This is a genomic window from Streptomyces bluensis, assembly GCF_014650715.1.
Lineage (GTDB): Bacteria > Actinomycetota > Actinomycetes > Streptomycetales > Streptomycetaceae > Streptomyces > Streptomyces bluensis.
The window spans coordinates 1-230,686 of sequence record NZ_BMVM01000006.1; the positions used below are offsets into that span (position 1 = coordinate 1).

Annotated in this window: 191 protein-coding genes, 5 tRNA genes, 5 pseudogenes and 3 riboswitches (1 of these 204 cut by a window edge); of the genes and pseudogenes, 131 read left to right on the forward strand and 70 right to left on the reverse strand. The window is 70.3% G+C overall.

Annotation, left to right across the window (positions count from 1 at the left end; genetic code table 11):
* Both IE262_RS16965 and IE262_RS16970 read right to left on the reverse strand, forming a co-directional pair.
* Window positions 1–631 (reverse strand): maltotransferase domain-containing protein (locus IE262_RS16965; protein WP_189874606.1); only part of this gene is annotated, 631 nt, incomplete at its 3' end.
* A gap of 216 nt (window positions 632–847) precedes the next feature.
* The gene (locus IE262_RS16970) at window positions 848–2,050 is read right to left on the reverse strand and encodes a S8 family peptidase (RefSeq protein WP_189874608.1); all 1,203 of its coding nucleotides are present in this window, start codon (window positions 2,048–2,050) and stop codon (window positions 848–850) included.
* A gap of 354 nt (window positions 2,051–2,404) precedes the next feature.
* On the opposite strand from IE262_RS16970, the gene glgP reads away from it, so the two are divergent.
* On the forward strand, window positions 2,405–5,038 hold the full coding sequence (gene glgP, locus IE262_RS16975; RefSeq protein WP_189874610.1) for an alpha-glucan family phosphorylase: 2,634 nt from the start codon (window positions 2,405–2,407) through the stop codon (window positions 5,036–5,038).
* A gap of 33 nt (window positions 5,039–5,071) precedes the next feature.
* On the opposite strand, the gene IE262_RS16980 is transcribed toward glgP, so the two are convergent.
* Window positions 5,072–5,386 carry a DMT family transporter gene (locus IE262_RS16980; protein ID WP_134036021.1) on the reverse strand — a complete coding sequence of 105 codons (315 nt, stop codon included), beginning with the start codon at window positions 5,384–5,386 and terminating at the stop codon, window positions 5,072–5,074.
* A 9-nt stretch (window positions 5,387–5,395) separates the two neighbouring features.
* Window positions 5,396–5,457, reverse strand: a riboswitch (guanidine-III (ykkC-III) riboswitch).
* A 134-nt stretch (window positions 5,458–5,591) separates the two neighbouring features.
* On the opposite strand from IE262_RS16980, the gene IE262_RS16985 reads away from it, so the two are divergent.
* From IE262_RS16985 to IE262_RS17005, 6 genes and pseudogenes are all read left to right on the forward strand, one after another.
* On the forward strand, window positions 5,592–6,797 hold the full coding sequence (locus IE262_RS16985; RefSeq protein ID WP_134036024.1) for a cytochrome P450 family protein: 1,206 nt from the start codon (window positions 5,592–5,594) through the stop codon (window positions 6,795–6,797).
* An 85-nt stretch (window positions 6,798–6,882) separates the two neighbouring features.
* Window positions 6,883–7,407: pseudogene (locus IE262_RS40540) on the forward strand (hypothetical protein).
* A gap of 1,053 nt (window positions 7,408–8,460) precedes the next feature.
* Complete coding sequence (locus IE262_RS16990; RefSeq protein ID WP_229877299.1) at window positions 8,461–9,813, forward strand: ABC transporter substrate-binding protein; 1,353 nt, start codon at window positions 8,461–8,463, stop codon at window positions 9,811–9,813.
* A gap of 12 nt (window positions 9,814–9,825) precedes the next feature.
* On the forward strand, window positions 9,826–10,779 hold the full coding sequence (locus tag IE262_RS16995; protein ID WP_189874613.1) for a carbohydrate ABC transporter permease: 954 nt from the start codon (window positions 9,826–9,828) through the stop codon (window positions 10,777–10,779).
* The gene (locus IE262_RS17000) at window positions 10,776–11,648 is read left to right on the forward strand and encodes a carbohydrate ABC transporter permease (RefSeq protein WP_134036027.1); all 873 of its coding nucleotides are present in this window, start codon (window positions 10,776–10,778) and stop codon (window positions 11,646–11,648) included. Before IE262_RS16995 ends, IE262_RS17000 begins: the two co-directional genes overlap by 4 nt.
* Complete coding sequence (locus IE262_RS17005; RefSeq protein WP_189874615.1) at window positions 11,649–13,931, forward strand: glycosyl hydrolase family 65 domain-containing protein; 2,283 nt, start codon at window positions 11,649–11,651, stop codon at window positions 13,929–13,931.
* A gap of 159 nt (window positions 13,932–14,090) precedes the next feature.
* Here the strand turns inward: IE262_RS17005 and IE262_RS17010 are convergent, their stop codons facing one another.
* Window positions 14,091–15,335, reverse strand: a complete 1,245-nt coding sequence (locus IE262_RS17010) for a LacI family DNA-binding transcriptional regulator (RefSeq protein WP_229877300.1) — start codon at window positions 15,333–15,335, stop codon at window positions 14,091–14,093.
* A gap of 28 nt (window positions 15,336–15,363) precedes the next feature.
* On the opposite strand from IE262_RS17010, the pseudogene IE262_RS40360 reads away from it, so the two are divergent.
* Window positions 15,364–15,510, forward strand: a pseudogene (locus IE262_RS40360) (NF041680 family putative transposase); the annotation flags it as partial.
* Between the two features lie 94 nt (window positions 15,511–15,604).
* On the opposite strand, the gene IE262_RS17015 reads toward IE262_RS40360, so the two are convergent.
* The 7 genes from IE262_RS17015 to glgX all read right to left on the reverse strand — a co-directional run bounded on the left by IE262_RS17015 (window position 15,605) and on the right by glgX (window position 28,037).
* Complete coding sequence (locus IE262_RS17015) at window positions 15,605–16,150, reverse strand: DUF1990 domain-containing protein (protein WP_189874617.1); 546 nt, start codon at window positions 16,148–16,150, stop codon at window positions 15,605–15,607.
* Between the two features lie 93 nt (window positions 16,151–16,243).
* Window positions 16,244–17,890, reverse strand: a complete 1,647-nt coding sequence (locus IE262_RS17020) for a M4 family metallopeptidase (RefSeq protein WP_189874619.1) — start codon at window positions 17,888–17,890, stop codon at window positions 16,244–16,246.
* 480 nt (window positions 17,891–18,370) lie between these two features.
* Window positions 18,371–20,131, reverse strand: coding sequence for an ABC transporter ATP-binding protein (locus tag IE262_RS17025; protein ID WP_189874621.1), 1,761 nt, complete (start codon window positions 20,129–20,131; stop codon window positions 18,371–18,373).
* Window positions 20,128–21,858 carry an ABC transporter ATP-binding protein gene (locus IE262_RS17030; protein ID WP_189874623.1) on the reverse strand — a complete coding sequence of 577 codons (1,731 nt, stop codon included), beginning with the start codon at window positions 21,856–21,858 and terminating at the stop codon, window positions 20,128–20,130. The genes IE262_RS17025 and IE262_RS17030 overlap by 4 nt, the downstream gene beginning before the upstream one ends.
* Before the next feature lie 61 nt (window positions 21,859–21,919).
* Complete coding sequence (locus IE262_RS17035; protein ID WP_189874624.1) at window positions 21,920–23,782, reverse strand: ABC transporter ATP-binding protein; 1,863 nt, start codon at window positions 23,780–23,782, stop codon at window positions 21,920–21,922.
* Window positions 23,779–25,662 carry an ABC transporter ATP-binding protein gene (locus IE262_RS17040; protein WP_189874626.1) on the reverse strand — a complete coding sequence of 628 codons (1,884 nt, stop codon included), beginning with the start codon at window positions 25,660–25,662 and terminating at the stop codon, window positions 23,779–23,781. The genes IE262_RS17035 and IE262_RS17040 overlap by 4 nt, the downstream gene beginning before the upstream one ends.
* A gap of 77 nt (window positions 25,663–25,739) precedes the next feature.
* Complete coding sequence (gene glgX, locus IE262_RS17045) at window positions 25,740–28,037, reverse strand: glycogen debranching protein GlgX (RefSeq protein WP_189874628.1); 2,298 nt, start codon at window positions 28,035–28,037, stop codon at window positions 25,740–25,742.
* Between the two features lie 209 nt (window positions 28,038–28,246).
* Here glgX and IE262_RS17050 point away from each other — a divergent pair, with 209 nt between their 5' ends.
* The 4 genes from IE262_RS17050 (at window position 28,247) to IE262_RS17065 (ending at window position 32,560) form a co-directional block, all read left to right on the forward strand.
* Window positions 28,247–29,473 (forward strand): L,D-transpeptidase, encoded by a 1,227-nt coding sequence (locus IE262_RS17050; RefSeq protein WP_134036055.1) that lies wholly within the window; start codon window positions 28,247–28,249, stop codon window positions 29,471–29,473.
* Between the two features lie 200 nt (window positions 29,474–29,673).
* Window positions 29,674–30,933, forward strand: a complete 1,260-nt coding sequence (locus tag IE262_RS17055; RefSeq protein ID WP_189874630.1) for a L,D-transpeptidase — start codon at window positions 29,674–29,676, stop codon at window positions 30,931–30,933.
* A 39-nt stretch (window positions 30,934–30,972) separates the two neighbouring features.
* On the forward strand, window positions 30,973–31,740 hold the full coding sequence (locus tag IE262_RS17060; protein ID WP_134036059.1) for an enoyl-CoA hydratase/isomerase family protein: 768 nt from the start codon (window positions 30,973–30,975) through the stop codon (window positions 31,738–31,740).
* A gap of 316 nt (window positions 31,741–32,056) precedes the next feature.
* Window positions 32,057–32,560, forward strand: a complete 504-nt coding sequence (locus IE262_RS17065) for an ATP-binding protein (RefSeq protein WP_134036061.1) — start codon at window positions 32,057–32,059, stop codon at window positions 32,558–32,560.
* 101 nt (window positions 32,561–32,661) lie between these two features.
* Here IE262_RS17065 and IE262_RS17070 read toward each other — a convergent pair whose 3' ends face one another.
* Complete coding sequence (locus IE262_RS17070; protein ID WP_134036063.1) at window positions 32,662–33,300, reverse strand: GNAT family N-acetyltransferase; 639 nt, start codon at window positions 33,298–33,300, stop codon at window positions 32,662–32,664.
* Between the two features lie 90 nt (window positions 33,301–33,390).
* Here IE262_RS17070 and IE262_RS17075 point away from each other — a divergent pair, with 90 nt between their 5' ends.
* Both IE262_RS17075 and IE262_RS17080 read left to right on the forward strand, forming a co-directional pair.
* Complete coding sequence (locus IE262_RS17075) at window positions 33,391–34,305, forward strand: helix-turn-helix domain-containing protein (RefSeq protein ID WP_189874631.1); 915 nt, start codon at window positions 33,391–33,393, stop codon at window positions 34,303–34,305.
* 64 nt (window positions 34,306–34,369) lie between these two features.
* Window positions 34,370–34,582 (forward strand): EF-hand domain-containing protein, encoded by a 213-nt coding sequence (locus tag IE262_RS17080; protein WP_134036067.1) that lies wholly within the window; start codon window positions 34,370–34,372, stop codon window positions 34,580–34,582.
* An 85-nt stretch (window positions 34,583–34,667) separates the two neighbouring features.
* On the opposite strand, the gene IE262_RS17085 is transcribed toward IE262_RS17080, so the two are convergent.
* A complete protein-coding gene (locus IE262_RS17085) occupies window positions 34,668–35,222 on the reverse strand; it encodes a glycoside hydrolase family 25 protein (protein WP_134036070.1) in 555 nt (184 codons plus the stop codon).
* Window positions 35,223–35,437: 215 nt separating this feature from the next.
* Between IE262_RS17085 and IE262_RS17090 the strand changes: the two genes are divergently transcribed.
* The 3 genes from IE262_RS17090 to IE262_RS17100 all read left to right on the forward strand — a co-directional run bounded on the left by IE262_RS17090 (window position 35,438) and on the right by IE262_RS17100 (window position 36,787).
* Window positions 35,438–35,998, forward strand: a complete 561-nt coding sequence (locus IE262_RS17090; RefSeq protein WP_134036073.1) for an RNA polymerase sigma factor — start codon at window positions 35,438–35,440, stop codon at window positions 35,996–35,998.
* A 38-nt stretch (window positions 35,999–36,036) separates the two neighbouring features.
* Window positions 36,037–36,300, forward strand: coding sequence for an anti-sigma factor family protein (locus tag IE262_RS17095; RefSeq protein ID WP_134036076.1), 264 nt, complete (start codon window positions 36,037–36,039; stop codon window positions 36,298–36,300).
* A gap of 187 nt (window positions 36,301–36,487) precedes the next feature.
* Window positions 36,488–36,787, forward strand: a complete 300-nt coding sequence (locus IE262_RS17100; protein ID WP_134036079.1) for an anti-sigma factor family protein — start codon at window positions 36,488–36,490, stop codon at window positions 36,785–36,787.
* Between the two features lie 53 nt (window positions 36,788–36,840).
* Here the strand turns inward: IE262_RS17100 and IE262_RS17105 are convergent, their stop codons facing one another.
* Window positions 36,841–37,086, reverse strand: coding sequence for an anti-sigma factor family protein (locus tag IE262_RS17105; RefSeq protein WP_134036082.1), 246 nt, complete (start codon window positions 37,084–37,086; stop codon window positions 36,841–36,843).
* A gap of 87 nt (window positions 37,087–37,173) precedes the next feature.
* On the opposite strand from IE262_RS17105, the gene IE262_RS17110 reads away from it, so the two are divergent.
* The 4 genes from IE262_RS17110 to IE262_RS17125 all read left to right on the forward strand — a co-directional run bounded on the left by IE262_RS17110 (window position 37,174) and on the right by IE262_RS17125 (window position 40,463).
* On the forward strand, window positions 37,174–37,725 hold the full coding sequence (locus IE262_RS17110; RefSeq protein WP_189874633.1) for an RNA polymerase sigma factor: 552 nt from the start codon (window positions 37,174–37,176) through the stop codon (window positions 37,723–37,725).
* Window positions 37,726–37,807: 82 nt separating this feature from the next.
* A complete protein-coding gene (locus tag IE262_RS17115) occupies window positions 37,808–38,467 on the forward strand; it encodes a pentapeptide repeat-containing protein (RefSeq protein WP_189874635.1) in 660 nt (219 codons plus the stop codon).
* 300 nt (window positions 38,468–38,767) lie between these two features.
* Window positions 38,768–39,841: a phosphatase PAP2 family protein gene (locus IE262_RS39470; protein ID WP_229877301.1), complete on the forward strand. Its 1,074-nt coding sequence runs from the start codon at window positions 38,768–38,770 to the stop codon at window positions 39,839–39,841.
* Window positions 39,819–40,463, forward strand: coding sequence for a response regulator (locus tag IE262_RS17125; protein ID WP_229877302.1), 645 nt, complete (start codon window positions 39,819–39,821; stop codon window positions 40,461–40,463). The genes IE262_RS39470 and IE262_RS17125 overlap by 23 nt, the downstream gene beginning before the upstream one ends.
* Before the next feature lie 109 nt (window positions 40,464–40,572).
* Here IE262_RS17125 and IE262_RS17130 read toward each other — a convergent pair whose 3' ends face one another.
* Window positions 40,573–41,439: a polyprenyl synthetase family protein gene (locus IE262_RS17130; RefSeq protein WP_189874637.1), complete on the reverse strand. Its 867-nt coding sequence runs from the start codon at window positions 41,437–41,439 to the stop codon at window positions 40,573–40,575.
* A 212-nt stretch (window positions 41,440–41,651) separates the two neighbouring features.
* Between IE262_RS17130 and IE262_RS17135 the strand changes: the two genes are divergently transcribed.
* Window positions 41,652–43,559 (forward strand): glycoside hydrolase family 15 protein, encoded by a 1,908-nt coding sequence (locus tag IE262_RS17135; RefSeq protein ID WP_229877303.1) that lies wholly within the window; start codon window positions 41,652–41,654, stop codon window positions 43,557–43,559.
* Between the two features lie 69 nt (window positions 43,560–43,628).
* Here IE262_RS17135 and IE262_RS17140 read toward each other — a convergent pair whose 3' ends face one another.
* From IE262_RS17140 to IE262_RS17155, 4 genes are all read right to left on the reverse strand, one after another.
* Window positions 43,629–44,750 carry a glycoside hydrolase family 5 protein gene (locus IE262_RS17140; protein ID WP_229877325.1) on the reverse strand — a complete coding sequence of 374 codons (1,122 nt, stop codon included), beginning with the start codon at window positions 44,748–44,750 and terminating at the stop codon, window positions 43,629–43,631.
* Window positions 44,751–44,890: 140 nt separating this feature from the next.
* On the reverse strand, window positions 44,891–45,235 hold the full coding sequence (locus IE262_RS17145) for a helix-turn-helix domain-containing protein (RefSeq protein ID WP_229877304.1): 345 nt from the start codon (window positions 45,233–45,235) through the stop codon (window positions 44,891–44,893).
* Between the two features lie 270 nt (window positions 45,236–45,505).
* A complete protein-coding gene (locus IE262_RS17150) occupies window positions 45,506–46,573 on the reverse strand; it encodes a glycoside hydrolase family 6 protein (protein ID WP_229877305.1) in 1,068 nt (355 codons plus the stop codon).
* A gap of 13 nt (window positions 46,574–46,586) precedes the next feature.
* Window positions 46,587–47,699: a S8 family serine peptidase gene (locus IE262_RS17155; RefSeq protein ID WP_189874643.1), complete on the reverse strand. Its 1,113-nt coding sequence runs from the start codon at window positions 47,697–47,699 to the stop codon at window positions 46,587–46,589.
* A 734-nt stretch (window positions 47,700–48,433) separates the two neighbouring features.
* Here IE262_RS17155 and IE262_RS17160 point away from each other — a divergent pair.
* The 7 genes from IE262_RS17160 to IE262_RS17190 all read left to right on the forward strand — a co-directional run bounded on the left by IE262_RS17160 (window position 48,434) and on the right by IE262_RS17190 (window position 56,514).
* Window positions 48,434–48,793: a GtrA family protein gene (locus IE262_RS17160; protein ID WP_268249572.1), complete on the forward strand. Its 360-nt coding sequence runs from the start codon at window positions 48,434–48,436 to the stop codon at window positions 48,791–48,793.
* Complete coding sequence (locus IE262_RS17165) at window positions 48,790–50,082, forward strand: glycosyltransferase (protein WP_134036109.1); 1,293 nt, start codon at window positions 48,790–48,792, stop codon at window positions 50,080–50,082. Before IE262_RS17160 ends, IE262_RS17165 begins: the two co-directional genes overlap by 4 nt.
* On the forward strand, window positions 50,072–51,799 hold the full coding sequence (locus IE262_RS17170; protein ID WP_229877307.1) for a glycosyltransferase family 39 protein: 1,728 nt from the start codon (window positions 50,072–50,074) through the stop codon (window positions 51,797–51,799). The genes IE262_RS17165 and IE262_RS17170 overlap by 11 nt, the downstream gene beginning before the upstream one ends.
* A 23-nt stretch (window positions 51,800–51,822) precedes the next feature.
* Window positions 51,823–53,346: a hypothetical protein gene (locus IE262_RS17175; RefSeq protein WP_189874647.1), complete on the forward strand. Its 1,524-nt coding sequence runs from the start codon at window positions 51,823–51,825 to the stop codon at window positions 53,344–53,346.
* A 113-nt stretch (window positions 53,347–53,459) separates the two neighbouring features.
* Window positions 53,460–53,897: a hypothetical protein gene (locus IE262_RS17180; RefSeq protein ID WP_189874649.1), complete on the forward strand. Its 438-nt coding sequence runs from the start codon at window positions 53,460–53,462 to the stop codon at window positions 53,895–53,897.
* Window positions 53,894–55,816 (forward strand): PAS domain S-box protein, encoded by a 1,923-nt coding sequence (locus tag IE262_RS17185; protein ID WP_189874651.1) that lies wholly within the window; start codon window positions 53,894–53,896, stop codon window positions 55,814–55,816. The genes IE262_RS17180 and IE262_RS17185 overlap by 4 nt, the downstream gene beginning before the upstream one ends.
* On the forward strand, window positions 55,813–56,514 hold the full coding sequence (locus IE262_RS17190) for a response regulator (RefSeq protein WP_134036119.1): 702 nt from the start codon (window positions 55,813–55,815) through the stop codon (window positions 56,512–56,514). The genes IE262_RS17185 and IE262_RS17190 overlap by 4 nt, the downstream gene beginning before the upstream one ends.
* 67 nt (window positions 56,515–56,581) lie before the next feature.
* On the opposite strand, the gene IE262_RS17195 is transcribed toward IE262_RS17190, so the two are convergent.
* The 3 genes and pseudogenes from IE262_RS17195 to IE262_RS17200 form a co-directional block, all read right to left on the reverse strand.
* A complete protein-coding gene (locus tag IE262_RS17195; protein ID WP_189874653.1) occupies window positions 56,582–57,361 on the reverse strand; it encodes a D-Ala-D-Ala carboxypeptidase family metallohydrolase in 780 nt (259 codons plus the stop codon).
* A 41-nt stretch (window positions 57,362–57,402) separates the two neighbouring features.
* A complete protein-coding gene (locus IE262_RS39475; RefSeq protein WP_229877326.1) occupies window positions 57,403–57,786 on the reverse strand; it encodes a peptidoglycan-binding domain-containing protein in 384 nt (127 codons plus the stop codon).
* 36 nt (window positions 57,787–57,822) lie between these two features.
* Window positions 57,823–58,710: pseudogene (locus IE262_RS17200) on the reverse strand (lysozyme); the annotation flags it as partial.
* A 680-nt stretch (window positions 58,711–59,390) separates the two neighbouring features.
* Between IE262_RS17200 and IE262_RS17205 the strand changes: the two are divergent.
* From IE262_RS17205 to IE262_RS39480, 4 genes and pseudogenes are all read left to right on the forward strand, one after another.
* A complete protein-coding gene (locus tag IE262_RS17205; RefSeq protein ID WP_229877327.1) occupies window positions 59,391–60,422 on the forward strand; it encodes a sodium:calcium antiporter in 1,032 nt (343 codons plus the stop codon).
* A 262-nt stretch (window positions 60,423–60,684) separates the two neighbouring features.
* Complete coding sequence (locus IE262_RS17210) at window positions 60,685–61,458, forward strand: ATP-binding protein (RefSeq protein ID WP_189874657.1); 774 nt, start codon at window positions 60,685–60,687, stop codon at window positions 61,456–61,458.
* Between the two features lie 274 nt (window positions 61,459–61,732).
* Window positions 61,733–62,317, forward strand: coding sequence for a TMEM165/GDT1 family protein (locus tag IE262_RS17215; protein WP_134036152.1), 585 nt, complete (start codon window positions 61,733–61,735; stop codon window positions 62,315–62,317).
* A gap of 51 nt (window positions 62,318–62,368) precedes the next feature.
* A pseudogene (locus IE262_RS39480) lies at window positions 62,369–62,488 on the forward strand (IS5/IS1182 family transposase); the annotation flags it as partial.
* A gap of 101 nt (window positions 62,489–62,589) precedes the next feature.
* Here IE262_RS39480 and IE262_RS17220 read toward each other — a convergent pair.
* The 4 genes from IE262_RS17220 to gcvT all read right to left on the reverse strand — a co-directional run bounded on the left by IE262_RS17220 (window position 62,590) and on the right by gcvT (window position 67,164).
* The gene (locus IE262_RS17220) at window positions 62,590–63,972 is read right to left on the reverse strand and encodes an L-serine ammonia-lyase (protein WP_134036158.1); all 1,383 of its coding nucleotides are present in this window, start codon (window positions 63,970–63,972) and stop codon (window positions 62,590–62,592) included.
* Window positions 63,973–64,144: 172 nt separating this feature from the next.
* Entirely contained in the window at window positions 64,145–65,410 is a 1,266-nt protein-coding gene (gene glyA, locus IE262_RS17225; protein ID WP_189874659.1) for a serine hydroxymethyltransferase, read from the reverse strand.
* A 15-nt stretch (window positions 65,411–65,425) separates the two neighbouring features.
* Complete coding sequence (gene gcvH / locus IE262_RS17230; protein WP_134036164.1) at window positions 65,426–65,803, reverse strand: glycine cleavage system protein GcvH; 378 nt, start codon at window positions 65,801–65,803, stop codon at window positions 65,426–65,428.
* Window positions 65,804–66,030: 227 nt separating this feature from the next.
* The gene (gene gcvT, locus IE262_RS17235; protein WP_134036169.1) at window positions 66,031–67,164 is read right to left on the reverse strand and encodes a glycine cleavage system aminomethyltransferase GcvT; all 1,134 of its coding nucleotides are present in this window, start codon (window positions 67,162–67,164) and stop codon (window positions 66,031–66,033) included.
* A gap of 39 nt (window positions 67,165–67,203) precedes the next feature.
* Window positions 67,204–67,337: riboswitch (glycine riboswitch) on the reverse strand.
* Window positions 67,338–67,445, reverse strand: a riboswitch (glycine riboswitch).
* A 220-nt stretch (window positions 67,446–67,665) separates the two neighbouring features.
* Here gcvT and IE262_RS17240 point away from each other — a divergent pair.
* The 10 genes from IE262_RS17240 (at window position 67,666) to IE262_RS17285 (ending at window position 78,716) form a co-directional block, all read left to right on the forward strand.
* Window positions 67,666–68,352, forward strand: a complete 687-nt coding sequence (locus tag IE262_RS17240; protein WP_189874661.1) for an AAA family ATPase — start codon at window positions 67,666–67,668, stop codon at window positions 68,350–68,352.
* 160 nt (window positions 68,353–68,512) lie between these two features.
* Complete coding sequence (locus IE262_RS17245) at window positions 68,513–69,289, forward strand: enhanced serine sensitivity protein SseB (RefSeq protein ID WP_189874663.1); 777 nt, start codon at window positions 68,513–68,515, stop codon at window positions 69,287–69,289.
* A 175-nt stretch (window positions 69,290–69,464) separates the two neighbouring features.
* Window positions 69,465–70,256, forward strand: coding sequence for an enhanced serine sensitivity protein SseB C-terminal domain-containing protein (locus tag IE262_RS17250; RefSeq protein WP_189874665.1), 792 nt, complete (start codon window positions 69,465–69,467; stop codon window positions 70,254–70,256).
* Between the two features lie 375 nt (window positions 70,257–70,631).
* Window positions 70,632–71,633 (forward strand): ABC transporter permease, encoded by a 1,002-nt coding sequence (locus IE262_RS17255; protein WP_134036178.1) that lies wholly within the window; start codon window positions 70,632–70,634, stop codon window positions 71,631–71,633.
* A 99-nt stretch (window positions 71,634–71,732) separates the two neighbouring features.
* Window positions 71,733–73,493 (forward strand): ABC transporter substrate-binding protein, encoded by a 1,761-nt coding sequence (locus IE262_RS17260; protein WP_189874667.1) that lies wholly within the window; start codon window positions 71,733–71,735, stop codon window positions 73,491–73,493.
* A gap of 126 nt (window positions 73,494–73,619) precedes the next feature.
* Window positions 73,620–74,621: an ABC transporter permease gene (locus IE262_RS17265; protein ID WP_134036183.1), complete on the forward strand. Its 1,002-nt coding sequence runs from the start codon at window positions 73,620–73,622 to the stop codon at window positions 74,619–74,621.
* Window positions 74,618–75,715 (forward strand): ABC transporter ATP-binding protein, encoded by a 1,098-nt coding sequence (locus IE262_RS17270; protein WP_189874669.1) that lies wholly within the window; start codon window positions 74,618–74,620, stop codon window positions 75,713–75,715. The genes IE262_RS17265 and IE262_RS17270 overlap by 4 nt, the downstream gene beginning before the upstream one ends.
* A 35-nt stretch (window positions 75,716–75,750) precedes the next feature.
* Complete coding sequence (locus IE262_RS17275; protein WP_229877308.1) at window positions 75,751–77,028, forward strand: ABC transporter ATP-binding protein; 1,278 nt, start codon at window positions 75,751–75,753, stop codon at window positions 77,026–77,028.
* A gap of 64 nt (window positions 77,029–77,092) precedes the next feature.
* Window positions 77,093–77,836, forward strand: a complete 744-nt coding sequence (locus IE262_RS17280; RefSeq protein WP_373305067.1) for a trimeric intracellular cation channel family protein — start codon at window positions 77,093–77,095, stop codon at window positions 77,834–77,836.
* A gap of 25 nt (window positions 77,837–77,861) precedes the next feature.
* The gene (locus tag IE262_RS17285) at window positions 77,862–78,716 is read left to right on the forward strand and encodes a thioesterase family protein (RefSeq protein WP_189874671.1); all 855 of its coding nucleotides are present in this window, start codon (window positions 77,862–77,864) and stop codon (window positions 78,714–78,716) included.
* 71 nt (window positions 78,717–78,787) lie between these two features.
* Here IE262_RS17285 and IE262_RS17290 read toward each other — a convergent pair whose 3' ends face one another.
* Both IE262_RS17290 and IE262_RS17295 read right to left on the reverse strand, forming a co-directional pair.
* Window positions 78,788–79,525, reverse strand: coding sequence for a hypothetical protein (locus IE262_RS17290; protein ID WP_134036195.1), 738 nt, complete (start codon window positions 79,523–79,525; stop codon window positions 78,788–78,790).
* Window positions 79,522–80,901, reverse strand: coding sequence for a right-handed parallel beta-helix repeat-containing protein (locus tag IE262_RS17295; protein WP_373305074.1), 1,380 nt, complete (start codon window positions 80,899–80,901; stop codon window positions 79,522–79,524). Before IE262_RS17295 ends, IE262_RS17290 begins: the two co-directional genes overlap by 4 nt.
* A 56-nt stretch (window positions 80,902–80,957) precedes the next feature.
* On the opposite strand from IE262_RS17295, the gene IE262_RS17300 reads away from it, so the two are divergent.
* The gene (locus IE262_RS17300; RefSeq protein WP_189874673.1) at window positions 80,958–82,238 is read left to right on the forward strand and encodes a Dyp-type peroxidase; all 1,281 of its coding nucleotides are present in this window, start codon (window positions 80,958–80,960) and stop codon (window positions 82,236–82,238) included.
* A gap of 129 nt (window positions 82,239–82,367) precedes the next feature.
* Here the strand turns inward: IE262_RS17300 and IE262_RS17305 are convergent, their stop codons facing one another.
* Complete coding sequence (locus tag IE262_RS17305) at window positions 82,368–84,551, reverse strand: SdrD B-like domain-containing protein (RefSeq protein ID WP_189874675.1); 2,184 nt, start codon at window positions 84,549–84,551, stop codon at window positions 82,368–82,370.
* 424 nt (window positions 84,552–84,975) lie between these two features.
* Here IE262_RS17305 and IE262_RS17310 point away from each other — a divergent pair, with 424 nt between their 5' ends.
* The 3 genes from IE262_RS17310 (at window position 84,976) to IE262_RS17320 (ending at window position 87,840) form a co-directional block, all read left to right on the forward strand.
* Window positions 84,976–85,944: a helix-turn-helix transcriptional regulator gene (locus IE262_RS17310; RefSeq protein ID WP_134036877.1), complete on the forward strand. Its 969-nt coding sequence runs from the start codon at window positions 84,976–84,978 to the stop codon at window positions 85,942–85,944.
* A gap of 183 nt (window positions 85,945–86,127) precedes the next feature.
* A complete protein-coding gene (locus tag IE262_RS17315) occupies window positions 86,128–87,297 on the forward strand; it encodes a cysteine desulfurase family protein (RefSeq protein WP_189874677.1) in 1,170 nt (389 codons plus the stop codon).
* Between the two features lie 96 nt (window positions 87,298–87,393).
* Window positions 87,394–87,840 carry an SRPBCC family protein gene (locus IE262_RS17320; RefSeq protein WP_134036207.1) on the forward strand — a complete coding sequence of 149 codons (447 nt, stop codon included), beginning with the start codon at window positions 87,394–87,396 and terminating at the stop codon, window positions 87,838–87,840.
* Window positions 87,841–87,954: 114 nt separating this feature from the next.
* Here IE262_RS17320 and IE262_RS17325 read toward each other — a convergent pair whose 3' ends face one another.
* Entirely contained in the window at window positions 87,955–88,662 is a 708-nt protein-coding gene (locus IE262_RS17325; protein ID WP_189874679.1) for an N-acetylmuramoyl-L-alanine amidase, read from the reverse strand.
* A 60-nt stretch (window positions 88,663–88,722) separates the two neighbouring features.
* Between IE262_RS17325 and mnmA the strand changes: the two genes are divergently transcribed.
* The 5 genes from mnmA (at window position 88,723) to IE262_RS17350 (ending at window position 96,036) form a co-directional block, all read left to right on the forward strand.
* Window positions 88,723–89,859 carry a tRNA 2-thiouridine(34) synthase MnmA gene (mnmA, locus tag IE262_RS17330; RefSeq protein ID WP_189874681.1) on the forward strand — a complete coding sequence of 379 codons (1,137 nt, stop codon included), beginning with the start codon at window positions 88,723–88,725 and terminating at the stop codon, window positions 89,857–89,859.
* A 108-nt stretch (window positions 89,860–89,967) separates the two neighbouring features.
* Window positions 89,968–91,257, forward strand: a complete 1,290-nt coding sequence (locus IE262_RS17335) for an AAA family ATPase (RefSeq protein WP_189874683.1) — start codon at window positions 89,968–89,970, stop codon at window positions 91,255–91,257.
* Window positions 91,254–92,078, forward strand: a complete 825-nt coding sequence (locus tag IE262_RS17340; RefSeq protein ID WP_189874685.1) for an RloB family protein — start codon at window positions 91,254–91,256, stop codon at window positions 92,076–92,078. The genes IE262_RS17335 and IE262_RS17340 overlap by 4 nt, the downstream gene beginning before the upstream one ends.
* 96 nt (window positions 92,079–92,174) lie before the next feature.
* Window positions 92,175–94,823 carry a type I restriction-modification system subunit M gene (locus tag IE262_RS17345; RefSeq protein ID WP_189874687.1) on the forward strand — a complete coding sequence of 883 codons (2,649 nt, stop codon included), beginning with the start codon at window positions 92,175–92,177 and terminating at the stop codon, window positions 94,821–94,823.
* Window positions 94,813–96,036, forward strand: a complete 1,224-nt coding sequence (locus IE262_RS17350; RefSeq protein WP_189874689.1) for a restriction endonuclease subunit S domain-containing protein — start codon at window positions 94,813–94,815, stop codon at window positions 96,034–96,036. Before IE262_RS17345 ends, IE262_RS17350 begins: the two co-directional genes overlap by 11 nt.
* 20 nt (window positions 96,037–96,056) lie before the next feature.
* Here the strand turns inward: IE262_RS17350 and IE262_RS17355 are convergent, their stop codons facing one another.
* Both IE262_RS17355 and IE262_RS17360 read right to left on the reverse strand, forming a co-directional pair.
* Window positions 96,057–96,254, reverse strand: a complete 198-nt coding sequence (locus tag IE262_RS17355) for a DUF397 domain-containing protein (RefSeq protein ID WP_189874691.1) — start codon at window positions 96,252–96,254, stop codon at window positions 96,057–96,059.
* 13 nt (window positions 96,255–96,267) lie between these two features.
* A complete protein-coding gene (locus tag IE262_RS17360) occupies window positions 96,268–97,122 on the reverse strand; it encodes a helix-turn-helix domain-containing protein (RefSeq protein WP_189874693.1) in 855 nt (284 codons plus the stop codon).
* Between the two features lie 280 nt (window positions 97,123–97,402).
* Between IE262_RS17360 and IE262_RS17365 the strand changes: the two genes are divergently transcribed.
* The 3 genes from IE262_RS17365 to IE262_RS17375 all read left to right on the forward strand — a co-directional run bounded on the left by IE262_RS17365 (window position 97,403) and on the right by IE262_RS17375 (window position 102,625).
* Complete coding sequence (locus IE262_RS17365; protein WP_189874695.1) at window positions 97,403–98,005, forward strand: ATP-binding protein; 603 nt, start codon at window positions 97,403–97,405, stop codon at window positions 98,003–98,005.
* 234 nt (window positions 98,006–98,239) lie between these two features.
* Complete coding sequence (locus tag IE262_RS17370; RefSeq protein WP_189874697.1) at window positions 98,240–101,848, forward strand: type I restriction endonuclease subunit R; 3,609 nt, start codon at window positions 98,240–98,242, stop codon at window positions 101,846–101,848.
* Between the two features lie 42 nt (window positions 101,849–101,890).
* Window positions 101,891–102,625, forward strand: a complete 735-nt coding sequence (locus tag IE262_RS17375) for a M48 family metallopeptidase (protein WP_189874699.1) — start codon at window positions 101,891–101,893, stop codon at window positions 102,623–102,625.
* A gap of 86 nt (window positions 102,626–102,711) precedes the next feature.
* On the opposite strand, the gene IE262_RS17380 is transcribed toward IE262_RS17375, so the two are convergent.
* Window positions 102,712–103,038 carry a DUF427 domain-containing protein gene (locus tag IE262_RS17380; protein WP_189874701.1) on the reverse strand — a complete coding sequence of 109 codons (327 nt, stop codon included), beginning with the start codon at window positions 103,036–103,038 and terminating at the stop codon, window positions 102,712–102,714.
* Window positions 103,039–103,127: 89 nt separating this feature from the next.
* Between IE262_RS17380 and IE262_RS17385 the strand changes: the two genes are divergently transcribed.
* From IE262_RS17385 to IE262_RS17455, 15 genes are all read left to right on the forward strand, one after another.
* Window positions 103,128–104,018, forward strand: a complete 891-nt coding sequence (locus IE262_RS17385) for a class I SAM-dependent DNA methyltransferase (RefSeq protein WP_189874703.1) — start codon at window positions 103,128–103,130, stop codon at window positions 104,016–104,018.
* A gap of 9 nt (window positions 104,019–104,027) precedes the next feature.
* On the forward strand, window positions 104,028–104,567 hold the full coding sequence (locus IE262_RS17390; RefSeq protein WP_134036222.1) for an LOG family protein: 540 nt from the start codon (window positions 104,028–104,030) through the stop codon (window positions 104,565–104,567).
* A gap of 18 nt (window positions 104,568–104,585) precedes the next feature.
* Window positions 104,586–105,284, forward strand: coding sequence for an SDR family oxidoreductase (locus IE262_RS17395; protein WP_189874705.1), 699 nt, complete (start codon window positions 104,586–104,588; stop codon window positions 105,282–105,284).
* A 299-nt stretch (window positions 105,285–105,583) separates the two neighbouring features.
* Complete coding sequence (locus IE262_RS17400; RefSeq protein ID WP_134036231.1) at window positions 105,584–106,600, forward strand: methionine synthase; 1,017 nt, start codon at window positions 105,584–105,586, stop codon at window positions 106,598–106,600.
* A gap of 15 nt (window positions 106,601–106,615) precedes the next feature.
* Window positions 106,616–108,808, forward strand: coding sequence for an NAD-dependent DNA ligase LigA (gene ligA, locus IE262_RS17405; protein WP_189874710.1), 2,193 nt, complete (start codon window positions 106,616–106,618; stop codon window positions 108,806–108,808).
* Window positions 108,809–109,036: 228 nt separating this feature from the next.
* Window positions 109,037–111,328, forward strand: coding sequence for a putative bifunctional diguanylate cyclase/phosphodiesterase (locus tag IE262_RS17410; RefSeq protein ID WP_134036237.1), 2,292 nt, complete (start codon window positions 109,037–109,039; stop codon window positions 111,326–111,328).
* Window positions 111,329–111,579: 251 nt separating this feature from the next.
* Window positions 111,580–111,876, forward strand: coding sequence for an Asp-tRNA(Asn)/Glu-tRNA(Gln) amidotransferase subunit GatC (gatC, locus tag IE262_RS17415; RefSeq protein ID WP_018531282.1), 297 nt, complete (start codon window positions 111,580–111,582; stop codon window positions 111,874–111,876).
* 7 nt (window positions 111,877–111,883) lie between these two features.
* On the forward strand, window positions 111,884–113,380 hold the full coding sequence (gatA, locus tag IE262_RS17420) for an Asp-tRNA(Asn)/Glu-tRNA(Gln) amidotransferase subunit GatA (protein WP_134036240.1): 1,497 nt from the start codon (window positions 111,884–111,886) through the stop codon (window positions 113,378–113,380).
* Window positions 113,377–113,616: a hypothetical protein gene (locus tag IE262_RS17425; RefSeq protein WP_131558269.1), complete on the forward strand. Its 240-nt coding sequence runs from the start codon at window positions 113,377–113,379 to the stop codon at window positions 113,614–113,616. Before gatA ends, IE262_RS17425 begins: the two co-directional genes overlap by 4 nt.
* A 15-nt stretch (window positions 113,617–113,631) precedes the next feature.
* Window positions 113,632–115,146: an Asp-tRNA(Asn)/Glu-tRNA(Gln) amidotransferase subunit GatB gene (gene gatB, locus IE262_RS17430; RefSeq protein WP_134036243.1), complete on the forward strand. Its 1,515-nt coding sequence runs from the start codon at window positions 113,632–113,634 to the stop codon at window positions 115,144–115,146.
* A 258-nt stretch (window positions 115,147–115,404) separates the two neighbouring features.
* The gene (locus tag IE262_RS17435; RefSeq protein ID WP_189874712.1) at window positions 115,405–115,971 is read left to right on the forward strand and encodes a GNAT family N-acetyltransferase; all 567 of its coding nucleotides are present in this window, start codon (window positions 115,405–115,407) and stop codon (window positions 115,969–115,971) included.
* 73 nt (window positions 115,972–116,044) lie between these two features.
* Window positions 116,045–116,659: a hypothetical protein gene (locus IE262_RS17440; RefSeq protein WP_189874714.1), complete on the forward strand. Its 615-nt coding sequence runs from the start codon at window positions 116,045–116,047 to the stop codon at window positions 116,657–116,659.
* A gap of 196 nt (window positions 116,660–116,855) precedes the next feature.
* On the forward strand, window positions 116,856–117,032 hold the full coding sequence (locus IE262_RS17445) for a hypothetical protein (RefSeq protein ID WP_166681632.1): 177 nt from the start codon (window positions 116,856–116,858) through the stop codon (window positions 117,030–117,032).
* Between the two features lie 134 nt (window positions 117,033–117,166).
* The gene (locus IE262_RS17450; RefSeq protein ID WP_189875014.1) at window positions 117,167–120,226 is read left to right on the forward strand and encodes a helix-turn-helix transcriptional regulator; all 3,060 of its coding nucleotides are present in this window, start codon (window positions 117,167–117,169) and stop codon (window positions 120,224–120,226) included.
* A gap of 73 nt (window positions 120,227–120,299) precedes the next feature.
* Window positions 120,300–120,509, forward strand: coding sequence for a DUF6191 domain-containing protein (locus IE262_RS17455; protein WP_134036255.1), 210 nt, complete (start codon window positions 120,300–120,302; stop codon window positions 120,507–120,509).
* 40 nt (window positions 120,510–120,549) lie between these two features.
* Here IE262_RS17455 and IE262_RS17460 read toward each other — a convergent pair whose 3' ends face one another.
* Complete coding sequence (locus IE262_RS17460) at window positions 120,550–121,698, reverse strand: PQQ-dependent sugar dehydrogenase (protein ID WP_189874716.1); 1,149 nt, start codon at window positions 121,696–121,698, stop codon at window positions 120,550–120,552.
* 160 nt (window positions 121,699–121,858) lie between these two features.
* On the reverse strand, window positions 121,859–122,857 hold the full coding sequence (locus IE262_RS17465) for an aldo/keto reductase (protein ID WP_134036261.1): 999 nt from the start codon (window positions 122,855–122,857) through the stop codon (window positions 121,859–121,861).
* Window positions 122,858–122,932: 75 nt separating this feature from the next.
* On the opposite strand from IE262_RS17465, the gene IE262_RS17470 reads away from it, so the two are divergent.
* The 6 genes from IE262_RS17470 to serA all read left to right on the forward strand — a co-directional run bounded on the left by IE262_RS17470 (window position 122,933) and on the right by serA (window position 133,231).
* Window positions 122,933–123,886 (forward strand): 2-hydroxyacid dehydrogenase, encoded by a 954-nt coding sequence (locus IE262_RS17470; RefSeq protein ID WP_189874718.1) that lies wholly within the window; start codon window positions 122,933–122,935, stop codon window positions 123,884–123,886.
* A gap of 375 nt (window positions 123,887–124,261) precedes the next feature.
* A complete protein-coding gene (locus tag IE262_RS17475) occupies window positions 124,262–127,405 on the forward strand; it encodes a putative bifunctional diguanylate cyclase/phosphodiesterase (protein WP_189874720.1) in 3,144 nt (1,047 codons plus the stop codon).
* A gap of 366 nt (window positions 127,406–127,771) precedes the next feature.
* Window positions 127,772–129,625, forward strand: coding sequence for an acetolactate synthase large subunit (locus tag IE262_RS17480; RefSeq protein ID WP_189874721.1), 1,854 nt, complete (start codon window positions 127,772–127,774; stop codon window positions 129,623–129,625).
* A 21-nt stretch (window positions 129,626–129,646) separates the two neighbouring features.
* Window positions 129,647–130,174 carry an acetolactate synthase small subunit gene (gene ilvN, locus IE262_RS17485; RefSeq protein WP_134036270.1) on the forward strand — a complete coding sequence of 176 codons (528 nt, stop codon included), beginning with the start codon at window positions 129,647–129,649 and terminating at the stop codon, window positions 130,172–130,174.
* Between the two features lie 141 nt (window positions 130,175–130,315).
* The gene (gene ilvC, locus IE262_RS17490; protein ID WP_134036273.1) at window positions 130,316–131,317 is read left to right on the forward strand and encodes a ketol-acid reductoisomerase; all 1,002 of its coding nucleotides are present in this window, start codon (window positions 130,316–130,318) and stop codon (window positions 131,315–131,317) included.
* 324 nt (window positions 131,318–131,641) lie between these two features.
* Window positions 131,642–133,231, forward strand: a complete 1,590-nt coding sequence (gene serA, locus IE262_RS17495) for a phosphoglycerate dehydrogenase (protein WP_134036276.1) — start codon at window positions 131,642–131,644, stop codon at window positions 133,229–133,231.
* Between the two features lie 74 nt (window positions 133,232–133,305).
* Here serA and IE262_RS17500 read toward each other — a convergent pair whose 3' ends face one another.
* Window positions 133,306–134,856 (reverse strand): MFS transporter, encoded by a 1,551-nt coding sequence (locus IE262_RS17500; protein WP_189874723.1) that lies wholly within the window; start codon window positions 134,854–134,856, stop codon window positions 133,306–133,308.
* 137 nt (window positions 134,857–134,993) lie between these two features.
* Here IE262_RS17500 and IE262_RS17505 point away from each other — a divergent pair, with 137 nt between their 5' ends.
* Window positions 134,994–135,578: a TetR/AcrR family transcriptional regulator gene (locus tag IE262_RS17505; protein WP_189874725.1), complete on the forward strand. Its 585-nt coding sequence runs from the start codon at window positions 134,994–134,996 to the stop codon at window positions 135,576–135,578.
* Here the strand turns inward: IE262_RS17505 and IE262_RS17510 are convergent.
* The 5 genes from IE262_RS17510 to IE262_RS17530 form a co-directional block, all read right to left on the reverse strand.
* A complete protein-coding gene (locus IE262_RS17510) occupies window positions 135,532–136,257 on the reverse strand; it encodes an ATP-binding cassette domain-containing protein (RefSeq protein WP_189874727.1) in 726 nt (241 codons plus the stop codon). The genes IE262_RS17505 and IE262_RS17510 overlap by 47 nt on opposite strands.
* Entirely contained in the window at window positions 136,254–137,297 is a 1,044-nt protein-coding gene (locus IE262_RS17515) for an ABC transporter ATP-binding protein (protein ID WP_189874729.1), read from the reverse strand. The genes IE262_RS17510 and IE262_RS17515 overlap by 4 nt, the downstream gene beginning before the upstream one ends.
* Window positions 137,287–139,053, reverse strand: coding sequence for an ABC transporter permease subunit (locus IE262_RS17520; protein WP_189874731.1), 1,767 nt, complete (start codon window positions 139,051–139,053; stop codon window positions 137,287–137,289). The genes IE262_RS17515 and IE262_RS17520 overlap by 11 nt, the downstream gene beginning before the upstream one ends.
* Window positions 139,050–140,546 carry an ABC transporter substrate-binding protein gene (locus IE262_RS17525; RefSeq protein WP_189874733.1) on the reverse strand — a complete coding sequence of 499 codons (1,497 nt, stop codon included), beginning with the start codon at window positions 140,544–140,546 and terminating at the stop codon, window positions 139,050–139,052. Before IE262_RS17525 ends, IE262_RS17520 begins: the two co-directional genes overlap by 4 nt.
* Before the next feature lie 116 nt (window positions 140,547–140,662).
* A complete protein-coding gene (locus IE262_RS17530) occupies window positions 140,663–141,871 on the reverse strand; it encodes a PucR family transcriptional regulator (RefSeq protein ID WP_134036298.1) in 1,209 nt (402 codons plus the stop codon).
* A gap of 162 nt (window positions 141,872–142,033) precedes the next feature.
* On the opposite strand from IE262_RS17530, the gene IE262_RS17535 reads away from it, so the two are divergent.
* Entirely contained in the window at window positions 142,034–142,960 is a 927-nt protein-coding gene (locus IE262_RS17535; RefSeq protein WP_189874735.1) for a proline dehydrogenase family protein, read from the forward strand.
* 33 nt (window positions 142,961–142,993) lie between these two features.
* Window positions 142,994–144,625, forward strand: coding sequence for an L-glutamate gamma-semialdehyde dehydrogenase (gene pruA, locus IE262_RS17540; RefSeq protein WP_189874737.1), 1,632 nt, complete (start codon window positions 142,994–142,996; stop codon window positions 144,623–144,625).
* A 113-nt stretch (window positions 144,626–144,738) separates the two neighbouring features.
* Here the strand turns inward: pruA and IE262_RS17545 are convergent.
* Window positions 144,739–145,085, reverse strand: a pseudogene (locus IE262_RS17545) (1-deoxy-D-xylulose-5-phosphate synthase); the annotation flags it as partial.
* A gap of 79 nt (window positions 145,086–145,164) precedes the next feature.
* Window positions 145,165–147,093 (reverse strand): glycoside hydrolase family 97 catalytic domain-containing protein, encoded by a 1,929-nt coding sequence (locus IE262_RS17550; protein ID WP_189874738.1) that lies wholly within the window; start codon window positions 147,091–147,093, stop codon window positions 145,165–145,167.
* A 347-nt stretch (window positions 147,094–147,440) separates the two neighbouring features.
* On the opposite strand from IE262_RS17550, the gene IE262_RS40195 reads away from it, so the two are divergent.
* A complete protein-coding gene (locus IE262_RS40195; RefSeq protein ID WP_134036311.1) occupies window positions 147,441–147,572 on the forward strand; it encodes a hypothetical protein in 132 nt (43 codons plus the stop codon).
* A gap of 12 nt (window positions 147,573–147,584) precedes the next feature.
* On the opposite strand, the gene IE262_RS17555 is transcribed toward IE262_RS40195, so the two are convergent.
* On the reverse strand, window positions 147,585–149,162 hold the full coding sequence (locus tag IE262_RS17555) for a purple acid phosphatase family protein (RefSeq protein WP_189874741.1): 1,578 nt from the start codon (window positions 149,160–149,162) through the stop codon (window positions 147,585–147,587).
* Window positions 149,163–149,305: 143 nt separating this feature from the next.
* On the opposite strand from IE262_RS17555, the gene IE262_RS17560 reads away from it, so the two are divergent.
* From IE262_RS17560 to cimA, 5 genes are all read left to right on the forward strand, one after another.
* Complete coding sequence (locus IE262_RS17560; RefSeq protein ID WP_189874743.1) at window positions 149,306–150,349, forward strand: 3-isopropylmalate dehydrogenase; 1,044 nt, start codon at window positions 149,306–149,308, stop codon at window positions 150,347–150,349.
* Between the two features lie 265 nt (window positions 150,350–150,614).
* Window positions 150,615–151,703 carry a branched-chain amino acid aminotransferase gene (locus IE262_RS17565; protein WP_134036319.1) on the forward strand — a complete coding sequence of 363 codons (1,089 nt, stop codon included), beginning with the start codon at window positions 150,615–150,617 and terminating at the stop codon, window positions 151,701–151,703.
* Window positions 151,704–152,006: 303 nt separating this feature from the next.
* Complete coding sequence (locus IE262_RS17570) at window positions 152,007–152,630, forward strand: WD40 repeat domain-containing protein (RefSeq protein WP_229877310.1); 624 nt, start codon at window positions 152,007–152,009, stop codon at window positions 152,628–152,630.
* Window positions 152,627–152,905, forward strand: a complete 279-nt coding sequence (locus tag IE262_RS39485) for a hypothetical protein (RefSeq protein ID WP_229877311.1) — start codon at window positions 152,627–152,629, stop codon at window positions 152,903–152,905. The genes IE262_RS17570 and IE262_RS39485 overlap by 4 nt, the downstream gene beginning before the upstream one ends.
* A gap of 302 nt (window positions 152,906–153,207) precedes the next feature.
* Window positions 153,208–154,812 carry a citramalate synthase gene (cimA, locus tag IE262_RS17575; protein ID WP_189874745.1) on the forward strand — a complete coding sequence of 535 codons (1,605 nt, stop codon included), beginning with the start codon at window positions 153,208–153,210 and terminating at the stop codon, window positions 154,810–154,812.
* A gap of 126 nt (window positions 154,813–154,938) precedes the next feature.
* Here cimA and IE262_RS17580 read toward each other — a convergent pair whose 3' ends face one another.
* Complete coding sequence (locus IE262_RS17580) at window positions 154,939–156,303, reverse strand: hypothetical protein (RefSeq protein WP_189874747.1); 1,365 nt, start codon at window positions 156,301–156,303, stop codon at window positions 154,939–154,941.
* Window positions 156,304–156,379: 76 nt separating this feature from the next.
* Window positions 156,380–157,003, reverse strand: a complete 624-nt coding sequence (locus IE262_RS17585; RefSeq protein ID WP_189874749.1) for a YceI family protein — start codon at window positions 157,001–157,003, stop codon at window positions 156,380–156,382.
* A gap of 202 nt (window positions 157,004–157,205) precedes the next feature.
* Here IE262_RS17585 and IE262_RS17590 point away from each other — a divergent pair, with 202 nt between their 5' ends.
* From IE262_RS17590 to IE262_RS17615, 6 genes are all read left to right on the forward strand, one after another.
* Entirely contained in the window at window positions 157,206–159,572 is a 2,367-nt protein-coding gene (locus tag IE262_RS17590; protein ID WP_189874751.1) for a polysaccharide lyase 8 family protein, read from the forward strand.
* A gap of 154 nt (window positions 159,573–159,726) precedes the next feature.
* On the forward strand, window positions 159,727–161,310 hold the full coding sequence (locus IE262_RS17595) for an acyl-CoA carboxylase subunit beta (protein ID WP_189874753.1): 1,584 nt from the start codon (window positions 159,727–159,729) through the stop codon (window positions 161,308–161,310).
* A gap of 68 nt (window positions 161,311–161,378) precedes the next feature.
* Window positions 161,379–161,567: an acyl-CoA carboxylase subunit epsilon gene (locus IE262_RS17600; protein WP_134036340.1), complete on the forward strand. Its 189-nt coding sequence runs from the start codon at window positions 161,379–161,381 to the stop codon at window positions 161,565–161,567.
* 259 nt (window positions 161,568–161,826) lie between these two features.
* Entirely contained in the window at window positions 161,827–162,174 is a 348-nt protein-coding gene (locus tag IE262_RS17605) for a hypothetical protein (RefSeq protein WP_189874755.1), read from the forward strand.
* 152 nt (window positions 162,175–162,326) lie between these two features.
* On the forward strand, window positions 162,327–162,608 hold the full coding sequence (locus tag IE262_RS17610) for a hypothetical protein (protein ID WP_189874757.1): 282 nt from the start codon (window positions 162,327–162,329) through the stop codon (window positions 162,606–162,608).
* A 277-nt stretch (window positions 162,609–162,885) separates the two neighbouring features.
* On the forward strand, window positions 162,886–163,296 hold the full coding sequence (locus IE262_RS17615; protein ID WP_189874759.1) for an Imm10 family immunity protein: 411 nt from the start codon (window positions 162,886–162,888) through the stop codon (window positions 163,294–163,296).
* Window positions 163,297–163,854: 558 nt separating this feature from the next.
* On the opposite strand, the gene IE262_RS17620 is transcribed toward IE262_RS17615, so the two are convergent.
* Window positions 163,855–164,055, reverse strand: a complete 201-nt coding sequence (locus tag IE262_RS17620) for a DUF397 domain-containing protein (RefSeq protein ID WP_189874761.1) — start codon at window positions 164,053–164,055, stop codon at window positions 163,855–163,857.
* A gap of 18 nt (window positions 164,056–164,073) precedes the next feature.
* Complete coding sequence (locus tag IE262_RS17625) at window positions 164,074–164,928, reverse strand: helix-turn-helix domain-containing protein (RefSeq protein WP_189874763.1); 855 nt, start codon at window positions 164,926–164,928, stop codon at window positions 164,074–164,076.
* A gap of 148 nt (window positions 164,929–165,076) precedes the next feature.
* Between IE262_RS17625 and IE262_RS17630 the strand changes: the two genes are divergently transcribed.
* On the forward strand, window positions 165,077–165,406 hold the full coding sequence (locus tag IE262_RS17630) for a hypothetical protein (protein WP_189874765.1): 330 nt from the start codon (window positions 165,077–165,079) through the stop codon (window positions 165,404–165,406).
* A gap of 206 nt (window positions 165,407–165,612) precedes the next feature.
* On the opposite strand, the gene tnpA is transcribed toward IE262_RS17630, so the two are convergent.
* Window positions 165,613–166,041: an IS200/IS605 family transposase gene (gene tnpA / locus IE262_RS17635; protein ID WP_189874767.1), complete on the reverse strand. Its 429-nt coding sequence runs from the start codon at window positions 166,039–166,041 to the stop codon at window positions 165,613–165,615.
* Between the two features lie 23 nt (window positions 166,042–166,064).
* On the opposite strand from tnpA, the gene IE262_RS17640 reads away from it, so the two are divergent.
* Entirely contained in the window at window positions 166,065–167,516 is a 1,452-nt protein-coding gene (locus IE262_RS17640) for an RNA-guided endonuclease InsQ/TnpB family protein (RefSeq protein ID WP_506005228.1), read from the forward strand.
* Entirely contained in the window at window positions 167,473–167,841 is a 369-nt protein-coding gene (locus tag IE262_RS17645) for a DUF6247 family protein (RefSeq protein WP_189874769.1), read from the forward strand. The genes IE262_RS17640 and IE262_RS17645 overlap by 44 nt, the downstream gene beginning before the upstream one ends.
* Before the next feature lie 197 nt (window positions 167,842–168,038).
* On the opposite strand, the gene IE262_RS17650 is transcribed toward IE262_RS17645, so the two are convergent.
* From IE262_RS17650 to IE262_RS17685, 8 genes are all read right to left on the reverse strand, one after another.
* Window positions 168,039–168,620, reverse strand: a complete 582-nt coding sequence (locus IE262_RS17650) for a GTP-binding protein (RefSeq protein ID WP_009314218.1) — start codon at window positions 168,618–168,620, stop codon at window positions 168,039–168,041.
* On the reverse strand, window positions 168,601–169,188 hold the full coding sequence (locus IE262_RS17655) for a DUF742 domain-containing protein (RefSeq protein ID WP_134036342.1): 588 nt from the start codon (window positions 169,186–169,188) through the stop codon (window positions 168,601–168,603). Before IE262_RS17655 ends, IE262_RS17650 begins: the two co-directional genes overlap by 20 nt.
* Window positions 169,189–169,285: 97 nt before the next feature.
* A complete protein-coding gene (locus IE262_RS17660; RefSeq protein WP_033321188.1) occupies window positions 169,286–169,699 on the reverse strand; it encodes a roadblock/LC7 domain-containing protein in 414 nt (137 codons plus the stop codon).
* Window positions 169,700–169,709: 10 nt separating this feature from the next.
* Window positions 169,710–172,889, reverse strand: a complete 3,180-nt coding sequence (locus IE262_RS17665) for a sensor histidine kinase (RefSeq protein ID WP_189874771.1) — start codon at window positions 172,887–172,889, stop codon at window positions 169,710–169,712.
* Between the two features lie 386 nt (window positions 172,890–173,275).
* Window positions 173,276–173,851: a GTP-binding protein gene (locus tag IE262_RS17670; protein WP_131558337.1), complete on the reverse strand. Its 576-nt coding sequence runs from the start codon at window positions 173,849–173,851 to the stop codon at window positions 173,276–173,278.
* Window positions 173,832–174,230: a DUF742 domain-containing protein gene (locus IE262_RS17675; RefSeq protein ID WP_131558339.1), complete on the reverse strand. Its 399-nt coding sequence runs from the start codon at window positions 174,228–174,230 to the stop codon at window positions 173,832–173,834. Before IE262_RS17675 ends, IE262_RS17670 begins: the two co-directional genes overlap by 20 nt.
* Window positions 174,231–174,339: 109 nt before the next feature.
* Window positions 174,340–174,753, reverse strand: a complete 414-nt coding sequence (locus tag IE262_RS17680; protein ID WP_134036884.1) for a roadblock/LC7 domain-containing protein — start codon at window positions 174,751–174,753, stop codon at window positions 174,340–174,342.
* 9 nt (window positions 174,754–174,762) lie between these two features.
* Window positions 174,763–178,620: a sensor histidine kinase gene (locus tag IE262_RS17685; RefSeq protein WP_189874773.1), complete on the reverse strand. Its 3,858-nt coding sequence runs from the start codon at window positions 178,618–178,620 to the stop codon at window positions 174,763–174,765.
* Between the two features lie 598 nt (window positions 178,621–179,218).
* Here IE262_RS17685 and IE262_RS17690 point away from each other — a divergent pair.
* The 9 genes from IE262_RS17690 to IE262_RS17730 all read left to right on the forward strand — a co-directional run bounded on the left by IE262_RS17690 (window position 179,219) and on the right by IE262_RS17730 (window position 183,208).
* Complete coding sequence (locus tag IE262_RS17690; RefSeq protein ID WP_134036348.1) at window positions 179,219–179,404, forward strand: hypothetical protein; 186 nt, start codon at window positions 179,219–179,221, stop codon at window positions 179,402–179,404.
* Between the two features lie 195 nt (window positions 179,405–179,599).
* Complete coding sequence (locus tag IE262_RS17695) at window positions 179,600–180,388, forward strand: fumarylacetoacetate hydrolase family protein (RefSeq protein ID WP_134036351.1); 789 nt, start codon at window positions 179,600–179,602, stop codon at window positions 180,386–180,388.
* Window positions 180,381–181,865, forward strand: a complete 1,485-nt coding sequence (gltX, locus tag IE262_RS17700; RefSeq protein WP_134036354.1) for a glutamate--tRNA ligase — start codon at window positions 180,381–180,383, stop codon at window positions 181,863–181,865. Before IE262_RS17695 ends, gltX begins: the two co-directional genes overlap by 8 nt.
* Window positions 181,866–181,924: 59 nt before the next feature.
* Window positions 181,925–182,656 (forward strand): HAD family hydrolase, encoded by a 732-nt coding sequence (locus IE262_RS17705; protein WP_134036357.1) that lies wholly within the window; start codon window positions 181,925–181,927, stop codon window positions 182,654–182,656.
* A gap of 91 nt (window positions 182,657–182,747) precedes the next feature.
* Window positions 182,748–182,819, forward strand: a tRNA-Gln gene (locus IE262_RS17710).
* A gap of 21 nt (window positions 182,820–182,840) precedes the next feature.
* Window positions 182,841–182,913: transfer RNA gene (locus tag IE262_RS17715), tRNA-Glu, on the forward strand.
* Window positions 182,914–182,942: 29 nt separating this feature from the next.
* Window positions 182,943–183,015, forward strand: a tRNA-Glu gene (locus tag IE262_RS17720).
* A gap of 20 nt (window positions 183,016–183,035) precedes the next feature.
* Window positions 183,036–183,107 (forward strand) — tRNA-Gln (locus tag IE262_RS17725).
* 28 nt (window positions 183,108–183,135) lie between these two features.
* Window positions 183,136–183,208: transfer RNA gene (locus tag IE262_RS17730), tRNA-Glu, on the forward strand.
* Window positions 183,209–183,465: 257 nt separating this feature from the next.
* Here IE262_RS17730 and ndgR read toward each other — a convergent pair.
* Entirely contained in the window at window positions 183,466–184,182 is a 717-nt protein-coding gene (gene ndgR, locus IE262_RS17735; RefSeq protein WP_007384919.1) for an IclR family transcriptional regulator NdgR, read from the reverse strand.
* Window positions 184,183–184,435: 253 nt separating this feature from the next.
* Here ndgR and leuC point away from each other — a divergent pair, with 253 nt between their 5' ends.
* The 4 genes from leuC to IE262_RS17755 all read left to right on the forward strand — a co-directional run bounded on the left by leuC (window position 184,436) and on the right by IE262_RS17755 (window position 187,784).
* A complete protein-coding gene (leuC, locus tag IE262_RS17740) occupies window positions 184,436–185,866 on the forward strand; it encodes a 3-isopropylmalate dehydratase large subunit (protein ID WP_189874775.1) in 1,431 nt (476 codons plus the stop codon).
* Between the two features lie 6 nt (window positions 185,867–185,872).
* The gene (gene leuD, locus IE262_RS17745) at window positions 185,873–186,466 is read left to right on the forward strand and encodes a 3-isopropylmalate dehydratase small subunit (RefSeq protein WP_134036363.1); all 594 of its coding nucleotides are present in this window, start codon (window positions 185,873–185,875) and stop codon (window positions 186,464–186,466) included.
* A gap of 321 nt (window positions 186,467–186,787) precedes the next feature.
* Complete coding sequence (locus IE262_RS17750) at window positions 186,788–187,018, forward strand: SCO5555 family protein (RefSeq protein ID WP_134036366.1); 231 nt, start codon at window positions 186,788–186,790, stop codon at window positions 187,016–187,018.
* A 139-nt stretch (window positions 187,019–187,157) separates the two neighbouring features.
* A complete protein-coding gene (locus IE262_RS17755) occupies window positions 187,158–187,784 on the forward strand; it encodes an HU family DNA-binding protein (protein WP_134036370.1) in 627 nt (208 codons plus the stop codon).
* A 139-nt stretch (window positions 187,785–187,923) separates the two neighbouring features.
* On the opposite strand, the gene IE262_RS17760 is transcribed toward IE262_RS17755, so the two are convergent.
* Both IE262_RS17760 and cofC read right to left on the reverse strand, forming a co-directional pair.
* Window positions 187,924–188,127 (reverse strand): hypothetical protein, encoded by a 204-nt coding sequence (locus IE262_RS17760; RefSeq protein ID WP_134036373.1) that lies wholly within the window; start codon window positions 188,125–188,127, stop codon window positions 187,924–187,926.
* 10 nt (window positions 188,128–188,137) lie between these two features.
* On the reverse strand, window positions 188,138–188,776 hold the full coding sequence (gene cofC / locus IE262_RS17765) for a 2-phospho-L-lactate guanylyltransferase (RefSeq protein ID WP_134036377.1): 639 nt from the start codon (window positions 188,774–188,776) through the stop codon (window positions 188,138–188,140).
* A gap of 194 nt (window positions 188,777–188,970) precedes the next feature.
* On the opposite strand from cofC, the gene IE262_RS17770 reads away from it, so the two are divergent.
* The 3 genes from IE262_RS17770 to IE262_RS17780 all read left to right on the forward strand — a co-directional run bounded on the left by IE262_RS17770 (window position 188,971) and on the right by IE262_RS17780 (window position 192,044).
* On the forward strand, window positions 188,971–189,768 hold the full coding sequence (locus tag IE262_RS17770; protein WP_134036380.1) for a lysophospholipid acyltransferase family protein: 798 nt from the start codon (window positions 188,971–188,973) through the stop codon (window positions 189,766–189,768).
* Window positions 189,765–190,775, forward strand: coding sequence for an NAD(P)H-dependent glycerol-3-phosphate dehydrogenase (locus IE262_RS17775; protein ID WP_189874777.1), 1,011 nt, complete (start codon window positions 189,765–189,767; stop codon window positions 190,773–190,775). The genes IE262_RS17770 and IE262_RS17775 overlap by 4 nt, the downstream gene beginning before the upstream one ends.
* A 111-nt stretch (window positions 190,776–190,886) precedes the next feature.
* Entirely contained in the window at window positions 190,887–192,044 is a 1,158-nt protein-coding gene (locus tag IE262_RS17780; protein WP_134036386.1) for a D-alanine--D-alanine ligase family protein, read from the forward strand.
* A 66-nt stretch (window positions 192,045–192,110) separates the two neighbouring features.
* Here IE262_RS17780 and IE262_RS17785 read toward each other — a convergent pair whose 3' ends face one another.
* Entirely contained in the window at window positions 192,111–192,620 is a 510-nt protein-coding gene (locus IE262_RS17785; RefSeq protein WP_134036389.1) for a DUF3515 domain-containing protein, read from the reverse strand.
* A gap of 21 nt (window positions 192,621–192,641) precedes the next feature.
* Complete coding sequence (locus IE262_RS17790; RefSeq protein WP_131558369.1) at window positions 192,642–192,875, reverse strand: Lrp/AsnC family transcriptional regulator; 234 nt, start codon at window positions 192,873–192,875, stop codon at window positions 192,642–192,644.
* 369 nt (window positions 192,876–193,244) lie between these two features.
* Between IE262_RS17790 and IE262_RS17795 the strand changes: the two genes are divergently transcribed.
* Both IE262_RS17795 and thiD read left to right on the forward strand, forming a co-directional pair.
* Window positions 193,245–194,210 (forward strand): thiamine-phosphate kinase, encoded by a 966-nt coding sequence (locus IE262_RS17795; protein ID WP_134036392.1) that lies wholly within the window; start codon window positions 193,245–193,247, stop codon window positions 194,208–194,210.
* Window positions 194,207–195,019, forward strand: coding sequence for a bifunctional hydroxymethylpyrimidine kinase/phosphomethylpyrimidine kinase (gene thiD / locus IE262_RS17800; protein ID WP_189874779.1), 813 nt, complete (start codon window positions 194,207–194,209; stop codon window positions 195,017–195,019). The genes IE262_RS17795 and thiD overlap by 4 nt, the downstream gene beginning before the upstream one ends.
* Window positions 195,020–195,221: 202 nt before the next feature.
* Here thiD and rpmB read toward each other — a convergent pair whose 3' ends face one another.
* Window positions 195,222–195,407: a 50S ribosomal protein L28 gene (gene rpmB / locus IE262_RS17805; protein WP_004924906.1), complete on the reverse strand. Its 186-nt coding sequence runs from the start codon at window positions 195,405–195,407 to the stop codon at window positions 195,222–195,224.
* A gap of 275 nt (window positions 195,408–195,682) precedes the next feature.
* On the opposite strand from rpmB, the gene fakA reads away from it, so the two are divergent.
* Window positions 195,683–197,434 carry a DAK2 domain-containing protein gene (gene fakA, locus IE262_RS17810; protein ID WP_189874781.1) on the forward strand — a complete coding sequence of 584 codons (1,752 nt, stop codon included), beginning with the start codon at window positions 195,683–195,685 and terminating at the stop codon, window positions 197,432–197,434.
* A gap of 164 nt (window positions 197,435–197,598) precedes the next feature.
* On the opposite strand, the gene IE262_RS17815 is transcribed toward fakA, so the two are convergent.
* Both IE262_RS17815 and IE262_RS17820 read right to left on the reverse strand, forming a co-directional pair.
* On the reverse strand, window positions 197,599–200,619 hold the full coding sequence (locus IE262_RS17815; RefSeq protein ID WP_189874783.1) for a tetratricopeptide repeat protein: 3,021 nt from the start codon (window positions 200,617–200,619) through the stop codon (window positions 197,599–197,601).
* Window positions 200,616–202,469 carry an HSP90 family protein gene (locus tag IE262_RS17820; RefSeq protein ID WP_189874785.1) on the reverse strand — a complete coding sequence of 618 codons (1,854 nt, stop codon included), beginning with the start codon at window positions 202,467–202,469 and terminating at the stop codon, window positions 200,616–200,618. The genes IE262_RS17815 and IE262_RS17820 overlap by 4 nt, the downstream gene beginning before the upstream one ends.
* 168 nt (window positions 202,470–202,637) lie before the next feature.
* Between IE262_RS17820 and IE262_RS17825 the strand changes: the two genes are divergently transcribed.
* From IE262_RS17825 to mutM, 8 genes are all read left to right on the forward strand, one after another.
* The gene (locus IE262_RS17825) at window positions 202,638–205,880 is read left to right on the forward strand and encodes a helicase-related protein (RefSeq protein WP_189874787.1); all 3,243 of its coding nucleotides are present in this window, start codon (window positions 202,638–202,640) and stop codon (window positions 205,878–205,880) included.
* Between the two features lie 130 nt (window positions 205,881–206,010).
* Window positions 206,011–206,598 (forward strand): 16S rRNA (guanine(966)-N(2))-methyltransferase RsmD, encoded by a 588-nt coding sequence (gene rsmD / locus IE262_RS17830; protein WP_134036410.1) that lies wholly within the window; start codon window positions 206,011–206,013, stop codon window positions 206,596–206,598.
* Between the two features lie 26 nt (window positions 206,599–206,624).
* Window positions 206,625–207,104, forward strand: a complete 480-nt coding sequence (gene coaD, locus IE262_RS17835) for a pantetheine-phosphate adenylyltransferase (protein WP_189875016.1) — start codon at window positions 206,625–206,627, stop codon at window positions 207,102–207,104.
* A 147-nt stretch (window positions 207,105–207,251) separates the two neighbouring features.
* Window positions 207,252–208,316 (forward strand): F0F1 ATP synthase subunit B, encoded by a 1,065-nt coding sequence (locus IE262_RS17840; RefSeq protein WP_189874789.1) that lies wholly within the window; start codon window positions 207,252–207,254, stop codon window positions 208,314–208,316.
* Between the two features lie 127 nt (window positions 208,317–208,443).
* Complete coding sequence (locus IE262_RS17845) at window positions 208,444–209,097, forward strand: YceD family protein (protein WP_189874791.1); 654 nt, start codon at window positions 208,444–208,446, stop codon at window positions 209,095–209,097.
* A 2-nt stretch (window positions 209,098–209,099) separates the two neighbouring features.
* Complete coding sequence (gene rpmF, locus IE262_RS17850; protein WP_003951102.1) at window positions 209,100–209,273, forward strand: 50S ribosomal protein L32; 174 nt, start codon at window positions 209,100–209,102, stop codon at window positions 209,271–209,273.
* 19 nt (window positions 209,274–209,292) lie between these two features.
* Complete coding sequence (rnc, locus tag IE262_RS17855; RefSeq protein WP_134036421.1) at window positions 209,293–210,093, forward strand: ribonuclease III; 801 nt, start codon at window positions 209,293–209,295, stop codon at window positions 210,091–210,093.
* A 90-nt stretch (window positions 210,094–210,183) separates the two neighbouring features.
* On the forward strand, window positions 210,184–211,044 hold the full coding sequence (gene mutM, locus IE262_RS17860; RefSeq protein ID WP_189874793.1) for a bifunctional DNA-formamidopyrimidine glycosylase/DNA-(apurinic or apyrimidinic site) lyase: 861 nt from the start codon (window positions 210,184–210,186) through the stop codon (window positions 211,042–211,044).
* Here the strand turns inward: mutM and IE262_RS17865 are convergent.
* Together IE262_RS17865 and IE262_RS17870 are read right to left on the reverse strand one after the other, a co-directional pair.
* Complete coding sequence (locus IE262_RS17865) at window positions 211,017–211,397, reverse strand: winged helix-turn-helix transcriptional regulator (protein ID WP_134036427.1); 381 nt, start codon at window positions 211,395–211,397, stop codon at window positions 211,017–211,019. The genes mutM and IE262_RS17865 overlap by 28 nt on opposite strands.
* Before the next feature lie 93 nt (window positions 211,398–211,490).
* Window positions 211,491–212,441, reverse strand: coding sequence for a CAP domain-containing protein (locus IE262_RS17870; RefSeq protein ID WP_134036430.1), 951 nt, complete (start codon window positions 212,439–212,441; stop codon window positions 211,491–211,493).
* 150 nt (window positions 212,442–212,591) lie between these two features.
* Between IE262_RS17870 and IE262_RS17875 the strand changes: the two genes are divergently transcribed.
* The 4 genes from IE262_RS17875 (at window position 212,592) to IE262_RS17890 (ending at window position 218,867) form a co-directional block, all read left to right on the forward strand.
* Window positions 212,592–212,873: an acylphosphatase gene (locus IE262_RS17875; RefSeq protein WP_189874795.1), complete on the forward strand. Its 282-nt coding sequence runs from the start codon at window positions 212,592–212,594 to the stop codon at window positions 212,871–212,873.
* A 379-nt stretch (window positions 212,874–213,252) separates the two neighbouring features.
* Window positions 213,253–213,456 (forward strand): hypothetical protein, encoded by a 204-nt coding sequence (locus tag IE262_RS17880; protein ID WP_131558399.1) that lies wholly within the window; start codon window positions 213,253–213,255, stop codon window positions 213,454–213,456.
* A 212-nt stretch (window positions 213,457–213,668) separates the two neighbouring features.
* On the forward strand, window positions 213,669–217,223 hold the full coding sequence (smc, locus tag IE262_RS17885) for a chromosome segregation protein SMC (RefSeq protein WP_189874797.1): 3,555 nt from the start codon (window positions 213,669–213,671) through the stop codon (window positions 217,221–217,223).
* Window positions 217,224–217,448: 225 nt separating this feature from the next.
* Complete coding sequence (locus IE262_RS17890; protein WP_189874799.1) at window positions 217,449–218,867, forward strand: sugar porter family MFS transporter; 1,419 nt, start codon at window positions 217,449–217,451, stop codon at window positions 218,865–218,867.
* A gap of 90 nt (window positions 218,868–218,957) precedes the next feature.
* On the opposite strand, the gene IE262_RS17895 is transcribed toward IE262_RS17890, so the two are convergent.
* Window positions 218,958–219,929 carry an LLM class flavin-dependent oxidoreductase gene (locus tag IE262_RS17895; protein WP_189874801.1) on the reverse strand — a complete coding sequence of 324 codons (972 nt, stop codon included), beginning with the start codon at window positions 219,927–219,929 and terminating at the stop codon, window positions 218,958–218,960.
* Window positions 219,930–220,113: 184 nt separating this feature from the next.
* On the opposite strand from IE262_RS17895, the gene ftsY reads away from it, so the two are divergent.
* Window positions 220,114–221,325: a signal recognition particle-docking protein FtsY gene (gene ftsY / locus IE262_RS17900; protein WP_134036445.1), complete on the forward strand. Its 1,212-nt coding sequence runs from the start codon at window positions 220,114–220,116 to the stop codon at window positions 221,323–221,325.
* A 98-nt stretch (window positions 221,326–221,423) separates the two neighbouring features.
* Here the strand turns inward: ftsY and IE262_RS17905 are convergent, their stop codons facing one another.
* Window positions 221,424–222,083: a bifunctional DNA primase/polymerase gene (locus IE262_RS17905; RefSeq protein ID WP_134036448.1), complete on the reverse strand. Its 660-nt coding sequence runs from the start codon at window positions 222,081–222,083 to the stop codon at window positions 221,424–221,426.
* Between the two features lie 465 nt (window positions 222,084–222,548).
* Between IE262_RS17905 and nsdA the strand changes: the two genes are divergently transcribed.
* From nsdA to ffh, 5 genes are all read left to right on the forward strand, one after another.
* Window positions 222,549–224,063, forward strand: a complete 1,515-nt coding sequence (nsdA, locus tag IE262_RS17910) for a transcriptional repressor NsdA (protein ID WP_189874803.1) — start codon at window positions 222,549–222,551, stop codon at window positions 224,061–224,063.
* A 347-nt stretch (window positions 224,064–224,410) separates the two neighbouring features.
* On the forward strand, window positions 224,411–225,754 hold the full coding sequence (locus IE262_RS17915; protein ID WP_189874805.1) for an ammonium transporter: 1,344 nt from the start codon (window positions 224,411–224,413) through the stop codon (window positions 225,752–225,754).
* The gene (locus IE262_RS17920) at window positions 225,751–226,089 is read left to right on the forward strand and encodes a P-II family nitrogen regulator (protein WP_131558414.1); all 339 of its coding nucleotides are present in this window, start codon (window positions 225,751–225,753) and stop codon (window positions 226,087–226,089) included. The genes IE262_RS17915 and IE262_RS17920 overlap by 4 nt, the downstream gene beginning before the upstream one ends.
* A gap of 22 nt (window positions 226,090–226,111) precedes the next feature.
* A complete protein-coding gene (locus IE262_RS17925; RefSeq protein ID WP_189874807.1) occupies window positions 226,112–228,577 on the forward strand; it encodes a [protein-PII] uridylyltransferase in 2,466 nt (821 codons plus the stop codon).
* Window positions 228,578–228,683: 106 nt separating this feature from the next.
* Complete coding sequence (gene ffh / locus IE262_RS17930; protein WP_134036460.1) at window positions 228,684–230,246, forward strand: signal recognition particle protein; 1,563 nt, start codon at window positions 228,684–228,686, stop codon at window positions 230,244–230,246.
* Between the two features lie 285 nt (window positions 230,247–230,531).
* On the opposite strand, the gene IE262_RS17935 is transcribed toward ffh, so the two are convergent.
* Window positions 230,532–230,686, reverse strand: the 3' portion of a protein-coding gene (locus IE262_RS17935; protein ID WP_229877312.1) for a class I SAM-dependent methyltransferase. 676 nt of this gene lie beyond the right edge of the window; only the last 155 of its 831 coding nucleotides appear in the window; its start codon lies beyond the right edge, outside the window; the stop codon is at window positions 230,532–230,534.

The following is a 230,686-nucleotide window of genomic DNA, read 5'->3' on the forward strand; positions in this document are numbered from 1 at the left end:
GCGGATGACGCGCGAGAACCTCGTCGACCTCGGGCGTCAGCGCGCCCGCGAGACGCACGGCGGCCTGACGCGACTCGTCCCGCAGCGCATCCACAGCCGTGAGGATCACGTCCCGCCGGCCCTGACTCTCCGGTACTCCGGCCGCCGCCCGCTCGTACAGGCGCGCGCCCTCCTCCAGGACCAGGTCGGTGTCGAGTCCCGCCGGGATCTTGATCCGTGCGTGGTGCCGCCAGGTGGTCACCGGGTCACCCCACGCCTGCACCTGGTACGTCCAGCGGCCCTCGCGCGGCAGGGACACGGTGGCGCCCCAGCGGTCGGTGCCGGGCGCCAGCTCACGCATCGGCGTCCACGGGCCCGTTCGGCCCTCGGGGTCCTTCAGGACGACATTGGCGGCGACGGCGTCATGACCCTCGCGGAACACCGTCGCCGAGATCTCGAACTCCTCGCCCACGACCGCCTTCGCGGGGCGGCGCCCCTGATGGACGAGGGGGCGGACGTCGAGGACCGGTATGCGTCCGATCGTGGGAGGTTGGGGTGCCGGGGAGGGCGGGTCGGCGCTCTCCCGGCGCACGGGGGGTGCGGGGGTGGTGCCGGTCGTCGGGGGTGCTGACGAATGGTGCGTGGCGGGCATGACCGCTCCTGTCCGCGTCAACGTGGGTGGGCGGATGAGGGTGTGGGGAGGTGGGGCCTGCGGGACGTACCGGAGGAGCCTTCCCACCCTACGCGGGTGGGCATTCCGGCACTTTGTTAACTACTCGCGCGTATGTCCACACACAAGACCGGCCTCGTCCTGTGCGGGCGAGGCCGGTCCGTGCGGTGCCGCTCCGGTCGGGCATTCAGCCTGGTACTAGGGCTTCTCGACCTGCAAGATCTTGTTCGGTGAGCCGGGGCCACGGTCCGTCACCCTGCCCGAAACGGAACGGTTGACGAGAGCCCGGCTCACCTGGGCCGGGGTGGCCGTGCGGTGGTCGGCGAGGTAGAGGGCGGCCGCACCCGCGACATGCGGGGCCGCCATCGACGTACCGTCGAAGGTCACCTTCCCGGTGTCGCTGCGGTGCGACGCGGAGGTGATCCCCACGCCGGGCGCGAACAGGTCCAGGCGCGAACCCCAGTTGGAGAAGCCCGCTCGCCGGTCCCTGTGGTCGGTGGCACCGACGGTGATCGCCTGCCTGACCCGGGCGGGTGAGTAGAGCCCCGCCGACAGACCGTCGTTACCGGCCGCCACCGTGTACGTCACGCCGGACGCGATCGAGCTGCGGACGGCCGCGTCGAGCTGCGCGTTGCCGAGGCCGGCCAGGCTCATCGTGGCCACCGCGGGCTTCCGCGCGTGCCTGGTCACCCAGTCGATGCCCGCGATGACCTGGGCGGTGGTGCCTCCGCCGCCGTTGTCGAGGACGCGGACCGAGACGACCTTCGCCTTCTTGGCGACGCCGTACCTCGTGCCCGCGGCGGTGCCGGCGACGTGCGTGCCATGGCCGTTGCCGTCCCCCGCGACCCTGTCGCCGCCCACGAAGTCATAGCCGTAGGAGGCCCGGCCGCCGAAGTCCTTGTGGGTGATGCGGATGCCGGTGTCGATGACGTAGACCGTGACGCCCCTGCCCGCCGACTCCGGCCCTGTGAAGCTCTTGTCGAGCGGCGGGTTGGACTGGTCGATGCGGTCGAGCCCCCATGACGGCGGGGTGCGCTGCGTGCGGTCGTAGGTCACCCGTGTGTCCTGGACGACCGACGCCACACGGGAGTCCGCCGCGAGCGCCCTGGCCTGTCGTTCGCTCACCCGCACGGCGTAGCCGTTCAGGACCGAGCTGTAGGTCTGGCGGATTCTCGCCCCGTACTTCTCGGCGACGCCCTTTCCGTCCGCCGAGGGAGCCTTCGTCGCCCCCTTGAGCGTCACGATGTAGCTGCCGCTCACGGAACCGGCCGCGCCGGCGCCGAGTATCCGCCCCTGCGGGACGGCGTGCGCGGGCAGGGTGATGGCCGACAGCACCACGGCCGTGGCCGCCGCGGTCAGGCCCTCCGCCCAGCGCACACGCCTGTTCGCCGTCCGTGCCATGGGTGAGTTCCCCTCCTCAACTCGACGCATGACGGCCGGAGTTCGCCCCCCACGACAGTGCCCGGCCGATACGACCCTGCGCAGCCTCTCGTGCGGTGCGAAGTCCCACAAGGGTGGGTTTTGCGCCTGAACCGGCGGCCCTCTTTTGCGCCTGAACCGGCGCCGCTCTCGCGGACCTGGCTGGTCGGCGTCGTGGTTCCCCAGTTGATGGTTGCGCTGAGTGGCACTGGAGGGGCGCATCCAGCGAGGCGCCATGTTGCCGGGGCACTCACGCCGCTACGGTCGGGAGTGACGAAGGGACGCACAACCGCGTGGGTCCCTCGGCCGCGTACGTCCTCGCGAAGGTGGAACCCAGTGAAGGCGATCCGCAGATTCACCGTTCGACCCGTCCTGCCCGAAGCCCTTCACCCGCTCAGCGAACTGGCGCGCAATCTGCGCTGGTCCTGGCACGCCGAGACGCGTGACCTCTTCCAGTCCGTCGACCCGGAGCGCTGGGCCTCCTGTGGCGGTGACCCCGTACGCCTGCTCGGCGGGGTCTCGATGGACCGCCTCGCGGAGCTGGCCGAGGACCGGCGTTTCCTGCGGCGCCTGGCCGCGGCGGCCGACGACCTGCGCGACTACATGACGGGCGAGCGCTGGTACCAGACCCAGCCCCCCGGGCTCCCGGCCGCCGTCGCGTACTTCTCACCCGAGTTCGGCGTCACCGCGGCCCTGCCGCAGTACTCCGGCGGCCTCGGCATCCTCGCCGGGGACCATCTGAAGGCGGCCAGCGACCTGGGCGTACCGCTCATCGGCGTCGGCCTGCTCTACCGGCACGGCTACTTCCGCCAGACCCTCTCGCGCGACGGCTGGCAGCAGGAGCACTATCCCGTGCTCGACCCGCACGAACTGCCGCTGGTGCCGCTGCGGGAGGCCGACGGCTCCGCCGCCCAGGTCGACCTGGCCCTCCCCGGCGGGCGGCTGCTCCGCGCCCGCGTCTGGCAGGCCCAGGTCGGCCGTGTCCCCCTGCTGATGCTCGACTCGGACGTGGACGAGAACGACCACGGCGAGCGGGGCGTCACCGACCGGCTGTACGGCGGCGGCAGCGAACACCGCCTGCTCCAGGAGATGCTGCTGGGCATAGGAGGAGTGCGCGCGGTCCGCACGTACTGCCGTCTGACCGGGCACCCGCAGCCCGAGGTCTTCCACACCAACGAGGGACACGCGGGCTTCCTCGGCCTGGAGCGCATCGCTGAACTCCGCGACCAGGGACTCGACTTCGACGCCGCACTGGAGGCGGTGCGCGCCGGCACGGTCTTCACCACCCACACACCCGTCCCCGCCGGCATCGACCGCTTCGACCGCGAGCTGGTGGCCCGCCACTTCGGCCCCGACGCGGAACTCCCGCGCATCGACGTGGAGCGCGTCCTGGGGCTGGGCATGGAGACCTACCCCGGGGGCCAACCCAATCTCTTCAACATGGCCGTCATGGGGCTGCGCCTGGGCCAGCGGGCCAACGGTGTCTCGCTGCTGCACGGCCGCGTCAGCCGGGAGATGTTCTCGGGCCTGTGGCCGGGCTTCGACCCGGACGAGGTCCCCATCACCTCGGTGACGAACGGCGTGCACGCCCCGACCTGGGTGGCCCCCGAGGTGTTCCGCCTGGGCGTCCGCCAGCTCGGCGCGCAGCCCACGGAGGACGCGCTGACCGTCGGCGGCTCGGACCGCTGGGACGTGCTGGCGGACGTGCCCGACCAGGACATCTGGGACCTGCGGCGGTCGCTGCGCGAACAGCTGGTGACGGAGGTGCGGCGGCGGCTGTACGCGTCCTGGCGGCAGCGGGGCGCGGGCACGGCCGAACTCGGCTGGATCGAGGAGGTCCTGGACCCGGACGTGCTGACGATCGGCTTCGCGCGACGGGTGCCCTCGTACAAACGTCTGACGCTGATGCTGCGGGACAGGGACCGTCTGAGGGACCTGTTGCTGGACGAGGAACGGCCGGTCCAGATCGTGGTGGCGGGCAAGGCGCACCCGGCGGACGACGGCGGCAAGCGGCTGGTGCAGGAACTGGTGCGGTTCACGGACGACCCGCGGGTACGGCACCGGATCGTGTTCCTCCCGGACTACGGCATGGCGATGGCCCAGAAGCTGTACCCCGGCTGCGACGTCTGGCTGAACAACCCGCTGCGACCGCTGGAGGCGTGCGGGACGTCGGGGATGAAGGCGGCGCTGAACGGCTGCCTGAACCTGTCGGTCCTGGACGGCTGGTGGGACGAATGGTTCCAGCCGGACTTCGGGTGGGCGATCCCCACGGCCGACGGCACGGATCGTTCAGCGGTGGGCGACGGCGACGACCGCCGGGACGACCTGGAGGCGGCGGCGCTGTACGACCTGCTGGAGCAGCGGGTGACACCCCGTTTCTACGAGCGCGGCCGGGACGGTCTGCCCGACCGCTGGATCGAGATGGTCCGCCGGACCCTGACGCATCTGGGCCCGAAGGTCCTGGCGGGCCGGATGGTCCGCGAGTACGTGGAGCGCCTCTACGCCCCCGCGGCCCGCGCCCACCGGGAGCTGGCACCCGACGTGGCTCGGGAGCTGGCCGAGTGGAAGGCGCGGGTGCGCTCGGCCTGGCACCGGGTCACGGTGGACCATGTGGAGACATCGGCCTCGTCGGCCGCGGCGGAACTGGGGACGACGCTCGCCCTGCGGGTGCGTGTCGGTCTGGGCGACCTGGCCCCGGACGATGTGGAGGTCCAGGCGGTCTCCGGCCGGGTGGACCCGGACGACCGTATCGCGGACGCGGCGGGCGTCCCGCTGAAGCCGACGGGCGGCCCGGACGAGGAGGGCCGCTGGGTGTACGAGGGGCCGCTGTCCCTGGACCGCACCGGCCCCTTCGGCTACACGGTCCGCATCCTCCCGGACCACCGGCTGCTGGCGTCACGGGCGGAGCTCGGGCTGGTGGCGCTGCCGTCGGAGGACGCGGGGGAGGGGGCGGGGGTGCTCATGCGGTGAGGGAAGGGGGAGCAGCGCCGGGGCGGGAAGGGCTCAGTGCGTCAGCTTCAGGCCGGCCACGCAGCCGACGATGCCGACCAGCAGCAACAGTTTCAGCGGGCTCGCGGATTCACCGTCGAAGAGCATGGCGTACGTCGCGGTGAGCACCGCTCCTATGCCGACCCAGACCGCGTAACCGGTGCCCACGGGCACCGTCCGGAGCGCGAAGGCCAGACCCGCCATGCTCAGTACCAGCCCGAGCGCGAAGACGACACTCGGCACGGGGCGGGTGAAGCCCTCCGACTTGCCCAGCGCGGTCGCCCACACCGCTTCCAGTACTCCGGACACCACCAGAACGATCCACGCCATGACAGACTCCTCGCGTCGTCTTGTCATGACTGGGTACGGCGCATCTCGTCCAGGAGCCTGTCGGGCTCTGCGCCCTACGATCGCACATCACTCCGTGCCCCGGCACAGCAGCCCCGGCGGCAGGCGAACACCCGACCGAAAACCGACCCTGATCCGCCGCGGACGCCGGTTAACGTGCTGTTCGACCTAGGAACAGGGGCACAACATGGTTACCCAACCCGCCGTCGACCTGCGGAAAATCGGCACGGAATTCACCCGCGACCCCTATCCCGTCTACGCCCGGCTCCGTGCGGAAGGGCCGGTTCACCGTGTGCTCGACCCCGACGGGGAAGTGGTGTGGCTCGTCGTCGGCCATGAGGCGTGCCGGGCCGCGTTCACCGATCCGCGGCTCAGCCGGGACTGGCTGGGGTCCGGGGACGTCCGGCAGATCGTCAACACCGGGCAGGACGCGTCGGTCCTCAGGCACATGCTGATGTCGGACCCGCCGGACCACACCCGGCTGCGGCGACTGGTGGCCCGGGAGTTCACCCCGCGTCGTATCGACAGGCTCGCCCCGCGGGTTCAGCAGATCACCGACGCGTTGCTGGACGCGATGCTGGCGGCACCGGAGCGGCGGGCCGATCTGATCGATTCGTTCGCCTTCCCGCTGCCCATGACCGTCATCTGCGAACTGCTCGGCGTGCCCGAGCTGGACCGGGACGCCTTCCGGGGCTGGTCCAACGAGATGGTCGCGCGGACGAGTCCGGAGGGGGAGTCGCGGGCCTACCAGGACATGACGGGATATCTCGCCGAGCTGATCGCGGCCAAGCGGGCGCGCCCCGGCGACGATCTGCTCAGCGCGCTGATCCACACCGCCGACGAGGAGGGCGACCGGCTCTCGCACGACGAACTCATCGGTATGTCCAGCCTGCTGCTCATCGCCGGTCACGAGACGACGGTCAACCTGATCGGCAACGGCGTGCGGGCGCTGTTCGCCCACCCCGGGCAACTCGCCGATCTGCGCGCCGACTTCGGGCTGCTGGACGGGGCGATCGAGGAGATGCTGCGCTACGACGGGCCGGTGGAGAACTGCACGGACCGGCTGGCGCTGGAAGACGTGGAGATGGGCGGTGTGACCATCCCCGCGGGCGCCACCGTCCTGATCACCATGGCGGACGCCGACCGTGACCCCGAGCGCTTCGAGGAACCGGACCGGTTCGACATCCGCCGGGACGCCCGCGGCCATATGGCCTTCGGCCACGGCCTGCACCACTGTCTGGGCGCGCCGCTGGCGCGGCTGGAGGGCCGGATCGCGATCCGCACCCTGCTGGAACGCTGCCCCGGCCTCGCGCCGGACGCGGACGAGTCCGGACTGCCCTGGGTGCCGGGGCTGCTGATCAGGGGGGTGCGGAGACTGCCGGTGCGCTGGTGAGAAGCTGTTGTCTTTCCGGCCGTGAGGACTGCGTTTTCGCTGGTGAGGCATGGGTTCGGTGGTCTGGTGGGAGTGGCGGCTTGTCATGTCGTCGCTGCTGTGGGCGTCGTGGGTGCCGTCGGTGGGAGGGCTGCTGGAGGAAGCCGACAGCATCCAGGCCGAGCTGGCCGTGGCTGAGCGGGAATGGATGGAGTGGGCGTCGCCCGCTCGAAGGTCGGTGAAGTACTGGCCTGTCGGACGAGACCGGGCAGGACCACGCCCGGGCCCACCAGAGCGTGCCGTCCGCAGAGAAGAAGCCTGGAAAGTCGCCGCAGGTGCCGGAGGCGGCGAAGCCGAAGTCGCAGGTGCCGTTGTGGCGCGAGGGGCTGGACTGGTCGGTGCTGTCGGTGGACTACCAGCGCAATCCTGCAAGGGGCGGCCGACCGGGCCCGGCTCGGGAAGGGGCGGGTGCCCTGCCAGGAGATGACCGCCGAGTTCGGTATGGACGTGGCGCCGACGCGGGTGGAGGTGTTGTGGTTGAAGGCGAAGCGGCCGGTGGCCCGGGGCCGGCCGGGCCCCGGGCCGCTTCACGCCTGCCCGCGGTGTGGCCTCGCCAGGCGGCAGGTCATGACCATGGTCATCGACCAGTAGACCATTGGCCGCCACTGATGGGGGAGCCAAGCGGACGGGCCGGCCGTACTCATTGCGGATATCGCAGGTCACCAGCCAGCGGCGGAGCATCTGCCGGTAGCTTCCGTCGGCCATCCGTGGCCTCCCCGACGCGTTCGGGTGCGGCCGTGAAAAGAGGACAGCTGTGTCCTTTTCCTCTCAGGTCCGCCGGAGGCGATGTGCCGCGGGAACGGCTTGTAGGAGGTGGCCGACGAGGGTAGCGCCCGGCCGGGCGCATCGTCACCAGCAGGTCAGCGACCGCGATGCCGCTACGGGCGTGGAACTCGTGGAAGGTGCTGACCGCGGCGAGCCTGCGGTTCACGCCGGCTGCCGTGCAGTGGTGCTCGACCGTCGGCAGCACCGCCACGGCCACCGCCCCGCTCCGAGCCGGCGGCGGAAGCCGCAGCGCATGCCCGGCACAGGTCCGGAAAGCTGCATCTCCGAGGGGCTGACGCTCGGGCCCCTGTATTGCTGTGTCGGCACCGGAGCTTGCGCAGGGAGGAGAGCACTTCAACCCGTCGCCACTCCGCCTCCCCATCCCCGGACCACGGGCACGATCCGTGCGCACCGAATGCAGAGCGAACGCGGGAAACCAGGACGTCCAACACCGTTTGGGGGCGCCCGGCTGAGCATGAGTCCCGGCAACAAGACTCACTCCCGCTCAGTCTTCAGGAACGGTTGCTTTCGGCGCGGAGGCGCGGAGGCGCTTCAGGGGGCTCACCCCATGACGCCGTTCCGCTTGGCTTCGCCGATGGAGAGGAGCACCGCGCGGTCGTTGGCTCATATGAACGATCAAATTTTTCAGGATGGCTGAGGAGGACAGAACGGTCTGGACGACCCATCAGGAACCCTGAATGGTCAGCTGGAGTGCGGTCATTCCCTCCCCAGGGGTTGACGGGGCGCGTTGTCGAGGCCATCTTGAACGATCAAATTGGGGTTTCAGTCGTCGACGAGCCGCTGCAGGGAGCCGTGATGTAGTGCGGCTCGCGAGCTGCAGGTCAACGAGGAGGTCACGGTGAGTTCGTTGCGGATCGTGTTGGGTGTGGGACGGACCCCCTCGGGGCACCGGGGAACTGGGCGGCGGCGGGCCGCGGCGGCCCTCGCCGCGGTGGTGTGCGCGTCGGTGCTCGCCGGGTGCGGCGACTCGGGCTCGAACGAGTCCAAGGGCGGCCCGGAGAAGTCGAACGACCGCGGCCCGATCACTCTCGCCTCGGGCAAGGACACCACCGGTACCGTGCAAGGGCAGTTGGACCGCTGGAACAAGCAGCACCCCGACGAGAAGGTCACCTTGGTCGAACTGCCGGAGAGCGCGGATCAACAGCGCCAGCAGTTCATCCAGAACGCCCAGACCAAGTCGGACGCCTACACCGTGCTCAACCTCGACCCGATCTGGGTCGCCGAGTTCGCGGCCAACCAGTGGATCGACGAGCTGCCGGCCAAGGAGTTCCCGCTCGACAAGATGATCCCCGCCGTCGTGAAGACCGGAAACTACTACGGCAAGCAGTACGGCATCCCGTTCAACACCAACGCCGGGCTGCTCTTCTACCGCACGGACCTGCTCGACAAGATAGGTGCCAAGCCGCCCACCACCTGGGCCGAGATGAAGCAGGACTGCGAGAAGGTCCGCAAGCTCCCCGAGGGCAAGGGCATCGGTTGCTACGCCGGCCAGTTCGACAAGTACGAGGGGCTGACCGTCAACTTCTCCGAGGCCGTGGCCTCGGCAGGAGGCAATGTCGTCGACGCCAAGGGCAAGGCGACGGTCGACACCGAAGCGGCCAAGAAGGGCCTGCAGTTCCTCGTCGACGGCTTCAAGGACGGCACCATCCCCAAGCAGGCCGCCACCTACCAGGAGGAGGACGGCCGGCGTGCCTTCCAGGCGGGCAAGCTGCTCTTCCACCGGCAGTGGCCGTACCAGTGGACGCTTGCGGGCGCCAAGGACGGCTCCAGCAAGGTGGCCGGAAAGTTCGGCGTCGCCACGCTGCCCGGCCTCGCCGGGCCCGGCAGGTCGAGTCTCGGCGGACTCGACCTCGCGATCAGCAAGTTCGCCAAGAACAAGGCGACCGCGCTCGACTTCATCAAGTTCTTCTCCAACGAGGAGAACGCCCGCACGAACCTGAAGGTCACCTCGGCAGCCCCGCCGTACGCCGCCCTCTATGACGACCCGGCGCTGCGCAAGCAGTTCCCGTACCTGGCCACGCTGAAGGACTCACTGGCCACGGCGACGCCACGGCCCGTCGTGGTGAAGTACGGCGACGCCACGGCCGCCATCCAGGAGAGCACCTCGGCCGCGCTGAGCGGCTCGAAGCCCGTCGACGCCGCCCTCGCCGACATGCAGAGGAACCTCTCTGCGGCGATCGCCGAGAAGTAGGCGGTCCCACTCGTGTCCGTCATCACCCCGACGCCGGGGCGCACGGCACGCCCGTCCCGGCCCGCGCGCACCTCGCGCCGGGCCGGGACCGGCGGCCTGGCCGCGGCCCTGCTCTCGCCGACGCTGCTGGTCCTCGGCCTGGTCATCGGTTACCCCGTGGTGGCCGCCCTGCGGCTCTCCTTCCAGGTGTCCAGCGAGGGCATCGATCCGAGCACCGGATTCGTGTCGACCACCACGCACTACGGATTCGGCAACTACGCCGCTGTCTTCGCGGACGAACGGCTGTTGCGGGCTTGGTGGAACACCACCTCGTTCACCCTGGCCTCGGTCACACTCGAAGTCCTCATCGGCGTGCTCATGGCGCTGGTGATGCACCGGGCCTTCCGCGGTAGGGCGTTCGTCCGCGCTGCCATCCTCGTGCCCTGGGCCATCCCCACCGCGATCTCCGGCATCCTCTGGAAGTGGATCTTCAACAGCCAGGGAGTCGCCAACGCGCTCCTGGACACTCAGGTGCTGTGGAGCAGCGACGGGTTCCACGCCTGGCTCTCCGTGGTCGTCGCCGACACCTGGAAGACCGCACCGTTCGTCGCTCTGCTCGTCCTGGCCGGACTGCAGATCATCCCCGGCGAGCTGTACGAGGCCGCCCGCGTCGACGGCGCCTCCGCATGGCGTTCCTTCTGGCGGATCACCCTGCCCCTGGTCCGCCCGGCCCTCGTGGTCGCCGTCCTGTTCCGCCTCCTGGACGTCCTGCGCATGTTCGACCTGCCGTACATCCTGGTGGGGCCGCGCAAGCCGTCGGTCGAGACGCTGTCCATGGCTGCCTTCCACGAGATGAACAATCTGCGCTTCGGCTCGGCCTCCGCGTACGCGGTCGTCCTGTTCGTCTACGTCGCCGTCGTCGCCCTCGCGTTCGTCAAGCTGTTCGGCGCCGATCTGCTCGGCCGCGGCACCAGGAGTGAGCCATGAGCACGTTGCTTCTCACACGCTCTGCTCGGCGCGGGGCGACCGGGGGACGGCGCGGCGCCACCTGGGCCCGGCGCCTGGGTATCGCCGCAGTCGTCGCCTACTGCCTCGCGCCGTTCTACTGGATGCTGGTCTCCAGCCTGCGCAGGCCGGCCGACCAGTTCTCGAACGCGCCGCTGCCCGCCCCGGTGTCCTTCGACAACTACATGTCTGCCTTCGACCCCCACAACGGATTCGGCCGGGCGCTTGTCAACAGCCTCATCGTCGCCGGGATCACCACCGCGGTGACCCTGGTCGTCGGTATCTTCGCGGGATACGCCCTGGCGCGGCTGCACTTCCGCGGCAAGACGCTGATCCTGACGCTGATCATCGCGGCCTCGATGTTCCCGCCGATCATCCTGGTGGTGCCGCTCCTCCGGCTCTTCACGGACATCGCCTGGATCAACACCTACCAGGCGATGATCATCCCGAGCATGAGCTTCGCCCTGCCGCTGGCCGTGTGGAACCTCACCGCGTTCTTCCGCCAGATGCCCACCGAACTGGAGAAGGCCGCGCAGGTCGACGGCTGCACCCCGGCGCAGGCATTTCGCAAGGTCATGCTCCCCCTCGCCGCTCCGGGCGTCTTCACCACGGCCATCCTCGTCTTCATCCTCTCCTGGAACGAATTCCTCATCGCCGTCAGTGTGGTGAATGAACCTCAGAAGATGACCGCCAACGTGATCCTGTCCCTCTTCACCGGGGCGTACAAGTACGACCAGCCATTCGGGACACAGATGGCCGCCGGGGTCGTGGTGACCCTGCCGCTCGTCGTGGCCGTGCTGTTCTTCCAACGGCGGATCGTCGACGGCCTCACAGCGGGAGGGCTGAAGTAGGTGAACGACCAGACCAGGGGCGGCCTCGCCCCGGCCGACGACGCGTGGGCGCTGGCCACGGACGGTCCTCTGGAAGCCTCCGGGCACGGGGGCGCCCGCATCGGTGCGCTCGTCGACCACCACCCCGCTTTCACCGGCAACGGCTGTTTCGCCGTACGTGTCCCGGCGGCCGGCAACGGCTTCGCCGAGACTCCCGTGCGCACCCAGTTCCACGTGGCGGGCCTCTACACCGGCCGGGACGGTGGCTGGTCCCGCAAGGCCTCCCTGCCGGCGTGGTCCACGCTCGACGTGAGCGACGGCAGCGGTTCGTTCAACGCCGCGTTCACCTCCCCGACCGGCGAACACGGGACCGCACCGGGCAGTGGCGAGCAGCTGATCGGCGGCGACTGGGCGCCGCTGACCCGTCCACGCGCCGGGGCGGCCCGCGGCATCGAGCGCTACCGGCAGTGCCTCGACCTGCGCACCGGGGTGATCACCACCGAGGCCCGCTGGACCTCCCCGGCGGGCCGGGTCACCGACGTGCGCTACGAGGTGTTCACCGACCGGTCCAGGCCGACCGTGGCCGTCGTGAGCGTGACGGTCACGCCGCACTGGGAGGGTGAACTCCTCGTCACCGACGCGCTGGACGAGCGCGGCGCTTCGCACACTCGGACGGTGGAGCGGGGGGCGGGCGACGGCCGGATCTGGGCGGTCGTGGAAGCCGAGGGCAGCGGCGTCACGGCCGCACTCGTCAGCGTCGTGCACGGGCCGGACAGTCCGGGCGGACCCGGGTACGAAGGGCCACGCCCGGCGCAGGACGGCACAGCGTCGCAGACCATCTCCGTCCACACCTCTCCCGGACGTCCGCTGACCTTCACCAAGTACGTGTCGGTGGTCACGTCCCACACCGCGGACGGTCCGCTGAGCACGGCCCGGGCCCACGCCGACGAGGCGGCCCGCGCGGGTCACACGCAGCTGGCCGAGGACAACCGGCGTGCCTGGCAGCACGAATGGGAGGGCGACATCGTCATACGCGGCGACGCCACGATGCAACGCCGCGTACGCGCCTCGAAGTTCTACCTCCTCACCAGTGCGCACGAGGACTCGCCCTGGTCGCCCTCGCCCTGCGGACTGTCCAGTGACGGCTACAACGGCCACGTCTTCTGGGACACCGAGACCTGGATCTGGCCCAGCCTGCTCGCCCAGCATCCGCACATCGCGCGCGGCGCCCTCGACTACCGGGTCGCCCGACTCGACGCGGCCCGCGCCGCCGCGGCCGAAGGGGGGCACCGGGGTGCCCGTTTCCCCTGGGAGAGCGGACTCACCGGTGACGAGGACACCCCCGGGTGGGTACCGTTCGGGCACCTCGAACAGCACGTCAGCGCCGATGTGGCCCTGGCGTTCTGGCAGTACTGGCTCGCCACCGGCGACCACGCATGGCTGCGTACCGCGGGACTGCCCGTGCTGAGCGCGGTCGCGGACTTCTGGGCCGACCGCGTCACCACCGACGCCGACGGCCGCTGCCACATCAACGGCGTGATCCCGCCGGACGAGTACGCGGTCGGACCGCACGACGACTCCGTCTACACCAACGTCGCCGCCCGCGACGCCCTGCGCTTCGCCGCTCGGGCCGCCGAGGCGCTGGGCGTGAGCGCCGACCCGCGGTGGGCCGAGACCGCGGACCGCATCGTCGTCCCGTTCGACGAAGTGCTGGGCATTCACCCGGAGTTCACCGGATACGACGGCCAGACGATCAAGCAGGCCGACGTGGTGATGCTCGCCTACCCGTGGGAGAACCCGCAGCCCCCCGAGGTCACCCGAGCCGATCTGGAGTACTACGCCCCCCGCACGGACAAGGAGGGGCCGTCGATGACGGACTCGGTCCACTCCATCGTCCTTGCCGAACTCGGCGACGCCGAGGCGGCCTTCGAGTACACCCGGCGCAGTGTCGAACCGTTCGTCAGACCGCCCTTCGAACAGTTCGCCGAGGTCCGAGCCGGGGGCGCCTTCACCTTCCTGACCGGCCACGGCGGCTTTCTTCAGGAGTTCCTGTACGGCTATTCGGGACTGCGCTGGCGCGCCGACCGGGTCGTCCTCGCGCCCATCCTGCCCGGCTCGCTGGACGGCATCACCCTGCGGCGGCTCCGCTGGCAGGGCCGCGTCTTCGACGTGGACATCCGGCACGACGGCACGACCGTGCGGCTCCACACAGGTGAGCCGCTCCCGGTGGAGACGGCGGGCACACTGCGGCACGTGGCGGCCGGGGGCGAGGTCATGGTCGCCACGCGGACGTCCACGTCGTAGTGATGCCGGTGTGCCGCCGCGCACATCGGTCCGCCAGGGCGTGTTTCGAGAGTCCCGCCTGCCCCGCGGCGTCCGGCCCGCACCGGCGCCTTGCAATCGCACGCACCAGACGCCGCGGGGCCCACCCTTCGGGCGGACGACGGGACTTTCGAAAACGCCCTAGAGGCAGAGAGGACTGGCGTCCGGACCGGCCGGGGGCCGCGAGCCCTGCGAGGGCGCGGAGCTCGCGCGTACGACCAACTCGGGTGCCAGGAGCCGGCGCAGAGGCTCCGGCGGCGGTTCGCCATCCGCGCCGACGGGCCTCCCGGTCAGCCGCAGTACCTCCGCCATCACCAGCCGGCCCACCTCCTTGATCGGCTGACGAACGCTCGACAGTCCCATCGCCGCGGCCGCCGGAGAGTCGTCGAAGCCCACCACGGCGACGTCCCGGCCGGGGCGGAGCCCTTGGTCGCGCACCGCGTGCAGCGCCCCCACCGCGAACGTGTCGGTCGCCGCGACGACGGCTGTCGGCGGGCTGGGCCTGTCCAGGAGTTCCCTCATCAGCCGGGAACCGGTCGTCGTCGTGTCGTCGCCTCGCACGTCCAGTCGGTGGCTCGCCGCGAGCAGACCGTGCCGGTCCACGGCCGTCAGCCAGCCGTGCGCCCTCGCGTCGCCGGCACTGGACCCCTCGGGCCAGCCCAGGAATCCGATGCGCCGGTGACCGGCGGCGACCAAGTGGTCGACGGCCGAGGCGGTTCCCGCCGAGTTGTCGACGTCGGCCCAGCTGTAGCTCTCCGTGCCCACCGCCGTACGCCCGAAGGCCGTGAACGGCACCCCGGCCGCGGTGAGCCGGCCGGGCCGCGGATCGTCGGGCGTGATGTCGTAGAGCACGACCCCGCTCACGACCCCCGCACGCCACAGGGCCGTGCACTGCTCGGTCTCCGCGGCGACATCGGTGGCGGCGAACAGCAACAGGTGATGGCCGCACTCCTGCCCCGCCTCGGCGAGCGCGTGCAGGAACCGGTCCTGGATGGCGGCCACCGTCTCCGCGTGCATCGGCACGATGCGGCAGCCGATCATGCGGGGCGAACTCGCCCGCAGCGAGCGCGCCATGTGGTTGGGGTGGTAGCCCAGGTCGGCGATGGCACGACTGACCCGTTCCCGCGTCTCGGCGCGCACGCGGCTCGGTGCGTTCAGCACGTTGGAGACCGTCTGCCGCGATACGCCTGCCGCCTCGGCGACGTCCGAAATGGTCACGGACTGCGCAGGCGACGGCTGTGCGTTGCCGAAACCGGCTGTCACATTCTCCTCCTCCCCCACGCTGGAGCCCTCGATTTTATCGTTCATGTGGAGGCTGTCGAGGCCGCACCGGGAGGTGGGGGAGAACCAGGGGGCACGCAGACGGCCGACGTCGAGGCGGGTCACCGCCTCCAGGGTCCGCCATGCCGACGGCGCCGAGCTGTGGACCTGGCTCGTTCTCGCCGCCCACACCCAGCTCCGCCTCGTCCGTCCCCTCGCCGAGGACCTGCGCCGACCTTGGGAGCGACCCGCCAAGCCCCGCCGTCTCACCCCCGCCCGCATCGGCCGGGGTTTCTGTAACATCCCCGCGACGGTGACCCGTCCGGCGGCTGGAGCGGGAACTGCCGCACGCCGGGCACCCTTCCACGGGCAGTTCGTTCGGGTCCCCAGGGATGTCAGTCGTCGAGGTCCTCGCACAGTTTGCGCAGCACTGCCCCGCAGCGACGGGCGTAGGCGTGCTGTAGGCCGCGGGCGGCCGCCCCGCCGGCACGCGTGTACCACTTCGCCGGGCGGCTGAACGCCGTGATGGTCAGCCAGACCGTGCCGTCGCCCGTGCGGTCGAGGACGAAGGCCTCCTCGCCGCACTCGGGGTGGCCGGGGAGGGTGCCGTAGGCCCAGCCCCTGCGGCGGGGTTCGTCCAGGGTCCACACCACGCGGCAGGGGGCCCTGATGACTCCGCCGAGGCTGACCGTGACATCGACGCCCGGCGCCGCCTCGGGGGCGTCCGTCGTGATGCCCACGCCGACCGCGCGGTGCAGTTCCCAGGTGAACAGCAGACGGGTGGCCCGGTCGAAGACGTCCGTGCCCTCGCCGACGCGGGTTCTGACGTCCATCGGCCGGAAGCCGGGCGGACAGTGACCGGACCGGGTCGCGCCCACGTCCGCGTAGGTGAAGGGACTGTCGGAGGAGGGGTTCAGGGGGAGGCCGTCCTTGGGGGGCATGGGGCCACAGCCTAAGGCGGTACCCGAAGCCGGATCTCCTTCGGGTACCGCCGGGGGCACTCAGCTGTGCGGGTTACGCGAGCTGCGCGGGAGTCACGCGGTGACGTTCACCGCGGCCCAGGACGCGTTCACCGCGTTGTACTCCGCGCTGCCGGAGCCGTACAGCGCCGACGCCGCGTTCAGGGTCGCCGTGCGGGCGCCCTTGTAGTTGGTGGTCGACGTCATGTACTCGGTCAGCGCCTTGTACCAGATCTTGACCGCCTTGTCGCGGCCGATGCCGGTGACCGTGGAGCCGTTCGAGGTGGGCGAGTTGTAGGTGACCCCGTTGATCGTCTTGCTGCCGCTGCCCTCGGAGAGCAGGTAGAAGAAGTGGTTCGCCGGCCCCGAGGAGTAGTGGACGTCGATGGAGCCGATGGTCGAGGACCACGAGTCGCGGGACGCGCCGTCCTTGCTCGGCTTGTCCATGTAGCGCAGCGGCGTGCCGTTGCCGTTGATGTCGATCTTCTCGCCGATGAGGTAGTCACCGACGTCGGAGGAGTTCGCGGCGTAGAACTCCACGGCCGTGCCGAAGATGTCGGAGGTCGCCTCGTTCAGGCCGCCGGACTCGCCGCTGTAGTTGAGGCCCGCCGTGTTCGACGTGACGCCGTGGGTCATCTCGTGGCCGGCCACGTCGATCGAGGTGAGCGGCTTGGCGTTGCCCGAGCCGTCGCCGTACGTCATGCAGAAGCAGCTGTCGGACCAGAAGGCGTTGACGTAGCTGTTGCCGTAGTGGACGCGGGAGTAGGCGGCGACGCCGTTGTTTCTGATGCCGTTGCGGCCCAGGACGTTCTTGTAGAAGTCCCAGGTGACCTGGGCGCCGAAGTGCGCGTCCACGGCCGCGGTCTGGGAGTCGGAGGCGGCGCCCGTGCCCCAGGTGTCGTCGGCGTCGGTGAAGAGCGTGCCGGTGCCGGAGGTGCCGCGGTTGAGGTTGTACGTCTTGTGGCTGCCGCGTGTCGTGTCGTTGAGCTGGTACGTGGAGCCCGAGAGCGATGTGCCGATCGTGACCCTGCCGCTGTACTGGCTGTTGCCCGTGCCGGTCTGGACGGCCTCCCACTCGTACAGCTTCTCGCCGGTGGTCGCGTCGGTGATGACGTGCAGTTCCTGCGGGGTGCCGTCCTTCTGGAAGCCGCCGACGACCGTCTCGTAGGCGAGGACCGGCTTGCCGCTCGCGGCCCACACCACCTTGCGCGGGGCCCTGTCGGCCTCGGACTCGGTGGAGCCCTCCGCCTTGGCGGCCTTGATGGCCTGCTTCTCGGCCGCGGCCTTGGTGACGTCCGCCGTGAGGTCGGCGACCTCGATGGTGGCCTTCGTGGCCTTGGTGACGCCCTCGGTCTCGCCGGACTTCGACTGGCGGACGACCAGGTCGCCGCCGAGGACGGGGAGCCCGGCGTAGGTGCGCTCGTAGCGCGTGGCGGTCGTGCCGTCGGAGTTCTTGATGACGTCGCGGACGACGAGCTCCTCCTTGGCGCCCAGGCCCAGCTCGCCGGCGGTCTCGCTCGCGGCGGCGTCGGCCTTCTTGATCAGGGCCGTGCGCGCGGCCGGTGTCAGGGCGACCGGGGCGGCGGCCTTGGCGGGGCCGGTGGAGGGCTCGGTCTGGGCGGAGGCACCGGTGGTCATACCGGTGGTGATCAGTGCTCCGGCGGCCACGGCGGTCGCGATGGCCAGAGCGGTGCGCTTGTGACGCGCGAAGGAGGGGGTCACACGAGCTCCTTGTGTGGGGGAGCCGGACAGAATGGGGTCACTGCCCGGCGCACTTGTGAAGTTGCGGTGCTGGTGCGGCGATTGAGGGAAGAGTGCACCAGGGACGCGTACATGTCAGGACCCCGAAGTGATGTTGGCTGAAAAGTGGCGGCCCGCTCCATGTTGCGGGCGTGTGAACCGGTCCTGACCTCGGTAAAGAGCCAACAAAAGCGAGTCCCGCGATGTGCAAAAGAGGGCGCTGTCACGGGAGTTGGCCCACCGCTACGGCGCCCCCTTCGCACAGCCGTCTCTCAGGAAGTCCTGAGGAGGAGCCCACGGGAATGTCAGGCTCCGGCCGTTGATCCGCCCGGTGTCCTGGCCGCCGCGCCCTGGACCCTCAACTGCCGGGTTCCGCCGACGACGTCCGAGGACCGACCGCGGCGCCGTTGTCCGGAATCGATACGGCGACCTGGCCCCTCCCACGCCGCCTGTGCCGTGCCCTCAGGCCGAGGACGACGGGTGACCGTCCCCGTGCCACGACCGCCACAGCGCCGCGTACGCGCCGCCCGCCGCCACCAGCTCGTCGTGCGTGCCCAGTTCGGTCAGACGGCCGTCCTCCATCACGGCCACCCGGTCCGCGTCGTGCGCCGTGTGCAGACGGTGGGCGATGGCGATCACCGTGCGCCCCTTCAGTACGGCGGCCAGCGCGCGCTCCGTGTGCCGTGCCGTCGTCGGGTCCAGGAGCGCGGTCGCCTCGTCGAGGATCACGGTGTGCGGATCGGCCAGCACCACGCGCGCCAGGGCCAGTTGCTGTGCCTGCGAGCCGTCCGTCCGGTAGCCGTCGGAGCCCAGCGCGGTGTCCAGGCCGTCCGGCAGCTCGCCCGCCCAGTCACCGGCGCCGACCGCGGCCAGCGCCGCCCACAACTCGGCGTCGGCGGCGCCCGGTGCGGCGATGAGCAGGTTGTCCCGGACCGTGCCGAGGAACACATGGTGCTCCTGGGTGACCAGCACGACCTGCCGCCGCAGCTGCTCGGGGTCCAGCGCGGCGATGGGCACCCCGCCCACCGTCACCGACCCGGAACGCGGCGCGTCGACGCCCGCGAGCAGCCGGCACAGCGTGGACTTCCCGGCACCGGAGGGCCCGACGACGGCGAGCCGCTCGCCGGGCGTCACCGTGAGGTCCACCCCGTGCAGCACCTCGCCGCCACGGTCGTACGCGTACCGCACACCGGTCACGTCGATACGGTCGCCCGCAGGAGCCGGAGAGCGGTCGGAGCCGGCCCGTGGGGCCTGGGCCAGGCCCTCCACCCGGGCGAACGAGGCGCTGCTGGACTGGAGTTGCTCGACCCGCTGCAGCAGCAGGTCCAGCGGCTCGCTCAGCTGACGCAGGTACAACGCCGCGGTGACCACCGTGCCCAGGCTCATCCCGCCCTCCGCGTGCAGCGCGCCGCCCACCAGCAGCACGGCGACCACCGGGATCTCGTACGAGATCTCCACGGCGGGGAAGAACACGTTGCGCAGGAACAGGGTCCGCATCCGGGTGCGGCGCGAGGTCTCCAGCGCCTCCCGGCTCGCGGTGATCCGGCGCCGCCGCAGCCCGAACGCCTCGACCGTGCGGGCGCCGGACGCGGTGGCCGCCACGATCTCGGCGACCTCCGACGTGGCCGCGCCCTCGGCGAGATAAGCGGTACGCGCCCGGCGCAGGTACCAGCGCAGGGCGCACCAGATGCCGAGCAGACCGAGCACTCCGCAGGCGCCGAGCAGGGGGTCGAGCACGAAGACCGCGCTCAGGATGAACAACGCCTGGACCGAGGTGATCAGCAGCTCGGGGCCGGCGTCGCGCAGGGTGGTGCCCACGGCGGTGACATCGGCGGTGCCGCGCGCGGTCAGATCGCCCGTCCCGGCCCGCTCCACCACCGAGGCGGGCAGTGCCAGCGCGCGGTCGACGAAGGTCTCGCGGATGCGCGCCAGGGTCCGCTCCCCGAAGCGATGTCCCGTGTACCGGGCCCATCGGGCCAGCAGCAGCTGCGCCACCGCGCACACCACGATGGCGAGCGCCATCCGGTCCACGACGTCCACGCCGCTCCCGGCCCGGACCTCGTCGATGATCCGCCCGAGCAGCCAGGGCCCGACCAGCCCCACCGCGGCGGCCGCCGAGTTGAGGCCGAGCACGGCGGCGAAGGCCCGCCGGTCGGCCCGGACCAGCCGGAACGCGGCGCGGCGCACCTCGGCGGGTTCGGCGACGGGAAGCCGCGCGCTCACCGGGAGCCCTCCTCGGTGACCAACTCGGCGTCCCGGGCCACCAGCGCACGGTATTCCGGCTCCTCGACGAGGAGCCGCTCATGGGATCCGGTGGCGGTGACCTTGCCGTCGACCAGGAAGCACACGGTGTCCGCCTGGTTCAGCAGCAGCGGGGAGGTGGTGGTGACGACGGTCGTACGGCCCGCGCGGGCGGCGCGCAGCCGGGCGGCGACGGTGGCCTCGGTGTGGGCGTCGAGCGCCGAGGTCGGTTCGACCGCGAGCAGCACCTCAGGGTCGGCGAGCAGCGCTCGGGCCAGGCGCACGCGCTGCCGTTGGCCGCCGGAGAGACTGCGGCCCTGTGCGTCGACGGCCGAGTCGAGACCGTCCGGCAACCCCCGCACGATGTCGTCGGCCACGGCCGCGTGCACCGCGCGGGCGAGGTCGTCGTCCTCGACGGCCTCCTGGTCCCGGCGGCCGGAGACGAGGTCGCGCAGGGTCCCGGCGAACAGGTCGGCCTCGTTGTCCGCGACCAGGATCCGCTCGCGCACCTGGGCCAGGTCGATCCCGTCGAGGCGCACGCCGCCCCAGGTGGCCGCGGAGCCGGTGTACCGGCCGAGGCGGTCGACGACGGTGGCCAGGTCGGCGGGCCGGGCGCCGACCAGCGCGGTCAGCTGCCCCGGCACCACGCGCACACCGGACTCGGGATCGCACAGCACCGCCTCGGACGACGGCGCGTCCAGCGCGTCGGGGCCGCTGGTGACGGGCTCCAGGGCCAGGAACCGTACGACCCGCCGCGCGGCCACCACGCCCCGGCTGAGTTGGTAGCCGCACTCGATGAAGAACCACACCGGTACCATCAGGACCGCGACATAGCCGTACACGGCCACCAACTCGCCGATGGAGATCCCCCCTTGGGCCGCGAGCCGGGCGGCCAGCCAGGTCACCACGGCGAGGAACAGCGCCGGCAGTCCGAGGCCGAGGGCCTGCATCCAGCTCGTCACCGACCCGACGCGGTACCCCTGCGCCCGCAGGTTCTGCGAGTCACGCCGGAATGCGTCGGCGAACAGCTCTTTGCCACCGAGGCCGTTGAGGACCCGCAGACCGCCCGCGAGGTCGCCGATCCGGGCGGTCAGCACGCCCTGCCGCTCGCGGTACTCGGTCTCCGCCTCTTGGAGCCGGCCCATCAGCGGCCCGACGAGTACGGCGATCAGGGGCATCCCGAGCAGCACCACCACGGCGAGCGGCGGCGAGACCGACAGCAGCAGCGCGGCCACGATGCCGTAGACGACGATCGCGGCGACACCGGGCCCGACGGCGGTCAGGGAGAGAGCGATCGTCTGGACGTCGCCGACGCCGATCGTGACGACCTCCCCGGCGCCGGTCCGCCGGGAGAGCGCGGCCCCGAGCCGGGTCGCCTGGTCGACCACGACCTTGACCGTACGGAAGTTGGCGTCCATCCGGAGCTGGGTCATGGTGCGGTGCCGCAGGAGTCCCAGAAAGGCGTTGAGCGTCCCGGCGGCCAGTATGGCGGCGGTCCAGCCGGCCAGCGCGGCCCCGTTCGAGGGCTCCAGGCCGTCGTCGATCGCGCGGGAGAGCAGATACGGCGGCAGGGCCAGCAGCCCCATCCAGACGCTGGCGAGCACCGCGCCGGCGAGGGATCTCCGCCACTGACGGGTGACCAGCCACCACAGATACCCAGTGCCACCGCGGCAGCCGGGCACCCCCGGATCCCCGTACGCGTCGACCATCCGCCACCCCCTCCGTTCCCGAACGAACCCCGGTCCGAACCCCGGTCCGAACCCCGCTCCGCTACGCCAGGCTCTCCCGCCAGGCGCGATGCAGGCCCGCGAACCGTCCCGTGCCCGCGATGAGTTCCGCCGGCGTGCCGTCCTCGACGATGCGGCCGTGCTCCATGACGAGCACCCGGTCGGCGATCTCGACGGTCGACAGCCGGTGGGCGATCACGACGGCCGTGCGGCCCTTGAGCACGGTCGACATGGCGCGCTGCACGGCCCGCTCGCCGGGCACGTCCAGTGAGCTGGTCGCCTCGTCGAGGATCAGCACCGCCGGGTCGGCGAGCAACGCCCGTGCGAACGCGACCAGTTGGCGCTGTCCGGCGGAGATCCGGCCGCCGCGCTTGCGTACGTCCGTGTCGTACCCGTCCGGCAGGGTGCTGATGAAGTCATGGGCGCCGATCGCCTTCGCGGCCCGCTCGATGTCGGCGCGTGTGGCGTCGGGGCGGCCGATGGCGATGTTCTCGGCGACCGTGCCGGAGAACAGGAACGCCTCCTGGGTGACCATGACGACCCCGCGCCGCAGCTCGGGCACGGCGAGGTCGCGCAGGTCGACGCCGTCGAGGAGGACACGGCCGTCGGAGGGGTCGTAGAAGCGGGCCAGCAGCTTGGCCAGGGTGGACTTTCCGGCGCCGGTCGAGCCGACGACGGCGACCGTCTGCCCGGCCGGGAGGGTGAGGTCGAAGCGGGGGAGCACCTCGCCGCCCGTGCGGTAGGCGAAGCGCACCCCGTCGAAGACGACCTCGCGGCCCGGGTACGCGGACCGGGGGGCGGGGAGCTCCTTGGGCGCCGACGGCTCCGGCACCGAGGGTGTCTGGGCCAGCAGGCCCGCGATCTTCTCCAGTGAGGCGGCCGCCGACTGGTAGGAGTTCAGGAACATGCCGAGCCGGTCTATCGGGTCGTACAGCCGGCGCAGGTACAGCACCGCGGCCGCCAGCACCCCCAGGGCCAGCGTGCCCTCGGCCACCCGGTACGCGCCCCACAGCACGATGCCCGCCACCGCGATGTTGGCGACGACGCGTGAGCCGACCACATAGCGGGCCATCTCCAGCATCGCGTCGCCGTTGGTGCGCTCGTGACGCCCGTTGAGGGCCTTGAACTCGGCGTCGTTGGCGGTCTCGCGGCGGAACGCGCGCACCGGGCGGATGCCGTTCATCGTCTCCACGAACTTCACGATGACGGCGGCGATCGCGGTGGAGCGCAGCTTGTAGACCCGGGCGGCGCGCCGCCGGTACATCCGTACCAGGGCGTACAAGGGGACGAACGACGCCACCGCGACCGCGCCCAGACCGAGGTCCAGCCAGAGCAGCATCGCCGAGATGTAGACGAAGGACAGGATGACGGTCACGAGCTCCTGCAGGCCCTCGTCCAGCAGCTCGCGCAGCGACTCGACGTCCGTCGTGGACCGGGAGATCAGCCGGCCCGAGGTGTACCGCTCATGGAAGTCGATGCTCAGCGCCTGGGCGTGCCGGAAGATACGGCCGCGCAGGTCGAGCAGCACGTCCTGGTTGACCCGGGCGGAGAGGCTGATGAAGGCGTACTGGAGCGCGCCGGACGCCACCGCGCACAGCAGATAGGCCACGGCCACCGCGATCAGCGGGCCGTGGTCGGCGCGGCGGAACGCGGGTACGGCGCTGTCGATGGCGTACGCGACGAGCAGCGGGCCCGCCTGCACGGCCGCCTGCTGGAGCAGCAGCAGGAACGTGGTGAGAGCGACGCGGGCCTTCATCGGGGCCAGCAGGGAGCGCAGGAGTGTGGCGGTGGCGCCGGGAGGCGTGGGCAGCGCGTCGTGGTCGAACGCGTCGCCGGCGGCGTCCCGTCCGGGGAGGTCCGGGTCGTCGTCGGTGGTGGCCGGCGCGGGTGTCGTGGGCGCCGTCATCGGTGGGCCTCCTCGCGGCCGTCGGCGGTCTGAGGGGTGATGTCGGTGATATCCGCAATGTCTGTGATATCCGTCGCGTCCCTGGTGCCCGTGGTGTCCGCGCCCGACATCAGCCAGGCGTACTCGGCGTTCGTGCGCAGCAGTTCCTGATGGGTGCCCACGGCGGCGATACGGCCCCCGGAGAGCAGGGCGACGCGGTCGGCGAGGAGCACCGTGGACGGGCGGTGCGCCACGATCAGCGCCGTGGTCCGGGCGAGCACCTGACGCAGGGCCGCCTCGACCGCGGCCTCCGTGTGGACGTCCAGGGCGGACAGCGGGTCGTCCAGCACGAGGAAGCGCGGGTGGCCCACGACCGCCCGCGCCAGTGCGAGCCGCTGCCGCTGGCCTCCGGACAGGCTCAGGCCCTGCTCGCCGACCTGGGTGTCCGTGCCCTGGGGCAGCGAGTGGGCGAAGTCGGCCTGGGCGACGGCGAGTGCGCGGTCCAGTTCCGTCCTGCCCGCGCTGTCGTCGGCTCCCATCAGCACGTTCTCCCCGACGCTGGCCGAGAACAGGGTGGGTTCCTCGAAGGCGACGGCGACGAGTTCGCGCAATGTCTGGCGGGGCATCGCCGTGATGTCCCGCCCGTCCAGTGTGATCCGCCCCGACGTCACCTCGTGCAGACGGGGGACCAGGGCCGTGAGCGTCGTCTTGCCGCTGCCGGTCGCCCCGACCAGGGCCATGGACTCGCCGGGGCGGATGTGGAGGTCGATGAGGTCGAGGACGGGAGGGGAGTCCTCGGGGGCGTCGGGGTAACGGAACCGGACGTCGTGGAAGCGGAGCCCGGCGTGCGTGTCCGCCGCCCCGCCCGTACCCGCGGCGGCGCCCCCGGCGGTTTCCGGCTCCGGCTCAGCGTCCATGACCTCGAAGTACCGTTCCGTGGCTGTGGCGGCCTCCTGCGTCATCGCCAGCAGGAAGCCGATCGAGTCGATCGGCCAGCGCAGGGCGAGCGCGGTGGACAGGAAGGCGACCAGCGTGCCCGCCGACAGCGCGCCGTCCGCGACCTGGATCGTGCCGAGCACCAGCGCCGCGCCGATGGCCAGTTCGGGCAGGGTGATGATGACCGCCCAGATGGCGGAGAGCAGCCGTGCCTTGCGCAGCTCGGTCCCGCGCAGGGTCAGGGACAGCTCGCGGAAGGCACGCGCCTGGCTGCGGTGCCGCCCGAACCCCTTGATGATCCTGATCCCGAGGACGCTCTCCTCGACGACCGTCGTCAGATCACCCACCTGGTCCTGGGCGAGCCGCGCCACCGCTGCGTACCGCTTCTCGAAGAGGGAGCAGGTGACGATGACGGGGATGGTCGGGCCCAGGATCACCAGCCCGAGCGTCCAGTCCTGCGCCAGCATGATGGTCAGGCCGACCAGGATCGTCACCCCGTTGACCAGCAGGAACGTCAGCGGAAAGGCGAGGAACAGACGGAGCAGCATCAGGTCCGTCGTCCCTCGGGACAGCAGCTGTCCCGAGGCCCACCGGTCGTGGAAGGCGACCGGCAGCCGCTGCAGATGCCCGTACAGATCCGCCCGCATGCCCGCCTCGACGCCCGCGAGCGGCCGCGCCACCAGCCACCGCCGCAGCCCGAACAGGCCCGCCTCGGCGAGCCCGAGCAGCAGCAGGTACAGCGCCCCCCGCCACACGCCCGCCGGGTCGCGGTCGGCGATCGGCCCGTCCACCATCCACTTCAGGACGAGCGGGATCACCAGGCCCGCACAGGAGGCGAGGATCGCGACCGCGGCGGCGGTGAACAGCCGGGCGCGGACGGGCCGGACATACGGCCACAGGCGCAGGAGAGTACGGATGGTGGACCGGTCCGAGGGGTCCTTGGCGGGTGCGGGTTGTGTGGGCATCACTCGGAGCGTACGGACCGGCACTGACACTGCCCACCGAGTTTTGGCCGGACCCCGCTGTTCGGGTTGTCGCGGCGTCAGGCTTCCGTTCCCCCGTCCCCCACCACCCGCAGCAGCAACACGGCCCGCGCCGGCACCGTGATCTCCGTCCCCGCCCGGTGCTCCACGCCGGGCGGGTCCTGCTGGTCCTCGCGGGAGGTGTCGACGACCACCTCGTACCGCTCGGCCCACGGCGGACCCGGCAGGACGAAGGACAGCGGGTGGTCCGCCGCGTGCAGTACCACCAGGAAACTCTCGTCGACCACCGGCACACCTCGCGCGTCGCGTCCCGGGATGTCCCGGCCGGAGAGGTACATGCCGAGGGTGGCGGCGGGCGCGTACCAGTCCTGTTCCGTCATCTCGGTGCCCCGGGCCGTGAACCACGCCAGGTCCCGCAGCCCGTCCGCCGAGTGCGCGCGTCCGGAGAAGAACGCCCGCCTGCGCAGCACCGGGTGCTCGTGGCGCAGCGCGATCAGCCGGGACGTCAGGTCGAACAGCGCCTTCCAGCCGGGTTCCCGAAGCAGTCCCCAGTCCAGCCAGCCTGTCGCGTTGTCCTGGCAGTACGCGTTGTTGTTGCCGCTCTGCGTCCGCCCCAGTTCGTCGCCCGCGACCAGCATCGGCACGCCCGTCGACAGCAGCAGGGTGGTCAGCAGGTTCCGCAACTGGCGGCGGCGCAGGGCGCGGACGCCCTCGTCGTCCGTCTCGCCCTCCGCCCCGCAGTTCCACGAGCGGTTGTCGTCCGTGCCGTCCCGGTTCCCCTCGCCGTTCGCCTCGTTGTGCTTGCGCTCGTACGACACCAGGTCGCGCAGGGTGAACCCGTCGTGCGCGGTGACGAAGTTGACCGAGGCGTAGGGGCGCCGGCCGCCCCAGGCGTACAGGTCGCTCGACCCCGACAGGCGGTACCCCAGATCGCGTACGTCGGGCAGGGCGCCGCGCCAGAAGTCCCGTACCGCGCCCCGGTACCGGTCGTTCCACTCCGTCCACAGGGGCGGGAACGCGCCCACCTGGTAGCCGCCCGCGCCCACGTCCCACGGCTCCGCGATCAGCTTCACCCGCCGCAGCACCGGGTCCTGGGCGATGACCGCGAGGAACGGGGACAGCATGTCGACGTCGTGCATGGACCTGGCCAGCGCGGCCGCCAGATCGAACCGGAAACCGTCCACCCCCATCTCCGTCACCCAGTACCGCAGCGAGTCCGTGATGAGCCTCAGGACCTGCGGCTGGACCACGTGCAGGGTGTTGCCGCAGCCGGTGTAGTCCGCGTACCGGCGGGCGTCGTGCTGCAGCCGGTAGTAGCCGCGGTTGTCGATCCCGCGCAGCGACAGCATCGGGCCCAGCTCGGACGCCTCCGCGGTGTGGTTGTAGACCACGTCGAGGATCACCTCGATGCCCGCCGCGTGCAGCGCCCGCACCATCCGCCTGAACTCGCCCACCTGCTGGCCGGTCGTGCCCGACGCCGCGTACGCCGCGTGCGGGGCGAAGTAGCCGATCGAGTTGTAGCCCCAGTAGTTGCGCAGGTTCCGCCGCAGCAGATGGTCCTCGTGGGCGAACTGGTGTACGGGCAGCAGCTCGACGGCCGTCACGCCCAGCCTCACCAGGTGCTCGATCGCCGCGGGGTGCGCCAACCCGGCGTACGTGCCGCGCAGTTCTTCGGGGATCCCCGGGTGCAGCTTCGTGAAGCCGCGTACGTGCAGCTCGTAGATCACCGAGTCCGCCCACGGAGTCTTCGGGCGGCGGTCGTCGAGCCATTCGTCGTCGGGCGCGTCGTCGTGGACGACGACTCCCTTCGGCACGTACGGCGCCGAGTCCCGGTCGTCGCGCACGGTGTCCGCGACCTGTTGCTGCGGCCAGTCACGGACGTGCCCGTACACCTCGGGCGGCAGCCTGCCGTAGTCGTTCCCGGCGCCCCCGTCCACGGCGCGGGCGTACGGGTCGAGGAGCAGCTTCGCCGGGTTCCAGCGGGCGCCGGTCCACGGGTCCCAGCGGCCGTGCACCCGGTAGCCGTACCGCTGTCCGGGCAGCACGCCCGGTACGAAGCCGTGCCAGATCTCGTGCGTCAGTTCGGTGAGCGGGACCCGCGTCTCCGCGCCCTCGGCGGAGAACAGACACAGCTCCACCGCCTCCGCCCCGCCCGACCACAGCGCGAAGTTGGTGCCCGCCACCCCGTCCGGTCCCACCCGGAACCGCGCCCCGAGCGGCATGGGAGCCCCCGGCCACACGGGCGTCTGCGCGGTGTCGTCCGCCGTGCGCCGCCGCCTGCCGTTCAGCACGGCGGCCGGGCGCGCGGACGGTCCGCGTCCCTCCTGGACTGCCTCCTGCTCGGGTGCGCTCGCCACCTCACGGCCTCCTGCGGCTCGGCGGAACGACCCTGCGGGGCCCGGGATGTCCCGTCCTGGCTCCCTGTCGCGTCGTTCTCCCCACAGTTCTGCCCAGACGGTGGCTCGCACTCACGTTTCCCCGAGGCGTGCGCCGTCGTTGGGCCGCACGTACTGCACTTTTCCGGGGGCCACCGTGCCCGCCCCCGGCCGGAAAGACAGAGGTCCGAGTGCCCATCACCACACATGCTCCCCGACGCGCCGGGGTCACGCTGGCTGCCGTACTGACATGGGTGGGACTGGTGGCCGCGGCCTCCGGGTGCACGCCGGAGGGGTTCGACGGCAAGCCCGGAGCACCGAGCGGCACCATCCACGTCACACCGGCGGACGGAAGCAAGGACGTGCACGCCGACAAGCCGTTCGAGGTGCGGGTGCCCAGCGGGCGCCTGGAGTCGGTGAAGGTCGTCGTGTCACGGGACGCACAGGAGTCGCCCGTACGGGGGCGCATCTCCACCGACGGCCTGACCTGGCGCCCCACTGGCTCCGGCCGACTCGCGCTCGCCGCGAGATACACCGTCGACGCGGTGGCCCTCGACGGGGGCGGCCGCCGCTCCGCCCGCCACGTCACCTTCACGACATACGTCCCCGAGAAGCGCTTCATCGCCTACGCCGTGCCGGAGAACCGCGCGACCGTCGGCACCGGCATGATCGTGTCCCTGGAGTTCAACCGGGCGATCCAGAACCGGGCCGCCGTCGAGCGGGCCATCGCCGTGACCGCACGGCCCGCCGTGGAGATCCGCCCGCACTGGTTCGGCGCGAACCGGGTGGACTTCAGGCCCGAGCACTACTGGAAGCCCGGCACACGGGTCACCGTGGGTCTGCGGCTGAGAGACGTCGAGGGTGCGCGTGGTGTGTACGGCCTGCAGCACAGGACGTTCTCGTTCACCGTCGGCCGCCACCAGGTCAGCCTGGTCGACGCGGCCGCCCACACCATGCGGGTGTCCCGCGACGGCGAACTCCTCGCCACGGTCCCCATCACGGCCGGGGCGCCCGCGACGACGACGTACAACGGGAAGATGGTCGTCACCGAGATGCTGGAGGTGACGCGGATGGACGGCGCCACGGTCGGCTTCCGGAAGGCCGACGGCAAGAGCGAGTACGACATCCCGGACGTCCCGCACGCCATGCGGCTCACCCGCTCGGGCACCTTCCTGCACGGCAACTACTGGGCGCCGGACGCCTTCGGGAACGCCAATGTCAGCCACGGTTGTGTGGGCCTGCGCGATGTGAAGGGCGGCAGTTCGAGCACGCCCGCGGGCTGGTTCTTCGACCGCAGCCTCGTCGGCGACGTCGTCGAGGTCGTGGGCAGCCGTGACAGGACGGTCGCTCCCGACAACGGGCTCGGCGGGTGGAACATGGCCTGGGAGGAGTGGAAGGCGGGCGGCGCGGTGAAGTAGGCCCACCGGGCGGCGACATGGCGCGGATATCGGAGGCGGGCGGACGGAACGGGATGGCGGCCACGGCGGTCCTACTTGGGACGGAACAGTGACCATCACGAGGCCCCCGCCATCCCGATCTTGCGGTTAACGTACGCACAAACGCGCGGGACGCGTTGGGGGTGCGGGCCTGAACAGGCCGTGCGAGGGGAGACACGAACGTGAACGGGCGACCGATATCGGGGGCGTCGGTTGGTGCGCGGACCCGGAGGAACCGGCGCAGCCAGGGGATACCGGCACTGCTGCTGGGGGCGTTGCTTCTCACGGTGACCGCGTGCGGCGGCGGAGGCGGAGAGTCGGACTCCGGCTCCGACAAGGGGCAGGGGGGCAAGGGCTCCTCCGGCACGGTCGGCAGCAAGGCCTCCGAGGCCGTGGTGACCATAGCCCCGAAGAACGGCGCCGACGAGGTGAAGACCAGCGGCGCCCTTGAGGTCACCGCAGCCAAGGGGAAGTTGACCGAGGTCACGGTCAAGGACTCCAAGGGCGAGAAGATAGCGGGGAAGATCACGCAGGACGGCGCCGGATGGGCGCCGTCGACCCACCTCGCCTCGGACACCACGTACACGGTCCGCGCCGTCGCCGAGGACAGGGAAGGCCGCAGGGCCACCGAGGAGTCCTCGTTCACCACACTGAATCCGAAGAACACCTTCGTGGGCACCTTCACACCCGAGGACGGCTCCACGGTCGGCGTCGGCATGCCGTTCTCGCTCCGCTTCACCCGCGGCATCACGGCTCCCGAGGACGTCGAGAAGGCCATCACCATAAAGACCGAGCCGGCCGTCGACGTCGAGGGCCACTGGTTCGGCAACGACCGCCTCGACTTCCGCCCCGAGAAGTACTGGAAGCCCGGCACGAAGGTGACGGTCGACCTCAACCTCGACGGGGTCGAGGGCCGCCCCGGCGTCTACGGCGAGCAGGACAAGAAGGTCTCCTTCACCATAGGCCGCAGCCAGATCTCCACCGTCGACGTCAAGACCAAGAAGATGACCGTCGAGCGCGACGGCAAGGTCATCAAGACCATCCCCGTCACCACCGGCAAGGCCGGCTACGACACCTGGAACGGGCAGATGGTCATCAGTGAACGTCTCACCGTGACCCGTATGAACGGTGACACCGTCGGCTACGACGGCGAGTACGACATCAAGGACGTCCCGCACGCCCAGCGCCTGACGACCTCCGGCACCTTCATCCACGGCAACTACTGGGGCGGCGACGCCTTCGGCAACTACAACGCCAGCCACGGCTGCATCGGGCTGCGTGACGTGCGCGGCGGCTACGACAAGAACATCTCGGCGGCCTGGTTCTTCAACCGCTCGATGACCGGCGACGTGGTGATCGTGAAGAACGCCAACGAGCGGACCGTCGACCCGGACAACGGGCTCAACGGATGGAACATGTCGTGGGAGAAGTGGAAGGCGTAGGGGCCCCATTCCGCGTGAGTCACCGTTAACCTGCGGTGCATGACCGTGCATCTCGAAGTCGCCGAAGGCGTCGGCACCATCCGCCTCGACCGCCCGCCGATGAACGCCCTGGACATCGCCACACAGGACCGTCTCAAGGAACTCGCCGAGGAGGCCGCGAACCGCGCGGACGTGCGCGCGGTGGTCCTGTACGGCGGGGAGAAGGTGTTCGCGGCGGGCGCGGACATCAAGGAGATGCAGGCCATGGACCACGCGGCGATGGTCGTGCGCTCCCGAGCGCTGCAGGACTCCTTCACCGCCGTGGCCCGCATCCCCAAGCCGGTCGTGGCCGCCGTCACGGGGTACGCGCTGGGCGGTGGCTGTGAGCTCGCGCTCTGTGCGGACTACCGCATCGCCGCCGACAACGCGAAACTCGGGCAGCCGGAGATCCTGCTGGGCCTGATCCCGGGCGCGGGCGGCACCCAGCGCCTGTCCCGGCTGATCGGCCCGTCCAGGGCCAAGGACCTCATCTTCACGGGCCGCATGGTGAAGGCCGACGAGGCCCTCACGCTGGGCCTCGTCGACCGGGTCGTACCGGCCGGCGAGGTCTACACGCAGGCGCACGAGTGGGCCGCGAAGCTCGCCCAGGGCCCGGCGATCGCGCTGCGCGCGGCCAAGGAGTCGATCGACACGGGCCTGGAGACGGACATCGAGACCGGGCTCGCCGTGGAACGGAACTGGTTCGCGGGTCTGTTCGCGACGGAGGACCGGGAGCGCGGAATGCGGAGCTTCGTGGAGGAGGGGCCGGGAAAGGCGAAGTTCGTGTGACCCGGACTGACGCCGTCCGTACGGTGATGCGTTCCACACCGAAGTTCCGCTGATCCACTTGCAGTTGACGTGGTGTCTTACCCGTGTCCCTCAATGGGGCGGTTTATCGGAACCTTAAGACAACCTTAAGCAATGCCTGGGCCGGTCGACTGGCGATCGCCTCATTCCGGCGAATCACCGCAGCTCGGCCGGTGTATGGCACCCTCTTTCCTGCCTGTGACATATGCCAGAAGAACCCCGTGGAAAGGAAGGCCCCAGGGGGCCTATTCCTGAGGAACGGCCCCGAACGAGGCCATGGGCGGCCATGATGGGGGGCATGGCGGGGCTGGAGGGTGTCGAACAGCCGCGGCGGCACGGGAGTGCGACCGCGGCGCGCTGGTCGCCTGCGGTTGAGGACGAACGGGCCCTGAAGGCACTGGAGTTGTTCGGCAACCCCGCTGAGGCCGAGGTTCCCCTGCCGTCCCGTCCCGAGTCCGCGGCCACCGCCCGGCGGCTGACCCAGATCGTCGTGCTCCGCCACTGGGGGCTCTCGCCGAAGCTGACCGAGGACGCGGTTCTGCTCGTCTCGGAACTCGTCGGCAACGCCGTGCGTCACACCGGCGCCCGTGTCTTCGGGCTGCGGATGCGCCGCCGGCGCCGCTGGATCCGGGTCGAGGTGCGCGACCCCTCGCGGGGCCTACCCTGTCTCATGCCCGTCCAGGAACTGGACATCAGCGGCCGTGGCCTCTTCCTCGTCGACACCCTCGCGGATCGCTGGGGTGTCGACCTGCTGCCCCGCGGCAAGACGACCTGGTTCGAAATGCGGGCACCCGACCGCTAGGGCCTGTCGTCAAACTACCGTCTGCCGCCCTTCGGGCGAACGACGGTAGTTTGACGACAGGCCCTAACGGGATACACCGGTGCAGGGACCCCTGTGGGCTCTCAGTGGGCGACGAGGAGCGCCTCCGCGCCCACGGGGCGGTAACCGGCCGCCTGGAACGCTCGCACACTGCGAGCGTTCCCCGGGGCCGACTGGGCCCAGACCGGCTCCCCGCCCGCCAACTGCCGCGCGGCCGACGCGAGCGCCCGCCCCAGCCCCCGGTGCCGTACCCCCTCGGCCACCTCCACCGCGGCCTCCAGCCGCCCCGCGACCCCGCGTCCCAGAACGAGCACACCGCCGTCGGCTGCCCACACCCGGACGCCGTCACGGTACTTCCGGGCCCGGACGACCCGAGGATGCTCCGGATCGCGGATCTCCGTCAGCGCGACCGAGGGCTCCCCGGGCAGCGCGGAGGCGACGGTGAGCATGTCGATCGTGTCACTCGACCGCCCCGTACGCTCCATGAACGCCACCAGGAACCGCGGGTTCATGGTCGCGGCCAGCGCGTCGCACCCCAGGGAGCCCAGCGTCTCGTGCACCCACGCCGGATCCTCGTCCGTGAAGACCACCGAGTGCGCCGTGAAGGCGAGGACGCCGGCGTCGCGGTGGGAGTGCTGGCGGACGACGGTCACGCCTCCGTCGGCGGGCGGGAAGCTCCCACGAGCCGCCGCATCCAGAATGTTCCGCAGAGTGCCGGCCAAGACGCCTCTCCCCCTTCGCCGGGATTCGTCCCAAGCCGCCACCAGAACGTGCTTGAGTCTCCAGCCACTGGAAGGCCCAGACTCCCAGACATGATCGACGACCGCACCGGACTTTTCACCATCGGCCGGCTGGCGCGGGCCACGGGCCTTTCCGTGCGCACCATCCGCTACTGGTCCGACGAGGGCGTCCTGCACCCGGTGACCCGCAGCGAGGGCGGCTACCGGCTGTACGACGCGGATGCGGTGGCCCGCCTCGAACTCATCCGCACCCTGCGCGAGCTGGGCCTCGGCCTGGACGACGTCCGCAGGGTGGTGGCGGGCGAGACGACGGTCGCGGAGGTCGCGGTCACCCATGTGGCGGCCCTTGACGCACAGATCCGCGCCCTGAAGCTGACCCGGGCGGTGCTGTCGACCGTGGCGCGACGCGGTTCGACCGCGGAGGAGATGACACTCATGAACAAGCTGGCGCGGCTGTCGACCGCCGAACGCACACGCATCATCGACGACTTCATGGAGGAGACCTTCGGGGGCCTCGACACGGCGGACCCGGACATCCGCACCCGGATGCGGTTCACCGTCGCCGACCTGCCCGACGACCCGACGCCCGAGCAGGTGGACGCATGGGTGGAGCTCGCGGAGCTGTTGCAGGACCCCGGATTCCGGGCGCGCATGCGGAGGACGATCGAATTCAACGCCGCGGACCGGGGGCCGGAGGTGCCGCCCGGCACTTCCCTGTGGTTCATGAGCCGCCTGGTGCAGCTCGCGGCACAGGCGCGGGAACAGGGCATCGACCCCGAGTCGCCGCGCGCCGAGGAAGTGCTGGACCCGCTGCTCGGCAACGCCGACCGGGCCTCCGTACTCGCACGCATGGAGTCCGCCGCGCACGCCGAAATGGCCCGCTTCCGGGAGCTCACGGCGCTCGTCCGGGGCACCGAACCGCTGCCCACGCACGCCGAGGAGTTCGCCTGGGTGGTCGCCGCGTTGCGGGCCAGGCTCGCCGGTTAGTCTGAGCCCGCCGACCAAGGCTGTGTCGTACGACAGCACGAAAGCACGATGAAGGGGCGGACCGGTGGCGGACATCGACGAAGCACGCACGCAGTTCCAGCGGATGGACAAGGACGGTGACGGGTTCATCACCGCCGCCGAGTTCAAGGCCGCCCTGGCCCAGAAGGGCGACTGGCACGTCACCGAGTCGGTGGCCGAGGCCGTCATCGGCGCCCAGGACCTCAACGGCGACAAGCTGCTCTCGTTCGAGGAGTTCTGGGGCCACCTCAACAAGTGAGCCCGTAAGGAGAGGGTGCCCACGCGAACCGCGCGGCGGGCACCCTCTCCCGTTGTCTCCTGGCTCGGGCGGGGCTGGGAGAAGGTCAGGCCCCCGCCCACTTCTTCAGCGCGGACTTGCTCGCGAAGTCGGCGACGTTCTTGTCCAGCGGGTTGTCCGTGTACTGGTGGAAACGCCACTTGGCCTTGATACGGGGCTTTCCCGCGGTCACGTAGTCCGCGATCCACAGGCCGTCGCCCGCGTAAGAGGTCGTGTCCACGTTCAGCCAATAGTGCCGGTTGCAGTACAAGACCACCCGGTGGTTCGGCCGGAGTTCCTTCACCTTCCGTAGGAAACGGTCCTTCTCGGCATTGCTCGCGTGAGTGCCGTCGCCCGTTGTCTCCCAGTCGACGGCGAGGATGTCACCCGCCTTTTCGGGCGCCTTGCTCACGAAGTACTCCGCCTGGGCGGTCAGGTTGCCGGGCCAGAGGAAGTGGTAGAAGCCGACGACGAGCCCCGCGTCTCTGGCGGTCTTCGTCTGTGCGCTCAGCTTGGGGTTGGTGTACGTCCGGCCTTCCGTCGCCTTGATGAAGACGAAGGAAAGGCCGTCCGTGTCGTACGAGGACGACTGGTACGAGCTGACGTCGATGCCTCGCAGCATGAGGCGCCTCCGGGCATGGGGGAACAGGGCATTCGACAGTGCGTGTGTGGGGGGCCTACCTACTGGTGGCTTTCCCTCGCTCGCCCCGCCTCACCCCTTCAGCGCCAACGTCCAGAAGACCGGTGCGCCCGAACAGAGGAACCCGTGGAGCGGATGCGCCCTCCGCAGGGCAGGACAACGGAATGCTGAATCAGGAACGAAGGGTTTCCGTCGTTATGGAGGAACGGTCGCCGCATGACCGGGCGGAGCGGCAGCGGGAGTTCGCCGAGTGCGTGCTGCCCGAGGTGGAGATGCTGCTCCGGGTGGCGATGACGCTGACCGCGCGACCGGACCAGGCCGAGGAACTGGTACGCGGCACCCTGGCCCGCGCGTACCGGACCTTCGACCGGCGCCACGGCCGGCAGCCGCGGACCTGGCTGCTCACTCTGATGCACCAGGAGCGCACCGACCGGCGTCGTCTTCGAGGACCCCGTCCACGGCGTGACCGGGAGGCCGGCCCCGGCCCGTCGCCGGCGGGCGTTTCCGGGCAGCCGGCGAAACCGGTCGTGCTCGGGCAGTCGTTCCACGAAGTGGTGGATATCGCTCTGGCGGCCCTGCCGGTGAGGTACCGACAGGTGGTACGCCTGGTGGACATGGACGGTCTGTCGTACGCGGAGGCGGCCGGGTCGCTGGGCATGAGCGAAGCGACCGTGAAGAGCCGACTGCGCCGTGCGCGCAGACGTATCCGCGTCCGGCTGGCGGCAGCCGGGCTGGTGCCGGGACGAGGTGAACGGTGAGCATGTGGTCCAAGCGGAGACAACCGGCTGAGCACACGATGACCTGTAGGCAGGCGGGCCGGGTCCTCCAGGCATACCTGGACGGGGAGACCGACGACGCGACCGCGCGGCGGGTGGCGGTACACCTGGAGGACTGCCGTCGTTGTGGCCCGGAGGCCAGGGCCTACCGGGAGATCAAGAGGGCCCTCGTCCGCCGGACGGAGCCCGACCCGGACGCGGTCGAGCGTCTGCGCGGGTTCGCTCGGGGACTGCTGCAGCACGAGACGGAGGGCGAGGGGGAGGAGCAGACGCCGGTGGCCTGAGGGACGTTCGGGGGCATTCGGGTGTATCAGCGGGTGGAGGGGAATGATGCGGAGCCATCGGTGGGTTTCCTGCGCGTGAGAAGGCATCGGCCGGGCGCCCGGACCGGTCCCGAGTGGTGAGCGGGGCCGTCGAATGTCCGGGCGCCCGGGGCTCGACGCGGTGGCCGGTCCGGAACCGAGGTGAGCGATGAGGGTGTGGCCGAGACAACGGGACCCGGCGGGGAGGCTGAGCTGCGCCCAGGTGGTCCGCGTCCTGCAGGCATATCTGGACGGGGAGATGGACGACGTCACCGCCCTACGGGTGCGGGCGCACCTGGACGACTGCCGCGACTGCGGGCTGGAGGCCCGCACCTACCGTGAGATCAAGAACGCACTGGTCCGCCAGGAGCGGCCCGACGCCCGCGCGGTGGCCCGCCTGCGCGGCTTCGGCGAGTCCCTGCTGCAGCCCGCCCCGGGCGACCGACGCGATCGGACCCCCGGGGGGTGAGCGCTCCGGCCCTCCGGCCCTCCGGCCGGACGGCGGGACTTTCGCAACAGGCCCTAGGCCGGCGAGGTCGGTGCCCGGTGGGGATGGCCGCGTATCGACGCCTTCATGAGGCGGAGGGCGATCAGTTCGCCGCTGCAGGCCCAGCAGCGGGCCACATGAGCCGCGACACGCGTGTGTCGTACTCCGGTGAGCTGCCCGTCCGCGTACGCCGCGACCGCACCGTGCAGCCGTATATGGCGCAGCTTTTCGCGGCATTCCCACCAGAGCCTGTACGGCAACGGGGTACTCAGCTTCGTCATGTATCGGAAACCCGTGTTAAAAGGCGGGACATTCCGTGGAATGCTCCGATTGGTCCGGAGGGTTTTCACCAGCCCGTGGGAGACACAATGGCGCAGCCGCCGGAGGTGCGGGACAAGGCGTTCGCGAAGTTCGTGCTGCCCGAGGTGGAAGTGCTGCTGCGGGTGGCGATGACGCTGACCGCGCAGCCCGCCGACGCCGAGGACCTGGTGCAGGAGACCCTGCTGCGCGCCTACCGGGCCATTGGCCGGTTCGACGGTGAGCATCCGCGCGCCTGGCTGCTGACCATCATGCGGCGGGCCGAGATCAACCGGCACCGCCGCCGCACCCCCCGTCTGCTCGACGACCCGGACGCCGACCTGGACCGGCTGAGTTCGGTCGGGGTGGCCGAGTCGCCCGAGGAACTGGTGCTCGGCGAGAGCTTCGACGCGGTGGTCGGCGCCGCGCTGGCCGCCCTGCCCGACAAGCACCGGCAGGTCGTCCGGCTGGTGGACATCGGAGGGCTCAGCTACGGGGAGGCGGCCGAGGTGCTGGATGTGCCGGAGGGGACGGTGATGAGCCGCCTGCACCGGGCCCGTAAGCGGATAAGGACCCATCTGGTGGCGGCCGGGCTCGCGCCGAAGAAGTGGAGCAGGACGTGATCCGCCATGGCCACGGACGGGCCGCGTGCCGTCTGCTGCGCGTACGCGCGGGTGCACCGCCCGACCGGGCCGGGGGGCGCTCGTGAACCTCTGTGTGTCCCGTACGGGGCTGTGGGCGACCGTGCTCGCCCTGTCCGTCGCGTTTGCGGTCGGCTGTGGGCAGGGGGAGGACGAGCGGGGCCGTACCTGTCCCGGCGGGGCGGGCAGGAACTTCTCGGGCCGCACCGTCGACGGGGTGGAGCTGTGGCAGAAGAAACTCCGGTGCGTCAACCTGGAGGGCTCGGAGCTGACGGGTTCGGTCTCCGAGGCGAACCTGAGCCGCGGCAACCTCTTCGGGGCGCGGCTGGCCGACGTGTCCCTGGAGAGCGTGGACCTGCGCGACGCGGATCTGCGCCGGGCTCGGCTGACCGCGGGCACGCTCGCCGAGGTCGACATGCGGGGCGCCGATCTCGGCGAGGCCGCGTTCGACAAGAGCATGCTGACCAACGTCAGTTTCGCGGGAGCCCGGCTCCGGGGTGCGAAACTGCGTGCGGCCTCGCTCACCAACGTCGACTTCAGCCACGCGGACCTGCGTGACGTGGATCTGTCGGAGGCGGAGCTGTCCGGCAGCACGCTGCGCGGTGCGCGGCTGGACGGGGCCGATCTGTCGGGTGCGAGCTGGGAGAACGTCGTGTGCCCGGACGGCACCAAATCCGTCGGCACCCGCGCCTGCGGGGGGCGCCACCTCACCCCGGCTTCCTGAGACCCCGCCGCCCGATCTGCCCCTCCCTCCCTCCCTCCGACATTTAAGGGCGTATTTCGCGAAAAGGGAATGTCGTACCGATGGGGTCGGGTTTCCTGTCCGAGTGCTGTTCGGTCACGTCGTGTCCGGACTCCGTGCCGGAGGAGAGCGTGGCCGGAGTTCCCGAGGGGCCGGGAGGGCGACTTGGGCATCATGGGTCTTCCGCTGGGGCGAGCAGGGTTTCCCGGGTTACGCGAAGCCGGTCTTCCGCGCCGCGCCGTGGCGCGCGGGCGCCGACGGTCGGCGTGCCGGGGCCGCGCGGTGACGCTCTTCGCTCTGGTGGTCGGTGCGTACGTGGCCGTCTTCGTGGCGTTGCTCGCCCGGTCGCCCCTGTTGCGCCTGGACTGGCGCATGGCCATGTGGCGGCCGTTCAGGCAGTGGCCCGAGCTGCGGGAGCTCCTGGACATCCTCGTCGTCGCCGGACAGCGGGGGCCGACGATGACGGTGGCGCTGGCCTGGCTGGGGTGGCGTTGCCTGCGCAGCAGGAACCCGCGCCCCCTGCTGGTCTTCCTCGCGGCGCTGGGGCTGCTCAATGTGAGCGTCGGCGCGGTGAAGCTGGGGACCGGACGCCTGGGGCCGGGCTCCGCGTACACCATCGGCTCCACCGAGTTCCTCCGGGGCGGCGACGTCTTCCCGTCCGGCCACACGGCCAACTGCCTCGTCACCTGGGGAACGCTCGCCCACCTCGCCTCGCGCCATCGCACGGCGGCGGCCGTGGCGGCCGCTCTGGCCGCCGTGGTGGTCGGCCTGGCCACCGTCTATCTGGGCACCCACTGGTTCAGCGATGTGCTGGGTGGCTGGGCGGCCGGCGCACTCGTACTGCTGGCCCTTCCGTACTGCGAGCAGTTCGCCGAACGGGTGGTGGTTCGGGCCAGGAGGCTCGGGGCATGTCTGGCTGCTGACCCGGCGTCACGGCTGGGCCCGGGGGCGGCCATGGGCCTGCGGGCCGCGGCGGTTCGCGGGCGGAGAGGGCAGGGTGGCTGGGCGGCCCCCGTGGTCCGTGCGTTCACGTCGCGGCGGCTGAACCCCGCCGCAACGACGGCAGCCTTCCATCCCCGGGTATGGAATGAGCGCGGGCCGCCGCGGGTTTCCGATATGTCTGAATTCCCCACAGCATTCCCTTGGGTCGGTCATTCCCTTGTGCCCGGTGTCAGCTGTGTCTGGTGCCGGGGGAATGAACTCCTGGGCGATGCGGGCCGCGCGGGCCGCGGGACGCGTACTACGGCAGAGCCGTGGTGGCGGCCCGGGAGCCGGTGCTCGACAACGGAGATCACCAGTGGCAGTTCAAGTTCTGATCGCAGAGGACCACGCGGTGGTCCGACAGGGCCTGCGTGACTTTCTGAGCCTTGACGGCGACATCGCGGTGGCCGGTGAGACGACCAACGGGCGGGAGGCCGTACGGCTGGCCCGGGAGCTGTCTCCTGACGTCGTGTTGATGGAGCTCATGATGCCCGTCATGGACGGCATCGAGGCCACAGAACAGATCCGCCGGGAACTGCCCGAGGTCCGGGTCGTGGCGCTGACCGGCGTCCTCGACGGTGGCATGGTGATGGCGGCGGTCCGGGCGGGCGCGACGGGCTTCCTGCTGAAGAACGCGGAGGCGGACGAGTTGCGGCACGCGGTGAAGGCCGCGGCGACCGGGCGGACGTATGTCTCCAGCGCCGCGGTGGCCCGTCTGGTGGACCAGGTCAGCGGCCCGACCGGGCCGGCGCGTCTCACCGAGCGCGAGTCGGAGGTCCTGGTCATGCTGGCCCGGGGCAAGGCGAACAAAGAGATCGCGCGCGACCTCCACATCGGGCAGCAGACCGTGAAGACGTACGTCAGCCACATCTTCGACAAGCTCGGGGTGCACAGCCGGACCCAGGCTGTCGCGCACGCCCTGCGGCTGGGGCTGGTGCCGCCCGGCGAACTCGGCCGTGGTCTCGTCGTGAGCGACGAATACCGGTGGTCCGCCTGAGGGACCGTGCTGCCGTTCCGTGGACGCGACCGCTTTACGGCTCGGTGGACGCGACCGCTTTACGGCTCGGTGGACGCGACCGCTTTACGGCTCGGCGGACGCGACCGCTCTACGGCGCAACCCGCGGCCGGTCGCGTCCCGGCCCCTGACCCGTCACCGTCGCGCACAGCCCGGCCAGCGCGTCCCTCGCCGCGCAGTCCGGGAGGTCCCCGAGCGCCGAGCGTGCGCGGTGAGCCCGGCGCCGGGCGTCCCGCAGGGCCCGCCGCGGCGCCGGGTGTGCGCGCGGCGGGTCGACGGCGGTACCCAGCACGTCCTCCGTGAGTCTGAGGGCGGTGCCGAGCCGCTCACCGTACCGGGCGAGTGCGTCGCCCACGCGGTCGCCGGCACCCGACGCGAGGGCGCCGAGCCGCGCCGAGGCGCCGGTCAGCGATCCCGTCCGGGCGGCGGCGACCTCGACCTGGTGCGCGACCGGATCGCATCCCTCACCCGGGCCCGTCCGGGCCAGCATCCGGCCGGTGACCATGCGTGCGTACGCGGCCGTCTGGGCGCGTACGGCGTCGGGGCCGAGGTCGGCCAGGAGTTGCGAGGCGCGGGCGAACAGGAAATCGCCGGTGAGGACCGCGACCGACACAGGCCCCAGGACGCCGGAGCCCGGCCCGGGGCGCGGGGCCGCCTGCGCGTCGCCCACGGTGTCGTGCCCGAGCACGGCGAGGTGCGTCAGTTCGACGGCGACCGCCGCGGGCGCCACCCCGGGAGCGTGCGGGTCGCCGAACCGCGCGGCCAGCAGCACCAGCAGGGGACGCAGCCGCCGCCCCGTCCCCGTCCGCAGAAGACTCCGGCCGGACTCGCTGATGAAGGGGACATCGCTCTTCACGGCCGCCAGCAGGCCCTCCTCGACGGCCGCCGCCTCGGCCAGGAGGTCGGCCCGAAGGGCGCGGTCCCGCGGGTTGCGGCCGAAGATGTGGGCGATGGTCATGGGCGCTCCTGTCGGATTCCGCTGATACGCACGCTTGACATGATTTTGCGGGTATTTGCATACGTACGGGCGCCACGCGCGGGCTCACACCGGGGCCCGGGTGGTGGAATGCGCCGGTCGCGAGAAGGGTTTCCTTCTAGTTCCTGGTACCTGGTACCTGGTTCGCCAGTTCGCTGGTTCGGCCGGTGTCGCTTCGTGTTCATGGAGATGCCGTGACGGAGATTTCGCAGCTGACGAGGGGACCCGTGACGAGGGATCCCGCTCCCGCCGCCGTGGTCGGCGCGGAGGCGAGGCCGATAGCCGACTACGCGCTGTTGTCGGACCGTCAGGGCGCGGCGCTGGTGGCGCGTGACGGGTCGGTGGACTGGCTGTGCCTTCCCCGCTTCGACTCCGCATCCGTGTTCGCCCGGTTACTGGACCGTTCCGCCGGTCACTGGTGGATCCGTCCGGTCGGCGTCTTCACCGTGCGCCGGGCGTACGTGGACGCGTCGATGGTGCTTCGAACGGAGTTCCGTACCGACACCGGCACGGTCGTGGTGACCGACGCGTTGCAGGTGGGGGCGTGCGCGAACGGTCGGGACCTCGGCCGGGAGGTGCCGCACACGCTGCTGCGGGTGGTGGAGTGCACCCGGGGGTCGGTCAGGATGGCGGTGGAGTACGTGCCGCGGCCGGAGTACGGCGCTGTCCGGCCGCTGCTGGCGCCCGCCGACGGGGGCCTGATCTGCCCGATGGGTTCCGGATCGCTCCTGCTGTCCTCACCGGTGCGACTCCAGGGGCGGGCCACGGCCCGCGGGCAGCTGGTGCTGGACGCCGGGGACCGGGCCGGTTTCGCCCTGCAGTACGTGCCGGCCGGCGCCCGGCGGAGGCTGTGGACCCAGGCCGAGATCGAGGCGGCCCTGGCCACCACTCTCGACGCCTGGCGCTCCTGGGCCGCACTGAACCAGCGGTACGAGGGACCGTGGCAGGACGCGGTGCGCCGGAGCGGCCGGGTGCTCCAGGCGCTCACCTTCGCCCCGACCGGCGCGGTCGTCGCGGCGCCCACGACCTCGCTGCCGGAGGCGGCGGGCGGCGAGCGCACCTGGGACCACCGTTTCTCCTGGGTGCGGGAAGCCTCCTTCGCCCTGCACGCGCTGTCGGTGGCCGTCTGCCCGGCGGAGGCGGAGGCGTTCTTCTCCTGGATGGCGCGGACCGCTTCCGCGGAGGGCCCCGCCGACGGCCACCCCCTCCAGGCGGTCTACGGGGTCGGGGGCGAACGGGAGCTGACCGAGCGCACGCTCGACCATCTGGCCGGCTGGGGCGGCAGCCGGCCCGTGCGCGTCGGCAATGACGCATGGCGGCAGCCTCAACTCGACACTTACGGCGAACTGTTGGACGCCGCGTATCGGCTGCGTGACCGGCTGCACCTGCTCGACGCGGACGGACGGCGGTTTCTGACGAGCCTGGCCGACGCGGCCGCGGTGCACTGGCCCCAGCCGGATCACGGCATCTGGGAGTTCCGCAGCCAGCCACAGCACTTCCTGTACTCCAAGCTCATGTGCTGGGTCGCGCTCGACCGCGCCATCGCCCTGGCCGACGAACTCCAGGCCGCCGCGCGGGTGCCCGCGTGGACCGCGGCCCGCGCCGGCATCCGGGCGGCGATCGAGACGTACGGCTGGAGCGACCGGGCCGGGGCGTACAGTCAGGCGTTCGGATCCGCCGTGCTGGACGCCTCCGCGCTGATGCTGCCGATCACCGGCTTCACGGCGCCGGGTGACGCGCGGGCGCGGGCCACGGTCGCCGCCGTACGGGAGCGGCTGACCGGTCCGAGCGGACTGGTCCACCGCTGTCAGCGCCTTGACGACGGACAGCGTCTTGACGGCGGACCGGAGGGCGGGGAGGGCCCCCTGCTCCTGTGCACCTTCTGGCTCGCCCACGCGCTCGCCCTGATGGGAGAGGTCGCGGACGCGAGGGCGGTGTTCGAGCGGGCCGCCTGCTGCGCCAATGACGTGGGGCTGCTGGCCGAGGAGGTGGATCCGGACGACGGTCAGCTGCGCGGCAACTTCCCGCACGCGCTCAGTCACATCGGCCTGGTCAACGCGGCCTGGGCGATCGGCCGGGCGGAGGCGGGCGGTCACGGCTGAGGGGCCGCGGGCATCCCGCCCGCGGCCCCTCGTACGTATGACCTCGACCTGCCTTTGACCTACCTCGACTTACTTCGACGAGGTCTCCGGCTTTCCCTTCAGCAGGGGCGCCTGGTGGTCGGAGAGCAGCGCCTTCTTGCCCGGGTCCAGGGTCTTCCAGTCGTCCTTGAGGACGCCACCGGTGTCGCCCGAATTGGGGTTCCAGGACCAGTAGGTGTAGCTGATGCCGTTCTTCTTCAGGTACTTCATCAGGCTCTGCTGCCAGACGGCCTCAGTGCTCTTGCCGGTGCTCTTCCTGCCGCCGAACTCACCGAGCAGCAGCGGAGCGGTGTTTTCCTTCTTCAGGTAGCCCCAGTGCTTGTCCCAGAAGGCCGGCATGTTGTCGGGGAAGTTCTTGTCCATGAACCAGTTCTGGTTGTAGACACCCGGGCCGTATTCGTGCGGGGAGTACACGACCTTGTTGGCTTCCTTGAGCTGCACCGGGTGTTCCTTGACGTGGCGCAGCTCACCGCCCCACCAGGTGGACTCGTCCTTGTACTTGTCGTTGCCCTCGACGAAGATCAGCCAGTTGGGGTTGACCGAGTGGATCGTGTTGCCGGCCTTCTCGGCGGCCATCTTCCAGTCGGTCTTGGGGTTGCCGTCGCCCCAGGTGGCCTGGCCACGCGGCTCGTTGTGCAGGTCGGCGCCGATGACCAGGTCGTTGTTCTTGTACCGCTGGGCCAGCATCTTCCAGTCGGACAGCCACTTGCTCTCGGGGAGCTTGTCGGTGTACCAGAGCTCGCTCTGGCCCCACTGGTCCGGACGGTGCTGGTCGAGAATGACCATCAGCCCGTGCTTGGTGGCGCTCTCGACGACCTTGTCCATGACCTGGAGCCCGTTCAGCCCCTTGAGATCCGGGTTCTGCTTGAGGTCGATGCCGTTGGGCTTGCTCTTGGCGTCGAAGAGTTCGTTGGAGTAAGGCAGCCGGAGCGTGTTGAACCCGGTGTCGACCATCTGCTGGAACATGGAGTCGAGGTTGCGCGTCCACAGGCCGTGCGGTGCGAACGTGCCGGTCTCCAGACCGAACCAGTTGACGCCGGTCAGGGTCACCGTCTTGCCCTTGGAGTCCACGATGTTGCCCCCGGAGGTGCTCAGCGGGCCCTGGCTCCCGGAGTCGGCGCTGGAGCTGCTGCCGCTCTTCACGGAATCCATCGTAAACGCGGAGACGGTGCCTCCGACCGCGGCAACCGCGACGGCCGCCCCTGCGACGCCGAGAATCATGCGGCGGTTGAGACCTCGCTTCTTTTCGGTCGCGGACTGGGTCGGTTCGGCGTGGTTTTCGATGGGGGAATTCATGCGGTAAGACTCCTGAGGAATTCGGGTACGGCAGTTTTAAGAATGCTGATATGGGGCGTGGTCGGCGACGTTTCCGAATACTCCGTGTGTGGTTCCGTGGCCGTTGAAATGAAGACGAGAACGGCCGTGGGGAGGAGTTCGGTGAGCGCGTTGCCGGGTTGCTGCGGCGGCCGGTGCGGCCGGCGCGGCGCGTCCGTGTCGACCAGGACCACGTCCGGGATCATGTCGCTGACCAGCGACAATGCCTCGGTCACCGTGGCCGCTGCGCCCACGAGTTCACATCCCGGCTCGTCCGTGACGAGATCTGCGAGAGCAGCCATTACCTGGGGATGGGGCTCCACGACGAGAACTCTTTTCACGGGCGGGGAACTCCTTCGAGCGTTTATCTGCCATGCCCAGAAGGCTAGAAAAGAGGCGCCGTCAGAATCGACGTACGACGGATCGAAATCCGGGCACGCCAAACGGCCGAATTCGGGCTACCTCAATTGAGGTAGCCCGAATTCGGCCGTTTTGAGTTCCTTTTGAGCTCTTTGATGTGGCCTGTCGCTCAGCGGCTCAGCGGCTCAGCGGGGCTGCGGCTCAGTGGGGCTGCGGGGCGGCCGACCGGCCGCTCAGCGGGCCAGCAGGTAGGCGTACTGCGCGTCGAACGTCCCGGGGGCCGCGGCGCAGCCGTCGGCCTGGCCCGGCGGCTTCACCCACAGATAGGCGTCGACCCCACGGACACCGGTGTCGGTGGTGGGGGCATGGCCGAGACGCCGACCCGGGGGATCACATGGATGATGGCCTCGGCCCGGCCCGGCACCGTTGCGGCTGGTGTCGATCACCATGGTCAGCCGGGCGTCGGCCAGGTCCCCGATCACCGCGTAGCCGTAGCGGATCTCGTCACCCGTCCTGTTGAAGTTCGACACGTTCAGGGATATGCCGTCCCCGTACCGCGTCACGCCGGCGCGACGGAGCCGGTCGGCCATGGTGCGCGCGGGGTGCCAGGCCGAGTTGCCCGCGTCGTAGTACACCCGGGCGTTCGGCGCCTCACGCCGCAGCACACGGCCCGCGTAGGACAGGGCCTCGTACCGTTCGAGCCGCTCCCGGGGGCTGAGGCAGTCGGCGAGCGCGAGGGCGTCCGGTTCGAGGATCACCGCGGCGCTGCCGGGGCCGATTCCCCGGGCGAAGGCCCTGACCCACTCCCGGTAGGCGGTGGGATCCCCGGTGCCGCCGCTGCTGTGGCCGGAGCAGTCGCGGCGGTGCACCGCGTAGGCGACGAGGACCGGCAGTGCGTCACGCGCCCGGGTCGCGTCGATCACCGCCCGTACCTGCTCCGTCACCTTCAACGGGTCCGGGTCGGTGAACCAGGACGCCTGCGGCCGGTCCGCGATGTGCTTGGCGATGACCGCCGCCCGGGGATCCCCGGCGTTCTCGTGCACCCAGAGGGCGGCCGGAGTGTCGGGGTCGGTGTAGAGGCGCGTGTCGGCGGGGAAACGGGGCGGCGGCAGGACGAGCGGCGCCGCGGCTCCGACACCGGGAGCAGAGAAGAACGGAGCGGTGGTCGCCGCCGTGGCCAAGGTCACCAGGAGGCCCAGAGCGGACAGCAGAGCCGTCACCCGCACCCGCCAGGCGTGCGGATACGTACGCCCCGGGTCCGGTGTTCCGGGGCGTACGTACGGGGAGGCGGGGGTGTACAAGCCGCTCCCGCCGTCAGTCGTCGTCCGTGGCCGACACGGTGCGCCGGATCAGGAACCAGGAGACACCGGCCAGCACGACCAGCGCGCCCGTCGCGGCCGACACCACCATGATCGGCCCTGTGTCCGAGGAGCGGGCGGCGGTGTCCCGGTCCGCGGACACCGTGGACGCGGAGTCGGACACGGCCGTCCGCTGCGGCAGCGCCGCGGCGGGAGCCACGATCGCGGAGCCCTGACCCCGGCCCCGAGGGGTGGCGGTTTCGGTCAGCCGTCGTGTGACCTGGTCCACGGTCCACTTCGGATGCTGGGCGCGCACCAGCGCGGCGGAGGCAGACACCCAGGACGCCGCGAACCCGGTGCCGGAGCCCGTCCAGTAGTCGTCGTTCCTGGCGGTGGTCAGGATGTCGACACCCGGTGCGGCCAGGTCCACGTTCTTGCCGTGGTGGGAGTCCGGCCAGAGCGCGCCCTTCTTGTCGATGGCGGCGACCGAGAGGACTTCCGGGTACGCGGCCGGGTACGTCTGCGCGTTGCCGGTCCCGCCCGTGTCGCCCGCGCCGGCCACGACCAGGGCGCCGTGCCGGACCGCGTACTCGACCGCCGCCTTCAGGGCGGGGCTCGAACGGCGGAAGCCCACCGTCACGTCGATGACCTGGGCTCCCTGGAGCGTGGCCGCCGTGATCGACTTCGCGGTCGCGCTGGTCGCGCTCGTGTTGTCGCGGTAGACCCGGAAGGGCAGGATGCGAGCCTCGGGAGCGAGCCCCACCAGGCCGTCGCCGCGGTAGTTGCGGCCGGTTCCGGCGATGATGCCCGCGGCGTAGGTGCCCTGGTACGTGGCGGTGCCCTCGTCGCGCGTGTTGTAGACGTCCGAGGTCTTGATGACACGGCCCTTGAGGTCCGGATGGGACGCGTCGACTCCGGTGCCGATCACCGCGACCGTCACGCCCTCACCCTTGGTGATCTTCCAGGCCTGCTCGGCCTTGAGCGAGGTCAGAGCCCATTCGGACTCGCGAAGCGCCCCGGCGCCCGCCGGAGCGGCCTTGCCCGGCATGGTGAGAGTGAGCGCCAGCGCCGCGACCGCGGCCAGGGCGCGTCCGGCGAGCGCGGAGCCCGAGGTTGTACGACCTGTCATGGCGAAGCACCTACCCCTGCTACCCCTCGGGGCCTTCTGATGGATCTCCGCGGCGTCGCGACGTCCGGCACGCCCTCCCCCACTGCCTCAAGGGCGTGGGGGGACCCCCAGCCGCACGGCGTGGAGGGACAGGTGGCTCCGCCACATGACCCTCCACGCCACACGCCGATCGCACGCACCGGACGCCGCTCCTTCCTCCACGGAGATCCATCAGAAGGCCCCGTGCTGGTGGATGGGGGGCCGGGCCGTCGTGACGGGGCGGCCCCGGCCGTTCCGGCCCGGGCTCCCGACCGGAGCGCCGGTCGGGAACTCGCCTGCCCGCCCATGGTCCGGGGCCGGCGCGAGGCATTGCACCCGCGAATGGGGGAGAAGCGGCTCCCCTCTTCGGGGGATCGGGAGGGACCGCTGAGCCCGATACCGGGGCCCACCGCCCGCCGCTCCCCCAAATGGGGGACCTGACGCCTCCCCCGAAGGCGGGGAACACCCCTCACCCGTTCACGTGATGTCCGCGACCGCTCATGAGCGCAGGCTGGTCTGCGGTGGTCTCGCCGGGCGGGACCGAGGGGCATTTCTCTTCGCTTGGAGGAGCCGCGATGCACCGCTCTCGGACGGCACACGTACGCGCCGACGTGCCGCGCACACCAGACGGAGAACCCCCCGGGAGTCCTCCCGAGCCCCCGGCGCACAACGGCCGGGCCAGAGGACCTGCCGCGAGCCGCATCCTGAGATTCGCGGTGGTCGGTTGCGCGGGTGCGGTCGTGAACACGGTAGCGCTGTACGCCCTTCACCGTCTGCTGCGCGTGCCGCTCGTCGTCGCCTCGGCCGCGGCCGTCGAACTGGCCGTCATCCACAACTACGTGCTGAACGACCGGTGGACCTTCGGGATGCGAACCCTCTCACTGAGGCGGTTCGGCAAGTTCAACGCGTCCATGCTCGCCGGCCTCGCCGTCAACGTGCTGGTCCTGTGGGCCCTGGTGCACGGCGGCCGCCATCTCGTGCTCGCGAACGTGGTCGCCATCGCCGCCGCCTTCGCGGTCAACTACACCTCCAGCGCGCTCTGGGTGTGGCACGGGACCTGGGGGAGGAATCGATGACCTTCCTCCTGTACACGGGACTGGTCCTGATCTCCGTCCTGCTCACCGTGCAGTCGGCCCATGTGCTCTTTCTGATGCTCTACACCTGGGACCAGCCCGGTGCCGAGCGGAAGTCGCAGGCACCGGAGACCTTCCTGCCGCCGCAGCTGTCGTTCAGCGTGCTGCTGCCCGCCCGGCACGAGGAGGACGTCATCCAGACGACCATCGACCGAGTGGTGCGCGCCGACTATCCGGACGATCTGCTGGAGGTCTTCGTGATCTGCTCGGCCGACGACACCGGAACCATCGCCAAGGCCCAGGAGAAGATCGACGAACTCGGCCGTGAGGGACTGCACAACGTCGAGGTCGTCGTCTTCGACGACAAGCCGATCAACAAACCGCACGGGCTCAACGCCGCTTTGCCGCACACGAGTCACGACGTGGTGACCATCTTCGACGCCGAGGACGACATCCACCCCGCGATCTTCGACCTGGTCAACACCGTGATGATCGAGGACGAGGTCAATGTCGTCCAGGCCGGCGTGCAGCTGATGAACTATCAGTCCACCTGGTACTCCGCCCTGAACGTCCTGGAGTACTTCTTCTGGTTCAAGAGCCGTCTGCACTACCACGCCCACTGGGGCTCCATCCCGCTCGGCGGCAACACGGTGTTCTTCAAGCGGGACTTGCTGGTGCGCCTCGGCGGCTGGGACGAGCACAACCTCACCGAGGACGCCGACCTGGGCCTGAGGGTCTCCGCCGCGGGGGAACGGGTGCGGGTCGTCTACGACGACCGCTATGTGACCAAGGAGGAAACCCCGCCCACGCTCGGCCACTTCATCCGCCAGCGCACCCGGTGGAGCCAGGGCTTCATGCAGACCCTGCGCAAGGGCACCTGGAAGCAGATGCCCACCCGCAAACAGCGGTGGCTCGCCTTCTACGTGCTGGCCTTCCCGCACGGACAGGCGCTGCTGGGCGTGTATCTGCTGTTCTCCCTCGGCATGATCCTCCTGTTCAAGGTGCCGGTGCTGGTCGCGCTCATCTCGTACCTGCCCGTGCTGATGCTCGTGGCGCACTTCCTGACCTCGGTGGTGGGGCTGTACGAGTTCACCGAAGCCCACGGGCTGGAGGCGTCGGCGAGCGCCGTCGTGCGGATGGCCCTCGCCTGGTACCCCTACCAACTGGTCCTGTGCTACGCCGCGATGCGCGCCATGCGCAGGCAGTTGCAGGGGCGGCACGACTGGGAGAAGACACAGCACGTAGGCGCCCACCGGGCCCAGGCCGAGGGAGCTGAGTCCCGTGTCGCATGAACAGAAACCGAGGCTCAGTGTGGTCCACGAGAAGGCCACGGCACCGGCCGAGGCCGCCGCGTCGCCCGAAACCACCGCGCAGGCCGGGCAACGCCCGGACGAGAACGTGTCCGTGGCGGAGGGCCGGTTCCCCCCGCTGGGGCACAGAGGGCGGATGGCGCTGGTCTTCGCCATGGTCACCGGGCTCATCACACACGGCTGGCACCTGTTCCAGTACCCGCTGTACCTCACCGACGAGGGCATCTACATGCAGCGGGCGTGGTCGCTGATACGGGAGACCAGGCTCTCCCCGTACACCTATTCCTACGACCACGCTCCCGGTGGCTGGATCACTCTCGCCGGATGGGCGTACCCGCTGCCGAAACAGTTCGAGACCTTCGGCAACGCGATCAACACCGGCCGGCTCCTGATGCTGCTGGTGCACATCGCCAGCGTCTACCTGCTGTTCGAGGTCACCCGCAGGCTGTCCGGCAGCGTGCTGGCCGCCTTCGTGGCCACGTTCTTCTACAACGTCTCTCCGCTGGCCGTGTACTTCCAGCGTCAGGTCCTGCTGGACAACATGATGATGTTCTGGGTGCTGCTGGGGCTGCTCGCCCTGCTGCGCCCGCAGTTCCGCATCAAGGACGCGGTCGGGGGCGGGATGGCCCTGGGAATCGGCCTGATCACCAAGGAGAACGCTCTTTTCTTCGTCCCGGCCTTCCTGTATCTCCTGCACCGCAGGATCAAGGGCACGTCCAACCTCCGGTTCACCCAGATGTTCTGGCCGTTCACGATGCTGATTCCGGTCAGCGGGTACCTCATGTACGCGACGCTCAAGAACGAGCTTCTGCCGAGCGGGCTCAGCTTCAATCTGAACAGCCCGCCCACCGAGCACGTGTCGCTTCTCTATACCGCCTGGTGGCAGGTCAACCGCACCGAGGGAAAACTGTTCAGTCACGAAGGGCTCCTGTATCAGAGCTGGCTTTTCCGGGACGCGTTCTTCCTGTACGTCGGAGTGATCGCCATGGCCTTGTGTCTGCTCTGGGGCCTGAAGGACCGTAATCGCGATCTGGGATTCCTGATCAGCGGGGCGCTCTCTTTCGGCTACTTCTTCTACCTGCTGCGGGGCAGCGTGGTCCTGGACTTCTACGTGGCTCCGCTGATTCCGATGTTCGCCATCAACATCGGAATGGCGACGGACCGGGTGATGACCTGGATGCGTCCCCTGCTGAAGCAGGGCGGTCCCGTCTATCGCGGGCTGCGCCTCGGGCTGCCCTGCTTCGTCATCGCCCTGCTGCTCATGTCACCGACCTCGGGATACCTCATGACGACGAACACCGAAGGGCGCGTGAAACTCGCGGACCAGTACGACCCGAAGCTCAACCTGACCGACCTGCAGCGGCAACAGGTCGACTGGATACGCAAGAACATCCCGCCCGACGCAAGGATGATCACGGACGACGACATATGGATGATGCTGCATGACGTGCGCCCGTTCTATCCGTACGCACATTCCCACTGGAATGCGGCATCCGACCCGGCCGTGCGGGACAAACTGTTCCGCAAGAAATGGCAGAACATTGACTACATCGTCATGTCGAACAAGATGCGCAAATCCATCGACGACAACAACGGTGATGGCCGGGAGAACTGGATCCTCCAGGGTCTGCGCAATGCGAAGAGGGTCTGGTACATCCAACGGGGCGATATCAAGCTGGAAATCTACCGGGTGGAATAGCCTCAGGGCGGGAGGTGAAGGTCGTGCCTGAGAACGAGAACGGGATCGTGCCTGAGAACGAGGAAAAGAACGTCCCCGGCGGTCCTGACCAGAAAAAGCGTTTCGGCGTGAAGCAGGTCCTGATGGCTGTCATCATCCTCGCGGTCGTCGGGTCCCTGGTGCAGGTGGTCGTCCGGACCGGCGGCTTCGGCGGTGCTCTCAGCACCACCGGTGATCGTGGGGGCACGAAGAAATCCGAGACCCACGAGGCCCAGAGGCCGGAGGGCCGCCCGACCAAGGAGGTCAACTTCGGCAGCAAGCAGCCGATCATCGTGGTCGGCCAGGGCCGGGCCGCGCCGGGCGGCAAGGTCACCGTCCAGGGCGCCGGTTTCAGCGCGATGGCCACGGTGGACCTCCGGCTGGAGGGCGGCCAGAAGCCCGGTGCGGCGGGCAAGCCGGCCGCGACGGTCAAGTCCGACGAGACCGGCGCGTTCGCGGCACAGGTCCGCCTGCCGCAGAACTCGGGCAGTGCGCCCACGACCGTGGTCGCCCAGGAGCGCGGAGGCACGGCCAAGAAGCCCGGAAAGACGGCCGAGGCGCAGGTGATCAGCGGCGGCGGGATCGGAACCGTGGCGATCAACAAGGCGGTCGGCAAGCCGGGCGACGTGGTCTCGCTGTCCGGCCGCGGCTTCACTGCCGGGGAACCGATCGCCGTGTACTGGGGGCGGGTCACCGGTGAACCCGTCACCACGCTGCGGGCCGACTCCTCCGGCGGCATAGGCCAGGCGAGCATCAAGGTGGGCGTCGCCCCGGTGGGGCCCAGCACCCTGGTGCTGGTCGGCCAGAAGAGCAAGATCACGGCAACGGCCCCGTTCCAGATGCTGGGGCTGTACCCCACGGTCAAGTCCACGCCGTGGGCCGTCAAGGCCGCGCAGAAACTGACCGTGAGCGCGCGGGGGTTCGCGCCGGACGAGCGCGTGCTCATCTACATCAACAGCGCCTCAGGGGTCCCGGCCTTCACCTCCAACGCCGACGGGCGGGGCCGGATCCAGGATGTCGCCTTCGAGGTGCCGTTCGGCCTGAAGGGCAAGCAGAGCCTCCTCCTGGTCGGCGAGCAGTCGCGGGCCAAGGCGAACTCCGCGTTCCGCGTCATGCCGTACACCCCGTCCGCGGAGCCCAGCACCTACGGCGGCCGGGCGGGCACCACGCTGAGCTTCTACGTCAGCGGTTTCGCCCCGAACGAAGAGGTGGCCCTGTACGTCGGCGGCAACGAAAGCGGCGGCGGACGGAAGATCGCGACCTTCCAGGTCGACAGCCGGGGCAAGGCAGGGCCCGCGGGCTCCTACCGGCTCACCGCGGCGGACGAGAGCGGCGTGACCTTCAAGCTCGTCGGCCTGAAGAGCGGCAGCACCGCGCAGGCGGGGATCAACAACTCCAAGGGCGGGGGCGGCGGAGGCGGCGGGGGCGGCGGAGACCAGGGCGGGGGCGGTGACCAAGGCGGGGGCGGCGGAGACCAAGGCGGGGATCAAGGCGGAAACCAAGGGGACCAGGGCACTCAAGGGCAGTAGCCCAGGGCCTGTGGGCTGCCTCGCCGGAGATGCCCAAAACTGCGTCTCCCGAGGCGGCCCGTCAGGCAACCCGGTGTTCCATAGTTGTGGGTAGAAACATCATGGAGTGCACCATGACTACCATTTTTGGGCCAAATTCCCGAAGGGTCCTGCAGTTCCTCACCCACATCGAGGACCTGTCGCCCCAGGAGATCGACCGGGTGGCCGGCGTGTGGCGGCAGACCTCCAGCCAGACCCGTGCCGAGGCATGGGCGGAGGTGCGGCGCACCACCACCGACGAGGAGCGCTATCGCATCCTCGTGGCGGCGTCCGTGGCCCGCCGGGCCGCCCTGGACACGGCGCAGAGCCACCAACGGCACGACTGGGCCTTCTGGGCGGCGGTCTGGGACGCGGTGATGGCGATCGCCGTCTGCGACCGGATCGGCGGCCACTACGACACCCTGATCGCCCCGGTCGCCTCCGTCATGCCGTTCCTGGGCGTGTGCCGGCGTGACCAGCTCGGCACCCACCACCTGCCGGACGCCGTACTCGGGGGGAGCGGACGGCCATGAACCACCGTATCCCCGTCATGGTGGCCGACAACGACGCCGAGGTCCGGGAGGCGCTCGCCGACCTGATCGGGTCGCACCCGGCCTTCGAACTCGTCGGCCTGGCCGCCGACCACGAGCAGACCGTGTCGGCGGTGGGCCGGACGCGCCCGAGGGTTCTGGTCCTGGACGTGCAGATGCCCGAGGGCGACGCCGCCGGCACCGTACGCACCCTTCGCGACCGCGCACCGGACACCAGGATCCTGGCCCTGTCCGCCTACGCGGACCGCGAGACCGTGCTGGATGTCCTCGCCGCCGGAGCCGTCGGCTACCTGGTCAAGGGCGCGCCCGCGGAGGAGATCCTGGAGGCGATCACCCGTGCGGCCCGCGGCCAGTTCAGCATGTCGGCCAAGCTCGTCGAGGCCTGCCTGGAACCGCTGAAGCGGCAACCGAGGCCGCTGTTGTCGGTCCCCGGCGTACGAACCACGCCCCCGCGCGTCGACGAGAAGGCGTGCCTGGACCTGCTCGAACAGGCCCCGTGCGGGGTGCTCATCACCGGGGCCCAGGACCGCGTCGAACTCGCCAACGCACAGGCCCGGCACATGTTCGGCTACAGCGGCGCCGAGCTGCGCGGCAAGCGGCTGCGGGACCTGCTGCCCGAGCACCCGGGCGCCGCCACGGCGGCCGGACAGCTGATCGCCCCCACCTCGGCGACACCGGGGCTGCGCCGGGACGGCACGGAGTTTCCCGCGCGGATCGTCGGCGGCCGGCTGCGCAACGGGCGCCCGCGGTACGTGGTGTACGTGACGGACCTCAGCGAGACCGGCGCGAGCGGGGACCGGCTGCGCCAGCTCGTCGACTCCTCGCCGGACGCCATGCTGCTCCTGGACGCCGAGGGCCGTGTCCGTCAGGCCAGCCCCCGCGCCGAGTCCCTGTTCGGGTACAGCCGGGAGCAGTTGCTCGGGATGCTCGTCGAGACGCTGCTGCCCGACCAGCCGCTGACCGTCTCCTTGCGGGACTGGACCGAGCCCTGGCAGGAACGGGCGGGCCACAGCGTGGAACTGGTCGGCCGGCGCCAGGACACCAAGCAGTTCCCGGCCGACGTGAGCGTCAGCCCGCTGCGCACCGGGGAAGGCGTGTTCACCGTGCTGACCGTCCGGGACATCACCGAGGTGCAGCGCGCCCAGTTCGTCCTCGAACGCAGCCTGGAACTCCTGGAGGGAACCGGCCGGGACCGGCAGGCCCTGCTCAGCCACCTCATCCACGCCCAGGAGGAAGAACGCCGGCGCATAGCCGGCGACATCCACGACGACACCATCCAGGTCATCACCGCCGTGGGCCTGCGCCTCCAGCAGCTGCGCGGGCGGCTGACGGACCCCAAGGACGTGCAGGTGATGGACAGGCTGGACGAGACCCTGAAACTGTCGCTCAGCCGCCTGCGGCAACTGATCTTCGACCTGCGGCCGTCCAGCCTGGAACACGGCAGCCTGGCCACGGCCCTGCAGACCTATCTGGACCGGATGGGCGCCGAGACCGGCACCCACTACAAGTTCGAGGACCGGCTGCAGGCCGTGCTGCCCGTCGAGACGATGGTGCTGATCTACCGCACCGCCCAGGAAGCCCTGATGAACGTGACCAAGCACGCGCGGGCGAAGACCGTCCGCGTGCAGTTGCTGGGCGTGGACGACGGCTGCCTGATGCGGATCGTCGACGACGGCGTGGGCTACGACCCGCTGGAGGTGGAGTCCCGCCCGGGTCACCTCGGCCTCGCCCTCATCCATGAGCGGGCGCAGATGGCGGGCGGCTGGAGCCGTGTGGAGAGCGCACCGGGAGCCGGCACGACCGTCGAGTTCTGGGTGCCCCTCGCCGAGGTCCCGCTGCCTCCCCCGGAATGCCGTACGGACGACAACAGCGGCCCCCCGGAACGGCACACCGAGCCATGAAGAGCGCGCCCGCCCTCACCACGGTGCTGCTCGTCGAGGACCACCGGGTCGTGGCGGAGGGGCTGTGGGCCCTGCTCGACGAGTACGACGACCTGACCGTGGTCGGCTGGGCCGACTCGGTCGCCGAGGCGGTGCCCATGACGGAGCAACTCGGTCCGCAGGTGGCGCTGATCGACTACCGGCTCCCCGACGGCACCGGCGCCGAGGCGGCGGACCGCATCCGCGCCCTCGACCCCACGGTCGCGGTCGTCTTCCTCAGCGCCGACGCCAGCGACGCCGCCCTCCTGGCCGCGGTCGAGGCGGGCGCGAGTGGATACCTGCTCAAGTCGGCTGGCGGGGACGAGATCGCCTCCGCGATCCGCGCGGCAGCCGCGGGCGAAACCCTCATCCCCGCCCGCACCCTCATGGAGGTCCTCGCCCGGCACCGCGAGACCACCAGGGTCTTCGCCGAGCAGACGGAACGGCTGGAGAGCCTCACCAGCCGGGAACAGGAGATCCTCGCCCTGATGACTCAGGGCGTCGACAACCGCGCCATCGCCGACCGCCTGACCATCAGCTACGCCACGGTACGCACCCATGTACGCGGAATCCTGGAGAAGCTGGACGCACGATCCCAGCTGGAAGCGGTCGCCAAGGCCGCCGAGTGGGGCTTCCGCCCGGCGCAGCCCGACCCGGCAGCGGAGACCAACGAATCCTGACGGCCGGACGCCGGGCCCGTCCGCGCCATGACGGCGCGGCCGGGCCCGGCGTGCCGGGGCGGGCGGATCACACCACGCCGCTCTCCCACCACCACGAGCCGGAGCCGTACGAGGGGTACTGGACGCGGCTGTCGACGTGCTGCCAGGAGTGTGTGTACGCCTCAAGCCCGGAGAAGCCGCAGGTCTCGGCGATCCGGTACACCTGGAGCGTGCTGTGGCCCGACACCACGATGTCCGCGGCGACGCCGTAGACGTGCATGCTGTTGGACGCGCCGCCCACCGAGGCGTTGTGGGAGACGCTGCGGAAGCCGGAGTTGATCGTGACCGCGCTGTTCCCGGCCTTCTTGCGCAGGGCTTCCAGCTTGTACATCGTCCGGCGCACGTTCTCCTTGACCTGGGCGGAGCCGACCTTGCCGCCGCCGAAGCCGGAGCCGTCCTTCGACTGGAACTCGCTCCAGTCGAAGTGCGCCGTCGATCCGTCGCCGCTCTCCAGGCTGTTGAGCACGCTCTGGGTCTGCGGGCCGACGACACCGTCCGCGCTCAGGCCGTAGGCGGACTGGAAGCGCTTGACGGCGGCGGCCGTGGCCGGGCCGAAGTCGCCGTCCCAGGCGACGTAGGTCTGCTGGGCGCTGGACGCGGCCCAGCCGCCGACCCGGATCTGCAACTCCACCACGTCGGCGCCGGAGACGCCCTGCTGGAGGGTGCGGGTCCAGCTGTAGGCCGAGGCCCTGCCCGCCGCCCCGAGGTTGACGGTCGCTGCCAGGCCGAGCGCGGCCGTGACCCCCGCCGCTCCCCGCAGCAGGCCGCGGCGGTCGAGACCGGAACCGGAGTGTCGTACCGAATGCATGGAAGTCTCCTTACTGGGGATGACTCTTTCTCCGCCGAAGGTCAGGCGACCAGGGCCTGCCAGGTGTGGGAACCGACGATGCCGTCCACGGTGAGGCGGCGCGCGGACTGGAACGACCGCACCGCGGAATCGGTGGCGGGCCCGAACGCGCCGTCCACCGTCAACGCGTAACCGCGCGTGTTGAGCTGGCTCTGCACCGCTTGGACCGCGGGTCCCGACGATCCCTGCTGCACGGTGACGATGAGGGCCTGCCAGGTGGCGGGCCCGACGATGCCGTCCACGGCGAGGCCCTTGGAGGACTGGAACGAACGAACCGCGGAGTCGGTGGCGGGCCCGAACGCGCCGTCCACCGTCAACGTCGCACCGTGCGCTTTGAGCAGGTACTGGAGGGTCTTGACCCGCTCACCGCTCGCCCCCTGCTGCACGGTGGGCCAACTGCTGGTCGGCGGCGGGTTGTAGCTTCCCTTGGCGAAAGCCTGGAGGTCGGCCTGGGTGCCGTTGAAGGTGTTCTGGTCGCCGGGGAAGGTTCCGGAGTCGGAGTACTGCCAGATCGTCTGGGCCGACCAGCCCGCCGGCAGTGTGCCGGGGCTGCTGGCGTAACGGGCGATCCACAGCGGGTTGGTGGCCCCGAAGCTGCTGTTGTTGCCGGTGCAGGCGCTCCACCAGTCGGTGGTGGTGTAGATCGTCGGGTAGCGCCCGGTCCTGGCCTGCACCCGGTTGCTGAACTCCCGGATCCAGGAGACCATCGCGCTCTGGCTCATCCCGTAGCAGGTGGCCCCATAGGGGTTGTACTCGATGTCCAGGGCGGGCGGCAGCGTCCTGCCGTCGCCGGTCCAGCCGCCGCCGTTGTTGACGAAATAGTCGGCCTGGGTGGTACCGCTTGAGTTGCTGGGCAGCGCGAAGTGGTAGGCGCCGCGGATCAGCCCGACGTTGTACGCGCCGTTGTACTGCTGGGAGTAGTACGGGTTCTTGTACGTGGTGCCCTCGGTGGCCTTGACGTAGGCGAAGGCGGCGCCCTTGCTCTTGACGGACGCCCAGTCGACATTGCCCTGGTGGCTGCTGACGTCGAGGCCGGCCGGGCCCGTACTGATGGCGAGCGGCGCCACGGTCGCCGACGACGATCCCGCGCGCAGGCGCTGGAGTCCGGCTCCGGCGTGGTCCTGGTCCGGGTGCGTCATGCGCACCGGGATTCCGCGGCCGTCGTCGGCCGTCGCCGTGGCGGCGCCGGGCAGGAGCAGCAGGGTCAGGACGGCGGCCAGCAGACCGGCCGTCCACGCGAGCGTCCGGCCGGAGCCGATACCGGTACCGGTGTCACCGGGTCTGAACCGCGAGAAGATGGCTGCAGGCATGGTGCTCCCAGAGGTGTGTGGAGGGATGCTGCTACGCGCGTAAACCGGGGCCGCCGCGGTGCGGTCATCGGCGGTCGGCAGTGGGGGGTTGGAACTGCGATCCGTTGGTGAGAGCCGGTCACGGTGGGGCGGCCGGCAGGCGATGGCGTGCCGACAACTCCTCCGCGTACAACGTGGGTTGACGCGCGTAAACTTTAGGGAGGCATTGGCATGCTCGCAACATCTTCGGCATGGCGGGAAGTTGAATCCCAGCGGGCCGGACCCGTAGGGACCGACGGCCCGAGCCCGGCTCACCCCGTTCCGCGTGTGAGGCGTTCGTGCACCGGTGCCACGTCCGCGACAGGCGCCGCGCGGCGCCTCACCCGCGGCGGGACAGGGACCGCCGCATGCAGCGGTTGTCAGGGGACGGGTGGGAGCGTGTAGGGTCTGGGGCTGCGAAGGGGAGTAGCCCCGCGAACCGGTCGTCGACATACTGGAACTTTCGGGTTCCCGGTGGCCGGGCTCTTGTCCGGTGGTGACGAGGGCGGGCGAGACCTTCGGCCCTGTGTCGACGACGTATGCGTGTCGGCGGGGTCGAAGCTGCCGCCGTTTCCCCTCGCGCGGTCGTCCTCGAAGCCCCCGCCGGTGCGGGGAGGCTGGACGAACCCGTGATCCATTTCGTATTTCTCCTTGTCTGCGCGGTGGCGATTTACCTGTCGTGCGAGTGGTTCGTCAATGCCGTGGAGTGGCTGGGCGAACGCCTCAACGTGGGCAGGATGGCTGTCGGAACGGTCCTGGCCGCGTTCGGTACCGCGCTTCCGGAGTCGGTCGTGACGCTGGTCGCGGTGACCACCGGGGGCACCGAGGAGGCCAAGGACATCGGCATCGGTGCCGCGATGGGCGGGCCACTGGCCCTGGCCACGGTCGCCTACGGCGTCACCGGCGCGATGCTGCTGCTCAAGCGGCGACGGGAGCGCGCTGCTGTCCTGGCCACCGCCGGTACGCCGCCCTCGGACTCGGCCGTATCCCCGGATGCCGAGGAGGCCACGGGTACTGAGCAGGACATGAAGCGGCTGGCCAAGGACCAGAAGTGGTTCCTGCCGATCTTCATCGTGAAGGTGGCCCTCGGCCTTGTGGCCTTCGCCTTCAAGCCGGCTCTCGGCCTGCTGTTCTTCACGGCGTACGCGGTCTATTTCTGGCGGGAGATCCGCAGCAGCCGAGCCGAAGAGGGTGACGAGGACGAGGAGTTGGAGCCGCTGAGGCTTCAGCCGAAGGCCACCTCGCCGGCCACCTGGGCCGTCGTCGCCCAGACCCTGGCCACGCTGGTGGTGATCTTCTTCGCCGCGCACTTCTTCGTGAAGCAACTCGATGTCATCGGCCCGATGCTCGGCCTGTCCGCGACCGTGACCGCTCTGCTGCTCTCGCCGATTGCCACGGAGCTGCCGGAGATCATGAACGCGGTGATCTGGGTCCGGCAGGGCAAGACGGAACTCGCTCTGGCCAACGTCTCCGGCGCGATGATGATCCAGGCCACCGTCCCCTCCGGGATCGGCCTGCTGTTCACCCGCTGGCACTTCGACGCCGCCCTGCTGTGGTCGGGGCTCACCACCATGGCCGCGATCACCTACCTGCTGCTGACCATGCGTGCCCACCGGCTCACCCCCAGGCGCCTCACGGTCGCAGCGGGCTTCTACGTGCTCTTCGCTCTCGGCCTGATCCCGATCCTCGGCTGACACGCACCGGGGTGCTGCCGCGCACGGCCGACGGGAGCACACCGACAGTGCCGTGTCAGCGACGCCGCACGGCCGTGCCCATCACTCCCTCCCCCGCACACAGGCAAGGGATACACGCCATGGCAGGACCTGCCCGCAAGACGACACGCCCCGATGACGCCAAGGAGACCGGCCGGCGACGCCGGCGGCGTCCGAGACGGCGGACCGGACGGTGGGAGGCGCTCGCCGCTCGCGTCGCCTCCGGCACCAGGAGAGCCGAGATATGACCCCGCGAATTCCGCCTCGGCCGGCGGACGAACCCCTCACTGTCTCCGCCGCCTACGACGGTGACCCAGCCCGTGTCGCCGAGGCCCGTGCCGTCGCCCGCCGCTTTGTCGGCGCGAGCCAGAGCGCGTTCGGGCAGACCGCGATGCCGGAGGACCAGGACACGGTCGAGCTGGTGGTCAGCGAACTGCTGACCAACTCCTGCCAGCACGCACCCGGCCGCGTCCTGCTCACCCTGACCGCGACACCCCACACCGTGGACGTCAGCGTCTGGGACAGCGTGCAAGCCGCCCCCGTCCTGTGCCGCGGCGACGCCGAGCGGGGACACCAGTACGGCATGCAAATCGTCACCGCGCTCAGCGACCACGTCAGCGTTCACACGGAACCCTTCGGCAAGCGCATATCAGTGACCGTTCCGCTCACGAAGGGAGCTACCGGCGACCCAGTCCACTTCTCCAGCCCCTCTGCGGAAAGTCCCTCGGACCTGACCGCGCCGCCGCGAAGGACCCCGGACAGCCAACCGACCGTTCCCGCCGCGGACGGCACCGCCCCGTCCCGCTCACCGGACGCACCACCGCCGCCGTCCAACGCGTTCGTCCCGGTGCCCGGCTGCTGGACCTGCGCGCTCCTTCACTCCGTCGCCGTCGCCGCCTGGTACGGAGAAGAGGGCCTGGAGCTGCGCCACTGGCTGTCGGTGACCGCCAGCGGCATGCAGCACCGCATGCACGATCACGGTCTGCCACCACAGGACCGTCCAGGATGTGGGCCATGACCCACCCGCCCTTTCCCTCCCTTTCCCCTCTGTTTAGAATGCGAGCAGCGAAGGGGAGTAGTCCCGCAATACCGCTGGTCGACACACTGGACAGCTGTCTGTCCCGGCCATCGGGCCCGGCATCACCGCCGCGGCGGACGAGACCTTCGGCCATGCATGACCACCGTGTCCGCACAACCGTGCGGACCGATCCGTCGTGCCGGGCCGAACCGGTTCTCGCCGCCCTCCCAAGTGCTGCGCGAACCGGCGGCCCGGCCCAGCAGAAAGCACCAGGATGACTCTCGACCCCCTGGCGATCCTCACTGCCTTCGGGCTGATCTTCCTCGCCGAACTCCCCGACAAGACGATGTTCGCCTCCCTGGCCATGGGCACCCGCATGCGCCCCCTGTACGTGTGGTTCGGCACCTCCACCGCGTTCATCGTCCACGTCACCATCGCCGTCGGCGCCGGAAGCCTCCTCAGCCTGCTCCCCGACATGGCCGTCAAGCTCGTCTCCGCGGCCCTGTTCGCCTTCGGCGCCGTCGTTCTCCTGCGCAGCGGCGGCGACGACGAGAACGACGAAGACGGAGCGAAGACCCTCACCGGCTTCTGGCCCGTCTACACGACCGCCTTCATGGCCGTCTTCATCAGCGAATGGGGCGACCTCACCCAGATCACCACCGCCAACCTCGCCGCTACCAACGGCTGGCTGCCCACCGCCATCGGCTCCGCCGCCGCCCTCATGTCCGTCTCCGCCCTCGCCCTGCTCGCAGGCCGCTTCATCGCCAAGCGGGTCCCGCTGAAGACCGTCCAGCGCTTCGGGGGCCTGTGCATGGCCGCACTGGCAGTGTGGACACTCATCGAAGCCTTCACCGCCTGACCCGCCGAGCCCGCATACGCGACCACCCCCTCCCCGGGCCATTGATGTGGCATGGGGCGGGGTGATCCCACAGATGCCGAGTGGGAACGGCTTCGGCCGTTCCTGCCGGTCGGCAAGGGACGTTGTGGCAGGTGGCGGGATCACCGGCAGGTGATCGACGGGATTCTGTACGGGCGTGCAGTGGCGTGACCTTGCGTTGGCAGGCCGGGGCGGCAACCGGTAAGCGGCGACGGGAGCGGTCCTTCCACCTGGACGGGTCAGGGCCTGCACCGTCAGCACTCGATGATGTTCACCGCCAGCCCGCCCCGGGCCGTCTCCTTGTACTTCACGCTCATGTCCGCGCCGGTGTCCTTCATCGTCTTGATGACCTTGTCCAGGGACACCTTGTGCGAGCCGTCGCCGCGCATCGCCATGCGGGCCGCCGTGACCGCCTTCACCGCGGCCATGCCGTTGCGCTCGATGCAGGGGATCTGGACCAGGCCGCCCACCGGGTCGCAGGTCAGGCCGAGGTTGTGCTCCATGCCGATCTCGGCCGCGTTCTCGACCTGTTCGGGGGTGCCGCCCAGGACCTCCGCCAGGGCACCCGCCGCCATCGAGCAGGCCGAACCCACCTCGCCCTGGCAGCCCACCTCCGCGCCGGAGATGGAGGCGTTCTCCTTGAAGAGCATGCCGATGGCGCCGGCGGCCAGCAGGAAGCGGACCACGCCGTCCTCCCTCTCCCTCTCGGAGGCCGCGCCCGCCGCGAAGTTGACGTAGTAGTGCAGGACCGCGGGGATGATGCCGGCCGCGCCGTTCGTCGGAGCCGTCACCACGCGCCCGCCCGCCGCGTTCTCCTCGTTCACGGCCATCGCGTACAGCGTGATCCACTCCATGGAGCGGGCCGACGGGTCGCCCTCGGCCCGGAGCTGGCGTGCCGAGACCGCCGCGCGACGGCGCACCCGCAGGCCGCCCGGCAGGATGCCCTCACGGGACATGCCGCGCGCCACACACGCCTGCATCACCCGCCACAGCTCCAGCAGCCCGGTCCGGATCTCCTCCTCCGTGCGCCAGGCCCGTTCGTTCTCCAGCATCAGGGACGAGATGGACAGGCCCGTCTCCCGAGTCAGGCGCAGCAGCTCGTCGCCCGTGCGGAAGGGGTACTTGAGGGGGGTGTCGTCGAGCTTGATGCGGTCCGCGCCCACCGCGTCCTCGTCGACCACGAAGCCGCCGCCCACCGAGTAGTACGTCTTCGTCAGCAACTCGGCGCCCGACGCGTCGTACGCCCACAGGGTCATGCCGTTCGCGTGGTACGGGAGTGCCTTGCGGCGGTGCAGGACCAGGTCGTCGTCGAAGGAGAACCGGACATCGTGCTCGCCGAGGAGACGCAGCCGCCCCGCCTCCTTGATCTGCTCCACCCGTTCGTCCGCCGTCTCCACGTCCACCGAGCGCGGCGAGGCGCCCTCCAGACCCAGCAGCACGGCCTTGGGCGTGCCGTGGCCGTGGCCGGTCGCGCCCAGGGAGCCGTACAACTCGCAGCGGACCGAGGAGACCGCGTCGAGCAGCTCCTCGTTGCGCAGCCGGCGGGCGAACATGCGTGCCGCGCGCATCGGGCCGACCGTGTGGGAGCTGGACGGGCCGATGCCGATCGAGAACAGGTCGAAGACCGAGACGGCCACGGTGACTCCTCAAGACGGGTGGTGCGGGGGCCCGTGGGGTGTGCCGCTCAGGTGCGAGCGTGCGACACCCCACGGGAAGGGCCTGCGTGAAAGGGCCCTGCGTGAAAGGACCTACGTTGAAAACGACCTACGTTGAAACGGCCTAGGTGAAAAAGACCTAGGTGAAAAGGACCTACTTGTTCAGAGTGGCGTACAGCGGGTGCTTGTCCGCCAGGGCCTTGACCCGGGCCTTGAGCGCCTCCGCGTCGTACGACGGCTTGAGCGCCTCGGCGATGACGTCCGCGACCTCGGCGAAGTCCTCGGCGGTGAAGCCGCGGGTGGCGAGGGCGGGCGTGCCGATCCGCAGGCCCGAGGTGACCATCGGGGGCCGCGGGTCGTTCGGAACGGCGTTGCGGTTGACCGTGACGCCGACCTCGTGGAGGCGGTCCTCGGCCTGCCGCCCGTCCAGCTCGGACGCGCGCAGATCGACCAGGACCAGATGGACGTCCGTGCCGCCGGACAGGACGTCGACGCCGGCCTCGCGCGCGTCGGCGGCGGTCAGACGCTCGGCGAGGATCCTCGCGCCCTCGACCGTGCGGCGCTGGCGCTCCTTGAAGTCCTCGCCCGCCGCGACCTTGAAGGAGACCGCCTTGGCCGCGATCACGTGCTCCAGGGGACCGCCCTGGAAGCCCGGGAACACGGACGAGTTGAGCTTCTTGGCGAAGTCCTTCCGGGCGAGGATGATGCCGCCGCGCGGGCCGCCCAGCGTCTTGTGGGTGGTGGACGTGACGACGTCCGCGTACGGCACGGGGTTCGGGTGCAGACCGGCCGCGACCAGACCCGCGAAGTGCGCCATGTCGACCCACAGGTGGGCCTCGACCTCGTCGGCGATCCGCCGGAACTCGGCGAAGTCCAGCTGCCGCGGGTACGCCGACCAGCCCGCGATGATCACCTTCGGGCGGTGCTCCTTGGCGAGCCTCTCCAGCTCGGCCATGTCGACGAGGCCGGTCGCGGAGTCGACGTGGTAGGCGACCACGTCGAACTGCTTGCCGGAGAAGTTCAGCCGCATCCCGTGGGTCAGGTGGCCGCCGTGGGCCAGGTCCAGGCCGAGGATGGTGTCCCCGGGCTGGGCCAGCGCGAACAGCGCGGCCTGGTTCGCGGAGGCGCCCGAGTGCGGCTGGACGTTGGCGTACTCGGCGCCGAACAGCTCCTTGACCCGGTCGATGGCGATCTGCTCGGCGACGTCGACGTGCTCGCAGCCGCCGTAGTAGCGGCGGCCGGGGTAGCCCTCGGCGTACTTGTTGGTCAGGACCGAGCCCTGCGCCTCCATGACCGCGAGCGGAGCGAAGTTCTCGGAGGCGATCATCTCCAGGGTGGACTGCTGGCGGACGAGCTCGGCGTCGACCGCGGCGGCGACCTCCGGGTCGAGCTCGTGCAGGGGCGTGTTCAGAACGGACATCAGGCGCAGGACTCCTCAGCCGGCGGAAAAGGCGGTGTACTCGTCGGCGGAGAGCAGGTCGGCCGGCTCCTCCGTGACCCGTACCTTGAAGAGCCAGCCGCCCTCGAACGGGGCGGAGTTGACCAGCGACGGGTCGTTGACCACGTCCTCGTTGATCTCGGTGACCTCACCGGTGACCGGGGCGTACAGGTCGCTCACGGACTTGGTCGACTCCAGCTCTCCGCAGGTCTCGCCCGCGGCGACCGCGGAGCCCACGTCAGGAAGCTGGACGAAGACGACATCGCCGAGCGCGTTGGCCGCGTGTTCCGTGATGCCGACCGTCGCGACGCCGTCCTCGGCGGCCGACAGCCACTCGTGCTCCTTGCTGTACCGCAGCTGCTGGGGGTTGCTCATGGCCTGAATTCTCCTGTACGCGGGGGAGCGGTGATGAATGGGGTATTGATGTATACGCGCGTGAGCAGCGGAAGTGTGCGCGGTGCGCGAGGCCACGCTCGGGGCGGTGCCGCGCGGCTCTCCGCTTCCTCTGCTTCGCTTCCTCAGCTTCAGCTTCAGCTTCGGCCTCTGCTTCGGCCTCTGCTTCAGCTTCGGCTGTGCTGCTTCGGCTGTGCTGCTCTGCTCTGCTACTTCTGCCGCTTGTAGAACGGCAGTGCCACGACCTGGTACGGCTCGTGGGTGCCCCGGATGTCCACGCCGACACCGGGGGTGCCGGGCGCGGAGTGCGCGGCGTCGACGTACGCCATCGCGATCGGCTTGCCGAGCGTGGGGGAGGGCGCCCCGGAGGTGACCTCGCCGATCACCGTGCCGTCGGCGACCACGGCGTACCCGGCGCGCGGGACGCGACGGCCCTCGGCGACCAGGCCCACGAGGACGCGCGGAGGGTTGGCCCCGGCCCTGGCGGCGGCCGCGGCGAGCGCCTCACGCCCCACGAAGTCGCCCTCCTTCTCGAACTTCACGACCCGTCCGAGGCCCGCGTCGAAGGGGGTGAGCGAGGTCGACAGCTCGTGCCCGTACAGCGGCATACCCGCCTCCAGGCGCAGGGTGTCCCGGCAGGACAGGCCGCAAGGGACGAGGCCGGCGCCCTCGCCCGCCTTGGTCAGCGCCTGCCACAGTTCGACGGCGTGCTCCGGCTTCACGAACAGCTCGAAGCCGTCCTCACCGGTGTAGCCGGTGCGGGCGATGAGAGCGGGTACTCCCGCGACCGTGCCGGGCAGGCCCGCGTAGTACTTCAGGCCCTCCAGGTCGGCGTCGGTGAGGGAGGCGAGGATGCCGGGGGACTCGGGGCCCTGGACGGCGATCAGGGCATACGCGTCCCGGTCGTCGCGGACCTCGGCGTCGAAGCCGGCGGACCGCTCCACGAGCGCGTCCAGCACCACCTGGGCGTTCGAGGCGTTCGCGACGACCATGTAGGGAGAAGACCCGGCCTCGGAACCGGCGAGCCGGTAGACGATCAGGTCGTCGAGGATGCCGCCGTCCTCGCGGCAGATCATGGTGTAGCGGGCGCGGCCGACCCGTACGCCCCCGATGTCACCGACCAGCGCGTGGTCAAGCAGCGCGGCCGCCTCCGGCCCGGTCACCGTGATCTCGCCCATGTGCGACAGGTCGAAGAGGCCCGCCCTGGTGCGGACGGCGTTGTGCTCGTCACGCTCGGAGCCGTACCGCAGGGGCATGTCCCAGCCGGCGAAGTCGGTCATCGTCGCGCCGAGCGAACGATGCAGGGCATCGAGCGCGGTGCGGCGGAGAGGGCTGCTGCTCATCGGTTCTGCTCCCAGGGGGACGGGGGAAGGCGAGGTCGTTCCTCCCCATCTGTCATCGGAACCTGAGAGGTTCGCCATGACCACGGATGCCCCGGTTGGTCACGGCTTGCACCTTGGGTGGAGCCGCGCCCGTGCGTCCTTGGGATCAGGGGCGGCCCGCTTTCCAGATGTGCCTCGCCCGCGCGGTGACTGGGCCTGAGAGATTCAAGGGAGGGACTTGCTCCTTCGGCGCCCCAGAAGTACGCGTCGTACTCGGCTGGGGACTCTCCCGCGCGGATTCAAGCGGCCGGTATGCAGTTGGCGCGCACATCATTGCACGCATCGGTACGGCACGGCAGGGCCCCCTCGCGTGGGCGGCCGGAAGGCCCCGCACGGCGGGCGCACAGGAATCACAGCGAGCCACAGCGTTCTGTAGCAGGGCTGTAGCGGTACGAGAACGGAAAAGGCAGGCAGCGGGCATTACCTTCTCTTTACACTCAACGGGGATGGGACTCCATACCCATGGGGAGGACGATCACGGTGAACAGGACCACGGCGTACGCGACGACCTACGGCATCGCGCTGCCCGAGCGGCGGCCGGCCCCGGCCGGGGAGGCGTGCGGCCCGTTCGCGACGGCGGTCGTCCGCGACCTGCGGGAGCGCTCGGGCCGCAGCCCCCACGGACTGACCTTCGGGGCGAACGACCTCGTCGCCGTCACCGGACTTCCCGGCAGCGGCAAGTCGACCCTCATGCGGCGGGCGGTGCGCGGCCCGCGCATCGACTCCCAGGACACCCGCGACCGGTGGGACGCGCGCCTGGCCCGCGTCCTGCCGTACACGCTGTACCGCCCCTTCGTGCGGATCGCCCACTACGCCGGACTGCACCGCGCCCTGCGCTCCGGCGCCGGTGTCGTCGTGCACGACTGCGGCACGCAGGCCTGGGTGCGCGGCTGGCTCGCCCGTGAGGCCCGCCGCCGGGGCGGCACGCTGCATCTGCTGCTCCTCGACGTCACCCCTGACGAGGCCCGTGAGGGCCAGCGGGAGCGCGGCCGCGGGGTGTCGCACTACGCCTTCGCCCGGCACCGGGCGGCGACGGCCCGGCTGCTGCGGGCGGTGGAGAAGGGGCGGCTGCCGGAGGGCTGCGGGGGCGCGGTGCTGCTGGACCGGGCGGCGGCGGGCGTGTTGAAGCGGATTGATTTCGCCGGGTGAGGCGCCGCGCTGCCTGGAGCCATGCGGGGTGGGGCGCCGCGCTGCCCGCGGCCGCGCCCGCGCCGCGGGGTGTTCGCGGCTCGCACAGGGGCGGGGGCCCCGATGCGCCCATTAGGGTTCAGTCACAGCAGCGGTTCGGAGAGCAAGCGGTAGGCAGCAGATGGATATCCCGGCGGACTTCCCGGCACAGGCACACCCCCACCCGCACGGCGGATGGCCCGGCAACGAGCTGGAGGAGGTGCTCTCGGCGGCCCTCGGCCAGCCGAGCGCGGGCGGACGGATCGTGGAGGTACTCGCCCGCAGCTTCCTGTGGGTGCCCCTGCCCGAGGGCGGCGGCCCGCACAGTGGCCCGCTCGACCTGCCGACGACGCAGATCGAGGGACAGGCGTATGTGCCGGTCTTCAGCTCCGAGGAGCAGTTCCGCCAGGTCGTCGGCAACCACATGTCGTACACGATCGCGCCCGCCGTCGAGTTCGCGCGCGGACTGCCGCCGCACGTCGGCATCGCGGTGAACCCGGACGGCGTGGTCGGTGTGCCGCTGCCGCCGGCCGCCGTGGCCGAGGTGTGCCGGGCCGGGCGGACCCCGCTGGACGGGGCGGCGAGCGGCGCAAGGGTGCGGCTGTTCGAGCCGGACTGGCAGGACGACCCCGTGGACTTCCTCACCGCGGCCTCCGCCGAGTTCGCCGGGACCGGCGCCGTGCTCAGCGCCCGCCGTTGCCTGGCCGCCATCGAGACCGCCGACCCGGTGATGTTCATCGGAGTGGAACTGACCTCCTGGGAGACCGACCGCGCCCTGCCCCTGGACGCCGTGGGACGCGCGCTGGCCACGGCCCCCGTGAAGTACGCCGTGAACATGGTCTTCCTCGACGTGGCCCAGGACCCGGTGGGGGAATGGATGCGCGAGAAGGTACGGCCGTTCTACCAGTGGGACCACTGAGACGCGCCCCGACAGGGGCGCGGCCGTAAGGGGCGCGGGGAACTGCGCGACAAGCCACAAAACAACCCGCAGCCGCCGGCAGACAGCAAGCCCCGAGCTCTGAGGCGGCTGCTGTCGGCGCAGCCACCTAAGCTGGTTTCATACTCAGCGAGTCCAACTGAAGGGGCGGTAAAAGGTGAGCGCCAGCGGCACCGCGACCGGCCAGGTCGAGCACATGCTGCGCCAGGTGACGCCCGGGCGTTACGACGCCTACGAGGCGCTGCTGCGCGCGCTCGCGACCCCGTCCTCCGGCCAGGTCTGGATGCTGCTGTGGCACGGCCAGGCCGGCTCCCCGGACGCCCAGTACGGGAACATGGAGGTGGAGGGCCACGGATACGCGCCCTGCGTCACCTCCGCCCAGGAGCTCTCGGCCAGCGGCTGGAACCGCAGTTACGAGGTGGTCGACGGCCTCGACGTGGCCCGCACCCTGTACCCCGACCACTATGGACTGTGGCTGAACCCGCATGCGCCGGGCGGCGGCGTCGGTATCCCCTGGCTGGACCTGCGCCGGATCGCCACCGGCCTCGAACGCCAGCCCGCGGGCCCGCTGCGGCTCTCCGAACCGGGCATCGAGACCCCGCAGTTCTATGCCCTGCTCACACAGAACGCCCACCGCACCCCGGCCGTCCGCTCACTGCGCCGCGCCTGGGTGCAGCCCGCGCTCGGCGCGCCGTACCTGGCCATCGGGCTCGATGTGTACGACACCTCGCCCCCGGCCGTGGACTCGGTGCGGGCGATGATGCAGCAGTCCATCGGCGCGGTCCCGGACGGGCTGCCCGTCTCGACCGTCGCGATGTCCGACGAGTACGACCCGGTGGCGATGTGGCTGCGCGCCAACGCCCGCCCCTTCTACGACCGCGAGGCGCACGCGACAGCTCCGGTCCAGGCCCCCACGGCGGGCGGATACGGATACCCGGGCGTGTACTGAGCACCCCGGCCACCCTCCCCGGCTCTTCAACCGCTGTTCACAATACGCCCACAGAAGCTCCCGGCTTTTTTAAGGGACATGTCCGTATCTACGCGGGTAAATGTAAGCCGCAACCTCTTATGTACCAACTGCCCCGCGTCCGAATCACGTTGTGTGACGTCCGGATAACGGAACCCCCAGGACAGCATCACGTTTAGGCATCCATTCGCCGTCAAGGCTGGCAACAGATCGGCGAAGCGTTGAAGACTCCCGCATCAGGGGGTCTATACCCCTGAGTACGAGCAGGGGTCTGCACCCCTGACCACGACGGACGATCAGGCCGCTACAGCGGCAAGCGCGGGCCGGTCACCGCCGGTTGAGAGGGGTCCCTGCCAGATGACGGCGCCACTGCACGACACGACCGCGGAAGCGGCCCCGACTGCTCCTGCCGACCCGGCGGAGACAGGCGCCACGAAGGTCGAGGGCCGGTCCCTCAAACAGATCGCCTGGAACCGTCTCAAGCAGGACAAGGTCGCGCTCGCCGGTGGCGCCTTCGTGCTCTTCCTGACTCTGGTCGCCGTGTTCGCCCCGCTGATCGTCGGCCTGCTCGGCCACCCGCCGAACCAGTTCAACCAGGACAAGCTGGACCCGCTGACCAACCTGCCGCAGGGCGCGTGGGGCGGCGTGAGCAGTGACTTCCTCTTCGGCGTCGAGCCCAACAAGGGCCGCGACGTGTTCAGCCGCATCGTCTACGGCGCCCGGATCTCCCTGCTCGTGGCGTTCCTCGCCGCCGTCGTCGCCGTCGCGCTCGGCACCCTGTTCGGCATCATCGCGGGCTACTTCGGCGGCTGGATCGACGCCCTGATCAGCCGCACCATGGACGTGCTGCTCTCCTTCCCGCAGCTCCTCTTCATCATCTCCCTCGTCTCGGTTCTCCCCGACGACCTGCTGGGCCTGACCGGTTCGGGCGTGCGGATCGGCGTACTCGTCCTGGTCATCGGCTTCTTCGGCTGGCCGTACGTGGGCCGCATCGTGCGCGGCCAGACCCTGAGCCTGCGTGAGCGCGAGTACGTCGAGGCCGCGCGCAGCCTCGGCGGCGGCAGGCGGCACATCCTCTTCCGGGAGCTGCTGCCCAACCTGGTCGCCCCGATCCTCGTCTACGCCACGCTGATGATCCCCACCAACATCCTCACGGAGGCGGCGCTCAGCTTCCTCGGCGCGGGTGTGCGGCCGCCGACAGCGTCCTGGGGCGGCATGCTGCGCGACGCGCTGGAGACCTACGAGCACGACCCGATGTTCATGGTCTTCCCCGGCGCGACCATCTTCGTCACCGTCCTCGCGTTCAACCTCTTCGGAGACGGTCTGCGCGATGCGCTGGACCCCAAGGGCGCCCGCTAGAGCCCGCACACGACTTGCCCCTGCCGCACCGTCAGGTGGCTGATCCCATGGTTCTCCGGCTCAGGACCGGGACCGCGAATCTCGGAGGTTAGAGAAGAGATGCTTTCCAAGCGACGGCTTGCTGCCGGTGCGGCCCTCGTAGTCGCCGCGCTGGTGACCACCACGGCGTGCGGTGGAGGTGACAGCAGCGACAATGGCTCCGAGAAGGGCGCGGGTTACAACGCGGCGCTGGACAAGGTCGTCAACGCGTCCACCAAGAAGGGCGGGACGCTGAAGTTCATAGGCAAGCAGGACTTCGACTCCCTGGACCCGCAGCGCACCTACTACGGCATGACCTGGGACTTCATGCGGTTCTTCACCCGCACCCTGGTCACGTACGACACCAAGCCGGGCGACGCCTCCAACAAGCTGGTCGGCGACCTGGCCACCGGCCCCGCCGAGATCTCCGACGACGGCAAGACCTACACGTACAAGCTGCGTGACGGCCTGACCTGGGAGGACGGCTCGACGCTGACCTCCAAGGACATCAAGTACGGCATCGAGCGCATCTGGGCGACCGACGTCATCACCGGTGGTCCCGCCTACATCAAGGCGACCCTGGACCCCAAGGGCGAGTACCCCGGCCCCTACAAGGACAAGTCCAAGGACAAGCTGGGTCTGAAGGCCATCGAGACGCCCGACGACAAGACCATCGTCTTCAAGCTGCCCAAGCCCAACGGTGACTTCGAGCAGTTCCTGGCGATGCCCACCGGCGCCCCGGTGAAGCAGAGCGAGGACACCGCGGCCAAGTACACGCAGAAGCCGTTCTCCTCCGGCCCGTACAAGGTCGAGTCGTACAAGGCCGGCAAGAGCCTGGTCCTGGTGCGCAACACCAACTGGAAGAAGTCCTCGGACCCGCTCCGTCCGGCCCTCCCGGACAAGATCACCGTGACGATCTCCGCCAACCTGGAGGAGAACGACAAGCGGCTGATGGAGGGCGACTACGACCTCGACGTCAACGGCACCGGCATGACCCAGTCCGGCCGCGTCACCGCCGTCCAGGACCACAAGGCCAACGTCGACAACATCCAGACGTCCTTCGTCCGCTACGTGGCGCTCGTCCACACGGCCAAGCCGTTCGACAACGCCAACTGCCGCAAGGCGGTCTTCTACGCCACGGACTTCGCGGGCCTGCAGCAGGTGCGCGGTGGCGAGGTGGCCGGTGGTGAGATCGCCAACTCGGTCTTCCCGAAGTCGATCCCGGGCTACACCGACTACGACCCGTACGGCGTCCTCGCCCGCAAGGGCAAGCCGGACGTCGCGAAGGCCAAGGAGGCACTGAAGGAGTGCGGCAAGCCGAACGGCTTCTCCACCAAGATCACCGCCCGTAACAACAACCCGGGCGAGGTCGACGCGGCCGAGGCGCTCCAGGAGCAGCTGGGCAAGGTCGGCATCAAGGTCGAGGTCGACCCGATCGACGGCGCCCAGTCCTCCAGCATCTCCGGCTCGCCGAAGGTCGTGAAGGAGCGCGGCTACGGCATGACCATGAGCGGCTGGGGCCCGGACTTCCCGACCGGCCAGGGCTACGCGCAGCCGCTGTACGACAGCCGCTTCATCTTCCCGAACGGCAACTACAACGAGTCGCAGATCGACGACAAGGACATCGACAAGATGTTCGACGACGCGATCGCCTCGACCGACCCGGCCGAGGCCAAGAAGATCTACGAGGAGATGAACAAGCGCCTCCTCGACAACGCCGACTGGATGCCCTTCATCTACGAGAAGAACATCTCCTGGCGCAGCCCGCGACTGACGAACGTCTACTCGTCCGCCGCGTACAACGGCCGCTACGACTACGTCATGCTCGGCGTCACGAAGTAACCGCCGAACTGCCGTAGCCGACCGTTCCCTTGCCGCCGAAACCCGCCAGTCCGAAGGGCAGGTGATGGCCCCGGGCGGCGGCCGGGACTCCCACGAGGAGTTCCGGCCGCCGCCGGGCCGCGCACAGTGCTTGCTTATCTCATCCGGCGCCTGATCGCCGTCGTCATCATGGTGCTGGTCGTACTGCTCGCGACCTTCACCGTCTTCTACATGCTGCCCAAGTGGGCGGGACAGGACATCGCCGTCCTCTTCGCCGGCAAGGCCACGGGAGCCGAGCAGGTCGAGGGCATCCGCACCAAGCTGGGCCTCGACGATCCGCTGCTCGCGCAGTTCTGGGAGTTCGTCAAGGGCATCCCCATGGGACGCGAGTTCGCCAACGGCAACGACGTGTCCCACTGCCCGGCCCCCTGCTTCGGCTACTCCTTCGTCACGGAGCAGCCGGTGTGGGACACCCTCAAAGACGCGCTGCCCGTCACCGGCGCGCTCGCCGCCGGCGCCTGCGTCCTGTGGCTGGCCGGCGGTGTCGCCACCGGTGTGGTCTCCGCGCTCAAGCGGGGCACCATCTGGGACCGCGGCGCGATGATCGCCGCCCTCGGCGGTGTCTCCCTGCCGATCTTCTTCACCGGCATGGTCGCGATGGGCATCTTCGTGCACACCCTCGGCTGGGTGAAGATCACGGACAACCTGAGCACCGACGACCCCGTGGGCGTCTGGTTCGAGACGCTGATCCTGCCGTGGATCGTGCTCGCCCTCCTCAACGCCGCGATGTACGCCCGCCTCACCCGCGCCACCATGCTGGAGGTGCTCGGTGAGGACTACATCCGCACCGCCCGCGCCAAGGGCCTCGGTGAGCGCGTCGTCATCACCCGGCACGCCCTGCGCTCCGCGATGACGCCGATCCTCACCGTCTTCGGCCTCGACATCGGTGTGCTGCTCGGCGGCGCCGTGCTCACCGAGTCGACGTTCAACCTGCCCGGCCTCGGGCTCGCCGCGGTCCAGGCCATCAGCAGCAAGGACCTGCCGGTGATCCTGGGCGTGACCCTGTTCGCGGCCCTCGCGATCGCCGTCGCCAACCTCGTCGTGGACCTTCTGTACGCCGTCATCGACCCGCGAGTGAGGCTGGGATGACCGAACTGAACAAGACGGGGGCGGCCGTGTCAGAACCCGTCGCCGGCTCTCCCGCCCCCTCCGCCTTCCTCGAAGTACGCGATCTGAAGGTGCACTTCCCGACCGACGACGGCCTGGTCAAGTCCGTCGACGGGCTCAGCTTCTCGCTGGAGAAGGGCAAGACCCTCGGCATCGTGGGCGAGTCCGGCTCCGGCAAGTCGGTCACCTCGCTCGGCATCATGGGCCTGCACACCGCGGGCCAGTACGGCAAGCGCAAGGCGCAGATCTCCGGCGAGATCTGGCTCGACGGCACCGAGCTGCTGTCCGCCGACCCGGACCACGTGCGCAAGCTGCGGGGCCGCGAGATGGCGATGATCTTCCAGGACCCGCTGTCCGCGCTGCACCCGTACTACACGATCGGCCAGCAGATCGTGGAGGCGTACCGGACCCACCACGACGTGGACAAGAAGACCGCCAAACGCCGTGCCGTGGAGATGCTCGACCGGGTCGGCATCCCCCAGCCGGACAAGCGCGTCGACAGCTACCCGCACGAGTTCTCCGGCGGTATGCGCCAGCGTGCGATGATCGCGATGTCGCTGGTCAACAACCCCGAACTGCTCATCGCGGACGAGCCGACGACCGCCCTCGACGTGACCGTCCAGGCGCAGATCCTCGACCTCATCCGGGACCTGCAGAAGGAGTTCGGCTCCGCTGTCATCATCATCACCCACGACCTGGGCGTCGTCGCCGAACTCTCCGACGACATCCTGGTGATGTACGGCGGCCGGTGCGTGGAGCGCGGCCCCGCCGAGAAGGTGTTCTACGAGCCCCGCCACCCCTACACCTGGGGCCTGCTCGGCTCGATGCCGCGCCTCGACCGCGACCAGCAGGACCGGCTCATCCCGGTCAAGGGCTCCCCGCCCTCGCTGATCAACATCCCGTCCGGCTGCGCCTTCAACCCGCGCTGCCCGTACGCGGACCTCCCGAAGGACAACGTCACCCGCACGGTCCGGCCCGAGCTGACCGAGGTCGGCGGCCGGCACTGGGCCGCCTGCCACATGACGCAGGAGCAGCGGGAGCGGATCTGGACCGAAGAGATTGCGCCGAAGCTGTGAGTGAGAACGCAGAGGACAAAGCAGAGGGCAAAGCAGTGAGCATCCCTGCACAGGCCGACGGCGCGGAACCGGGTACGACCACGGACGCGACCGCAGGCGAGACCGCGGGCGCGACCCTCACCAAGGACGCCGCCCCGGGCGAGATCCTGCTGAAGGTCACCGGGCTCCAGAAGCACTTCCCGATCCGTAAGGGCCTGCTCCAGCGCCAGACCGGCGCCGTCCGCGCCGTCGACGGCATCGACTTCGAGGTGCGCTCGGGCGAAACCCTCGGCGTGGTGGGCGAGTCGGGCTGCGGCAAGTCGACGATGGGCCGGCTGATCACCCGGCTGCTCGAACCGACCGCCGGAACGGTCGAGTTCGAGGGCAAGGACATCACGCACCTCGGCGTCGGCGGCATGCGTCCGCTGCGCCGGGACGTGCAGATGATCTTCCAGGACCCGTACTCGTCGCTGAACCCGCGCCACACCATCGGCACGATCGTCGGCGCCCCCTTCCGCCTCCAGAAGGTCACCCCCGAAGGCGGCATCAAGAAGGAGGTGCAGCGGCTGCTGTCGGTGGTCGGCCTCAACCCCGAGCACTACAACCGCTATCCGCACGAATTCTCCGGCGGCCAGCGCCAGCGCATCGGCATCGCCCGCGCCCTCGCGCTCAACCCGAAGCTGGTCGTCGCCGACGAGCCCGTCTCCGCGCTCGATGTGTCGATCCAGGCGCAGGTCGTCAACCTGCTGGACGACCTCCAGCAGGAGCTCGGGCTGACGTATGTGATCATCGCGCACGACCTGTCCGTGGTCCGCCATGTCTCGGACCGCATCGCGGTGATGTACCTCGGCAAGATCGTGGAGCTCGCCGATCGTGACGCGCTCTACAAGGCGCCGATGCACCCGTACACCAAGGCGCTGATGTCGGCGGTGCCGATCCCCGACCCCAAGCGCCGTTCGGCCAAGAGCGAGCGCATCCTGCTCCGTGGCGACGTGCCCTCGCCGATCAGCCCGCCGAGCGGCTGCCGCTTCCACACGCGGTGCTGGAAGGCGACGGAGATCTGCAAGACCACGGAACCGCCGCTGCTGGAGCTGAAGCCGGGCCAGCGGGTGGCCTGCCACCACCCGGAGAACTTCGAGGACCAGGCGCCGCAGGACACGGTCCTCCTCTCCGCCGCGAAGGACGCGGGGGAACTGGTGCCGGACGCGGTGCTCGCCGAGTCGGCGGAGACATCTGAGGCGCTGGCGGCCGAGGTGGCGGAGGCGGCCGAGGCCGCGGGGGAAGCCGAGGTGGCCGAGGAAGGCGCTGAGAAGTCGAACTCGGACGATAAGTAGAGGCTGTGGAGGGCGGCTGCCTTGCAATACAAGGCAGCCGCCCTCTGTGCGTAACAATGCTCAGGTGCTCCAGCAACTCTTCAACCCTTCCGTCCAGCACACGCTCGACCTGATCGGCATCTTCGTCTTCGCGATCTCCGGCGCCCTGCTGGCCGTCCGCAAGAACTTCGACGTCTTCGGCATCGCCGTCCTCGCCGAGGTCACCGCGCTGGGCGGGGGGCTGTTCCGGGACCTGGTCATCGGGGCCGTACCGCCCGCGGCGTTCACCGACCTCGGCTACTTCCTGACCCCACTGGTCGCCGCCCTCCTCGTCTTCTTCCTCCACCCGCAGGTGGAGCGCATCCAGACCGGCGTGAACGTCTTCGACGCGGCCGGGCTCGGGCTGTTCTGCGTCTCGGGCACGACGAAGGCGTACGAGTACGGGCTCGGCCTCACCGCCTCGGCGGCCCTCGGGCTCGCGACCGCCGTCGGGGGCGGCGTCCTGCGCGACGTGCTCGCCAACGAGGTCCCGTCGCTGTTGCGCTGGGACCGCGATCTGTATGCGGTGCCCGCGATGGTCGGCGCCGTCCTGGTCGTGCTGTGCATCCGCTACGACGCCCTCACTCCGCTCACCTCGGCACTCGCCGCGGCCACCGCGTTCGCGCTGCGGCTGCTCGCGATGCGCTTCCACTGGAGGGCGCCGAGGGCCTGGAACCGGAGGTCCTCGGCGACGGAGGCGGAGGGGCGAGGGGAGCGACGAGCGGAGGGACGAGAGGACGGACGAGAGGACGGACGAGAGGACGGACGAGCCCATAAAGCTACTGCTTAGTAATTTCCTGTTGTACGGTACCGCCATGACCCAGGTGACCCCGGCAACCCAGGCGACCATCGGCGACAGCGAGTTCGACCGCGACACCGCCGTGACGCGGCGCGACGAGGGTGTCTACGACATCGACCTCTCCGCCGGGTGGACGATCATCAACGCCGCCAACGGCGGATACCTCCTGGCCGTCCTGGGCCGTGCCCTCGCGGATGCCCTTCCGCACTCCGACCCGTTCACGGTCTCCGCGCACTACCTGACGGCGTCCCGTCCGGGCCCCGCGGTGATCCGCACGGACGTCGTCCGCACCGGCCGCACCCTCTCCACCGGCCAGGCCTCCCTCTTCCAGTACGACGACAACGGCCACGAGGTCGAACGGATCCGCGTCCTCGCCTCGTACGGCGACCTGGACTCCCTGCCCGACGATGTCCGTACGACGGCGAAGCCGCCCGTGTTCCCGCCCATGGACCGCTGCTTCGGTCCACAGGACGGACCGACCCCGGTCTCCGGCAGCTCGTCCATCACCGAGCGGCTGATGCTGAAGCTCGACCCGTCGACGCTCGGCTGGGCGCTCGGCGCACCGTCCGGGAAGGGCGAGATGCGGGCGTGGTTCGGCCTCGCGGACGGCCGCGACGCGGACCCCCTCTCGCTGCTGCTCGCGGTGGACGCACTGCCGCCCACCGCCTTCGAGCTGGGCATCTCGGGGTGGGTCCCCACGATCGAGCTCACCGTGCACGTACGGTCCCGCCCGGCGCCGGGCCCCCTGCGGGTCTCCCTCATCACCCGCAACCTCGCCGGCGGCTTCCTGGAGGAGGACGCCGAGGTCTGGGACAGCGCCGACCGTCTGGTCGCCCAGTCGCGGCAGCTGGCGCGGGTGCGGCTCGGCTGAGACCTGCCGCGCGGAGGCTGTCGGTGTGGTCGGTGTAGGGCGAACCGCACATCGATGGGTGTGGCTGGACGTTACGCGGAGAATGTCGCGACCAGCCACTCGGTGCCGCCGCCCAGCCGTGCTGAGAAGCGGCGGAGCCGGCCATCCGCCTCGACCCAGTAGCGGGTACGGCTTGGAGTGGTGCGGGCCGTTTCCGGGGTCGCCCCTTGGGGTGGGGTGGCGGAGGGGCCGGCGAACACCGTGACGGGGACTCCTGCTACTTCCTCGTCACCGAGGCGGCGGGCGCCGCTGCGGAGCAGCAGTTGGGCGTTGTCGGGACGGTCGGCGGCCAGGCTGAGCAGCAGAAGCAGCGCGGTGTCGATGGTGGACGCCCGAGCCGTGAGCTCGCGTTGGGCCCAGCCGCGCTGGGGTGGGGGCGTGGGGAGGGGGCCGGTCCAGTTGTGCCGCACGGAGACGGTGGTGTGGTTCCAGCGCAGGAGGTGGCGTCCGTGTTCGAGGACACCGCCGTTGCCTTGGAGGATGGCGAGTCCCGTTCCGTGGCGCCAGTCGAGGCGGCCGGTGAGCCGGGCGGGGTGGCCTTGGACGGGGATGTCGGCTGTGATCTGGGCGGTGCCGCGCCGGTAGTTGGTGAACCGGGTGAGGGCGAGCAGTTCGGCCTGCCGGGTGGTCAGGGCGGGGGCGGTCGTGGTGGTGGCCGGGGCGGGCGCCTTGTCGTGGGTGCAGGCCGATGTGCCGAGGAGGGTCAGCAGGGTCAGTGCGATGCCGCAGATGGGAAGGCGCGGCAGGGTGCGGCGGCGTGGCGGCGTCATCGTGCGGTCGCATCCTGGCGGTGGCGTGTGGCGAGGAGGTCCGGCGAGGGGAGGGGTACGCGGTCCGGGTGTACGTCGCCGGGCAGGTGGAGGGCGGGTGTGGCGGGCGCGGTGCGGGCGTGCGGGAGCTGTGGCTGGGCGGGGGGCGGGGCGACGTCGAGGAAGGGGATTCCGGCCGGTGGCGGGGTGGTGCGGGTGCCCGGGGCCGTGGGGGAGGACTTGCTGTTTCCCCGCGGGCAGGGTGCGGTGCGGGGGAGGTCTTCGGGAAGGGTGCGGTGCAGGGTGTTGCCGCGCAGGCAGTTGCCGTGACCGGGGGATCGGGCCGATGCCCGGTAGGTGATGTCGACCGCGTTGCCGGACAGGGTGTTGTCCTCCAGCCGGTTGCCCAGGGGAGGTACGTCCTCGTGGGAGGCGAGCACGATACCGGCCCGTGAGTTGCCGCTGACGCGGTTGCGCAGAAGCGTGTTGTCCTGGCCGCCGGCGATGCCGATACCGATCCCGAAGCCGCCGTCGGCCTGCTCGGGGGTGTCGGGGGCGTTGTTGTCGGAGACCAGGTTGCCTGCGATCACGCCACCGGTCTGGGGTACATACGCTTCCTGGTAGTCGGTGTTGACGGTCAGGCCGACCCGGTTGTGGGTGAACCGGTTGCGCAGCACCCAGATGGGGCCGCTGGCGTTGGTGCCCTCGTAGCCGATGGCGTTGTGGTCGGCGATGTTGTCCTGGACGAGTACGTGGCAGGGCTTGCACTGGCCCACGTAGAGGCCGGAGTCGGCACTGCCGGAGGCGTGGTTGCGCTCGATCACGCCGCGTTGGGCGTTGAACGCGTAGATGCCGTACAGGCCGTTGGCGTGAGCGGTGACATAGCGGACGCGGAAGCCGTCCAGAGGAGGGAAGCGGGCCGGGTCCAGGCGCTGGTAGCCGTCGCTGCCGCGGGCGAGTCCGCCGTCGGCGTCGCTCATACCGGTGACCAGGACCCCGTTGAGGAGGTGGTTGCGGACGGTCAGGTTCTCCACGGAGACGCCCGCGGCGGTGACCACGACGCCGTTGGAGCGCCGGCCCTGGCCGTCGATGATGACGCGATTGCGATCGGTGCCCCGCAGCACCACGCGTGCGGTGCGCACCCGCACGCTCTCGTGGTACACGCCGGGCGAGACGAGCACCAGGTCGCCGGGGCGGGCCCGGGCGAGGGCGGCGTTGATCGTCGCCGCCTGCGTCGGCACCCGGATGGTGGCGGGCCGGGCTGAACGGGCGGGGGCGTGGCCGTCGGTGGGGGTGGACGTTCCCGAGCAGCCGCCGCACAGGAGCGCGGCAGCCAGCACGCCGCCCAGCATTGCGGCGCGCCAACGGCCGTGTGCCCGGCGGGCGATGAGCGGCATCATGTGCGGTTTCTTCCGATCCGTGAGGACAGCGGGATTTAGCTTAAAGTGCTCGAATGACCACTGACAGTACTCGGTTGGGTGAATCAGGTACGGAGCAGCGGCCGTTGCGGCGCAGGGCGCTGGTGAGGGGCACGGCGGCCGTAGTGGCCGGCGGAATCACCGGATACGTGGTCGGTGCGCGGGAACGGCCGGCCACTTCCCTGAGCGGCGTGACCCGGGCGGGGGTCTCCCGGGCGGGGTTGTCTCCCGCGCCGGGGGCGGTGGCCGTGTCCGCCCGGGGCGGTCGCCAAGCCGGGGTCGACCGTCCGGTACAGCCTCAGCAGCACGTGGCCCTGTCGGTGTACGACCTGCCAGGAGCCGGCCACTCGGACTCGCCGGGCAGTGACTTCGTGCGCCGGAGCGGGAGACTCGTCGCCGAGTTGGGCACCCGTGTCCTCACGCTCACCGCGCGCGACGGTGACGCGGCCTTGGGCGGGCTCCCGCCGGGCGACCTGACCGTCACCGTAGGAGTGGGCCCACGGGTCGTCGCCGCAGTGGACGGCGACCTGCCCGGAGCCCGTGAACTGCCTGGTTTCGCCCGGGAGGAGATGCCCGACTCGGTCCGGGGCGGCGATCTGATGATCCAGGTCTGCGCGTCCGACCCGCAGGTGGTGACGCTGGCCGACGGCGCCCTGAGAGCCTGGCTCCAGGAGCAGTCGACGGTGCCGCGCTGGACGCAGCACGGTTTCCGGCACCCTGCGCCGCCCACACGCGCGGGACAGGCCGGACAGCCGGTGCCGGTGCGCAATCTGCTGGGGTTCCTGGACGGCATCGTCGTACCGCGCAGCGGACGGGAGTTGGACCGGGAGGTGTGGCTTCCGGCCCCGGCCCGGGTGCGGGGCGGCACGGTCGCGGTGGTGCGGCGCCTGCGGCTGGATGTGGCACGTTTCCTCGCTCAGGGCCTCGCACAGCAGGAGCGGGCGATCGGGCGGCGTCGCGAGGACGGGGCACCACTGAGCGGCGGCGGCCCGGACGCACCCCTGGACCTGGGCGCGAAGTCCCCGCAGGGCCGTTACCTGCTCCCCGCCATGGCCCACGCACGCCGCGCCAACCCGGGCGGCACAGGCAGCGGACTGATGCTGCGCCGCGGCTACAGCTACGCCAACGGACCGGAGGACCGCGGGCTGCTGTTCATCTGCTTCCAGCGTGAACTGCGCACGTTCGTGGCCACGCAGCAGCGGCTGGATGACGGCGACGATCTGTCCTCCTTCGCCATGGCCACCGCCTCCGGCACCTTTCTCGTGCTACCGGGATTCACCGGGACGCGTCCGCTTGGCGCCGCACTGTTCTCCTGACCACTGTTCTCCTGAGCCGGGAAGAAACCGGTGTGCCTGGAAGAAACCGGTGTGCCTGGAAGAAGCCGGAGGATCCGGGCCGCCCGTACCGGCGTGGCCCGGATCCTCCCGGCGGACGCGGGGCGACTGTCAGGTGCCCGCCCACATTCCGGCGTCCAGGTCGTGGTTGACCGAGCCGGGCGGGCCGGTCGTCACCTTCGCCACCGCGGTCGGGGCTCGGTCGTCGCCGCCGGTCCACTCGGCGTCCGAGTTGGTCGCTGGGTCCGGGCCCGTGGTGGGCGTCCACTTCAGTTGGGCGATGGTGGGGCGGCGGGGCAGTTTGCTGGTGTCGGCGGTGGTCTTGTCGAACTCCACCGTGTAGGCGGTGTTCGGCTGGAGACCGTCGCGATGGTCGAAGTAGTACTCGCCCTTGGCGTCGGTCTTCTTCGTCGCGATGACCCGCCCGGCCGAATCCTTGAGGGTGACGGTCACGTCCGGGATGCCGTTGATTTCGTTGCCGTCGGAGTTCTGGGTGCCGCCGCCGTCGTCGAGCCAGACCCGGTTGCCGATCTGCACCGGCGGGTCGTCACACAGCAGTTCCAGGTCGCCCAGACCATTGGCCTTGCCGAAGCCGCCGTCGGTGGCGTAGACGACCCCGAACCCGTCCTTGACCGCGTCACGATGGCCCGTCGTCCGGTCGAACCACCCGATCCCGCCGGAGTTGATGGTGCGCGCCGGATCCAGGAAGGTGCTGGCGATCGTGTCCTGCTGCAGCGGCAGCGCGAGCGCGCCCCACGCCGCCTCCCGGTGGCCGGTCCCGGTGTAGAAGGTGTCGCCGGTGAACCACTCGTTGCCGCCCTGCGGGCGGGGGCAGTCGGCGCTGCCCTCCCAGTGGTAGGTGCCGGACTTGCGGCAGACCTTGATGATGTCGCCGCCGGTGACGGTGCTCTCGATGGGTCCGTTGGGGTTGGCGTTGGGGATCTGCAGCCCGGACTGGTCTCCGAACCGGTCGCGGAAGCCCAGGACCAGGCCGCCGTCACGCTCGATCTCGATGTCGCTGAGCATGGGCTGTGGGTAGGCCACGTTCCCCATGGGGAACGTGGCCAGGTTGTCCTGCGTCCACGGCTTCCAGTCGCCCGGGGTGGGATCATTGGCCGGGTCGCGGGGGAAGTTCAGTGGTTCGTCGACGATGGGCGCGGCGCCGAACGTGGCAGTGGTCGGGTCGTACGTCCACACCACCGCCCTCAGCTTGGTGGGATCCTGCGTGCTCTCGGCGGAGCAGACGCCGCCCACGTACACCACACCGTCGCGCACCCCGAGGCCCATCGGCCGCCAGTCGCCGGCGGGGGAACAGGCGGAATCCGGGATCGGGACCGGTGCGCGCTGGGGACCGCCGGCCGTGGCCTGCGTCGCGTCGTAGGTGTAGAGATTGCCGTCGTTCATGTTGACGACGTACAGCTCCGAGCCGTCCGAAGAGATGTCGATGTCGCCGAGAGACTCCTTGCCGGGCCGGTTGGCGAACGGGGCATCCACTCGATTGCCCTGCTGGTGCGGGGTCGCTCCCGCGTTGGGAACCTTCGTGAACAGGCTGGTGGCGCCCGTGGTCCGGTCGGTCACGTAGATCGCGCCCTGGTCGTCGGGGCCGTACTCGGTGTGGCGCTTGGCGTAGGCCCCGGAGAAGAGCCGCTTGTCCTTCTTGCGGTAGGCGAGCCCGTAGACAGCGCCGGTGTCCTGGACCGTGGCGATCGGCTTCGGGTTCGTGGTGCTGCCCTGGGTGTCTCCGCGGGAGTTGTACGGGAAGGTGACCAGCGTCTTCTCGCCCGGCTTGGTCGCCGCCTGCTGGCAGGCCGTGACCAGGGTGGGATTGTCCTGGCAGTAGTCGTCGGGATTCCACACGGCCATGTTGAGCGTGGTGTCCTGGCCTCTTCTCATGTTGACGAAGCCCAGGTGGGAGGACAGTCCCGTGCCGGCGAACGCCGGCTGGAGGAAGCCGGTGCCGGTGGCCGGGTCGTACTTGTCCGGCCAGTCGATCAGCTCGACCTTGTACTTCCCCTCGGAGTAGTCCCAATCATCGAAGTCGATGGTGACGGTCCCGTTGGGACCGACCGGGTAGGTCCGTGTCTCTCCTGACTGGTCGCTCGTGACGCGAATGGTCGCCCCGGCCAAGGCGGTCTGGATCTGCGGGTTGAGAGTCCCCTTCGCGGCGAACTCCCTGAACACATTGACCGTCAGCTTGCCCTCGCCGGGGTCGGCGGCGGCCGGCACGGCAGGCACCAGCAGGGCGCCGGCGCAACTCAGCGCCATCACCGCCCGCCAGGCTGTTCGTCGGATCACGTCATTCCCATCTCTGCCTCGCAGTTGCCATGGAAGGGGGCGCAGAACGGACACGGGCTTCGCCCGGAGCCCTGGATGTTCGGCGGCTTTCGACAGGAGAAACGCGGGTCAGGTCTCGGACGTCAGGCCTCTCATGAGTCCTGTGCAAACACGGCCCCCTCGCTGCATCGCAGCCACACCCCTAGCTCATAGTAACTGCGCGCGCACGGAAGGTAGCTATAGGCCGAATGGGTGACCGCGGGCCTGCTGAAGCCGCCGAGGCAGCTGAGGCGGCTGCGGACAGCGCCTCGAAGACGAACTCGGACGACAAGTAGAGACTGTCAGAGGGAGGTTGCCTTGCCACGCAAGGCAACCTCCCGCTGTGGGTGACGATGCTCAGCTGCTCCAGCAGCTCCCTGTCGGTGCCGTCTGGAATCCTGGGCCGGTGAAGGCCGACCGTCTGCTCTCGATCCTCCTGCTGCTCCAGACTCGCGGCCGCGTCCCGGCACACGAACTCGCCGAGCGCCTTGAGGTGTCGGTGCGGACCATCTACCGGGACGTCGAGGCGCTGTCGGCGTCCGGCGTGCCGGTGTACGCCGAACGCGGACGGCACGGCGGGATCGAGCTGCTCGCGGGCTTCCGCACGGACGTCACGGGGCTGACCGCCGACGAGTCCCGCGCCCTGTTCGTCCTCGCGGCGCAGGGCGCGCACGCGGCGCTCGGCCTGGACGAGGCACTCGGCTCGGCGCTGCGCAAGGTGATGGCCGCGCTGCCCGCACCGCACCGGCCGGCCGCCGAGGCCACCAGCCGCCGCGTCCTCGTCGACGCCTCGCGCTGGAAGGGCGGTCCACGGCGGGCCGTCGACCTGGAGACACTGCGGGACGCCGTCTTCGCCGACCGGCGGCTGCGGCTGAGCTACCGGCACAGCGGCGCCGCGGAACCGAGCACGTACACGGTCGACCCGTACGGGCTCGTGTCCAAGGCAGGCGTCTGGTACCTGGTCGCCGACCGGCGAGGAAAACCGCGGCTGTTCCGCGCGGACCGCGTACGGTCGGCGACCGTGCTGAGCGACCCGGTGAAGCGCCGCCCCGGCGTCGAACTCGCCGATGTCTGGGAGGCGCTGCGGCGCCAGGTCGAGGAGCGGCCGACGGGCATCGACGTCACGGTGCGGGTGCGGCGCGCGTACGTTGACATGTTCCTGCGTCTCCAGGCCGCCTGGCTGACCGCCCTGCCGGAAGAGCCGGAGGGCGACGGCGGGAGCGAGTGGCTGACCGCGCACCTGTCCTACGGGCGCCTCGGTGAGGTACGTGGGCTCCTCGTCTTCGCCGACCGGCTGGAGGTCCTCTCGCCCCCCGAGGCACGCGCCGAACTGGCCGCGGCGGCCGCCTCCGTCATGGAGGTGTACCAGGACTGAGCCGCGGGGGAGGCGACCTGACCCACCGCGTACGTGTGCGGTGCGGCGCGCCCCGGCAGCACGGTTTCGTGGAACCCCGAGGGGTGCCCCACGTGCCGTCGACCGAAGCGCCGGCGCGGGCGCGTGCCCGGCACCACGTCGGCCGAGGCCGACGGACGGCACCCCCGTAGAATCGGCCCCATCATGGCTTACCTCGACCACGCAGCGACGACTCCGATGCTCCCGGAGGCGGCAGAGGCCCTGACCGCCCAGCTCGGCATCACCGGCAACGCCTCCTCGCTGCACGCGGCAGGCCGCAGGGCCCGCCGCACCGTCGAGGAGGCCCGCGAGACCCTCGCCGAGGCCCTGGCCGCCCGACCCAGCGAGGTCGTCCTCACCTCCGGCGGCACCGAGGCCGACAACCTCGCCGTGAAGGGCCTGTACTGGTCACGCCGTGACGCCGACCCCGCCCGCACCCGCGTCCTCGCGAGCCCCGTCGAGCACCACGCGGTGCTGGACGCCGTCCACTGGCTGGGCGAGCACGAGGGCGCCACCGTCGAGTACCTGCCGGTCGACGCACACGGCCGCGTCCACCCCGAGGCCCTGCGCGAGGCCATCGCCCGCAACCCCGACGACGTCGCCCTGGCCACCGTCATGTGGGCCAACAACGAGATCGGCACGATCATGCCGGTTCGTGAACTCGCCGACGTGGCAGCGGAGTTCGATGTCCCCCTGCATGCCGACGCTGTCCAGGCCTTCGGTCAGGTCCCCGTCGACTTCGGTGCCTCCGGCCTCGCGGCGATGACCGTCTCCGGCCACAAGATCGGCGGCCCGTACGGGATCGGCGCGCTGCTCCTGGGCCGCGAGTACAGCCCGGTACCCGTCCTGCACGGTGGCGGCCAGGAGCGCCACGTCCGCTCCGGCACGCTCGACGTACCGGCCGTCGCCTCGTTCGCCGTCGCGGGCCGTCTCGCCGCCGAGCAGCGCGAGTGGTTCGCCCGGGAGATCGGTGCCCTGCGTGACGAACTGATCGCCGCGGTCCGTACGGCCGTCCCGGACGCGATCCTCGGTGGCGATCCGTCCCCCGGCGGCCGCCTGCCGGCCAACGCCCACTTCATGTTCCCGGGCTGCGAGGGGGACTCGCTCCTGCTCCTGCTGGACGCCCAGGGCATCGAGTGCTCCACCGGCTCCGCGTGCACGGCGGGCGTCGCCCAGCCCAGCCATGTGCTCCTCACCACCGGCACCGACCCCGACCTGGCCCGTGGCACCCTGCGCTTCTCCCTCGGCCACACCTCCACGGAGGCGGACGTCGAGGCGCTCGCGAAGGCGATCGGCCCGGCGGTGGAGCGGGCGCGGAACGCGGGTCTGAGCTAGGGCGAGTCTGCGCATCGTGACGCCGCCGGGGTTGCGTGCCGACGTCGCCATGGGACGATTTTCGTAAGCAGCCAGAAAGAGGACAAGGGGACTCATATGTCTGCGATCAAGGAAAGCGTCGACATCGCCCGTCGTCCCGAAGACGTCTTCACGTACGTGACCAACCCAGAGCACCTCCCCGAATGGCAGGAGAGCATCGTCTCGGTACGGCCCGTGGGGGACGCCCCTCTGACCGTGGGCTCGCGGGTCGTGGTGACCCGGCGGATCGGCCGCCGGGAGGTCCCGATGACCACGGAGGTCACCGAGCTGGATCCGCCGAGGAGTTGGCGTCTCGACGGCGTCGACGGCCCCATCCGGGGGCATGTGAAGGGGACGATCGAGCCGATCGCCGGCGGTGAACGGTCGCGCGTCACCCTGTCCGTCGACTTCGAGGAGCACGGCATCGGCAGGGTGATCGGCCCACTCGTCATGCGCCCGCACGCCCGCAAGGAGATGCCGCAGAACGAGCTGACGCTGAAGAGACTGCTCGAAGGCGGCGCATGACCGCGTGACCCCGTGACCGTGACCCCGTGACGCCGCCGGGTTCGCGCGGACAGGCGGGCGTGCGTCGCGCGGACAGGCGGGCGTGCGGCGGCGGGCGCCCGCCGACGGGCTGGATCACGTCTCCGCCGCCGTGGCCTCCTGCCGTACCTGCCGTACCCGTACCTGCCGTACGAGCCGCATGTACCGGTCCCAGTCCCAGTGCGGGCCGGGGTCCGTGTGGTCCGTGCCCGGCACCTCCACGTGCCCGATGATGTGCTTGCGGTCGACCGGGATCTCGTACCGCGCGCATATACGGGCCGTGAGCCGCGCGGACGCCTCGTACATCTCGTCCGTGAAGGAGGACGCCCGCTCCACGAAGCCCGCGTGCTCGATGCCGACGCTCCGCTCGTTGTACTCGCGGTTTCCCGCGTGGAACGCCACGTCCAGCTCGCGGATCATCTGGGTGACGTGGCCGTCGTCGCGCACGACGTAGTGCGAGGCCGCGCCGTGCGCCGGGTCCTGGAAGACCTTCACCGCGCTCTCGAAGCTGCCCTGGGTGACATGAATGATCACCATGTCTATTCCGTAGTCGTCGGGCCGGTCCGCGCGCCGCCAGTTCGCGTCCGACGCCGACACCCAGCGGGCTCCCGCGAAGTCGACCTCGCCCTCCTTGCGCGGCTTGGCCACGCCCGGCACGCGCCACCACAGCCGCCCGAGCTCGTCGCGGGCGAGCACGGCGGTGCCCGCGGCGGCCACCGCCCCGCCGATGAGCAGAGCACGCCGCCCGATCCGCCGGTCGCCGTCCCGGGGAGGCTTCTTCCCCGGAGACCTTCGTTTCCCCATGTGATCACCAACGGATACCCGCGGGACCCGGTTCCCGCGGCCCCGTACTCTTGAAGGGCTATGACTGAGACCTCGCAGCGTTCCCGTCCCCTCCGTGTCCTCGCCGCCATGTCGGGCGGTGTGGACTCCGCCGTCGCGGCCGCCCGCGCGGCCGAAGCAGGGCACGACGTGACGGGCGTTCACCTCGCGCTGTCCGCGAACCCGCAGTCGTTCCGCACCGGCGCGCGCGGCTGCTGCACCATCGAGGACTCGCGCGACGCCCGCCGCGCCGCCGACGTCATCGGCATCCCCTTCTACGTCTGGGACCTCGCCGAGCGCTTCCGCGAGGACGTCGTCGAGGACTTCGTCGCCGAGTACGAGGCCGGACGCACCCCGAACCCCTGCCTGCGCTGCAACGAGAAGATCAAGTTCGCCGCGCTCCTGGACAAGGCCCTCGCGCTCGGCTTCGACGCGGTGTGCACGGGCCACTACGCGCAGGTGATCCTCAGGGAGGACGGCACGCGCGAGCTGCACCGCGCCTCCGACATGGCCAAGGACCAGTCGTACGTCCTCGGCGTGCTCGACGAGAAGCAGCTCGCCCACGCGATGTTCCCGCTGGGCGACACGGTGACGACCAAGGAGGAGATCCGCGCGGAGGCCGAGCGCCGTGGCCTCGCGGTCGCCAAGAAGCCCGACTCGCACGACATCTGCTTCATCGCCGACGGCGACACCCAGGGCTTCCTGGCCCGCCGGCTGGGCAGGGCGGAGGGCGACATCGTCGACGAGTCCGGCACCAAGGTGGGCACCCACGAGGGCGCGTACGGCTTCACGATCGGCCAGCGCAAGGGCCTGCGCATCGGCACCCCGGCCCCCGACGGCAAGCCCCGCTACGTGCTGGACATCTCCCCCGTGGACAACACGGTGACGGTGGGCCCGGCGGCCTCCCTGGACGTGAGCGCCCTGACGGCGATCAAACCGCGCTGGTGCGGTACGGCCCCCTCCGGCCCGGGCACCTACACCGCCCAGCTCCGCGCCCACGGTGGCGAGACGGAGGTCACGGCGGAACTGGTCGACGGCACCCTGGAGGTGTCCTTCGCTGCTCCAGTCCGGGGCGTGGCCCCCGGTCAGGCGATCGTCCTGTACGACGGGACGCGGGTGGTGGGGTCGGCGACGATCGCGACGACGGTGAGGGCGACGACCGACGTCAAGGTCGGCTGACGGTCCTCTGGCCACGCTCTGGTATTCGTCATAAGCTGCTTGATGTGGGTTACCCACATCAAGTGGCGTGAAATGGCGAACTTACCAGCGATCGAACAGGAGGCCCCCATGCTGCTCAGCTTCCGGGTGGCCAACCACCGGTCGATTCGCGACGAGGTCGAGCTGTCGCTGGTGGCGACCGAGTTCAATGAGAGAACCGGCCGTGACACCGGCATGCGCTCGCAAAAGAAGCAGCTGGAGATACTGCCCACGGTCGGCGTCTTCGGCGCCAACGCCTCCGGCAAGTCGAACCTGCTGCTGGCGATGTATTTCATGCGCAGGGCCGTCCGCGAGTCCTTCGCTGACTGGAGCAAGGAACCGGGCGTACCGCGCGAGCCCTTCGCGCTCGACCCGAGCGCGCGGGACGACACCAGCCTCTTCGAGGTGGAGCTTCTTCTCCCCACTCGCGGCGAGCCTGTCCGCTACACATATGGCTTCGAGCTGTCCGACGAGCGAGTGGAAGCCGAATGGCTGCATGCCTACCCCAGTGGGCGCCGTCAGGTGTGGTTCGACCGGGAAGCCGGACGGCCCGAGTCCGAAGGCGGTGAGTTCCGCATCCCTCGTACGGGACTGCGGGGCGCCCAGGACGCCTTCACCAACTTCACCCGGCCGAACTCGCTCTTCCTGACCGTGGCCGCCGCGATGAACCATCCGCAGCTCTCCGCGATTCATCGATGGTTCCTCGACAACTTCTGGCTCGTCGAGCCTGGCGAGGAGGTGGCGGTCCGCACTCACTGGACGAGAGATCTGATCAACGAGGCTCATCTCACCGACGGTGACCTGCGTGACCGCTTCGTCACCCTGCTGCGGTCGGCGGATCTCGGCATCACCGACCTCTCCGTCGACCCGGACACCGGAGATCCGCAGCTTCTGCACCGCTCAGCCGTCGGCAAGGACCTGCCGTTGGACTTCTGGAACCAGGAGTCACTCGGCACTCACGCTTGGTTCGCCTTCCTCGGCCCTTTGCTGAGCGTCCTCAAGAGCGGCGGGACCCTCCTCGTCGACGAGCTCGACTCCAGCCTGCACCCGCTGCTCGCGGCGGAGGTGATCCGCATCTTCCAGGACGAGGAGGCCAACCCCCGTACGGCCCAGCTCGTCTTCACGACCCACGACGCGACGCTGCTGGGGCCCACGGTCGCCGAGCGGCCTCTCGATCGCGACCAGGTGTGGATCACTCTGAAGAGCCGCACAGGGGAGACCGAGCTCTACCCGCTGACCGCCGCCCGCAAGGTCCGCAATGACGAGAATCTGGTACGGCGTTATCTGCAAGGCGGTTACGGCGGCGTACCCCGCCTGACCAACGGCGAGGTGGCGCGCCAGTTGGCCCTGCTCGAAGAGGGGCTGAAGGCGACAGCGTGAGCGGTAACAGAGCACAGGGCGAGCGCCGCAAACGTCGCGACCGCCCAGGCAGGGGCTCGGTACGCCGTCCCCTCTCCACCTACCGGGACCCCTCCCAGCGAACGATCTACGTAGCCACCGAGGGCGCTAAGACCGAGCGCGACTACATCACCCTCCTCAATCATGCCTACGGCGAGGAGAAAAAATTCCACCTGCACTTCTGCAGGCACCACGACAACAACGGACTGCGCCCCGTCGAGGTGGTCAAGCGTGTTCTTGCCGAGGCCGACCCGTACGACGAGAAGTGGGCGCTCTTCGACCGGGACTCCGGTGACAAGACCCCCGAGGAGATCCGGGAGGCCATGCGGCTTGCGGCCGAGCAGGGCGTACACGTGGCCCTCTCTCACCCCTCCTTCGAACTGTGGCTGCTCCTTCACTTCAAACAGCACACGAGCCCGGAGAGCGGCCTGAGCGCCATCGTCCTCGACCGGCTGCGCAGCCACCCGGAGGCCGACGGCTTCGTGGACTACGACACGCAGTCCGGCGACCGGGGCAAGGGACTCGGAGGCCCGCGCGGGCGGTCGTTGCTCGGCCGTGAGCGGACCGCCGTACGCAACGCACGGAAGCTGGTGGCGCTGTGCCCGCACCCGTCCGGCGGCTGCTCGGCCAAGGGCCTGACGGTGGAGAGAATTCCCGGGCCGAGGAGCGAGACGAAGGAGACCTACGAGGAGTGGAACCGCCGCACCGGCCACGCTGCCAGCTGTGACCCGGTCCGGCGCGATCCATCAGCCGATGTGTGGCGTCTCCTGGTCAGTCTCGGCATCGGAACGGACGAATCGTAGCAACCGGACGAACGGATTTCGTTCGGCCTACCGCCCGGACTACGCTTCCGGGGTTCTCCCGATTCCGACGGCGTACGTACGAAGGACTGGCTCACCTTGGCCCGTATCACCCTGCCCCAGCTTGAACGGCACCTCTTTTCGGCCGCCGACATCCTGCGCGGCAGGATGGACGCCTCGGAGTACCGTGACTTCATCTTCGGGATGCTGTTCCTCAAACGTGCCTCGGACGAGTTCCAGCCCGAATGGGAGCGCGTCTACGCGGATGCCCTGGAACGGACGAGAGGAGACAAGGGCAAGGCCCTGGAGCGGGCCAACGACAGGGACAAGTACCCCCGTGTCTTCTACGTCCCGCCACGCGCTCGCTGGTGGAGAGGCCCGCACATCGACCCGCGGACCCCGGGCAACCCGGCCCCCGGCATCAGCGCACTGGTCGACAAGGTGGGCCAGGGACTGGATCAAGCCCTGGCGGCACTCCAGGAGAGCAACGACAAGCTGGACGGCGTTGCCCGGCACATCAACTTCAATGAGGTCGTCGGCACCAAACCCCGCTTCACCAACGCCGAACTGCGCTCTCTCATCCGGCACTTCAGCCTCTACCGGCTGCGCAACGAGGACTTCGAGTTCCCGGACATGCTGGGCGCGGCGTACGAGTACCTGCTGGCCCGGTTCGCAGACTCCGCCGGCCAGCGTGGGGGCGAGTTCTACACCCCGCGCGAGGTCGTGCGCATGATGGTGCGCCTCGTCGACCCCAAGCCGGGCGACAGCGTCTACGACCCATGCGCGGGTTCCGGTGGCATGCTCATCGCCGCGCGGGAGTACGTGGAGGAGAGCGGCGGTGGCCCGGACGATCTGGGGATCAACGGCCAGGATAAGAACGGCCCGTCCTGGTCCATGGCCAGCATGAACATGGTGCTGCACGGCATCCACGAATTCGACCTCCAGCACGGCGACACCCTCGTCGAGCCGCTCCACCTCACCGCGGGCAACAGGCTGCGCACCTTCACCAAGGTTCTCTCGAACCCCCCTTTCTCCCTCAACTACGACGCTGAGCTGGTCAAGAAGGCCGACAATGACCACGGCAAGCGGATGCACTGGGGATACGCACCTGAGAGCGGCAAGAAGGCCGACCTGATGTTCGTCCAGCACATGATCTCGGTGCTGGAGCACAACCGGGACGCCGTCGCCGCCACGGTCATGCCGCACGGCGTCCTGTTCCGCGCGGGCAAGGAGCGCGACATCCGGGTGGAACTCCTGGAGCAGGACTGCATCGAGGCCGTGATCGGCCTGGGCCCGAACCTCTTCTACGGCACCGGAATCCCCGGCTGCATCCTGGTTCTGCGCAGACACGGCCGTAAGGCCCCAGCACGCGAGGGCCAGGTCCTGTTCATCAACGCCGACCGTGACTTCCGTGCCGCCCGCAACCAGAACGAACTGGGCGAGGGACACGCGGAGAAGATCGTCACGGTCTACCGGGAGTGGCTGGAGGAGCCGGGCTACTCACGCCTGGTGAGCGTCGACGACCTCCTGGCCGCCGACGCCAACCTCAACATCCGCCGCTGGGTGGACAATTCACCGCCGCCCGAGCCCCAGGACGTACGGGCACACCTGTACGGCGGCGTCCCGACGGCCGAGATCGAGATCAAAGCCGGCCTGTTCCACGCGTACGGCATCGACATCGCCGACCTCTTCGAGCGACGGGAGGACGACGAGGACTACGTCGACTTCCTCCCGGAGGGCCCGGAGGCTACGGCGGCCCGTATCCCTGAGCTGGCGGCGCCGAAGGAGGCACAGGTCAGGGAGACCTACGAGGAGTGGTGGGCGGAGCAGGCAGGTGGTTTCACGGCGCTCATCGGTCACCAGGAACTGCTACCGCTGCGCGGTCGGCTGGTGAAGGGCTTCACCAAGGCCCTCCGGGACGTGGGCATGCTCGACCGTTACGACGCTGCGGGCATCGTCGCCGACTGGTGGATGGCCGTCCGGTACGACCTGAAGGCCCTGGCGGCCGGAGGATATGACCGGGTGCTGGACGGCTGGATCGACTCGGTGGAGACCATGGTCGAACCGGTACTGCCCGACGACGACGCGGACGATGACGGCGGGAACGGCGGCGCGGGTGCCGGCGGGAAGGGCAAGATCCGCGGCCGCAAGAAGACGACGGTCACGGCGGCCGACCGCCGCCGCGCCCTCGACCAGCCGGTCGTACGGGTGCTGATCCCCGGATTCCTGGATGAGGTGGCCCGCGCGGACGAGGAACTGGCTCGGGCGGACGCGGTGTTGAAGTCGGCGGTGGCGGAGCTGGCGGCTGCGCAGCCTCCGTTGACCGGGGACGCTGACGAGGACGCGGACGACTCGGGTGACGAGGGGGATGAGGCGGAGCGCGGGCCCGTGGACCCGGAGGAGATCAAGCGCCTGGAGAAGACGGTGGCCCGCCTGCGCAAGGAGCGCACGGCGGCCTCCCGTCACCGCTCGGCCCTGGACGACCGCTTCCTGAGCGACCTGCGGGCGGCGGCGAAGCAGGCCAAGGCGGAGGTGGACGGCGCACAGCGTGTCGTCCTGACGGTGTTCGGCGCCGGGTTGGCCGACCGCTTGGACGCGGCGGTGGCCGCCGGGCGGCGCGAACTGGTGGCGGCGATTCGGGGGTGGGCGGACAAGTACGCGGTGTCGCTGGAGGAGCTGGAGGGGGAGAGCGAGGCTGCGGCGGGGGAGCTGGGGGCCTGGTTGAAGGAGCTTGGGTATGCGCGGTGAGGTGAGGCTGGGTGAGTGGCTGACCCGCATCGAGGCCGGTAAGAGTCCTGCAGCTGAGGACACCCCTGCGGGCGAGGGCGAGTGGGGAGTCCTCAAGGTGAGTGCCGTGCAGCCAGATGGATTTGCAGCGCGGGAGAACAAGGTTATTCGCGACATGGCTCTGGTGCATCCGCGATACGAGGTGCGGCACGGCGATCTGTTGGTGACCCGAGCAAACACGGAGGAGCTGGTAGGTCTGGCCTGCGTGGCTGATATGCCTCCGCCGAGGCTCCTACTCAGCGACAAGACGCTCCGACTCCATGTCGATGGGACACGTGCTGACCGGAAGTTTGTGCAACTGGTTCTTGCTCGCTCCGAGAGCCGACACTGCGTCAGGGCTCTGGCGACCGGCACGAGCGCGGGCATGAAGAACATCGGCCAGGAGCAGATAAGGCAACTTCCTGTTCCTGACGTGCCGCTGGAGGAGCAGCGCGGGATCGTCGCCGCCCACGCCGCGTTCGACCGGCGTATCGGGGCGCTGGATGAGGTGCGGAGCAAGCTGCGAGTGGCCGCCAGGGCAGCTCTGGCCATCAACCTGCAAGGGGTGCCTCGTGTTGAGTACAAGCCCCTCAAGGACGTACTCCAGCGAGTGGAGACAGGGTGGAGCCCTGTTTGTGAATCCCGAACGCCAGCCGAGGATGAGTGGGGTGTTCTGAAACTCAGCGCCGTCACATCAGGCAGCTACGACGAGTCTGAAGCCAAGGCATTGCCACTGCAGACTCCGCCTCGTACAGGGCTTGAGGTGAGACCAGGTGACGTGCTGATGTCTCGTGCAAACGGCGTCAAGGCGCTGGTTGGTGTTGCCTGTGCGGTCGAGCAAACCCGTCCGTGTCTGATGCTTCCAGACCTGATGTTCCGGCTGTTGGCCGACCCGGATCTCCTCGACCAGCGGTTCCTGGGACTTGTGCTCAGCTCGGATCCTGTACGGCGCCAGATCGACGACGCCATGCGGGGATCAAGTGGTCAGTACAAGATCTCCAAAGCTGACGTGCAGAGCCTCCAGGTGCCGTGCATGCCACCAGAGGGACAGCGCCGCGTTGTCGCTGTCCATGCCGAGTTCATGCAGCGGATTGACGTGCTGAGCAGGCAGATTGGCAAACTTCGCACTCTTCAACAGGCGGTTGTCGAGGATCTGTTCGCGGGGCGCGGTCGGGTACGGCCGGCAGCCGCCTGAGAGGTCGCTCCGACGGCGGGTTACTCGGCGTGGAACCTGGGCGCGCCTGTCTTCACGCTTTGCAGGAGCGCCCCGAAGGTGACCGGACGGGTCGTCAGAACCTCGGCAGGACACTCGCTTTCGCGCAGGGCTATGCCGCTCTCGGTGGACGCGAGCTCGACGCAGTTGTTACCCCCTTCGTCGGAGAACGACGACTTGACCCAGTGCAGGCCGGACACGTGTGGACCCCTCTTACAGCTCTTTGGCGACGGTGCGGATGAAATCCCTCGACTTGGAGGGAGTCAACGCCACCTTCTCGACCAAGTCCAGCCGAGTGCGGAAGTTGGCCAGCTGGGTGGGGGAGTCGAAGAAGACAGCGCCTGTCGGTGAGTCCAGCTGCACGGTGTCCAAGTGACTGTTCGGAGCCTCTGCGTACAGGACTGACGAGTCACCGAGGAGTGGGAAGCCTCCAGCGGCGAACGGGATCACCCGTAGTGTGACGTTCGGGCGCTCACTGGCTTCCAGGAGGTACTGGAGCTGGGCACGAGTGACGTTGCGTCCTCCGAGTTGCATTCTGATCGCGGCCTCGTGGATCACGCCGACGTAGGGAATGGAACGGTCTCCGGTGACCACCGCCTGACGGGCCATGCGGTGGGCGACTCGCAGCTCGACCTCCAGTCGCGGGAGTGGCGGCGCGGGGAGTTTGAAGATGGCACGTGCGTGGTCTTCGGTGTGGAACAGCCCGGGCAAGTGGGCAATTTGAACCGTACGTAGGCGCACGGCGTAGTTTTCGAGCGCGGACACGTCCAGGAAGCCGGGCGGAATCTTGCCCCGATACTCCTCCCACCAACCGGACTTGCGGCCACCCGTCAGCTCGGCCAGCGCATCGACCAGTGCGGCATCGTCGCACTCGTAGATGCTGGTGAGTCGTCGCAGACGTTCTTCGCTGATACCGAAGCGTCCTGCCTCCACATTGGAGATCACCGTGCGGTCGGTGCCGAGGTGCTCGGCAGCCGTAGGGGCGGACATGCCTGCCGCCTCGCGGAGCCGCCTCAGCTCGGTGCCGAAGCGGCGCTGAAGGATGGTTGGGGACTGTCGCGGTGCCATGGGATCTCTCCTTGCTCGCGCACAGTGTGCCTAGCCAATTCCGCCTGGTCCACCCAAAACGTGAAGCTAACGCTTATGAGTGAGTGAGTAGCACCGTTATGTGATCACCTCGTACTCTGTGATGCGCGTCACCCGTTCCCCGCCGGATCCGGAAGCGCACCGCCCCACCCTGCCCACCCGGGAGGCAGGCTGCCCGGCAGAGACACCGGCCCCCAGCAGGGAACACCCAGTGGCACACGTCCAGTTGACCATCACAACCGCGCGCCTCAGGAGGTGCCACGTGAACACAGACCAGAACACCAACCGCAACCCGCGCCCGGCCGCCACCTACGAGACCGACACTTCGCACCCAGCACCTGTGTCCCTCTCATCCCCCTATCTATCCCCGTCACTTGACCTCCTCTCAGACCTCCCGCACCCCCCACCCCTCCCCTTCACCTCCCCCTGGCACTACGAGCTGCACTTCCCCTGCGATCCCCGAGGCCCTGGCATCGCCCGCCTCACCCTCCGTGCCGTCCTCGACGCGCACGGCCTCGCTCAGCTCACCGACCGTGCGGAGCTCCTCGCCTCGGAGCTGGCCACCAACTCCGTACGGCACACGAAGGGCCCCGCGTCCGTACGGCTTCAGTGGCTGCACCCCGTACTGCGCGTCAGTGTCTGGGACATGAGCCCCGACCTGCCCCCGATGTCCGGTGCGCGGCCCACGGAGGCACCGCCACACGCGGACGGAGGGCGCGGACTGTTCATCCTCGACGCGGTCGCCGACCGGTGGGGCGGGTGCGCCATAGGAGAAGGCGTCTGCGGACCCGGCGGCAAGACCATCTGGTTCGAGCTGAGACTCCCCGTCCCACCGCCCCCGCCCGCCTCCGCGCTCGCCGCCTGAGGACCGGCCGAGCCTCAGGCTGTGGGCTTCGCCCGCCACCGCGCCTCGGAATTGGCAGATCTGGGCCACCGGCTGCCCTCGAAGGCCCAGGTCAGGCCGTAACCGACTGGCCCAGATCAGCCAATGGCACTCCTGCCACGCCCGCCACTGTCAGTACGCCCCACTAAACTCGCCCCTACCCCCGTTTCTCAGGGGGGAAGCTGACGCGTGCGATGGCGGACGGGGAGAGCGGGAATGGCGCACCCGGAGTACGAGCTGGTCGAGAGGCCGCTCATCGACCAGCTCGTCGCCATGGGATGGGAGCACATCCAGGGCGCCCGGCCCGGCGCGCCAGCCACACGAGCCGGTGACTCCGAGCGTGCCTCCTTTGCTGAAGTCGTCTACGAGGAACGGTTCTTCTCCTCCGTAAGCCGACTCAACCCCGGACCGGACGGTCGACCGTGGCTCACTGAAGCTCAGCTGAGGCACATCCTCGACCGGCTCATGGGGCGTGGGCCCGGGCAACGGCCGCAGTCGGACCGTGGCGTGGCCGGGAACCTGGAAGTGACCCGGATGCTGCGGGAAGGCGTCAACGCCCGTACGCTGCCCGGCTGGACGAAGGGTCTGCCCGAACACGTACGACTCGTCGACTGGGAGCAGCCGTCCCGGCACGACGAAGACGATCCGCGCGGAAACGATCTGCTGGCAGTCTCACAGTTCCGCGTCGAGCGGGAGAAGCCGCAGGGCGCGGAGGGCCGGAAGCCCGCCACCCCCGACCTCGTCCTCTTCGTCAACGGCCTGCCTTGGGTCGTCATCGAGTGCAAGACACCTGCGGCCCGGCTCGGCAGCCATATACAGGCGGACCACGACAGCCGTATCTCCCTGGACCTGGCCGTCGAGCAGGTCATCGGCTACGCGGGTGTGGACGAGGCCGGGTCCATACCCGAGTTCGTGCGGTTCGCCCAGGTCCTCGTGGCCACGGACGGCGACCATGCCGAGTTGGGCACGGTCACCTCCGAACCACAGCATTTCGCGCCCTGGCGTACCGTGGAACCGGCCCCAGAGGGCCAGGTGCGGGAGGAGATCGGGGCACCCGAGGACCGACGGCTCACCGCACAGGAGACCCTCGTCGCGGGGGCGCTGCGACCCGCCCATCTCCTCGCCCTCGTACGGGACTTCACCACCCAGGCGGGGCGCGGGCCCCGTACGGTCAAGGTCGTCGGCCGATACCAGCAGTTCCGCGCCGTTCACCGGATCGCGGCCTCACTGCGGGCCCGACAGGCGGCCCGCGCGGCCGGGCGAGACACCGACCACCGGGGCGGTGTCACCTGGCATACCCAGGGGTCCGGCAAGAGCCTCACCATGGCCTTCCTCGTCCGTCATCTGCGCAGTACTCCCGAACTGGCCGGACACAAGGTCGTCGTGGTGACCGACCGGCGCGACCTCGAAGAGCAGATTCGCAGCAGCCTCGGCGCCGCCGACGAGCGGATCTACCGGTCGAGGTCCGTCAGGCAGGCACGCCGCTTCCTGGCCGTCGACGTTCCCGACGTCGTGCTCGTCATGCTCCAGAAGGCCCGCCGCGACGACGACGCGTCGTACGACGGGCAGGACGAGTTTCTCGCCAAGGAGCCCGGCGAACGCGACCACGTCCACAACCGCGTTGCGAACGACGGCCACGACATCGTCGTACTGATCGACGAGGCACACCGGGGTCAGACCGCCTGGCAGCACGCCCGACTGCGCGCCATGCTGCCGAACGCCGCGATGCTCGGCTTCACCGGCACCCCGATCATCAACAAAGCCCGCAAGACCACCGAGGACATCTTCGGTCCCTTCGCCGACACCTACACGCTGCGCGACGCCGAGCGGGACGGAGCCGTCGTCCCCGTCCGCTACGCCGCCGAGAGTGTGTCCCTGGAGGTGCTGGACAAAGCCCGCCTCGACGCCGGGTTCGACGAGCAGGTCCCCGTGGAGCCAGATCAACGCCGCCGCGTGCTGCGGAGGTTCGGCCGGCGCAAGGAGGTGCTGGAGTCTCCGGCCGTCATCGCCGCCAAGGCCGAGGACATGGTGTGGCACTGGGCACGCACCGCGATGAGGGACGGCTTCGGCGCGCAGGTCGTCGCGGTGTCCCGGAAGGCCGCCGTCCGCTACCAGAGGGAGCTAACCGCTGCTCTCAAGCGTCTCGTCGCACGCATCGACGGACTCGGTCCGCTGCTGCACGACCCCGAGGCCGAGGAGTCGACGGGCGGTGAGCAGCGCGAACTGATCCGCCTAGCGCGGTACCGACACCTGCTTGCCCGAATCGAGGTCGCCGCGGTGATCTCCGAGGACAGGGCGCGGGACCGGGGTCGCTGGAAGCGCTGGACCGACAAGGCGCGCCACGTGGAGTACATCGACCGCTTCAAGCGCGGCGTGCCCGTACTCGATCCGTTCGCCCCGCCCGCCGACCGCTCCTGGCAGGGGGCCGCGCCCGATCGCGCGCCGCGACCGGCAGGCAGGGGCGGGGGACCCTGGAACGAGGGCCGTTCGCGCACGGTGAGGCGACACCGACCGGGCGAGCCTGAGGGAGACATGCCGCTGGGATTCCTCGTCGTCAACTCCATGCTTCTCACCGGTTTCGACGCCCCGCCCGAACAGGTGCTCTACCTCGACCGCAAGCTGGCCGGCGCGGGACTTCTCCAGGGCATCGCCCGTACCAACCGGCCCTACCCGGCCAAGGAGTTCGGCCTGGTCGTGGACTACGTTGGCGTCGGCCCCGAGCTCGCCCGCTCGCTCGCCGCGTACGAAGAGGCCCACCTGCGGGCAGTGTTCGGCTACCAGGACGTCTCCTTCGATCACCTGGACCCGGACCACATCGGCCCCCAGCCCACCCGCGACCGCCTCTGGCTCCAGGCGGATGCCGCCGCGGATGCCCTCCTGGCGGACCGGCACCGGATTCTCACCCGTCTGCTCGCGGAGCTCGGGGGCACCTCGATCGACGACGAGAGGCAGCGCGAGGGCCTGCTGGCCAGGCTCGCCGACCCGCTGCTGCGCGGCGAGTTCGACGAGATCGTACGGGACTTCCTGACGGCTCTGGGTGCCGTACTGCCCCGGCCGTACGCGTTGGAGTACGAGGACTTCGCGCGCCGGATCGGTGAGGTGCAGTATCTGGTCCGTGCCCGCTACCTCGACGACCGCGACCAGTTCAGCCCGAGGCGCTACGGCGCCAAGGTGCGCGATCTCATTGCTCGGCACCTCAAGGTGTCCGGCATCGAGGAGCGCGTACCGCCCGCGACACTTACCGCCCCCGACTTCATGGAGCGGGTCCTGGCGAATCCGGACGCTCGCGCCAGGGTGTCGTACCTGACCAGCCGCCTCAGGACCCACATCACCGCACGGCTGGATGCCGACCGCACCCGTTACGAGAGGTTCAGCGAGCGGCTGGAAGAGGTCGTCCGGCGTATGGAGGAGGACTTCGAACAGGCTGCGGCCTCGCTGGAGACCCTGGCCTGCGATGTTCTCAGCGTCGAGGAGGACGGCGGCGGCACGGGTGTGACCGGCCTCGACCCGTGGACCGAGCAGCCCGTGTACGGGCTGCTGTGCCGCGACTACGAGGAAGCGGACGGGCCTGCCGTTCCGGAGACGGTCGACAGGGTCAAGGCCGCTCGGGACGTCGCGGCCTGTATAGCGGTTCTCGTCCGGTCCCCGAACTTCCAGGCACTCCCGGAGGCGAGGGATCGGGTACGGCGGGAACTGCGCAACTACCTGGAGGGCGAACTCCACGTCGACTGGGTGGTGACCGGCCCGCTGGCGAACCTGCTGGTGGATCTGGCAGCGGAACGGCACGACGACTTCCTGCGGTACGCGCCGGGCGACGAGAGCTGAGCCTGGTACGGCACTGGCAGTACCGGGTGGTAGGAATGGCCGGTGAGCACATCCGTCCAGCAGGCGATCGCCGCGCTTCCGCTCCCCCCGGGATGGCGGTGGCGTGTCGATCTGCGCCATCGGCGCCGTTCGCTGGGCATCGAGGTCACACCGGACGGTGAGGTGCTCTTCGCCGTGCCTGCGGACGCCGACCCGTACGCCGTGGCGGCTGCTGTGCGAACCCGGTTGCCGCGTCTCGCGGAGGAAGTCAGACGCCGTCGCGAGCGCCCCGCCGAACCGGTGAAGGAGCTGATCAGCGGGAGCAGCTTTGCCTATCTCGGGCGGCGGTACCGGCTGCGGCGCGTCCCGTCGGCCGACGGCCGAAAAGTACGTATGCACCGGGGCTGGCTGGAGCTGCCGGAACCGACGAATGCCGAGGAGGGTGCGCGGAAGATCGCCGCCTGGTACACCGAGCGCGGCAGTGAATGGCTGCGTGCCCGTCTACCGTCTCTGGAAGCGCGTGTGGGGGCGGCGGCACGGAAAATCGCGATCGCCGACCTCGCCGATCGCTGGGGCGCGTGTACGCCGACGGGAGCCATCACGGTTCACTGGGCCGTCATACAGCTTCCTCCCCCTCTGGTCGATCTAGTCCTGGTGCATGAGTTGTGCCACTTGAAGGAGCCGGGCCATGGGCCTGGTTTCCGTAGGGAGATGCGGCTCGTGCTCTCGGACGCCGACCGACGCGAGCGGTGGTTCGCTGACGAGGAACCGCTGTTGTGGCGAGGGCGGGTTGGGTAAGCCGTGCCTGCCGAGACTGCCGGAATTCATCGGTCGTACGGCGGGAACTCATCGGTCCGACAGGGCGGTCCCCGACGTTCGCAGATCTACTCCACGACCTGGGTGTCGTAGAAGCACAGGTGCCCCTTGAGCTCCGCGACCTCCGGCTTCGGTTCGGGGTACGCCCACACGAGGTCGGGGGCGTCCGGGAGTGACCAGTACGAGGCCGTGCCCTTGAACGGGCAGTACGTGTGGGTCTCGGACGCGGTGAGCAGCTCCGTGCGTACATCCCCTTCGGGGATGTAGTACCGCGCGGGGCAACCCGTCTCGCGCAGCACCAGGGGACGGGTGCTCTCCGCGAGGACCTGTCCGTCGTGCACCACGCGTACGTGCTCGGCGCTCTGCTCGATGGTGATGCTGTGTCCCTCGGTCACGATTGACCCTCCTTGGGTGGCCGTCTCGTCGGGTACAGCGCAGGCTGCTGTTGTGTTCTTCCCCGTGGAGCCGTGCAGTGGAGGTGGTCATGCGAGCCGCGGATCGGTCCGGCCCGTCCAGTAACCGCAGGAACCGCAGGAGCCTCACCCACCAGCTACGTTACGCCCTGCGCTACCCCGAGCGTGTGCCCGCCCACACCAGGCGGGCCGCCCGTGACGCCTGGCTGCGGCTGAGGTACCGGCGCGACCACATCGGGTACTACCGGGCCGTGATGGCCTCCGACACCGCTCGCAGCGCCGAGGCGGCGGTGGGGCACAACCCGTCGCGCGAACGGTGGGCCCAGCTGGGCCGGATGCAGTTCGACTACCTCGTACGGCATGGGCTGCGACCGCACCACCGCATGCTGGAGATCGGCTGCGGGAACCTGCGCGCGGGGCGGCTGTTCATCGACCACCTGGAGAGCGGCCACTACTACGGGATCGACATCTCGCCGGACATCCTGCTCGCCGCCCAGGACACCCTCGTGCGCGAGGGGCTTCAGCCCAAGCTTCCCCACCTGGTGCTCGTCGACGACCTGACCCTCGCCTTCCTGCCCGACGCGCGCTTCGACGTGGTGCACGCGCACAGCGTCTTCTCGCACTCGCCGCCGCATGTCATCGAGGAGTGCTTCGCGCACGTCGGCCGAGTCCTCGCACCCGGCGGCTTCTTCGACTTCACCTTCGACCGCACCGAGGGCAGGGAGCACCAGGTCCTGCACGAGGACTTCTACTACCGGACCGAGACCCTCGTCGCCCTCGCCGCACGACACGGCCTGTCGGCCCGGCTCATGGAGGACTGGGAGGAGCTTCCGCACCGCCAGTCGAAGATGCGTGTGACCGCGCTGCCGGACGCCAGTTCGGACGCCAGCTCGGACGTCGGGTGCGAAGCCCGCTCGGAAGTCCGCTCGGAAGCCAGCCCGGATGTCAGTGGCGGCCCGTAGCGTGGGCGCATGAATATCTGCGTCTTCCTCTCGGCCGCCGACCTCGACGACCGTTACACCCGCCCCGCGCGCGAGTTCGCCAAGCTCCTCGGCAAGGGCGGGCACACGCTCGTGTGGGGCGGCTCGGACGTCGGGCTCATGAAGGTGGTCGCGGACGGGGTGCAGGAGGCCGGTGGGCGCCTGCTCGGCGTCTCCGTCGAGTTCCTCTCGGACAGGGCACGGCCCGGGACGGACGAGATGGTCGTCGCGCGCGACCTCGCCGAGCGCAAGCGGCTGCTCCTGGAGAAGGCCGACGCCGTGGTCATCATGGTCGGCGGCACCGGCACACTGGACGAGGCGACGGAGATCCTGGAGCTCAAGAAGCACGGCCACACGGACAAGCCGGTCGTGCTGCTCAACACGGCCGGTTTCTACGATGGCCTCAAGGAGCAGTTCCGGCGCATGGAGGACGAGGGCTTCCTGCCCCGCCCCCTTACGGACCTCGTCTTCTTCGCGGAGGAACCGGTGGGGGCGTTGGCGTACCTGGAGGAGAGCCAGGGCGTCGAATGACGCAAGGGTGATGCGAGCATGGCGGGCATGGCTACACATGTGATCACCGGAGCCGGCTCCGGTATCGGCGCGGCCGTCGCCCGCCGTCTGCACGCGCGTGGGGACGATCTCGTGCTGCACGCGCGTGACGCGGGCCGCGCCAAGGAGTTGGCGGCCCAGTTCCCCGGCGCGAGGACCCTGGTGGGTGACCTGGCGGAGCCGGACCGGCTGTCCTGGGCCTTCTCGCACCAGACGCTCCCGGACCGGGTCGACTCCCTGCTGCACATCGCGGGCGTGGTCGACCTGGGCCCGGTCGGCGAGCTGACCCCGAAGTCCTGGCGCCACCAGCTGAACGTCAACCTGATCTCCCCGGCCGAGCTGACCCGCCACTTCCTGCCCCAGCTGCGTGCCGCCCGCGGCCACGTGGTGTTCGTGAACTCGGGCGCCGGCCTGACCGCCCACGCCGACTGGTCCGCGTACGCGGCGTCGAAGCACGGCCTGAAGGCCCTGGCGGACTCGCTCCGTCACGAGGAGCACGCGGGCGGCGTCCGCGTCACCACGGTCTATCCCGGCCGCACCGCCAGTCCCATGCAGGCCAAGGTCCACCGGCAGGAGGGCAAGGAGTACGACGCGTCCCGGTGGATCGACCCGGAGTCGGTGGCGACGACGATCCTGATGGCTCTGGATCTGCCCAGGGACGCGGAGATCAATGACGTGACGGTACGACCGGGCCGCTGATGAGGGGGTGTGTCGCCCCCGCCACCCCTACCCGCCCCTTCCCCAGGGGCGCTGCCCCTTCGACCCCGCCAAGGGGCTCTGCCCCCTGGACCCCCGCTCCTCAACTTGAGTTCTAGTGTTCGCCCAAACGCCGGAGGGGCTGAAGTCAGACCGTCCGGCGTTTGAGGACGAGGCCGTTCAGGCCGACAGGCGGGGGTCTGGGGGCGGCAGCCCCCAGGGACGGGATGGGGCGGCGGGGGCGACAAGAGCCGGGGCCCGCACCAGCACCCGGGCCCAACGACCTACGTAGGCTTCACCACGTGAACGAGAACTTCAGCCTCGGCCCCGCCACCGGCATCGGCTCCATGCCGGGCACCGACGCCCGCGAGGCCGCCAAGACCGTCACCGGAACCTTCGAGGGCCCGGAGACGGGGATGCCGCACCTGCCCGAGCTACCCGCCCGCGGCCCCGGCGCCGACATGATCGGACGCACCGCCGGGATGCTCGTCGAGCTGTACGCGCGCGTGGAGCCCAGCGGCTGGCGGATCGGGGACCGGCCCGGCCGCGACACCAAGCGGGCGACGTCCTGGCTGGGGGAGGACCTCGACGCGCTGGAGGAGTTCACGCAGGAGTACGAGGGGCCGCTGAAGGTCCAGGCCGTCGGGCCATGGACGCTCGCCGCGGCACTGGAGCTGAGGAACGGCGAGGCGTTCCTGTCCGATCCCGGTGCCTGCCGGGATCTCGCCGGGTCCCTGGCCGAGGGGCTGCGGGCGCACATCGAGGACGTACGCCGGCGCGTGCCCGGCGCAGAGGTCGTGCTCCAGCTCGACGAGCCGTCCCTCGTCGCCGTCCTGCGCGGCCAGGTGAAGAGCGCCAGCGGCTACCGCACCCACCGCGCCGTGGACCGCCAGGTCGTCGAGGCGACGTTGCGGGACGTCATCGGCGCCCACGGCCCGGACGGCCCCGTCGTCGTCCACTCCTGCGCGCCCGACGTCCCCTTCGCACTGCTGCGCCGTGCCGGCGCCGCCGCGGTCTCGTTCGACTTCTCGCTGCTCACCGAGCGTGATGACGAGGCGATCGGGGAAGCCGTGGAGGCCGGCACGAGGCTGCTGGCCGGTGTGGTGCCGGGCACGGACGGCCCATTGTCAGACCCTGCCGGTAGCGTCATGGGTGTCAGGACGCTGTGGCGCAGGCTGGGGCTGAGTCCGGGGCTTCTCACGGACGCGGTCTCCGTCACGCCGTCGTGCGGACTCGCGGGCGCCTCCCCGGCGTACGCGCGCGCGGCGCTCGCCCACTGCGTCCGGGCGGCGAGATCCCTCGCGGACAACCCTGAGTAACGGGAGGACAACACGGTGGCCGGCGACAAGCAAGCGGAGACGGCGGTGCCCGCCGAGGCACGGGACAAGCACGCGCAGCTCGCTGAGCAGATCGAGGAGCACCGCTTCCGGTACTACGTGAAGGACGCCCCCGTCGTCAGCGACGCGGAGTTCGACAGGCTCCTGCGCTCACTGGAGGCACTGGAAGAGGCGTATCCCGAGCTGCGCACCCCCGACTCACCCACCCAGAAGGTGGCGGGCGCGTACGCGACGGACTTCACCGCCGTCCAGCACCGCCAGCGCATGCTCTCGCTCGACAACGCCTTCGACGACGAGGAACTCGCCGCCTGGGCCGAGCGGATCGCCAAGGAGGTCGGCACCTCCGAGTACCACTTCCTGTGCGAGCTCAAGGTCGACGGCCTAGCCGTCAACCTGACGTACGAGCACGGCCGCCTCACGCGCGCGGCGACCCGCGGCGACGGCCGTACGGGAGAGGACATCACTCCGAATGTCCGGACCATCGCGGACATTCCGGACCGTCTCCAGGGTGATCACATCCCCGATCTCGTGGAGATCCGCGGCGAGGTCTACTTCCCGATGGAGAAGTTCGAGGAGCTCAACGCCCGTCTGGTGGAGGCCGGTGACAAGCCCTTCGCCAACCCGCGGAACGCGGCGGCGGGTTCCCTGCGCCAGAAGGACCCGCGCGTCACCGCCACCCGCCCGCTCCACATGGTGGTCCACGGCATCGGCGCCCTGGAGGGCTCCGACGGCCTCACCCGCCTCTCCGAGGCGTACGACCTGCTGAAGACCTGGGGGCTCCCCACCTCCCCGCACAACAGGGTGGTGGACGACCTCGACGGTGTACGGGGGTTCATCGCGCACTACGGGGAGAACCGCCACTCCGTGGAGCACGAGATCGACGGCGTGGTCGTCAAGCTCGACGAGATCCGCCTCCAGGGCCGCCTCGGCTCCACGGCCCGCGCCCCGCGCTGGGCCATCGCGTACAAGTACGCACCGGAGGAGGTCAACACCAAGCTCATCAACATTCGTGTGGGTGTGGGCCGTACGGGGCGGGTGACGCCGTACGCGCAGGTGGAGCCGGTCACGGTGGCGGGCTCGGAGGTCGAGTTCGCCACGCTCCACAACCAGGACGTGGTCAAGGCCAAGGGCGTGCTGATCGGTGACACGGTCGTGCTGCGCAAGGCCGGTGACGTGATCCCGGAGATCCTCGGCCCGGTCGTCGACCTGCGGGACGGCAGCGAGCGCGAGTTCGTGATGCCGGCCGAGTGCCCCGAGTGCGGTACGGCGCTACGGCCCATGAAGGAGGGCGACGTCGACCTCCGCTGCCCGAACTCCCGTACCTGCCCGGCCCAGTTGCGCGAGCGGCTGTTCTACCTCGCGGGCCGCAAGGCGCTGGACATCGAGCACTTCGGATACGTCGCCGCCGCGGCCCTCACCAAGCCGCTGGAGCCGGCCGATCCGCCGCTGGTGGACGAGGGTGACCTGTTCGACCTCACCGTCGAGCAGCTGCTGCCCATCAAGGCGTACGTCCTGGACCAGGACAGTGGCCTGCCCAAGCGCGACCCGAAGACGGGCGAGGAGAAGATCGCCACGGTCTTCGCCAATCAGCAGGGCGAGCCCAGGAAGAACGCGGTGGCGATGCTGGAGAACATCGCGGCCGCCAAGGAGCGCCCGCTCGCCCGGGTCCTGACCGGTCTGTCGATCCGTCATGTCGGGCCGGTCGCGGCCGAGGCCCTGGCCCGCGAGTTCCGCTCGATCGACCGCATCCAGCAGGCCACCGAGGAGGAGCTGGCGAACACCGACGGCGTCGGCGCCATCATCGCGGCCTCGCTCAAGGAATGGTTCGCGGTCGACTGGCACCAGGAGATCCTCCGCAAGTGGAAGGCCGCCGGTGTCCGCATGGAGGAGGAAGGCTCCGGCGAGGACGAGGGCCCGCGCCCGCTCGAAGGGCTCACCGTCGTCGTCACCGGCACGCTGGAGCACCACACGCGTGACGGTGCGAAAGAGGCCCTGCAGAGCAGGGGCGCGAAAGTGACCGGTTCGGTTTCCAAGAAGACCTCATTCGTCGTAGTGGGTGACAACCCGGGGTCGAAGTACGACAAGGCGATGCAGCTCAAGGTGCCGGTCCTGAATGAGGAGGGCTTCGCCGTCCTGCTCGGGCAAGGGCCGGAAGCAGCAGCGGAAGTCGCGCTTCCGACCGAGGAGTAGCGGTTGAAGGCCACCCGTTCGGCGCATACCAGATGCATACGGGTGGCCGCGTCGCATTCGGGCAACCGTCGACGACCGCTGCCCGTGGAAGCCTTCCGCGGCCTACTGTTGGGATGTGCGCCTGCCGTGCCCGGACGCGTGGTGGGTTTTCAGACGCGGTGCCGTTGAGGGTTGTCGGGAGCATCGGGCCGCGCTGCGTGGGCACCGCCGGCTGTGAGAGGGACGGGAATGGAACCGACCGAGAGCGCCGCCCCGGACTCACGGCTGCGTCTGCGCCGGGTCCCCGGGGCATGGTTGACCAGCCGACGAGCGGGTGCAGGGCGATCGTCGGAGCGCGCGAACGGCGCTCCGGTGCGCGGCGACAACGCTGCCGCACGGGGCGCTGTGGTGCACAGCATGGGCGCGCACGGCACCGCGCACGCCGGCTCGGTGCATCAAGGCGCCCGGCGTGATACGGGACTCGCCGGACCCGAGTCCGAGCGGCACCTGTCGTGGCCCGCCGTGCCCGCGGCCGTCGTCGGGGTGGCCGGCGCGGTACTCGGTGCCGGCTTCTACCGGGCGTTCACCGGGCAGCACGCGCTCTTCCCGTCCGGCACGGCCGGCTGGTCGCTGGCCGTGCTGGCCGGCGTCATCGTCGGCCACCTGGTCGCGATGGGGCGCGCCCGCTGGTGGGGCGGCACCGGATCGGGCGCCGCGCTCACCCTCGCCGTCCTGCTGCTCTACGGCTGGGTGCCCGCCGGGATGGTCAGCCTCACCGTCGTCGTCCTCGTCGGCGCGGCGCGCCGGGGCCGCTGGCGGCAGGGCGTGCTGCACGGCGCCGTCGACATACTCGGCATCGGTGCCGGCGCGCTCGTGCTCGCCGCGTTCGGGCGTGTGCCCTCCGTCGAGTCACCGTGGACCCCCGCGAGTTGGAACGTCTACGCGGCTCCCCAGGTGGTGCTGGTCGCCACGGCGTACCTCGCGGTCACCCGCGGCCTGCTCTGGTACGTCCACGCGCCCCGCGGCGGCGGCGTCCCCACGGTCGCCCGCACGGCCCTGGTCCGACACGGCCTGGTCGCGGTCGCGCTGCTGGGCATCGCGCCACTCGTCTGTGTCGTCGCCGACGCCCAGCCCCTCCTGCTGCCGCTGTTCGCCATCCCCCTCATCGCGCTCGACTACACGCTGTGGATCGCCCGCGCCCGGGCGGAGGAACAACTGCGCGATCCGCTCACGGGGCTGCCGAACCGTCAGTGGCTGCTCGAACGGACCTGGACGGCGCTCGACGACGCGGAGCGGATCGGCGCGCGGGCGGCCCTGATGCTGATCGACATGGACCGCTTCCGAGCGGTGAACGACACACTCGGCCACCTTGCCGGTGACCGGCTGCTGCTGCAGATCGCCGACCGGCTGAAGCTGGCGCTGCCCCGCGGAGCGGAGGCAGCGCGGCTCGGCGGCGACGAGTTCGCCGTCTTACTGCCCGTGGCCGACTCCACGACGTCCGCGTCGCGGGTCGCCCGCAACCTCGTCGCCGCGCTCGGCTCGCCCCTCGACCTCGACGGGCTCACCCTCGTCCTGGAAGCCAGCGCCGGGGTCGCCGTCTTCCCCGACCACGCCCTCGACGCGGAGGGCCTGCTGCGCCGGGCGGACGTGGCGATGTACCAGGCGAAGCGGGACCGTACGGGGGTGGAGGTGTACGAGTCCAAGCGGGACTCCAACACTCCCGACCGCCTCGGTCTGCTGGGCGACCTCAGGCGCGCCCTGGACGCGCACGAGGTCGAGTTGCACTACCAGCCGAAGGTCGGCTTCGACGGGCAGGTGGCCGGTCTTGAGGCCCTGGTGCGGTGGGTGCACCCCGAGCGGGGCAAGGTCCCGCCGGACGAGTTCATAGCGATCGCCGAGTCGTCCGGGCTGATGCCGCACCTCACGGAGTACGTGCTGGAGACGGCGCTGGAGCAGGTCGCACGCTGGCGTGCCCAAGGGCTCTTCGTACCGGTCGCGGTGAACGTGTCGCCGAGGGACGTCCACACCCCCGGGTTCGCGGGGGCCGTCGCGGCGCGGCTCGCCCGGCACGGGGTCCCGGCGGGGGCCCTGCAACTGGAGATAACGGAACACGTGCTCCTGGAGGATCCGCAGCGGGCCGCGGACACCCTGGCCGGGCTCGCCGGGCACGGAGTGAAGATGTCGCTGGACGACTTCGGTACGGGGTACTCGTCGCTCGTGCACCTGCGCAGGCTGCCGGTGAGCGAGCTGAAGATCGACCGGTCGTTCGTGGCGCGGCTGGCCGTGGACACCGAGGACGCGGAGATCGTGCGGTGCACGGTCGATCTCGCCCACTCCCTCGGCCTCTTGGTGGTCGCCGAGGGCGTCGAGGACGACGAGACCTGGGAGCGGTTGCGGGACCTCGGGTGCGACGCGGTGCAGGGGTGGCTCGTCGCCGCCGCGATGCCTCCGGAGGAGACGACGGCGTGGTTGCGGGCGCGCGGATCGCGGGGATGGCAGCGCCCGGCGGCGGCGCTGCCGGCGACCACGGCGGAGGAGTAGGCCGGTCGCTGGAAGCAGCCCCTCCGGCGTTTGAGGAGCGAGGGTCCGGGGGCCGACCCCCCGAAAACGGGGCCGGGGCGGAGCCCCGACGGGGTCGCAGGGGCGGAGCCCTGGGACGGGACGGGTAGGGGCGGCGGGGCCGAGAACACCCCGGGGCGCACCCCGCCCCCGGCAAACCCGTGCGCACGCACCGCGCCCCGCCCCATAGGATTGGGCCAAACCACACACACTCACCCCAGAGGAATCGCTGCATGCCTGGCATCACGCGCGAGGAGGTCGCCCACCTCGCCCGGCTGGCGCGTCTGGAGCTGAAGCCCGAAGAGCTCGACCACTTCGCAGGCCAGCTGGACGACATCATCGGCGCGGTCGCCCGCGTCAGCGAGGTCGCCGACCAAGACGTACCGCCGACCTCGCACCCGCTGCCGCTGACGAACGTCATGCGCGCGGACGAGGTCCGTCCGTCGCTCACCCCCGAGCAGGCGCTCTCCGGCGCCCCGGCCCAGGAGCAGCAGCGTTTCAAGGTGCCGCAGATCCTGGGGGAGGACTGATCACGTCATGACCGACGCCATCATCAAGCTCACGGCGGCCGAGACCGCCGCGAAGATCGCCTCCGGCGAGCTCACCGCCGTAGCCGTCACCGAGGCCCACCTCGCCCGCATCGAGGCCGTCGACGAGAAGGTGCACGCCTTCCTGTACGTCGACCGCGAGGGCGCCCTGGCGCAGGCCCGCGCCGTCGACGAGAAGCGGGAGCGCGGCGAGAAGCTCGGCCCGCTCGCCGGTGTGCCGCTCGCCCTCAAGGACATCTTCACCACGGCCGGGATTCCGACGACCGTGGGATCGAAGATCCTCGAAGGCTGGATCCCGCCGTACGACGCCACCCTCACCAAGAGGCTCAAGGACGCCGACGTCGTCATCCTCGGCAAGACCAACATGGACGAGTTCGCCATGGGGTCCAGCACCGAGAACAGCGCGTTCGGGCCGACCGGCAACCCGTGGGACCTGACCCGGATCCCCGGCGGCTCCGGCGGCGGGTCCTCCGCCGCGCTCGCCTCCTTCCAGGCGCCCCTCGCCATCGGTACCGACACCGGTGGCTCCATCCGCCAGCCCGCCGCCGTCACCGGCACGGTCGGCGTGAAGCCGACCTACGGCGGGGTCTCCCGCTACGGCATGGTGGCGTTCTCGTCCTCCCTCGACCAGGGCGGCCCCTGTGCCCGCACGGTCCTGGACGCAGCCCTCCTGCACGAGGTCATCGGCGGGCACGACCCGCTCGACTCCACCTCCATCGACGCCCCCGTACCCCCCGTCGTCGAGGCCGCCCGCAACGGCTCGGTCGCCGGCATGCGCGTCGGCGTCGTCAAGCAGTTCCGCGGCGAGGGCTACCAGGCCGGCGTGGTGCAGCGGTTCGACGAGGCGGTGGCCCTCCTCAAGGAGCTGGGTGCCGAGATCGTCGAGCTGGACTGTCCGTCCTTCGACCTGGCGCTCTCCGCGTACTACCTGATCGCGCCCAGCGAGTGCTCCAGCAACCTCGCCCGGTTCGACGGCCTGCGCTACGGCCTGCGTACCGGCGACGACGGCACGCACTCCGCGGAGGAGGTCACCTCCCTCACCCGCGCGGAAGGCTTCGGGGCCGAGGTCAAGCGCCGGATCATGCTCGGCACGTACGCGCTGTCGAGCGGCTACTACGACGCGTACTACGGCTCCGCCCAGAAGGTCCGCACCCTCATCACCCGCGACTTCGAGAAGTCGTTCGAGAAGGTCGACGTGATCGTCTCCCCGACCACGCCCACCACGGCCTTCGCGATCGGTGAGCGCGCCGACGACCCGATGGCGATGTACCTCGCCGACCTGTGCACCATCCCGACCAACCTGGCGGGCAACGCCGCCATGTCCCTGCCCTGCGGCCTCGCGCCGGAGGACGGGCTGCCGGTCGGCCTGCAGATCATCGCCCCCGCGATGAAGGACGACCGCCTGTACAAGGTGGGCGCGGCCGTCGAGGCCGCCTTCGTGGAAAAGTGGGGGCACCCGCTTCTTGAGGAGGCTCCGTCGCTGTGAGTGCACTGACCAAGGCCAAGGGCTTCAAGAAGTCCAAGTCCGGTACGTACCTGTCCATGGCCGCCACCGCGTTCGGTGCGATCGGCGTCGCCAAACGGCTCAAGAAGGCCCGCGCCGAGAACGACACGCTGGTCCTGATCGACGCCACCGTGTCCGCCGCCGCCATCGTCACCGGCCTCGCCATCCTGTACCGCGAGCTGAAGCGGCTGGGCGACGACGACGTCCTGCTGGGCTGAGAGGGAAGTTTCACCGTGACCACCACGACCGACCTGGTGTCGTACGAGGACGCGCTGGCGTCGTACGACCCCGTCATGGGCCTTGAGGTCCATGTCGAACTCGGCACCAAGACCAAGATGTTCTGCGGGTGCTCCACCGAGCTCGGCGCCGCGCCCAACTCGCAGTCCTGCCCCACCTGCCTCGGCCTGCCCGGCGCGCTCCCGGTCGTCAACGCGACCGGCGTCGAGTCCGCGGTCAAGATCGGTCTCGCGCTGAACTGCGAGATCGCCGAGTGGTGCCGCTTCGCCCGGAAGAACTACTTCTATCCGGACATGCCGAAGAACTTCCAGACCTCCCAGTACGACGAGCCGATCGCCTTCAACGGCTACCTCGACGTGCAGCTGGAGGACGGCACGACCTTCCGCGTGGAGATCGAGCGCGCCCACATGGAGGAGGACACCGGCAAGTCGACGCACGTCGGCGGCGCCACCGGCCGTATCCATGGCGCGCAGCACTCGCTGCTCGACTACAACCGCGCCGGCATCCCGCTCATCGAGATCGTCACCAAGCCGATCGTCGGCGCCGGGGAGCGCGCCCCCGAGGTCGCGCGGGCGTACGTCGCCGAGCTGCGCGAGCTCATCAAGGCGCTCGGCGTCTCCGAGGCCCGTATGGAGATGGGCCAGATGCGCTGTGATGTGAACCTGTCGCTGATGCCCAAGGGCGGCGACACGTTCGGCACCCGGAGCGAGACCAAGAACGTCAACTCGCTGCGGTCCGTCGAGCGCGCCTGCCGGTTCGAGATCCAGCGCCACGCGGCCGTGCTGAGCGGCGGCGGCACGATCGTCCAGGAGACCCGCCACTTCCACGAGGACACGGGGTCCACCACCTCGGGCCGTGTGAAGGAGGAGGCCGAGGACTACCGGTACTTCCCGGAGCCCGACCTGGTGCCCGTCGCCCCGTCCCGCGAGTGGGTCGAGAAGCTGCGCGCCGGACTGCCCGAGCTGCCGCTCGCCCGCCGCAACCGGCTGCGCGAGGAGTGGGGTGTCACCGCGGTCGATATGCAGGCGATCCTGAACGCTGGTGCCATCGACCCGATCGTCGCCACCATCGAGGCGGGCGCCGACGCGGCCTCCGCCCGCAAGTGGTGGATGGGCGAGCTGGCCCGTACGGCCAACGAGACGGGCACCCACCTGGAGGCCCTGCCCATCACGCCCGAGCAGGTCGCCCGGGTCACCGCCCTGGTCGCCGAGGGCTCCCTCAATGACAAGCTGGCCCGGCAGGTCATCGAAGGCGTCCTCAAGGGCGAGGGCACCCCGGACGAGGTCGTCGAGAAGCGCGGTCTGAAGGTCGTCTCCGACGAGGGCGCCCTGACCGCCGCCGTCGACGAGGCCATCGCGGGCAACCCCGCCATCGCGGACAAGATCCGTGGTGGCAAGGTCGCCGCGGCCGGTGCCCTCGTGGGTGCCGTCATGAAGGCCACCCGCGGCCAGGCCGACGCGGCCCGGGTCAAGGAGCTCATCCTGGAGAAGCTCGGCGTCAGCGAGGGCTGATCCGCGGCATCCGCGGCCCGTACGTCCCCAGTGGGGCGACGAAGGGGGCGGTACATCGACCACTCCGATGTACCGCCCCCTAGGTGTGTCCGCGGGATCCGCTGTGCACAGGGACCAGCGCCGCCGCCGCGGAAATTTCCAGCACGGAGAGAGCCCCCCGTGCGACCATCCCCGGGCAGCGAGCGGACGGTGACAATCCGGCCACCGGCGACGAGCTCGATGACGAACCGGTCGTACTGGCTAAGGAGCGGCAAGAGGATGTACGCGATATCTCTGGGTGACGACGGCGCCGAACTGCGGCCCCTGGAACCCTGGCACGCCGAGGAGTTCCTCGCCCATCTCGACCGGGGGCGCGAGTTCATCGGGCAGCACATCCCGTTCGGCGCCAAGGCCATCGACGTCGACTCCGCGCGCGAGCTCCTCCAGTCGTACGCCGACAAGCGCGCCGCCGACACCGGCAGCCTGCACGGGCTGTGGCTGGAGGGCAAGCTCGTCGGCGGTGTGCTCTTCCGGATCTTCGACGCCGCGAACGGCACCTGCGAGGTCGGCTGTTGGCTTGAACCAGCCGCCACGGGGCGGGGCTTGATCACACGCGCCATGCGCGTCCTCATCGACTGGGCGGTTGACGAGCGCGGCATCCACCGTGTGGAGTGGTTGGCGTCGTCCGCCAACGAACCGAGCATCAACGTGGCGCGGCGACTGGGCATGAGCCGCGACGGTGTCCTCCGGCAGAGCTACCCGTACCGGGGAGTACGCCAGGACACCGAGGTGTGGTCGATCCTCGCGCCCGAGTGGCGAGAGGCACGCGCGCGTACGGAACGATGACGCCCACGCGCACGCGTACTGCTCACAACGATCATTAAGAGACTTCTCAGAGAGCGTCCGTACGGTGCGAGGCATGGGTTCGAAGACAGTGGATGAGGCCGGGGTCGAGACCGGCGCAGAGGCACAGCGCGACAAGGAGACGGTGGACGTCACCAAGGAGGCCCCTGAGGCCAAGGAGAACACTTCGGCGGAGTCCGCCGTCGACGAGACGGACGCTTCCGACGACCTGGCCGAGGAGCAGGCCGACGAGCAGGACGAGGCCGCCGACGGGAAGGGTGCCTCCGGCGCCTCCGCCGGGGTCGGCCAGGGCGCGGCGGCCATCGTCTCCGCCGGGCTCGGGCTGGTCTCGCTGACGGGCAGCTGGATCGGCACGATCGCGCAGGCCCGCGAGTCGCTGTACGGCCAGCTGGAGGCCGCGCAGGGCGTGAGCGTCGCCACACAGATCAAGCAGGTGTACGCCGACTCCTGGAACGCCAACGCCCTGGTGGCAGGAGTGTTCGCGCTGATCGCCCTGCTGGTGGGCGTCGCCGTGCTGGTCCGGCCCGCGTTCGGCGACCCCGACCGGGCGCCGCAGACACCCTGGATCAAGTCGGTCGCCTGGGCGGGCGTCTCGCTCGGCTTCCTCGGCCTGGTCCTGGCCGCCGTGAAGTACTCTGACATCCTGCTCTCCACACCCACGGTGGGGTGACCCCGCCGCACGAGGAGACTTGTCCCCGCAGCTCTGAGGGGCCTTAGGTCCGCCGTCCATGTCTTACGGCGGACCTAAGGCCCCTCGCGCGTGCAAGATGCGGAACTCTCCCGATGCGGCACACCTCCCTTGGAGACGAAGGTTGGGGGCATCGCAGCAAGCGAGCCCGAAACCGACGCTTCACGAGGAGTAAGAGATGTTCGCGTACGAGCTCCAGCAGATCCGGTCCGCCGAGCTGATCCGCGAGGCCGCCGAGTACCGGATCGCCCGGGAGGCCCGCCGCGCCGGCCGCGAGGCGTCCCGGCAGCACGACGCCGAGAGGGGGTTGCATAGTCCCCGCCCCCGTCGGCACCGGCTCGCCCGCCCGGCGTGAGCGCCCCACGGGAGGAAGGCCGCGCGGGGGGCGGCCTTCCTCCCGGGAAGGAGCCCGTCCGTGCGAGCGCCCCGCAGGCTCGTGGCGGCGCCGTTGTGCCGATATTCGGTGCCGCGCTGTCAGACCTGCATGCGATGCTCGGCAGCGTGGAGATGAGATCGGTCAGCCCGGTGTTCGTCGGCCGTGCCGACGAACTGGAGGTGTTGCACGACGCGCTCGCCCGCGCCGCCGCGGGGGAGCCGCAGGCGCTCCTGCTCGGTGGCGAGGCCGGGGTCGGCAAGACGCGCCTGGTCGAGGAGTTCGCCACCGCCGCCTGCCGCGAGGGCGCGGTCGTCGTGCTCGGCGGCTGCGTCGAGATCGGCGCCGACGGACTGCCGTTCGCGCCGTTCTCCACCGCCCTGCGCTCCCTGCGCCGACAACTCCCCGACGAGGTGGCCGCCGCGGCCGACGGGCAGGAGGCCGAGCTGGCCCGGCTCCTGCCCGAGCTGGGCGAGGCGCCCCGCCGGCTCGACGGCCGGCACGACGAGGAAGGCACGGCCCGCCTCTTCGAACTCACCGCCCGCCTTCTGGAGCGCGTCGCCGCGAACCGCACGGTCGTCGTCGGCCTGGAGGACCTGCACTGGGCCGACGCCTCCACCCGCCACCTCCTCGCCTACCTGTTCCGCACCCTGCGCACCGGCCGCCTGGTCGTCGTCGCCACCTACCGCGCCGACGACATCCACCGCCGCCACCCGCTGCGCCCGCTGCTGGCCGAGCTGGACCGCCTGCGTACGGTCCGCCGCGTCGAACTGCGCCGCTTCAACCGCGCCGAGGTCGCCCGCCAACTCGCCGGAATCCTCGCGTCCGAACCCGACCCGGCCCAGGTCGACGAGATCTTCGAACGCTCCGACGGCAACGCGTTCTTCGTCGAGGAACTGGCCGTCGCGGCCCACGAGGGCTGCTGTACCGGCCTCACCGACTCCCTGCGGGACCTGCTCCTCGTACGCGTCGAGGGGCTGCCCGAGGACGCCCAGCGCGTGGCCCGGATCGTCGCCGAGGGCGGCTCCACCGTCGAGTACGGCCTGCTGGCGGCCGTGGCCCGGCTCCCCGAGGACGACCTCATCGAGGCGCTGCGTGCCGCTGTCGGCGCCAACATCCTGCTCGCCGTGCCCGACGGCGACGGCTACCGCTTCCGGCACTCCCTGGTCCGAGAGGCGGTCAGCGACGACCTGCTGCCCGGCGAGCGCTCCCGCCTCAACCGCCGGTACGCCGAAGCGCTGGAGGCCGACCCGACGCTCGTCCCGGCCGACGGCCGCGCCACCCGCCTGGCCAGCTACTGGTACCACGCCCACGACGCCGCGAAGGCCCTCCCCGCCGTCCTCCACGCCTCCGTGGAGGCCCGCGGCCGCCACGCCCACTCCGAGCAACTGCGGCTCCTGGAGCGGGCGATGGAGCTGTGGGAGGCCGCCCCCGACGCCGTACGGGACGGACTGCGCCCCGCCGACCACACCGAGGTCTACCCTCCGTGCGGCTGCGACCCGGCCACCATGCCCCTGCGCTACCTCGACCTCATGGCCGAGGCCGCCGTCGCGGGCCGGCTGTGCGGGGAGCGGGAGCGCGCCCTGAAGATCACCAAGCGGGCGCTGCACCTCCTGGAGGAGGACGGCGACCCCCTGCGCGCGGCCTGGTTCTGGGTGCAGCGTTCCCTGCTGGTGCAGGGCCTGGCCCGGGGTGACGGGTGGAAGGAACTCGCCACCGCGCAGGAACTGGTGCGCGGGCTGCCCCCCTCCGAGGTGCACGCCGAGGTACTGGCCATGGTCGCGGGCTGGTCCATGCTCCACGCACCCGGACCCGAGGCGCTCTCCGACGCCCAGCGCGCCGTCGAGTACGCGCGCATGGTCGGCGCCGAGGACATCGAGCTGAACGCACGCCTCACACTCGGCACCCTGATGGTCGACGCGGGGGACGTCGAGGCCGGGCTCGCCGAGATGTACGCGGTCACGGACCAGGTGGAGAAGCGCTCCCTGACCGCGGTCGTGGGCCGCAGCCATGTGAACCTGCCGGCGGCCCTGGAGAGCGTCGGCCGCTCCAGGGAAGCCATCGAGGTGCTGCGGAAGGGCCTCGAACTCACCCGCGGGATGGGCCTGTCGGAGTCGGAGACCTTGGTCTGGAGCAACCTCTCCGAGTCGCTGTTCCCCCTGGGCCGCTGGGACGAGGCCGCCGAGGCCGCGGTGAACGCGATCAGCGGAGGACAGAGCGCGAAGCCACGCGCCGGCGGCTCCCTGCACCTCACGAACGTCGAGCTCGCCCGGGGGGACGTGGCCGATGCCGCCCGCCATCTGGCCGACGCCCGCGCCTTCTACGGCACCCACGACCCGCAGCCCCAGAACGACATCCCGCTGGCCGCCCTGACCATCGGCGTGGCCGCCGCCGAGGGCCGGCTCCTCGACGCCCGCGCCGAACTGCGCCGGGCCCTGGACGCCGGCTTCCTACCCGGCATGCAGCGCTATGCCTGGCCCCTGTTGCTGGCCGCGGTCACGGCCGAGGCCGACGCCCGCGGTCTGCCCGTCGCCGACGAAGGGCGCGCCGAGGTCCTGTCGGACACCTTCGAAGCCGTCAAGAAGCTCACCACCGGCGCGCCGGTCTGGCTCGCGTACGAGAGATGGGTGCGGGCCGAACTCCGCTGGGCCGAGGGTGTGCTGGAGCCGGGGACCTGGTCCGAGGTCGTGGCCGCCTTCGAACCGCTGGAGCGGCCGTACGACCTCGCCCGCGTCCGGTACCGGCTCGCCGAGGCGCTTCTGCTGAGCGGCGCCGGCCAGGAGGTCCGGGACCGCGTGACGGAACTCCTCCGGCTGGCCGCCGCCGTCGCCGACCACCTGGGAGCCCGCCCGCTCGCCGACTCGGTCGCCCGGCTCGCCCAGCGCGCACGGCTGACCCTGGCCCGTGTCCCCGAGCGGTCCGCCCTGGCTCCCGACGACCCCGTCGAGGCCCTGGGCCTCACCAGCCGCGAGCGCGACGTCCTCCGCCTGGTCGCCGTCGGCCGCAGCAACCGCCAGATAGCCGAGGAACTTTTCATCTCCCCCAAGACGGCCAGCGTCCACGTCTCCAACATCCTCGCCAAGCTGGGCGTCTCGGGCCGGGGCGAGGCGGCGGCCCTGGCACATCGACTGCGGTTGTTTCCGCCGGGGGAGGAGGAACAGACGGCAGCGGGATAATGCTTCCCAAGCCGTCAACGGTGAGGACGTCCGCTGAGACGAGGGCCGGTGCGGCCGGCCCGGGGAGGTGCCCGTGTTCAACGCCTTCGAGGAACTGTTCGCACCCGGACACAAGCACACCAGCGATGAACGCAATCGCCTGGAGATGACCTTGGAGGACGTCGGCGACAGCGATCCCGGGCTGGGGCCGATAGACCTGGAGTCGGGCAAGGCCGTCATACGCCCACCCGTGAGGCTCCACGACGAGTCGGAGCCCAACGAGGAGGAACCCGGCGAGGATTGAGTTCCCTGGTGGTGCGTGAGGGTGCGGTGCTCCCCTCCGGCTACTTCACCTCCAGCTCAAGGATCTTGTCGTCCCCCTTCTCAGGCGAGCCCCGGCCGTCCGTTTCGCTCGTGACCAGCCACAGCCTGTCGCCGCCCGCGGAAACGACCGTGCGGAGGCGTCCGTACTCGTCCTTCAGGAAGGCCTGGGGGTCCGCGGAGAGCTCGGTGCCCTTCAGCGGGATGCGCCACAGGCGCTTGCCGCGCAGGCCGGCCATCCAGACCGAGCCCTCGGCCATGGCGATGCCGCTCGGCGAGGCCTCCGCCACGCCCCACTGGGCGACCGGATCGACGAAGCCGGACCTGCCCTCCTTGCCCTCGACGTCCGGCCAGCCGTAGTTGCCGCCCGGCTTGATCTGGTTCAGCTCGTCCCAGGCTTTCTGGCCGAACTCCGACGCCCACAGGCGCTGTTTGCTGTCCCAGGCCACGCCTTGCACATTGCGGTGGCCGTACGAGTACACGAGTGAGTCGGCGAAGGGATTGCCCGGGGCGGGCTCGCCTTCCGGAGTCATACGCAGGATCTTGCCGCCGAGGGACTTCTTGTCCTGCGCCAGCGGGCCCTCGTACCGCTCGCCCGTCGTCGCGTACAGCATCCGGTCGGGGCCGAAGGCCAGGCGGCCGCCGTTGTGGTTCGTGCCCTTCGGGATGCCACGCACGACCGTGTCGGGGGCGCCCAACTGCTCACCCGGCGGCTTCTCCGGGGCGTACAGCATGCGCACGATGCGGTTGTCCGACTCCGAGGTGAAGTACGCGTAGATCATGTGGTCCGACGCGTAGTCCGGGGAGATCGCGAGGCCCAGGAGACCGCCCTCGCCGCCGGGGGAGACCCCGGGGACCTCGCCGATCTCCGTCTTCTTGCCGGTCTTCTCGTCGACAAGCGTGATCGTGCCCTCGTCCCGTGAGGACACCAGCAGTCCCCCCTCGGGGAGCGGAGCCAGGCCCCAGGGGCTCTTCAGGCCCTCGGTGACCGTGCGCACCACGGTGACCGAGCCCTTCGCGGGCGGGGCGTCCTCCGGGGCGGACTCCTCCGACGACGCCCCCGGCCCCGTACTGTTCGCGGCCGAGGTTCCGCCGGAGCCCGGCTCCTCCCCCTCGCCGGAGGAACAACCGGACGTCACCAGTAGCACGGCCGCGGCCAACACGGCCGTCACAGCTCGACGTTGCACGATCAAGATCCCTTCGACGCGGAGCCACTACTGTTCTTACACCGCGAGCGCCCCACAGGTTCCAGCTCCGGCGGATCAAGACAACTTCTCAACCGGAACATTCTCTTCCTGACGACCACCGAGGGCCTCTTCGGGACCGGTGCTCTCAGTCCCAGGAACCCTGGGCCGGCGGCAGGGCCGCGAGCTCCGCCAGATCCTCCGGGGACAGGCGGAGACCGCCGGCGGACGCGTTCTCCGTCACCCAGCGTTCCTGCTTGGCGCCGGGGACCGGTACGACGTGGGGGCCCTGGGCGAGCACCCAGGCGAGGGCCACGTGAGCCGGAGTCACCAGATCGCCATGGCGTGCCGCAACCCTGCGCAACCCCGCCACGATCGGCTGGTTGGCCGCCATCATCTCGGCCGTGAAACGAGGGTGACGGGCGCGCATGTCATCGGGTTCGAAGCCCTCGCCCGGCGTCAGCGTGCCGGTGAGGAAGCCGTTGCCCAGGGGCATCGCGGCGAGAAGGCCCACGCCGTGTGCCGTGCACCAGGGAAGGAGCGCGTCGAGAGCGTCGGGCGACCACACCGACAGTTCCGCCTGGACCGCGCTGACCGGGAAGACCTGCTGGACACGCTCCAGTTGGCGGATCGTTCCGTCGTGCAGCCCCGACCCGGCCCGGCGTACGGCCCTCGCGCCCACCGCGCACAGGCCCAGCGCCCGCACCTTCCCCGCCCGGACGAGCTCCGCCATCGCGCCCCAGGTCTCCTCGACCGGCACCTCCGGGTCCGCGCGGTGCAACTGGTAGAGGTCGATGACGTCGGTCTGGAGGCGGCGGAGGGAGGCGTCACAGGCGCGCTTCACATAGCCGGGGCGGCCGTTCGCCACGATGTGCTGCTCGCCGACCAGCAGGCCGACCTTCGTCGACACGAAGGCCTCCGCGCGGCGTTCCTTCAGGACCCGGCCCACCAGGAGCTCGTTCGTGAACGGTCCGTACATGTCGGCCGTGTCCAGGAGGGTGGAGCCGAGGTCGAGCGCACGGTGCAGCGCTCGCAGCGACTCGTCACCCCGCTGCCGCGACCCGCAGTACGCCCAGCTCATCGGCATGCACCCGAGCCCCACCGCCCCCACCGCGAGCGACGCCGCGCCGATCGTCCTGCGCTCCACCTGGCCTTGCCCTCCCTCTCCTGGCACCCCAAACTAACCAATGCGGCCCAGGACACTTCGCATAGCCTCCTGGGCATGACTGGTGACGTGTGGCTTCCGTTCGGCGCCGACGAGATCGAGGGGCTCCCTGATGGGCCCAACTACCGATATTGGGACGGTGACCAGGAGTTTCCCGGTGATCCGGGCGACTGCGTCTTTTACGTCGTGCCCTATATGAAGGGGCCCGTGATCTCCCAGCGGCCACTTCCCGACATGACGGCCGTCCAGGTCGTGCAGACGCTCACCGCCGGCATCGACCACGTCGAGCCGGGCCTGAGGCACCTGCGCCCCGGAGTGCGGCTGTGCAACGCGCGCGGGGTGCACGAGGCCAGCACGGCCGAGCTCGCCCTCACCCTGATACTCGCCTCGCTGCGGGGCGTCCCCGACTTCGTCCGCGCGCAGGAGCGTCAGGAGTGGCGGAGCGGGTTCCGTCCGGCGCTGGCCGACAAGTCCGTGCTCATCGTGGGGTACGGGTCGATCGGCGCCGCCCTCGAGGACCGGCTCGCACCTTTTGAACTCGCGCGGGTGGCGCGCGTCGCGCGCTCAGAACGCACCACGGCACGCGGACCGGTGCACCCGCTCACCGAACTGCCCTCCCTGCTGCCCGAAGCGGACGTCGTCGTCCTGTCGACGCCCCTCACGGACACCACGCGCGGCCTGGTGAACGCCGGGTTCCTGGCCCGTATGAAGGACGGAGCGCTGCTCGTGAACGTCGCGCGCGGAGCCGTCGTCGACACCACGGCGCTCCTCGCCGAGCTGGAGAGCGGGCGCCTCACGGCGGCCCTGGACGTCACCGATCCCGAGCCGTTGCCCAAGGGACATCCCTTGTGGCACGCGCCCGGCGTGCTTATCAGTCCCCATGTCGGCGGCCCCACGTCCGCCTTCCGGCCTCGCGCGAAGAGGCTTCTGGCGGACCAGTTGAATCGGTTCGTGAACCGGCAGCCGCTGCGAAACGTGGTCCTTATGACAGGCGATACGGCTGACGGCTAATCCACTTCGGGCACCCTCCGCAGTCCCCCGGATGCGGATGGTGTCCGTATCGCCGTTGATCGTCACGGAGCGTAGAGGAGCTATGTCCCTGAGTGACGAGACTGGTGTATCGTCCCGACAGGGGTTGCGCCGCGCACCGTTCGGCGCCGGGGATGGAATGCGACTGCGAGGGGGGCGACGGGCGATGCACGGCCTATGGACGAACGATCCGACGCGGCGGGGCCGTCGACGGCGACCCTTGCAGGGCGCGACGGCCAGACAGGGTCACAGCGGTCACGGCCATCACCAAGGCGGTCACACCGGCCGCAGGGCCCACACACATCCGGCGGCCCGGGACCAGCGGGACGCGGGAGCGGCACGGACGGAGGAGACCCGGTGAGCGCCCGGTCGTCGTCCGCCACCACGCTCAACCCGACGCTGCCGGCACAGCCGTTGACGGGCCGGGAGCCGACCGGCGCGCCGGCCCTGCGCGGCGGCTCCGTGACGAGCGTGCGCTCACAGCTCGTGCTGGCCCTGGTGTGCGCGGGATACGCCGTCGGCGCCGCGCTCGGCTGGGGTTCGCCGTACGTGGCGCTCATCATGGGCGACTTCGGGCTGAGCGCCGCCGCGGTCGCCGCGGCCGTGTCCTGCTTCCGCTACGCGCGCAGCCGCCGCAGCCGCTTTCGCCCCGCCTGGCTGCTGTTCGCGCTGTCCTCCATGATGGCGGCGCTCGGCAACCTGGTCTGGGGATGGTACGAGGTCGTACTGCGCCGTCCCATGCCCGACCCGAGCTATGCCGATCTGTTCTTCCTGTGCTTCGCGCCACCCGCCATCGTCGGCCTGCTCGTCCTGGCCAAGAGGCCCGTGACCAAGGCCGGCTGGGTCTGCCTGGCGCTGGACGCCTGGCTGATCGGCGGCTCGCTGGTCACGCTCTCCTGGAGCCTGGCACTCGCGCAAGCCGCGAAGGACGACGGCGACGTCGCGCACACGGCGCTCTCACTCGCCTACCCGCTCCTCGACATCGCCCTGGTCAGCATGGTGCTCGCCTTGCACTTCCGGCGCTCGGCGGTCAACCGCTCCGCGGTGAACACCGCGATCGGCGCACTCGCGCTCACTGTCATGTGCGACGCCCTGTTCACCTCACCCCTGCTGCACAACAGCTACCGCTCCGGACAGCTCCTTGACGCGGGCTGGTTCGCGGGCTCGCTGCTGCTCGCGTACGCCCCCTGGGTCAGCCACCGGCGCGGCCGGCCGGCCGCAGACAGCCACCCCGCGGCCGGGGACACCACGGCCCAGCACACCACGGACGGACACGCGCGCGTGGTGCACGAGCACGCCCCAGGGCAGTCACACGAGAGCAAACGGCAAGAAACCGTACGGGACGAAACCCCACGGCACCAAGCGCAACGACCCGAAGCAGACCGCCACGACGGACACCAGGGAGGAGATGTGCACATGCTCCTCCAGGGAGTAGGACTCAGCCGCTGCCCGGCCACCCGTCCGATCACCGGCTCGCTGGCCGCGCTGACTCCCTACCTGGCCGCCGCCGTCTGCACCCTGGGCATCCTCTACAACGTGCTCAACGGCCGCAGCGTCGACCGCGTGGTGCTCATCACCGCCTGCACCGTCGTGCTCGCGCTCGTCGTACGCCAGGGCATCATGCTCCTCGACAACATCACCCTCACCCAGGAACTGGCCCAGAAGGAGAACCATTTCCGCTCCCTGGTGCAGGGCTCCAGCGACGTCATCATGATCGCCGCCCCCAGCGGCATACTGAGGTATGTCAGCCCCGCCGCCGCCGGTGTGTACGGGCGCCCCGCCGAGGAGCTCGTCGGGACCGAACTCGCCTCGCTCATCCACCCGGAGGACCTGGGCTGCGTGGTGCACGAAGTGCGCCGCTTCCTCGCCGCCGATCCCCTCGAAGAAGCCACCACCCGCATCGAGTGCCGCTTCAGGTCCGGCTACGGCGCCTGGCTGAACGTGGAATCGACGGTCAACCGCCACCACGGCGGCCTCATCTTCAACAGCCGGGACGTGACCGAGAGGGTGCGCCTCCAGGCGCAACTCCAGCACAACGCCGAGCACGACCCGCTCACCGACCTGCCCAACCGCGCGCTGTTCACCAAGCGCGTGCAGCAGGCCCTGTCCGGCCGCCGCGCCACGGACCGGGGCGTCGCCCTGCGCAACACGGCGGTCCTCTTCATCGACCTCGACGGTTTCAAGGCCGTCAACGACACGATCGGCCACCAGGCCGGGGACGAACTGCTGATCCAGGCCGCCCGCAGACTCCACGACGCGGTCCGGCACGGGGACACCGCCTCCCGCCTGGGCGGCGACGAGTTCGCGGCCCTCATCGTGGGGGACAACACCCGCGACCGCGCCGCACGCGAGCGGCACATCTTCGAGCTCGCCGACCGGCTCCGGGTCACCCTCTCGCAGCCGTACATCATCGACGGCAACGAGGTGCGGGTGGCCGCCTCCATCGGCGTCGCCTTCGCGGAGCCGGGTCTCGGCGCGGGCGAGCTGCTGCGCAACGCCGACCTCGCCATGTACCGCGCCAAGGCCTCCGGCAAGGGCCGCGTCGAGCTGTACGCCCCTCAGATGCAGCAGGACGTCGTACGCAAGGCCGAGCTGGCCACACGGCTGCGCGCGGCCCTGCACGACGGCGAGTTCACGCTGCTGCACCAGCCCGTCGTGGCGCTCCAGAGCGGCCGGATCACATCAGTCACGGCGCAGGCCCGCTGGCGCTCGTCCCAGGGGGTGCTCTTCACCCCCGCCGAGTTCCTGCGGGTCTCCGAGGACAGCGACAGGACCGCCGAGCTGGACCGCTGGTTGCTGGAGGAGGCCGTCGAGCAGGCCGCCGAGCGCACCGCGGCCGGAGTCGGCGTGCCGGTGACCGTCCGGATGCGGGCCCGGCGCCTGCTGGACCGCTCACTGCCCGCCGGTTCCATCGAGTCGCTCCTGACCCGCCACGGACTCCCTTCCGGCGCCCTGGTGATCGAGCTGGCGGACATCGACTCCCGCCTCTGTCTGGACGATCTGGAGCGACGGCTGAGCCACCTCAGGCGGCTCGGCGTCCGGATCGCCCTGGACGGGTTCGGCGGCGGCCACGCGGCGATCACGCTGCTGAGGCGCCTCCCCGTCGACATCCTCACACTCGACCGCGGCCTGGTCGAGGGGATCGTCGAGTCACCGCGGCTGCACAAGATCACCAGCGGGCTGCTGCGTATCGCGGCGGATCTGGGCATGCAGTCGCTCGCGGACGGGGTGGACCTCCCCGAGCAGGTGATCGCCCTGCGTGCGATGGGGTGCAGCCACGGACAGGGCGCGGCCTTCTCCACGCCGCTGGACGAGTTCCGGCTGCGCCGGGTGCTGTCCGCGGGACACTGTCCGGTTCCCCACGGACCGGCGGAGCCCGTGTTCGCGGGCAGCGTGAGAGAGCCGAAGGGGCGCGTCGGTGTCGAGGGCGCGACCGTACAAAGGCCCGAAGGGCTGAGCACGGTCGTGGCCTCCACACCGACGGTGGCGCCCCGGGGGTGAACGAGCCGGAGAACGGGGCCGCCCCAGGGCGTACACCAGTGGAGTGCCCGCGGTTCACGGAGGCGGTACGCCCTTCAGCTCACATCATGAGACTCCCGTCCCACCCGCTTGACACGTGGTGTGCGCCGGGTAGAGGGTCTGTGCCATGCGCACCCGAATTCTCGTACTTGGACAGCGCGTCGGCTGAAGCTGGGGCCCACCGGACGACCACCGGAACCCCAGCGACCGTATCCGGCGCGCTCCCCTCGCTTGCCTCACGGCACGAGGGGTTTTTTGTTGCACAGGCACCTGTCGCACACCGAACAAACCTCGCAAAAACCCTCGCATAACCCTCGCAAAAACCTCAGCATCGAGAAGAGAATGCCGATGACCGAGCAGGCCACCGGGGCCCACCATCCGCAGCCGCGGCCCCGATCCGGAGGACAGCAGTCCGCGACCGTCGAGCACGTGACGGGAGCGCAGTCCCTCATCCGCTCGCTTGAGGAGGTCGGGGCCGAGACGGTATTCGGCATTCCCGGGGGAGCCATCCTTCCGGCGTACGACCCGCTGATGGACTCGACTCGGGTGCGCCATGTGCTGGTCCGTCACGAGCAGGGCGCCGGCCACGCGGCCACCGGTTACGCGCAGGCCACCGGCAAGGTCGGGGTGTGCATGGCGACGTCCGGTCCGGGCGCCACCAACCTGGTGACCCCGATCGCGGACGCGCACATGGACTCCGTGCCGCTGGTCGCGATCACCGGGCAGGTCGCCTCCAAGGCGATCGGCACGGACGCCTTCCAGGAGGCGGACATCGTCGGCATCACCATGCCGGTCACCAAGCACAACTTCCTGGTCACCGCGGCCGAGGACATCCCGCGGGTGATCGCGCAGGCGTTCCACATCGCCTCCACCGGCCGCCCGGGGCCCGTCCTCGTCGACATCGCCAAGGACGCCCTCCAGGCGCAGACCACCTTCTCCTGGCCACCCGTCATGGACCTGCCCGGCTACCGGCCCGTCACCAAGCCGCACGCCAAGCAGATCCGCGAGGCCGCCAAGCTGATCACCGCCGCCAAGCGCCCGGTCCTGTACGTCGGCGGCGGTGTCATCAAGTCCCGCGCCACCGCCGAGCTGAAGGTCCTCGCGGAGCTCACCGGAGCGCCCGTCACCACCACCCTGATGGCGCTCGGCGCGTTCCCCGACAGCCACCCGCTGCACGTGGGAATGCCGGGCATGCACGGTTCGGTCACCGCCGTCACCGCGCTGCAGAAGGCCGACCTGATCGTCGCTCTCGGCGCCCGCTTCGACGACCGCGTCACCGGCAAGCTGGACAGCTTCGCCCCGTACGCCAAGATCGTCCACGCCGACATCGACCCGGCCGAGATCGGCAAGAACCGCGCCGCCGACGTGCCGATCGTCGGTGACGCCCGCGAGGTCATCGCCGACCTGGTCCAGGCCGTCCAGAGGGAGCACAGCGAGGGCCACCAGGGGGACTACACCGCCTGGTGGACCGACCTGAACCGCTGGCGCGAGACCTACCCGCTCGGCTACGACCAGCCCGGCGACGGCTCGCTCTCCCCGCAGCAGGTCATCGAGCGCATCGGCCAACTCGCCCCGGAGGGCACGATCTTCGCGGCGGGCGTCGGCCAGCACCAGATGTGGGCCGCCCACTTCATCCAGTACGACAAGCCCGCGACCTGGCTGAACTCCGGCGGCGCCGGGACGATGGGGTACGCGGTCCCCGCCGCGATGGGCGCCAAGGCCGGAGCGCCGGACCGGGCCGTCTGGGCCATCGACGGCGACGGCTGCTTCCAGATGACCAACCAGGAGCTCACCACCTGCGCCCTGAACAACATCCCGATCAAGGTCGCCATCATCAACAACGGCGCCCTCGGGATGGTCCGCCAGTGGCAGACCCTGTTCTACAACCAGCGCTACTCCAACACCGTCCTGCACAGCGGCCCCGAGGCAGACGGAAAGCAGCCGAGCGCCGGCACCCGCGTCCCCGACTTCGTGAAGCTGTCGGAGGCCATGGGCTGCCACGCGATCCGCTGTGAGTCGCCGGACGAGCTCGACAAGGTCATCGAGGAGGCGAACTCGATCAACGACCGCCCGGTCGTCATCGACTTCATCGTCCACGAGGACGCGATGGTCTGGCCGATGGTCGCCGCCGGCACCTCCAACGACGAGATCATGGCCGCCCGGGACGTCCGCCCCGACTTCGGCGACAACGAAGACGACTGAGCCAGAGAGACGCAACCAGCCATGTCCAAGCACACGCTCTCCGTCCTGGTGGAGAACACCCCGGGCATCCTCGCCCGGATCGCCGCCCTGTTCTCCCGCCGCGGCTTCAACATCGACTCCCTCGCGGTCGGGGTCACCGAGCACCCGGAGATCTCCCGCATCACCATCGTCGTGAACGTGATCGAGGAACTGCCCCTCGAACAGGTCACCAAGCAGCTCAACAAGCTCGTCAACGTGCTGAAGATCGTCGAGCTGGAGCCGGCGCAGGCCGTTCAGCGTGAACTCGTTCTGGTGAAGGTGCGCGCCGACAACGAGACGCGCTCCCAGATCGTCGAGATCGTCCAGCTGTTCCGCGCCAAGACCGTCGACGTCTCCCCGGAGGCCGTCACCATCGAGGCCACCGGCAGCAGCGACAAGCTGTCGGCCATGCTCAAGATGCTGGAGCCGTACGGCATCAAGGAGCTCGTCCAGTCCGGCACGATCGCGATCGGCCGCGGCGCCCGTTCGATCACGGACCGGTCGCTGCGGGCACTGGACCGGTCGGCGTAACACTCGAAGAGAGCCGTACACGACCGGAAACGGGCGGTCGGCAGGCGTCGGCCGCCCGTATTCCGAGACCCCGAAACCCCCACCGACCCCACCGTCATACGGTGGGACGCAACACCTGCACTCCCAAGGAGAGAACCCAAAGTGGCCGAGCTGTTCTACGACGCTGACGCCGACCTGTCCATCATCCAGGGCCGCAAGGTCGCGGTCATCGGCTACGGCAGCCAGGGCCACGCCCACGCCCTGTCGCTGCGCGACTCGGGTGTCGACGTCCGCGTCGGTCTCCACGAGGGCTCCACGTCCAAGGCGAAGGCCGAGGAGCAGGGCCTGCGTGTGGTGACCCCGTCCGAGGCCGCCGCCGAGGCCGACGTCATCATGATCCTCGTCCCGGACCCCATCCAGGCCCAGGTCTACGAGGAGCACATCGCCCCGAACCTGAACGACGGCGACGCCCTGTTCTTCGGCCACGGCCTGAACATCCGCTACGGCTTCATCAAGCCCCCGGCCGGCGTCGACGTCTGCATGGTCGCCCCCAAGGGCCCGGGCCACCTGGTCCGCCGCCAGTACGAGGAGGGCCGCGGCGTTCCGTGCATCGCCGCCGTCGAGCAGGACGCCACCGGCAACGCCTTCGCGCTCGCCCTGTCGTACGCCAAGGGCATCGGCGGCACCCGCGCCGGCGTCATCAAGACGACCTTCACCGAGGAGACCGAGACCGACCTGTTCGGCGAGCAGGCCGTCCTCTGCGGTGGTACGGCCGCGCTGGTGAAGGCCGGTTTCGAGACGCTGACCGAGGCCGGCTACCAGCCGGAGATCGCGTACTTCGAGTGCCTGCACGAGCTGAAGCTGATCGTCGACCTCATGTACGAGGGCGGCCTGGAGAAGATGCGCTGGTCGATCTCCGAGACCGCCGAGTGGGGCGACTACGTCACCGGCCCGCGCATCATCACCGACGCCACCAAGGCCGAGATGAAGAAGGTCCTCGCCGAGATCCAGGACGGCTCGTTCGCCCAGGCCTGGATGGACGAGTACCACGGCGGTCTGAAGAAGTACAACGAGTACAAGACCCAGGACTCGGAGCACCTGCTGGAGACCACCGGCAAGGAGCTGCGCAAGCTGATGAGCTGGGTGAACGACGAGGACGCGTAGCACTCCGCGGGTTCGGCCGTGACCCCGGGCCCGCCCGGTGTTCGCGGTCGGACCCGCCCGTCGGGCGAACCTTCCGGAGAAGCACGTGACGCGCCCGTCACGCCACTACACTGCCGTACTACATACGCGTCAGGCCCACAGCGTCGTGCGTCTTCCACGCGGCCAAGCGACACCGAAGAAGTCCAGGCACGTCCCCACGCCGCCCGGCACAAGCCTCCCCCACCGCGGCGGGCGCGGGAACGCACCCGCCTCTCCGGTGCCACACCCCTCCACCGCCAGCGGCCGTCGGGACGGCCGTCCGCATTGGACATGTAGAGGACTCACGTGAGCTCGAAACCAGTCGTACTCATCGCTGAAGAGCTGTCGCCCGCCACCGTCGACGCGCTCGGCCCGGACTTCGAGATCCGGCACTGCAACGGAGCGGACCGCTCCGAGCTGATCCCGGCCATCGCCGAGGTCGACGCCATCCTGATCCGTTCCGCGACGAAGGTGGACGCCGAGGCCATCGCCGCCGCGAAGAAGCTGAAGGTCGTCGCACGAGCCGGCGTCGGCCTGGACAACGTGGACGTCTCCGCCGCCACCAAGGCCGGCGTCATGGTCGTCAACGCCCCCACCTCGAACATCGTGACCGCCGCCGAACTCGCCTGCGGTCTCCTCCTCGCCAGTGCGCGCCACATCCCGCAGGCCAACACGGCGCTGAAGAACGGTGAGTGGAAGCGCAGCAAGTACACGGGTGTCGAGCTGGCGGAGAAGACCCTCGGTGTCGTGGGCCTCGGCCGCATCGGCGCGCTCGTGGCCCAGCGCATGTCCGCGTTCGGCATGAAGGTCGTCGCGTACGACCCGTACGTCCAGCCTGCCCGGGCCGCGCAGATGGGCGTCAAGGTGCTGTCCCTGGACGAGCTGCTGGAGGTCTCCGACTTCATCACCGTCCACCTGCCGAAGACCCCCGAGACCGTGGGGCTCATCGGTGCCGAGGCGCTGCACAAGGTCAAGCCGTCGGTGCGAATCGTCAACGCGGCGCGCGGGGGGATCGTCGACGAGGAGGCGCTGTACTCGGCGCTCAAGGAGGGCCGGGTCGCGGGCGCGGGCCTCGACGTGTACGCGAAGGAGCCGTGCACGGACTCCCCGCTCTTCGAGCTCGACGAGGTCGTGTGCACGCCGCACCTCGGTGCGTCCACGGACGAGGCCCAGGAGAAGGCGGGTATCGCGGTGGCGCGCTCCGTCCGGCTCGCCCTCGCGGGTGAGCTGGTGCCGGACGCCGTGAACGTCCAGGGCGGTGTCATCGCCGAGGACGTCAAGCCGGGTCTGCCGCTGGCCGAGCGTCTGGGCCGTATCTTCACCGCGCTCGCCGGCGAGGTGGCCGTCCGCCTCGATGTCGAGGTGTACGGCGAGATCACGCAGCACGATGTGAAGGTGCTGGAGCTGTCGGCGCTCAAGGGTGTGTTCGAGGACGTGGTCGACGAGACGGTCTCGTACGTCAACGCCCCGCTGTTCGCACAGGAGCGGGGGGTGGAGGTGCGGCTGACGACGAGCTCGGAGTCGCCGGACCACCGCAACGTCGTCACCGTGCGCGGCACCCTGGGCAGCGGCGAGGAGGTCTCGGTGTCCGGCACGCTCGCGGGCCCGAAGCACCACCAGAAGATCGTCGCGGTGGGTGAGTACGACGTGGACCTCGCCCTCGCCGACCACATGGTCGTCCTCAAGTACGCGGACCGTCCCGGTGTCGTCGGTACCGTCGGGCGCGTCTTCGGTGAGGCCGGCATCAACATCGCGGGTATGCAGGTCGCCCGCTCCGCCGCGGGTGGCGAGGCCCTCGCCGTTCTGACGGTGGACGACACGGTGCCTCAGCCGGTGCTCACGGAGGTGGCCGAGGAGATCGGCGCGACATCGGCGCGGTCGGTGAACCTGGTCTGAGGTTCGTTCCTGGACGACGTTCGGGGCTCGTCACCAGCAGGTGACGGGCCCCGAACGCGTACCCCCGGCGTTGGTCAGACGGCTGCCTTCTCCCGCTCGGCCGCCTCCGCCGCGGGTACCCGCGCCCCGCGCAGCACCACCGCGCCCGCGACCGCCGCGCCCAGCAGGACCAGTGCCCCCGCGATCGCCGCGCCGTGCATCCCGCTGGTGAACGCCTCCCGGGCGGCCGCTGCCAGGGCGTCTCCCGCGCGCCCCGGCAGCTGCTCGGCCACGGCGAGGGCGCCGCCGAGGGTTTCGCGGGCGGGGCCGGGGGCCGAGGCGGGCATCTCGTGGTGGTAGATCGCCGTACCGATGGCGCCGAGCGTCGCCATGCTCAGGGCGCCGCCGAACTCGGCGGAGGTCTCCACGAGGGACGATGCGCTGCCCGCGTTCTCGACGGGCGCCGCGCTGATGGCCAGGTCGGCCAGCTGCGCCGTGGTGGCGATGACCCCGGAGGCCAGCACACCGGACGCGACGAGCACCAGCCACAGCGCGTCCGTGCCGACGAGGACCAGCAGACCGTAACCGCACGCCGCGGTCGCGAAGCCGCCGGCGACGACGTACGCGCGAGGCACACCCCGCTGCACCAGATGGGCCGAGAGGGGCCCCGCGAGACCGATGAACACGGAGGGCAGCAGCGCCCACAGCGCGGCCTGAAGCGGCTCCTTGCCGAGGACCGACTGGATGTACTGGCTGGTGAAATAGGCCGAGCCCATCATCCCGAAGATCGCGACCAGGTTCAGGACCACCGCCGGGGTGAAGCCCCGGCCCTGGAACAGCCGCGGCGGGATCATCGGAGACGCCGTGGTGCGCTGGCGGTGGACGAACAGCGCCGCGAAGAGCAGGCCCACCGTCACCGACACCACATACCGCACGTTCCAGCCCTCGGCGGCCAGCTCCTTCAGGCCGTAGACCACCGGCAGGACCGCCGCCAGCGACAGCGGCACGCTCAGCAGGTCGAAGCGGCCGGGGTTCGGGTTCTTCGACTCGGGGAGCAGGGTCGGGCCGAGGATCAGCAGCAACGCCATCGCGGGCAGATTGACCAGGAAGACCGAGCCCCACCAGAAGAACTCGACCAGCACACCGCTCATCACCGACCCCAGGGCGACGCCCGCCGTCATCACACCGGACCAGAGTCCGATCGCCTTCGCCCGCTGGCCGGGGTCGGTGAACATCGTGCGCACCAGCGCCATCGTCGACGGCATCAGGGTCGCCCCGCCGACGCCGAGAGCCGCGCGGGCCGCGATCAGGGTCTCGGCGCTGTGCGCGTACGCGGCCACCAGGGAGGCGGCGCCGAACGCGACCGCGCCGACCAGCAGCAGCCGACGGCGGCCGATGCGGTCACCGAGCGAGCCCATCGTCATCAGCAGACCGGCCAGCACGAACGCGTAGCTGTCGAAGATCCACAACAGCTGGGTGCCGCTCGGCTCCAGGTCGGCGCTGATCGCGGGGATCGTGAAGTAGAGCACGGAGACATCCATCGAGACCAGCAGCAGCGGAAGCATCAGCACGGTGAGCGCGGTCCACTCGCGGCGGCCGGCGCGGGTGGGACGGTCCGGGACCGCGCTTGTCGGGTTCGTTGTCATGCCGAGGAATGTACAAGCGTGTTAAACGACTGTCTAGGACGAGCGTTTAGGTCGACTGTCTAAGCCAAGCGTTTAAGTCAAACGTTTAAGTCAAGCGTCTAGGACGCTTGTTCATGCTCGGCGATAGGGTGGTCCGTATGGGACACCGTGAGGATCTGCTCGAAGGCGCCAAGCGCTGCCTGCTGGAGAAGGGCTTCCTGCGCACGACCGCGCGCGACATCGTCAAGGTGTCGGGGACGAACCTGGCGTCGATCGGCTACCACTACGGCTCGAAGGACGCGCTGCTCGCGCAGGCGTACGTGGCCATGGTCGAGGAGGTCTCGGACGCCTTCGAGGGCGGCGGGGCGATCGAGAGCGGTTCCGTCCCCGGCTCGGTCGAGCGGTTCCGGGAGGTGTGGTCGAACATCGTCGACACCATGCGGGAGCCCGGCTCGCTGTGGCGCCTCAGCATGGAGATCGTGGCCATGGGGGACCAGCTGCCCGAGGTGCGCGAGCATCTGGCGCGGGCGCAGCGGGTGGGGGCGCGCGGCATCGTCACGCTGTTCATGGGCGGGCGCGAGGAGGACGTGACGGACAGGACCACGGACACTCTCGGCAGCTTCTACATGACCATGCTGATGGGCATCGTCGCACAGTGGACCTTCGACCCCGAGCACGCGCCCGACGCCGACGCGATCACCGAGGGGCTGCTCCAGGTGATCGAGGCCGCCCAGCAGGCGTGACCTCGGTGGCGCGCCCGTCCCGCAACTCGATCGACCGGTCCGCGAAGTGCCGTACGACGGCCCGGTCGTGGCAGATGAACAGGTACGCGAGTGCCATCTCGTCCTGGAGGTCCGCGAGCAGGTTGAGGACCCCGGCGCGGACGGACGGGTCGAGTGCCGAGACCGGTTCGTCGAGGACGAGGAGGCGGGGCTCGGACGCCAACGCGCGGGCGATCCCGGCGCGTTGGCACTGGCCGCCGGAGAGTTCGTACGGGAAGCGGTCGCCGTACGCCGGGTCCAGGCCGACCCGGTCGAGGAGTTCGGCGACCCGGGCCGGGCCGGCCGCGTTCCAGCGGCCCTGGACGCGCAGGGGTTCCGCCACCGCGTCGCGGATGCGGAGGCGGGGGCTGAGGGAGCCGTAGGGGTCCTGGAAGACCGGCTGCATCCGGGGGCGGACCGGGCGGAGTTCCCGTTCGGTCAGGCGCGTCAACTCCCGGCCCTCGAAGCGCACTTCGCCCGCGTCCGGGCGGCGCAGTTGCAGGACCGCCGTGACCGTGGACGACTTGCCGCAGCCCGACGGGCCGTTCAGCGCGAGCGTCTCGCCCGCGTCCAGGGTGAAGGAGACGTGATCCACGGCGGTGACCCTGCCGTAGCGAACCACCAGGTCACGCACGTCGAGGAGGGGCTGGTTCGGGCTCATGCTCGCGGCTCCGGGAACAACTCGGCCGCTGGGTACGGGACGTCGTCCCAGCGATGACAGGAGACCTCGTGGTCGTCGTCCACCCGCCACGGCCGCGGCTCCTCACGGTGGCAGCGGTCCTCCGCGAGGGGGCAGCGCGGTGCGAAGGCGCAGCCGGGCGGCAGGGCGGCGGGGACGGGCGGGACGCCGGGGATGGTGGGGAGGCGCCTCCTGCGGCCACCCGCGCGGGCGGGCTCACCTGATGCCGCCGGTTCATCTGGTGCCGCCGGTTCACTTGGTGCCCCCGGTTCACCCGGCACCGACGCCAGCAGTCCCGCCGTGTACGGCGCCCTCGGGCGGTCCAGTACCCGCGCCGCCGGGCCCTGTTCGACCTGGCGGCCCGCGTACATCACGAGCACGCGGTCGGCGTGCTCCCTGACCACCGCCAGATCGTGGGTGATCAGCACCAGTGCGGCGCCGACAGCCTCACGCTGCTCGCCGAGGACCCGCAGCACCTGCTCCTGGAGTTCCGCGTCCAGCGCGGTCGTCGGCTCGTCGGCGACCACCACGTCCGGTTCGTTGACGGTCGCCATGGCGATGACGGCGCGCTGGCGCATGCCGCCGGAGTACTCGTGCGGGTACGCGCGCGCCCTGCGTACGGCGTCGGGGATGCCCACCCGGTCGAGTGCGGCGACCGCGCGGGCGCGGGCCTCCTTACGAGAGACGCGGGCCACCGACCGTACGGCGGCGGCGAGTTGGTCGCCCACGGGATGCACGGGGGAGAGCGCGGAGAGGGCGTCCTGGGGGACGAGCGCGATACGGCGCCCGCGCTGGGTGGTGAGATCCGTGTCCCCGCGCAGGCGCACCGACCCGCTCGCCGTCGCGCCCCGCGGCAGCATCCCGAGCAGTGCTCGCGCCGTGAGGGACTTGCCCGCGCCCGACTCGCCGACCAGGGCGAGCACTTCGCGCGGACGGACGTCGAAGGACAGGCCACGCACGGCCTCCACCCCCTCGACGGCGATCCGCAGCTCACGTACCGAAAGCAACACGTCAGACGCCAACGGAGGCCTCCTTCTTGACTGCGCGGGCCCCGGCGGCGCGCCGCCCGGCGCGTCCCTCGGCGTACGCCGCCGTAGAGACCGCGAGTCCCGCCAGCAGGGCGAGGGCCACCGCCGGGGCCAGGGCCGCCCACGGGGCGCGCTCCACGTAGGCGCGGGACTCGTCCAGCAGCAACCCCCACTCGGGGGTGGGCGGCTGGGCGCCGAGGCCCAGGAAGCCCAGGGAGGCGAGGGCGAGGGCGATACCGGGCAGGCGGAGGATCGCATGGCGGGTGACGGGACCGGCCACGGAGGGCAGGACGTGCCGGGTCAGGATCCACCAGGGGCTTGCCCCGACGGCCCGCGCGGCGATCAGGAACGTCGACGCGCGGACCTCCTGGACCAGGGCCGCCGCGTGCGCCGCCAGTGCGGGCCAGGAGAGGAGGGCCACGGCGAGGGCCGCGCCGCCCGTGCCGGGGCCGACGACCGCCGCGACCAGGATGCCCGCGATCACGGGCGGCAGCGCGTTGGCGATGTCCGAGGCGCCGGACGCCACGGACGGCAGGAAGCCGAGGGCGAGGGCGAGAACCAGACCGGCCACGCAGACCGCGGCCGCCGTGCCGATCGTGGAGGCCGCGCCGTGCCCCAGCCGGGCCAGCACGTCCCGGCCGAGCCCGTCCGTGCCGAGCGGGTACGCCCAGGACGGCGTCCGCAGCCGGGCGGTCGTGTCCACGGCGTACGGGTCGCGCAGCAACCCCCAGCCGACCGCCGTCAGCAGCACCGCCGCCAGCGCCACCGGAACGGCCGGGTGGGGGCGGACCGGGCGGGCCGGGGGCAGGGTCAGTGCCGCGTCCCGCAGCGCGGGGCCCAGCAGCCGGCGCCGTACGAGTGCCGCGAGCACGCCCGTGACCAGCCCGAGCGCGAGCAGCGCCAGGACCGAGCCCTGGAGCAGCGGCAGGTCCTGCGACTTGGCCGCGCCCAGTGCCGTACGCCCGATGCCGGGCACCGCGAACACCGTCTCCACGGCGACCGCGCCACCCGTCAGTCCGACGGCCGCCATACCGAACTGCGGGAGCAGGGGCGGCAGTACGCGCCGCAGGGCCGCCGCCGAGACACGCGCTCCGCTCACCCCGGCGCCCCGCCACAGTTCCACCCAGCGCTCGTTCAGCACGGCGGGCAGCGCGTCCGCGACCAGGCGGCCGAGCAGACCGCCCGCCGGCACGCCGAGCGCGACGGCGGGGAGCACCATGTACTGCGGGCCCTGCCAGCCGGACGTCGGCAGCAGGCCCAGCCACACCCCGCACACCAGCAGCGCCACGGTGGCCAGCAGGAACTCGGGCACGGCGGCGAGCATCGCGGCGAACGCCCCGGCCGATCCCCGTCCCCTTACGAGGACCGGCGCCACCAGCGCGCCCGCCAGCAGCACCGCGACCCCGAAGGCGGCGGCCATGAGGCCGAGCGACACCTGGAGGCCGGAGATCACGGAGGGGAGCACGTCCGTGCCCGACACCCATGACGTGCCGAGGTCCCCGCGCAGCAGTCCCAGGGCCCAGTTCCCCAGCAGGGACAGGGGGCCCGCGTCCAGGCCGAGTTCGGCGCGGACCGCGGCCAGGGCCTCCGGCGTGGCCTCCTGCTCGGCCGACCGCCCCCGCAGCACGGTCAGCGCGGGATCCCTGCCGGAGAGCCGGGGCAGCAGTCCGACGGCCGTCACGACGGCGGCGAGGCAGACGAGGCGGGTCAGCCCGGCCGGGCCGGCCCATCTCCTTACGGTGGCCTTCACTTGACGTAGGTGGCGGCCGTGACCAGCTCGCGCTCGCGCGGGTCGTGGGCCGCGCCCGTGACCCCGGCGGCGTCACCCTGGATCACGCGTTCGTGCAGCATCGGCACCGCCGCGTCGGTGGCGAGCACGGCGGCCTCGGCCTCGATGACCGCATTCCGGCGCGCCGCGCCGGCCTTGGCTCCGGAGGCCTTGTCCAGGGCGGCGTCGACCGACTTCTCGGCGAGCTGGGAGATGTTGAACGAACCGTCGGAGCCGAAGTCGCTGTAGAGGTAGGCGGCCGGGTCGCCGGAGTCGAGGACGGTCGCCCGGGAGAGGACGAACGCGTCGAACTCGCCCGCCAGGGCGTCGGACTCGATGGTGGCGTACTCGCGGATCTCCAGCTTCACCCTGAACCCGGCCTTCTGGAGCTGCTGTTGCAGCGCGGCCGCAACCTCGGGCAGCTCGGCCCGGTCCGTGAACGTGCCGATGGTGACGGACCTGCCGGACGGGTCACCGGGCTCGGCCCGCCGCACGGGCGACCGCAGGTCGGCGGCCCATGGCAGCGCCGGCCCGAGCAGGCCCTCGGCGACGTCCGCCCGTCCCTCGTACACGCCCTCGACGATCGACTTCGCGTCGACGGCTTCACGGGCCGCCGCCCGGAGACCGGCGTCCTTGAAGACGCCCTTCTCGGTGTTCAGATACAGGGTGTTCGTGCGGGGCATCGGGACCTCGGTGATCAGGTCCTGGTCGAGCACCGCGGCCTGCGAGACGGGAACGGCCTCCACGATGTCGGCCTCGCCGCTGCGCAGGGCGGCGGCACGCGCGGTGCCGTCGGGCACGAACTTCACATCGATTCCCGGTGACTTGGCCCGGCCGCCCCAGTAGCCGTCGTAGCGGTCGAGGGTGGCCGAGGACGTGCCGTTCACCTTGGTCAGCTCGAAGGGGCCGGTGCCCGCGCCGACCGGGTTCACCGTCTTCCCCGCGTACGCCCTCGCCGCCAGGACCGCCAGCTGCGGCGAGCTCAGGCGTTGCGGGACGAGCGGGTCCTCGACGGCCGTGGTGACGACGACCCTGCCGTCCTCGGCCTTCGCGGTGAGCTCGACGCCGTCGAGGATGCGGGGCTTGGGGGAGGCGGTGGCCGCCCTGGTCAGGGAGCGGACGACGGCCTCGGGGGTGAGCTCGCTGCCGTCGTGGAACGTCACCCCGTCACGTATCTCGAACGTCCAGCTCCGCCCGCTCTGCTCCCACTTGGTGGCCAGGGCGGGCCGGGCGTCGCCGTCGGCGTCCAGCTTCACCAGCGTCTCGGCCGTCGACCAGCGCGACAGCTTGAAGGCGTCGTCGGAGAGCGGGGACAGGCCCGAGCGCGGGGGCTGCATCATGGCGAGGCGTACGCGCTTGCCGTCGCCCTTCGCGGACGGCCCGGCGGACGGCTCCGCGTCGGCGAAGCATCCGGTGAGCAGGGCGGAGGCCGCGGTGAGGGCCGCGACGGGAAGCCGACGGGCGGGCAGGCGCACGGGACCCTCCGGGCACAGGGGTGGTCGGGAGTGAGTGCGCTGACCGTAGCATGATGACAATCATTTTCAATAATGCGGGTCGGCTGTGCGGCTGCGGAGCTCAGAGGTGGTGTGTCTCAGAGGCGGTGCGCCTTGAGAGCCATGTGCAGCAGCAGACGGTCCTCGCCGTCGTCCAGGTCCAGGCCCGTGAGCTGCTCCACGCGGGAGAGACGGTAGTACAGCGTCTGCCGGTGGATGCCCAACTCGGCCGCCGTCCGGCCCGCTTGGCCCGCGCAGTCCAGGAACACCTCCGCCGTGCGGACGAGTTCGTGGTGGGTGGCGGTCAACAGCCCGCGTACGGACGGGTCCTGGACCACCTCCGGAGGCAGCGTGGTGAGCAGGCGGTACGGGCCGATCGCGCTCCATTCCGCGACCGGTCCCAGCCGGGGCTCCGCCAGCGCGGCGCGGGCCGCCCCCGACGCCTCCTGCCACGCGGTGCCCAGCTCGGCCAGCCCGGAGCGGGCGCCCGCGACGCCGGCCGCCGCGTTCGCCCCGGCGCGCTCCAGCAGCCGGGATGCCGCGGTCCGCGCCGGCTGCGGCAGGTCCGCCGAGCGCAGCCGCACCAGCAGCGCCAGGCTCTGCGCGGCGGCGCCCCACGGCACCGTGCACAGGGCGGTCGCCCCCGGCACCGCGCGCACGGACGGCGCGTCGGACGGGTCGGCGGACGGCCAGGGGGCCACACAGATCACGGTGTGCAGGCCGCCCGCGCGCGGGCCCAGAGCCGTGCGGAGCTCTCCCACCGCCATGTCCTGCTGCCAGCCGGGCTCCGCCGTGAGGGCCGCGCGCAGCTCACGCGTCAGGTCCGCACCCGCCTGGGCCTCGTCCGCCAGGAGGGCGCCGATCCGGGAGGCCACCTCCATGGCGGCGGAGAGCTGGGCGTCGGTGGGCCCCGGCTCGCCGTCGAGCAGCCAGACGTACCCGAGGACGACACCCCGGTGCCGGACGGGAAGGCAGATGCGCCCCCGGTACACCCCCGCCTCCGGAGTGGGCGGGATCCGTACGGGACCCGTCGCACGGGTGATGCCGAAGCCCTCGAACCACTCCCGCACGGCCGCCGTCGAGCGGCGCGTGAGGATCGAGCGGGTGCGTACGGGGTCCAGCGCCGACTCGTCCAGGTCGCCCTCGCTGTCGTACGCCCCGAAGGCGATCAGCTCGAAGTCGCGGTTCTCCAGCGTCGCGGGCAGGCCCAGCAGGCCGGAGATCTCGTCCACCAGCTCCTGATAGTCGCCCCGGCCGCCCGTCCCTCCGGTCTTGAAAACGTCCGTCACCCGGGCATTCTCCCGCATTCCGCGAACCCTTCATACATCTGTCTGAGATCCAGGGCACGGATGCGTGACAGCTGTCGATGGCCGACGATCGGAGGGATCCTTAGGTTTCACGGTGGTTCTCCGTGCCGTACCCGACTGGTCGGGTCACGGCCTTCCGCTGGTCTTTTGTGGAGGTGCCCCGTGCTGGGTCCCGTGATTCTCGCCGCGTCGCGCAGCGACCGGATGCGTCGGCTGGTCTCGGCGGCCCCGGTGACGAAGTCGGTGGTCGACCGTTTCATCCCGGGTGAGACGGTGGACGAGGTCGTGCCCGTCATCGAGGACCTCACCGGCAAGGGCCTGGACGTGACCATGGACGTGGTCGGCGAGGACATCACCACCCGCGAGCAGGCCGAGGCCGCCCGGGACGCGTACCTGGAGCTGGTCGACCGGCTGGGCGACCTGGGGCTGGGGGCGCGGACCGAGATGTCGGTCAAGCTGTCGATGTTCGGCCAGGCGCTGCCGGGCGGCCACGAGCTCGCCCTCGCCAACGTCCGCCCCGTCGTCGAGGCCGCCGCCGCCATCGGGACCACGGTCACGCTGGACGCGGAGGACCACACCACCCTCGACTCGATGTTCGCGATCCACGACGAGCTGAGGAAGGACTTCCCGCAGACCGGGTGCGTGATCCAGGCCTACCTGTACCGCACCGAGGAGGACGCCCGCCGCCTCGCCGCCGCCGGCAGCCGCGTACGCCTCGTGAAGGGCGCGTACAAGGAGCCCGCCGCGGTCGCGTACCAGCGCAAGCACGAGATCGACAAGGCGTACGTACGCGTCCTGAAGATCCTGATGGAGGGCGCGGGGTACCCGATGATCGGGTCCCACGACCCGCGCCTCATCTCCATCGCACAGGAGCTGGCCCACCGCGCCGCGCGCAAGCCGGACGAGTACGAGTTCCAGATGCTGTACGGGATCAGGAGCGACGAGCACCTCCGGCTCGCCGCCGAGGGCCACCGGATGCGCGTCTACACCGCGTACGGCACCGACTGGTACGGGTACTTCATGCGGCGGCTCGCGGAGAAGCCCGCCAACCTGCGGTTCTTTGCGCGAAGCATGATCACAAAGGGCTGACCCACACCGCTCAAGTCAAGGAGTACGGAACCCATGGACGCTGTGACCCAGGTCCCCACCCCCGTCAACGAGCCGGTGCACGGCTACGCCCCCGGCTCGCCCGAGCGCGCCCGGCTGGAGGCCAGGCTCAAGGAGCTGGCCGAGAACCCCATCGACCTGCCCTGCACCATCGGCGGCGAGAAGCGGCTCGGCGGCGGCGAGCCCTTCGACGTCGTCCAGCCGCACAACCACAAGGCCGTGCTCGGCACCTACCGGAACGCGACCCGGCAGGACGCGCAGGACGCGATCGACGCGGCCCTCGCCGCCGCGCCCGCCTGGCGCGCCATGTCCTTCGACGACCGTGCCGCGATCATCCTGCGCGCCGCCGAACTGCTGTCCGGCCCGTGGCGCGAGACGCTGGCCGCCTCCACCATGCTCGGTCAGTCGAAGACCGCCCAGCAGGCGGAGATCGACTGCCCCTGCGAGCTGGTCGACTTCTGGCGCTTCAATGTGAAGTACGCCCGCGATCTGCTCGCCGAGCAGCCGGTCGCCAACTCCCCGGGCGTGTGGAACCGACTCGACCACCGCCCGCTGGAGGGCTTCGTCTACGCGATCACGCCCTTCAACTTCAGCGCGATCGCCGGCAACCTGCCCACCGCGCCCGCTCTGATGGGCAACGTGGTGGTGTGGAAGCCGTCGCCGACCCAGACCCACGCCGCCGTGCTGCTCATGCGGCTGCTGGAGGAGGCCGGTCTGCCCAAGGGCGTCATCAACCTCCTCACCGGCGACGGCATCGAGGTCTCCGAGGTCGCCCTGGAACACCGCGACCTCGCGGGCATCCACTTCACCGGCTCGACGAAGACCTTCCAGTACCTGTGGAAGACCGTCGGCAACAACATCGAGAAGTACCGCTCCTACCCGCGCATCGTCGGCGAGACCGGCGGCAAGGACTTCGTGGTCGCCCATCCGAGCGCCGACCGCGCGGTGCTGAAGACCGCACTGACCCGGGGCGCCTTCGAGTACCAGGGCCAGAAGTGCAGCGCGACCTCCCGGGCGTACATCCCGGCGTCGATCTGGAACTCCGGCTTCAAGGAGGAGTTCGCCGCCGAGGTCGACGGCATCACCATGGGCGACGTCACAGACCTGTCGAACTTCATCGGCGCCGTCATCGACGAGCGTGCCTTCGCCAAGAACAAGGCCGCGATCGACCGCGCGAAGGCGGACCCGGCCTGCACGGTCGTCGCGGGCGGCTCGTACGACGACTCGGTGGGCTACTTCGTCCGCCCGACCGTCGTCGAGTGCGCCGACCCGGAGAACGAGGTCTTCACGACCGAGTACTTCGGTCCGTTCCTCGCCGTGCACGTCTACGAGGACGACCGGTACGAGGAGATGCTGACCCAGATGGAGTCGGTGGCCGACTACGCGCTCACCGGCTCGGTCATCGCGGGCGACCGCGGGGCCGCCGCGTACACGGCCGAGAAGCTCCGCTACGCGGCCGGCAACTTCTACATCAACGACAAGTCGACGGGTGCCGTCGTCGGCCAGCAGCCCTTCGGCGGCGGCCGCGCCTCGGGCACCAACGACAAGGCGGGCGCCCCGCAGAACCTGATGCGCTGGACGCTCACCCGCGCCATCAAGGAGACCCTGGTTCCGCCGACCGACTACACGTACCCGCACATGGGCTGAGGGAGCCGACGGGGACCCGGACCCGGCGCCGCGTTCGGTGCGGGTCCCCGCCGGGGAGTCGCAGGGCACCCCGTACTCCCGCACCGGTACGCCGACTTCGAGGCACGGGGCCGGACGGACAGGTCCCAGACGCCGTTGTGCGAGGGCCCGTCCGGACCGGTGACCCCCGCGCGGTCGAGGACGGTCACGCCGCAGCGACGCAGGGCGACAGCCATCAGCACCTGGTCGAATGCGCGGTTGAGGAAGGTGGCGTAGACGGCGACGACCGGGTGCAGACCGCCCGTCGCCAGACCGGCCGTCGACACCACGGCGTGCTGCTCGGCCATCCCACGTCCCACACCCGCTCCGGGAAGCCCTCGGCGAACCTGGTCAGGCCGGTGGGGTGCAGCATCGCGGCGGTGATGGCCACCACGTCCGCTCGTTCCTCACCCAGTCGCCTCGGCCCGTCCCCGAACACCGAGGCGTCGGCGCGGCGAATGAGCCGAAAGCAAGGCGGTCGCGACGGTGCTCCGAGCCCCGCCGCGACCGCCCCCCGACTCTCAGCTGTCGCAGCTCGTCCGGCCCTCCCACCAGCGGCAGGCCTGCGCCGCGAAGCCGCCGTCCGCGACGACCGGTACGGAGAGGGTGTCGTCGCCCCGGACGACGTGCGGGGTGCGGACGAGACCTGACGGGCCGTCCGTGACCGTCTCCACCAGCCAGCGGCCCACGCCCAGCCGCATCGGTACGTCCACGGTCTGTGCCGCGCCCGCGAACGTACCGCCGATGAACCACCGGCCGTCGGGCGCCTGCCGGGCGAGGACCGCGGAGCGTCCGGGGTCCCCGGTCAGCAGCCGGGTCCGCTCCCAGCGCGCGGGCAGCTGCTCCAGGTAGCGGCGGGCCTCGGGGCGGGCGTCGTACGACTCGGGCGTCCCGGCGAGGTTCTGGATGCCGGACTCGTAGAGGACCGTCAGGCCCAACTCACCCGCGTCGGAGGCCACGTTGGGCCGGTACGGGCGGTGGAAGGCGCCCGGGGTGAAGTCCATCGAGCCGATGACGTTGCGGGTGAAGGGCAGGGCAGCGAGGTGCTCGGCGGTGTTGGTGCGCTTCTCCTCGCCGCCGATGCCCTCCAGGGTCATCACGTGCGGCCACGTGCGCTGCATGCCCTTCGGGATGGTCGAGCCGTGGAAGTTGACCATCAGGTGGTGGCGGGCGGTGGCCTCCAGGACGTCGTCGTACCAGCGCATGCGCTCCTGGGACTCCGAGTCCATAAGGTCGATCTTGACGCCCTTCACGCCCCAGCGCTCCAGCGTGGACAGCCACTTCTCGCGCTCGACGGGGTCGGTGAGCAGGGTGTAGTGGAGCCAGACCTGGATCTCGACGCCCTTTTGCGCCGCGTACCGCACCAGCTCCGGCATCCAGTTGTTCGTCTGCCAGTCGGGGTCGATGACGTCCCACTCGCCGGGCTTGTAGTACCAGCCCGCGTCCACGACCTCGTACGGCCAGCCGCGCTCGGCCGCGTAGTCGACGTACTTCTTCTGTGCCTGAAGGCTCTGCCCGGCCTCCTTGCCGCCCGCGAGCCAGGTCCACAGGGCCGGACCGGGCTTGATCCAGGAGGTGTCGCGGATGCGCGACGGCGGTGCCAGGTCGTCGACGAAGGTGGACTCGGTGACGGTCGCCAGGTCGCCGGTGATGACCGCCCGCCAGGGGGTGGTGGGCCCGGAGCCGTCGGGCACCTGGACGGGTTCGTCGTTCCACAGGGCCACCTGGTACGTCGAGGAGCCCTCCTCGTGCGTCAGGTGGGCGCCCGCGTAGCTGCCGCGCACGTCCGACTCGGCGATCAGGGCCTGTCCCCCGGGGGTGTTGAAGAGGGCCTGCATCATGTACGGGCCCGTCGGCGGTGCCGTCGCCGACGCGTACCGGGAGAAGAGCAGCTCGTTGTCGGCGCGGTACTTGCCGATGACCGCCTCCGTGCCCGCGGGCAGCGTGAACGCGGAGGCCTCGCGCAGGACGTCGCCCTCGTCGCGGGGGAGGACGTAGCGGTAGGCGACGCCGTCCCGGGCCACCCGGGTCACCAGGTCGACGCGGGCGCCGTCCGCCGTACGGAACCGGAAGCGGGACTCGGCCATACGGACGACGCGCCGCTCCGACTTGCCCGACGTGCTGGTGTAACTCCCGGCCACGGTGCGGTCGGTGCGACCGGCGAAGCTCAGCTCCTTGGAGAAGTCGGCCCGCTCGGTCACCAGGCCGACCGGCGAGGGTTCGAGAACCGTACGGTCGCCGCGTCTGACGGCGAGGGTGGGCCGGCCGTCGGCCGGGTCGAGCGCCACGACGGCGGTGGGGGAGCCGGGCGGCCCCGCCACCTCCCAGGACCGTCCCGGTGCCGTGGGGTCGGCGTGGGCGGGTGGCATCGCCGCCGCGGTGGCGAGGAGCGCGGAACAGAGCGTCAACACGACGGTGCGCGGCCTTAAACGGGCCGGTATGGCGGGCATGCGGCTCTCCCTGTCGCAGTCATCCGATGACTGTGAGAGTGAAGGCGCCCTATGAGGCTGTCAAGAAGTCATGCAGGCATATACATCGGATAACTGCCGAGAGGTGTGCGGTGTGATCCACTGCACTGTCTCAGATAGTAGGAAGGCCAAGTAATTGTGGAGACAAGCGCCCCCTCGTCGCTTACTTTTGTAGAAGCCGAACGTCTCGCTCGACCCAGCGAATGGCGGTCGTGAGCCGGAGCCCGAAGGCAGGCAACCCCTGCGGCACCGCTCCCCGCCCCATCCGGCGTCTGTCTCGTAACCCCTCTTTCCGCACTCCCGGATGCCCTCGAAGGAGTCGATCCCTCATGGCCGAGACGACCGCCCGCCGCCGAGTCCGCCGCATGACCCGTACGAGCGAGTCCGACCGCAAGAACGCCGCCGCGGCGCTCCAGCGCGCCCTCGACCGCAGGGACAACGGCGGAGCGACCGGACACTGACACCGAGCGGGATCACCCCGCCGACCGGGAGCCGCGCCGCACCTCGAAGTGGTCGATGCGCTCGCCCTTGTGGGTGAGCGCCGACACCTTGAGCCGGGCGGGCGTGGTGCCCGTACCGGTCTCCACTTCCACCGAGAGGAAGGAGTACCCGGTGTAGCGCACACGCGACCACTCCACCGTCTCGTCCTTCCGCTTCCGCGACCTGGTCCAGAGGTAGGAGTCGATGGACTCGCGTTCCCTGACGTGCCCCTCGTAGCTGTCCTTGATGTCCGGGTCGAAGCCGTAGAGGGTCTTGCCGCCGCCGCCCGCGGTGACGTAGACGATTCCGTCCCGCGCCGGATCCGCCGACGCGCCGATCGGTACCGGCTTGCCGACCTCGCCGTTCTTGATGGCGTCGGTCCGCTCGTACGCGTGGTTGTGCCCGTTGATCACCAGGTCCACCTGGTGCTCGACGAACAGCGGCAGCCACTCGGCGCGCAGACCGCCGTCGGACGCGTGCTTCGACGTCGAGTACACGCAGTGGTGGAAGAAGACGACGATGAAATCGACCGAGTCCTCCGCCCGCAACTCCTTCAGCGTCCGGTTCAGCCACGCCGTCTGCTTGCCGTCCGTGTAGCCGAAGTTGGCGGGAATCTCGTACGAGACGTCGTTCGCGTCCAGGGCCACCACGCCGACATTGCCGTACGTGAACGCGTACACGCCCGGCGCCTTCCGCGGATCGAAGCCGCTCTCGGGGAGTGAGAAGCGGGCCAGTTGCCCGCCGTACCCGTCCGGCGAGTACCAGGCCTCCATGTCGTGGTTGCCCGTCGTCACCATCCACGGCACCGACTTCGCCACCGGCTCGGTCTGCTTGAGGAACGCGTCCCACGTCGACGGGTCGAACAGGTCCGACTTCTCGCCATGACCGCTGGTGTCCGCGTAGCAGATGTCGCCCGCGTGCAGATGGAAGGCCGGGCCCTGACGCAGCAGCACCTTGTCGTTGGCGATCGCCTCCTGACTGACGCCCTGGTCACCGAAGGCGGTGAAGACAAACCTCTCCGGGCTCGCGGGCGCCGTACGGAACGAGGCGATGGTCGACCTGTGGCGCGGCGAGGCCGGGTCGAAGCCGTCGTGGCCGACGCCGTAGTAGTACGTCGTGCCGGGCAGCAGGCCGTCCAGGGCCGCGTGCACGTAGTACTGCTCGTACCCCGGGCGTCCCCCGAACTCCGGCGTGACCAGATCGCGGACCTCGGCCTCGATCTTCCGGCTCAGGTCGTCCGGCCGGGAGCCCACACGGACGAACGGCTTCCTGACCGCGAACGGCACCTGCCAGGAGATCCGCATCTGCGTCTTCGGGTCGGCGCCGAAGGAGAGATGGCGCCCGAAGGGGGCGACGGCGGAACCGTGCACCCGGTCCGCGGCGGACGCGGACGACCGCTCCGCCATCGGCGTCCGCGACCCCGAACAGCCGGTCAGCAGCCCGCCGGCCACCACGCCCGCGGTCACCAGCGTGCTCCGCCGGGACAGTCTCTTGCGCAGGTACTCGTGCTGTTCCGCCATGCTCATACGGCTCGCGAGCCGCTCTGGAATGCCGAAGTCCGGTGTCTGCATGGTCGAGAACTTCCCAGCAACACCCAACTCAGGGCAAACACCGAGGTGAACGGCAGTCAACGGAATGGCCTAACGGTGACACGATGAGGTCCATATCGCGGACACCCCGTGTCATTCCATGGGACAAGGAGTACGGTGCCGTCATGTCTCGCAGCATCCATCTCGCAGTGATCCCCGGTGACGGCATCGGCCAGGAAGTCGTGGCCCAGGGGCTCAAGGTCCTCTCCGCCGTCCTCCCGCAGGATGTGAAGCTGGAGACCAAGGAGTACGACTTCGGCGCCAGGCGCTACCACGCCACCGGTGAGACCCTCACCGACGCCGACCTCGACGCACTCAAGCAGCACGACGCCATCCTGCTCGGCGCGATCGGCGACCCGTCGGTGCCGTCCGGCGTCCTGGAGCGCGGCTTCCTGCTCAAGCTCCGCTTCGCCTTCGACCACCACGTCAACCTGCGGCCGAGCAAGCTGCTCCCCGGCGTCGCCACCCCGCTCGCCGGCCAGCCCGAGATCGACTTCATCGTGGTCCGCGAGGGCACCGAGGGCCCGTACACCGGCAACGGCGGCACCATCCGCAAGGGCACCCCCCACGAGGTCGCCACCGAGGTCTCCGTCAACACGGCCTTCGGAGTCGAGCGCGTGGTCCGGGACGCCTTCGCCCGCGCGCAGGCCCGCCCGCGCAAGAAGCTGGCGCTGATCCACAAGAACAACGTGCTGACGTTCGCCGGCCACCTGTGGACCGACGTCTTCAACCGGGTGGCCGAGGAGTACCCCGAGGTCACCACCGAGTACATGCACGTCGACGCGGCGACGATCTACCTCGTCACCCAGCCCGAGCGCTTCGACGTGATCGTCACCGACAACCTCTTCGGTGACATCATCACGGACCTCGCCGCGGCCGTCTCCGGCGGCATCGGCGTGGCCGCCTCCGGCAACATCAACCCGAGCGGCGCGTTCCCGTCCATGTTCGAGCCCGTCCACGGCTCGGCGCCGGACATCGCGGGCCAGGGCAAGGCCGACCCGTCGGCCACCGTCCTGTCCGTCGCGCTCCTGCTGCGTCACCTCGGCTACGAGGCCGAGGCCGCCCGCATCGAGGACGCCGTCGCCGCCGACCTCGCCGAGCGCGTGGGCAAGCCCGCCCGCTCCACCGACGAGATCGGCGACGCGCTCGCCGTACGAGTAGCCGGCTGACCCGCCGCCGCTCACACTTCTGGAGCAAGCCGCCGGGTCGCACCCCTAGCGCCCGGCGGCTTTCCTGTGCCCTCGCCGGGTGCCACCATCAATTCCCTGGGCCATCCCAAGGGCCGCATTCACTCCGTTCCTTCCCTGGTCGCCCGCTTGCGATAATCGAACGCGGAGCCGCCCAGCGGGGGAATGCTCGGACGTCCTAGCACTGGTCCTCCAGAGCCGTACCGATGCGCGCCCGTCACACACAACCGGTGAAGGACAACGACACATGACGACGCCCACGATCGAACTCAAGCCCTCGGCCAACCCGCTCTCCGACACCGAGCGCGAGGCGATTCTGGCCAACCCCGGGTTCGGCCGCCACTTCACCGACCACATGGTGACGATCAAGTGGACCGAGGGCCGCGGCTGGCACGACGGCCAGCTCGTCCCGTACGCCCCGATCTCCCTCGACCCGGCCACGATGGTCCTGCACTACGCCCAGGAGATCTTCGAGGGACTCAAGGCCTACCGCCAGCCCGACGGCTCCGTCGCCACCTTCCGTCCCGAGATGAACGCCCGGCGCTTCCAGCGCTCCGCCCACCGCATCGGCATGCCCGAGCTGCCGGTCGAGACGTTCATCGAGGCCTGCGACGCCCTGGTCCGGCAGGACAAGGCGTGGGTGCCCGCGCACGGCGGCGAGGAGTCCCTGTACCTGCGCCCGTTCATGATCGCCACCGAGGTCGGACTGGGCGTGCGGCCCGCGGGCGAGTACCTGTTCCTCGTGATCGCCTCCCCGGCGGGCGCGTACTTCCCGGGCGGCGTCAAGCCGGTCTCCATCTGGCTCTCCGAGGACCACGTCCGCGCCGTCCCCGGCGGCATGGGCGACGCCAAGACGGGCGGCAACTACGCGGCCTCCCTGCTCGCCCAGGCCGAGGCCGCCGAGAAGGGCTGCGACCAGGTCTGCTACCTCGACGCGGTCGAGCACAAGTGGATCGAGGAACTCGGCGGCATGAACCTGTACTTCGTGTACGGGGACCGGATCGTCACGCCCTCGCTGACCGGCTCGATCCTGGAGGGCGTCACCCGCGACTCGCTCCTCACCGTCGCCCGCGACCTCGGCTACACCGCCGAGGAGGGCCGCGTCTCCATCGACCAGTGGCAGCGCGACGCCGAGAACGGCACGCTGACGGAGGTCTTCGCCTGCGGCACCGCCGCGGTCATCACCCCCGTCGGCACGGTCAAGCGCACGGCCGCCGAGTGGCAGCAGGCGGGCGGGGAACCCGGCGAGGTCACCCTCAGGCTCCGCGAGGCGCTGCTCGACATCCAGCGCGGCAGGGTCGAGGACGCCCACGGCTGGATGCACGGGCTCGGCTGATCCCGGCCTGGCCGCTGACCCCCACCGGTGGCCGTCAGGGCCGCCCCGGACTCCAGGTCCGCGGCGGCTCTGACGCGTACTCGGGTGTCGTCGTACGGCCGCCGTGGCTCGCGGACACCTGATCAGCCGTCCGAGTTGTACGTAAACGAGCGCATTGACCCGGGGCTGAGCGGTGCCCTTGGATCCCGGTGAGCCCTCGGCGCGCAGGGCCGGGGGAGAAGACACCTTGGCGATCCGGACCGCAACGACCGGGACCGCAAGGGCCGGACCGCCGAGGTGATGAGAAACCACGGGGGAACCACCATGCACTGGACCAAGCACCTGACGGCCGCCGTCGTAACTGTCACCGCCGCCGCAGCACTCACCGGACCCGCGGCGAACGCCGCACCCGGGGCCCCACACACCGAAGCCGTCAGCGTCACACCGGAAGGGAAGGCGGGCGACGGTCCGTCCGGCCCGGCCGTGATCAGCCGCAACGGCCGCTATACGGCCTTCACCTCGGAGGCCCACGACCTGCTGCCCGGCGCCCCGAACGGCGGCATGTTCGTACGCGACCTGCGCACCGGAAAGCTCCGCTGGGCCGGATACGGGGAAGGGGTGTCGATCAGCGGGGACGTGGTGTCGATCAGCGACAACGGGCGCCGCCTCGTCTTCGTCTCGGCCGGCGACGTGTGGCTGCGCGACCTGCGCACGGGCCGGAACACGGCGTTCGGCATCCAGACCCCAGAGGGATTCACCGGGGAGCCCCGTGCGGTCTCGGTGAGCCCGAACGGCCGCTACGCGGTCTTCACGCTCCAGGAGATCGACGAGGGCAACGTGACGGCAGCTGGAACGTGTTCGTGCACGACGTCGCCACGGGCGTCAACCAGCGCCTCCACGCCGCCCACAGCGGACCCCGGGCCGCACTCACCCGCAACGCCGCGGTGAGCGCCGACGGCCGGTACGTCACGTTCAGGTCGGAGGTCCAGGGGCCCGGCAGCCGCTACGGCTCGGAGTGGCCCGTCTACGTGCGGGACATGAAGAAGGGCACCACCACCCTGGTCACCCCCGACACCACCGGCGGCACCGCCACGGCCGAGGTCCTCCCGGGCCGGATCGCCGACGGCGCCCGCCGCATCGTGTTCCGGTCCAGCGATCCGGAGCTGATCCCGGCCGGCGACACCAACGACGGCGCCGACGTGTTCGTACGCCACCTGCGCTGATCAGCGCAGTGCTCGCATCCTGAGACGGACGGTGAGCGCGGGGGTGGGTTGTGCCAGAATGCCCCCGTGCTCTCGTTCGCCATGATTATTGGCAGCAGGCGCGCCGGTCCGCAGTGACCGCCACGTACGACCACGTACGGGCGGACACCGTCGTCCTCGACCCGCGCGCAGACCTCTCGCACCCGCGAGAGGTTTTTCGTTTTCCTGGCCCACCACCAGCCGGGAGGAGAGCGCGAGGGATCCTCGGGGGATGGCGGAACCGGTCATTCCGGTAGACCGAGATCCAGTACAGGAGCCGAACCATGACCGAAACCAGTGAGCTCGACGATTCCTTCCACGTCTTCGACACCACCCTGCGCGACGGCGCGCAGCGTGAGGGCATCAACCTCACCGTCGCGGACAAGCTGGCCATCGCACGGCACCTGGACGACTTCGGCGTGGGCTTCATCGAGGGCGGCTGGCCCGGCGCCAACCCGCGCGACACCGAGTTCTTCGCCCGCGCCCAGCAGGAGATCGACTTCCGTCACGCGCAGCTCGTCGCCTTCGGCGCGACCCGCCGCGCGGGCGGCAAGGCGAGCGAGGACCCGCAGGTCAAGGCGCTGCTCGACTCCGGCGCTCCCGTCATCACCCTGGTCGCCAAGGCCCACGACCGGCATGTGGAACTGGCCCTGCGCACCACGCTGGAGGAGAACCTGGAGATGGTGCGGGACACCGTCTCCCACCTCCGCTCCCAGGGCCGCCGGGTCTTCGTCGACTGCGAGCACTTCTTCGACGGCTACCGCGCGAACCCCGAGTACGCGAAGGAGGTCGTCCGTACGGCCTCGCAGGCCGGCGCCGACGTGGTCGTCCTGTGCGACACCAACGGCGGCATGCTCCCCGCCCAGGTCCAGGCCGTCGTCGCCACCGTCCTCGCCGACACCGGTGCCCGCCTCGGCATCCACGCCCAGGACGACACGGGCTGCGCCGTGGCGAACACGCTGGCCGCGGTGGACGCGGGCGCGACCCACGTACAGTGCACGGCCAACGGCTACGGCGAGCGCGTCGGCAACTCCAACCTCTTCCCGGTCGTCGCGGCGCTGGAGCTGAAGTACGGCAAGAAGGTCCTCCCCGAGGGCCGGCTGCGCGAGATGACGCGGATCTCGCACGCGATCGCCGAGGTCGTGAACCTCACGCCCTCCACGCACCAGCCGTACGTGGGCGTCTCGGCCTTCGCGCACAAGGCCGGACTGCACGCGTCCGCCATCAAGGTCGACCCGGACCTGTACCAGCACATCGCCCCCGAACTGGTCGGCAACACCATGCGCATGCTGGTCTCCGACATGGCCGGACGCGCCTCCGTCGAGCTCAAGGGCAAGGAACTCGGCATCGACCTGGGCGGCGACCGCGAGCTGGTCGGCCGGGTCGTGGGGCGGATCAAGGAGCGCGAGCTGGCCGGCTACTCGTACGAGGCCGCGGACGCCTCGTTCGAACTCCTGCTCCGCGAGGAGGTGGCGGGCCATCCTCTGCGCTACTTCCGCACCGAGTCCTGGCGCGCCATCGTCGAGGACCGCCCCGACGGCAGTCACGCCAACGAGGCCACGGTCAAGCTGTGGGCCAAGAGCGAGCGCATCGTCGCCACCGCCGAGGGCAACGGCCCGGTGAACGCCCTCGACCGTGCCCTCCGGGTCGCCCTGGAGAAGATCTACCCGCAGCTCGCCAAGCTCGATCTCGTCGACTACAAGGTCCGCATCCTCGAAGGCAAGCACGGCACGAACTCCACGACCCGGGTGCTCATCTCCACGTCCGACGGCACGGGCGAGTGGTCCACCGTGGGCGTCGCCGACAACGTGATCGCCGCGTCCTGGCAGGCCCTGGAGGACGCGTACACCTACGGCCTGCTGCGGGCCGGGGTGGAGCCGGCGGAGTAACCCCCACCGACCTCATGAGCCGGGCTCCCCGGGCTGAGCGCCCAGTCCCGGGGAGCCCGGTCGGTCCGAGGCGACGGGAGTTCGACGACAGGGGGATACACCTGTTCGACGACAGGGCAGTACGCCCTAGAACCCTCCGCCGAAGTCCCCGCCGCCCCCGAAGTCGCCCCCCGAGAAGTCCCCGCCGCCGAAGCCGCCGGAGAAGTCGTCGCTGTTGAAGTCCGCGCCCGAGACGTCTCCGCCCTCGTAGCCGCCGGTGCCGAAGTCGCCGTAGCCGGCGCCGTACATGGCGGCGTACGACGGGCCGGCCATCAGGTTGCCCAGCACGGTGCCGATGAGCAGGCCCGGCAGGATGCCGCCGCCGAAGTAGCCGCCCGCCCAGGGACCGTAGGCCGGGCCCGCGTCCCAGTAGGGGCGGCGGCCCGACGCCGTGTCCACCTCGCGGACCATCGGGGCCCGGCCGTCGGCCAGCCGTGCCTGGTCGGCCGCGCAGACCGGGACCTCACGGGGGGCGCCGCCGTCGGGGGTCCAGGTCGCGTCGGCCACCGACGGGCCGTGCCGCGGGTCGAAGAAGCAGGGCGCGCGGCGTTCGGGCAGCGGGCGCCCCTCACGGCGCGCGGCCAGCAGGGCGAGCGAGAACCGGCCGTCCTCCAGGGTCCGGGTGACCCCGCGCACCTCCTCGGGGCGCTGGGCCGCGGCCATCAGCGACTTCGCCTCCTCGTAGGCGTCCAGCCCCCGCTCGTAGTCCGCGCGCATGGCGTCGTCCGCGCCCGCCTCCGCCGGGTGGAAGTCGAGGCGGTCGAGTTCCTCACCGAAGGCGGTGATGTCCTCGTCGACCACGACCCGCAGCTTCTCCAGCGCCGCACGCCGCTCCTCCTCCTGCCTGCGGCGGCCCAGGCGGACCAGTGCGTACGCGCCCACGCCGCCCGCCGCGAGGACCGCGCCGATCGTGGCCAGGGACCCCGTGCCCATGGCCGGGCCGCCGCCGCTCCCGCTCCAGGAGGAGGGCGCCGAACCGCCGACGTTGCTGCGCAACGCGTCGTCGACGAAGTCGTTGAGCTGGGCCTTGGCGTCACCCGCGCCGCGGACCGCGGTGGCGAGGTTGCCCACCGCCTGCCGGCTCAGCACGCTGCTGTCGGCCCGCGCGTCGAAGCGGTCACCGAGGCGGATGCCGTACAGACCGGTGATGCCCGTCTCCGTGCGGAGGTCCGCGAAGAGGTTCCGGGTCGGGTAGCCCTTCGGCAGGACCGCCACGAAGATCGGCTTGTCCGCGTCCCTGATCTTCTTGGCGAGCGCTTCGGCGTCCGACCCGGACAGTTGCCCGGTGGCCGCCGGATCGACGTAGACGGGACCTTTGCGCAGGGCCCTGGCGATGTCGGACACGCCGGTGGCCGCGTGCGCGTGGGGCACACCGACCGCGAGCACTGCCAGCGCCGCGACGAGCGGCGCCATCAGCAGGCGCAGAAGACCGCGGGCGACGGCAGCGTTCATAGTGTCGAAGCTACCGCGCACCCGGTTGAGCCGCGCCCCGGCGCACGCCCCCGCGTAGCCAGCCAGCCAGCATGGTTCAGCCCGCGTTCCTGATCGCGGAGATGTCGAAGACCAGCTTGATCTTGTCGGAGACGAGGACGCCGCCGGTCTCCAGGGCCGCGTTCCAGGTGAGGCCCCACTCGGAGCGGAGGATCTCGGCCCTGCCCTCGAAGCCGACGCGCTCGTTGCCGAACGGGTCCTTGGCGGAGCCGTTGAACTCCAGGTCGATGGTGAGGGGCTTGGTCGTGCCGAGGATGGTGAGGTCACCGGTGATGCGGTAGTCGTCGCCGCCGAGGGCCTCCGCCTTGGTGGAGCGGAACGCCATCGTCGGGAACTCCTCGGTCTTGAAGAAGTCCGCGCTCTTGAGGTGACCGTCGCGGTCGGCCGAGCCCGTGTCGATGCTGTCCATCTTGACGTCGATCGAGGCGGTGGACCGCGCCGGGTCCGCGCCGTCCAGGTGCAGCGACCCCGAGAAGTCCAGGAAGCCGCCCTTGACGTTGGTGACCATGGCGTGGCGGGCCACGAAGCCGATGGTCGAGTGGGCCGGGTCGATCGTGTACTCGCCGGTCAGCGCCGCGAGGTCGGGATTCACGGCCGTGCCGGGCGCGGTGGCGGTGGTGGTGGTCTCGGTGGTGTCGCTCTTGCGGCCGAAGATGCCCATGAGGTGCTCCTTGGGAGGCGGGTCGCGGTTTCGCCGGGAAGCCGCGGTCAAGGTGGTTGAACGTTTGACGACCTCAACAGGGCCCACGGTAGACCTATTCCGTTCGGCTTTCAACTTCTTGGGGGCGTATGTGTCTGGGGCCTATGTGTCGGGAGTGACGGCAACGGTTCCAAGGTGACGGAAGAGGTGGTACGGGCAGAACATGACCCTCAAGCGCCGCACCCTCCTGCTCACGGCCGCTCTGACGGCCACCGCCACCGCCGCGTCCTCCGGGCACGCTGCCCCCGCCCGCAACGTCGCCGCCGACGACGAGTACGACACCCTCCGGCGCCGCTGGCTCGACATCGCCCTGGGCACCGGCTACGACCCGGCCGCCGAGCCCTACGCGACCCGGCTGAGAGAGACCGGCGACCGCGCCCGCGCCTTCCGGGCCGCGATGGCACCCACGGCCACCTCCCTCTGGCCCGGCCATCCCTTCGACCCGCCCTCCGGCATCACCCGGAGCTACAGCCGCCTGTGGACGATGACGCAGGCGTACGTGCAGCAGGGCAGCGGCCTCACCGGCGACGAGGGGCTGCTCGCGGACATCCGGCGCGGTGTCGACCACCTCTCCGCGACGGTCTACCACCCGTCCACCACGCCGTACGGCAACTGGTGGGAGTGGCAGATCGGCAGCCCCCGCCTCCTGACGGACATCGTGGCCGCCCTCCACGACCACCTGACCGACGACCGGCGAGCCGCCGCGTGCGCGGCCGTCGACCACTTCATCCCCGACTCCCTGCTCCGCGACTACTCAGGCACCTCCACCGGAGCCAACCGCGTCGACCTCTGCCGCTCCGTCGCCCTCCGGGGTGTCCTCGGCCGCGCCCCCGAGAAGATCGCGCTGGCGCGGGACGCCCTCTCCCCGGTCTTCCCGTACGTCACGCAAGGGGACGGCCTGTACGCGGACGGCTCGTTCGTCCAGCACACCTGGGTGGCGTACTCGGGAACGTACGGGCAGGTACTGCTCGACGGCCTCGGGCGGCTCTTCACGCTGCTCGCCGGGTCGAGCTGGGAGGTGACCGACCCGAACAGACAGATCGTCCTGGACAGCGTCGAACGCGCCTACGCGCCCCTCGTCCATGACGGTCTGGTCATGGACAGCGTCAACGGCCGTGCCATCAGCCGCGGGTACCTCAAGGGCGACGACCGGCACGTGATGCGCGGCGACCACTTCCACGGGCAGGCGCTCATCGCCGCGATGGCCCTGCTGGCGGAGGGCGCCAGTGCCCCCGAGCGCGACCGCTGGTACGGGCGCATCAAGGGCTGGATCGAACGGGACACGGTGACGCCGATCCTCACGGCCCCCCAGTTCGAGGTCGCCGACCTGGCCCGCCTGCACGCGGTCGCGCGATCCGCCGTGCCGCCCGCGACCGACCCCGTCGGCCACCACCTCTTCGCCGCCATGGACCGCGCCGTCCACCGCCGCCCCGGCTTCGTCGCGAACATCGCCATGGCCTCCGAACGGATCGCGCACTACGAGTGCGGCAACGGCGAAAACCCGCGCGGCTGGCACACGGGCGCCGGGATGACGCTCTGGTGGCCTGAGGGACTCGACCGGTCCGACCGGTCCGACCGGTCCGACCGGTCCGATCAGTACACAGACTGGTTCTGGCCCACCGTCGACTGGTACCGCCTGCCCGGCATCACGGTCTCCACCAAGCGCCTGGCCGACAAGGAGGGGGGAGAGTGGGGCGAGCCAAGGCCCGCGGCACGATGGGTCGGCGGGACCACGGACGGCACCTACGCGGCGATCGGCCAGCACCTCAAGGGTCTGGGCTCCACGCTCCAGGCCCGCAAGTCGTGGTTCTGCGTCGCGGACGCCGTCATCTGCCTCGGCGCCGGCATCACCTGCACCGACGGGGTGCCCGTCGAGACCGTGGTCGACAACCGGAACCTGGAGGAGGACGGCGAGCAGGAGTTCGTCGTACGGCGGGGCTGGGCCCACCTCGAAGGCCACGGCGGATGGGTGTTCCCGGACGGGGGCGCGCCGCGGACCCTCCGCGAGGAGCGCACGGGTGCCTGGTCCGACATCAACACCACGAGTACGAGTGAGCGGCGTACCCGGCGCTGGCAGACCCTCTGGCTGGACCACGGCACGGACCCGGCGGACGCGAGCTATCTGTACGTCCTCATGCCGGGAGCCTCCCGCCACCAGGTCGCCGCCCGCGCCGCCGACCGCCACTGGCTGTCCGTCCTCGCCAACGACGCACGCCGCCAGGCGGTCCACATCGGCTCCCTGGGCCTGACGGCCGCGAACTTCTGGGCTCCGGGCACCGCGGGCTCCCTCGCGGCCACCGCCCCCGCGAGTGTGCTGGTCCGCGGCCGGGGCCGTACCGCTACCCTCTGCGTGAGCGAACCGCCGCGGACCGGCGAGACCCTGGAGATCACCTGGGACCGGCCCGTACGACATGTCGTCCGCGCGGACCCGTCGGTCGAGACGCTGGAGGCGGGTGGCCGCCGTCTGCGTCTCCGTGTCACCCCGGGGGCGGTATGTGCGACCCATCGTTGTGAGGTGGTTCTCGGCTGACCGCTTTGTGTGACCCCCACAACGCGGAGGCGCTCTGAGCAGTCGGATTGGCTGTGCAAGGCGTTGGTTCTGTTCAGGGGCACCAGGAAAACGGGCCGGAGACTGTACGGAGTCGACGGCCCGCTTTTCTTGCCGGACTTCGTAAGGTCACTACATGACCGTTTTGGATGATGCGCCGAGTGAGCCGACCGACGCGCGCGGGCGTGTGGCCGAACTGCACGAGATCCGGGCGCAGGCGCTGGCCGGGCCCAGCGAGAAGGCGACCGCGGCGCAGCACGCCAAGGGGAAACTGACCGCGCGGGAGCGGATCGAGCTCCTGCTCGACCCGGGTTCGTTCAACGAGGTCGAGCAGTTGCGCCGGCACCGGGCGACCGGGTTCGGCCTGGAGGCCAAGAAGCCCTACACGGACGGTGTCATCACCGGGTGGGGCACGGTGGAGGGCCGGACGGTCTTCGTGTACGCGCACGACTTCCGTATCTTCGGCGGTGCGCTGGGCGAGGCCCACGCCACGAAGATCCACAAGATCATGGACATGGCCATCGCGGCCGGGGCGCCGCTGGTCTCCCTCAACGACGGCGCGGGCGCCCGGATCCAGGAGGGCGTCAGCGCCCTCGCCGGCTACGGCGGCATCTTCCAGCGCAACACCAAGGCGAGCGGTGTCATCCCGCAGATCTCCGTGATGCTGGGCCCGTGCGCGGGCGGTGCCGCGTACTCGCCTGCCCTGACGGACTTCGTGTTCATGGTCCGCGACACCTCGCAGATGTTCATCACCGGCCCGGACGTGGTCAAGGCGGTCACGGGCGAGGAGATCACCCAGAACGGCCTCGGCGGCGCGGACGTCCACGCCGAGACCTCCGGCGTCTGCCACTTCGCGTACGACGACGAGGAGACGTGCATCCACGAGGTGCGCTACCTGCTGTCGCTGCTCCCGCAGAACAACCGGGAGAACCCGCCGCGCGTGGAGTGCACGGACCCCGCCGAGCGGCGCTCCGACATCCTCCTCGACCTGGTCCCGGCGGACGGCAACCGCCCGTACGACATGGCCAAGGTCATCGAGGAACTCGTCGACGACGGGGACTACCTGGAGGTCCACGAGCGCTGGGCCCGCAACATCATCTGCGCCCTGGCCCGCCTGGACGGCCAGGTGGTGGGCATCGTCGCCAACCAGCCCCAGTCCCTGGCCGGGGTCCTGGACATCGAGGCATCGGAGAAAGCTGCGCGCTTTGTCCAGATGTGCGACGCTTTCAATATCCCGATCATCACGTTCCTGGACGTGCCCGGGTTCCTCCCGGGCGTCGACCAGGAGCACGGCGGAATCATCCGGCACGGCGCGAAGCTCCTCTACGCCTACTGCAACGCGACCGTGCCGAGGATCTCGCTGATCCTGCGCAAGGCCTACGGAGGTGCGTACATCGTCATGGACTCCCAGTCCATCGGTGCGGACCTCACGTACGCGTGGCCGACCAACGAGATCGCGGTGATGGGCGCGGAGGGCGCCGCCAACGTCATCTTCCGCCGGCAGATCGCCGAGGCCGAGGACCCCGAGGCGATGCGGGCACGCATGGTCAAGGAGTACAAGTCCGAGCTGATGCACCCGTACTACGCGGCCGAACGCGGCCTGGTCGACGACGTCATCGACCCCGCCGAAACCCGCGAGATCCTCATCCGCTCCCTGGCGATGCTCCACACCAAGCACGCCGACCTGCCCTCCCGCAAGCACGGCAACCCGCCGCAGTAGTCCTCCCGGTAACCCAGCGGATCCTTCGCGGTACTCCCGCGGAAACCTCATCCACGGAGACTGAACCCATGAACCTGCCTGATATCCGCGTCGAGAAGGGCCACGCCGAGCCCGAGGAAGTCGCCGCGATCACGGCCGTCCTGCTGGCCCGCGCCGCCGCCCAGCCCGCGGCGCCCGTCCACCGGGGGCGTGCGAGGGCCGGCTGGCGCCGCCTGGAGCGCGAGCCGGGCTTCCGGGCGCCGCACAGCTGGCGCTGAGCCTGCGGCGCTGAACCGTAAGAAAGGGTCCCCTCCCAACGGAGGGGCCCCTTTTCGTTTGGGTGAGACTTGTCTGGGCGAAGGGGCGCAACCTACCCCGACATACAGTTTCTGTTTCCTGTTTATTCATCTCCAGTCCCCTTAGTAGCCCGCTTGGAAATCGAAGTGGGTCTCTTATTGGCAAAGTCTTGACCGTGTCTGGTCAATGCGAGTAGAACTGGCGCACCAGTGTGAAGATCGTGTGACTCGGGGGGCTGTTGTGCTGTCGAATGTGACGGCCTGTCATGTCGGTGTGCGCCGAAGACGTCTGCGTGATTTGGCGACCCTTCTGACATCGATGGGTGTACTCGCGGGAATTCCTGCTGTAGGCATCTCAGTAGGCACTCCGGCAGCACACGCGAATCCCGTATCCAGCTCTTCTGCGGAAAATGTTTCCGAAGCTGCGGCAGCCTCCGATGAGGCGGCGGAGACCGGTGAGCGGGTGGAGATCGAGGAGGAGCGCACCGAATACACGACGACGTACGCGAATCCCGACGGTGTCACTTTCTCTCTCAGCCAGTCCACCGTTCCGGTGCAATGGGTGGACGAGTGGACGATCGTCGAGTAGGGCCGGTTGCGAGGCGTCGTGGTGCCCGGCGATGGAGAGACTGGCGGTGGGCGGCTCTACTACCCGGCGCGGTCCTTTTGATGTCTGGCTGCTATGTCTCCACTGACTACGGACTATACCCGGAAGGAAAACTCGTCCAGAAGGCTTCACTGGTGCGCGAGTGGGCGGGTGATGGAGCCGAGCTTGCACTGAAGGAGAATGCCACATTCTCGGCGGCCGGGCTTATGCTCGAATATTTTGAGTGCTCCTCGGGCGGAATCCAGAAGAAGTCAGGTGGCGGCACATGGACTACGATTGAAGACGGAGATACCACCACCGTGCTGATCGACTTCCAAGACGGCTGCTCCGCCACTTTGTGGGCTGGCGAATCCGAAGGGAAGACCGTCCTTTGGGCCACGCAGGCGGATGAGGCCGAGGTGCTGATCCTCAAGTGATGAACCGGAATACGCGTGGGTGACGGAGCCGCGGCGCGACTAAATGGAAAGCGGACGACGCCTGGATCTGGTGGAGAGGCGGGAAAAGGGGCGACAGACAGTCGCATTTCATGCGCATCACCTTCCGCATGATGAGTCCCAACTGACGTAGCAGGGGACGGTGGGAACGAATACCAAGACGGGCCGACTCGTTGCAACCCGCGTGAGGAAACTCGTCAACAGCAATGCGAACTGACAGAAGCCGGATCACGAGACACCAGAGGGAAGTGAGCAGCGCTTGAGTCGTCTCGATTGGCTCGTCAGAGTCGTCACCGTCCAGGAGAATGTGCGCGATTCCTGCCTTGTCGTCGGAATCGCGGAAGATGAGCATGGTGAAGGGGGGTACTTCATCTTCCAATGCGGTCTGGAAACGCTAGACGAACAGGCTCAAAGTCTAGAGCTTGACAGCTACTGCATCCTGAATGATGCGGGGGGTGTTCAGTATGGCGGCCTGAACGAAGTTTCCCTGTATCCGGGCAGAGTTCGCTTTCACTTCAGCCCCGAAGCGGCCGTGGAACTTGAACTTCCAGAGCAAGAGATCGAGCTCGGCCTTACGTCAGGGGTAGATATTGAGAGCCTCCGTGGCGGCCTACGTAGAGTCCTGACCTACGGAAAACCGGCTAAGATTCCTGGAATCTTGGATCTCTAGTGTCTCGTGATCCGGTTTGTGTCACCTGAAGCTCCGTGATTCGTTGGGCAGCCTGTGAACCTCTATTCGGAACGGGCCGCGGAGTTGCGGTCATTGGTGGCGGACAAGCACGTTACGGAGGATGTGGCCTTGCGGGCCCGCATCGTGTTGTGGGCCGCTTAGGGCCACCGTCGTAATGACATCGCCGAACTCGCTGCGTGTCTGCCCGGACGTGGACCGCATCAGGACCCGGTACACCGAGCCGGACTGGGAATGGTGTGGTGAATGCGATGGAGCAGGTCTGTAACTGGCTCAAACGTGAAAACTTGAAAGGTTTTCTGGTTGCGCTCTCCAGTCTTGTCGAATATCGATTCGATGACTGTGATTGGAGTGCATTCGAAGGCGGTCTTGATGAAGTGTCTGACGATGGATGGTTCAGGTATCCACTCGTCGGGAGTGCAACGCTAGATATTTCCGTGTTGAGGCAGTTCGCGCCCTCGGTGCTGTACGAAGACTTCTGCCAGTTCCAGGACGGCATGCTCTGCCCTTGCCAGTTCTACGACTCGCGCCGGATATGTGTCACGAAGACCCGTGACTTGCTGCCCGGGACTCCTTGACAGTCGCCAGCAATGTGGAGAGTCCTGCTCGGTTCACGACCAGTATTCGGTCAGGCTCGTCACTCTCGCGCAGGCGGAGGGTGCCGTCAGGCATGGCGGCGACGTTCACGCAGTTTGCCGCTTCGGCGCTGAATGACGACTTCTGCCAGTTCAGGGTGGGCATGCTCTCTCCTAGCTCGCTCTACGTCTCGCGCAGGATGCGTGTCATGAGGTTCCGTGACTTGGACGGTTCCAGCGCGCATGCTTCCAAGCGGTCAAGCAGCTTCCGGTATTTGGCGAGTCGGGCCTCGCCGTCGATGAAGACGGAACCATGATCGGTGTCCAGCTGAATGGTGTCCAGGGACGGGATCGGGCCAGAGAACTGGACGATGCCGTGGCCGGCACTCGGGTAGGTGCCGGTGCTGAACGGGACAACCAGCAGTGTGATGTGGGGCTCTTCGCTACGGTCGATGAGGCGCCGTAGCTGGGCTCGGGCGATGGACTGCCCGCCGAAACCAACGCGCAGTGCGGCTTCATGAATGATTGCGGTAAGCGGCGTCGGGGGCTCCCCGTGCACGACCGACTGACGCTTGAGTCGGTGTGACACTCGGTGCTCCACCTCGTCCTGCCTCATCGGCGGAACAGCGTCACTGATCATGGCTCGCGCGTGTTCCCTGGTCTGCAACAGACCGGGAAGGTGAATCGTTGACGACACACGCAACTCTCTGGCCTGATACTCCAGTTCGGCCAGGTCCAAGGCGTCGGACGGGAGGATCTCCCGATACTCCTCCCACCAGCCGCGCGTGCGCCCACCGGTCATTGCGGCCAGGGCCTCAATGAGCTTCTCATCGTCGCAGTCGTACAGCCTTGCCAGTGCCCGGACTCGTTCCGCGCTCACCGCGTAGCCGCCAGCCTCGATGTTGCTGATGCGTGACTGTGTAGCGCCGAACAGTTCACCAGCTCGGGTGGCCGACAGGTCGGCATGTTCTCGCATCCTTCGCAGCTCAGCGCCCAAGCGCCGTTGACTGACACTCGGCGGGAGTTTGGCGCGGGTCATGCAGTTCTCCTTGCACGGAACAGCGAAGACGTCACCCACATGAGTGCTTATGGGCTTCAGTCCACCAGTTGATGGGCTAAATTCCAACGCTGACCTTACGCTCGTAGCGCTGAATCACCCAACTCCTTCTAACGGCTGGAGACTTCCCATGGCAACCGAAACGCCGCCCCCTCCTGGTCCTGAGCAGGAAGGAGACTTCCGGCGAGAAGTCCACGCTCTGGTCAACGCCACCGCGCCCCGCCTCTTCGCGGTGGTCGAGGAGTACGCCACCGAGGACGGGCACCGTGACGCCCGCGTTGCCGCCTGGGGCCTCGCCCACGACGACGGAAGCGCCCAAGTCGCCGCTTTGGACGGTGGGTTCCGCATGTCGCTGCGTAACCCCGAGCGGGCCGCGCAGTTCATCTCCATGCGCCCCGGCAGCGTGGGCAGCCTCGTGTGGCCGCAGGCTGAGTCGGACACGGGCGGCCGTCTTGCGTGAAGCGCAGGACAGGGGCGGCCGTCGGCGTTCGCACTCCGACTCAAACGCGGTCATCGCGCGTCCGGGGTGCGGGGCCCGGTCCGCCCGCCTCTACCTTTGATCTTGCGCAGTGCTCCCCCGTTCGCGGGGGAGGTGAAGCGCATCTCAATGCTGCTCTGACGTGGACTTGGCATGGGTCTGGGTCTGCACTGTTGGCCTCGGCCAGGTCATACGGGGCGTTGCTGGTTCTCGATGTACTGGCGTACGACGGTCAGAGGTGCCCCGCCGCAGCTTCCGGCGAAGTATGAGCCGGACCAGAAGCGGCCGCCCCACAGATGCCGGCGGACATGTGCGTCGTATTCCTTGCGTAGGTATCGGGAGGAGACGCCCTTGAGGGAGTTGACCAGCCTGGAGAGCTGGAGCTTGGGCGGGTAGTGCACCAGCAGGTGGACGTGGTCCTCTTCGCCGTTGAACTGCTTCAGCTCGGCCTCGAAGTCCTGGCAGACCTCTCGCATGATCTCCTCGCATCGGGTCAGCATCTCGCCCGTGAACGCCTTGCGCCGGTACTTGGTGACGAACACCAAATGCACGTGCAGGTGGTAGATGACATGACGGCCCCTTCGTACCTCGGGGTTTGGATTCCACCGTGGTGACATGAACCAAAGCGTATAGTGACGTTGTGAGTGCGGAACGTGTTCAGAGGAAGCGGCTGTTCGGGCATCGTGCCCGACTGGCGCTGACGCCTGCGCAGGTCCGGCTCATGGACGACCAGGCGCACGCGGCCCGCACCCTGTGGAACTGCCTGCACGACTGGTGGACGATGCTCCCGAAGGACAAGCGTTCCCTGGCCGCGGCGGACGCCGCCATCCGCCAGGCCCGCAAGGACATCGCCTGGCTCGCCGTGCTTCCCGCCCAGGCCGCCCAGGCGGTACTGAAGACGTACTTCCAGGCGTGGAAGAACTGCTGGGACGGCCGCGCCGACGCCCCGAACTTCAAGGCCCGCCTGCGCACGGTGATGTCCGTGGACATCCCGCAGGGCCGGGACCTGAATATCACCCGCGTGCACCGACGCTGGGGCATGGTCAACATCCCCAGGATCGGCCGCGTCCGCTTCCGCTGGACCAAGGATCTCCCGGTCGGCAAGCATGCCGACACCGGCAACCGCATCACCGGGGCCCGGCTGGTCAAGGACGCGCTCGGCTGGCACATCGCCTTCCGCGTCCAGACCCTCGAAGCCGCCCCGGAGCCGCATACCGGCCCGGACGTCGGCATCGATGCCGGGGTGAACCTGCCCCTGGCCCTGTCGGACGGCAACCATCACGACCACGGACGGCCACCCCGACTCCCCGACGGGACGGCCGACCGCGACAAATGGCTGAACCCGCAGGAGAAGGCCAAGCTGCTGCGCCTGGAACGACGCGCCGCCCAGCGCAAGCAGCACCGGGGGCGCGGGGAGAAGACCTCCCGCCGTCTGCAGCACACCTACGACCAGATCAGGCAGCTCCGCGCAAAAGCCACGCGCCGTGCCGTTGACTGGCAGCACAAGACCACCACCAGCATTGCCAGGCAGTACGGCACTGTCGTGGTCGAACAGCTCAACACCACGAACATGGTCAAGTCCGCCAAGGGCACCATCGAAGAACCCGGCAAGAACGTCGCGCAGAAGTCCGGCCTGAACCGCTCCATCAGCCAGGAGGCATGGGGCCGCACTGTGACGATGCTGACGTACAAGACCGCCCGCCACGGCGGCACCCTGCACAAGGTTCCCGCCCCCGGCACCTCCCTGCGCTGCTCAGCCTGTGGTCTCACCACGCCGGGCAGCCGGGAGGACCAGGCCACGTTCGTGTGCAAGAACCCCGACTGCGGCTGGTCCGGCAACGCCGACTGGAACGCAGCCCGGAACGTCTTGCACCTGTATCGGATGGGCCACGCGCTCATCCCGGCTGCCGGGAGGGCAGTCGTCAGGCGTCCCCGTGGCGTCAAGCCCGCCGCCGCAAGGCAGGCAGGAATCACCCTCGTTCACGAGGGAGAGCACTTCAACGTGGGCAGCCACTCACCCGCTCGCTCCTCGCCGGCGGTCGCCGATCATGGCCCACGAAGTCGTTCCGAACGCATGCGAGAGAACGCCTGATGCCATTCGCGCGGCGCTTGAGCGGCGACCGGACTGGCTTCAGGCGTTCGAGCAGGACTGGCTCAGCGCCGCTGCCGACTTCGATCAGGGTGCCCTGGATGGCGTACTCGACAAGTGGTTGCCGTTTGCCTGCGCCTGCGCGACACCGGGCTACCTGGACCAGGTCGAGCAGGCCGTCAAGCGCATGACCGAGGGTGACGCCCAGGAGCTGGTCTTCTGGGGCGAGGAGGGGCGTCCCTTTCGATGCCGCCGACAACCCCCTGGATACGGGCAGGTGGGCGTGAGCGCGTACACGATCAGGTACGTGGACCGAGCCACGTGGTGATCAATGTGATCGATCTGGTCGCGATCTGAGTTCCAGTTCCGGTACCAGGATGGGAGCCGTCCAGCCTTATTGTGTGCGGGGGATGGCGTGGCACTTCTGCCGTGACGCAGACGCAGACGCAGACCCAGACAAGACGCAGATGAGGGCGGCAGCCGTTGCATGGCTGCCGCCCTCATCAGATGCCCGCGAAAAGCCGACTACCGCAGCCGCGCCATCAGCGCATGCTCGACCAGCGTGATCAGCGCGCTCTTCGCGTCCGCGCGGTGGCGGGCGTCCGTCGTGATGATCGGGGTGTCCGGGCCGATCTGGAGGGCTTCCCGGACCTCGTCCGGGTTGTACGGCTGCTGGCCGTCGAAGCCGTTCAGGGCGATGACGAAGGGCAGGCCGCTGTTCTCGAAGTAGTCGACCGCGGGGAAGCAGTCGGCGAGGCGGCGGGTGTCGACCAGCACGATCGCGCCGATCGCGCCGCGGACCAGGTCGTCCCACATGAACCAGAAGCGGTCCTGGCCCGGGGTACCGAAGAGGTAAAGGATCAGGTCCTGGTCCAGGGTGATGCGTCCGAAGTCCATGGCGACCGTCGTGGTCGTCTTGTCCCCGGTGTGGGTGAGGTCGTCGATGCCTGCTGAAGCAGACGTCATGACGGCCTCGGTGCGCAGCGGGTTGATCTCCGAGACGGCGCCGACGAACGTGGTCTTGCCCACGCCGAAGCCGCCCGCCACCACGATCTTCGCGGAGGTGGTGGAGCGGGAAGGCCCTCCGCTAGAGCTTGCGAAGTCCACTGAGCACCCTTTCGAGCAATGTCACGTCTGGCTGGCCACCGGCGTTCTCGTCGCCGCCGGGCTGATGGATCGCGACCAGGCCCGCCTCCGCCAAGTCGGCGACGAGGATCCTGGCCACGCCGAGGGGGATGGTCAGCAGCGCGGAGATTTCGGCTACCGACTTGATCTCTCGGCAGAGGTTGCAGATTCGCTGATGCTCGGGCAGTTGGCCCTGCATCTGATGCGGCTGCGCGGTGGTGTGCACCAGCGCCTCGATGGCGAGCTGGTAGCGGGGCCTGGTGCGGCCGCCCGTCATGGCGTACGGGCGCACCAGAGGATTCGACGCCCCTGCGGGCGACGGCTCAGGGGTGCGGCGTTGAGGCTGCACGGGCTGGATGCGCGGCGCCGGTGGCTGGTCGTACGGCGACGGGCCCGGGCCCTGGGGGCCGGGTGGCGTGTACGGCTGGCGCTGCTGCTGGCTGCTTGGTGCGGAGGGGAAGTTGTACCGGTTCTGCTCACCCTGGCCGTAGCCCTGGCCGAAGCCGTAGGACCAGTTGCCCGAGGACGAACCGTCTGGGGGTGTTGCCACTTTCTCTCCTCCTCCGACTGTGCCGGGCACCCGACGTTGTGGAAGCCGCGTCCCGAAACCTTACGGCCCCGGGACGCCAAAACGCACCGAGTGTCAGTTAGTTGAGCAGGCTCCCTTGGAGCTCCGCTCGCAGATCGGGCGTCAGCACCGTACCGGCACGGTCGACCAGAAGCGCCATCTCGTACCCAACGAGGCCGATGTCCGCTTCGGGATGTGCGAGAACTGCGAGCGACGAACCGTCGGAGATGGACATGATGAAGAGGAACCCTCGCTCCATCTCCACAACCGTCTGGTTGACGCTGCCGCCCTCGAAGATGCGGGAGGCGCCCGCGGTCAGGGAGGTCAGTCCGGACGCGACGGCCGCCAGCTGGTCGGCGCGGTCACGCGGAAAACCTTCGGACATCGCCAGAAGGAGTCCGTCGGCGGAGACCACCACCGTGTGGGACACCCCCGGGGTGTTGTCCACGAAGTTGGTGATCAACCAGTTCAGGTTCTGTGCCGCCTGGCTCATCGGGCTCACACTAACGCTCCTGGTTGTAGGTGCTGTCAGGACCGAAGCCCTGGCCGTTCGTTTCACTGCCTGCCTTGCGTCCTCGCTGGACACCACGGCGCAGGTTGCTCAGCCTGCCCCGTATGTCCTCGGGGGCGCGGGAGACCTGTGGGCCTCCCTGGGGGGTCGATGCGGCGGCACCCTCGACCAGGTTGGCCTTGGGTACCCGCAGCGGCAGGCCGGAGGCGGTCACCCCGCCCGCCCTGGGCTTCCGGAGCTGCGAGGCCTGCTGCCACCGTTCGTCGTTCTGGGACTGCCAGTCGCCGCCCGGCTCCGTTGCCGCCGACGGTTCCTGTGCCACGCGCTGGGGGGCGCCTGTGCCGTTCGCGGGGGCTCCGCGGCGGGGCAGCCCGGCGTCGGTCAGCTCGTGGACGGCGGAGGGGGCCGGTCCCGGACGGTCGAAGCCTACGCGGTCCGGCTCCTTCACGTCATCGGCCTGCGTGGATTCCGGTTCCGGAGCGTACTCGGACGCGTACGGGCTCTGGTAGCCGGCCTGCTGCGGCCAGTCATCCTGATAGGAGGGCGCGTCGAAGGACGGGAACGACTCCGGGGCGGGGCTGTGCGCCGTTGGCTGCTGCTGGGCCGGCTCCGGATAACTCGGCTCGGGGTAGCCGTCGTTCGACGTGAAGGCTTCCCCTCCCTGCGGTACGCCACCGAGCGGCGGGAAGTACTTCTTCTCGTACGGCGACTGCTGGGGCTGCTCGTACGCGGTCTGCTGGTCGTAACCGGTCGGCTGGTCCGGGAACGCGGTCCGGCCGGTGTCGTACGACGGCTGCGTCGGGGCCTGGAAGTCGTCGCCGTACCGGGGCGGCTCGATGCCCTCCGGACGGTCGTCGCCGTGCGTCTGGGCCTCCAGGGCCGCACGGCGCTCCTCACGCATCAGGGAGCGGCCGACGGGGTCCAGGTCGCGCAGGTCGTCCGGGACGTCGAGGTAGCGGCTGTCGTCGAAGCCGAGCTCGGCCGCGGTGCGCATCGACTCGGGGGACGGGGACTGGAGGGACTGCTCCGGCATGATCTGCGAGACGGTGAACTCCTCGCGGTGCTGCTGCTCGCCACCGCCACCGTGGGTGATGACGTCGGGGAGCATGACCAGCGAGGTCGTACCGGCCTGTTCGCCCGAGGGGCGCAGCTGGACGCGGATGCCGTGCCGGTCGGAGAGGCGGCCGACCACGAACAGGCCCATGCGCTGGGAGATCGCGGCGTCCACGGTCGGCGGGTTGGCCAGCTTGTGGTTGATGTCCGCGAAGTCCTCGGCGGTGAGGCCGATGCCCTTGTCGTGGATCTCGATCATGACCCGACCGTCGGGGAGACGGGTGGCGGTCACACGAACCTTGGTCTGCGGGGAGGAGAACGTCGTGGCGTTCTCCAGGAGCTCGGCCAGCAGGTGCACGAGGTCGGTGACCGCACGGCCGTGGATCTCCGCCTCCGGGACACCGGACAGCTCGATGCGCTCGTACTGCTCCACCTCGGAGGTGGCGGCGCGCAGTACGTCGACCAGCGGGACCGGCTGGTCCCAGCGGCGGCCGGGCTCCTCGCCGGCGAGGACGAGGAGGTTCTCGCCGTTGCGGCGCATACGGGTCGCCAGGTGGTCCAGCTTGAAGAGGTTCTCCAGCTGGTCCGGGTCGGCCTCGTTGTTCTCCAGGTCGGTGATCAGGGTCAGCTGGCCCTCGATCAGCGACTGGTTGCGGCGCGAGAGGTTGGTGAAGATGGCGTTGATGTTGCCCCGCAGGAGGGCCTGTTCGGAGGCGAGCCGGATGGCCTCGCGGTGAACCTGGTCGAAGGCGCGGGCGACCTCGCCGATCTCGTCCGTGGAGGTGATCGGGATGGGCACGACCCGGGTGTTGACGCGGCCGGGTTCGGCGCGCGAGAGCTGGTCGACCAGCATCGGCAGCCGCTGCTCGGCGACCCCGAAGGCGGCGTTGCGCAGCTGGCGCATCGAGCGGCTCATCTGGCGGGCCATGAGCGAGGCGAGGATGAACGCGGCGAGCAGGGCGAGGATGACGACGGCGCCGTTGATGTAGGCGTTGCGCTGGGCGTTCGAGGCGATCTGGCCCGCGTCGGCCACGGCGCGGTTGATCATCTCGGTCTCCACCTCGCTGTAGCCCTCGAACTTGAGGGTGGAGGCGGCCATCCAGGTGGAGGGGGTGATGCCCTGGTCCGCGAGCTGGGCGGGCGTCTGGCCGCTGCCGATCGCCTGAATCATCTTGGTCATCGAGGGCGGGGCGACCACGGTCTTGCCCTCGGCCTGGGCCTGCTGCGCGGCCTCGGCCAGCTGCTTCTTGCCGTCCTCGGTCTTCTGGTCCATGACCTGCTTGAGGCGGGCGCCATCCTGTTCGGTGCCGCCGGAAACGTACTCCTGGACGGCGATGTTCTCCAGGTACGCGTACGAGGTGAAGGCGGTGAGCTGCTGCCTGAGGACCGTCTCGTCGGTGCTGGGCTTGACCAGCAGGTGAGTGCCGATGGAGCGCTGGAGCGAGGCGGCGCTCTTGGAGAGCGCGATCGCGTAGACCGTGCGGCCGTAGGCCGTGATGTTCCCCGTGCCGAGTCCGAGTTCGTTCGAGAACTCCATCAGCAGGCGCAGGACCTCGACGTAGCCCTCTTCGGTCTTCGTCGGGTCCATCGAGCGCGTGTAGGCCGCCTGCCGGATCTGCTCCAGCCCGGGCTCCGCCTCCTCGACCAGCCTGAGGCGGCGCTCCAGCCCCGGCTCGGCGGGCATTCCGACGACTTCCCTGTGGAAGGCGTCGGCCTTCTCGTCGGTGAAGTCACGGGCCTGCTGGACGGTCTCGTTGTTCCGGTCGCCCGACAGCAGCGGCTGCGCCGACATGTCACGTTCGTTGATGATCGCTGTGGCGTACTCCTCCGAGGCCGCCACGATCTGCGCGACCTTCTCGGCGTCCTTCGCCTCCTGCCACGTGTCGATCGAGCCCTTCACCTGGAAGCCGCCCATGACCAGGCCGACCACCACGGGTATGAGCAGGATCGCGTTCAGGCGCGTGGGTACCCGCCAGTTGCGGGGAGAGAGCCGGCTGCCGCTCGGCGGGGGCGTGACCGTCGACTCCGAGCTGGACCCCTGTGCAGGTGTCGCCCCGCGCGGCGGCGGGGTGAAGTTGCCCCGCGCCGACGGCTCGGGACTGCGCTTGCTTCGCCTCACTCGACCAACAACCTCTCGGCGCCGGCACCTACGTCGTGCCGCGGGTGACTCCAAAGCCCTGTTACGTCTTTGACTATTGGGCAGTTCAGGCATTCCAGCACGTCAGCTCGCACAGTTCCAAACACCTGGAAGCGACGATTCCGCGTGATGTAAGTCCTAGATAAAACGGTCATAACGAGCGAGCCACGGCAAAAAGCGGGCCCATGGTGGACGCAGCGACACCGGTCGACCGCGACGCGTGGCCGTACCACCCTATTTCTCTGTCGAAACGTTATGAACACCGAAGCCGACCGTGTCAAACGACACAGCCGGCCCCGGCGTATCTACGACAACTGCCGTAGGAGGCTGTCGACTTGAGTGCGCTTCGGGTACTGGTCGGTGCGCGGCTACCGCAGCCGGGCCATGAGCGCGTGCTCGACCAGGGTGATCAGGGCCGACTTCGCGTCCGCGCGGTGGCGGGCGTCCGTCGTGATGATCGGGGCGTCCGGGCCGATCTGCAGCGCCTCGCGGACCTCCTCGGGCGTGTACGGCTGGTGCCCGTCGAATCCGTTGAGCGCGATGACGAAGGGCAGTCCGCTGTTCTCGAAGTAGTCGACCGCGGGGAAGCAGTCGGCGAGACGGCGGGTGTCGACGAGGACGACGGCACCGATCGCGCCGCGGACCAGGTCGTCCCACATGAACCAGAAGCGGTCCTGGCCGGGTGTACCGAAGAGGTACAGGATCAGGTCCTGGTCCAGGGTGATGCGCCCGAAGTCCATGGCCACCGTGGTGGTGGTCTTGTCCCCGGTGTGGGTGAGGTCGTCGATGCCCGCGCTCGCGGACGTCATCACGGCCTCGGTACGCAGCGGGTTGATCTCCGACACGGCGCCCACGAACGTGGTCTTGCCCACGCCGAAGCCGCCCGCCACCACGATCTTCGCGGAGGTGGTCGCCCGGCCCGCGTCAGAGCTTGCGAAGTCCACTGAGCACCCTTTCGAGCAGTGTCACGTCCGGTGCGCCGCCGGCGTTCTCGTCGCCGCCGGGCTGGTGGATCGCGACGAGTCCGGCCTCGGCGAGGTCCGCGACAAGGATCCGTGCCACACCGAGCGGCATGGACAGCAGGGCCGACACCTCGGCCACGGACTTCACCTCACGGCACAGGTGACAGATCCGCTGGTGCTCGGGGAGCAGGCCCATGAGCGCTGCCGGGTCGGCCGTGGTGCTGATCAGCGCCTCGATGGCGAGCTGGTAGCGCGGCCGCGTCCGGCCGCCGGTCATCGCGTACGGCCGTACCAGCGGCTGGTCGCCCTCGTCCCCGTACGACGCTGCGTACGGATCAGATGAGGCGGTGGGCGGGGTCATGGATCCTCCGGGCGGGACAGCAAGTCGGTCAGTCGAGCCGTCTGAGGGGGCCGGTGGGGGGACTGATGGCGGCCGGACGGTTTGTGGTTGTGGAGCAGGGGGGTGGGGTCTAGTTGAGCAGGCTGCCCTGCAGTTCGGCACGCAGGTCGGGCGTGAGTACCGCGCCCGCCCGGTCGACGAGCAGTGCCATCTCGTAGCCGACGAGGCCGATGTCGCACTCCGGGTGGGAGAGCACCGCCAGTGACGATCCGTCCGAGATGGACATCAGGAAGAGGAAGCCGCGTTCCATCTCCACCACCGTCTGGGCCACGGTCCCGCCCTCGAAGATCCGGGAGGCTCCGGACGTGAGCGAGGTGAGACCCGAGGCGACGGCCGCGAGCTGGTCGGCACGGTCCCGGGGGAAGCCTTCGGACATCGCCAGAAGGAGTCCGTCGGCGGACACGACGACGGTGTGGGACACCCCGGGGGTGTTGTCCACGAAGTTGGTGATCAACCAGTTGAGGTTCTGTGCCGCCTGGCTCATCTGGCTCAACTAACGCTCCTGCTGGTGAGTGGGGCTCGGGAAGCTGCCGGTCTGGCCGGTACCGGCCTGGCGACCCTGGGCGATGCCCCGACGGAGATTGGTCAGCCGGCCGCGTACGTCATCGGGCGCACGCGAGACCTGCGGACCGCTTTGATGCTGTTGCTGCTGAGCCGTGCCCGGCACGAGGTTCGCGCGCGGGACCCGGCGCGGCAGGCCGGAGGTGGTGACTCCGCCCGCCGACGGCTGACGGACGCGCTCGGCCTGACGGACCAGCTCGTCGTTGGGGGTGGCGCGCCAGCCGGAGTCGGCGGGACTGCCGGAACCGCCCAGGCCCGCCGGGCCGGCCGGGCGCCGGTCGGCCGCGGGGGACTGCGACGGCGTGGAGCCGTTGCCCGGACCACTGCCGTTGCCCGGACCGTTGCCGGTGCTCGGAGCGTTGCCGTTGCCCGGCCGGGAAGGCGGACCGCCGTGGAACCAGTTGGTCTCCAGCGCCTCGTACAGCGGTGTGCGGCCGTCACCGGGGTTCGGCGCGGGCGGCAGGGCCTCGGGCTCCTGCTGCCGCTGCGGAGGCACCGGCGGGCGCTGCTGCATGGCGGGCCGGGGCGCGCCGAAGTCGGCGCCGCCGCCCATCTGGGGACGTTCGAACTGGCCCGTGGACGAGGGGTCCTGGCGGTCTCCGTAGCCGGGAGCCTCGAACCGGCCCGTGCCTGCGTCATGGTAGCCGGGCGCCGTGAACTTGCCCGTGTCCTGCGGGTTCCCGCGCTCCGGCGCCGGGTAGCGGTCCCCGGCCGCGGACGGGCCGGCGCCGCCGAACACATCGGAGCGGACGAACTGCCCCGTACCGTTCTGCGGCAGGTCGGGCCGCGGCGCGTCGAAGTCGGGACGCTGGAACTCGGAGGTGACGGCGGGACCCTCACGGTCGTCGATCCGGGGCATCTCCTCGGTCGAGCCCGGGCCCTGACGGTCGTCGAAGCGCGGCATGCGATCCGTGGAGAACGCCCCGGACGCGGTGTCCGGCTCCTCGTGCCCGCGCGGCGCGTCCAGCGAGGCGCGCGGCACCGGCGGCTGCGCGTTCTCGTCGCTCCAGCTCGGCGTGCGCGGCTGCGGGTTGCCGCCGGGCAGCTCGGCGCGCGGACCACCGCGCCCGGGCAGCTGCGGCCGGCGCCTGCCGGAACGTTCCTTGGGCTGCTGCTGCGGCGGCGGCGGTACGGCACCGGAGCCGCGCTCCGCCGAGGGGCCGCCCTCGCGGAAGGCGCCCTGACGCGACGCGCTGAAGCCGTTGTCGCCGAGCGGGCCGCCCGGAGGACGCAGGCCCGAGCCGCCGCCCGCGAAACCGCCCTGGCGCCCGGAGGAATCGTCGAAGAAGTTCTGCGGCCCACCGGTACCGGCGGCCTGCAGGCCCTGCGGGGCGCCCGGCGCCTGACCGCCGAAGAACCCACCGGCACCCGCGCCGGCCGGCGCCGGGGGAGCACCCTGCGGACCGCGCGGTCCACCGGGCCCGCCCGGACGGCTGTCCTGGTCGCTGCCGGGCAGCGCGGCCCGCGGGCCCTGTCCGGCGCCCACCTGCCCGCGCTGCGGAGCGGCACCGAGCCGGCCGCCGGGAACGCCCGCGCCCGGCTGGTTGCCCCGGCGGGCGGCGGCCGCACCGGCCGAGGCCTGCGCGGCGGCGGGACCACCGGAGGGGACGCCCGGCTGGCCGGGCTTGCCCGGAGTGGGCTTCTTTCCGCCCTGGGCGACATCGACCGGCAGCATGACCAGCGCGGTCGTACCGCCGGAGTCGGACGGGCGCAGCTGGATGCGGATGCCGTGGCGCTGCGAGAGGCGGCCGACCACGAACAGACCCATGCGGCGGGAGACGGAGACGTCCACGGTGGGCGGCGAGGCGAGCCGCTCGTTGATGGCCGCGAGGTCCTCGGGGGACAGACCGATACCGGTGTCGTGGATCTCGATCAGCACGCGGCCGTCGGGCAGCGCGTGACCGGTGACCTTGACCTTGGTCTGCGGGGAGGAGAACGAGGTGGCGTTCTCCAGCAGCTCGGCGAGCAGGTGCACGAGGTCGTTGACGACCCGGCCCGCAACCTCGGTGGAGGGTACGGCCGCCAGTTCGATGCGCTCGTACTGCTCCACCTCGGACGCGGCGGCGCGGAGCACGTCGACCAGCGGGACCGGGCGGGTCCAGCGGCGGCCGGGCTCCTCACCGGCGAGAACGAGGAGGTTCTCACCGTTACGGCGCATGCGGGTGGCGAGGTGGTCGAGCTTGAACAGCGAGGACAGCTGGTCCGGGTCGGCCTCGCGGGACTCCAGTTCGGAGATCAGCGACAGCTGGCGCTGGATCAGACCCTGGGAGCGGCGCGAGAGGTTGGTGAACATCGCGTTGACGTTGCCCCGCAGGAGGGCCTGCTCGGCGGCGAGGCGGACCGCCTCGCGGTGCACGTCGTCGAAGGCCGCGGCCACCTGGCCGATCTCGTCCTTCGAGTGCAGGCCGACCGTCTCCACGGACGTGTCGACGTCCTGCGGGTCGGACTCGGACAGCTGCTTGACCAGCTCGGGCAGCCGGTCCTGGGCGACCTTGGTCGCGGTGTCCTGCAGCCGGCGCAGCGAGCGGATCATGGAGCGGGCCACGACGAAGGCGCCGACGAGGGAGATACCGAGGACGAGCAGGATCAGCGCACCGGAGATGATCGCCTCGCGCTCGGACTCGCTCCGCAGCTGGCGGGCGGTCTGCTCCATCTCCTCCAGGAGCGAGCCCTCGATCTTCTTCATCTGCTCGATCTTGACCGAGTCGTCGTCGATCCAGTCCCGGTACGAGCGCTTGTCCAGCGAGCGCAGACCGTTCCGGTTGTCCAGTACGCGCTTGGCGTACTCGTCGACCGCCTTGATGGTCGGGCTGCCGTCGCTGATCGGCTTCATCAGCTCCTCGGCGCGGTCCCGGCCGTAGATGTTGCCGAAGCTGTCGGTCTCGGAGCCCTCACTGGTCAGTGCCGAAAGACCGTACTGCCGGTCGCTCTCGGAGAGATCGCCGAAGTTCTTGTTGTCCCCCGGCAGCGCCGCCGCGATGATCGCGCGCTGTACGGAGGCGTACTCCTTGGCCGTGGAGAACGCGGCCAGGGCGCGGGTGCGCGAGATCATCTCCTGGTTGCTGGTGGCCTCCGCCATGTCCTGCGAGAGGTTGAGCAGCCGGGAGATGAGCCGGTGGTACGCCTCGACGGTCAGCGTGGCGTTCTCGCCGTCCTGGTAGGCGTCCCGGCGGATGTTGGTGAGCTGGCCCAGTTCGGTCGCGATGCCCACGAGGCTGTCGCGGACGCCGGTGAGCTGCCCGGCCGAGCTGGCGTCGTCGATGTCCTGGGTGGCCCGCAGGAACTGCCGCTGAGCCGAGTCCGTCTTGTCGCGGACGCCCTTGATCGTGGGGTCGGTGGCCGAGCCGCCTGCCGAGAGCGGGCCGGCCGAGATGTCGCGCTCCTGCTGGAGGGCGGCGGCGAGCTCGGTCGCCTGCTTCGTCATGTCGGTCAGCAGCCGCATGTTGTCGAGCTGCTGGATGTCGTCCACGTTGTCGCTGATGCGGAGCGCGCCGAGCGAGGTGGCGGCGACCACGGGGAGGGCGAGCAGCGAGACGAGACGGGTCGAGATGCGCCAGTTGCGCAGGGCTATTCGCGAACCGGGGCCGCTGGGGCCGCTCTTCGACCTGGCCGCGGGCGGCGGGGGTGCGGACGCACCGGTGCGCCCGGTGCGCTCACCGCCGTCGCCGATCTGCGCCGGGCCCGGGTTCTGGGCGTGCTGGGGCGCGGAGCTGCCTTTCATGGGGCCAGTCCCGCCGTGCGGCTCCGGCTCCGCCGAAGCGCTGCCATCCCTCTTGAAACGTCCCTGCACTAGCGTCGCAACCTCTGGACCAGGCGCCTCTCCGCGTGAGCGGCGAGACGGTGTCGGCGTCTGGGGCCGCCCTGAACGCGCACCCCTATTGGTCTTGAGTGACCGGCGCTGGCTCCCCCTTCCCGCCGCCACTTGGCGCTGCGTTGCGCCCCCTGTGCGCCGGGTCTTCTCCGCGGCGGTCCGTGGAATTCCAGCACAGTGCTGGATCTCCAACAAGGCCAATGGGTGACCCTGCGTTCAACGTGACGCCCCGTGAGGGAGTGGTCACCAGGAGTGCAAGCGGAGCGCGTATATAACGGACAAACGAGAGCGAGGTGCAGGGTGGCGTGGCGTGTCCCAGTCGCCATGATCAGGAGCGGAATGGGTGCTTCAGTCGGTCGATGTCCGTTTCGTCGGAGTGGGGTGAGGGTCCTGATTGCCCGAAACGTCTGCTGGTCAGTGAGGAAACTCACACGGTGATCATGCCGTCTTCACGAGTTACCCAGGGAATTGCATGTTTAGCCTGACGCTTTACAGGGATGGCGAATCCGACAACCTGCGCTTCTGGGACGGCACTTGAGGCCGTCCGGCGCCCACAACCGCGAGGTCACCTACACCAGTGAAGACGACGACGATGTTCCAAGCCATAGCCAACCCGCGACGCACCACTCTGGCGCATCTCACCGACGCCGACGAACTGGCGACGCCGCAGCAGGAGCACCCCGTCGATCTCCCCGCCCAGACCGCCAACCCCCGGCGGACCATCCTTGAGGAGATCCCGGTCCAGGTCTCCGTCGCGGGATAGCGCACAGGTGACCGCACACGTGTGAAGGGCTGTGAAGCCCTGTGAAGGGCGCCCAGGACTCCTCCGAGATGTCCTGGGCGCCCTTCGTCATGGGCGGGGCGCATGGGGGGCGTAATAGGCGGGGCGGCGCCCCTCCGCCGCGTTAGCCTGGATCGTCAGACTCCAGCCGGCTCAAGTGAGGGGCGCAGGGATCCCGTGCGCATTGCCAGATTCTCCATCGACGGGAACGTCGCGTTCGGCGCGGTCGAGGGCGACAAGCCGGACGAACTCGTCCTCGACATCATCAAGGGCATCCCGTTCACGGAATTCGAGCTCTCCGGCACGAAGGTCCCGCTGAGCAAGGTCAGGCTGCTGCCGCCCGTACTGCCCAACAAGGTCGTCGCCTTCGGCCGCAACTACGCCGAGCACGCCAGGGAGCTGGGCAACGAGGTGCCCGACGCCCCGTTCGCCTTCTTCAAGCCGTCCACCTCGGTGACAGGCCCCGGCGACGAGATCCAGTACCCGCCGTTCTCCAGCGAGCTGCACCACGAGGCCGAACTGGCCGTGGTCATCGGCCGCATGTGCCGCGAGGTCCCGCGCGAGCGCGTCCAGGACGTGATCTTCGGCTACACCTGCGCCAACGATGTCACCGCCCGCGACGTCCAGAAGCGCGAGAAGCAGTGGGCCAGGGCCAAGGGCTTCGACACCTCCTGCCCGCTCGGCCCCTGGGTGGAGACCGATCTCGACCTCACCGCCATCGCCGAGGGCCTCACCATCCAGTGCACGGTCAACGGCCTACAGCGCCAGCTGGGCCGCACCAACGAGATGATCCACCCCATCGAGGACCTGATCGTCAACATCACCGAGGCCATGACGCTGCTCCCCGGCGACGTGATCCTCACGGGCACCCCCGCAGGGGTCGGCCCCCTGAGTGTCGGCGACGAGGTCGCCGTCACCATCGAAGGCATCGGCACTCTCACCAACAAGGTAGTCAAGCGTGGCTAGCGCACCCGTCCGCGTACGTTTCTGTCCGTCGCCCACCGGCAACCCCCACGTGGGGCTGGTCCGCACGGCCCTGTTCAACTGGGCCTTCGCCCGGCACCACCAGGGCAGCGGTGCTCAATTCGTATTCCGCATCGAGGACACCGACGCGGCCCGCGACTCCGAGGAGTCCTACGAGCAGCTCCTGGACTCGATGCGCTGGCTGGGCTTCGACTGGGACGAGGGCCCCGAGGTCGGCGGCCCGTACGCCCCCTACCGCCAGTCGCAGCGCATGGACCTCTACAAGGACATCGCCGGCAAGCTCCTGGACGCCGGCCACGCCTACCGCTGCTACTGCACCACCAGCGAGCTGGAGGAACGCCGCGAGGCCGCCCGCGCCGCCGGGAAGCCCTCCGGCTACGACGGCCACTGCCGCGAGCTGACCGCCGAGCAGGTCGAGGCGTACGAGGCGCAGGGCCGCGAGCCCATCGTCCGCTTCCGCATGCCCGACGAGACGATCACCTTCACGGACCTGGTCCGCGGCGAGCTGACGTTCACCCCGGAGAACGTGCCGGACTACGGCATCGTCCGCGCGAACGGCGCCCCCCTCTACACGCTGGTGAACCCGGTCGACGACGCCCTGATGGAGATCACCCACGTCCTGCGCGGCGAGGACCTGCTCTCCTCCACCCCGCGCCAGATCGCCCTGTACAAGGCACTGATCGAACTCGGCATCGCCCAGCAGATCCCGTCCTTCGGCCACCTGCCGTACGTCATGGGCGAGGGCAACAAGAAGCTCTCCAAGCGTGACCCGCAGTCCTCGCTGAACCTCTACCGCGAGCGCGGCTTCCTCCCCGAGGGCCTGCTCAACTACCTGTCCCTGCTGGGCTGGTCGCTGTCGGCGGACCGGGACGTCTTCACCATCGACGAGATGGTCGCGGCCTTCGACGTGGCGGACGTGAACCCCAACCCCGCGCGCTTCGACCTGAAGAAGTGCGAGGCGATCAACGCCGACCACATCCGCATGCTCGACGTGAAGGAGTTCACCGAGCGCTGCGCCCCCTGGCTGAAGGCCCCGTTCGCCCCCTGGGCGCCGGAGGACTTCGACGAGGCCAAGTGGCAGGCGATCGCCCCGCACGCGCAGAGCCGTCTGAAGGTCCTCTCGGAGATCACCGACAACGTCGACTTCCTGTTCCTCCCGGAACCGGTCTTCGACGAGGCGAGCTGGACGAAGGCCATGAAGGAGGGCTCGGACGCCCTGCTCCGCACGGCCCGCGAGAAGCTCCAGGCGGCCGACTGGACCTCGCCCGACTCCCTCAAGGAGGCCGTCCTCGCGGCGGGCGAGGCCTACGGACTGAAGCTCGGCAAGGCCCAGGCCCCGGTCCGCGTGGCCGTCACCGGCCGCACCGTCGGCCTGCCCCTCTTCGAGTCCCTGGAGATCCTCGGCGAGGAGAAGACCCTGGCGCGCATCGACGCGGCGCTGGCGAGGCTGGCCGCGTAACGCGCATCACCCTCGTCAACTGACGGACACGTCCCACACGACGGGGTTACGGTCTCAGCATGCCGATCAGAGCCGTGGTGTGGGACGTGGACGACACCCTCTTCGACTACACCACGGCCGACCGTGCCGGGATGCGTGCCCATCTGGGCGCCGAGGGCCTGCTCGACGGCTACGTGTCCGTCGAGCAGGCCCTGCTGCGCTGGCGTGAGCTCACGGACCAGCAGTGGGCGCGGTTCTCGGCGGGCGAGACCGACTGGGAGTCCACGCGGCGCGACCGCGTACGGGCCTTCGTCGACAAGCCCCTGAGCGACACGGAGGCCGACGCCTGGTTCGAGCGTTACATCACCCACTACGAGGGGGCCTGGGCGCTCTTCCCCGATGTCCTGCCCGTCCTCGACGCCCTCGCCGGCAGCCACCGACACGCCGTGCTGTCCAATTCCTCCATCCGGGTCCAGGACCGCAAGCTGCGCGTTCTCGGCGTGCGGGACCGTTTCGAGTCGGTGCTGTGCGCCGCCGAGCTCGGCGTCCACAAGCCCGCGGCCGAGGCCTTCCACGCCGCCTGCACCGCACTGGCCCTGCCGCCGCACGAGGTGGCGTACGTCGGCGACCACCCGGAGATCGACGGCCGGGGTGCCGCGGACGCCGGTCTGCTGTCGGTCTGGATCGACCGCGCGGGCCCGCACACCGGCGGTGACGTCCTCGCCGGCCCCCACCGGATCGCCTCGCTCGCCGAACTGCCCGCGCTCCTCGGCTCCGATACTCGTTTTGGAGCGCCGTCCACCTTCGGGTAATGTTCTTCCTGCGCCGCCGGGGAGCGGGCCGGAAGGCCTGAAACCGGAAGCGCAAACTAGAACAAGATCCCCCCAGGGGCTTGCGTTCCAGTGGCCTATGGTGTAATTGGCAGCACGACTGATTCTGGTTCAGTTAGTCTTGGTTCGAGTCCAGGTAGGCCAGCTCGCAGAGCTCATCTGCAAAGCCCCCGTTGTGTAGCGGCCTAGCACGCTGCCCTCTCAAGGCAGTAGCGCCGGTTCGAATCCGGTCGGGGGTACAGATCCTGATCAGGTCGGGATCGCCAGGGCCCCCGTTGTGTAGCGGCCTAGCACGCCGCCCTCTCAAGGCGGTAGCGCCGGTTCGAATCCGGTCGGGGGTACTGACTGGTCTAAACCACATTGGTCTATGGTGTAATTGGCAGCACGACTGATTCTGGTTCAGTTAGTCTTGGTTCGAGTCCAGGTAGACCAGCTCGGATCTGCGGAAACGCAGCATCCACGCCCCCGTTGTGTAGCGGCCTAGCACGCCGCCCTCTCAAGGCGGTAGCGCCGGTTCGAATCCGGTCGGGGGTACGTACAGGCCCGGTGGCCCCTCACCTCGGTGAGGGGCCACCGGCGTTTCCATGACGCGCACCGTCGCGGTGCCTCAACTCCGCGTCCCCCTCGCGGCCCTCGTCGCGTCGGCCTGCCGGCCCGGAACCAACAGCCCTTCGTGCACGGAGTACTTGATCGTCGGGAGCGCCATCCCCCGGAGAGGGCCTGCCGCGGCGTTGAGGCCGGCCCACTTCAGGGTGGCGCAGGGGAGAGGTGGCTGACGTTCGGGGAGGGAGTCAGCCGGTGCGGCGCAGGGCCTCGGAGAGGCGGGCCGCGGCGTCGATGACCGCCTGCGCGTGCATACGACCCGGGTGGCGCGTCAGGCGCTCGATGGGCCCGGAGACCGACACGGCCGCCACCACACGGTTCGAGGGACCGCGCACGGGCGCGGAGACGGACGCCACGCCCGGCTCGCGCTCGCCGATCGACTGGGCCCAGCCCCGGCGCCGTACGCCCGACAGGGCCGTCGCCGTGAAGCGGGCGCCCTGCAGGCCGCGGTGCAGACGCTCCGGCTCCTCCCAGGCCATCAGGATCTGGGCCGAGGAGCCCGCCTTCATCGTGAGTGTCGAGCCGACCGGGACCGTGTCCCGAAGTCCGGACAGCCGCTCCGCCGCCGCGACGCAGATGCGCATGTCGCCCTGGCGGCGGTAGAGCTGCGCGCTCTCGCCCGTGATGTCACGGAGGTGCGTGAGCACCGGGCCCGCCGTGGCGAGCAGACGGTCCTCGCCGGCGGCCGCGGCCAGCTCGGCCAGGCGCGGGCCGAGAATGAAACGGCCCTGCATGTCACGCGCCACCATGCGGTGGTGTTCCAGAGCCACGGCCAGCCGGTGGGCCGTGGGTCGTGCCAGTCCGGTCGCCGCGACCAGGCCCGCGAGGGTGGCCGGACCGGACTCCAGAGCGCTCAGGACAAGGGCTGCCTTGTCCAGTACGCCGACGCCGCTACTGTTGTCCATGCAACGATACTCACGTCTCACTCTGTGAAACGCAAGTTCAATTTTCGGTGGAACACGCCACCCTGGAAACCACAGCGGCCCGTCATCCATGGGCCCGGCGACCACATGCCCGAGAACAGCGGCGAGAGCGCCGCAGGGGCGCGCCGGTGTCGAGAGCTTGAGCGCGCGGAGGCCCGAAGGGCTGAGCACGGTCGAGCTCTCGACACCGGCCGCAGCGCCCCGTAGGCGAACGAGCCAAACAAAGGGGAAAGCGATGGGTAGGACACTCGCGGAGAAGGTCTGGGACGACCATGTCGTCCGGCGCGCCGAGGGCGAGCCCGACCTCCTCTTCATCGATCTGCACCTGCTGCACGAGGTGACCAGCCCCCAGGCCTTCGACGGCCTCCGCAAGAGCGGCCGCACCGTGCGCCGCCTCGACCTCACCATCGCGACCGAGGACCACAACACCCCGACCCTCGACATCGACAAGCCCATCGCCGACCCGGTCTCCCGGGTCCAGCTGGAGACGCTGCGCAAGAACTGCGCCGACTTCGGCGTCCGGCTGCACCCGCTGGGCGACGTCGAGCAGGGCGTCGTCCACGTCGTCGGCCCGCAGCTGGGCCTGACCCAGCCCGGTACGACGGTCGTGTGCGGTGACTCCCACACCTCCACGCACGGCGCCTTCGGCGCGCTGGCGTTCGGCATCGGCACCTCCCAGGTGGAGCACGTGCTGGCCACCCAGACGCTGCCGATGGCCCGCCCGAAGACCATGGCCATCACCGTCGAGGGCGAGCTGCCCGAGGGCGTCACCGCCAAGGACCTGATCCTGGCGATCATCGCGAAGATCGGTACGGGCGGCGGCCAGGGTTACATCCTGGAGTACCGCGGCTCCGCCATCGAGAAGCTCTCGATGGAGGCCCGCATGACCATCTGCAACATGTCGATCGAGGCGGGCGCCCGCGCGGGCATGATCGCCCCCGACGAGACCACCTTCGCGTACCTCAAGGACCGTCCGCATGCTCCCGAGGGTGAGGACTGGGACGCGGCCGTCGCCTACTGGAAGACGCTGAGGACGGACGACGACGCCGTCTTCGACGCCGAGGTGGTCATCAACGCCGGCGAGCTGTCGCCGTTCGTCACCTGGGGCACCAACCCCGGCCAGGGTGCGCCGCTTTCGGCATCGGTCCCCGACCCGGCTTCGTACGAGGACGCTTCGGAGCGCCTGTCCGCCGAAAAGGCCCTGGAATACATGGGGTTGACCGCCGGACAGCCCCTGCGCGACATCAAGGTGGACACCGTCTTCGTAGGTTCCTGCACCAACGGCCGCATCGAGGACCTGCGCGCCGCCGCCGCGATCCTCCGGAGCCGCAAAGTCGCCGACGGCGTACGGATGCTGGTCGTCCCCGGCTCCGCGCGCGTGGGTCTGCAGGCCGTCGACGAGGGCCTGGACCTCGTCTTCAAGGAGGCCGGTGCCGAGTGGCGGCACGCGGGCTGCTCGATGTGTCTGGGCATGAACCCCGACCAGCTCGCCCCCGGTGAGCGCTCCGCGTCCACCTCCAACCGCAACTTCGAGGGCCGGCAGGGCAAGGGCGGCCGTACGCACCTGGTCTCGCCGCAGGTCGCCGCCGCGACGGCCGTCCTGGGGCACCTGGCCTCGCCCGCCGACCTGTCCGACGCCGACACCCGTACGCCCGCTGGAGTCTGAAGAGCCATGGAAGCATTCACCACGCACACCGGCCGGGCCGTCCCGCTGCGCCGCAGCAACGTCGACACCGACCAGATCATCCCCGCCCACTGGCTCAAGAAGGTGACCCGGGACGGATTCGAGGACGGGCTGTTCGAGGCCTGGCGCAAGGACCCGGAGTTCGTGCTCAACCGGCCCGAGCGCGAGGGCGCCACGGTCCTGGTCGCCGGTCCCGACTTCGGTACGGGCTCCTCGCGCGAGCACGCCGTGTGGGCGCTGCAGAACTACGGTTTCAAGGCCGTCATCTCGTCCCGCTTCGCCGACATCTTCCGCGGTAACTCGCTCAAGAACGGCCTGCTCACGGTCGTGCTGGAGCAGAAGATCGTGGATGCGCTGTGGGAGCTCACGGAGAAGGACGCGACTGCTGAGGTCACTGTGGACCTTGAGGCTCGTGAGGTGCGCGCCGAGGGCATCACCGCCTCCTTCGAACTGGACGAGAACTCCCGCTGGCGGCTGCTGAACGGGCTGGACGACATCTCCATCACGCTCCAGAACGAGGCCGACATCGCCGCGTACGAGGCGAAGCGCCCCGCCCACAAGCCGCGGACGCTGGGGGTCTGACCCGAGGCCGGTCAGGGCCCCGTAGGTGGGCACCCCCGGGTCTGTGTGCAGGACGCACCGACTTCGGCGCAAGACCGATTCCAGCCACCGCAACATCCCTCTGTACCCCCAATCGTGGACGGTTGGGGGTACAGCTGTTTCTGGCCCCGGCAGGGGTTCCGGTGGCCTCGGGGGACCTGGCAACTCCGCAGGTTGCCAGGGGATTTGGCGGGGTACCCGACTCTTGTGGCCGCGATATGCCGAGGCGCCCGGAAGACCGCGGGGAGACGGTAGTTGCCCCCTGCGCAGGCGACAACTCGCCCCAGATGGCACAATCTGTGCATGGAACACGACGGCCAACTCAAGCTCTATACGGCAGTCGCGGACCGACTCAAGGAAGCGCACGCAAGGGTGCGCGCATCGCAAGTCCCGGAGGGCGTACGGATGGCGCTGACCCGGAAGCTGCTGGTCATTACGGCCGTGGCCAAGCACGACATCGCCGACGCGGCAAGGCGTCTGGAGATCTTCATGAACGACCTCGACGAGGGCCGGATCCCCGAAGAGGACCGCTGAGGAACTCCGTGACCGTCCGAGTCCGCTGCGGCACAAGGGTGCATTAGCCCGTTTCGTGTTTGATTTGCGGTATATATCTGCCTAACGTGCGAAAAAGCTTGAACTGTTTCGTTCTGGCAATGTCTCCGAAGGGGAAGACGTGAACAAGGCGCAGCTCGTAGAAGCGATTGCGGACAAGCTCGGTGGCCGCCAGCAGGCCGCCGACGCGGTCGACGCCGTACTGGACGCCATCGTCCGCGCGACGGTCGCGGGTGAACGGGTCTCGGTCACCGGTTTCGGTTCGTTCGAGAAGGTTGATCGTCCGGCCCGTTACGCCCGCAACCCGCAGACGGGTGAGCGGGTTCGGGTCAAGAAGACCTCGGTGCCCCGCTTCCGCGCTGGTCAGGGTTTCAAGGACCTGGTGAGCGGTACGAAGAAGCTGCCGCGCGGTGGCGAGGTTGCGGTGAAGAAGGCGCCCAAGGGCAGCTTGACCGGCGGTGTTTCGGCGGTCAAGAAGGCCGCGGCGAAGAAGACCACCGCGAAGAAGGCGGCGGCGAAGAAGGCGCCCGCCAAGAAGGTCACGCCCGCCGCCAAGAAGGCCGCGGCGAAGAAGGCACCCGCGAAGAAGACCACGGCCGCCGCGAAGAAGACGGCGGCGAAGAAGACCACCGCCAAGAAGGCGACGGCGAAGAAGGCCCCGGCGAAGAAGGCGACGGCCAAGAAGGCACCCGCAAAGAAGGCGACGGCACGCAAGACCACCGCCAAGAAGGCCACCACCCGCAGGTAAGCCGGGACGCAGACAACCACGCGCCGGGCCGGACTCCCACAGGGAGCCCGGCCCGCGGCGTTTCCTGGACCTCCGAGTCTCCGAGTCTCCGGGGCTGGGGCGTTGGTCACGCCCCGCAGGCCCTTCCGGCGGGGCGGACTCAGAAGGTCTGCAGCGTCACCAGGGTGATCCGGCGGGTCTCGCCGTCTCCCTCGGTTTCGATGCGTACGCGCTGGCCGGGGCGCAGCAGCCGCAGGCCGCCCGCGTCGAATGCCGCGGCGTCGAACGGCACGGGCGTGCCGTCGTCGAGCAGCACCTGGCCGCTGCGGGTCTCGGGGTCGTACGTGTATGCGGTCGCCTGCATGATGCGCAGCCTACTGTCCGGGCATCAGGAGCCGCGCGGCCGCGGCGGCCGTACGGGGACCCACGCCCAGGGCCAGCGCCGCCCGCAGGTCCTCGCCGGTGTCCACGTCCTGGCGTACGGAGTCCACCGCGTCGAGGGCGAGCTCCACGGCTCCCGAGGCGCGGTGGCGGCTGCGGGAACCGGTGCCGAACGCCGGGAGCAATTCCGCACCGGGCGCCGCGGCCAGCAGAGTCGTCCCCATTGCGGCGGCGTCCGCGAGGAAAGCGCGCGGGAATTCCGCGGCTGCCTCCAGGACCCGGGCCAATTCCGCGGGACGCAATGCCGGAAGATCGGCGTTCAGGGCCGCCACGGGCCGCTCGCGCCGCGGCGTGCGGACGACCGCCTCCCCGTGCGCCAGAGCGGCGTTCAGGCCCGCTCCCGGGATGTCGGGAACGATCCGGGCTCCCAGCGCGGCCAGCTCACGGCCCGCGAGGCGGTCGTCGGTGACGACTGCCACATCCCGGACGGCGGGACAGGACAGCGCCGCGGCCACCGTGTCCTGCGCGAACGCGAGCGCCAGCCCTGGGCGCACCGCGTCGCCGGCGGTGTCCGAGAGCCTGCTCTTCGCGTGCGCCAGCGGCTTCAGGGGCACGACCAGGGTCCACTGCACGAGCGCTCCGCTCCTCCGCCGCCGGGGCCTTCGCCCGTTGATTGCCGCGGCCATTCTCACCCGGCCCTCAAAGTGCCGTGCTCTGGTGCTCCGACCCTCGGGGCGTACGGTGTTCTCGACAGACCGTCGGCTTGGGGTCACACTTGTGCGGCTCCCCGGGCCCCTGGCCCCAGGTCCTAGAGGAAGGTGTCCGCGTGTCCCGCCGCAGAATCGGCTTCTGGTACCGCTTCGCAGCGGTCCTCTGCAAACCGCCGCTGGTGGTTCTGCTCAAGCGGGACTGGCGTGGAATGGAGAACATTCCGGCTGACGGCGGATTTATCACCGTGGTGAACCACAATTCCCACGTGGACCCCGTCGCGTACGGGCACTTTCAGTACAACACCGGGCGCGTTCCGCGATTCCTCGCGAAGAGCGAACTCTTCAAGAAGGGATTCGTGGGCGCCGCGATGCGCGGCACCGGACAGATCCCCGTCTACCGCGAGAGCAGCGACGCGCTGAGCGCCTTCCGCGCCGCGATCGAGGCCGTGGAGCGCGGGGAATGCGTCGCGTTCTACCCCGAGGGCACCCTCACCCGCGACCCCGGCCTGTGGCCCATGACCGGCAAGACGGGAGCCGCACGGGTCGCCCTGCAGACCAGATGCCCGGTGATCCCGGTGGCCCAGTGGGGCGCCAACCAGCTGCTGCCGCCGTACGCCAAGAAGCCCAACATCCTTCCGCGCAAGACCCATCACGTGCTGGCGGGCCCGCCGGTGGACCTCTCGCGCTTCTACGGCCAGGAGATGACCCCGGAGCTCCTGAAGGAGGCCACCGAGGTCATCATGGCCGCCATCACCGCGCAACTTGAGACCATCCGCGGTGAGAAGGCGCCCGCGACGCCGTACGACCCGAAGCTGGTGCGCATCGAGCAGCGCCGCCGGGCCACGCACACGGACGGGGCCGAGCAGCAGCACGCCCTGGGCAAGCAGGGACAGGAAGAGGGGCAGAGCACGTGAGCAAGCCGGTCAAGGCGGCCGTCTTCGGCACCGGTTCGTGGGGCACGGCCTTCGGGATGGTGCTCGCCGACGCGGGGTGCGACGTCGTCCTGTGGGGACGGCGCACGGAACTCGCGGACGCGGTCAACTCCACCCGGACCAACGCCGACTACCTGCCCGGCGTCGAGCTCCCGGCGAACCTCAGGGCCACCACGGACCCCGCCGAGGCCGCCGCCTACGCCGACCTCACCGTCCTCGCCGTCCCCTCGCAGACCCTGCGCGGCAACCTCGCCGAATGGGCGCCCCTGCTGGCCCCGCACACGGTCCTCGTCTCCCTCATGAAGGGCGTCGAACTCGGTTCCGCCATGCGGATGAGCGAGGTCATCGAGGATGTCGCCAAGGTCGGCCAGGACCGCGTCGCCGTGGTCTCCGGGCCCAACCTCGCCCGCGAGATCGCCGCGCGCATGCCCGCCGCCTCCGTGGTCGCCTGCACCGACGAGAGCGTCGCCCAGCGCATCCAGGCCGCCTGCCACACGCCGTACTTCCGCCCGTACACCAACACCGACGTGGTCGGCTGCGAGCTCGGCGGCGCCGTGAAGAACGTCATCGGCCTCGCCGTCGGCATCGCGGACGGCATGGGCCTCGGCGACAACGCCAAGGGCTCGCTCATCACGCGTGGACTCGCCGAGACCACCCGGCTGGGCCTGGTGATGGGCGCCGACCCGCTGACGTTCTCCGGACTGGCCGGGCTCGGCGACCTGGTGGCCACCTGCTCCTCGCCCCTGTCCCGCAACCACACCTTCGGCACCAACCTCGGCAAGGGCATGACCCTCCAGGAGACCATCGCGGTCACCCGGCAGACCGCCGAGGGCGTCAAGTCCTGTGAGTCCGTCCTGGACTTGGCGCGCCGCCACGGCGTCGACATGCCCATCACCGAGACCGTCGTCGGCATCGTCCACGAGGGCAAGCCGCCCGTCGTCGCCCTCAAGGAACTGATGTCGCGCAGCGCCAAGGCGGAACGCAACTGAGGCGTGACGCCGGGCGGCCAGGGCCCAAGCCCTGGCCGCGCGTCCCTTCGGCTCACTCGCGGGGCGGGGGACGCTGACTTGCCACCTACCTCCGGGTACGCTCAACCCGATATGAGCACCGAGAACCTCCCCCAGAGCCCTGGCCAGCCGCCCCGCAAGCCGCGTGTGGCCGTCGTCTTCGGCGGCCGCAGCTCCGAGCACGGGATCTCCATGGTCACCGCCGGCGCCGTCCTGAGCGCCATCGACCGGACGAAGTACGACGTCCTGCCGATCGGCATCACCCGGGACGGCCGCTGGGTGCTCACGGCGGACGAGCCGGAACGCATGGCGATCGTCGACCGGCGCCCGCCGGACGTCGAGCAGCTCGCCGAGTCCGCCGAGGGCGGTGTGATCCTCCCCGTCGACCCGGCCAACCGCGAAGTCGTCTACAGCGAGCCCGGATCGGTCCCGAAGGCGCTGGGCGAGGTCGACGTCGTCTTCCCCGTGCTGCACGGCCCGTACGGCGAGGACGGCACCCTCCAGGGGCTGCTGGAGCTCTCCGGGGTCCCGTACGTCGGCTCGGGCGTCCTCGCCTCGGCCGTCGGCCAGGACAAGGAGTACATGAAGCGGGTGTTCACCTCCTTCGGGCTCAAGGTGGGCCCGTACGTGGTGATCCGGCCGCGTGAGTGGCAGCGCGACGAGTCCGCCGCCCGCAGGAAGATCATCGACTTCGCGGGCGAGCACGGCTGGCCGCTGTTCGTGAAGCCCGCGCGCGCGGGGTCCTCGATCGGCATCACCAAGGTCGACGACCTGTCCGGCCTGGACGAGGCGATCGCGGTGGCCCAGCAGCACGACCCGAAGATCCTCGTCGAGGCGGCGGTGCGCGGCCGCGAGATCGAGTGCGGGGTCCTGGAGTTCGAGGACGGCCCGCGCGCCTCGGTGCCCGCCGAGATCCCGCCGCCCGACGCCCACGCGTACTACGACTTCGAGGCCAAGTACATCGACTCGACCCCCGGCATCGTGCCCGCCCCTCTCACCGACGAGCAGACGGCCGAGGTCCGGCGTCTCGCGGTGGACGCCTTCGAGGCAGCCTCCTGTGAGGGCCTGGTCCGTGCGGACTTCTTCCTCACCGAGGACGGCGAGTTCGTGATCAACGAGATCAACACGCTGCCCGGTTTCACACCGATCTCCATGTACCCGCAGATGTGGCAGGCGAGCGGGATCAGCTACCCGGAGCTGGTGGACCGGCTGGTGCAGGCGGCGTTGCGGAGGTCCACCGGCCTGCGGTGAGTCGCGCCCCGAAGCGGCGCGGGGCCGTTCCGGTGTGCGGCTCCGCCGCGCGGGAGCGACCAGCGATCAGTCGGCGATGCCTTCCGGTATCGCCTTCTTGATCGCCTCGGCCAGGTCGATGAGCGCACCCGAGCTGTCGCGCCCCTTCGCCACGGTGACCTCCACGTACGCGGTGCGGTTCGCGCAGGTGAAGCGGTACGAGTCGTCGTCCCGCTTCTCCATCAGCCAGTCCACCCCGTTCACGCCCCCGGCCACCGCGTCCGGGTCGCTGCCCTTCGCCACCTCGGGGTCGGTCATCTTCGCGGGCCGCTCGACACCGCAGCGCAGTATGATCGCCGAGCCTCCCCAGCCAGCGGTCAGCGCCGACCGGGGCTCGGGATCCTCGCGGCTCAGGCCGTCCACCTTGTCCGGCAGCGTCCCGTCCAGGTTCCGGCACAGCCCGGCGGCCTTCGCGCCCGGGCGGGGAACCGCGGTCGGGTCGCCGGCGTCGCTGGAGGAACAGCCCGCGGTGACGATCAGCAGGGCCAGGAGGGGCGACCCGACAAGGACGCGGTGCCGCGGACGGAAGATGTTCACCGGCCACAGGGTAGACGGGGGCTAGAGGTGCACGACCGGGCAGGTCAGGGTGCGGGTGAGACCGTCCACTTGCTGGACCTTGGCGACCACCATGCGACCGAGATCATCGACGGTGTCGGCCTGTGCGCGCACGATCACGTCATACGGTCCTGTCACGTCCTCGGCCTGGATGACCCCAGGAATCTTGCTGATCGTCTCGGCGACGGTCGACGCCTTGCCGACCTCCGTCTGGATCAGGATGTACGCCTGTACCACGGAACCTCCAGGGCGGCCACGAGGATCATGTGGGGAAAAGGAACGCCACGGTATCGCGTCGCCGCTCAACTCGGGGAGACCCGTGGGCCCTGTGGCGCGCGCTCCGGGGTGCGCGCGGGACACTGGTTGACGGTCGGCTCGACCGTACCGATCGACGATCGACGTGACGGTCGAATCGACCGTACCGAGGACCACGACGGCCCGCGACCGGGCGAGGGCCGGAAAACGGGCCAGAGAAGGGGACGTACGACGATGCTGTGCCATTCCGGGGACCACCGTACCCACGTGCGGCTGCGCCGCGGGCCGGACCTCGGGCCGAAGAGCGGGTCGGCTGGAGCGACGATCGTTGAAAGGGCCAGGTGAGGGTCGGTGAAGGGGACCGTGGGCGAGCTCGGGGAGTTCGGGCTCATCAGGGAGCTCACCTCGCGGCTCACCACCACCCCGGCGGTCCGGGTGGGCCCCGGCGACGACGCCGCGGTGGTGGCCGCGCCCGACCGGAGGGTCGTGGCGAGCACCGACATCCTCCTGGAGGGGCGGCACTTCCGCCGCGACTGGTCCACGGCGTACGACGTCGGGCGCAAGGCGGCGGCGCAGAACCTCGCCGACATCGCGGCCATGGGTGCCGTGCCGACCGCGCTGCTGCTCGGGCTGGTCGTCCCCGCGGAGCTCCCGGCCACCTGGCCGTCGGAGCTGATGGACGGGCTGCGCGACGAGTGCCAGGTCGCGGGCGCGGCCGTGGTCGGCGGTGATGTCGTACGCGGCGACACGATCATGGTCTCGATCACCGCGCTCGGCGATCTGCGCAACCACGAGCCCGTGACCCGGGCCGGCGCGCAGCCGGGAGACGTGGTCGCCGTGACCGGCTGGCTCGGCTGGTCCGCCGCCGGGCACGCGGTGCTGTCGCGCGGGTTCCGCTCGCCGCGGGCCTTCGTGGAGGCGCACCGGCGCCCCGAGCCGCCGTACCACGCGGGGCCCGCGGCGGCCGGTCTCGGCGCGACCGCGATGTGCGACGTGAGCGACGGACTGATCGCCGATCTGGGCCACATCGCGGAGGCGAGCAAGGTCAGGATCGATGTCCGTTCGGGCGCGATCGACATCCCGACCCAGATGAACGACATCGGTCAGGCCGTCGGCGTCGACCCCATCCAGTGGGTGCTGACCGGGGGAGAGGACCACGCGATCGTGGCGACCTTCCCACCGGACGTGAAGCTGCCCGCCCGCTGGAAGGTGATCGGCGAGGTACTGAACCCGTCGGCGCTGCCCCAGGTGACCGTCGACGGGGCGCCCTGGACGAACAAGGGCGGCTGGGACCACTTCGGGACCCTGGAGCCATGAGCGCCCCCCGTGACCTGCCGCGCGTGCTGACGGTCGCGGGGTCCGACTCCGGTGGCGGGGCCGGGATCCAGGCCGACCTGAAGACGATGCTCGCGCTGGGCGCGCACGGCATGAGCGTGATCACGGCCGTCACCGCCCAGAACTCCCTCGGCGTCCAGGGCGCCTGGGAACTGCCCGTGGAGGCGGTACGGGCGCAGTACCGCGGCGTCGTCGACGACATCGGCGTGAGCGCGGTCAAGACGGGCATGCTGGCCTCGGCAGAACTCGTCGAGGCGGTGGCCGAGTTGATCGGCGGTACGGACGCGCCGGCCGTCGTCGACCCGGTGGGGGTGTCGAAGCACGGGGACTCCCTGCTGGCGGCATCCGCGCTGGACTCGGTGCGCACGAAGCTGCTGCCGGTCGCGACGGTGGCCACGCCGAACCTGGACGAGGTCGCCCAACTCACGGGCGTCCGGGTCGAGTCGGAGGACGGTCTCAGGCGGGCCGCGGCGGCCGTCCTGGCGTACGGGCCGGCGTGGGTGCTGATCAAGGGCGGCCATTTGCCCGTGGAGGCGGAGGCAGTGGATCTGCTGACCGACGGCTCCGCCGAGTACTGGCTGCGCGCCCCCCGGCACGACAACCGGCACACTCACGGCACGGGGTGCACGCTGGCGTCGGCGATCGCCTGCGGGCTGGCGAAGGGGGAGAGCGTGCCGGACGCGGTGGCGGCGGCCAAGGAGTACGTGACCGGGGCGATCGCCGCCGGGTTCGCGCTCGGGCACGGGATCGGGCCGGTGGATCACGGATGGCGGTTCAGGGCCGGGGCGTAGCACCGCTGGCGCCTCCGGCACGGGGGCTTCGGATGCGGGCCTCGGACGCAGGGCCTCGGACGCAGGGCTTCAGAGGCAGGGCTTCAGACGCGGCAAAAAGCCGGTCCACACTCCGGTGGACCGGCTCCGTGCAGCGAACCAGCAGTGGCCGCGCGCTCGGGGCCCCCTGCTCGGGCGGACCCGAGAGTTTGGGGGATGTACGTCAGCGCGAGACCTTGCCGGCCTTGATGCACGAGGTGCAAGCGTTCACGCGCTTCGGCGTCCCGCCGACCACGGTACGCACACGCTGGATGTTCGGGTTCCAGCGACGGGGCGTACGGCGGTGCGAGTGCGAGATGTTGTTGCCGAAGCCCGGCCCCTTGCCGCAGACGTCGCAGTTGGCAGCCACCGGTCACTCCAAAGACTTCAGATGCACTTACGGTTGATCCCGGCATGCCGGGATCAAGATCCGCGATCGATCAAGATCCACGATCGGAGATCCGAGTGGCGTTGCCAGGGGAAGGCCCGATCAGGATCGGGCAACCGGAGCAGCATACAACGACTGCTCCCGTGGACCGAAACTACCATGGCTGGTCCGAGGGCCGCTCCCGGCCCTCTTCCTGCTCACACCGCCCTTGGGTCTACGCTGCGTCCCACGTCCAGCAGCTCGTCTAGGAGGCGCAGGTGCCGCAGGTGCCGCAGACATTGGATGCTCTCGCGGTGCGTACCTGGTGCGGGCTCGCGCTGGAGGCGCTGGGACGGGCCCGCGAGGAGATCGACGCGATCAACGTCTACCCGGTGGCCGACGGCGACACCGGGACGAACCTGTACCTGACCGTGGAGTCGGCCGTGGCGGCGGTCGAGGCGGTGTTCGCGGGGCACGAGGCGGCAGGTCACGGGTCGGACGACGGCTCGGACGGCCACGGGCCGGGGGACGGCGTGATGAAACCCGCGCTCGCCGAGGTCGTCCGGGCCATGGCGCACGGCGCGCTGATCGGGGCCCGGGGAAACTCGGGAACGATCCTCGCGCAGCTGCTGCGGGGCATGGCCCAGGTGCTGGCCTCCGACGGTGAGGCCGCACACACCGACGGCCCGTCCCTGCGGGTCGCGCTGCGGCACGCGGCCGACTCCGCGCGCGAGGCGGTCGCGCACCCCGTCGAGGGCACCGTCCTCTCGGTCGCCGACGCGGCGGCCGATGCCGCGACCGGGGCGGAGGGGGACTGCGGGGCGGTCGCCCGGGCGGCGTACGAGGGCGCGCGGGCGGCCCTCGCGGCGACCCCGGGGCAACTGGCCGTCCTGGAACGCGCGGGGGTCGTGGACGCCGGCGGGCGCGGGCTGGTGACGGTCCTGGCGGCGCTGGTGCAGACGCTGACGGGGGAGGCGCCGAAGCACGGAACCGTGCCGTCGGCGGCCCCGGTACAGGCACCGGCCCCGGCACTCGCCGTGGGGACGGCGGTCCCGGAGCCGGCGGCCGTGCACGCGCGCGTACCCGTCGACGCGTGCGAGGAGGGCGGGCCCGCCTACGAGGTGATCTACCTGCTGGAGGCGGGCGACGCGGCCGTGGCCCGGCTCAAGGAGCGGCTGGACGCGCTGGGGGACTCGCTCGTCGTGGTCGGCGGGGACGGGCTGTGGAACGTCCATGTGCACGTCGACGACGCCGGCGCCGCCGTGGAGGCGGGTGTCGAGGCCGGGCGGCCGTACCGGATCAGGATCACGCACTTCGCGTCTGGGGACGCGCACATGGCGGGCGCCGGGCGTCCGCCGCGCGAGCGGGCCCCGCGCGCGGTGGTGGCGGTGGTACCGGGGGAGGGGCTGGCCGGGCTGTACGCCGAGGCCGGGGCGACAACGGTTCTGGCCCGCCCCGGGGAGCCGCCCGCCAGCGGGGAACTGGTGGAGGCCGTACGGCGTGCCCACGCGCGCGAGGTGGTGCTGCTGCCGAACGACGCGGAGCTGCGGCACACGGCTGCCGCGGCGGCCGAGCAGGCGCGTGCGGAGGGCGTCCGTGTGGCCCTGATCCCCACCCGGTCCGCGGTCCAGGGCATCGCCGCGCTCGCCGTCCACGAGCCGGACCGCCGCTTCGACGAGGACGTCGTCTCCATGACGTCCGCGGCGGGTGCCACCCGCTACGCCGAGGTCGTCATCGCCGAGCGGGAGTCCTGGACCATGGCGGGCATCTGCCAGGCCGGCGACGTCCTCGGACTCATCGACGGCGACGTCGCCGTCATCGGCTCCGATGTCACGGCGACCGCGGAATCGGTCCTCAACCGCATGCTGGCCGCGGGTGGGGAGATGGTCACGCTGGTGCTGGGCGACGAGGCCCCGGCGACGATCGTGGACCACCTGGAGTCCCGGGTACGGGAGTCGTACCTGGCGGTGGACACCGTGGTGTACCGGGGCGGGCGGCAGGGGGCGCTGTTGCTGATCGGCGTGGAGTAGCGCCCCGCCGCCCCTGCCCATTCCCGTCCAGCCCCTCCGGCGTTTGAGGAGCGGGGGTCCAGGGGGCGGAGCCCCCTTGGCGGGGTCGAAGGGGCGGAGCCCCCGGGGATGGGACGGGTAGGGGCGGCGGGGGCGAAACCAACCAACAGAACCCCCACCCACCGTCAGCCCTCCCCCCGCACCTCCATCAGCTCCAGCATCCGCTCGGCCTCCGTACGACGCGCCTGAGCCGTATCGCCCGACACCCCCTCGTACGCCGCCAACACCCCCCGCGCCCGCACCGCCGCATCCCCCGGCCGCTGAAGATCCGCCTCAAGCCGGCCGGCCGCCAACTCGGCACCGGTACGCGCATCGAGGCCGGCCTCACCGAGCGCACCGTACGCGTCGATCGCCCGCGCCAGATGCCCCAGCGCCTCCTCGAACGCCGGCCGGCCCGCGTCGGCTTCCGCGTCCTCCGCCACCGAACGGGCCACCAGCTCCCCGAACTGCCGACAGGACTGTCCGAGTTCGGCGAGCATCTGCCGGTGGGCCTCCCGACCGTCGTCGGAGCCGTCGGAGCCGTCGGAGCCGTCGGAGCCGTCGGAGCCGTCGGAGCCGACGAGCGGCCCGGCACCCAGCACCGTCTCGCACTCCACGACCGCCTCCGCCATCAACTCCCGCGCCCGGTCGAGCCCTTCCTCGCCGCTCCCGCGCACCACGAGCCAGGCCCGCGCGCGCAGGGCACGGACCAGGCCATGGACGTTGCCGAGATCGCGCCACAGGTCCCCGGCACGCGCGAACGCCTGCTCGGCCTCCGTCGGCAACCCCGCCTGCCCCAGCGCCTCCGCGGCGAGGTGCGCGAGCATGGCGTGGTCGCGCTGCTCGGGCCAGTGCCGGGCGATCTCGGCGGCCTGCAACCAGTGCTCGGCGGCATCCCGGTGCTCCCCGAGCTCGGTGAGGCAGTCGCCGAGCCACCACCGCGTCTGCACGATCGCCCCGTCGCCGTGGGCCTCGGCGGTGAGGTCAGGGAGCGCCGACTCCAGCACCTCGGCGGCCTCGGCCCACCGCCCCTGCCGCAGCAGGAAGCCACCGAGCTGGTGCCGTGCCCACGCGCCGAAAGTCCGCGCCTCACCGGCCTCGTCGGCCCAGTGCGCCGCCTGAAGCGCGTGCTCCGCCGCAGGCGCGAACTCTCCGCTCTCGCCCAGCACTTCGGCCAGCTGGAGGTGCAGCTGGGCGTGACCCATCGGCTCCAGGTAGGGCGCTCCGTGCTCCAGCGCCGCGCGTGCCGCCCGCTCGGCCTCCTCCAGGTCGCCGAGATGCCGTGCGGCTCTCGTGAGCCGTGCCTCCTGCTCCACCGCGAACCACGGCAGTCCGGCCGCCACGTACGCCGCGGCGGACCGTGCGAGCAGCTCCGCCGCGGCCTCGGTGTCCCCACCGCGTGCGGCCAGCTCGCCGAGCATGCCCAGGGCCTCGGCGGCCCGCGAGGCCAGGCGCACGTCCGCGGTATGCGGCTCGGCGAGGGCCAGCAGCTCCCGTACGGCTTCCCCGGCGGCCGCCAGGGCCTCCGCGGCATCCTCGCCCTGGGCCTCGCCCAGCCGTTGCATGAGGATGCGTGCGCGTCCCACCAGCACCGACGCCATCTGCCGTACTCCGGTGCCGCCCTCCGCGAAGAGCGCGAGGATCTTCTCGTACGGCTCGGAGATCAGGGCGAGGGCGGCGTCCGTCCGCCCTGTGAAGGCGTGGACGGACGCTCTGCGCGCGTGGGCGGCCAGTGCCTCCCCCTGGTCGCCCGCCTCCTCGTACAGCTCGGCCGCGCGCACGAAGAGGTCCAGTCCCTCGGGGCCGAGCGCGATCGCCTGATGGTCGGCGATCTCCGCCCGGTCGTACGGGTCCAGCACCGCGTCCTCGGCCTCAGCGGCCCGCGCCACCGCGGCCCACGCCTCGACGGCGTCGGGGTGCACGGTCTCGGCGAGCCGCCGTGCCTCGGCGAGGAGGGCGGGCAGATCCGGGGGCGTGTCCGGTGCGGCGGGCTCCACGGGAGCCTGCGGCCGGGGCGACGGCACCGGTATCTGCCGCCTCGCGCGCACGCCCAACGGCAGGCGCTCCACCAGCGGCCGCTGGTCCATGCGCTCCGTGGTGCGCGCGCTCACGTACGGGGTGCCGTTGCGCTCGTCGAAGCGGGCGGCCAGCGAAAGGGCCTCCCCGCGCGCGTGGACGGCCAGTTCCCCCGCCGTCCAGGCACGCCCCGCGGGACCGGGGACCGTCTGACCGCCCAACCCACGCGCCACGAGGCGGTCCATCAGGAGGGCCACGACCGCCATGAAGTCCAGCTTGCTGCGCGGGTCCCCGCCGTCCGTGAAGTACGCGGAGCGCTCGGCCAGCAACTCCAGGCCACGCGCCTCGTTGCCGGACAGGGCGCAGAACTCCACATGGTCCGCGTAGGCGCCCCGCATGCTCTCCATGGCCCGTACGAGCCGGAAACCGCGCAGATGGTGGGCGCGGGCCTCGTCGAGGCGGCCCAGGCGCAGCAGCGGCAGAAGGGAGGCCGCGAGAACCGTGTGCGGCTCGTGGGCGCACGTGTACTCGCCCTCCAGCACCGGCGCCCACAGTTCCAGGGCCCGGTCGTCGTCGTTCCGCAGCGCCTGCCACCAGCCCTGCCCGTGCAGCTCGCAGGCGTGACAGTCGGCCATGCCGTCCCGGTCGGCGGCCAGCCACGCCCCGTACGCCCGCTCGGCCCGCTCCACATCGCCGACGTGCGCGGCAACGCTGAACTCGGCGCTGCGCACGGCCCGTTCGGAGTGCCCGGCCAGGCGGTAGCGGCGCTCCATCTCGCCGAGCCACTTCTCGATGGAGGCGAGCGGGATGTGCGGCTGGTTCAGCATGCCGGCCGACATCCACTTGAAGACCCAGTGCAGGGAATGGGTCTCGTACTCGTCGAAGTCCTCCGGGCGCTCGTCCCACATGCGCAGCAGGCGCGCGAACGGTACGAACATCTTGTCCTTCTCGGAGCTGTAGTTGTAGACCTTCAGCTGGTGCCCGAGCGCCTCGATCACGGCGAGCGGGATGTTCAGCTTCTCGGCCTGCGTGAGCAGGTGCTCCGCGCGCGCGTTGCGGGCGGGGCCCTCCGGCTGCTCGTAGTTCTCCGCCATCGCGTGCCGCAGCTCGTCGAAGGAAGTGATCTCGGTGAACCCGCTGAACCCGCTCATCGGCGGCCCTCCTCCCCGGACTCGGTGTGCGTGGCCCACTCCAGGAGTCCGATGAACGCACGGTTCAGGAGCGCGGAGTCCGCGGGCCTGAGCGGGCGCTGCGCCATCAGCAGGGCCTGCCCGTAGAGGGACTCCGTGGCGGTGCCGATCAGCTCCGGATCGTTCAGCGAGCTGATCCTCCGGATCAGCGGGTTGAGATGGTTGAGCACCAGCCGCGCGCGTGGGGCACTGCCCCGCAGGGAGCCGAGGATGCCCGCCCACAGGTCGTCGGCCTGCTCCTCGGCCTCCGCGCGCGCCTGCTCGTGCCGGGCCGCCCGGTCGTCCAGGTGCAGCGCGGGCACGGAGAGCGGATGGAAGGCCCGGAGCACCACATCACACCCCAAGGGGTCGAGCCTGCCCCGCGCGGCCGACAGGAAGCCCGCCAGGGCCAGCTCCTCGGCCGCGTCCACGGCGTCCAGGTGCGCGGTCACCGTGTCGGCGTCCAGCTCGGCGACCACCGTCCCCGGGCGCACCGACGGCAGCGCCTCGACCAGTTCGCTGTCGTACGTGTAGCCGCCGTTGACGACGCCGACGCCCTGCGCCGAGGCGATCGGCGCGACCTGCCGGTACTCCTCCACCGTCCGCGTGAAGTGCACCACCGGGTGCCGCTGCGCGAACTCCTCCAGGGACAGCCGCCCGTCCGTCGTCTCGAACGGCAGCCATGACAGCATCGTGCGCAGCATCTCCTTGTCGTGCCGTGCCAGGGACTTCACGCCCAGGTGGTGCACCGACAGGAAGGCCGCCAGCCGCTCCGGATCACCCGCGGCGAGCCCGGTCAGCCAGGAACGGATCCTTTCCCCCAGGGCCTCCCGCACGCCCGCGAGGGTCTCGTCCTCGTACAGCGACTCCCGCGACGCCGTGGGCCGCAGGCTGTCCGTGTCGAGGACGCACCGCACGAAGAACGCCCAGTCGGGCAGCAGCTGTTCGGCCCGCTCGGTGAGCAGCATGCCCTTCAGGTGCACACGGTGGCCGGCGCGCTGGGCGGGGCTCACCGCGGACGGCAGCACGTACGCCACGCCCCGGATCCCGGCCAGCGGCACGTCCAGCTCGATCGAGTCCAGCGGCGTGAACCCGAACAGTTCGTGGCAGTGCCGCGCCAGGGCCACCCTCCGGGTGGCGGGCGACGGGTACGCGCGGTCCCAGGGCGCCGGCAGGTCGGTGACCGCCTCGTCGCCCACGCGCACGTCGTACGGCAGCAGCGACCCGAAGTCCCGCGCCAGGGACAGGACCCGCTCCTGGCTCAGCCAGTCGGTCGCGCCGGGCCGCGCCACCAGGTGCACGGTCGTGCCCGGCTCGGTGCGGGCGTCCGGCGGCAGCGTGCGCACGGTGTACGAGCCGTCGTCGGTCGCCGTCCACTCCACGGGCGCCGCGTCGGGCGTACGGGCACTGCGGCTGACGACCCGGATGCGCTCCGCGACGACGAAACACGCCAGCAACCCGATGCCGAACTGGCCCAGGAAGTCGGAGCGCGCCGCCTGAAGGCCGTCGGCGTCGGCCCGCTTGGAGCTGCGGCCGATCGTCGCCAGCAGGTTGTGCACGTCCGCCTCGGTGAGGCCCACGCCGGAGTCCTCCACGCGCAGGGAGCCGCCGTCCGTGTACAGCCGCACTCGGGCGGGTGCGTCGGGCTGCTCGGCGCGCCGGGCGGTGATGGCGTCCACGGCGTTCTGCAGCAGCTCGCGCAGGTAGACCTTCGGACTGGAGTACAGGTGATGGGAGAGCAGGTCCACCAGACCACGCAGGTCGACCTGGAACGTATGAGGTGTGTGAGGTGACTGAGGTGCCTGGGATGACTGTGAGGTCTGGGAATCCATCGTCACAGCGCCGCGGGTGGGGGACGTTCGACGGCGCGGGGTCGGGCGGTCCCGGTGGGGCGGTGACCGCGAAAGGAGGCCGGAAGTGGGTCATCCTAGGGCGCGAACTACCCGTCTGACCAGCGGATTTCCAAGACGTATACGGCTTTGTCAGAGCCGTGGTGTGCAATGGATCTCGTGCCCCCACTGCGAGAACCCCTGGACCAGCCGCTGAGGTCGGTGCTCGGCCCCGCCACCGCGAAGGTGATGGCCGAGCACCTCGGCCTGCACACCGTGGGAGACCTGCTCCACCACTATCCCCGCAGGTACGAGGAGCGCGGGCAGCTCACCCACCTCGCCGACCTGCCCATGGACGAGCACGTCACGGTGGTCGCCCAGGTCGCCGACGCCCGCCTGCACTCGTTCGCCTCGGCGAAGGCCCCACGCGGCAAGGGCCAGCGCCTCGAAGTGACGATCACGGACGGCAGCGGCCGCCTCCAGCTGGTCTTCTTCGGCAATGGCGTGCACAAGCCCCACAAGGAACTCCTGCCCGGCACCCGCGCCCTGTTCGCCGGCAAGGTCTCGGTCTTCAACCGCCGCCTGCAACTGGCCCACCCGGCGTACGAGCTGCTGCGCGGCGACACCGGCGACGCGGCGCAGGCCATCGACAGCTGGGCCGGCGCGCTCATCCCGATCTACCCGGCCACCGCCAGGCTGGAGTCCTGGAAGATCGCCAAAGCCGTCCAGACGGTCCTGTCGAGCGCCCGGGAGGCGATCGACCCGCTGCCGGAGTCGCTGCGGGAGGGACGGGGCCTCGTCTCCCTTCCCGAAGCGCTCCTGAAGATCCACCAGCCGCACAGCAAGGCGGACTTCCACGCCGCCCGCGACCGCCTCAAGTGGGACGAGGCCTTCGTCCTCCAGGTCGCCCTCGCCCGCCGCCGCCACGCCGACGCCCAACTCCCGGCCGTGGCCCGCACCCCCCGCCCGGACGGCCTCCTCACCGCCTTCGACGCCCGCCTCCCCTTCACCCTCACCGACGGCCAGCGGAAGGTCTCAGGGGAGATCTTCGACGACCTCGCCACCGAGCACCCGATGCACCGGCTGCTCCAGGGGGAGGTCGGGTCAGGCAAGGCCCAACCGATGGACTCCTTGGTCCTGACACCCACAGGTTTTCTGCGGATGGGCGACGTGCGGCTCGGCGACGAGGTGATCGTGCCCACCGGCGAGATCGCCCTCGTGGACGGGGTGTTTCCGCAGGGAGAGCGTGACGTGTGGCGCATCGTTCTCTCCGACGGAAGTTCCGTGGAGTGCGATGATGAGCACCTTTGGATCGTCGGCACCAGTTGCGGATGGCATCGCGGTCAGGAACCCAAAGTGATGACCACGCGGGAAATCCGCCACGACCTCTACAAGGCCAATGGATCATCGAAGTGGTATATCCCCTCGGCGACCCCAGTCGACCTCGGAGGCGACTCGGCGCTGCCTCTTGATCCCTATCTGTTCGGTCTCCTGCTGGGAGACGGCTCGTTTCGCCACAACCTGCGGGTGTCCACGGTCGATGCAGAAATTCATGATGCCGTGGCGGCGTCTGTGGCCCCGGACTGCCGCCTCGTGCCCGTGACCGGATCGCGCTGTGACTACACGATTCAGCTGACACATCGCTCGGGTGGCGCACGCAATCCCATCATCGAGACCCTGCGCGACCTGGAGCTATGGGGTGTGACGTCCCATGGCAAGTTCATCCCCGACAAGTTCAAAAACACGTCGATCAAGAATCGCCTCGCGTTGCTGCAGGGCCTCTTGGACACCGACGGCACCGTTGATCAAAACGGAATGAGCATCTCGCTCTGCTCGGCCTCGCTCAGGCTCGCGGAGGATGTCGCGTGGCTTGTGCGTTCACTCGGCGGCCGCGCGCGCGTACTACCGAAGAAGGCCGCCTTCAACGTCTCGGTGTCCCTTCCCGGCGAACACCCCCCATTTCGGCTGACCCGCAAGGCAGAACGGATCCGTGTCCGGCCGAAGTACAACACGTTCCGGCGGGGAATCCGCGACGTCGAATACGTGGGGCGCAAGCCTGTTCAGTGCATCAGCGTCGCCCACCCGAGCCACGCCTACGTCACCGACCACTTCGCGGTGACCCACAACACGATGGTGGCCCTGCGCGCCATGCTCGCCGTCGTCGACACCGGAGGGCAGGCCGCCATGCTCGCGCCCACCGAAGTGCTCGCCCAGCAGCACCACCGGTCGGTCACGGAGATGATGGGAGAGCTGGCCGAGGGAGGCATGCTGGGCGGTGCCGAGCACGCCACCAAGGTCGTCCTGCTCACCGGCTCCATGGGTGCCGCGGCCCGCCGCCAGGCGCTGCTCGACCTCGCCACGGGGGAGGCGGGGATCGTCATCGGCACCCACGCGCTGATCGAGGACAAGGTGCAGTTCCACGACCTCGGGCTGGTCGTCGTCGACGAGCAGCACCGGTTCGGGGTGGAGCAGCGCGACGCCCTGCGCGGCAAGGGCAAACAGCCGCCGCACCTGCTCGTCATGACCGCCACCCCCATCCCGCGCACGGTCGCGATGACCGTCTTCGGGGACCTGGAGACCTCCGTCCTCGACCAACTCCCGGCCGGACGCTCCCCGATCGCCAGCCATGTCGTACCGGCCGCCGACAAACCGCACTTCCTCGCGCGCGCGTGGGAGCGGGTGCGGGAGGAAGTGGGGAACGGACACCAGGCGTACGTCGTCTGCCCCCGCATCGGCGACGAGGAGGACGACGGCAAGAAGAGCGGCCGCAAGAAGTCCCCCGAGGACGAGGCCGAGAAGCGCCCGCCCCTCGCCGTCCTGGACATCGCCGACCAGCTCGCCGCAGGCCCTCTGCGGGGGCTGGGAGTCGAGGTCCTGCACGGGCGTATGCAGCCCGACGACAAGGACGCCGTGATGCGGCGCTTCGCGGCGGGCGAGACCGACGTCCTGGTGGCGACCACCGTGATCGAGGTCGGCGTGAACGTCCCGAACGCCACCGTGATGGTGATCATGGACGCCGACCGGTTCGGCGTCTCCCAGCTCCATCAGCTCCGTGGCCGTGTCGGCCGTGGCTCGGCCCCCGGCCTCTGTCTCCTGGTCACCGAGATGCCCGAGGCCAGCGCGGCCCGCCAGCGCCTGAACGCCGTGGCGTCCACCCTGGACGGCTTCGAGCTCTCCCGCATCGACCTCGAACAGCGCCGCGAGGGCGACGTCCTCGGCCAGGCCCAGTCCGGCGCCCGCACCTCGCTGCGCATGCTCGCCGTCATCGAGGACGAGGAGATCATCGCGGAGGCCCGGGAGGAAGCCGCGGCGGTCGTGGCCGCCGACCCGGACCTGGAGCACCTTCCCGGGCTGCGCACAGCGCTGGACGCGCTCCTGGACGAGGAGAGGGAGCAGTATTTGGACAAGGGCTGAGGCGCGAGGAACCCAAACGCACCCGTAGTCGCCAACGGACCCGCAGCCGCCCGTGCCACAGGGCACCCCGCCACCGGCACCCCGGCCTGCCAGACTGGACCGCAACCATTCCCCCACACAAGGACCCGAGATGACCCGCGTGATCGCCGGCGCAGCCGGCGGACGCCGCCTGACCGTCCCGCAGGGAACCGGCACCCGCCCCACCTCCGACCGCGCGCGCGAGGGACTGTTCTCCACCTGGCAGTCCCTGCTCGGCGGCCCGCTCGACGGCGAGCGCGTCCTCGACCTGTACGCCGGCTCCGGCGCCGTGGGTCTGGAGGCACTCAGCCGTGGTGCGGGCCACGCCCTGCTCGTCGAGGCCGACGCCCGAGCCGTCCGCACGGTCCGCGGCAACGTGAAGGCACTGGGCCTCCCGGGCGCCGAGGTCAGAGCGGGCAAAGCGGAGCAGATCGTCCACACGCCGGCCCCGCCGGTGCCGTACGACATCGTCTTCCTCGACCCCCCGTACGCGGTCACGGACGACGATCTTCGCGAGATTCTGCTCACACTCCGTACCGGGGGCTGGCTCGTTGCCGAGGCCCTCGTCACCGTGGAGCGCAGCACCAGAGGCGGTGAATTCCGGTGGCCGGACGGCTTCGAGGCGATCCGGGCCCGTCGCTACGGCGAAGGGACGCTTTGGTACGGTCGCGCCGCCTCTATGTGCGAAGACGCACGATGACCGGATCAGAGAGCGAGGAACCCACGTTGCGCCGCGCCGTCTGTCCCGGGTCGTTCGACCCCATCACCAACGGACACCTCGACATCATCGCCCGCGCCTCCAAGCTGTACGACGTCGTGCACGTCGCCGTGATGATCAACAAGTCCAAGCAGGGTCTGTTCACCGTCGACGAGCGGATCGACCTGATCCGCCAGGTCACCGCCGAGTACGGAAACGTCGAGGTCGAGGCTTTCCACGGCCTCCTCGTCGACTTCTGCAAGCAGCGCGACATCCCCGCCATCGTCAAGGGGCTGCGCGCGGTCAGCGACTTCGACTACGAGTTGCAGATGGCCCAGATGAACAACGGCCTCTCGGGCGTGGAGACCCTCTTCGTGCCCACCAACCCCACCTACAGCTTCCTGTCCTCCTCTCTGGTCAAGGAGGTCGCGGCCTGGGGCGGCGACGTCTCGCACCTGGTGCCGCCGGTGGTCCTGGAAGCACTGCACGAGCGCCTCCGGAAGGACTGAGCACAGGACGAAACACCGTGTACGGCGCGCACCCCGGACCCCGCCGCGTGACCTGACGGCCCGTCACCCGGTGTCGGGTGGGGCACGGGTGGCCGTACAGTCGACCCGTCCGTCTCCAACAACGCTGTAGAGAGTGGCGAGCACACGGTGGACGTGCAGAAGAAGCTCGACGAGATCGTCGCCGCGGTCTCCAGTGCCAGGGCCCTGCCCATGTCGGCCTCGTGCGTGGTCAACCGCGCCGACCTGCTCTCGATGCTCGACGAGCTGCGCGAGGCCCTGCCCGGCTCCCTCGCCCAGGCCCAGGAACTGATCGGCGACCGTGAACAGATGGTCGAGCGGGCCCGGCAGGAAGCCGAGCGGATCATCGAGACCGCACACGCCGAGCGCGGTTCCCTGATCTCCGACACCGAGGTCGCCCGCCGCTCCCAGAACGAGGCCGACCGCATCCTCGCCGAGGCCCGCCAGGAGGCCGAGGAGATCCGCGCGGAGGCCGACGACTACGTCGACTCCAAGCTCGCCAACTTCGAGGTCGTCCTCACCAAGACCCTCGGCTCCGTCGGCCGCGGCCGTGAGAAGCTCCTCGGCACCGGCCCCGGCACCGATGAGAACGGCTACCAGGACGAGGACGCCCCCGAGCGCAGCCACGACCCCGAGACCCTGCGCAAGGACGCGGACGCGTACGTGGACGCCAAACTGGGGGCCTTCGAGGCGGTCCTCGCCAAGACCCTGGAGGCCGTCGGCCGCGGCCGCGAGAAGCTGCACGGCCGCATCGCCAGCGACGACCTCGGCGCCCTCGCCCTGAACGACGACGGCGCACCGGTGCAGCACACCAGCGACGCCGACTACCTCGCCGGACTGGCCGCCCTGGCGGACACCCCGGAGCCCGCCCGGACCCCCGAGATCCCGGCCCAGCCCCAGTACGCCCAGCAGGACGCCTACGCGTACCAGCAGCAGGACCAGTACGGCTACCAGCAGCAGTACGCCCAGCAGGCCGATCCGTACGGCTACCAGCAGGCCGACCCGTACGCCGCCTACCCGCCCCAGCCCCCGTACGACCCGTCCCAGAGCCAGCAGGGACATCAGGGGCACCAAGGGCATCAGGACCAACAGGGATACGCGCAGCCCCAGTCGAACGCCCTCGACGAGACAAGTCTCTTCGACACCACCATGATCAGCGCGGAGCAGCTGCGCCGCTACGAGCAGGGCCGCTGACAGCGGATTGGGCCCTGAGCGAAAGGTCCAGTATCCTGGCTCTTCGGTCGCGTCTACGTCCGCGATCAAAGCTGCCCGGAACACCGCAGGGCAGCGTCCTCCCGAGTTTCGAAGACCGAAAGCAGAAATGGCCCTGAACGCCCGCCTCGACCACCGCAAACCCCTCGTGTTCGACACGCACGAGCTGGGTCGCCGGCCGGGTGCGCTGCAGCGCCTGACCCGCGCGGTCGACGCTCCCAAGGACTTCGGTGTCCAGGGGGTCATCGGAGTGCCGGAAGGCGCCCCGGTGAAGCTCGAACTCCGCCTGGAGTCGGTCATGGAAGGGGTGCTCGTCACGGGCACCGCCGGTGCACGGGCCACGGGGGAGTGCGTAAGGTGTCTGGAGCCGCTGGAGCTGGCGCTCGAAGCGGACTTCCAGGAGATGTTCTCGTACCCCGACGCCGACGAGCGGGGCCGCGTGATCGCGGAGCCCGACACCGACGCCGAGGACGACGAGGACAGGCTCTTCATCGAGGACGGCCTGTTCGACCTCGAACCCGTGCTGCGTGACGCGGTGGTGCTTGCCCTGCCGATGCAGCCGGTGTGCCAGGACGACTGCCCCGGCCTGTGCTCCGAGTGCGGAGCCCGGCTCGCGGACGACCCGGACCACCACCATGACGCCGTCGACATCCGTTGGGCGGCACTGCAGGGACTCGCCGACACCATGAAGGACGGCGAGAAGGACGAGATGAGCGGCGGCGCGCCTCGATCAGCACGCGCCGACGAGAAGCAGGAGAAGTAGCCGTGGCTGTTCCGAAGCGGAAGATGTCGCGCAGCAACACGCGCCACCGCCGGTCGCAGTGGAAGGCTGCGGTCCCCACCCTGGTTGCGTGCGAGCGCTGCCACGAGCCCAAGCAGCAGCACATCGCGTGCCCGTCGTGCGGCACCTACAACAAGCGCCAGGTCCTCGAAGTCTGAACGGCCGGTGAGAGGTCTGATGTCTGACGCCAAGGCGGACTCGAACGCCAGGAAGAAGACGGACAACACAGCCTCGTCCCACACGCTTCTGGAAGGGCGGCTCGGTTACAAGGTCGAGTCCGCCCTTCTGGTGCGCGCGCTGACCCACCGTTCCTACGCGTACGAGAACGGCGGTCTGCCCACCAACGAGCGCCTGGAGTTCCTCGGGGACTCCGTGCTCGGCCTGGTGGTCACGGACACGCTGTACCGCACCCACCCCGACCTGCCCGAGGGCCAGCTGGCCAAGCTGCGGGCCGCGGTGGTCAACTCGCGTGCGCTGGCGGAGGTGGGCCGCGGCCTCGACCTCGGCTCCTTCATCCGGCTCGGCCGGGGCGAGGAAGGCACGGGCGGCCGGGACAAGGCGTCCATCCTCGCCGACACCCTCGAAGCGGTGATCGGCGCGGTGTACCTCGACCAGGGGCTCGACTCGGCGGCGGAGCTGGTGCACCGCCTGTTCGACCCACTGATCGAGAAGTCGTCGAATCTCGGAGCCGGCCTGGACTGGAAGACCAGTCTCCAGGAGCTCACCGCGACCGAGGGGCTCGGCGTGCCCGAGTACCTGGTCACGGAGACCGGCCCCGACCATGAGAAGACCTTTACTGCTGCCGCCCGCGTCGGAGGCGTCTCGTACGGCACCGGCACCGGCCGCAGCAAGAAGGAAGCGGAGCAGCAGGCGGCGGAATCCGCCTGGCGTGCGATCCGCTCCGCGGTGGACGAGCGAGCCAAGGCGGCCGAGGAGGCCGCCGAGCGCGGGGAGAACCCGGAAGTCGCGTCCGCCTGAAACGTTCACTCCCGAGCGCCCGTCCCTCCCCGGGGCGGGCGCTCGGCCCGTACGGGCCGAGACCCGTACACACAGACACGGGGGAGTCCCATGCCCGAGTTGCCCGAGGTCGAGGTCGTACGGCGCGGACTGGACCGCTGGGTGGCCCATCGCACCGTGGCCGACGTCGAGGTCCTGCACCCGCGTGCGATACGCCGCCACCTCGCCGGACCCGAGGACTTCGCCCACCGCCTCCAGGGCCATCGGATGGGCGAGCCCGGCCGCCGCGGCAAGTACCTGTGGCTGCCCGTGGAGGACACCGGTGAGGCCGTCCTCGCCCACCTCGGCATGAGCGGCCAGCTCCTCGTCCAGCCGCACGGGGCACCCGACGAGAAGCACCTCCGTATCCGCGTGCGCTTCACGGACGCCCTTGACACGGAACTCCGTTTCGTCGACCAACGCACGTTCGGCGGACTCTCGTTGCACGACACCACGCCCGACGGGCTGCCGGACGTCATCGCGCACATCGCGCGCGACCCCCTCGACCCGCTCTTCGACGACGAGGCCTTCCACCAGGCACTGCGCCGCAAGCGCACGACCATCAAACGGGCCCTGCTCGACCAGTCCCTGATCAGCGGCGTCGGCAACATCTACGCGGACGAGGCGCTGTGGCGCGCACGGATCCACTACGAGCGCCCCACGGCGGGTTTCACGCGCCCACGCACCTTCGAACTCCTGGGCCACGTCCGGGACGTGATGAACGCGGCCCTCGCCGTGGGCGGCACGAGCTTCGACAGCCTGTACGTCAATGTCAACGGCGAGTCGGGTTACTTCGACCGCTCACTCGACGCGTACGGACGTGAGGGCCTGCCCTGCCGGCGCTGTGCCACACCGATGCGGCGGCGGGCCTGGACGAACCGCTCCAGCTACTTCTGTCCGCGCTGTCAGCGGGCGCCGCGGACCTCGTCGTAACGCTCCCGCGCCCGCAGCACGTCCTCCATGCGGCCCTCCACACAGTTGATGAGGGCCAGCAGACGCTCGGAGACCTCACGGCCCAGCGGGGTGAGCGTGTAGTCGACGCGCGGCGGATTGGTGGGCTGGGCCTCGCGGTGGACCAGCCCGTCGCGCTCCAGGGCGTGCAGGGTCTGCGAGAGCATCTTCTCGCTGACTCCGGCGACCCGGCGCCGCAGCTCGTTGAACCGGAGCGAGCCCTCGTGCAGCGCCCCCAGCGTCAGCGCACCCCAGCGCCCCGTCACATGCTCCAGGGTTCCCCTGGAGGGACAGTTCTTCGCGAACACGTCGAAGGACAGCGCGTCGGGTTCCATACGCCGAGAGTACTGTCCGACAGCGCTAACCACCAGGTTGCACTAACTTCTGGTTAGTACTGAGGGGTCGCGGCGCAGGGTCGGGGCCATTCCCTAGTACCCGAAGTCCTGGGTCCACCAGGGCCCGCCGGACCCCAGATGCACACCCACGCCCAGCGTCTTGAAGTCACAGTTCAGGATGTTCGCCCGGTGGCCGGGGCTGTTCATCCACGCCTCCATGACCGCCGCCGCGGTCGCCTGCCCGCGGGCTATGTTCTCCCCGCCCAGGTCGGTGATCCCCAGAGCCGCCGCCCGGTCCCAGGGGCTCTTCCCGTCGGGGTCGGTGTGCTCGAAGAAGCCGCGCTTGGCCATGTCCTGGCTGAACGTGGCGGCCAGGTCCGACAGCGCGCTGTTCGCGGCCACCGGGCTGCACCCGGCCTTCTGCCGTTCCTCGTTGACCAGGCGGAGCACCTCCGCCTCGGCCTTGGCCTCCGCGGAGACCTTCACCGGGGCCTGCTTCTCGGGCTTCTCCGTGGCCTTGCCGGCGGGCTTCTTGGTCTTCTCCGGCTTGGGGGCCTTGGGCGAGGGCTTCTCGGAGGGGGTCTTCGGCTGCGTGGGCGTCTTCGACGGGGGTGCCGAGGGCGAGGCCGCCTCCCGCTCGGAGTCGCGGCTCGTGGGCTCCTCGGCACGGTTCGCGGGGCCGTCCGTACCGCCCTGCTGGGTCTCGATGCCCGACGGCGTGCCCGCGGGAGTGACGGTGTCGGCGCTGCCGCCGCCGCTGACGGCGTACTTGTCGCCGCCGGGCAGCACCCCGGCGGCCACCGCGGCGGTGCCGATGGCGACGGCGGCGGACACGCCCAGCAGCCCGGTCTTCACCGGCGTCACGACGCTCTTCTGTTTGCGGTGCGAGCGCCGTCCGTGCGACGCCTCGGCCTCAAGGACGGCGGCGAAGCCGTACAGGTTCTCAGGTCCGTAGCGCTCGGTGGTCGCGTCCTGCGTGTGCGCAGTCCCCGTGGCGCGGCCCCTGGCGGCGCGGCCGGCGGCGGAGCGTCGGTGGCGTCCCATGTCCTGGCCTTCCTCGACCTTGCGGTCACTCTCTTCACTGAACTCACACGAACGAGTGAGTTTCATATGAGATTCGTTGGACCGGGACGGTACAGCATGACGCCGGGGGAGGGTGAGGCCTGAGAGACATTGGCCCGTTAGCGTGCGGGCATGAGTGAGGATGTACGGCTGGTCGCCTGGGTGCGCGGACACGTCCAAGGTGTGGGTTTCCGCTGGTTCACCCGGGCCAAGGCGCTGGAGATCGGCGGCCTGAGTGGTTTTGCTCTCAATTTGGCGGACGGGCGGGTCCAGGTGGTCGCGGAGGGCCCGCACGAGGGCTGTCAAGGGCTGCTGGAGTGGCTTCAGGGCAGCGACACGCCCGGGCGTGTGGACGGTGTGACAGAGATCTGGGACACACCTCGCGGGGGGTACGACGGCTTCGAGGTCCGATGAGCCGGAGGCATCGAGTCGGCTGTCCGGGGCGGCCGGAAAATGCCGTCGGCACCCGCCGGAACGGGAAATCACCAGGTGGTTGCCAATAACCGCTTGTCGTGGCAGGCTCCCCGGTGAAGGATGATCTCCTCACCCCCCGGGGTCCCGCAGGAGCCGCAGCGCCGCCCGTCCGGGCCGCGCGCCCCCGGGGTCCCCCCAATGCGGGGCGTGATCGTGTTGACCGTCAAACTTTTTGGTGAGACGCTGAAAGCCCCGCGCACCTTAGCTGTTTGGCATGGATGAACAGCAGCAAAACTCCACAGTGCCAAGCACTCCCGGTGCGATTCCCTCACGACCCACACCGCTTCGGTCGGTCACTCAGTGTGGAGGACCATCCATCATGGCAAAGGCGCTTCTCGGTTACGTCGGCGGCTCCGACCCGCGACTCCTCGCCGAGATGCGACGGCTCCAGCAGCGTGTCCAGGACCTGGAATCCGAGCTCGTACGAATCCAGGCCGAGAACGACGCACTGACGGCTGCCGCTTCTCACGACTCGCTTATCGAGAGCATCGACGCACACCAGGCGGAGCCTGCGCTCACCTGATCACTGCATCGACGGGTGACAGCAGTGGTTGGGCGGCTCGTATCAACCGCTAAGTTGTCGGATCTGCAAGGGGCGCCTTCTCGGCGTCCCTTCCTTCTTGCCCCCGGGCCCCTCCTCCTCACCCTCTTTAACGTTCGGTGTGCCCTGCGCGTTCACCGGTGAAACCGCGCGTTCATGGAGTGAGACATGGCCGGAAGGTAGAGTCCAGCGGCGTGCACCTCAAGGCCCTGACCCTCCGAGGGTTCAAATCGTTCGCCTCGGCGACCACGCTGCGGTTCGAGCCGGGCATCACGTGTGTCGTGGGTCCGAACGGCTCGGGCAAGTCCAACGTCGTGGACGCGCTGAGCTGGGTCATGGGCGAGCAGGGCGCGAAGTCGCTGCGCGGCGGCAAGATGGAGGACGTCATCTTCGCCGGCACCACCGGGCGCCCCCCGCTGGGCCGCGCGGAGGTGTCCCTGACCATCGACAACACCGACGGGGCCCTGCCCATCGAGTACGCCGAGGTCACGATCACGCGGATCATGTTCCGCAACGGCGGCAGCGAGTACCAGATCAACGGCGACACCTGCCGCCTCCTGGACATCCAGGAACTGCTCTCCGACTCCGGCATCGGCCGCGAGATGCACGTCATCGTCGGCCAGGGCCAGCTCGACTCCGTCCTGCACGCCGACCCCATGGGCCGCCGCGCCTTCATCGAGGAGGCGGCCGGCGTCCTCAAGCACCGCAAGCGCAAGGAGAAGGCGCTCAGGAAACTGGACGCGATGCAGGCGAACCTGGCCCGCGTCCAGGACCTGACGGACGAGCTGCGGCGCCAGCTCAAGCCCCTCGGCCGCCAGGCCGCCGTCGCCCGCCGGGCCGCCGTGATCCAGGCCGACCTCCGCGACGCCCGCCTCCGCCTGCTCGCCGACGATCTCGTACGGCTGCGCCGGGCGCTCCAGGCCGAGGTCGCCGACGAAGCCGCACTGAAGGAGCGCAAAGAGGCCGCCGAGGCCGAGCTGAAGAAGGCACTCCAGCGGGAGGCGCTGCTGGAGGACGAGGTACGACAGCTCGCGCCGCGCCTGACCCGCGCCCAGCAGACCTGGTACGAGCTGTCGCAGCTCGCCGAGCGGGTACGCGGCACGGTCTCGCTCGCCGACGCCCGAGTGAAGAGCGCCACCTCCGCGCCCCCCGAGGAACGGCGCGGTCGCGACCCCGAGGACATGGAGCGCGAGGCCGCCCGGATCCGCGAGCAGGAGGCCGAGCTCGAAGCGGCCCTGGAGGCAGCCGAGCGGGCCCTGGAGGACACGGTCGCCCACCGGGCCGAACTCGAACGCGAGCTGTCCGTCGAGGAGCGCCGCCTCAAGGACGTCGCCCGCGCCATCGCCGACCGCCGCGAGGGCCTGGCCCGTCTGGGCGGTCAGGTCAACGCGGCCCGGTCCCGCGCTGCCTCCGCCCAGGCCGAGATCGACCGCCTCGCCGCCGCCCGCGACGAGGCGCGGGAACGGGCCGGCGCCGCCCAGGAGGAGTACGAGATCCTGAAGGCCGAGGTCGACGGCCTCGACGCAGACGACGCTGATCTCGCCGAGCGGCACGAGGCGGCCAAGCAGGCGCTGGCCGAGGCGGAAGCGGCCCTGACAGCGGCCCGCGAGGCGGCCACGGCAGCCGAACGCAAGAGGGCCGCGACCCAGGCCCGCCACGAGGCCCTGGCCCTCGGCCTGCGCCGCAAGGACGGCACGGGCGCCCTGCTGACCGCGAAGGACCGTATCGGCGGGCTCCTCGGCCCGGCGGCCGAGCTGCTGACGGTGACCCCGGGCTACGAGGTCCCGCTGGCCGCCGCCTTCGGCGCCGCCGCCGACGCCGTCGCGGTCACCACCCCGGCCTCCGCGGCCGACGCCATCCGCCTGCTCCGGAAGCAGGACGCCGGGCGGGCAGCCCTGCTCGTGAGCGGCGCCCCCGACGACGTACCGGCCGAGCAGCGGACCGACAGCCCGCCGTTCGCCGCCGACCTGGTCCGCGGACCCGCCGAACTCATGCCCGCCGTACGGCGGCTGCTGCACGGCATCGTCGTCGTCGGCACCCTGGAGGACGCCGAGGACCTCGTCTACGCGCGACCCGGCCTGACCGCCGTGACCGCCGAGGGTGACCTGCTCGGCGCGCACTTCGCGAGCGGCGGCTCCGCCGGGGCACCCAGCCTGCTCGAAGTACAGGCGTCCGTCGACGAAGCGGCGGCCGAGCTCGAAGAACTCGCCGTGCGGTGCGAGGAGTTGACCGAGGCCCAGCGGCAGGCTACGCAGCAGCGCAGGGAACGGGTCGCCCTCGTCGAGGAACTGGGCGAGCGGCGGCGGGCGGCCGAGCGGGAGAAGTCGGCCGTGGCGCAGCAGCTCGGACGGCTCGCCGGACAGGCCCGCGGAGCCGCGGGGGAGGCCGAGCGCAGCACCGCCGCGGCCGCCCGCGCCCAGGAGGCGCTCGACAGGGCCGTACAGGAGGCCGAGGAACTCGCCGAACGGCTCGCCGTCGCCGAGGAGATGCCGGTCGAGGAGGAGCCCGACACCTCGGTACGGGACCGGCTCGCCGCCGACGGCGCCAACGCGCGGCAGACCGAGATGGAGGCCCGGCTCCAGGTGCGCACCCACGAAGAGCGCGTCAAGGGGCTCGCGGGGCGTGCCGACTCGCTGGACCGCGCCGCCCGCGCCGAGCGTGAGGCGCGGGCGCGCGCCGAACAGCGCAGGGCGCGGCTGCGGCACGAGGCGGCCGTGGCCGGGGCCGTCGCCTCCGGCGCGCGGCAGCTGCTCGCCCACGTCGAGGTCTCCCTCGTCCGCGCCGAACAGGAGCGCACCGCTGCCGAGGCCGCGAAGGCGCGCCGGGAGCAGGAGCTCGCCCGGGCCCGGGACGAGGGCCGCGACCTCAAGGCCGAACTCGACAAACTGACCGACTCGGTCCACCGCGGCGAGGTGCTCGGCGCGGAGAAGCGGATGCGGATCGAGCAGCTGGAGACCAAGGCGCTGGAGGAGCTGGGCGTGGAGCCGGCGGGGCTGATCGCCGACTACGGCCCCGACCAGCTCGTACCGCCCTCCCCGCCCGCCGAGGGCGAACAGCTTCCCGAGGACCCCGAGCACCCGCGCAACCAGCCGAGGCCCTTCGTCCGCGCCGAGCAGGAGAAGCGGCTCAAGGCGGCCGAGCGGGCGTACCAGCAGCTGGGCAAGGTCAATCCGCTCGCCCTGGAGGAGTTCGCCGCGCTGGAGGAACGCCACAAGTTCCTCAGCGAGCAACTGGAGGACCTGAAGAAGACCCGCGCCGACCTCCTCCAGGTGGTGAAGGAGGTCGACGAACGCGTCGAGCAGGTCTTCACCGAGGCCTACCGGGACACGGCCCGGGAGTTCGAGGGCGTGTTCAGCCGGTTGTTCCCCGGCGGTGACGGCCGGCTCATCCTGACCGATCCCGACAACATGCTCACCACGGGTGTCGACGTCGAGGCACGGCCCCCGGGCAAGAAGGTCAAGCGGCTCAGCCTGCTCTCCGGCGGCGAGCGGTCACTGACCGCCGTCGCCCTGCTCGTGTCGATCTTCAAGGCGCGGCCCAGCCCGTTCTACGTGATGGACGAGGTCGAGGCGGCCCTCGACGACACCAACCTCCAGCGGCTGATCCGCATCATGCAGGAGCTACAGGAGGCCTCCCAGCTGATCGTGATCACCCACCAGAAGCGCACGATGGAGGTCGCCGACGCGCTGTACGGCGTCTCCATGCAGGGGGACGGGGTGTCGAAGGTGATCAGCCAGCGGCTTCGCTGACGCCCGCTGCTTCTTCCCGCTTCTTCGGGAGTTGAATACATCACCTTTACTCAGGGAACAAAGCGGCCGCTCACCCCGCTTTTGACTTCGAAATCTGAAGACATAGTCTCTGCGACGTTGCTTCCACCTTCACATGGCAGGTCTCGCATGGCCATGTCATTGGTAGGACCATACGAAGAGGGCTTTCCTGGGCCGGCAGCGTTGCCGGCGGCATGAGGAGTACACGTGACCAGCACAGCGCAGGCATCCGGGTCAGGAACCCGGGACGCACACCCCGAGCACCTCGCCCACGTCGTCTTCATCGCGGCGGCGGCCGCGATGGGCGGCTTCCTCTTCGGCTACGACAGCGCCGTGATCAACGGCGCAGTCGAAGCCATCCGGGACCGTTACGACATCGGCCCCGCGGCGCTGGCGCAGGTCATCGCCATCGCATTGATCGGTTGTGCCGTCGGCGCCGCCACCGCGGGCCGCACCGCCGACCGCATCGGCCGCATCCGGTCCATGCAGATAGCTGCCGTGCTCTTCACCATCAGCGCGGTCGGCTCGGCGCTCCCCTTCGCCCTCTGGGACCTCGCCCTCTGGCGCGTCGTCGGCGGCTTCGCCATCGGCATGGCCTCGGTGATCGGCCCCGCCTACATCGCCGAGGTCGCGCCCGCCGCGTACCGAGGCCGCCTCGGCTCCTTCCAGCAGGCCGCGATCGTCATCGGCATCGCCGTCTCCCAGCTGGTCAACTGGGGCATCCTCAACGCCGCGGGCGGCGACCAGCGCGGCGAGCTGCTGGGCCTTGAGGCCTGGCAGGTCATGCTCGGTGTGATGGTCGTCCCGGCCGTGCTGTACGGCCTGCTGTCCTTCGCGATCCCCGAGTCCCCGCGGTTCCTGATCTCCGCCGGCAAGGACGCGCGCGCCCGGAAGGTGCTGGCCGAGATCGAGGGCGGGGACGTCGATCTGGACGCGCGGGTCGCCGAGATCGAGGTCGCCATGAGGAGCGAGCACAAGTCGACGTTCAGGGATCTGCTCGGCGGCGGCTCCTTCTTCAAGCCGATCGTCTGGGTCGGCATCGGACTCTCGGTCTTCCAGCAGTTCGTCGGCATCAATGTCGCGTTCTACTACTCCTCGACGCTGTGGCAGTCCGTCGGCGTCGACCCGGCCGAGTCGTTCTTCTACTCCTTCACCACGTCGATCATCAACATCCTCGGCACCGTGATCGCCATGATCTTCGTGGACCGCCTCGGCCGCCGCCCGCTCGCCGTCATCGGCTCCGTCGGCATGGTCGTCGGCCTCGCCCTGGAGGCCTGGGCGTTCAGCTACGACCTCGTCGACGGCAGGCTCCCGGCCGCCCAGGGCTGGATCGCCCTGATCGCCGCCCATGTGTTCGTGCTCTTCTTCGCCCTCTCCTGGGGTGTGGTCGTCTGGGTCATGCTCGGCGAGATGTTCCCGAACAAGCTCCGCGCCGCCGCCCTGGGCGTGGCCGCCTCCGCTCAGTGGATCGCCAACTGGGCCATCACCGCGAGCTTCCCGTCGCTGGCCGACTGGAACCTCTCCGTGACCTACGTGATCTACGCGGGATTCGCCGCGCTCTCCGTCCCCTTCGTGCTGAAGTTCGTGAAGGAGACCAAGGGCAAGGCGCTGGAGGAGATGGGGTAAGCCGTCCGGCCCCTCGCCGCCCCGAGCCCTCCGCCGACTCGACCCCTCTCCCGCCCCGGCCCGGACACCGCCCGCGCCGGGGCGGCGGCATCAGTCCGTGAGCCTCGGCAGCACGTCCTCACAGAACAGACGCAGACCGCGCCAGCCCTCGTCGACCGGCATCCCACCGGACAGCGGGTGCAGGACGAAGCTGCCCAGCCCCTGCGCCACGCACTCGTCCGGCGTCAGGATCCGGTACACCCCCTCGGCGCGCAGCTCCTCCACCGTCGTGGCCGCCGACTTCACCGCCGAGCGGATCCCCTCCGGCTGCCAGGACGCGTACGTCCGCGCCTCGTGCAGGAAGTGCTCGCCGTACATCGCCCACGCCCGGTCCGGATCCTCCGCGATGTGCAGCAGCGGTGTCTCGGCTGCGGGCATCATGGTCCACCCCTCGGTGCCGTACTCCACGAGCCGCTCCTTGTAGTACGCCTCCAGCTCCGGCAGATGCGCGCTCGGGAAGAACGGCAGCCCCAGCCGGGCCGCCCGGCGCGCCGCCGCCCGCGAGGAACCGCCGACCAGCAGCAGGGGATGCGGCTCGGTGTACGGACGCGGAGTGACACGGACGGTACGGCCCCGGTAGGTGAACGGCTCGCCCGTCCACGCCTTCAGGACCGTCTCCAGCACCTCGTCCTGGAGCCGGCCGCGCCGCTTCCATTCCACGTCGAAGAGGGCGTACTCCTCCGGCCGGTACCCGATCCCCGCCACCGTCACCAGCCGTCCGCCGCTCAGCAGGTCCAGTACGGCGATGTCCTCGGCCAGCCGCAGCGGATCGTGCAGCGGTCCGATGACCGCCGACACGGTGACCCCGATGCGCCGGGTGGCCCCGAAGACCGCGCCCGCGAAGGCGAACGGCGACGGCAGCCAGTTGTTGGCGACCCCGTGGTGCTCCTCCGTCTGCACGGTGGTGATCCCACGGTCGTCGGCGTACGCGGCCATCTCGACGGCCGCCCGGTAGCGGGCGCCCAGCGACGCCGGGGTCGCACCGGGCTCGACGAGGTTGAAACGGACGACCGTGACGGGCATGGGACCCCCTCGTGGCGTAGGTGGAGAGGGACGTTAGCTGACGGCAAGTCAGGTTTCCAGAGCGATGACGGGAGTGGCTGCGGTGAGGGGGTGTGTGACGGCCCACCCCCGGCCCGGTGGGGCCTGCGGCCCCGCGTGGACAACAAACCGCCGAACGAGACGTCACGCCATACTGGACTGCGTTATGGACATCCTCATCCTTGCTCTAGTCATCGCCGTGGTCGTGCTCGGTGCGATCGGCGGGCTCGTCATCGGCAGCCGCAGAAAGAAGCCGCAGCCGCCCGCGCCCCCCACGACGCCCGACATCACCGCCCCTCCGGCCGAGCCGCACGTAGGCGACGAGGCCGAGACGCCGCGCGACGAACCGCGCCGGACGATAGAGGAGGTGGACCTCCCCGGCGGCCCGGCCGGCGTCGCCGTGGAGGAGCCGCCCGCCGTCCCCGGGCTCGAAGCCCCCGAGATCGAGATCCCGGAGCCGACCGCCGGCCGTCTGGTACGGCTGCGCGCTCGGCTCTCCCGCTCGCAGAACGCGCTCGGCAAGGGGCTGCTCACGCTCCTCTCGCGCGAGCACCTCGACGAGGACACCTGGGAGGAGGTCGAGGACACGCTCCTCACCGCCGACGTCGGCGTACAGCCGACCCAGGAACTGGTCGAGCGGCTGCGCGAGCGCGTGAAGGTGCTGGGCACCCGTACACCTCAGGAGCTGCGCGGACTGCTCCGCGAGGAGCTGCTCACGCTCGTCGGCGCCGACCTGGACCGCACGGTGAAGACCGAGCCCGCGCCCGGCAAGCCCGGCATCGTGATGGTCGTCGGCGTGAACGGCACCGGCAAGACGACCACCACCGGCAAGCTCGCCCGCGTCCTCGTGGCCGACGGCCGCAGTGTCGTCCTCGGCGCCGCCGACACCTTCCGTGCCGCCGCCGCCGACCAGCTGCAGACCTGGGGTGAGCGGGTCGGCGCCTACACCGTGCGCGGCCCCGAGGGCGGCGACCCCGCCTCCGTCGCCTTCGACGCGGTCAAGGAAGGCAAGGAGATGGGCGCCGACGTCGTCCTCATCGACACGGCGGGGCGCCTCCACACCAAGACCGGCCTCATGGACGAGCTCGGCAAGGTCAAGCGCGTCGTCGAGAAGCACGCTCCGCTGGACGAGGTGCTGCTCGTACTCGACGCGACCACCGGTCAGAACGGGCTGGTCCAGGCCCGCGTCTTCGCCGAGGTCGTCGACATCACCGGCATCGTGCTGACCAAGCTCGACGGCACGGCCAAGGGCGGCATCGTGGTCGCCGTCCAGCGTGAGCTCGACGTGCCGGTCAAGCTGGTGGGTCTGGGAGAGGGCGCCGACGACCTGGCGCCGTTCGAGCCGGAAGCGTTCGTGGATGCGCTTATCGGTGACTGAGCGCGCGTACGCGCAGTACGTGTCGCGGCACGTATCCGGAGAAGGGCCCCCTCACATGGTGCAGAGGTGAGGGGGCCCTTCGCTGTTGTTCTCCTGGGCTACGCGCGGGACCGATGCGCCAGGTACGCGAGCGTGCCCAGCAGCAGGCGTGCGGCCGGTGGTTGTGTCGCCGAGTCCAGGGCGGGGGAGCGGAGCCAGCGAACCGGGCCGAGGCCGCCGCGGTCGGAGGGCGGAGCCGTGACGTGGCTGCCGGGGCCCAGGCCGCGCAGGTCGAGGGACGACGGGTCGTCCCAGCCCATGCGGTAGAGCAGCCCTGGGAGCTCGGCGGCCGCGCCCGGGGCGACGAGGAAGTGGGCGCGGCCCTCGGGGGTGACGATGACAGGGCCGAGAGGGAGACCCATCCGTTCCAGCCGGACCAGGGCTCGGCGGCCGGCGGCCTCGGCGACCTCGATCACATCGAAGGCGCGGCCCACCGGCAGCATGACCGAGGCGCCCGGGAACTCCGCCCAGGCCCTGGTCACCTCGTCGAGCGTCGCCCCCGCGCGGACCGGGGGAGCGAAGTCGAGGGGATGCGCGCCGGGCGCACCGCAACTCGCCTTGCCGCACGAACAGGCACCCGCGGCCGCCCGCGCGCCGGGCACCACGTCCCAGCCCCAGAGCCCGGTGAACTCGGCCACGGCGGTGCATTCCGACGAGCGGCCGCCGCGCCGGCGCGCGCCGGATCGCATGTCCCGAATGCCGCCGATCGTGAAGCCCATGCCCCCTCCAACGGGTCCAGCACACCAGTGGTTACGAGACGGAGTCGGAATGTGACCCTGTGTTTCCCCGCCCGGATCGAGTAACCGCTCGGCCCGGAGGCGCTCAGTGGTGCTCCAGGGGGTGAGCTCGACGGTGCGCGCCGCTGAACGCATCGCTCCGCCCACTCCCGGCCGTCATGTGTCAAGTGAATCGTGCAGAGGCAACCGTGAGTTCATTCGAAGGGGTGGCGAATGGTGGCGATTCCGGATTCCCCGTGGCTGGACGGGTGATCGTAGGATTACTGTGTGTGCACAAGCCCTGGGGGCGTGTACGCGCGTGGGTATGCCGGAGGCAAGTCGAGTCCCCGTTCGACGGGTGACGACTGTCGGACGCGCGACCGTCCGTACCGGCATGCTGGTAGGGCTTGGCGCACATGGCGCACGGGCGGTTGGCGCACAGGTGGTTTCAGGGATGGGGGCGTTCCAGTGGGCGGCAACGGCGGAGGCGGCACGAACGCTGACAAGCGCCCCAACGAGCTTCTGAGTTCGTGGTTCGTGCGGAGCGGCTGGTCCAAGGGGGAGCTCGCCCGGCAGGTCAACCGCCGGGCCCGCCAGCTGGGCGCCAGTCACATCTCCACGGACACCTCCCGCGTGCGCCGCTGGCTCGACGGCGAGAATCCGCGCGAGCCGATCCCCAGAATCCTGTCCGAGCTGTTCTCCGAGCGGTTCGGCTGTGTCGTCGCCGTCGAGGACCTGGGCCTGCGTGCCGCCCACCGGTCCCCGTCCACCTCCGGCGTCGACCTGCCCTGGACGGGCCCGCAGACCGTCGCGCTGATCAGCGAGTTCTCGCGCAGCGACCTGATGCTGGCGCGGCGCGGCTTTCTCGGGACCTCCCTGGGCCTCGCCGCCGGTCCGTCCCTCATCGAGCCGATGCAGCGCTGGCTCGTGCCCTCGCCTCCTTCGCCCAGGTCCTCGGGTCCGCTCGCGCAGGGGGGACTCCCATCGCGCGAGGCGCCGGAGCCCGTGCCCGCGGCGCGCCGTCCGGGCCGGCTGTCCAAACCCGAGCTGGACCTCCTGGAGTCCACCGCCGTGATGTTCCGGAGGTGGGACGCCCAGTGCGGCGGCGGTCTGCGCCGCAAGGCCGTCGTGGGCCAGCTGCACGAGGTGACCGACCTCCTCCAGGAGCCCCAGCCCGAGGCCACCACCAAGCGCCTGTTCAGGGTGGCCGCGGAGCTCGCCGAGCTGGCGGGCTGGATGAGTTACGACGTCGGGCTCCAGCCGACCGCCCAGAAGTACTTCGTCCTGGCCCTGCACGCCGCCAAGGAAGCGGGCGACAAACCCCTGGGGTCGTACGTCCTGGCCAGCATGAGCCGTCAGATGATCCACGTCGGCCGCCCCGACGACGCGCTGGAGCTGATCCACCTCGCCCAGTACGGCAGCCGTGACTGCGCGAGCCCGCGCACCCAGTCCATGCTGTATGCGATGGAGGCCCGCGCCTACGCCAACATGGGCCAGCCCAGCAAGTGCAAGCGGGCCGTGCGGATGGCCGAGGACACCTTCGCCGACGCCGCGGAGTGGGACGAGCCGGACCCCGACTGGATCCGCTTCTTCTCCGAGGCCGAGCTGTACGCGGAGAACTCCCACTCCTACCGCGACCTCGCCTACGTCGCCGGCCGCAGCCCCACGTACGCCTCCATGGCCGAGCCCGTGATGCGCAAGGCCGTCGATCTCTTCGCCGATGACACCGAGCACCAGCGGTCGTACGCACTCAACCTGATCGGCATGGCCACGGTGCACCTGTTGCAGCGTGAGCCGGAGCAGAGCGCGGTGCTCGCCCGGAGTGCCATGGAGGTCGCCGTGAAGGTGCGCTCAGAGCGGGTCAACACTCGTATCCGAAAGACCGTCGACACGGCTGTACGCGATTTCGGGGATCTCGCCGAGGTCGTGGACCTCACCGACCAGCTCGCCAAGCACCTGCCCGAGACCGCCGAAGCGGTCTGACGCCCTCCGCTCCAGGGCTCCAAGGCCCTGAGGGCCCAAGCCTCCGGCCGCGGCCGGCCTCCCCGACCACCCGACTCGGCTCCCCCCGTGCCAGGTCATCGGATGGCTGCCCGCGGCCGGTACTGGGGGGACTTTCCGAAGGTTGCGTCACGATAACGATCGTGCGGCCCGGCATCCGGCAGTTCATCAAGGCGTAACACGCGAGGTGCCTTCGTCACGGCGGCGAAACATCGAGGGGCTCCGACCGAAACCGCGCTGCGTCAGTCTCGTGGCGCACAACCGGCCCGCCCCTCAATCCGCTCAGGCTTCGCCCGCACGGGGCCGTACCTATCGACGAGGAGACGCCGATGGCATCATCCGCCATCACGCTAGCCGCAGACGCACCCACACTGTCTGCCGCCAACACAGGCTTCATGCTGATCTGTTCCGCCCTGGTGATGCTCATGACCCCGGGACTGGCCTTCTTCTACGGAGGCATGGTCCGCGTCAAGAGCACCCTGAACATGCTGATGATGAGCTTCATCAGCCTGGGAATCGTCACCATCCTGTGGGTGCTGTACGGCTTCTCCCTCGCCTTCGGTACGGACTCCGGCAGCCTCATCGGCTGGAACTCGGACTGGGTGGGCCTCAGCAACATCGGACTGACGCAGCTGTGGGACGGATACACCATCCCGGTCTTCGTCTTCCTGGTCTTCCAGCTGATGTTCGCGATCATCACGCCCGCCCTGATCAGCGGTGCCCTGGCCGATCGCGTCAAGTTCACCGCCTGGGCGCTCTTCGTCGCCCTGTGGGCCACGGTCGTCTACTTCCCCGTCGCCCACTGGGTCTGGGGCGCCGGCGGCTGGGCCTTCGAGCTGGGGGTCATCGACTTCGCCGGCGGTACGGCGGTCCACATCAACGCCGGTGCCGCAGCGCTCGGCGTGATCCTGGTCATCGGCAAGCGCGTCGGCTTCAAGAAGGACCCGATGCGTCCGCACAGCCTCCCGCTCGTCATGCTCGGCGCCGGTCTGCTGTGGTTCGGCTGGTTCGGCTTCAACGCCGGTTCGTGGCTCGGCAACGACGACGGCGTCGGCGCGCTGATGTTCGTCAACACCCAGGTCGCCACCGCCGCCGCCATGCTGGCCTGGCTCATCTACGAGAAGATCCGCCACGGCGCGTTCACCACGCTGGGCGCCGCTTCCGGTGCCGTCGCCGGTCTGGTCGCCATCACCCCGGCCGGTGGCTCGGTCTCCCCGCTCGGCGCGATCGCAGTCGGTGCCATCGCCGGTGTGCTGTGTGCCATGGCCGTCGGACTGAAGTACAAGTTCGGTTACGACGACTCGCTCGACGTCGTCGGCGTCCACCTGGTCGGCGGTGTCGTCGGCTCCCTGCTGATCGGCTTCTTCGCCAGCGGCCACGGCCAGTCCGATGTCGCGGGCCTCTTCTACGGCGGCGGCCTGGACCAGTTCTGGAAGCAGTGCGCCGGAGTCTTCGCGGTCCTCGCCTACTCGCTGGTGGTCTCCGCGATCCTGGCCCTCATCCTCGACAAGACCATCGGCATGCGGGTCTCCGAGGACGACGAGGTGGCGGGTATCGACCAGGTCGAGCACGCCGAGACCGCATATGACTTCAGCGGCGCCGGCGGCGGTGCCGCCGCCCGGACCGCCCCGGCCCCGGTCGCCGACACTGCGAGCAAGAAGGTGGACGCATGAAGCTCATCACCGCCGTCGTGAAGCCACACCGGCTCGACGAGATCAAGGAAGCCCTTCAGGCCTTCGGAGTGCACGGCCTGACGGTCACCGAGGCCAGCGGATACGGACGCCAGCGCGGACACACCGAGGTCTACCGCGGTGCCGAGTACACCGTCGACCTGGTCCCCAAGATCCGCATCGAGGTACTGGTCGAGGACGACGACGCCGAGCAGCTGATCGACGTCATCGTCAAGGCGGCCCGCACCGGCAAGATCGGTGACGGCAAGGTCTGGTCCCTCCCCGTCGACACGGCCGTCCGGGTCAGGACCGGCGAGCGCGGCCCGGACGCGCTCTGACGAGAAGAACAGGAGCCTCTGGGTGACGAGTACGCAGGCACACACGGAAACAGACGACTCGGGACCCAGCGGCTACGCGGCGGCCCGGCTGCGCCTCCTGACGGAGGGGGCGCAGTCCGGGCCGCCGCGCCGTGCGGCCCTCGCCGACCTCACGGACGACTGGCTGAGCGGTCTCTTCGACGCCGGGGCCGACAGCCCGCGTGGCGTCTCACTGGTGGCGGTCGGCGGCTACGGGCGCGGTGAACTCTCCCCGCGCAGCGACCTCGACCTGCTCCTCCTGCACGACGGAAGCGACACGGCCGCGGTGGCCGCCCTCGCCGACCGCATCTGGTACCCGGTGTGGGACCTGGGCCTCGCCCTCGACCACTCCGTGCGCACACCCGCCGAGGCGCGCAGGACCGCGGGCGAGGACCTCAAGGTGCAGCTCGGTCTGCTGGACGCCCGCCACATCGCGGGCGACCTCGGCCTGACCGCTGGCCTGCGCACGGCCGTGCTGGCCGACTGGCGCAACCAGGCGCCCAAACGCCTCCCGGAACTCCAGGAACTGTGCGCCGCACGCGCCGAACGCCAGGGCGAGCTGCAGTACCTGCTGGAGCCCGACCTCAAGGAGGCGCGCGGCGGCCTGAGAGACGCCACGGCCCTGCGCGCCGTCGCCGCCTCCTGGCTCGCGGACGCACCTCGGGAGGGCCTGGCGGACGCCCGGCGCCGACTGCTGGACGTACGGGACGCACTGCACCTCACCACCGGCCGCGCCACCGACCGCCTCGCCCTCCAGGAGCAGGACCAGGTCGCCGCCGAACTGGGAGTTCTGGACGCGGACACGCTGCTGCGCCAGGTGTACGAGGCCGCGCGTGTCGTGTCGTACGCCAGTGACGTGACCTGGCGCGAGGTGAGGCGCGTGCTGCGCTCGCGCGCCGTACGGCCGCGACTGCGCGCCATGCTCGCGGGTGGGAAGCCCACCGCCGAGCGCTCCCCGCTTGCCGAGGGCGTGGTCGAGCAGGACGGCGAGGTGGTGCTCGCGCGGGCCGCGCGCCCCGAGCGCGACCTCGTCCTGCCCCTGCGCGCCGCCGCCGCGGCCGCCCAGGCCGGCCTGCCCCTCTCGCTGCACGCGGTGCGCCGGATGGCTGCCGCCGCCCGCCCGCTGCCCACGCCCTGGCCCGCCGAGGCGCGCGAGCAACTCGTCACACTGCTCGGCTCGGGCCGCCCGACCGTGGACGTCTGGGAGGCGCTGGAGGCAGAGGGCCTGATCACGCGGCTGCTGCCCGACTGGGAGCGGGTGCGCTGCCGTCCACAGCGCAACGCCGTGCACCTCTGGACGGTCGACCGGCACCTGATCGAGACGGCCGTACGGGCCTCCGAGTTCACCCGCCGGGTCCACCGCCCCGACCTCCTCCTGGTCGCCGCGCTCCTGCACGACATCGGCAAGGGCTGGCCCGGGGACCACTCCGTCGCGGGCGAGATCATCGCCAGGGACGTGGCCGCGCGCATAGGGTTCGACCGCGACGACGTGGCTGTGCTCGCCACCCTCGTACGCCACCACCTGCTGCTGGTGGAGACGGCCACGCGGCGCGACCTGGAGGACCCCGCGACGGTCCGCTCGGTCGCCGAGGCGGTCGGCTCCCAGGGCACCCTGGAGCTGCTGCACGCGCTGACCGAGGCGGACGCGCTGGCCACCGGCCCGGCCGCCTGGTCCTCCTGGCGCGCCTCACTGGTGGCCGACCTGGTCAAGCGGGTCGCGGCCGTGCTCTCCGGCGACGCGCCCGAGCAGCCCGGGGCCGACGCCGAGGCGCCCACCGCCGAGCAGGAGCGACTCGCCATCGAGGCGTTCCGCACCGGCGGCCCCGTCCTGTCCCTGCGCGCCCAGACCGAGCCGCCGGGCGAGAGTGAGGGCAAGCCCTCCGGCGAGCCCGAGCCCCTCGGCGTGGAACTCCTCATCGCGGTGCCGGACCAGCCGGGCGTCCTGCCCGCGGTCGCCGGAGTCCTGGCCGTGCACCGCCTGACCGTACGCACGGCGGAGCTGCGCGCCCTGGAGTTGCCCGACGCCGACGCCTTCGACGGGCCGGTGCTCCTGCTGAACTGGCGGGTGGCCGCGGAGTACGGCTCCCTGCCCCAGGCCGCCCGGCTGCGCACGGATCTCGTACGGGCGCTGGACGGCTCCCTCGACATCGCCTCCCGTCTGGCCGAGCGGGACGCGGCGTATCCGCGCCGCCGGGGCGTGGTCGCGCCTCCGGCGCGGGTGACGGTCGCCGCGGCCGCCTCCCGCCACGCCACGGTGATCGAGGTACGGGCCCAGGACGCACCCGGCCTGCTGTTCCGCATCGGGCGGGCGCTGGAGGACGCGGACGTACAGGTGCGCAGCGCCCATGTCAGCACCTTGGGTGCCAATGCCGTGGACGCCTTCTACGTGACCAGCGCGAAGGGGGTACCGCTGCCGGGGGAGGAGGCCGCCGCGGTGGCTCGGGCGCTGGAGGAGACGCTGCGGAGGTAGCCGACCGCCGGGGGCCTTCGTGACGGGCGTGGAGCCCCCACCGCAGCCGGACAGATACCCTGGAGGGCAGCCCACACTGCCCCCGACTCCGAGGACCGAAGCCGCCGTGTTCGATACGCTCTCCGATCGCCTCTCAGCGACTTTCAAGAACCTGCGGGGTAAGGGACGCCTTTCCGAGGCGGACATCGACGCCACGGCACGCGAGATCCGCGTTGCGCTCCTCGAAGCGGACGTGGCGCTTCCTGTCGTCCGGGGGTTCATCAAGAACGTCAAGGAGCGGGCGCTCGGTGCCGAGGTCTCCAAGGCACTCAACCCGGCCCAGCAGGTCCTCAAGATCGTCAACGAGGAGCTCGTCCAGATCCTCGGCGGCGAGACCCGCCGCCTGCGGTTCGCCAAGCAGCCGCCGACCGTGATCATGCTGGCGGGTCTGCAGGGTGCCGGTAAGACGACGCTCGCGGGCAAGCTCGGCAAGTGGCTCAAGGAGCAGGGACACTCCCCGCTGCTGGTCGCCGCCGACCTCCAGCGTCCGAACGCGGTCAACCAGCTCAGCGTGGTCGCCGAGCGCGCGGGCGTGGCCGTCTTCGCGCCGGAGCCCGGCAACGGCGTGGGCGACCCGGTGAAGGTCGCCAAGGACTCCATCGAGCACGCGAAGTCGAAGGTCCACGACATCGTGGTCGTCGACACCGCGGGCCGCCTGGGCATCGACCAGGAGATGATGCAGCAGGCCGCGGACATCCGGGACGCGGTCAGCCCCGACGAGATCCTGTTCGTCGTCGACGCGATGATCGGTCAGGACGCCGTCAACACCGCCGAGGCCTTCCGCGACGGCGTCGGCTTCGATGGTGTGGTGCTGTCGAAGCTCGACGGTGACGCCCGCGGTGGTGCGGCGCTGTCGATCCGCCAGATCACCGGCAAGCCCATCATGTTCGCGTCGAACGGTGAGAAGCTCGACGACTTCGACGCCTTCCACCCCGACCGGATGGCCTCCCGCATCCTCGACATGGGTGACCTGCTCACCCTGATCGAGCAGGCGGAGCGGACGTTCAGCCAGGAAGAGGCCGAGAAGATGGCCTCCAAGCTGGCGTCCAAGAAGGGCCAGGACTTCACCCTGGACGACTTCCTGGCCCAGATGGAGCAGGTCCGGAAGATGGGCTCCATCTCGAAGCTGCTCGGCATGCTGCCGGGCATGGGCCAGATCAAGGACCAGATCAACAACCTCGACGAGCGGGACGTCGACCGTACGGCCGCGATCATCAAGTCGATGACCCCGGGCGAGCGACAGGACCCGACGATCATCAACGGTTCGCGGCGAGCCCGTATCGCCCGGGGTTCGGGTGTCGAGGTCAGCGCCGTGAAGAACCTCGTCGAGCGGTTCTTCGAGGCGCGCAAGATGATGTCCCGTATGGCGCAGGGCGGCGGTATGCCGGGGATGCCCGGGATGCCGGGCATGGGTGGCGGTCCCGGCCGGACGAAGAAGCAGCCGAAGAAGGCCAAGGGCAAGCAGCGTTCCGGAAACCCGATGAAGCGCAAGCAGCAGGAGCAGGAAGCTGCCGCTCGGCGTGCCGCCGCGGCGCAGGGGGGTGCTCCGGGTGGGGCGTTCGGACTGCCGGGCCAGCAGGCTGGGCAGGACTTCGAACTGCCGGACGATTTCAAGAAGTTCATGGGCTGATCCGGGGGCGTGCGAGCCTGTGGCTCGCAGCGGGCACGTGGGCACGGGGGCCTGTGGGCAAGTTTGCTGAGCGGATCGGCGATGGTCGCTGTTGGCCGTTCCCGCCGTTCCCGCCGTTCGCCCTTCGCCCTTCGCCCTTCGTCGTTCGCCTACGGCCCGTCGCATGCGGGACGCGCAGGCCGCCGGGGCGCTCTCTCTGTGAGGGTGCCCCGGTTTTGCGCCCCCCGCCGCAACTGGAAGGCGCGCGGCGGCGCCGGCGGGGCGCGTGGCGCGTCGGACGTCGGGTTAGGGCATCCGCGCGATCAGGTAGCGGAACACGTTCGGCATCCACACCGTGCCGTCACCGCGCTGGTACGGGTGAAGGGCCTCCGTCACCTCCTTCTCGACCTGGGCCTGGTCCGTGGCCATGACGGCCGCGTCGAACAACCCCGTGGACAGCA

Coding starts and splice junctions, on each gene's coding strand:
- IE262_RS16970 (WP_189874608.1), bottom strand. CDS start 2,050: ATGGCACGGACGGCGAACAGGCGTGTGCGCTGGGCGGAGGGCCTGACC.
- IE262_RS16980 (WP_134036021.1), bottom strand. CDS start 5,386: ATGGCGTGGATCGTTCTGGTGGTGTCCGGAGTACTGGAAGCGGTGTGG.
- IE262_RS16985 (WP_134036024.1), top strand. CDS start 5,592: ATGGTTACCCAACCCGCCGTCGACCTGCGGAAAATCGGCACGGAATTC.
- IE262_RS17000 (WP_134036027.1), top strand. CDS start 10,776: ATGAGCACGTTGCTTCTCACACGCTCTGCTCGGCGCGGGGCGACCGGG.
- IE262_RS17015 (WP_189874617.1), bottom strand. CDS start 16,150: ATGCCCCCCAAGGACGGCCTCCCCCTGAACCCCTCCTCCGACAGTCCC.
- IE262_RS17030 (WP_189874623.1), bottom strand. CDS start 21,858: ATGGTCGACGCGTACGGGGATCCGGGGGTGCCCGGCTGCCGCGGTGGC.
- IE262_RS17035 (WP_189874624.1), bottom strand. CDS start 23,782: ATGACGGCGCCCACGACACCCGCGCCGGCCACCACCGACGACGACCCG.
- IE262_RS17040 (WP_189874626.1), bottom strand. CDS start 25,662: ATGCCCACACAACCCGCACCCGCCAAGGACCCCTCGGACCGGTCCACC.
- IE262_RS17060 (WP_134036059.1), top strand. CDS start 30,973: ATGACCGTGCATCTCGAAGTCGCCGAAGGCGTCGGCACCATCCGCCTC.
- IE262_RS17065 (WP_134036061.1), top strand. CDS start 32,057: ATGGCGGGGCTGGAGGGTGTCGAACAGCCGCGGCGGCACGGGAGTGCG.
- IE262_RS17075 (WP_189874631.1), top strand. CDS start 33,391: ATGATCGACGACCGCACCGGACTTTTCACCATCGGCCGGCTGGCGCGG.
- IE262_RS17085 (WP_134036070.1), bottom strand. CDS start 35,222: ATGCTGCGAGGCATCGACGTCAGCTCGTACCAGTCGTCCTCGTACGAC.
- IE262_RS17090 (WP_134036073.1), top strand. CDS start 35,438: ATGGAGGAACGGTCGCCGCATGACCGGGCGGAGCGGCAGCGGGAGTTC.
- IE262_RS17095 (WP_134036076.1), top strand. CDS start 36,037: ATGACCTGTAGGCAGGCGGGCCGGGTCCTCCAGGCATACCTGGACGGG.
- IE262_RS17100 (WP_134036079.1), top strand. CDS start 36,488: ATGAGGGTGTGGCCGAGACAACGGGACCCGGCGGGGAGGCTGAGCTGC.
- IE262_RS17105 (WP_134036082.1), bottom strand. CDS start 37,086: ATGACGAAGCTGAGTACCCCGTTGCCGTACAGGCTCTGGTGGGAATGC.
- IE262_RS17110 (WP_189874633.1), top strand. CDS start 37,174: ATGGCGCAGCCGCCGGAGGTGCGGGACAAGGCGTTCGCGAAGTTCGTG.
- IE262_RS17130 (WP_189874637.1), bottom strand. CDS start 41,439: ATGACCATCGCCCACATCTTCGGCCGCAACCCGCGGGACCGCGCCCTT.
- IE262_RS17140 (WP_229877325.1), bottom strand. CDS start 44,750: ATGGATTCCGTGAAGAGCGGCAGCAGCTCCAGCGCCGACTCCGGGAGC.
- IE262_RS17155 (WP_189874643.1), bottom strand. CDS start 47,699: ATGACAGGTCGTACAACCTCGGGCTCCGCGCTCGCCGGACGCGCCCTG.
- IE262_RS17165 (WP_134036109.1), top strand. CDS start 48,790: ATGACCTTCCTCCTGTACACGGGACTGGTCCTGATCTCCGTCCTGCTC.
- IE262_RS17180 (WP_189874649.1), top strand. CDS start 53,460: ATGACTACCATTTTTGGGCCAAATTCCCGAAGGGTCCTGCAGTTCCTC.
- IE262_RS17185 (WP_189874651.1), top strand. CDS start 53,894: ATGAACCACCGTATCCCCGTCATGGTGGCCGACAACGACGCCGAGGTC.
- IE262_RS17190 (WP_134036119.1), top strand. CDS start 55,813: ATGAAGAGCGCGCCCGCCCTCACCACGGTGCTGCTCGTCGAGGACCAC.
- IE262_RS17195 (WP_189874653.1), bottom strand. CDS start 57,361: ATGCATTCGGTACGACACTCCGGTTCCGGTCTCGACCGCCGCGGCCTG.
- IE262_RS17210 (WP_189874657.1), top strand. CDS start 60,685: ATGACCCCGCGAATTCCGCCTCGGCCGGCGGACGAACCCCTCACTGTC.
- IE262_RS17215 (WP_134036152.1), top strand. CDS start 61,733: ATGACTCTCGACCCCCTGGCGATCCTCACTGCCTTCGGGCTGATCTTC.
- glyA (WP_189874659.1), bottom strand. CDS start 65,410: ATGTCCGTTCTGAACACGCCCCTGCACGAGCTCGACCCGGAGGTCGCC.
- gcvH (WP_134036164.1), bottom strand. CDS start 65,803: ATGAGCAACCCCCAGCAGCTGCGGTACAGCAAGGAGCACGAGTGGCTG.
- gcvT (WP_134036169.1), bottom strand. CDS start 67,164: ATGAGCAGCAGCCCTCTCCGCCGCACCGCGCTCGATGCCCTGCATCGT.
- IE262_RS17240 (WP_189874661.1), top strand. CDS start 67,666: ATGGGGAGGACGATCACGGTGAACAGGACCACGGCGTACGCGACGACC.
- IE262_RS17245 (WP_189874663.1), top strand. CDS start 68,513: ATGGATATCCCGGCGGACTTCCCGGCACAGGCACACCCCCACCCGCAC.
- IE262_RS17255 (WP_134036178.1), top strand. CDS start 70,632: ATGACGGCGCCACTGCACGACACGACCGCGGAAGCGGCCCCGACTGCT.
- IE262_RS17260 (WP_189874667.1), top strand. CDS start 71,733: ATGCTTTCCAAGCGACGGCTTGCTGCCGGTGCGGCCCTCGTAGTCGCC.
- IE262_RS17270 (WP_189874669.1), top strand. CDS start 74,618: ATGACCGAACTGAACAAGACGGGGGCGGCCGTGTCAGAACCCGTCGCC.
- IE262_RS17285 (WP_189874671.1), top strand. CDS start 77,862: ATGACCCAGGTGACCCCGGCAACCCAGGCGACCATCGGCGACAGCGAG.
- IE262_RS17290 (WP_134036195.1), bottom strand. CDS start 79,525: ATGACGCCGCCACGCCGCCGCACCCTGCCGCGCCTTCCCATCTGCGGC.
- IE262_RS17295 (WP_373305074.1), bottom strand. CDS start 80,901: ATGCCGCTCATCGCCCGCCGGGCACACGGCCGTTGGCGCGCCGCAATG.
- IE262_RS17300 (WP_189874673.1), top strand. CDS start 80,958: ATGACCACTGACAGTACTCGGTTGGGTGAATCAGGTACGGAGCAGCGG.
- IE262_RS17315 (WP_189874677.1), top strand. CDS start 86,128: ATGGCTTACCTCGACCACGCAGCGACGACTCCGATGCTCCCGGAGGCG.
- IE262_RS17320 (WP_134036207.1), top strand. CDS start 87,394: ATGTCTGCGATCAAGGAAAGCGTCGACATCGCCCGTCGTCCCGAAGAC.
- IE262_RS17325 (WP_189874679.1), bottom strand. CDS start 88,662: ATGGGGAAACGAAGGTCTCCGGGGAAGAAGCCTCCCCGGGACGGCGAC.
- mnmA (WP_189874681.1), top strand. CDS start 88,723: ATGACTGAGACCTCGCAGCGTTCCCGTCCCCTCCGTGTCCTCGCCGCC.
- IE262_RS17335 (WP_189874683.1), top strand. CDS start 89,968: ATGCTGCTCAGCTTCCGGGTGGCCAACCACCGGTCGATTCGCGACGAG.
- IE262_RS17350 (WP_189874689.1), top strand. CDS start 94,813: ATGCGCGGTGAGGTGAGGCTGGGTGAGTGGCTGACCCGCATCGAGGCC.
- IE262_RS17360 (WP_189874693.1), bottom strand. CDS start 97,122: ATGGCACCGCGACAGTCCCCAACCATCCTTCAGCGCCGCTTCGGCACC.
- IE262_RS17370 (WP_189874697.1), top strand. CDS start 98,240: ATGGCGCACCCGGAGTACGAGCTGGTCGAGAGGCCGCTCATCGACCAG.
- IE262_RS17385 (WP_189874703.1), top strand. CDS start 103,128: ATGCGAGCCGCGGATCGGTCCGGCCCGTCCAGTAACCGCAGGAACCGC.
- IE262_RS17390 (WP_134036222.1), top strand. CDS start 104,028: ATGAATATCTGCGTCTTCCTCTCGGCCGCCGACCTCGACGACCGTTAC.
- IE262_RS17395 (WP_189874705.1), top strand. CDS start 104,586: ATGGCGGGCATGGCTACACATGTGATCACCGGAGCCGGCTCCGGTATC.
- IE262_RS17410 (WP_134036237.1), top strand. CDS start 109,037: ATGGAACCGACCGAGAGCGCCGCCCCGGACTCACGGCTGCGTCTGCGC.
- gatC (WP_018531282.1), top strand. CDS start 111,580: ATGCCTGGCATCACGCGCGAGGAGGTCGCCCACCTCGCCCGGCTGGCG.
- gatA (WP_134036240.1), top strand. CDS start 111,884: ATGACCGACGCCATCATCAAGCTCACGGCGGCCGAGACCGCCGCGAAG.
- IE262_RS17435 (WP_189874712.1), top strand. CDS start 115,405: ATGTACGCGATATCTCTGGGTGACGACGGCGCCGAACTGCGGCCCCTG.
- IE262_RS17440 (WP_189874714.1), top strand. CDS start 116,045: ATGGGTTCGAAGACAGTGGATGAGGCCGGGGTCGAGACCGGCGCAGAG.
- IE262_RS17445 (WP_166681632.1), top strand. CDS start 116,856: ATGTTCGCGTACGAGCTCCAGCAGATCCGGTCCGCCGAGCTGATCCGC.
- IE262_RS17450 (WP_189875014.1), top strand. CDS start 117,167: ATGCTCGGCAGCGTGGAGATGAGATCGGTCAGCCCGGTGTTCGTCGGC.
- IE262_RS17470 (WP_189874718.1), top strand. CDS start 122,933: ATGACTGGTGACGTGTGGCTTCCGTTCGGCGCCGACGAGATCGAGGGG.
- IE262_RS17480 (WP_189874721.1), top strand. CDS start 127,772: ATGACCGAGCAGGCCACCGGGGCCCACCATCCGCAGCCGCGGCCCCGA.
- ilvN (WP_134036270.1), top strand. CDS start 129,647: ATGTCCAAGCACACGCTCTCCGTCCTGGTGGAGAACACCCCGGGCATC.
- IE262_RS17500 (WP_189874723.1), bottom strand. CDS start 134,856: ATGACAACGAACCCGACAAGCGCGGTCCCGGACCGTCCCACCCGCGCC.
- IE262_RS17505 (WP_189874725.1), top strand. CDS start 134,994: ATGGGACACCGTGAGGATCTGCTCGAAGGCGCCAAGCGCTGCCTGCTG.
- IE262_RS17510 (WP_189874727.1), bottom strand. CDS start 136,257: ATGAGCCCGAACCAGCCCCTCCTCGACGTGCGTGACCTGGTGGTTCGC.
- IE262_RS17530 (WP_134036298.1), bottom strand. CDS start 141,871: ATGCGGGAGAATGCCCGGGTGACGGACGTTTTCAAGACCGGAGGGACG.
- pruA (WP_189874737.1), top strand. CDS start 142,994: ATGGACGCTGTGACCCAGGTCCCCACCCCCGTCAACGAGCCGGTGCAC.
- IE262_RS17550 (WP_189874738.1), bottom strand. CDS start 147,093: ATGCCCGCCATACCGGCCCGTTTAAGGCCGCGCACCGTCGTGTTGACG.
- IE262_RS40195 (WP_134036311.1), top strand. CDS start 147,441: ATGGCCGAGACGACCGCCCGCCGCCGAGTCCGCCGCATGACCCGTACG.
- IE262_RS17555 (WP_189874741.1), bottom strand. CDS start 149,162: ATGCAGACACCGGACTTCGGCATTCCAGAGCGGCTCGCGAGCCGTATG.
- IE262_RS17560 (WP_189874743.1), top strand. CDS start 149,306: ATGTCTCGCAGCATCCATCTCGCAGTGATCCCCGGTGACGGCATCGGC.
- IE262_RS17565 (WP_134036319.1), top strand. CDS start 150,615: ATGACGACGCCCACGATCGAACTCAAGCCCTCGGCCAACCCGCTCTCC.
- IE262_RS17570 (WP_229877310.1), top strand. CDS start 152,007: ATGCACTGGACCAAGCACCTGACGGCCGCCGTCGTAACTGTCACCGCC.
- cimA (WP_189874745.1), top strand. CDS start 153,208: ATGACCGAAACCAGTGAGCTCGACGATTCCTTCCACGTCTTCGACACC.
- IE262_RS17580 (WP_189874747.1), bottom strand. CDS start 156,303: ATGAACGCTGCCGTCGCCCGCGGTCTTCTGCGCCTGCTGATGGCGCCG.
- IE262_RS17585 (WP_189874749.1), bottom strand. CDS start 157,003: ATGGGCATCTTCGGCCGCAAGAGCGACACCACCGAGACCACCACCACC.
- IE262_RS17590 (WP_189874751.1), top strand. CDS start 157,206: ATGACCCTCAAGCGCCGCACCCTCCTGCTCACGGCCGCTCTGACGGCC.
- IE262_RS17595 (WP_189874753.1), top strand. CDS start 159,727: ATGACCGTTTTGGATGATGCGCCGAGTGAGCCGACCGACGCGCGCGGG.
- IE262_RS17600 (WP_134036340.1), top strand. CDS start 161,379: ATGAACCTGCCTGATATCCGCGTCGAGAAGGGCCACGCCGAGCCCGAG.
- IE262_RS17620 (WP_189874761.1), bottom strand. CDS start 164,055: ATGCCCACCCTGAACTGGCAGAAGTCGTCATTCAGCGCCGAAGCGGCA.
- IE262_RS17625 (WP_189874763.1), bottom strand. CDS start 164,928: ATGACCCGCGCCAAACTCCCGCCGAGTGTCAGTCAACGGCGCTTGGGC.
- IE262_RS17630 (WP_189874765.1), top strand. CDS start 165,077: ATGGCAACCGAAACGCCGCCCCCTCCTGGTCCTGAGCAGGAAGGAGAC.
- tnpA (WP_189874767.1), bottom strand. CDS start 166,041: ATGTCACCACGGTGGAATCCAAACCCCGAGGTACGAAGGGGCCGTCAT.
- IE262_RS17645 (WP_189874769.1), top strand. CDS start 167,473: ATGGCCCACGAAGTCGTTCCGAACGCATGCGAGAGAACGCCTGATGCC.
- IE262_RS17660 (WP_033321188.1), bottom strand. CDS start 169,699: ATGAGCCAGGCGGCACAGAACCTGAACTGGTTGATCACCAACTTCGTG.
- IE262_RS17675 (WP_131558339.1), bottom strand. CDS start 174,230: ATGACCCCGCCCACCGCCTCATCTGATCCGTACGCAGCGTCGTACGGG.
- IE262_RS17680 (WP_134036884.1), bottom strand. CDS start 174,753: ATGAGCCAGGCGGCACAGAACCTCAACTGGTTGATCACCAACTTCGTG.
- IE262_RS17705 (WP_134036357.1), top strand. CDS start 181,925: ATGCCGATCAGAGCCGTGGTGTGGGACGTGGACGACACCCTCTTCGAC.
- ndgR (WP_007384919.1), bottom strand. CDS start 184,182: ATGGACAACAGTAGCGGCGTCGGCGTACTGGACAAGGCAGCCCTTGTC.
- leuC (WP_189874775.1), top strand. CDS start 184,436: ATGGGTAGGACACTCGCGGAGAAGGTCTGGGACGACCATGTCGTCCGG.
- leuD (WP_134036363.1), top strand. CDS start 185,873: ATGGAAGCATTCACCACGCACACCGGCCGGGCCGTCCCGCTGCGCCGC.
- IE262_RS17750 (WP_134036366.1), top strand. CDS start 186,788: ATGGAACACGACGGCCAACTCAAGCTCTATACGGCAGTCGCGGACCGA.
- IE262_RS17760 (WP_134036373.1), bottom strand. CDS start 188,127: ATGCAGGCGACCGCATACACGTACGACCCCGAGACCCGCAGCGGCCAG.
- IE262_RS17780 (WP_134036386.1), top strand. CDS start 190,887: ATGAGCACCGAGAACCTCCCCCAGAGCCCTGGCCAGCCGCCCCGCAAG.
- thiD (WP_189874779.1), top strand. CDS start 194,207: ATGAGCGCCCCCCGTGACCTGCCGCGCGTGCTGACGGTCGCGGGGTCC.
- IE262_RS17815 (WP_189874783.1), bottom strand. CDS start 200,619: ATGAGCGGGTTCAGCGGGTTCACCGAGATCACTTCCTTCGACGAGCTG.
- IE262_RS17820 (WP_189874785.1), bottom strand. CDS start 202,469: ATGGATTCCCAGACCTCACAGTCATCCCAGGCACCTCAGTCACCTCAC.
- IE262_RS17825 (WP_189874787.1), top strand. CDS start 202,638: ATGGATCTCGTGCCCCCACTGCGAGAACCCCTGGACCAGCCGCTGAGG.
- rsmD (WP_134036410.1), top strand. CDS start 206,011: ATGACCCGCGTGATCGCCGGCGCAGCCGGCGGACGCCGCCTGACCGTC.
- IE262_RS17845 (WP_189874791.1), top strand. CDS start 208,444: ATGGCCCTGAACGCCCGCCTCGACCACCGCAAACCCCTCGTGTTCGAC.
- rnc (WP_134036421.1), top strand. CDS start 209,293: ATGTCTGACGCCAAGGCGGACTCGAACGCCAGGAAGAAGACGGACAAC.
- mutM (WP_189874793.1), top strand. CDS start 210,184: ATGCCCGAGTTGCCCGAGGTCGAGGTCGTACGGCGCGGACTGGACCGC.
- IE262_RS17865 (WP_134036427.1), bottom strand. CDS start 211,397: ATGGAACCCGACGCGCTGTCCTTCGACGTGTTCGCGAAGAACTGTCCC.
- IE262_RS17870 (WP_134036430.1), bottom strand. CDS start 212,441: ATGGGACGCCACCGACGCTCCGCCGCCGGCCGCGCCGCCAGGGGCCGC.
- IE262_RS17875 (WP_189874795.1), top strand. CDS start 212,592: ATGAGTGAGGATGTACGGCTGGTCGCCTGGGTGCGCGGACACGTCCAA.
- IE262_RS17880 (WP_131558399.1), top strand. CDS start 213,253: ATGGCAAAGGCGCTTCTCGGTTACGTCGGCGGCTCCGACCCGCGACTC.
- IE262_RS17895 (WP_189874801.1), bottom strand. CDS start 219,929: ATGCCCGTCACGGTCGTCCGTTTCAACCTCGTCGAGCCCGGTGCGACC.
- ftsY (WP_134036445.1), top strand. CDS start 220,114: ATGGACATCCTCATCCTTGCTCTAGTCATCGCCGTGGTCGTGCTCGGT.
- IE262_RS17905 (WP_134036448.1), bottom strand. CDS start 222,083: ATGGGCTTCACGATCGGCGGCATTCGGGACATGCGATCCGGCGCGCGC.
- IE262_RS17915 (WP_189874805.1), top strand. CDS start 224,411: ATGGCATCATCCGCCATCACGCTAGCCGCAGACGCACCCACACTGTCT.
- IE262_RS17920 (WP_131558414.1), top strand. CDS start 225,751: ATGAAGCTCATCACCGCCGTCGTGAAGCCACACCGGCTCGACGAGATC.